At 65.9% G+C, this 209,425-nt stretch carries 193 protein-coding genes and 9 tRNA genes; 82 read left to right on the top strand and 120 right to left on the bottom strand.

The window, feature by feature from the left end; genetic code table 11:
* The 13 genes from C935_RS0100005 to C935_RS0100065 all read left to right on the top strand — a co-directional run.
* A partial coding sequence (locus C935_RS0100005) for an NAD-dependent epimerase/dehydratase family protein (RefSeq protein WP_018860473.1) occupies window positions 1–577 on the top strand: 577 nt, incomplete at its 5' end.
* Window positions 577–2,412, top strand: coding sequence for an ABC transporter ATP-binding protein (locus C935_RS0100010; protein ID WP_018860474.1), 1,836 nt, complete (start codon window positions 577–579; stop codon window positions 2,410–2,412). The genes C935_RS0100005 and C935_RS0100010, both read left to right, overlap by 1 nt.
* A gap of 34 nt (window positions 2,413–2,446) precedes the next feature.
* Window positions 2,447–3,532 carry a sugar-transfer associated ATP-grasp domain-containing protein gene (locus C935_RS0100015; RefSeq protein ID WP_026278550.1) on the top strand — a complete coding sequence of 362 codons (1,086 nt, stop codon included), beginning with the start codon at window positions 2,447–2,449 and terminating at the stop codon, window positions 3,530–3,532.
* A 27-nt stretch (window positions 3,533–3,559) separates the two neighbouring features.
* Window positions 3,560–4,279, top strand: a complete 720-nt coding sequence (locus tag C935_RS0100020; RefSeq protein WP_018860476.1) for a hypothetical protein — start codon at window positions 3,560–3,562, stop codon at window positions 4,277–4,279.
* A gap of 11 nt (window positions 4,280–4,290) precedes the next feature.
* Window positions 4,291–5,628 carry a phenylacetate--CoA ligase family protein gene (locus tag C935_RS0100025; protein ID WP_018860477.1) on the top strand — a complete coding sequence of 446 codons (1,338 nt, stop codon included), beginning with the start codon at window positions 4,291–4,293 and terminating at the stop codon, window positions 5,626–5,628.
* Window positions 5,625–6,761 (top strand): glycosyltransferase, encoded by a 1,137-nt coding sequence (locus C935_RS0100030; protein WP_018860478.1) that lies wholly within the window; start codon window positions 5,625–5,627, stop codon window positions 6,759–6,761. The genes C935_RS0100025 and C935_RS0100030 overlap by 4 nt, the downstream gene beginning before the upstream one ends.
* Window positions 6,758–8,104 carry a glycosyltransferase family 39 protein gene (locus C935_RS0100035; RefSeq protein ID WP_018860479.1) on the top strand — a complete coding sequence of 449 codons (1,347 nt, stop codon included), beginning with the start codon at window positions 6,758–6,760 and terminating at the stop codon, window positions 8,102–8,104. The genes C935_RS0100030 and C935_RS0100035 overlap by 4 nt, the downstream gene beginning before the upstream one ends.
* 72 nt (window positions 8,105–8,176) lie before the next feature.
* A complete protein-coding gene (gene tviB, locus C935_RS0100040; RefSeq protein WP_018860480.1) occupies window positions 8,177–9,466 on the top strand; it encodes a Vi polysaccharide biosynthesis UDP-N-acetylglucosamine C-6 dehydrogenase TviB in 1,290 nt (429 codons plus the stop codon).
* A 184-nt stretch (window positions 9,467–9,650) separates the two neighbouring features.
* Window positions 9,651–10,865, top strand: coding sequence for a glycosyltransferase family 4 protein (locus tag C935_RS0100045; RefSeq protein ID WP_018860481.1), 1,215 nt, complete (start codon window positions 9,651–9,653; stop codon window positions 10,863–10,865).
* Window positions 10,862–11,512 carry a sugar transferase gene (locus C935_RS0100050; protein ID WP_018860482.1) on the top strand — a complete coding sequence of 217 codons (651 nt, stop codon included), beginning with the start codon at window positions 10,862–10,864 and terminating at the stop codon, window positions 11,510–11,512. The genes C935_RS0100045 and C935_RS0100050 overlap by 4 nt, the downstream gene beginning before the upstream one ends.
* Entirely contained in the window at window positions 11,509–12,360 is an 852-nt protein-coding gene (locus tag C935_RS0100055) for an aldolase/citrate lyase family protein (RefSeq protein WP_018860483.1), read from the top strand. Before C935_RS0100050 ends, C935_RS0100055 begins: the two co-directional genes overlap by 4 nt.
* Window positions 12,351–13,319, top strand: a complete 969-nt coding sequence (locus tag C935_RS0100060; protein WP_018860484.1) for a D-2-hydroxyacid dehydrogenase — start codon at window positions 12,351–12,353, stop codon at window positions 13,317–13,319. Before C935_RS0100055 ends, C935_RS0100060 begins: the two co-directional genes overlap by 10 nt.
* Window positions 13,320–13,425: 106 nt before the next feature.
* Window positions 13,426–14,442, top strand: coding sequence for a glycosyltransferase family 4 protein (locus tag C935_RS0100065; protein ID WP_026278551.1), 1,017 nt, complete (start codon window positions 13,426–13,428; stop codon window positions 14,440–14,442).
* A 36-nt stretch (window positions 14,443–14,478) separates the two neighbouring features.
* On the opposite strand, the gene C935_RS0100070 is transcribed toward C935_RS0100065, so the two are convergent.
* From C935_RS0100070 to C935_RS0100090, 5 genes are all read right to left on the bottom strand, one after another.
* Window positions 14,479–16,482 (bottom strand): nucleoside-diphosphate sugar epimerase/dehydratase, encoded by a 2,004-nt coding sequence (locus C935_RS0100070; protein WP_018860486.1) that lies wholly within the window; start codon window positions 16,480–16,482, stop codon window positions 14,479–14,481.
* Window positions 16,483–16,813: 331 nt separating this feature from the next.
* Window positions 16,814–16,889, bottom strand: a tRNA-Lys gene (locus C935_RS0100075).
* Between the two features lie 15 nt (window positions 16,890–16,904).
* A tRNA-His gene (locus tag C935_RS0100080) sits at window positions 16,905–16,980 on the bottom strand.
* Window positions 16,981–17,019: 39 nt separating this feature from the next.
* Window positions 17,020–17,096: transfer RNA gene (locus C935_RS0100085), tRNA-Arg, on the bottom strand.
* A 68-nt stretch (window positions 17,097–17,164) separates the two neighbouring features.
* A tRNA-Pro gene (locus tag C935_RS0100090) sits at window positions 17,165–17,241 on the bottom strand.
* A 158-nt stretch (window positions 17,242–17,399) separates the two neighbouring features.
* On the opposite strand from C935_RS0100090, the gene C935_RS0100095 reads away from it, so the two are divergent.
* A complete protein-coding gene (locus C935_RS0100095) occupies window positions 17,400–18,275 on the top strand; it encodes a GGDEF domain-containing protein (protein WP_018860487.1) in 876 nt (291 codons plus the stop codon).
* A gap of 79 nt (window positions 18,276–18,354) precedes the next feature.
* On the top strand, window positions 18,355–19,218 hold the full coding sequence (gene folD, locus C935_RS0100100; RefSeq protein ID WP_018860488.1) for a bifunctional methylenetetrahydrofolate dehydrogenase/methenyltetrahydrofolate cyclohydrolase FolD: 864 nt from the start codon (window positions 18,355–18,357) through the stop codon (window positions 19,216–19,218).
* A gap of 26 nt (window positions 19,219–19,244) precedes the next feature.
* Here folD and C935_RS0100105 read toward each other — a convergent pair whose 3' ends face one another.
* The 4 genes from C935_RS0100105 to C935_RS0100120 are packed head-to-tail and all read right to left on the bottom strand — an operon-like array spanning window position 19,245 to window position 25,383.
* Window positions 19,245–20,861 (bottom strand): ABC transporter ATP-binding protein, encoded by a 1,617-nt coding sequence (locus C935_RS0100105; RefSeq protein ID WP_018860489.1) that lies wholly within the window; start codon window positions 20,859–20,861, stop codon window positions 19,245–19,247.
* Window positions 20,862–20,864: 3 nt separating this feature from the next.
* Complete coding sequence (locus C935_RS0100110; RefSeq protein WP_018860490.1) at window positions 20,865–22,118, bottom strand: ABC transporter permease; 1,254 nt, start codon at window positions 22,116–22,118, stop codon at window positions 20,865–20,867.
* Window positions 22,111–23,490: an ABC transporter permease gene (locus C935_RS0100115; protein WP_018860491.1), complete on the bottom strand. Its 1,380-nt coding sequence runs from the start codon at window positions 23,488–23,490 to the stop codon at window positions 22,111–22,113. The genes C935_RS0100110 and C935_RS0100115 overlap by 8 nt, the downstream gene beginning before the upstream one ends.
* A gap of 33 nt (window positions 23,491–23,523) precedes the next feature.
* Window positions 23,524–25,383, bottom strand: coding sequence for a peptide-binding protein (locus tag C935_RS0100120; RefSeq protein WP_018860492.1), 1,860 nt, complete (start codon window positions 25,381–25,383; stop codon window positions 23,524–23,526).
* Window positions 25,384–25,860: 477 nt separating this feature from the next.
* Here C935_RS0100120 and C935_RS0100125 point away from each other — a divergent pair, with 477 nt between their 5' ends.
* Window positions 25,861–26,667 carry an enoyl-ACP reductase gene (locus C935_RS0100125; protein WP_018138759.1) on the top strand — a complete coding sequence of 269 codons (807 nt, stop codon included), beginning with the start codon at window positions 25,861–25,863 and terminating at the stop codon, window positions 26,665–26,667.
* Between the two features lie 133 nt (window positions 26,668–26,800).
* On the opposite strand, the gene C935_RS0100130 is transcribed toward C935_RS0100125, so the two are convergent.
* From C935_RS0100130 to cysM, 10 genes are all read right to left on the bottom strand, one after another.
* Window positions 26,801–28,702, bottom strand: coding sequence for a SurA N-terminal domain-containing protein (locus C935_RS0100130; protein ID WP_018860493.1), 1,902 nt, complete (start codon window positions 28,700–28,702; stop codon window positions 26,801–26,803).
* A 123-nt stretch (window positions 28,703–28,825) separates the two neighbouring features.
* On the bottom strand, window positions 28,826–29,593 hold the full coding sequence (gene kdsB / locus C935_RS0100135) for a 3-deoxy-manno-octulosonate cytidylyltransferase (RefSeq protein WP_018860494.1): 768 nt from the start codon (window positions 29,591–29,593) through the stop codon (window positions 28,826–28,828).
* Window positions 29,594–29,600: 7 nt separating this feature from the next.
* Window positions 29,601–29,795 carry a Trm112 family protein gene (locus C935_RS0100140; protein ID WP_018860495.1) on the bottom strand — a complete coding sequence of 65 codons (195 nt, stop codon included), beginning with the start codon at window positions 29,793–29,795 and terminating at the stop codon, window positions 29,601–29,603.
* A 30-nt stretch (window positions 29,796–29,825) separates the two neighbouring features.
* Window positions 29,826–30,851: a tetraacyldisaccharide 4'-kinase gene (gene lpxK / locus C935_RS0100145; RefSeq protein WP_018860496.1), complete on the bottom strand. Its 1,026-nt coding sequence runs from the start codon at window positions 30,849–30,851 to the stop codon at window positions 29,826–29,828.
* Between the two features lie 2 nt (window positions 30,852–30,853).
* Entirely contained in the window at window positions 30,854–31,990 is a 1,137-nt protein-coding gene (locus tag C935_RS0100150) for a glycosyltransferase N-terminal domain-containing protein (RefSeq protein WP_018860497.1), read from the bottom strand.
* A 35-nt stretch (window positions 31,991–32,025) separates the two neighbouring features.
* Window positions 32,026–32,451 carry a biopolymer transporter ExbD gene (locus C935_RS0100155; protein WP_018860498.1) on the bottom strand — a complete coding sequence of 142 codons (426 nt, stop codon included), beginning with the start codon at window positions 32,449–32,451 and terminating at the stop codon, window positions 32,026–32,028.
* Complete coding sequence (locus C935_RS0100160) at window positions 32,448–33,092, bottom strand: MotA/TolQ/ExbB proton channel family protein (RefSeq protein ID WP_018860499.1); 645 nt, start codon at window positions 33,090–33,092, stop codon at window positions 32,448–32,450. The genes C935_RS0100155 and C935_RS0100160 overlap by 4 nt, the downstream gene beginning before the upstream one ends.
* Before the next feature lie 35 nt (window positions 33,093–33,127).
* The gene (gene rlmD / locus C935_RS0100165; RefSeq protein WP_018860500.1) at window positions 33,128–34,468 is read right to left on the bottom strand and encodes a 23S rRNA (uracil(1939)-C(5))-methyltransferase RlmD; all 1,341 of its coding nucleotides are present in this window, start codon (window positions 34,466–34,468) and stop codon (window positions 33,128–33,130) included.
* Window positions 34,468–35,274, bottom strand: a complete 807-nt coding sequence (locus C935_RS0100170) for a 3'-5' exonuclease (protein WP_018860501.1) — start codon at window positions 35,272–35,274, stop codon at window positions 34,468–34,470. The genes rlmD and C935_RS0100170 overlap by 1 nt, the downstream gene beginning before the upstream one ends.
* On the bottom strand, window positions 35,271–36,182 hold the full coding sequence (gene cysM, locus C935_RS0100175; RefSeq protein ID WP_018860502.1) for a cysteine synthase CysM: 912 nt from the start codon (window positions 36,180–36,182) through the stop codon (window positions 35,271–35,273). Before cysM ends, C935_RS0100170 begins: the two co-directional genes overlap by 4 nt.
* A gap of 118 nt (window positions 36,183–36,300) precedes the next feature.
* Here cysM and C935_RS0100180 point away from each other — a divergent pair, with 118 nt between their 5' ends.
* Entirely contained in the window at window positions 36,301–37,008 is a 708-nt protein-coding gene (locus C935_RS0100180; protein ID WP_018860503.1) for a MarC family protein, read from the top strand.
* A 4-nt stretch (window positions 37,009–37,012) separates the two neighbouring features.
* Here C935_RS0100180 and C935_RS0100185 read toward each other — a convergent pair whose 3' ends face one another.
* The gene (locus tag C935_RS0100185) at window positions 37,013–38,341 is read right to left on the bottom strand and encodes an MFS transporter (protein ID WP_018860504.1); all 1,329 of its coding nucleotides are present in this window, start codon (window positions 38,339–38,341) and stop codon (window positions 37,013–37,015) included.
* Between the two features lie 57 nt (window positions 38,342–38,398).
* Window positions 38,399–39,037: a TIGR02281 family clan AA aspartic protease gene (locus C935_RS0100190; RefSeq protein WP_018860505.1), complete on the bottom strand. Its 639-nt coding sequence runs from the start codon at window positions 39,035–39,037 to the stop codon at window positions 38,399–38,401.
* A 107-nt stretch (window positions 39,038–39,144) separates the two neighbouring features.
* Here C935_RS0100190 and C935_RS0100195 point away from each other — a divergent pair, with 107 nt between their 5' ends.
* From C935_RS0100195 to ispG, 3 genes are all read left to right on the top strand, one after another.
* A complete protein-coding gene (locus C935_RS0100195; RefSeq protein ID WP_018860506.1) occupies window positions 39,145–39,975 on the top strand; it encodes a hypothetical protein in 831 nt (276 codons plus the stop codon).
* Window positions 39,956–41,050 (top strand): hypothetical protein, encoded by a 1,095-nt coding sequence (locus tag C935_RS0100200; protein ID WP_018860507.1) that lies wholly within the window; start codon window positions 39,956–39,958, stop codon window positions 41,048–41,050. Before C935_RS0100195 ends, C935_RS0100200 begins: the two co-directional genes overlap by 20 nt.
* Window positions 41,051–41,145: 95 nt before the next feature.
* Entirely contained in the window at window positions 41,146–42,372 is a 1,227-nt protein-coding gene (gene ispG / locus C935_RS0100205) for a flavodoxin-dependent (E)-4-hydroxy-3-methylbut-2-enyl-diphosphate synthase (RefSeq protein ID WP_018860508.1), read from the top strand.
* Window positions 42,373–42,392: 20 nt separating this feature from the next.
* On the opposite strand, the gene C935_RS0100210 is transcribed toward ispG, so the two are convergent.
* From C935_RS0100210 to C935_RS0100235, 6 genes are all read right to left on the bottom strand, one after another.
* Window positions 42,393–43,874: an AMP nucleosidase gene (locus C935_RS0100210; protein ID WP_018860509.1), complete on the bottom strand. Its 1,482-nt coding sequence runs from the start codon at window positions 43,872–43,874 to the stop codon at window positions 42,393–42,395.
* Between the two features lie 68 nt (window positions 43,875–43,942).
* On the bottom strand, window positions 43,943–45,535 hold the full coding sequence (locus C935_RS0100215; protein ID WP_018860510.1) for a Na/Pi cotransporter family protein: 1,593 nt from the start codon (window positions 45,533–45,535) through the stop codon (window positions 43,943–43,945).
* Between the two features lie 280 nt (window positions 45,536–45,815).
* A complete protein-coding gene (locus C935_RS0100220) occupies window positions 45,816–46,466 on the bottom strand; it encodes a TorF family putative porin (RefSeq protein ID WP_018860511.1) in 651 nt (216 codons plus the stop codon).
* Between the two features lie 78 nt (window positions 46,467–46,544).
* Window positions 46,545–47,930, bottom strand: a complete 1,386-nt coding sequence (gene mgtE, locus C935_RS0100225) for a magnesium transporter (RefSeq protein ID WP_018860512.1) — start codon at window positions 47,928–47,930, stop codon at window positions 46,545–46,547.
* A gap of 604 nt (window positions 47,931–48,534) precedes the next feature.
* Complete coding sequence (locus tag C935_RS0100230) at window positions 48,535–50,106, bottom strand: PAS domain-containing methyl-accepting chemotaxis protein (RefSeq protein ID WP_018860513.1); 1,572 nt, start codon at window positions 50,104–50,106, stop codon at window positions 48,535–48,537.
* A 155-nt stretch (window positions 50,107–50,261) separates the two neighbouring features.
* The gene (locus tag C935_RS0100235) at window positions 50,262–51,635 is read right to left on the bottom strand and encodes an HDOD domain-containing protein (RefSeq protein ID WP_018860514.1); all 1,374 of its coding nucleotides are present in this window, start codon (window positions 51,633–51,635) and stop codon (window positions 50,262–50,264) included.
* A 109-nt stretch (window positions 51,636–51,744) separates the two neighbouring features.
* On the opposite strand from C935_RS0100235, the gene motA reads away from it, so the two are divergent.
* Together motA and motB are read left to right on the top strand one after the other, a co-directional pair.
* Window positions 51,745–52,596, top strand: coding sequence for a flagellar motor stator protein MotA (motA, locus tag C935_RS0100240; RefSeq protein ID WP_026278552.1), 852 nt, complete (start codon window positions 51,745–51,747; stop codon window positions 52,594–52,596).
* Window positions 52,597–52,615: 19 nt separating this feature from the next.
* Complete coding sequence (gene motB, locus C935_RS0100245) at window positions 52,616–53,599, top strand: flagellar motor protein MotB (RefSeq protein ID WP_018860516.1); 984 nt, start codon at window positions 52,616–52,618, stop codon at window positions 53,597–53,599.
* Between the two features lie 164 nt (window positions 53,600–53,763).
* Here motB and C935_RS0100250 read toward each other — a convergent pair.
* The 21 genes from C935_RS0100250 to C935_RS0100350 form a co-directional block, all read right to left on the bottom strand.
* Window positions 53,764–53,840 (bottom strand) — tRNA-Asp (locus C935_RS0100250).
* A 30-nt stretch (window positions 53,841–53,870) separates the two neighbouring features.
* A tRNA-Val gene (locus C935_RS0100255) sits at window positions 53,871–53,946 on the bottom strand.
* An 11-nt stretch (window positions 53,947–53,957) separates the two neighbouring features.
* Window positions 53,958–54,230, bottom strand: coding sequence for an HU family DNA-binding protein (locus C935_RS0100260; protein ID WP_012981989.1), 273 nt, complete (start codon window positions 54,228–54,230; stop codon window positions 53,958–53,960).
* Window positions 54,231–54,481: 251 nt separating this feature from the next.
* On the bottom strand, window positions 54,482–56,947 hold the full coding sequence (gene lon / locus C935_RS0100265) for an endopeptidase La (RefSeq protein WP_018860517.1): 2,466 nt from the start codon (window positions 56,945–56,947) through the stop codon (window positions 54,482–54,484).
* 102 nt (window positions 56,948–57,049) lie between these two features.
* Window positions 57,050–58,327, bottom strand: a complete 1,278-nt coding sequence (clpX, locus tag C935_RS0100270; RefSeq protein WP_018860518.1) for an ATP-dependent Clp protease ATP-binding subunit ClpX — start codon at window positions 58,325–58,327, stop codon at window positions 57,050–57,052.
* Between the two features lie 117 nt (window positions 58,328–58,444).
* Window positions 58,445–59,122 carry an ATP-dependent Clp endopeptidase proteolytic subunit ClpP gene (gene clpP / locus C935_RS0100275; protein WP_018860519.1) on the bottom strand — a complete coding sequence of 226 codons (678 nt, stop codon included), beginning with the start codon at window positions 59,120–59,122 and terminating at the stop codon, window positions 58,445–58,447.
* Window positions 59,119–60,426, bottom strand: coding sequence for a trigger factor (tig, locus tag C935_RS0100280; protein ID WP_018860520.1), 1,308 nt, complete (start codon window positions 60,424–60,426; stop codon window positions 59,119–59,121). Before tig ends, clpP begins: the two co-directional genes overlap by 4 nt.
* Window positions 60,427–60,511: 85 nt before the next feature.
* Window positions 60,512–60,598 (bottom strand) — tRNA-Leu (locus C935_RS0100285).
* Between the two features lie 116 nt (window positions 60,599–60,714).
* Window positions 60,715–60,790: transfer RNA gene (locus tag C935_RS0100290), tRNA-Lys, on the bottom strand.
* 144 nt (window positions 60,791–60,934) lie between these two features.
* A complete protein-coding gene (locus C935_RS0100295) occupies window positions 60,935–62,206 on the bottom strand; it encodes a YeeE/YedE family protein (RefSeq protein ID WP_018860521.1) in 1,272 nt (423 codons plus the stop codon).
* A 138-nt stretch (window positions 62,207–62,344) separates the two neighbouring features.
* On the bottom strand, window positions 62,345–63,028 hold the full coding sequence (gene queC / locus C935_RS0100300) for a 7-cyano-7-deazaguanine synthase QueC (protein WP_018860522.1): 684 nt from the start codon (window positions 63,026–63,028) through the stop codon (window positions 62,345–62,347).
* A 3-nt stretch (window positions 63,029–63,031) separates the two neighbouring features.
* Window positions 63,032–63,730 carry a 7-carboxy-7-deazaguanine synthase QueE gene (gene queE, locus C935_RS0100305; protein ID WP_018860523.1) on the bottom strand — a complete coding sequence of 233 codons (699 nt, stop codon included), beginning with the start codon at window positions 63,728–63,730 and terminating at the stop codon, window positions 63,032–63,034.
* Window positions 63,727–64,494 carry a tol-pal system protein YbgF gene (ybgF, locus tag C935_RS0100310; protein ID WP_026278553.1) on the bottom strand — a complete coding sequence of 256 codons (768 nt, stop codon included), beginning with the start codon at window positions 64,492–64,494 and terminating at the stop codon, window positions 63,727–63,729. Before ybgF ends, queE begins: the two co-directional genes overlap by 4 nt.
* Window positions 64,495–64,638: 144 nt before the next feature.
* Window positions 64,639–65,205 (bottom strand): peptidoglycan-associated lipoprotein Pal, encoded by a 567-nt coding sequence (gene pal / locus C935_RS0100315; protein WP_018860525.1) that lies wholly within the window; start codon window positions 65,203–65,205, stop codon window positions 64,639–64,641.
* A 40-nt stretch (window positions 65,206–65,245) separates the two neighbouring features.
* Window positions 65,246–66,532, bottom strand: a complete 1,287-nt coding sequence (gene tolB / locus C935_RS0100320; RefSeq protein WP_018860526.1) for a Tol-Pal system beta propeller repeat protein TolB — start codon at window positions 66,530–66,532, stop codon at window positions 65,246–65,248.
* A gap of 32 nt (window positions 66,533–66,564) precedes the next feature.
* On the bottom strand, window positions 66,565–67,578 hold the full coding sequence (gene tolA / locus C935_RS0100325) for a cell envelope integrity protein TolA (RefSeq protein WP_018860527.1): 1,014 nt from the start codon (window positions 67,576–67,578) through the stop codon (window positions 66,565–66,567).
* A gap of 11 nt (window positions 67,579–67,589) precedes the next feature.
* Window positions 67,590–68,042 (bottom strand): protein TolR, encoded by a 453-nt coding sequence (gene tolR / locus C935_RS0100330; RefSeq protein ID WP_018860528.1) that lies wholly within the window; start codon window positions 68,040–68,042, stop codon window positions 67,590–67,592.
* Window positions 68,043–68,045: 3 nt separating this feature from the next.
* Window positions 68,046–68,720 (bottom strand): protein TolQ, encoded by a 675-nt coding sequence (gene tolQ / locus C935_RS0100335; RefSeq protein ID WP_026278554.1) that lies wholly within the window; start codon window positions 68,718–68,720, stop codon window positions 68,046–68,048.
* A 40-nt stretch (window positions 68,721–68,760) separates the two neighbouring features.
* Window positions 68,761–69,213: a tol-pal system-associated acyl-CoA thioesterase gene (ybgC, locus tag C935_RS0100340; protein WP_018860530.1), complete on the bottom strand. Its 453-nt coding sequence runs from the start codon at window positions 69,211–69,213 to the stop codon at window positions 68,761–68,763.
* Window positions 69,210–70,259 (bottom strand): Holliday junction branch migration DNA helicase RuvB, encoded by a 1,050-nt coding sequence (gene ruvB / locus C935_RS0100345; RefSeq protein ID WP_018860531.1) that lies wholly within the window; start codon window positions 70,257–70,259, stop codon window positions 69,210–69,212. Before ruvB ends, ybgC begins: the two co-directional genes overlap by 4 nt.
* An 81-nt stretch (window positions 70,260–70,340) precedes the next feature.
* Window positions 70,341–70,631: an acylphosphatase gene (locus tag C935_RS0100350; RefSeq protein WP_018860532.1), complete on the bottom strand. Its 291-nt coding sequence runs from the start codon at window positions 70,629–70,631 to the stop codon at window positions 70,341–70,343.
* Between the two features lie 22 nt (window positions 70,632–70,653).
* On the opposite strand from C935_RS0100350, the gene arsC reads away from it, so the two are divergent.
* Genes arsC through C935_RS0100365 form a run of 3 tightly spaced genes read left to right on the top strand, consistent with a single transcriptional unit; the run spans window position 70,654 to window position 71,974 of the window.
* On the top strand, window positions 70,654–71,010 hold the full coding sequence (gene arsC / locus C935_RS0100355; protein ID WP_018860533.1) for an arsenate reductase (glutaredoxin): 357 nt from the start codon (window positions 70,654–70,656) through the stop codon (window positions 71,008–71,010).
* Window positions 71,007–71,621: an NAD(P)H:quinone oxidoreductase gene (gene wrbA, locus C935_RS0100360; RefSeq protein WP_018860534.1), complete on the top strand. Its 615-nt coding sequence runs from the start codon at window positions 71,007–71,009 to the stop codon at window positions 71,619–71,621. The genes arsC and wrbA overlap by 4 nt, the downstream gene beginning before the upstream one ends.
* Complete coding sequence (locus C935_RS0100365) at window positions 71,618–71,974, top strand: DUF2069 domain-containing protein (RefSeq protein WP_018860535.1); 357 nt, start codon at window positions 71,618–71,620, stop codon at window positions 71,972–71,974. Before wrbA ends, C935_RS0100365 begins: the two co-directional genes overlap by 4 nt.
* 18 nt (window positions 71,975–71,992) lie before the next feature.
* Here the strand turns inward: C935_RS0100365 and hda are convergent, their stop codons facing one another.
* Genes hda through C935_RS0100380 form a run of 3 tightly spaced genes read right to left on the bottom strand, consistent with a single transcriptional unit; the run spans window position 71,993 to window position 74,828 of the window.
* The gene (gene hda, locus C935_RS0100370) at window positions 71,993–72,688 is read right to left on the bottom strand and encodes a DnaA regulatory inactivator Hda (RefSeq protein ID WP_018860536.1); all 696 of its coding nucleotides are present in this window, start codon (window positions 72,686–72,688) and stop codon (window positions 71,993–71,995) included.
* A gap of 32 nt (window positions 72,689–72,720) precedes the next feature.
* Window positions 72,721–73,800: an AI-2E family transporter gene (locus C935_RS0100375; protein WP_018860537.1), complete on the bottom strand. Its 1,080-nt coding sequence runs from the start codon at window positions 73,798–73,800 to the stop codon at window positions 72,721–72,723.
* Window positions 73,797–74,828, bottom strand: a complete 1,032-nt coding sequence (locus C935_RS0100380; RefSeq protein WP_018860538.1) for a DUF2066 domain-containing protein — start codon at window positions 74,826–74,828, stop codon at window positions 73,797–73,799. The genes C935_RS0100375 and C935_RS0100380 overlap by 4 nt, the downstream gene beginning before the upstream one ends.
* Before the next feature lie 425 nt (window positions 74,829–75,253).
* Between C935_RS0100380 and purM the strand changes: the two genes are divergently transcribed.
* From purM to C935_RS0100400, 4 genes are all read left to right on the top strand, one after another.
* Window positions 75,254–76,312 carry a phosphoribosylformylglycinamidine cyclo-ligase gene (gene purM, locus C935_RS0100385; RefSeq protein WP_018860539.1) on the top strand — a complete coding sequence of 353 codons (1,059 nt, stop codon included), beginning with the start codon at window positions 75,254–75,256 and terminating at the stop codon, window positions 76,310–76,312.
* Window positions 76,309–77,046 carry a phosphoribosylglycinamide formyltransferase gene (purN, locus tag C935_RS0100390; protein WP_018860540.1) on the top strand — a complete coding sequence of 246 codons (738 nt, stop codon included), beginning with the start codon at window positions 76,309–76,311 and terminating at the stop codon, window positions 77,044–77,046. Before purM ends, purN begins: the two co-directional genes overlap by 4 nt.
* On the top strand, window positions 76,997–77,797 hold the full coding sequence (locus C935_RS0100395; RefSeq protein ID WP_026278555.1) for a DUF3108 domain-containing protein: 801 nt from the start codon (window positions 76,997–76,999) through the stop codon (window positions 77,795–77,797). Before purN ends, C935_RS0100395 begins: the two co-directional genes overlap by 50 nt.
* A gap of 171 nt (window positions 77,798–77,968) precedes the next feature.
* Window positions 77,969–79,375: an NAD(P)/FAD-dependent oxidoreductase gene (locus C935_RS0100400; protein WP_018860542.1), complete on the top strand. Its 1,407-nt coding sequence runs from the start codon at window positions 77,969–77,971 to the stop codon at window positions 79,373–79,375.
* Between the two features lie 20 nt (window positions 79,376–79,395).
* On the opposite strand, the gene C935_RS0100405 is transcribed toward C935_RS0100400, so the two are convergent.
* The 3 genes from C935_RS0100405 to ilvA all read right to left on the bottom strand — a co-directional run bounded on the left by C935_RS0100405 (window position 79,396) and on the right by ilvA (window position 83,848).
* On the bottom strand, window positions 79,396–81,729 hold the full coding sequence (locus C935_RS0100405; protein WP_038044411.1) for an EAL domain-containing protein: 2,334 nt from the start codon (window positions 81,727–81,729) through the stop codon (window positions 79,396–79,398).
* 61 nt (window positions 81,730–81,790) lie between these two features.
* A complete protein-coding gene (locus C935_RS0100410; protein WP_018860544.1) occupies window positions 81,791–82,213 on the bottom strand; it encodes a rhodanese-like domain-containing protein in 423 nt (140 codons plus the stop codon).
* A gap of 120 nt (window positions 82,214–82,333) precedes the next feature.
* A complete protein-coding gene (gene ilvA, locus C935_RS0100415; protein ID WP_018860545.1) occupies window positions 82,334–83,848 on the bottom strand; it encodes a threonine ammonia-lyase, biosynthetic in 1,515 nt (504 codons plus the stop codon).
* 96 nt (window positions 83,849–83,944) lie between these two features.
* On the opposite strand from ilvA, the gene rpiA reads away from it, so the two are divergent.
* Together rpiA and C935_RS0100425 are read left to right on the top strand one after the other, a co-directional pair.
* Window positions 83,945–84,604: a ribose-5-phosphate isomerase RpiA gene (gene rpiA, locus C935_RS0100420; RefSeq protein WP_018860546.1), complete on the top strand. Its 660-nt coding sequence runs from the start codon at window positions 83,945–83,947 to the stop codon at window positions 84,602–84,604.
* On the top strand, window positions 84,604–84,813 hold the full coding sequence (locus C935_RS0100425; RefSeq protein WP_018860547.1) for a DUF2905 domain-containing protein: 210 nt from the start codon (window positions 84,604–84,606) through the stop codon (window positions 84,811–84,813). Before rpiA ends, C935_RS0100425 begins: the two co-directional genes overlap by 1 nt.
* 66 nt (window positions 84,814–84,879) lie before the next feature.
* Here C935_RS0100425 and C935_RS0100430 read toward each other — a convergent pair whose 3' ends face one another.
* The 11 genes from C935_RS0100430 to C935_RS0100480 form a co-directional block, all read right to left on the bottom strand.
* Window positions 84,880–85,719, bottom strand: a complete 840-nt coding sequence (locus C935_RS0100430; protein ID WP_018860548.1) for a rhodanese-like domain-containing protein — start codon at window positions 85,717–85,719, stop codon at window positions 84,880–84,882.
* Window positions 85,720–85,909: 190 nt separating this feature from the next.
* The gene (locus tag C935_RS0100435; protein WP_018860549.1) at window positions 85,910–89,752 is read right to left on the bottom strand and encodes a DUF3683 domain-containing protein; all 3,843 of its coding nucleotides are present in this window, start codon (window positions 89,750–89,752) and stop codon (window positions 85,910–85,912) included.
* Between the two features lie 148 nt (window positions 89,753–89,900).
* Entirely contained in the window at window positions 89,901–90,050 is a 150-nt protein-coding gene (locus tag C935_RS12865) for a DUF3096 domain-containing protein (protein WP_018860550.1), read from the bottom strand.
* Between the two features lie 327 nt (window positions 90,051–90,377).
* Complete coding sequence (locus tag C935_RS0100445; protein WP_026278558.1) at window positions 90,378–91,295, bottom strand: MBL fold metallo-hydrolase; 918 nt, start codon at window positions 91,293–91,295, stop codon at window positions 90,378–90,380.
* Between the two features lie 592 nt (window positions 91,296–91,887).
* Window positions 91,888–91,961, bottom strand: a tRNA-Gln gene (locus C935_RS0100450).
* Between the two features lie 39 nt (window positions 91,962–92,000).
* Window positions 92,001–92,393, bottom strand: coding sequence for a 30S ribosomal protein S9 (gene rpsI, locus C935_RS0100455; protein ID WP_018860552.1), 393 nt, complete (start codon window positions 92,391–92,393; stop codon window positions 92,001–92,003).
* 29 nt (window positions 92,394–92,422) lie between these two features.
* Window positions 92,423–92,851, bottom strand: a complete 429-nt coding sequence (gene rplM / locus C935_RS0100460) for a 50S ribosomal protein L13 (protein WP_012981954.1) — start codon at window positions 92,849–92,851, stop codon at window positions 92,423–92,425.
* A gap of 250 nt (window positions 92,852–93,101) precedes the next feature.
* Entirely contained in the window at window positions 93,102–93,629 is a 528-nt protein-coding gene (locus C935_RS0100465) for a DUF4168 domain-containing protein (protein ID WP_017925837.1), read from the bottom strand.
* A 99-nt stretch (window positions 93,630–93,728) separates the two neighbouring features.
* A complete protein-coding gene (locus C935_RS0100470) occupies window positions 93,729–94,262 on the bottom strand; it encodes a hypothetical protein (protein WP_026278559.1) in 534 nt (177 codons plus the stop codon).
* Window positions 94,263–94,609: 347 nt separating this feature from the next.
* Window positions 94,610–96,037 (bottom strand): sigma-54 dependent transcriptional regulator, encoded by a 1,428-nt coding sequence (locus C935_RS0100475; protein WP_018860554.1) that lies wholly within the window; start codon window positions 96,035–96,037, stop codon window positions 94,610–94,612.
* Entirely contained in the window at window positions 96,034–97,569 is a 1,536-nt protein-coding gene (locus tag C935_RS0100480; protein ID WP_018860555.1) for an ATP-binding protein, read from the bottom strand. The genes C935_RS0100475 and C935_RS0100480 overlap by 4 nt, the downstream gene beginning before the upstream one ends.
* A gap of 361 nt (window positions 97,570–97,930) precedes the next feature.
* Between C935_RS0100480 and C935_RS0100485 the strand changes: the two genes are divergently transcribed.
* The gene (locus tag C935_RS0100485) at window positions 97,931–98,611 is read left to right on the top strand and encodes an MBL fold metallo-hydrolase (protein ID WP_018860556.1); all 681 of its coding nucleotides are present in this window, start codon (window positions 97,931–97,933) and stop codon (window positions 98,609–98,611) included.
* Between the two features lie 106 nt (window positions 98,612–98,717).
* On the opposite strand, the gene htpX is transcribed toward C935_RS0100485, so the two are convergent.
* Both htpX and parC read right to left on the bottom strand, forming a co-directional pair.
* Complete coding sequence (gene htpX / locus C935_RS0100490) at window positions 98,718–99,605, bottom strand: protease HtpX (protein ID WP_018860557.1); 888 nt, start codon at window positions 99,603–99,605, stop codon at window positions 98,718–98,720.
* 111 nt (window positions 99,606–99,716) lie between these two features.
* Window positions 99,717–101,978, bottom strand: a complete 2,262-nt coding sequence (gene parC / locus C935_RS0100495; RefSeq protein ID WP_018860558.1) for a DNA topoisomerase IV subunit A — start codon at window positions 101,976–101,978, stop codon at window positions 99,717–99,719.
* Window positions 101,979–102,266: 288 nt separating this feature from the next.
* Here parC and C935_RS0100500 point away from each other — a divergent pair, with 288 nt between their 5' ends.
* Together C935_RS0100500 and C935_RS0100505 are read left to right on the top strand one after the other, a co-directional pair.
* Window positions 102,267–103,691 carry a phospholipase D-like domain-containing protein gene (locus C935_RS0100500; RefSeq protein WP_018860559.1) on the top strand — a complete coding sequence of 475 codons (1,425 nt, stop codon included), beginning with the start codon at window positions 102,267–102,269 and terminating at the stop codon, window positions 103,689–103,691.
* An 85-nt stretch (window positions 103,692–103,776) separates the two neighbouring features.
* Window positions 103,777–106,668: an EAL domain-containing protein gene (locus C935_RS0100505; protein ID WP_018868018.1), complete on the top strand. Its 2,892-nt coding sequence runs from the start codon at window positions 103,777–103,779 to the stop codon at window positions 106,666–106,668.
* On the opposite strand, the gene C935_RS0100510 is transcribed toward C935_RS0100505, so the two are convergent.
* Entirely contained in the window at window positions 106,669–108,396 is a 1,728-nt protein-coding gene (locus C935_RS0100510) for a diguanylate cyclase domain-containing protein (protein ID WP_018860561.1), read from the bottom strand.
* 156 nt (window positions 108,397–108,552) lie between these two features.
* On the opposite strand from C935_RS0100510, the gene C935_RS0100515 reads away from it, so the two are divergent.
* Window positions 108,553–109,032: a DUF3293 domain-containing protein gene (locus C935_RS0100515; RefSeq protein WP_018860562.1), complete on the top strand. Its 480-nt coding sequence runs from the start codon at window positions 108,553–108,555 to the stop codon at window positions 109,030–109,032.
* Window positions 109,033–109,077: 45 nt separating this feature from the next.
* Here C935_RS0100515 and C935_RS0100520 read toward each other — a convergent pair whose 3' ends face one another.
* Window positions 109,078–109,548, bottom strand: coding sequence for a CopD family protein (locus tag C935_RS0100520; RefSeq protein WP_018860563.1), 471 nt, complete (start codon window positions 109,546–109,548; stop codon window positions 109,078–109,080).
* A 147-nt stretch (window positions 109,549–109,695) separates the two neighbouring features.
* On the opposite strand from C935_RS0100520, the gene C935_RS0100525 reads away from it, so the two are divergent.
* The gene (locus tag C935_RS0100525; RefSeq protein ID WP_018860564.1) at window positions 109,696–110,772 is read left to right on the top strand and encodes an SO_0444 family Cu/Zn efflux transporter; all 1,077 of its coding nucleotides are present in this window, start codon (window positions 109,696–109,698) and stop codon (window positions 110,770–110,772) included.
* Complete coding sequence (locus tag C935_RS0100530) at window positions 110,744–111,406, top strand: O-methyltransferase (RefSeq protein ID WP_018860565.1); 663 nt, start codon at window positions 110,744–110,746, stop codon at window positions 111,404–111,406. The genes C935_RS0100525 and C935_RS0100530 overlap by 29 nt, the downstream gene beginning before the upstream one ends.
* Window positions 111,407–111,431: 25 nt before the next feature.
* Here the strand turns inward: C935_RS0100530 and C935_RS12650 are convergent, their stop codons facing one another.
* Window positions 111,432–111,848 (bottom strand): hypothetical protein, encoded by a 417-nt coding sequence (locus C935_RS12650; RefSeq protein ID WP_038040164.1) that lies wholly within the window; start codon window positions 111,846–111,848, stop codon window positions 111,432–111,434.
* 115 nt (window positions 111,849–111,963) lie between these two features.
* Here C935_RS12650 and C935_RS0100540 point away from each other — a divergent pair, with 115 nt between their 5' ends.
* The 3 genes from C935_RS0100540 (at window position 111,964) to C935_RS0100550 (ending at window position 115,414) form a co-directional block, all read left to right on the top strand.
* A complete protein-coding gene (locus tag C935_RS0100540; protein ID WP_018860567.1) occupies window positions 111,964–112,533 on the top strand; it encodes a hypothetical protein in 570 nt (189 codons plus the stop codon).
* A 77-nt stretch (window positions 112,534–112,610) separates the two neighbouring features.
* A complete protein-coding gene (locus C935_RS0100545; RefSeq protein WP_018860568.1) occupies window positions 112,611–113,144 on the top strand; it encodes a cytochrome c in 534 nt (177 codons plus the stop codon).
* A gap of 212 nt (window positions 113,145–113,356) precedes the next feature.
* Window positions 113,357–115,414 (top strand): bifunctional diguanylate cyclase/phosphodiesterase, encoded by a 2,058-nt coding sequence (locus C935_RS0100550; RefSeq protein WP_018860569.1) that lies wholly within the window; start codon window positions 113,357–113,359, stop codon window positions 115,412–115,414.
* A 22-nt stretch (window positions 115,415–115,436) separates the two neighbouring features.
* Here C935_RS0100550 and C935_RS0100555 read toward each other — a convergent pair whose 3' ends face one another.
* Both C935_RS0100555 and C935_RS0100560 read right to left on the bottom strand, forming a co-directional pair.
* Complete coding sequence (locus C935_RS0100555; protein WP_018860570.1) at window positions 115,437–118,187, bottom strand: cation-transporting P-type ATPase; 2,751 nt, start codon at window positions 118,185–118,187, stop codon at window positions 115,437–115,439.
* Between the two features lie 96 nt (window positions 118,188–118,283).
* Window positions 118,284–118,829 carry an outer membrane beta-barrel protein gene (locus C935_RS0100560; protein ID WP_018860571.1) on the bottom strand — a complete coding sequence of 182 codons (546 nt, stop codon included), beginning with the start codon at window positions 118,827–118,829 and terminating at the stop codon, window positions 118,284–118,286.
* A gap of 313 nt (window positions 118,830–119,142) precedes the next feature.
* Between C935_RS0100560 and C935_RS0100565 the strand changes: the two genes are divergently transcribed.
* The 3 genes from C935_RS0100565 (at window position 119,143) to C935_RS0100575 (ending at window position 124,024) form a co-directional block, all read left to right on the top strand.
* The gene (locus C935_RS0100565; protein ID WP_018860572.1) at window positions 119,143–119,466 is read left to right on the top strand and encodes a high-potential iron-sulfur protein; all 324 of its coding nucleotides are present in this window, start codon (window positions 119,143–119,145) and stop codon (window positions 119,464–119,466) included.
* A gap of 265 nt (window positions 119,467–119,731) precedes the next feature.
* Window positions 119,732–122,950 carry an EAL domain-containing protein gene (locus C935_RS0100570; protein WP_018860573.1) on the top strand — a complete coding sequence of 1,073 codons (3,219 nt, stop codon included), beginning with the start codon at window positions 119,732–119,734 and terminating at the stop codon, window positions 122,948–122,950.
* Window positions 122,951–122,953: 3 nt separating this feature from the next.
* On the top strand, window positions 122,954–124,024 hold the full coding sequence (locus C935_RS0100575; protein ID WP_018860574.1) for a DUF3524 domain-containing protein: 1,071 nt from the start codon (window positions 122,954–122,956) through the stop codon (window positions 124,022–124,024).
* An 18-nt stretch (window positions 124,025–124,042) separates the two neighbouring features.
* Here the strand turns inward: C935_RS0100575 and C935_RS0100580 are convergent, their stop codons facing one another.
* The 4 genes from C935_RS0100580 to C935_RS0100595 form a co-directional block, all read right to left on the bottom strand.
* Window positions 124,043–124,672: a triacylglycerol lipase gene (locus C935_RS0100580; RefSeq protein WP_026278561.1), complete on the bottom strand. Its 630-nt coding sequence runs from the start codon at window positions 124,670–124,672 to the stop codon at window positions 124,043–124,045.
* Between the two features lie 13 nt (window positions 124,673–124,685).
* Window positions 124,686–126,470, bottom strand: coding sequence for an aspartate--tRNA ligase (gene aspS, locus C935_RS0100585; protein ID WP_018860576.1), 1,785 nt, complete (start codon window positions 126,468–126,470; stop codon window positions 124,686–124,688).
* A gap of 101 nt (window positions 126,471–126,571) precedes the next feature.
* Window positions 126,572–127,222, bottom strand: coding sequence for a DUF502 domain-containing protein (locus C935_RS0100590; RefSeq protein ID WP_018860577.1), 651 nt, complete (start codon window positions 127,220–127,222; stop codon window positions 126,572–126,574).
* A 3-nt stretch (window positions 127,223–127,225) separates the two neighbouring features.
* Window positions 127,226–127,522: an FmdB family zinc ribbon protein gene (locus C935_RS0100595; protein WP_018860578.1), complete on the bottom strand. Its 297-nt coding sequence runs from the start codon at window positions 127,520–127,522 to the stop codon at window positions 127,226–127,228.
* 175 nt (window positions 127,523–127,697) lie between these two features.
* On the opposite strand from C935_RS0100595, the gene C935_RS0100600 reads away from it, so the two are divergent.
* The 3 genes from C935_RS0100600 to C935_RS0100610 are packed head-to-tail and all read left to right on the top strand — an operon-like array spanning window position 127,698 to window position 130,342.
* Complete coding sequence (locus C935_RS0100600; RefSeq protein ID WP_018860579.1) at window positions 127,698–128,075, top strand: DsrE family protein; 378 nt, start codon at window positions 127,698–127,700, stop codon at window positions 128,073–128,075.
* A 10-nt stretch (window positions 128,076–128,085) separates the two neighbouring features.
* Window positions 128,086–128,940 (top strand): SDR family NAD(P)-dependent oxidoreductase, encoded by an 855-nt coding sequence (locus C935_RS0100605; RefSeq protein WP_018860580.1) that lies wholly within the window; start codon window positions 128,086–128,088, stop codon window positions 128,938–128,940.
* A gap of 28 nt (window positions 128,941–128,968) precedes the next feature.
* The gene (locus C935_RS0100610; RefSeq protein ID WP_018860581.1) at window positions 128,969–130,342 is read left to right on the top strand and encodes a nucleoside recognition domain-containing protein; all 1,374 of its coding nucleotides are present in this window, start codon (window positions 128,969–128,971) and stop codon (window positions 130,340–130,342) included.
* A 21-nt stretch (window positions 130,343–130,363) separates the two neighbouring features.
* Here the strand turns inward: C935_RS0100610 and C935_RS0100615 are convergent, their stop codons facing one another.
* The 4 genes from C935_RS0100615 to C935_RS0100630 form a co-directional block, all read right to left on the bottom strand.
* Window positions 130,364–130,570, bottom strand: coding sequence for a hypothetical protein (locus C935_RS0100615; RefSeq protein WP_018860582.1), 207 nt, complete (start codon window positions 130,568–130,570; stop codon window positions 130,364–130,366).
* Window positions 130,571–130,602: 32 nt separating this feature from the next.
* The gene (locus C935_RS0100620; protein ID WP_018860583.1) at window positions 130,603–130,821 is read right to left on the bottom strand and encodes a hypothetical protein; all 219 of its coding nucleotides are present in this window, start codon (window positions 130,819–130,821) and stop codon (window positions 130,603–130,605) included.
* 111 nt (window positions 130,822–130,932) lie between these two features.
* On the bottom strand, window positions 130,933–134,238 hold the full coding sequence (locus tag C935_RS0100625; RefSeq protein ID WP_018860584.1) for an efflux RND transporter permease subunit: 3,306 nt from the start codon (window positions 134,236–134,238) through the stop codon (window positions 130,933–130,935).
* Window positions 134,231–135,280, bottom strand: a complete 1,050-nt coding sequence (locus C935_RS0100630) for an efflux RND transporter periplasmic adaptor subunit (RefSeq protein WP_018860585.1) — start codon at window positions 135,278–135,280, stop codon at window positions 134,231–134,233. The genes C935_RS0100625 and C935_RS0100630 overlap by 8 nt, the downstream gene beginning before the upstream one ends.
* A 213-nt stretch (window positions 135,281–135,493) precedes the next feature.
* Here C935_RS0100630 and C935_RS0100635 point away from each other — a divergent pair, with 213 nt between their 5' ends.
* From C935_RS0100635 to C935_RS0100655, 5 genes are all read left to right on the top strand, one after another.
* Window positions 135,494–135,835, top strand: coding sequence for a phenylpyruvate tautomerase MIF-related protein (locus C935_RS0100635; protein ID WP_018860586.1), 342 nt, complete (start codon window positions 135,494–135,496; stop codon window positions 135,833–135,835).
* A gap of 58 nt (window positions 135,836–135,893) precedes the next feature.
* Entirely contained in the window at window positions 135,894–137,603 is a 1,710-nt protein-coding gene (locus tag C935_RS0100640) for a proline--tRNA ligase (RefSeq protein ID WP_018860587.1), read from the top strand.
* 137 nt (window positions 137,604–137,740) lie between these two features.
* Window positions 137,741–138,022, top strand: a complete 282-nt coding sequence (locus tag C935_RS0100645) for a type II toxin-antitoxin system RelE/ParE family toxin (RefSeq protein WP_026278562.1) — start codon at window positions 137,741–137,743, stop codon at window positions 138,020–138,022.
* A gap of 28 nt (window positions 138,023–138,050) precedes the next feature.
* Entirely contained in the window at window positions 138,051–138,350 is a 300-nt protein-coding gene (locus C935_RS0100650; protein ID WP_018860589.1) for a HigA family addiction module antitoxin, read from the top strand.
* A 66-nt stretch (window positions 138,351–138,416) separates the two neighbouring features.
* A complete protein-coding gene (locus C935_RS0100655; RefSeq protein WP_018860590.1) occupies window positions 138,417–140,279 on the top strand; it encodes an SLC13 family permease in 1,863 nt (620 codons plus the stop codon).
* 315 nt (window positions 140,280–140,594) lie between these two features.
* On the opposite strand, the gene dnaQ is transcribed toward C935_RS0100655, so the two are convergent.
* Genes dnaQ through C935_RS0100670 form a run of 3 tightly spaced genes read right to left on the bottom strand, consistent with a single transcriptional unit; the run spans window position 140,595 to window position 142,540 of the window.
* Complete coding sequence (gene dnaQ, locus C935_RS0100660) at window positions 140,595–141,311, bottom strand: DNA polymerase III subunit epsilon (protein WP_018860591.1); 717 nt, start codon at window positions 141,309–141,311, stop codon at window positions 140,595–140,597.
* Window positions 141,312–141,321: 10 nt separating this feature from the next.
* Window positions 141,322–141,783 carry a ribonuclease HI gene (gene rnhA, locus C935_RS0100665; RefSeq protein ID WP_018860592.1) on the bottom strand — a complete coding sequence of 154 codons (462 nt, stop codon included), beginning with the start codon at window positions 141,781–141,783 and terminating at the stop codon, window positions 141,322–141,324.
* Complete coding sequence (locus C935_RS0100670) at window positions 141,776–142,540, bottom strand: hypothetical protein (protein WP_026278563.1); 765 nt, start codon at window positions 142,538–142,540, stop codon at window positions 141,776–141,778. Before C935_RS0100670 ends, rnhA begins: the two co-directional genes overlap by 8 nt.
* On the opposite strand from C935_RS0100670, the gene C935_RS0100675 reads away from it, so the two are divergent.
* Entirely contained in the window at window positions 142,539–144,125 is a 1,587-nt protein-coding gene (locus C935_RS0100675; protein WP_026278564.1) for a LysM peptidoglycan-binding domain-containing protein, read from the top strand. The genes C935_RS0100670 and C935_RS0100675 overlap by 2 nt on opposite strands.
* Window positions 144,126–144,226: 101 nt before the next feature.
* On the opposite strand, the gene C935_RS0100680 is transcribed toward C935_RS0100675, so the two are convergent.
* The 8 genes from C935_RS0100680 to C935_RS0100715 form a co-directional block, all read right to left on the bottom strand.
* Complete coding sequence (locus C935_RS0100680; protein ID WP_018860595.1) at window positions 144,227–145,654, bottom strand: rhodanese-like domain-containing protein; 1,428 nt, start codon at window positions 145,652–145,654, stop codon at window positions 144,227–144,229.
* A gap of 97 nt (window positions 145,655–145,751) precedes the next feature.
* Window positions 145,752–147,089: a ribosome rescue GTPase HflX gene (gene hflX / locus C935_RS0100685; protein WP_018860596.1), complete on the bottom strand. Its 1,338-nt coding sequence runs from the start codon at window positions 147,087–147,089 to the stop codon at window positions 145,752–145,754.
* Window positions 147,090–147,123: 34 nt separating this feature from the next.
* Complete coding sequence (gene hfq, locus C935_RS0100690) at window positions 147,124–147,378, bottom strand: RNA chaperone Hfq (RefSeq protein WP_012981909.1); 255 nt, start codon at window positions 147,376–147,378, stop codon at window positions 147,124–147,126.
* A gap of 91 nt (window positions 147,379–147,469) precedes the next feature.
* A complete protein-coding gene (gene miaA / locus C935_RS0100695; RefSeq protein ID WP_018860597.1) occupies window positions 147,470–148,417 on the bottom strand; it encodes a tRNA (adenosine(37)-N6)-dimethylallyltransferase MiaA in 948 nt (315 codons plus the stop codon).
* Window positions 148,417–150,297, bottom strand: a complete 1,881-nt coding sequence (mutL, locus tag C935_RS0100700) for a DNA mismatch repair endonuclease MutL (protein WP_018860598.1) — start codon at window positions 150,295–150,297, stop codon at window positions 148,417–148,419. The genes miaA and mutL overlap by 1 nt, the downstream gene beginning before the upstream one ends.
* A 136-nt stretch (window positions 150,298–150,433) precedes the next feature.
* Window positions 150,434–151,777, bottom strand: a complete 1,344-nt coding sequence (locus tag C935_RS0100705) for an N-acetylmuramoyl-L-alanine amidase (protein ID WP_018860599.1) — start codon at window positions 151,775–151,777, stop codon at window positions 150,434–150,436.
* 214 nt (window positions 151,778–151,991) lie between these two features.
* Entirely contained in the window at window positions 151,992–152,456 is a 465-nt protein-coding gene (tsaE, locus tag C935_RS0100710) for a tRNA (adenosine(37)-N6)-threonylcarbamoyltransferase complex ATPase subunit type 1 TsaE (RefSeq protein WP_018860600.1), read from the bottom strand.
* Window positions 152,453–153,967 carry a bifunctional ADP-dependent NAD(P)H-hydrate dehydratase/NAD(P)H-hydrate epimerase gene (locus C935_RS0100715; protein ID WP_026278565.1) on the bottom strand — a complete coding sequence of 505 codons (1,515 nt, stop codon included), beginning with the start codon at window positions 153,965–153,967 and terminating at the stop codon, window positions 152,453–152,455. The genes tsaE and C935_RS0100715 overlap by 4 nt, the downstream gene beginning before the upstream one ends.
* Before the next feature lie 18 nt (window positions 153,968–153,985).
* Between C935_RS0100715 and queG the strand changes: the two genes are divergently transcribed.
* The 3 genes from queG (at window position 153,986) to C935_RS0100730 (ending at window position 158,590) form a co-directional block, all read left to right on the top strand.
* On the top strand, window positions 153,986–155,137 hold the full coding sequence (gene queG / locus C935_RS0100720) for a tRNA epoxyqueuosine(34) reductase QueG (protein ID WP_018860602.1): 1,152 nt from the start codon (window positions 153,986–153,988) through the stop codon (window positions 155,135–155,137).
* A 114-nt stretch (window positions 155,138–155,251) separates the two neighbouring features.
* Entirely contained in the window at window positions 155,252–157,684 is a 2,433-nt protein-coding gene (locus C935_RS0100725) for an EAL domain-containing protein (protein ID WP_018860603.1), read from the top strand.
* 114 nt (window positions 157,685–157,798) lie between these two features.
* On the top strand, window positions 157,799–158,590 hold the full coding sequence (locus C935_RS0100730; RefSeq protein WP_018860604.1) for a ferredoxin--NADP reductase: 792 nt from the start codon (window positions 157,799–157,801) through the stop codon (window positions 158,588–158,590).
* Here C935_RS0100730 and C935_RS0100735 read toward each other — a convergent pair whose 3' ends face one another.
* Window positions 158,591–159,196 (bottom strand): DNA-J related domain-containing protein, encoded by a 606-nt coding sequence (locus tag C935_RS0100735; protein ID WP_018860605.1) that lies wholly within the window; start codon window positions 159,194–159,196, stop codon window positions 158,591–158,593.
* Window positions 159,193–159,600, bottom strand: a complete 408-nt coding sequence (locus tag C935_RS0100740; protein ID WP_081616557.1) for a YchJ family protein — start codon at window positions 159,598–159,600, stop codon at window positions 159,193–159,195. The genes C935_RS0100735 and C935_RS0100740 overlap by 4 nt, the downstream gene beginning before the upstream one ends.
* A gap of 141 nt (window positions 159,601–159,741) precedes the next feature.
* Between C935_RS0100740 and C935_RS0100745 the strand changes: the two genes are divergently transcribed.
* Window positions 159,742–160,587 carry an SDR family oxidoreductase gene (locus C935_RS0100745; RefSeq protein WP_018860607.1) on the top strand — a complete coding sequence of 282 codons (846 nt, stop codon included), beginning with the start codon at window positions 159,742–159,744 and terminating at the stop codon, window positions 160,585–160,587.
* Window positions 160,588–160,984: 397 nt separating this feature from the next.
* Here C935_RS0100745 and fur read toward each other — a convergent pair whose 3' ends face one another.
* Entirely contained in the window at window positions 160,985–161,410 is a 426-nt protein-coding gene (gene fur / locus C935_RS0100750; RefSeq protein ID WP_018860608.1) for a ferric iron uptake transcriptional regulator, read from the bottom strand.
* Between the two features lie 100 nt (window positions 161,411–161,510).
* Here fur and C935_RS0100755 point away from each other — a divergent pair, with 100 nt between their 5' ends.
* On the top strand, window positions 161,511–161,873 hold the full coding sequence (locus tag C935_RS0100755; protein WP_018860609.1) for an outer membrane protein assembly factor BamE: 363 nt from the start codon (window positions 161,511–161,513) through the stop codon (window positions 161,871–161,873).
* Window positions 161,874–161,888: 15 nt separating this feature from the next.
* On the opposite strand, the gene C935_RS0100760 is transcribed toward C935_RS0100755, so the two are convergent.
* The 3 genes from C935_RS0100760 to C935_RS0100770 are packed head-to-tail and all read right to left on the bottom strand — an operon-like array spanning window position 161,889 to window position 164,108.
* Window positions 161,889–162,320 (bottom strand): RnfH family protein, encoded by a 432-nt coding sequence (locus C935_RS0100760; RefSeq protein ID WP_018860610.1) that lies wholly within the window; start codon window positions 162,318–162,320, stop codon window positions 161,889–161,891.
* A complete protein-coding gene (locus C935_RS0100765) occupies window positions 162,310–162,750 on the bottom strand; it encodes a type II toxin-antitoxin system RatA family toxin (protein ID WP_018860611.1) in 441 nt (146 codons plus the stop codon). Before C935_RS0100765 ends, C935_RS0100760 begins: the two co-directional genes overlap by 11 nt.
* Window positions 162,750–164,108 carry a sodium-dependent transporter gene (locus C935_RS0100770; protein WP_018860612.1) on the bottom strand — a complete coding sequence of 453 codons (1,359 nt, stop codon included), beginning with the start codon at window positions 164,106–164,108 and terminating at the stop codon, window positions 162,750–162,752. The genes C935_RS0100765 and C935_RS0100770 overlap by 1 nt, the downstream gene beginning before the upstream one ends.
* Before the next feature lie 234 nt (window positions 164,109–164,342).
* Here C935_RS0100770 and smpB point away from each other — a divergent pair, with 234 nt between their 5' ends.
* On the top strand, window positions 164,343–164,822 hold the full coding sequence (gene smpB / locus C935_RS0100775) for an SsrA-binding protein SmpB (protein ID WP_018138063.1): 480 nt from the start codon (window positions 164,343–164,345) through the stop codon (window positions 164,820–164,822).
* A 21-nt stretch (window positions 164,823–164,843) separates the two neighbouring features.
* Here smpB and C935_RS0100780 read toward each other — a convergent pair whose 3' ends face one another.
* Genes C935_RS0100780 through C935_RS0100795 form a run of 4 tightly spaced genes read right to left on the bottom strand, consistent with a single transcriptional unit; the run spans window position 164,844 to window position 167,116 of the window.
* Complete coding sequence (locus C935_RS0100780) at window positions 164,844–165,146, bottom strand: hypothetical protein (protein WP_018860613.1); 303 nt, start codon at window positions 165,144–165,146, stop codon at window positions 164,844–164,846.
* Window positions 165,147–165,148: 2 nt separating this feature from the next.
* On the bottom strand, window positions 165,149–165,562 hold the full coding sequence (locus C935_RS0100785; RefSeq protein WP_018860614.1) for a phage holin family protein: 414 nt from the start codon (window positions 165,560–165,562) through the stop codon (window positions 165,149–165,151).
* Between the two features lie 3 nt (window positions 165,563–165,565).
* The gene (locus C935_RS0100790) at window positions 165,566–165,883 is read right to left on the bottom strand and encodes a YqjD family protein (RefSeq protein WP_018860615.1); all 318 of its coding nucleotides are present in this window, start codon (window positions 165,881–165,883) and stop codon (window positions 165,566–165,568) included.
* 12 nt (window positions 165,884–165,895) lie between these two features.
* Window positions 165,896–167,116, bottom strand: a complete 1,221-nt coding sequence (locus tag C935_RS0100795) for an AI-2E family transporter (protein ID WP_018860616.1) — start codon at window positions 167,114–167,116, stop codon at window positions 165,896–165,898.
* Between the two features lie 289 nt (window positions 167,117–167,405).
* On the opposite strand from C935_RS0100795, the gene C935_RS0100800 reads away from it, so the two are divergent.
* Window positions 167,406–170,183, top strand: coding sequence for a valine--tRNA ligase (locus tag C935_RS0100800; protein WP_018860617.1), 2,778 nt, complete (start codon window positions 167,406–167,408; stop codon window positions 170,181–170,183).
* 25 nt (window positions 170,184–170,208) lie between these two features.
* On the opposite strand, the gene C935_RS0100805 is transcribed toward C935_RS0100800, so the two are convergent.
* Window positions 170,209–170,883, bottom strand: coding sequence for a YdcF family protein (locus C935_RS0100805; protein WP_026278566.1), 675 nt, complete (start codon window positions 170,881–170,883; stop codon window positions 170,209–170,211).
* Between the two features lie 257 nt (window positions 170,884–171,140).
* On the opposite strand from C935_RS0100805, the gene C935_RS0100810 reads away from it, so the two are divergent.
* The 13 genes from C935_RS0100810 (at window position 171,141) to C935_RS0100870 (ending at window position 182,030) form a co-directional block, all read left to right on the top strand.
* Window positions 171,141–171,413, top strand: coding sequence for a phosphopantetheine-binding protein (locus C935_RS0100810; RefSeq protein WP_231367679.1), 273 nt, complete (start codon window positions 171,141–171,143; stop codon window positions 171,411–171,413).
* Entirely contained in the window at window positions 171,410–172,021 is a 612-nt protein-coding gene (locus tag C935_RS0100815) for a hypothetical protein (RefSeq protein ID WP_018860620.1), read from the top strand. Before C935_RS0100810 ends, C935_RS0100815 begins: the two co-directional genes overlap by 4 nt.
* Window positions 172,021–173,358 (top strand): AMP-binding protein, encoded by a 1,338-nt coding sequence (locus tag C935_RS0100820; protein ID WP_018860621.1) that lies wholly within the window; start codon window positions 172,021–172,023, stop codon window positions 173,356–173,358. Before C935_RS0100815 ends, C935_RS0100820 begins: the two co-directional genes overlap by 1 nt.
* A 3-nt stretch (window positions 173,359–173,361) precedes the next feature.
* Entirely contained in the window at window positions 173,362–173,688 is a 327-nt protein-coding gene (locus tag C935_RS0100825; protein ID WP_018860622.1) for a hypothetical protein, read from the top strand.
* On the top strand, window positions 173,685–174,584 hold the full coding sequence (locus C935_RS0100830) for a lipid A biosynthesis acyltransferase (RefSeq protein WP_018860623.1): 900 nt from the start codon (window positions 173,685–173,687) through the stop codon (window positions 174,582–174,584). Before C935_RS0100825 ends, C935_RS0100830 begins: the two co-directional genes overlap by 4 nt.
* 46 nt (window positions 174,585–174,630) lie before the next feature.
* Complete coding sequence (locus tag C935_RS0100835; RefSeq protein WP_018860624.1) at window positions 174,631–175,185, top strand: LolA-related protein; 555 nt, start codon at window positions 174,631–174,633, stop codon at window positions 175,183–175,185.
* A 3-nt stretch (window positions 175,186–175,188) separates the two neighbouring features.
* Complete coding sequence (locus C935_RS0100840; protein ID WP_018860625.1) at window positions 175,189–177,573, top strand: MMPL family transporter; 2,385 nt, start codon at window positions 175,189–175,191, stop codon at window positions 177,571–177,573.
* A 38-nt stretch (window positions 177,574–177,611) separates the two neighbouring features.
* Window positions 177,612–178,796, top strand: coding sequence for a beta-ketoacyl-[acyl-carrier-protein] synthase family protein (locus tag C935_RS0100845; RefSeq protein WP_018860626.1), 1,185 nt, complete (start codon window positions 177,612–177,614; stop codon window positions 178,794–178,796).
* Window positions 178,793–179,569, top strand: a complete 777-nt coding sequence (locus C935_RS0100850; protein ID WP_018860627.1) for a beta-ketoacyl synthase chain length factor — start codon at window positions 178,793–178,795, stop codon at window positions 179,567–179,569. Before C935_RS0100845 ends, C935_RS0100850 begins: the two co-directional genes overlap by 4 nt.
* Window positions 179,570–179,666: 97 nt before the next feature.
* Window positions 179,667–180,056 (top strand): hypothetical protein, encoded by a 390-nt coding sequence (locus C935_RS0100855; RefSeq protein ID WP_018860628.1) that lies wholly within the window; start codon window positions 179,667–179,669, stop codon window positions 180,054–180,056.
* Window positions 180,053–180,775, top strand: a complete 723-nt coding sequence (gene fabG / locus C935_RS0100860) for a 3-oxoacyl-ACP reductase FabG (RefSeq protein ID WP_018860629.1) — start codon at window positions 180,053–180,055, stop codon at window positions 180,773–180,775. The genes C935_RS0100855 and fabG overlap by 4 nt, the downstream gene beginning before the upstream one ends.
* Window positions 180,776–180,784: 9 nt before the next feature.
* Complete coding sequence (locus C935_RS0100865; RefSeq protein WP_018860630.1) at window positions 180,785–181,525, top strand: glycosyltransferase family 2 protein; 741 nt, start codon at window positions 180,785–180,787, stop codon at window positions 181,523–181,525.
* Window positions 181,526–181,634: 109 nt separating this feature from the next.
* Window positions 181,635–182,030 carry a hypothetical protein gene (locus C935_RS0100870; RefSeq protein WP_018860631.1) on the top strand — a complete coding sequence of 132 codons (396 nt, stop codon included), beginning with the start codon at window positions 181,635–181,637 and terminating at the stop codon, window positions 182,028–182,030.
* 113 nt (window positions 182,031–182,143) lie between these two features.
* Here the strand turns inward: C935_RS0100870 and C935_RS0100875 are convergent, their stop codons facing one another.
* Window positions 182,144–182,629 (bottom strand): YhcB family protein, encoded by a 486-nt coding sequence (locus tag C935_RS0100875; protein WP_018860632.1) that lies wholly within the window; start codon window positions 182,627–182,629, stop codon window positions 182,144–182,146.
* A gap of 204 nt (window positions 182,630–182,833) precedes the next feature.
* Between C935_RS0100875 and C935_RS0100880 the strand changes: the two genes are divergently transcribed.
* A complete protein-coding gene (locus C935_RS0100880) occupies window positions 182,834–183,430 on the top strand; it encodes a hypothetical protein (protein ID WP_018860633.1) in 597 nt (198 codons plus the stop codon).
* Between the two features lie 291 nt (window positions 183,431–183,721).
* Here C935_RS0100880 and dacB read toward each other — a convergent pair whose 3' ends face one another.
* The 3 genes from dacB to efp form a co-directional block, all read right to left on the bottom strand.
* The gene (dacB, locus tag C935_RS0100885) at window positions 183,722–185,188 is read right to left on the bottom strand and encodes a D-alanyl-D-alanine carboxypeptidase/D-alanyl-D-alanine-endopeptidase (protein WP_026278568.1); all 1,467 of its coding nucleotides are present in this window, start codon (window positions 185,186–185,188) and stop codon (window positions 183,722–183,724) included.
* 119 nt (window positions 185,189–185,307) lie between these two features.
* Window positions 185,308–186,273 carry an EF-P lysine aminoacylase EpmA gene (epmA, locus tag C935_RS0100890; protein WP_018860635.1) on the bottom strand — a complete coding sequence of 322 codons (966 nt, stop codon included), beginning with the start codon at window positions 186,271–186,273 and terminating at the stop codon, window positions 185,308–185,310.
* Between the two features lie 19 nt (window positions 186,274–186,292).
* A complete protein-coding gene (gene efp, locus C935_RS0100895; RefSeq protein WP_012981878.1) occupies window positions 186,293–186,856 on the bottom strand; it encodes an elongation factor P in 564 nt (187 codons plus the stop codon).
* 61 nt (window positions 186,857–186,917) lie between these two features.
* Here efp and epmB point away from each other — a divergent pair, with 61 nt between their 5' ends.
* From epmB to C935_RS0100910, 3 genes are all read left to right on the top strand, one after another.
* Window positions 186,918–187,982, top strand: a complete 1,065-nt coding sequence (epmB, locus tag C935_RS0100900; RefSeq protein WP_018860636.1) for an EF-P beta-lysylation protein EpmB — start codon at window positions 186,918–186,920, stop codon at window positions 187,980–187,982.
* A 95-nt stretch (window positions 187,983–188,077) separates the two neighbouring features.
* Window positions 188,078–189,934 (top strand): PilZ domain-containing protein, encoded by a 1,857-nt coding sequence (locus C935_RS0100905; protein WP_018860637.1) that lies wholly within the window; start codon window positions 188,078–188,080, stop codon window positions 189,932–189,934.
* On the top strand, window positions 189,931–192,003 hold the full coding sequence (locus tag C935_RS0100910; protein ID WP_018860638.1) for an EAL domain-containing protein: 2,073 nt from the start codon (window positions 189,931–189,933) through the stop codon (window positions 192,001–192,003). Before C935_RS0100905 ends, C935_RS0100910 begins: the two co-directional genes overlap by 4 nt.
* Before the next feature lie 6 nt (window positions 192,004–192,009).
* Here the strand turns inward: C935_RS0100910 and dnaJ are convergent, their stop codons facing one another.
* The 4 genes from dnaJ to hrcA all read right to left on the bottom strand — a co-directional run bounded on the left by dnaJ (window position 192,010) and on the right by hrcA (window position 197,117).
* Complete coding sequence (gene dnaJ / locus C935_RS0100915; protein ID WP_018860639.1) at window positions 192,010–193,158, bottom strand: molecular chaperone DnaJ; 1,149 nt, start codon at window positions 193,156–193,158, stop codon at window positions 192,010–192,012.
* 142 nt (window positions 193,159–193,300) lie between these two features.
* Complete coding sequence (gene dnaK, locus C935_RS0100920; RefSeq protein WP_018860640.1) at window positions 193,301–195,232, bottom strand: molecular chaperone DnaK; 1,932 nt, start codon at window positions 195,230–195,232, stop codon at window positions 193,301–193,303.
* A gap of 121 nt (window positions 195,233–195,353) precedes the next feature.
* Window positions 195,354–195,935: a nucleotide exchange factor GrpE gene (grpE, locus tag C935_RS0100925; RefSeq protein ID WP_018860641.1), complete on the bottom strand. Its 582-nt coding sequence runs from the start codon at window positions 195,933–195,935 to the stop codon at window positions 195,354–195,356.
* Window positions 195,936–196,061: 126 nt separating this feature from the next.
* Window positions 196,062–197,117, bottom strand: coding sequence for a heat-inducible transcriptional repressor HrcA (gene hrcA, locus C935_RS0100930; protein ID WP_018860642.1), 1,056 nt, complete (start codon window positions 197,115–197,117; stop codon window positions 196,062–196,064).
* A gap of 112 nt (window positions 197,118–197,229) precedes the next feature.
* On the opposite strand from hrcA, the gene C935_RS0100935 reads away from it, so the two are divergent.
* Together C935_RS0100935 and recN are read left to right on the top strand one after the other, a co-directional pair.
* On the top strand, window positions 197,230–198,108 hold the full coding sequence (locus C935_RS0100935; RefSeq protein WP_018860643.1) for an NAD(+) kinase: 879 nt from the start codon (window positions 197,230–197,232) through the stop codon (window positions 198,106–198,108).
* A gap of 7 nt (window positions 198,109–198,115) precedes the next feature.
* Window positions 198,116–199,777: a DNA repair protein RecN gene (gene recN / locus C935_RS0100940; protein ID WP_018860644.1), complete on the top strand. Its 1,662-nt coding sequence runs from the start codon at window positions 198,116–198,118 to the stop codon at window positions 199,775–199,777.
* Between the two features lie 177 nt (window positions 199,778–199,954).
* Here the strand turns inward: recN and C935_RS0100945 are convergent, their stop codons facing one another.
* Genes C935_RS0100945 through C935_RS0100955 form a run of 3 tightly spaced genes read right to left on the bottom strand, consistent with a single transcriptional unit; the run spans window position 199,955 to window position 201,631 of the window.
* Window positions 199,955–200,437 carry a gamma-glutamylcyclotransferase gene (locus C935_RS0100945; RefSeq protein ID WP_018860645.1) on the bottom strand — a complete coding sequence of 161 codons (483 nt, stop codon included), beginning with the start codon at window positions 200,435–200,437 and terminating at the stop codon, window positions 199,955–199,957.
* Window positions 200,438–200,439: 2 nt separating this feature from the next.
* Window positions 200,440–200,946, bottom strand: a complete 507-nt coding sequence (locus C935_RS0100950) for a YcgN family cysteine cluster protein (protein ID WP_018860646.1) — start codon at window positions 200,944–200,946, stop codon at window positions 200,440–200,442.
* Window positions 200,939–201,631, bottom strand: coding sequence for a hypothetical protein (locus C935_RS0100955; RefSeq protein ID WP_018860647.1), 693 nt, complete (start codon window positions 201,629–201,631; stop codon window positions 200,939–200,941). The genes C935_RS0100950 and C935_RS0100955 overlap by 8 nt, the downstream gene beginning before the upstream one ends.
* 89 nt (window positions 201,632–201,720) lie before the next feature.
* Here C935_RS0100955 and C935_RS0100960 point away from each other — a divergent pair, with 89 nt between their 5' ends.
* From C935_RS0100960 to C935_RS0100970, 3 genes are read left to right on the top strand one after another with little or no spacing between them, the layout of a single operon-like run.
* Window positions 201,721–202,845: a hypothetical protein gene (locus tag C935_RS0100960; protein ID WP_018860648.1), complete on the top strand. Its 1,125-nt coding sequence runs from the start codon at window positions 201,721–201,723 to the stop codon at window positions 202,843–202,845.
* Between the two features lie 59 nt (window positions 202,846–202,904).
* Window positions 202,905–203,120 (top strand): hypothetical protein, encoded by a 216-nt coding sequence (locus C935_RS0100965; protein WP_018860649.1) that lies wholly within the window; start codon window positions 202,905–202,907, stop codon window positions 203,118–203,120.
* A 25-nt stretch (window positions 203,121–203,145) separates the two neighbouring features.
* Window positions 203,146–203,589 carry a hypothetical protein gene (locus tag C935_RS0100970; RefSeq protein WP_018860650.1) on the top strand — a complete coding sequence of 148 codons (444 nt, stop codon included), beginning with the start codon at window positions 203,146–203,148 and terminating at the stop codon, window positions 203,587–203,589.
* 30 nt (window positions 203,590–203,619) lie between these two features.
* On the opposite strand, the gene C935_RS0100975 is transcribed toward C935_RS0100970, so the two are convergent.
* The gene (locus C935_RS0100975) at window positions 203,620–204,291 is read right to left on the bottom strand and encodes a tetratricopeptide repeat protein (protein WP_018860651.1); all 672 of its coding nucleotides are present in this window, start codon (window positions 204,289–204,291) and stop codon (window positions 203,620–203,622) included.
* A 241-nt stretch (window positions 204,292–204,532) separates the two neighbouring features.
* Here C935_RS0100975 and C935_RS0100980 point away from each other — a divergent pair, with 241 nt between their 5' ends.
* Window positions 204,533–204,796: a hypothetical protein gene (locus C935_RS0100980; protein ID WP_018860652.1), complete on the top strand. Its 264-nt coding sequence runs from the start codon at window positions 204,533–204,535 to the stop codon at window positions 204,794–204,796.
* A gap of 140 nt (window positions 204,797–204,936) precedes the next feature.
* Here C935_RS0100980 and C935_RS0100985 read toward each other — a convergent pair whose 3' ends face one another.
* From C935_RS0100985 to C935_RS0101010, 6 genes are all read right to left on the bottom strand, one after another.
* Window positions 204,937–205,128, bottom strand: a complete 192-nt coding sequence (locus C935_RS0100985) for a hypothetical protein (RefSeq protein WP_018860653.1) — start codon at window positions 205,126–205,128, stop codon at window positions 204,937–204,939.
* Between the two features lie 189 nt (window positions 205,129–205,317).
* Window positions 205,318–207,489 carry a TonB-dependent receptor domain-containing protein gene (locus C935_RS0100990; protein WP_018860654.1) on the bottom strand — a complete coding sequence of 724 codons (2,172 nt, stop codon included), beginning with the start codon at window positions 207,487–207,489 and terminating at the stop codon, window positions 205,318–205,320.
* A gap of 102 nt (window positions 207,490–207,591) precedes the next feature.
* Window positions 207,592–207,765 (bottom strand): hemin uptake protein HemP, encoded by a 174-nt coding sequence (gene hemP, locus C935_RS12880; protein ID WP_018860655.1) that lies wholly within the window; start codon window positions 207,763–207,765, stop codon window positions 207,592–207,594.
* The gene (locus C935_RS0101000; protein WP_026278569.1) at window positions 207,762–208,178 is read right to left on the bottom strand and encodes a biopolymer transporter ExbD; all 417 of its coding nucleotides are present in this window, start codon (window positions 208,176–208,178) and stop codon (window positions 207,762–207,764) included. Before C935_RS0101000 ends, hemP begins: the two co-directional genes overlap by 4 nt.
* A 2-nt stretch (window positions 208,179–208,180) precedes the next feature.
* Window positions 208,181–208,936: a MotA/TolQ/ExbB proton channel family protein gene (locus C935_RS0101005; protein WP_018860657.1), complete on the bottom strand. Its 756-nt coding sequence runs from the start codon at window positions 208,934–208,936 to the stop codon at window positions 208,181–208,183.
* A 57-nt stretch (window positions 208,937–208,993) separates the two neighbouring features.
* Window positions 208,994–209,305, bottom strand: coding sequence for an energy transducer TonB (locus C935_RS0101010; RefSeq protein WP_018868059.1), 312 nt, complete (start codon window positions 209,303–209,305; stop codon window positions 208,994–208,996).
* Window positions 209,306–209,425: the final 120 nt, after the last annotated feature.

The raw sequence follows: 209,425 nt of genomic DNA on the forward strand, positions 1-209,425 counted from the left end.
CCACCCGCTGAGCCTCTACGCCGCGAGCAAGAAGGCCAACGAATTGATGGCGCACACCTACAGCCATCTCTACAACCTGCCGGTCACGGGCCTGCGCTTCTTTACCGTCTATGGCCCCTGGGGTCGCCCGGACATGGCGCTGTTCCTGTTCACCCGGAAGATCCTGGCGGGCGAGCCGATCGACGTCTTCAACTACGGCCACCACCGGCGCGACTTCACCTACATCGACGACATCGTCGAGGGCGTGATCCGCACGCTGGACCGCCCGGCACAGCCCAATCCGGACTGGAGTGGCGAGGTGCCGGACTCGGCCAGCAGCGCAGCCCCCTACCGCCTGTACAACATCGGCGCGCACCGCCCGGTGGAGTTGATGCACTACATCGAGGTGCTGGAAGACTGCCTGGGCTGCAAGGCGGAGAAGAACCTTCTGCCGCTGCAGCCGGGGGATGTGCCGGACACCTATGCGGATGTCGAAGCCCTGCGCACCGATACCGGCTACGAGCCGACCACCTCGGTCGAGGAGGGCATCGCACGCTTCGTCGAGTGGTACCTGGGGTATTACCGGGCGGCCGCCTGATGGGTGTCTACCGCAAGACGCTGCAACTGCTCACTCCGGCGGAAAAACGCCGGGGTGCGCTGGTGTTGGGAATGGTGATGGTCATGGCGGTGCTGGAAACCGCCGGGGTCGCCTCGATCATGCCGTTCTTGTCGGTCCTCGGAAACCCGGATCTGGTCAACACCAACCCCGTCCTGAACTATCTCTACACGGGACTGGGCTTCACCTCGGTGGACCAGTTCATCTTTGCCCTGGGTGCGGCGGCCTTTGCGCTGATTCTGTTCTCGGCGGTGTTTCGCACACTCACGCACTATGCGATGAACCGCTTCATCGAGATGCGCCGGCACAGCCTCGGCAAGCGGCTGCTGGAGACCTACCTGCGCCAGCCGTATGCGTTCTTCCTGAATCGCCATAGCGGCGACATGGCGAAGAGCATCCTGTCGGAGGTCGACCAGCTGGTGCTGAACGTCTTCCGCCCCGGGATCACGATGATCGCCTACCTGGTAGTGACCATCGCCATCGTGGCCCTGCTGATCTTCGTCGATCCATGGCTGGCGCTGGGGGTCGCGGTCGTCATTGGTGGCGTGTACGGCACGATCTTCGTGTTTGTGCGCGGCCTGCTCGGGCGCATCGGCCGCGATCGCTCGCGCGCCAACCAGGAACGCTTCACCGCTGCCGGCGAGGCCCTCGGCGGCATCAAGGACATCAAGCTGCTGGGTCGCGAACACGCGTACCTGTCGCGTTTCGATATGCCCTCCAAGCGCCAGGCCCGGCACCAGGCGACCAACCAGACCATCTCCCAGGTCCCCAAATTCCTGATCGAGGCGATCGGCTTCGGCGGGATCATCGGGCTCACCCTGATCCTGCTGCATACCCAGGGGGGCACCGGCACAGACGCGCTGGGCGAGATTCTGCCGATCCTCGGGCTGTACGCCTTTGCCGGCTACCGCCTGCTTCCGGCCGCGCAACACATCTACGCGGGCCTGGCGAAGCTTCGCTTCGGCGCCGCCGCCGTGGAGAGCGTGACCGAAGACCTGCGCGAACGCGAGGCCCTGGCGGAGCTGCATCGACAAGCCCCCCAGCCGCTGGTGCCGCAGCAAACCATCGAACTCAAGGGCATCGACTACACCTACCCGGGCGGCCACCGTCCCGCGCTGCAGTCCATCAACCTGGAGATCCCGGTCGGCAGTTCCGTCGGAATCATCGGTACCACCGGCTCCGGCAAGACCACGCTGGTCGATGTCCTGCTGGGCCTGCTGCGGCCAACCCAGGGCGCCATTCTGGTGGATGGCCAGGCGGTAACGGAAGCCAATCTGCGCGCCTGGCAACAGTCCCTGGGCTACGTCCCCCAGGACATCTTCCTGACCGACTCCACCGTGGCCGAAAACATCGCGCTGGGTATCCCCGCCGGGCAGATCGACCACGAGCGTGTCGAACGCTGCGCGCGCATGGCACAGGTGCACGACTTCATCGTGCAGGACATGCCGGAACAGTACGCCACGATGGTGGGCGAACGCGGCGTGCGTCTGTCCGGAGGCCAGCGCCAGCGCATCGGGATCGCCCGCGCCCTCTACCACGACCCCGACGTCCTGGTGTTCGACGAGGCCACCAGCGCCCTGGACAACGCAACCGAGCGCGCCGTGATGGAGGCGATCGAGTCCCTGTCGCGCAGCAAGACCATCATTCTGATCGCACACCGCCTGAGCACCGTGCGCGCCTGCGATCAGGTCGCCCATCTGGAGCGCGGCTCGTTCGCGTCGGTGGGCCACTTCGATGAACTGGTCGCCCAGCCCGAAGCGGATACGCCCCAGGTCCAGCCTGTTACCGAACCCCCAGCCTCCGGGACCCATGGGTGAACCCGCCGTGTCGACCCAACGCGAGGAAACTGCCGTGACGCACGTCCAATCCCAGCCGCTGCAGATCAAGAACAGCGGGCGCATCGCCCGCACCATCGCGCGCGCAGTCCACCTGCGCCATCTGCAGAAGTCGCGCAAGATTGCCATCCAGTGGCGCGAGAAACTCATCCGCGCGCATGGCGAGTCCGCCGTCACGCGCCCGGTTCTACAGCGGATCAAGCGTTACGCGGCCGACACCTACGGCAGCGACTCCTGGTGGCCATGGCTGGCCGCCTACACCGAGGTGCGTCGCGAGTTCGTCGAGGGCTGGATCGGCGACGACTACTACACCGAACACCTCAACCCGCTCTGGAACCGGCAGGACATCCGCCGCCTGAGCGGCCTCAAGACCATGGATTCGCGCCTGTTCCCGGAGAGTGTGGTGCCACCGGTCTTCGTGCGCGTGGGTGGCCAGTACCTGGATGCCCAGGGGACACCGGAACCACTGGAAACCGCCCTCTCACGACTCAAGACGGGCCAGACCTACGTAATCAAGCCCGACGAGGGGCGCCAGGGCCTCGGCGTGACCTTTACCACCGCCGAACAGGTGTCCGAGGAACTCGGCAGGATCCCGGGAAACTGCATCGTGCAACCCCTGATCGAGCAACACCCGGACATCGCGCGGATCAATGCCAGTTCGGTCAACACCCTGAGGGTACTGACCTTCCTGGATGCGGAGTCCGGGGAATTGCGCATCCTGAACCATTTCCTCCGTCTGGGACGTGAAGGCCAGCGCACCGACAACGTCTCCACCGGGGGATATTTTGTCGGCGTCAATGGCGACGGCTGGCTGGACGGGCACCTGCGCGACCCGGTGTGCGTGAGCATCGGATCGATCCACCCCGATAGCGGGGTGGACGTCAAGGATTGCCGGATCCCCAACTTCGGCGCGGTACGCGAGCTGTGCCTGAACGCCCACCGACGCATCCCCTATCTGCGCTTCATTGGCTGGGACGTCTGCATTCAGGCCAGCGGCGATCCCGTGATCCTCGAATGGAACGCCGAGCAAGTGGCCTGGTCGCGCAACGAGTCCTGCTTTGGCCCGTTGCTGCCCTCGGTCCCGCGCGGCTACCCGCGCTGATCCCGCCACTGCCATCAGGAGAACGACATGCATCCGATCAAACTGCTGTGGACGGGTGGCTGGGATTCCAGCTACCGGCTGCTGGACCTGGCACTGTATCGCTGCCGCCGGGTACAGCCGATCTACGTGCTGGACCCGCGACGGAAATCCTATGTGTACGAGTTGCGGGCCATGGCCGACATTCGCGCGGGCATCGAGGCGCGCGAAGAGGCCCGTGGGCGTGTGGCACCGGTACGGGTCTATCTGCGCAGCGACATCCTCGAAGATCCGGATATCACCGAGCGCTACCACCGCCTGGCGAACGAGGTGCACGTGGGTACCCAGTACGACTGGCTCGCCCGGCTGTGCGAACAGGAAGGCCTGAGGGACCTGGAGCTGTCGCTCACCGGGCACGAGGCCGGCACCGAGTTGCAGGAACGTCTGTTCCGCAATCCGCAGTACGGGGACTTCCGTTTCCGCGAGGACGACTTTGCCTGGGAGCTGTTCCAATACTACCGCTTCCCGTTGCTGTCGGTGACCAAGGAGGCGATGAAGTTCGACGCCGAGGCCAAGGGATTCCTGCCGCTGCTCGAGCAATCCTGGTTCTGTCACTCGCCAATCCTGGGTCGGCCCTGTGGCCACTGCCAGCCCTGCCGTTTCTCGCGCGAATCGCGGCGCACCATCCAGTATTCGCGCCTGGGACTGCTGCTGGAGCTCGCGCGCCGGGCACGTTCCAGCCTGCGCTCGATGCGCACCGCCGACGCCTGAGGCGCGCCGCCATGTCCCTGGCCTTTGGTGCCCTCCTTCCCTGGCTCTCCGGACCACGCGAATATGCCGCGTTGCGCCGTGCCGAATGGCTACCGCTCCCTGCCCTGCAACGCCTGCAGATGGAGCGCCTGGCACACCTGCTGGTACAGGCGCGCACCGATGTGCCGTACTACCGAGAGTTGCTGCCAGAGGCCGACACCATCCACGCCGATCCGGTAGCGACGCTGCTGTCACTCCCCATCCTCGACAAGGGAGCCATCCGCCGCGAGGGCGAACGCCTGTGCTCGCAGCGGCCCCGTCCCGGGCTGCGGCGTAACACTTCGGGGGGATCGACCGGCGAACCCGCCACGTTCTATCAGGACACGCACTACCGGCGCTGGGGCCGGGCCACCAAGGCCCTGTTCGACGGCTGGACCGGCTACCGTCCTGGGCAACCCAAGGCCGTGTTGTGGGCGGCCTCGCGCGATCTGTCCGCACCCCGGGGCACCCGCCGCCTCGCCGAACGCCTGAAGAATCGCACCCTGCTGAACGCCTACCGCATGGACCCGGAGACGATGGATGCGCACCTCGAGCAGCTGCGCGCCGCGCCGCCCAGCCAGTTGCAGATCTACGCGGAGAGTGGCCACGAACTCGCCCGGCATGCCCTGCGCCGAGGGGTCCGAGTGCCGGGTATCGGCAGTGTGCTGAGCTCGGCCGGCACCCTCTTTCCCGACATGCGCGAGACCATCGAGAAGGCCTTCGATGCCCCCGTGTTCAACCGCTACGGCTCGCGCGAGGTGGGTGACATCGCCTGCGAATGCGAGCGCCACCGCGGGCTGCACGTCAACCCGCTGACCCAGTACCTGGAGATCCTCGACGACGACGGCCGTCCGACGCCACCCGGCATCCCCGGACGGGTCGTGGTCACCTCGCTGACGAACTACAGCATGCCCCTGCTGCGCTATGCGATCGGCGACCTGGCCAGTTGGTCCGGCGAGGCCTGCGACTGCGGGCGGGAATGGCCGCTGCTGGAGGGGGTATGGGGACGCGTGACCGACCATATCCGCGGCACCAGCGGTGCCGTGGTATTCGGCGGGTGGCTGCGCCAGTTGCTGTACCCGGAAGACTGGATCGGACAGTACCAGTGGGTCCAGCACGCGGAAGATCATATCCGCCTGCGCCTGATCCCCGTCGATCGTGCCCCCCAGGGCGAGCGAGAACAGCGTCTGCAGGCGCGCCTGGAGCCCGAGATCCGCGAACAACTCGGCGCGGGCACACGCCTGGATATCGATCGCGTGGACGCGATCCCGCCGTCGCCCAGCGGCAAGCACCTGCATGTGATCAGCGAGTTGCAGGAGAACCGACGGTGAAGATCCTGCACGTGATCAACGGGCTCGGCCAGGGCGGCGCAGAACGCCAGCTGGGCAACCTGCTGCGCGCGGCACCGGACGCCGGCGCCGTGTTCGCGCTCAAGGAACCCGGGGTGATGGCCGGCGACATCCGGGCGCAGGGTATCCCGGTCTATACCGGGCGACTGCGCAACCCGCTCTCCACGGGATGGATCGCCGCCCTGCGCCGCGCGCTGGCCGCCTATCAACCCGATGGCGTGATGGGCTGGATGTACCACGGCAACCTGGCGGCCTCGCTGACCCGGCGCCTTGGGTATCAGGGCCCGGTATTCTGGAACGTGCGCCACTCGGTGCATGACCTGGCGCACGAGAAACGCGGGACCCGCTGGGTGATCCGTTCCGGGGCCTGGCTGTCGCGGCATCCGGCCCGGATCGTCTACAACAGCGCCACCGCGGCCGCGCAGCACGAGGCGCTGGGATTCTCCGCGGATCGCCGCGTGGTCCTGCCCAACGGCTTTGATCTCGAGCGCTTCCATCCCGCCCCGGAAGCCGCCCCTGAACTGCGCGCGCAGCTGGGCATCGGTCCGGACACCTGGCTGCTGGGCATGGTGGGGCGTGCCCATCCGATGAAGAACCATGCAGCTCTGGTGGCCGCGATGGCGCGGTTGGTCCAGGCGGGGGCAGACATGCACTGCGTCATGGTGGGTACCGGGGTGTCCGCGGAGGACAATCCGCTGGCCCGAGCCATTCGCGAACACGGGATGGACCGGTATGTGACACTGCTGCCGCCCACCCCCGAACCCGAAGCCCTCTACCCGAGCCTGGATCTACTGGTACTGCCCTCGCGCTGGGGCGAGGGGTTCCCCAATGTAGTCGGCGAGGCCATGGCCTGCGGCATCCCGGCCGTGGTCACGGATATCGGCGATGCCGCCAGCGTGGTGGGGTCGACCGGTTTCGTCGCCGCAAGTCCCGAGCCTCTGGACCTGGCCGACGCCATTACTCGGGCCATCGGCCATGGCCGTGCGAACCTGCGCGGGCTGGGGGGCGAAGCACGCGCGCGCATGGAATCGCATTACGCCCTCGAGGCCGTGTCCGGGCGCTACCAGGCCCTGTTCCAGGATGCCGTGGCGGATGCCGCGCCCGTCTCGCCATGAGCTATACGTTGATCCCGTTCACCCTGATGGAGCTGCTGCTGACGGCCAGCTTCCTGATGGTAGTTCTGGTGGCGGTGCTGTGGACGGGAGTCATGCGCGAAGGCTACCTGTGGCCACTGCTGGCAGCTCTGGTGGCCCGTATCGTGGCGGCGCTGGTACAGCGTTTTCACTTTCCATTGCCCCAGGGTGGTGCGGATGCCATCAGCTTCGAGAACCGGGCCTGGTTCTGGGCCCAGAGCGGCTGCGGCAATCTCGGCGATTACTTCAGCATGGGCAGTTCGTACCTGCACAGCTGGCTGATCGCGAACCTCTACGCCTGTTCCGACCGCGCGCCCCTGGCCTTCCAAGCGGTGAACATCGCCCTGGGAATGCTGACGGTCTATCTGATTGCACGCATCGCCGAGCAGCTCTGGGACCGCCAGGCCGCCGTACGCGCGGCCTGGATCGGCGCCTTGTTCCCGATCCTTATCGTGAACGCGGCCGTGCCACTGCGCGAGGTCTGGTTCACCGCCTTCTTCCTGCTGGGCGTGCTATGGCTGGTGCGCTGGGTTCAGAGTCAACGCACGGGATTCCTGGTGGCTGCCGTCGGGGTGCTGCTGGGTGCGGCGGTCGTGCATGGCGCGGCGGTGTTTGCGATCGCGGGCATCGCGATTGTGCTGGTCAGCTGGTCGATCAAGGAGTTCCTGCGCGCCTCGGATCTGGGCCACATGCGCCCCGGTCTTCTGTTCGGGGGCATCCTGCTCGGCACGGCCGGGGTTCTGGGATTCCTGGTGATGGACGAAATGCGGTTTTCGTCCATCGGGCAGCTGGGCGAGGTCATGGAGCAAACGGAAACGCTCGACCAGCGAGCCGAGCGCAGTGCCCGCGGCGGTGCGGCCTATCCGTCTTTCCTGATCCCGTCCAACGATCTCGAGGCACTGATCCTGACACCGATCCGTACGGGCTACCTGCTGTTCGGCCCCCCGTTGTGGGAGGTACGTTCCCCCGTCCATCTGATCGGCATGCTGGAGGGCCTGTTCTATCTGGCGCTGGTCCTGCTACTGGCGGTGTATCGCCGCCACTGGTGGAAGCGCCAGGACTTCCGCCTGCTGGTGGTTGTGTTCATCGTTCTGGCCATCATCTTCGCCTGGGGTACCAGCAACTTCGGGACCGCCGCACGCCACCGCGCCAAGTTCCTCGGGATTCTGATCGCCCTGGCGGCGGGCCTGGCCGGGCGCCGCCTGTGGCGTTGGGAACGGCTGCGACACCTCGCCAATGGTCGCTCCTCGCCCACAGCCAGCACTACAGACCCACCGGAAACCTCCGGCGCCGGCCTGCCGCAAACGCGGCGCGCCTCGCCCTGACTGGCCGCGCGCAACTCGCGCGCACCCGCCCCTTCGGGGGCTCTCACCCACAAGTACACAGGAGATTTCAAGATGGCGGAATTTGCGGCACCGGACGCCCCGCGTCTGGCCATTATTGGTCTGGGTTATGTCGGCCTGCCCCTGGCAGCCGAGTTCGGTCGTGTCCTGCCCACGCTGGGCTTCGATATCGATACGGGCCGGGTCGAGGAGCTGCGCGGGGGGCATGACCGTACACGCGAGGTCTCGCGCGATGAACTCGCCGCCGCCGAACATCTGGAACTGACCGCGGACCTTGAAAAACTGAGGGACTGCAATGTATTCATCGTGACGGTTCCGACGCCGATCGATGCCCACCGGCGCCCGGACCTGGGCCCGCTGCTGGCCGCTAGCCAAACGGTGGGACGCGTCCTGAAGCCAGGAGACGTGGTGATCTACGAGTCCACCGTCTACCCCGGTGCGACGGAGGAAGACTGCGCCCCGGTGCTGGCTCGCGAATCCGGCCTGGAGCTGAACCGTGATTTCTTCCTCGGCTACAGCCCGGAGCGGGTCAACCCCGGCGACAAGGAGCATCGCATCCCCGATATCGTCAAGGTCACCTCGGGCTCCACCCCCGAGGTCGCAGCATTCGTCAACGCGCTGTACGCCCGCATCATCCGCGCCGGAACCCATCCCGCGCCCAGCATCCGCGTGGCCGAGGCCGCCAAGGTCATCGAGAACACCCAGCGCGACGTGAACATCGCGCTGATCAACGAACTCGCCATGCTGTTCGAACGTCTCGACCTGGATACCGAGGCCGTACTGGCCGCGGCCGGGACCAAGTGGAACTTCCTGCCGTTTCGACCCGGTCTGGTGGGCGGGCACTGTATTGGCGTCGACCCCTACTACCTGACCCACAAGGCGCAGGCCGCCGACTACCACCCGGAGATGATCCTAGCCGGGCGGCGCACCAACGACGGCATGGGCGGGTATATCGCGGATCGCACGATCAAGGCCATGATTCGCAAGGGGTTCCCGGTCGTGGGTTCGCGCATCCTGGTGATGGGACTCACGTTCAAGGAAAACTGCCCGGACCTGCGCAACACGCGCGTGGTGGACATCATTCATGACCTGCACGGCTACAACGCCGAGGTCGACATCTGGGACCCCTGGGTGGATGCCACCGAGGCCCGTCACGAATACGGGCTGGACCTGCTGGCCGAAGCGCCGGAATCGGCGCGCTACGACGCGATCATCCTCGCCGTCCCGCACCGCGAGTTTGTGGAGCTCGGCGCCCAGGGCCTGCAAAAGTTCGGACGCGAGCGCGCAGTGATCTTCGACGTGAAATCCGTGCTCCCGCCAGAGGCGAGTGACTTGCGTCTATAAACGGGCTATCCCTCCTCGACCGACCCGCCTTTTCGGGGTGTCTCGCACACTTTGAGCACCCCGAAACATAGCGATAAATCATTGTCCTGTTTACCTTTTGTACTCATGCACAAGGACTTCCAGGAGGCCCCTCCATCACGCGAATGGAGACAACCCGGGCCTCCCGGGAACAGGAGTAACCGACATGCAGAACACCGGGCATCGCAGGGTCACGACAACCCTGCCAGGGGCTGTCCCCAGCGCGGCACGATCCACCACTGAGAGCAAAGCTCACAGCCGGGGCGGCATCGATCTTCTGATCGTTGCGGCCAACGCCCGCTCCCTGATCGCCAACCGTGGGGACCTGATCCGCGAGATCCGCCGCCACGGTCAATCGGTGGCCGCCGCCGTCCCGCGCAAGGACTACCTGCCCGAGGTCGAGGAACTGGGGATTCCGATCTACCCCTTCGACCTGGGCCGCACCGGCGTCAACCCGATCGAAGATCTGCGGACCACCGTTGCGCTGAAGCAGTTGATGCGCCGCCTGCGGCCGGAGGCCGTGTTCAGCTATACCGTCAAGCCCGTGGTGTACGGTTCCCTGGCCGCACGCTGGGCCGGGGTCCCGCGGGTCTACGCCATGATCACGGGGCTCGGGCATGCCTTTACCACCGAGTCCTGGCGTACCCGCATCCTGCGCACCATCAGTTCGACCCTGTATCGCACAGCCCTGACCCGCTGTGATCGCGTGTTCTTCCAGAACCCCGATGACCTCCAGGATTTCCTTGATCGTGGCGTGCTGCCCAACACCGATCGGGTCGTTCGCATCAACGGGTCCGGGGTCGACGTGGATCGGTTCGCGGAACATCCACTGCCCGATGGCGACCCGCTGTTCCTGTTTGTCGGGCGCCTGCTCACCGAGAAAGGCATCCTCGAGTTCGTGGAGGCCGCGCGCCAGGTCCACGCTCAATATCCCCGCGCCCGCTTCGTAGTGGTCGGCCCCCACAATCCGGACCTGCCCCATACCATTTCGGCCGAACAGGTCGAGGCATGGAAACGCGAAGGCATCGTCGAGTTCGTCGGTGGCGTGGCCGATGTTCGGCCCTGGCTCCAGCAGGCCTCTGCATTCGTCCTGCCCTCCTACCGTGAAGGCACGCCGCGCTCGGTGCTGGAGGCAATGAGCGTGGGCCGCCCGATCATCACCACCGATGCCCCGGGTTGTCGCGAAACCGTCGTCGACGGCGAGAACGGCTTCCTCGTTCCACCCCGGACCTCCGCGCCCCTGGCGGACGCCATGCAGCGGCTCCTCGACCATCCGGAACTGCTGCCCCGCATGGCCCGAGCCTCGCGCGAGCGGGTCGAGGCGAAGTACGAGGTGGGCCAGGTGAACCGCGTGATCCTGCGATCAATGGAGCTTGCATGAACGCCACCCTCAAACGCCTGTTCGACATCCTGTCCAGCATGGCGGCGCTGCTTCTGCTGGCCCCGTTACTATTGCTGATCGCCATTGCGATCCGCCTCGACAGTCCAGGGCCAGTCCTCTTCCGCCAGCAACGCATTGGCCTGGACGGACAGCCGTTCCGGGTCCTCAAGTTCCGCACCATGGTGGACCGCGACCCGGACTCGATCGACCAGCACCAGGAACAGGTGGTCAGCACCGGCGTCGACCCGCGCATTACCCGGGTGGGCCGCTGGCTGCGGAGCACCAGCCTCGACGAACTGCCACAGCTGTGGAACATCCTGCGGGGCGACATGAGCGTGGTGGGCCCCCGACCGATCCTGCCGGAACAGGTGGAGGTTGTCCCTCCCTCCTTCGCCTCCCGGTTTTCCGTGCGTCCCGGCCTGACGGGTTTGGCCCAGGTCCGCGGTCGCCGCACCCTGGGCTGGGTTCAGCAACTCGAAGCCGACACCGAATATGCCGCGCAGCACAACCTGCTATATGACCTGGGGCTGATCCTGCGGACGGTGTACGTCGTACTGACCGGCCAGGGGATCTACGGGGAAGCCGGCATCAACTGGCGCACCTACCGCGATTCGTTGCGGAACCGACAGCAAGGGGATGCGGAATGACTTCGACCCTGAAACACATGTTCATCACGGCCTCCGCCGACGTCGCTCGGCAGGCCGAGGCAGCGGGAATCGCGCGTATCTTCGTCGACATGGAGACCCGGGGAAAGGCCGAACGCCAGGGGCATCTGGATACCCACAAGGCGCGGCACACGCTTGATGATGTCCAACGCATCGCCAGTGCGCTCACGAACACGGAGCTGATGGTGCGCATCAATCCCCCGGCACCACAAACGCCCTCGGAGGTACGACAGGCGATCGAGGCCGGTGCCAACCGATTGATGCTGCCGATGTTCACCCACATCGAGGAGGTGCAGCACTTTCTCGACGCCGTGGGCAGACAGGTGCCGGTCACCCTGCTGGTCGAAACACCACAGGCCCTGATCCGGCTGCCGTCCTACCTGCCCCTGCTCGGACCGCAGGACCAGATTCATATCGGCTTGAATGATCTGAGCCTGGCATCTGGGCTCGATTTCCTGTTCGAACCGCTGGCCGGCGGCCTGCTGGAAGCGCCGGCTGACCTGTGCCGCGAGGCGGGCGTCGCTTTCGGGTTTGGGGGCGTCGGCGCGGTGGGCAAGGGCGAGGTTCCCGCAGAGTCCATCCTGGGCGAGCATGTCCGCCTTGGGTCCGAATGGGTGATCCTTTCGCGCGCCTTCCGCGAGGTCGTCAGTCAGGAAGACCCGGCGACCGGGACAGCACGCCTGCGCCGCGAGCTGGAGCGACTGCAGGCCGCGGAACAGCAGTTTCGCACAGCTCCCCCGGAAGCCCTGCTGGAGAACCGCGACCAGGTCCGCAGCCGCATCTTCCGGCTGGCGGCCCGCATGCACAACCGGAGCCGTGCATGCGCCTGAACCATACCCTGTTCCTGCAGAAACCGGAGGTTCTGGAGAAGCAGCAGGATACGATCGAAGCCCGCCTGCAGCAGGCGTTGCCCAACACCAAACTGACCTTCGCCGGTCAGCCCGAGGCGATCCCCGAAGGGCTCGCGGTCGACGCGGTGATTGCCCCCACCCTGCCCTGGCTTCCCGATGCCCTCCGTCGCCTGTCGCACTATGACTGGGTGCACTTCTTGTCCGCCGGGGTAGAAAAAATCTGGGACATGCCATTCCCCAAGGATGGCGTATTGATGACCAAGAGCAGTGGCGTCCACGGCGCCCCGATGAGCGAGTATGCGATCGGCGCCATGCTCTATTTCGCCAAGCACTTCGACCGCTTCAACGCGCAAAGCCGCGACAAGCGCTGGGAGCGCTGCTGGCTCGGGGAGCTGACCGGGCGCACCGCCATGGTGCTCGGCATGGGGCATATCGGCACCGAGGTGGCGCGCCGGGCCCGGGCGTTCGACATGCGCGTGATCGGGGTCCAGCGCAACCCGCGGCCGCATGACTGTGCCGACGAGGTCATCGCCCTCGATGCCGTAGAGGACCGCCTGCCGGAGGTGGACGACCTGATCGTATGCCTGCCGCTCACGCCGGACACACGACACCGGGTCGGCGAAGCCCAGTTCCAGCTCCTTGAACCGGGTGCCGTGCTGGTGGACATCTCGCGCGGCGGGGTCGTGGATCAGCAGGCGCTGACTCGCGCACTGGATACCGGCCGGCTACGCGGCGCGGCGGTGGACGTCTTCGAAGAGCAACCCCTGCCCGTGGAATCGCCCCTGTGGAACCGGGAGAACGTACTCGTCACACCCCATGTCTCGGGCACCTCGCCGCACTACATGGAGCGGGCACTGGAGATCTTCATCCACAACGCCCGTGCGATGGAGCGGGGCCAGTCACCGATCACACCGGTCGATCCGGTCGCCGGCTACTAGGGAGACGCTGGAGTCTTACCCCCCCTTCCCCCACAATGCGCGGCATCAAGGGGACCTTCCTTGATCCGCGTCACTGTGACGGGCCACCAAACGGGTGTGATGGGGAGTGCTTTACGTGATCGAGACCATCGGATTGCTGGCCGCCTTCTCGCTGGTGGTGATGATCACGGGCTGGATTCGCGGCTACGCCGTTGGTCGGCAGTTGGTCGACATCCCGGGCGCGCGCAGTTCGCACCACACACCCACGCCACGCGGCGCCGGCCTGGCGCTGGTGCTGGTATTCCTCGTCGGCACCCTGCTCTCCACCTGGCTCGAATGGGTCGACCCGTACACCGCTGTCGCACTCATTGGCGCGGCGGGTGCCGTGGCCCTGGTAGGCTGGCTGGATGATCACGGTCACCTGGCCGCCCGCTGGCGATTGCTGGTTCACTTTCTGGCGGCCGCCTGGGGCCTCGCCTGGATGGGTGGCCTGCCCCCGGTGGCCATCATGGGTTTCCAGATCGACGCCGGGTGGGTCGGCCATCTCCTCGCGCTGTTCTACGTGGTCTGGCTGCTGAACCTCTACAACTTCATGGACGGGATCGACGGTCTGGCCGGCATTCAGGCGGTTACGACCTGCCTGGCCATGGCCGGTCTGCTCTTCTGGTGGGGTGATGCCCATGCGTGGTGGCTACCGGCCCTGCTCTCTGCGGCGAGCGCGGGATTCCTCGTCTGGAATTTTCCACGGGCGCGGATCTTCATGGGCGATGTCGGGAGCGGCACGCTCGGGCTTCTGCTGGGGTTGCTGTCTCTGCACGCGGCCGGACTGGACACCAATTTCCTGGCCGCCTGGCTGATCCTGCTGGGCGTCTTCATCATCGACGCCACCACAACACTGGCAGTGCGGCTGTTTCGGGGGATGCGGGTCTACGAGGCGCACCGCAGCCATGCCTACCAGCACGCCGCCCAACGGTTCGGGTCACACATCCCGGTGGCGGTGGGTGTCGCCGTGATCAACCTTCTGTGGTTACTCCCTATCGCAATTTTGGTCGTCGCTAACCAGTTGCCAGGTGCGGCCGGTATCCTGATCGGCTACCTGCCGCTACTTCTGCTGGCGATCACCCTCCGCGCAGGACGCGACTGATCCGGGTCTCGCCAGGACCCGGATCACCAAGCACCCCTAGCGTGGTGAAACAGGATCGGCCACCCGGGCATAGGCCACTGCTGCGGGGCGTACCCTCGGGGCAGGCACCGGACGGGGAGAAGCAGTCGTCACCGGCCCGCTGTGCTCGGTCCCTTCCTTCCGGCCCGGTTCGTAGCCATCGACGAGCTTGCGCAACACCTCGAACGCTATCTGGGCATTGCGTTCCCGGTCGGCCTTTTCCAGCGTAAGCAGGGCCTGCGCGAGAAGCTCGGATGCAACACAGGACTCGCGGGCTCGCATGATCTTGGTATGGGGGGTTGCCTCCACGTTGTCCCCGATCAACAGCTCTTCGTAGAGCTTCTCGCCCGGGCGCAGTCCGGTACATGTAATGGCGATTCCTTCTCCGTCTGGGGAATCGTCCTCGCGGACCTGGTATCCGTGCAGGCGGATCATGCGTCGGGCCAGGTCGATGATGCGCACGGGCTCGCCCATGTCGAGCACGTAAACCTCGCCACCCTGCGCCATCGCCCCGGCCTGAATGACCAGCTCCGCGGCCTCCGGAATCGACATGAAGTAGCGAGTAATCTCGGGATGAGTCACCGTGACCGGCCCGCCTTCACGAATCTGGCGGTGGAACAGCGGCACGACGGACCCGGACGACCCCAGGACATTGCCGAAACGCACCATGCTGAATACGGTTGCGTCCTGGCGGCGCGCCCGATCCTGCAGGACCATCTCGGCCAGACGCTTGCTCGCGCCCATCACATTGGTGGGCCGTACGGCCTTGTCCGTACTCACCAGGATAAAGCGCTCCACACCGGCTGCGATCGCCGCATCGGCGACCACGGCGGTACCCAGGGTATTGTTGCGCAGGCCTTCCAGCAGATTGCCTTCAACCAGCGGCACGTGCTTGTAGGCCGCCGCGTGATAAAGCGTCTGCACGCCATACTGGTGCAACACCTCTTCCACACGCGCCTGATTGGCGACCGAACCCAGTACGGCGTGTACCTCCACCCCTGCCTGCATGGACGACCGACGCTGTGTGATCTCCTGTTCGATCCGGTAGAGCGCAAACTCGTTACGCTCGAACAGCACCAGGGCGGCTGGTTCGAGACTGAGGATGCGGCGGCACAGCTCCGAACCGATGGAGCCCCCGGCCCCTGTCACCATGACCACCCGCCCGCGAATGCTCCGCGCCAGCAGGGCCTCGTTGGGCGGCACGGGATCACGACCGAGCAGGTCGGCGACATCCAGATCCTCCAGCTGATCCAGTGGCGCCTGGCCCGAAACAACCGCTTCCAGTGAGGGCACCGACTGCACATGCAGCGGATACGGCTCCAGCCATTCGAGGATCCGCCGCCGGTCGGTCCGGCTCGCGGACGGAACCGCCAGCAGCACTCGGCGTACCCCACACTGTTCCACCAGGATGCCCAGGGCCTCGGTGCCGCAAACCGGGATGTCGTCAATCGAGCGGCCCTGCACCGCCGGGTCTTCGTCGATGAACGCCATCACACGGAACCGGCCACTGGACTGCAGGCCGGAGGCCAGTTGAACCCCTGCCTCACCGGCGCCGAAGATGACCACGCGCTCGCTACCGGTACGTGCGTCGGACACGGCCTGGTACCAACTCCGCACCAGGAAGCGACCCGCCGCGACCAGGGCAAAGGCCAGCAGCGCAAAATTCACCGCGACCGCCCCGAAGAATCCAGGCGTCTGCGTCAGTTCGGCCGACGCCCAGATCATCAGCGCCAGAGCGGAGACACCGATGATCACCGCGCGAACGGCCCGGGCCCCCATGAAGCGCACAACCGTTCGGTAAAGACCGAGCCGCGCAAACACCAGAACGCCGACCGCCGGAACCAGCGCAAACAGCCACCAGGCTTCGACCATCATGGGCGGCATCGGCTGCCCCGTACGAATCACGAAGGCGAGCCACAGTGCCAGCGGCAGCATTGCGAGATCCGCCAGCACCATCAATCCCTGCTTTTTGCCGCGCGGCAATCGCAGCAAGTTCTCCAGACTACGATCCAGTACCGCCATCGTTCATGCCTCCCACAGTGTCAGCAACCGGTCGCGGGGACACTCGCCGAGCCTGTCGGCTCCTCGTACGCCGCGAACGAGTGGGGAGGCTAGCACCTCAATGGCAGGCTAATTGGGGGGGAAATCACGCTGTCAGACGAACGACTGAGGGCACCATCACGCTGTCGCTGAATCACTGCGAAATCAACGAAAAAGGTTGACCGAATACCGCCCGAGACACCCGGCATTCGCGCGCAGGGCAGCCCCGCCAGAGGACGGCTGGGCCAAGCAGGCGAGGCCGCCACAGGCAAGCCCGGAATCCGGAGCAGATGCAGAAGATCAGATCAGGAGATGGTGGGCCGTGTAGGAATCGAACCTACAACCAATGGATTAAGAGTCCACTGCTCTACCAATTGAGCTAACGGCCCCCGGGAAATAGGGGATGGGGTGACCGATGGGACTCGAACCCACGACAACCGGAGTCACAATCCGGGACTCTACCAACTGAGCTACGGTCACCACCGTGTCACTGTCCAGACAACTGCCACAGGGCGGCTCTGGCGCGCCCGGCAGGACTCGAACCTGCAACCGTCGGCTTAGAAGGCCGATGCTCTATCCGGTTGAGCTACGAGCGCGTTACCGCCGAACGTCGAGGCTCCACGCCTGATCTCGAGCCTGCCTGCTGGCCATTGACCGGGATAGGTGGTCGGGGTAGAGGGATTCGAACCCCCGACATCCTGCTCCCAAAGCAGGCGCGCTACCAGACTGCGCTATACCCCGTCGAGCCGTCCCCGCAAAAGGGCCTACACAGCGAGCGCAGGATGGTAGCGCTGCCACCGCCGGCGGTCAAGGCAGGAAACACTATTAACATTGTTCTTTCATGCACGTTTCCGTGCTACCGTGGCTTTGAGCGGGGATGCGCGCGGGGGGACAGGGACATGCTCAACTGGATCGCCAACGGGGCTATCGTGCTGGGCGCAGCGGGCCTGATCTATGCCCAGTGGAACCTCGCTCGACTGTTGCGCGAGCTGCCGGAAAGCCGCGTGCGCACCGGCTGGCTGCTGATGTCTCTGCTGATCCCGGTATTCACCCTCGGTTATTTCGGCTTCATCCCGCTGAACTGGGGCATGTACCAGACCATCCCCGATCTGCTGGTGCCGATCATCTTCCTGCTGGGTGGCTGTTTCGTCTGCACTGTCGTGCGCCTTACCTATCACTCGGTGGAGAGCATTCGTCGGATCACCCGACTGGAACACGAGTCGATCACCGATCCCCTGACCGGGCTATTCAACCGTCGCCACATGAACCGCCGCCTGGATGAAGAGACCGCCCGCGCGCGCCGCTATGGGCAGTCGCTGTCGGTCGTCATGCTGGACATCGACCAGTTCAAGGGGATCAACGATCGCCTGGGACACCTGGCGGGTGATTACATCCTTCAGTCGATCGCCCTGCGCCTGCGACAGAATCTGCGCCGAGTGGACCTGGCGGCACGCTTTGGCGGCGAGGAGTTCGTGATCATCACGCCGCATACCGACCTGGACTCCGCGCTGCAACTGGCCGAAAAACTGCGCACCGAGATCGCCCAGACGCCCATCATACTCAAGGGTCACGAACATGTACCGCCCTGCGCACCCGACGAACTGTACATTACCGTCTCAGTCGGAGTCGCCAGCCTCGATATCGAGCCCGACTCCCGCGACAACGCGGATTTCCTGATCCAGCGGGCGGACGATGCCCTCTATCGTGCCAAGGCCGGCGGCCGCAATCGCTGCGAAGGCGGACCCAGTCGCGCCAGCCTGGCCGCGGCGATCTGACACTCCCACCAACGGACTGGCTTGAGGCGCTCCCGCGCGCGTGGGATGATCGCGGCCAGTTTCCGAGACAGAGCCTCCCATGACCGCCCAGCTCATCGACGGCCGCGCGATTGCCCAGACACATCGCGCCCGCATCGCCACCGAGATCGAATCCATGACCGCCCGCGACCTGCGTCCGCCGGGTCTGGCCGTGGTGCTGGTCGGGTCCGATCCGGCCTCCCAGGTCTATGTGCGCAACAAGCGCAAGGCCTGCGAGCAGGTGGGCGTGGTCTCGCACTCCTATGATCTGCCCTCGGGCACCCCGCAGACCGATCTGCTGGCCCTGATCGACCAGCTCAATGCCGACCGCACCATCGACGGCATCCTGGTGCAGCTCCCCCTGCCCAGCCATATCGATCCGGAGACGGTGATCGAGCGCATCTCGCCCGCCAAGGACGTCGACGGGTTCCACCCCTACAACGTCGGCCGGCTCGTCGCCCGGATCCCGCGCCTGCGCCCCTGTACCCCCTGGGGCGTGATCCAGCTGCTGCGCCACCTGGACGAACCGTTCAAGGGCCGCACCGCCTGCGTGATCGGCGCCTCCAATATCGTGGGCCGCCCGATGGCGCTGGAACTCCTGCTGGCCGGCGCGACCCCGACCATCTGCCACCGCTTCACGCCGGATACCGCGGGTATCGCGCGCCAGTCCGACATCCTGATCGCGGCGGCCGGCAAGCCGGGCCTGGTCAAGGGCGACTGGGTCAAGCCCGGGGCCACGGTAATCGACATCGGCATCAACCGCCGCGAAGACGGCACCCTGTGCGGTGATGTGGAGTTCGATGCGGCTGCGGAGAAGGCCGACTGGATTACACCGGTCCCCGGCGGGGTCGGTCCGATGACCGTGGCGATGCTGCTGGACAACACCCTGCGCGCCCGCGCCTTCGGCACCCACGAGGCGAGTTAAGGCACCCTCCGACTCGGCGCAGATTACTACACGTAGCGCGAGACTCGGGGCACCGCCTCCAGCAGGTGCCGGGTGTAGTCGGCGCGCGGATTGGCCAGCACCTCGGCGGTGGTGCCGATCTCCTCCATGCGGCCGTCGTGCATCACCAGCATGCGGTCGGAGAAATACTCGACCACGCCCATGTCGTGGGTGATGAAGATCAGCGCCAGACGGCGGTCGACCCGTAGCCGTCCGAGGATCTGCAGGACCTCCGCCTGCACCGAGACATCCAGCGCACTGGTCACCTCGTCGCAGATGATCACGTCCGGATCCAGCACCAGGGCCCGGGCGATGCCGATGCGCTGACGCTGGCCGCCCGAGAACTCGTGCGGATAGCGCCACAGCGTATCCGGCGGCAGAGCGACTTGGTCCAGGGTCGCCCGGGCACGTTCGATGCGATCTTCCTGGTCCTCCCCGATCCCGTGGACGGCCATCGGTTCGGTCAGCAGGGTCATCACGTTCAGGCGCGGGTTCAGTGATGAGGCCGGATCCTGGAATACCACCTGCAGGTGACGGCGCAGGCGCCGCAAAGGCTTGCGCGGCATCCCGGTCAGCGGCTGGTCACGATAGCGGATCTCGCCGCCGGTGGGCTCGATCAGACGCAGGATCGCGCGGCCGAGCGTGGTCTTGCCGCAGCCGGACTCCCCCACAACCGCCAGCACCTCGCCGTTTTCGAGCTGAAACGACACGCCGTCCACTGCACGCACGACATCCACCTGACGGCGCATCAGGCCCTTCAGCACCGGGAAGTGCACCTGCAGATCGCGCACGTCCAACAATGTCTCGCGCCCGGCCCCGGGCACTGAGGGCAATGCGGGCAGATTCTCCGGCAACGCCCCAATCAGCTTGCGCGTGTAGGCATCCTGTGGATCGCGTAACAAGGGATGACACTCGCCCTGCTCCACCAGCCGACCCTTGTGCATCACCGCCACGCGATCCGCCACCGAGGCGACCACGCCGAAGTCATGAGTGATCAGCAGCACGGCCATCCCGTTCTTCTCGCGCAGCTGATCGATCAGCTTCAGGATCTCGGCCTGGATGGTCACGTCCAGCGCGGTGGTCGGCTCGTCGGCAATCAGCAGATCCGGCTCCGCCACCAGCGCCATCGCGATCATCACGCGCTGGCGCTGGCCTCCCGAGAGTTTGTGCGGGTACTCATCGCGGCGCTGTTCCGGATTCGGGAGCTGGACCTCTCGCAGCACTTCAAGTACCCGGGCCTCGCGTTCGGCCGGGGTCATCTGCGGGCGGTGCAGGCGCAGCACCTCGTCGATCTGGTCACCGACAGTCAGCACAGGATTCAGCGAGGTCATCGGCTCCTGGAAAATCATGCCCACCCGGTCCCCGCGGACTTGCTGCATCACGCGGTCCGGCAGCCCCAGCAGTTCCTGCCGCGTGCCACGTCCGGCCAGCCAGACCTCGCCCGTGGAGGGCTCGAAGCCCCCATCCAGCAGCCGCATGATCGCCAGTGCGGTGATCGACTTGCCGGAGCCCGACTCGCCCACCAGCGCGAACAGCTCGCCTGCGCGGATTGAGAAGCTGATCTCCTCGACCAGTGGCGCCTCGCTGTCGCGATGTCGAATGCGGAGGTTGCGTACCTCGAGCATGGCCTAGCGCACCCCCCCGCTGGTGGCACCCGAGGCGGCCGGCCGGGCCGGCGCGGCATGGCTGGCCGCCTTCGCGGCCGAGCGCGAGTGCGGGTCAACCGCATCGCGCAGGGCCTCGCCAATCAGGTTGTAGGCGAACACGGTCAGGAAGATCGCGCCCCCCGGGAAGGCCGCCATCCACCAATTGAAGGTCGAACTCTGCACCGCCTGGTTCAGCATCTGCCCCCAGGAGGGCTCGTCCACCAGCCCCAGGCCCAGGAACGACAGCGTGGCCTCGGCGAGGATCGCGGAGGCCACGCCAAAGCTGGCCGCCACCAGGATCGGCGCGATCCCGTTGGGCAGCATATGGCGGAACAGGATCGAGGGCAGCGACAGCCCGGAGGCGATCGCCCCCTGCACGAAGTCCTGCTGGCGCAGGCGCAGGAACTCGGCGCGCACATAACGCGCATAGCCGGACCACGACGTCAGGCCGATGATCAGCATCATCAGGTACAGCGAGCGCCCGAAGAAGGCGACGAAGGTCAGTAGCAGGAACAGCGTCGGGATGGCCTCGAAGATCTCCACCAGGCGCATGCCGATGATGTCGATGATCCCCGAGAAATAGCCCATCAGCCCACCCAGGATCACGCCAATCCCGAGCGCGATCCCGGTGGCAATGAAACCGATGGACAGGGCGATGCGCGAGGCATGGATCATGCGCGAGAGCGCATCCGCGCCGTTGTCGTCGGTACCGAACCAGTGCACGCGGTCTGGGGCCTCGCGCGGGGCCTCGAGCCCGGTATCCGCATAGTCGCGCAGGTAGTCGCGCGGCGAATACGGGATCGGCGCGCGGATCACGGTCTGGTACTCGCCCTGCACCTCGGCCTCGCGGTACTGCTCGTAGATCACCAGCGAGGGGGGCGAGACCGTCTGCCAGGCCACCGCGCCCAGGATCGCACTCAACACCCCCCAGAGTACAAAGCGCCGCCAGGGCCGGCCGGGCAGCAGCCAGAACACGCCGGCCAGCACCAGCATCCCGAACAGCGTGACATCCGCCGCGGTCAGGTAGCGCAGAAACGGCATGGACCAGCCGTCCGCCGTCTGCACCAGCAGCGGATGCGAGCTGGCCAGCACGGGCGCCAGGATCGCCACCAGCGTCAGCAGCGCGATCCACCCAATCCCCAGCCGCGCCCCCCAGCGCAGCAGCACCTCGCCGACCACGCGGCGCGCCCAGGAGCGGCTGCGACGACCCTCGCCCTGCTGCGCCGACTCAGTCATAACTCACCCGCGGGTCGACAATGGCATAGGCCAGATCCGCCAGCAGATAGCCGATCAGGGTCAGCACGCCGGAGATCAGGGTGATCGACAGTACCAGCTCGCGGTCGCGGGTCTGCACCGCCTCCACCGCGAGCTTGCCCATCCCATCGATCGAGAAGATCGCCTCCACGATCACGGACCCGGCCAGCAGGGATGGCAACAAGGTCGCCGAGACGGTAATCAGCGGCAGCAGGCTGTTGCGGAACACATGCCGCCACAACACCTCGTGCTCGGGCACGCCCTTGGCACGCGCGGTGCGGGCATAGTCCGAGTTCAGGTTCTCCAGCACGGACGAACGCGAGAGTTTCGCCAGAAAGGCGAGCCCACCGTAAGACAGGCACAGAACCGGCAGCACCAGGTGCCAGGCGCGGTCGAGCAGAAAACCCGGGACCATGCTGCCAGGCGCCAGGCCCAGCGCCAGTGCGAGCCCCGCCCCCAGCCCCACCGTGCCAAGGTAGAAACCGCGCAGCACGCCCCAGTCGCTGTGCGCCATCAGCCAGCCCAGCACCAGGCCGATCCCCATGGCGACCGTCGTGCTGATCCAGCCAGCCGGGGCCAGGTCAGAGAACATCAGCCAGCCGCAGAAGGCCCCGATCGCCGCACCCAGTCCACCCCGGATCAGCGCGGGCAGATAGCGCGCCAGGTAAAGGCCCAGCGCCGCCCCCAGAAACGGCAGCACCAGCAGCAGCGGTATGGCCCAGGCCACCTCCACCGTAGGCAGGAAGGTCATATCCAGCGCCGCGCGCTGGCTCAGTCCTCCAGTCGGGAACCATTGCCAGAACTGGTCGGAGGCAAAAAAGCCAATCAGCAGGACCCCGGCCAGCATCGTCGGGACCGACCACAGGGCCAGCAATACGACGCCAGACTGGGAATCGAAGGCCTGTCCCTGCTGGGTGGCCGCCCGCACCCCGACGGCGACCGCAACGATGTAGATCAGCGGTATCGACAGCACATTCAACAGCAGGGTGATCGGCAGGCGTTCGGCAATCAGATCCGCCACCGGCCGACCAAAACGAAAACTGGTCCCGAGATTGGGGGCCTTCAGCTTTGGCCAGCCGGTGAGCGAGCCGTCTTCGTCCTGGGCAAAGCCCACTGGCGAGATATTGTTCAGCCAGCGCCCGTACTGCACCGGCGGCGGCTGGTCCAGACCATAGAGGCGGTTGTAGTACTCCTCCATCGCCTTTTGTGCCTGCGGCTCCAGCCCCTGCCCCTCGATCAGGGTCAGCGCACTGATGCCCCCGGGCGCCGCCGCCATCACGGCAAAGACCACGATCGTGATGCCGAACAGTGTCGGCACCATCAGCATCAGGCGGCGCAGGATGTAGGTCAGCATGGCGTGCGCGGGTTCTCTACGTTGGCCTCCCGGCTACTGCCCGTACCGCTGCTGGTCGAACGGGACGTAGATCTCCACCGGCACAAACCCGAGGTTCAGGCCAAGCGCCGTCTGCTCCAGGTTCTGGATGCGTCGGTCGATGAAGGCGAGGGTCTGGCGCCGCATCAGGAAGGTATACGGCTGATCCTCGACCAGGATCCGCTCGGCCTCGCGCCAGTGTTCCATGCGCTTGTCCTCGTCCACCTCGCCGCGCGCCGCCTCGATCACGGCATCCAGCTCGGGGTTTTCGTAGTTGATGAAGTTGTCACCGCCGGAAACCGTCTGGCTGGAGTGGAACATCTGGTAGATGTCCACCTCCACACCGCTGGTCCAACCCAGGGTAATGGCATCGAAGTCCTGGCGGCTGAGCTTCTCCAGCATCACGGACCACTCGGTCGGCTGAGGCCGCATATGAACCCCGGCGCGCGCGTACAGATCACGCAGGAACAGGGCGATGCGGCGGGTGTCCTCGTTGTCCTGGAAGTACACCAGGTCGAAGGAGAACGGCTCGCCGTCCTCGTTGATCAGCACTCCGTCGCGGTTCTTCTCGGAGTAGCCGGCCTCGGCCAGCAGCTCCAGCGCGCGTTCGACATCAAAGGGGATGTGCTCGAGCTCGGCATTGTGCTGGTCGCTGCGCGGGCTGAACGGGCTGATCGCGCGCTCGGCATAGCCCAGCATCACCTGTTCGATCAGGCGATCGACATCCGTCAGATAGCTCATCGCCCGGCGCACGCGCGGATCGGCAAAGCGCGTCGGCTCGCCATTGCGCTTCTGGTTCCAGCCGATGTACGAATAGCCCGCGGTCGGGCTCATGTATTCGTGGGTATCCGCGCGCTCGCGCAACGCCTCGTCATCGCGCAGCCGGGCATATTCGCGCGGCCGGGCCCCGTAGACGTCGATGTCGCGGTTGCGGAAGGTCGTCAGGCGCGCGCTGTCATTCTGGATCACACGCCAGACGAGCCGGTCGAACGAGGGTTCCACCGGCCCCCAGTAGCGCGGATTGCGCTCCAGTTCGATCCGCCCGGCATCCGGCGTCCAGCCGGTCGGGTCCTCGAGCCGGTAGGGGCCGGATCCCAGCAAGATCCCGCGCGACTCGTTGAAGGTCTCGGGTTCGTCGAGGTAGCGCTCGTAGAAATGCTTCGGCAGCACGTTCAGGCCACCGGCGACCCGCAGGGCGTCGAAGTACGGCTCCTCGAAGGTGAACACGACGGTGCGCTCGTCCACCGCCTCCACCTTCTCGACCTTCTCCAAGAACGCCCGCGCGCGCGGCACCGCGATTTCGTCGGTCATCAGGAAATTGAAGGTGAACTCGACGTCCTCCGCGGTGAGCGGCTCGCCGTCGGAGAACTGCAGTCCCGTGCGCAACTGGAAGGTCAACTCCTGGCCGGAGTCGTCGAAGTCCCAGGACGCGGCCAGCAGACCCTGCCACTCCAGTGTCTCCGGATGGCGCTGCACCAGCGACTCCAGCACGTAGTTCTGGACCTCGGAGGCATAGGCGTCGCTGGAGACGTAGGGCGTGATCGTCGCCAGCCCCGTACCGAAGGCCTGCACCAGCCAGTCGCCCTCCGCGTAGTCCTCGCGCGCCGCCGCGTCCGCCGCCCGTTCGAACGCCGAGGGCACCTCCGCGACCCGAGGCGCGCGTTCGCCGTCCCCAGTGGTAAAACGCCCCGAGGCCAGGTCGGACTCGAGACTCTGCAGGCTGCGGCGCAGTGCACGCAGGTCGCGTGCCTGCTCGGTCATCATGTTCTGCATGGACGCCATGCGCTGCCATTGACGATCCACCTGCACCATCACCAGCAACAGTAGAATGCCCAGCACGATCAGGGTGACGATCCAACCAAAATGACGACTCACAAGGCCTCCGCTCTCGAGTGGCACTGGCATCCGCGCTTCGACGGCTGGCCGACGCAGACCGCACTCTGCGCACTATAGCAATCCCTCCGGCCGCTCTCACCGGGTCGTTTCATTCCAGGGAAACACTGACCAGTGTAGGCACTCGCGTTGGTCCCCCAGGTTTGCCGAGACCAGGCGCGCCGTGTAGCCGGTAGTGTTCTCTACTCTACCCGCCCATTGTTATCAAAAACGGGCGCGCAGCGTTGCAGGTCCCTTGTACAAAATGACTGTACGGCAGTCACCGCGCCTTGTTCGCACGCAAAAGCGACGAAGCGGCGAGCGTGTACATTGGTCAGTGTTCCCCTAGCTGGCCCGACCCGCGGCACATCGGTATGATCCCGAGACAGTCGCGTCGGCACTGGGTTCCCGCCTGGTCCGGCCGCCACGGGGCGGTCCTTTTCGAGGGCGCCGACACGAACCAGATTCAAGGAGATTCACATGGGTTTTCTGAAGGGCAAGCGCGCGCTGATTGTCGGCGTGGCCAGTAACCGCTCCATCGCCTACGGCATTGCCTCGGCCATGCATCGCGAAGGCGCCGAGCTCGCGTTCACCTATCAGAACGAACGGTTGCGCGACCGCGTGGAAAAGCTGGTCGCCGATTTCGACTCCGACATCCTCGTGCCCTGCAACGTCGAGGACGACCGCGAAATCGAACAGGTCTTCGAACGTCTGGACGACTACTGGGATGGCGTCGACATCCTGGTGCACTCGGTCGCCTTCGCCCCGAAGGAGCAACTGGACGGCGACTTCCTCGACAACATGACCCGCGACGGCTTCCGCATCGCCCACGATGTCAGCTCCTACAGCCTGGCGGCCCTGGCCAAGGCCGGGCGCGGCATGATGAAGGACCGCGACGCCTCCATCCTGACCCTGAGCTACCTCGGCGCCGAACGCTCCATGCCGAACTACAACGTGATGGGTCTGGCCAAGGCCAGCCTCGAGGCCAATGTCCGCTATCTCGCCTACACCCTGGGCCCGGAGACCACTCGCGTGAATGCGATCTCCGCCGGTCCGATCCGCACGCTGGCCGCCTCGGGCATCGGCGAGTTCAAGCGCATCCTCGACCACGTCGAGGCCAACGCGCCGCTGCGCCGCAACGTGACGACCGAACAAGTCGGCAATGCCGGGGCCTTTCTCTGCTCCGACCTGGCCTCCGGCATCACCGGCGAGGTGATGTACGTCGACTCGGGCTACAACACCGTCGGCCTGGGCGCCGCCGAAATCGGGCTCGACAAGGACAGTTAAGGATACGCTGACTTAACTTCCCGCCCCCGCCGACTGGCAGGGCGCGAGCCCCACGAAAAAGGCCCGGCCCGCATTGGCGGTCCGGGCCTTTTTTGCGCTCGGCGGTGCAAACGGAGCCGCCCGGTGCGTACGACTAGTCCAGGTTCTCGGGATAACGCTTGATATCCGCCTCGGACTCCAGCCAGGCCAGATAGGCGCGGAACTCGGCAGATCCGTAGGCGTTACGCATCAGTTCGCGCGCCTGCTGACGCATGGCCGCATCCGCTTCCTGCTCGTCGAGTCGGACCTCGTGCAGGATCGCAACGGCAAAATCGCCATTACCCAGACGCGTACCGCTGATTTCGAACGCGTCCTCGCCCGGTACCGGCAGGCGGAACAGGTGCTGCTGGAGCCCGCCCGGCACGCCGTTATCGCCATCCACCGGCGAATCCCGGCGCACCTCGCGTTCCATCTGCCAGGCATCGTCGTCCTCGATGGCGTCCGCCCAGTCGTCGGTATCGCGCAGACGGGCCATCAATTCCTCGCCCGCTTCGCGGGCGGCATCGGCGGCCGCCTCGCGCCGCAGACGGTCACGGATCTCGTCCTCGACCTCGGCCAGCGGGCGCACCTCCGAGGGCTCGTGCTCGTCGATCCGCAGGATCACGGTCGAACCGTCATCCAGGTCGATGGCCTCGCTGTTGTGGCCATCTTCCAGCACGCGGGGATCGAAGGCTGCGTTACGGATCGAGCGATGCTGGGCGATATCGTCGCCACTGCCACGGGTGAACCAGTCGCTGGTCTGGATTTCCAGTCGGGTCGCCTCGGCCGCCGGCTCCAGACTGTCCGGGTATTCGGCGGCCTGGCCCATCAGATCATCCAGTGCATCGATCTGCATCTGTTCGGCGCTGCGGTCGCGCAGATCGCGTTCGACGTCGTCCCGTACATCCTCGAACGGCTGCGGCCGGGCCTCCTGGATGGAGGTCACCTCGAGGATGAACCAGCCACGGTCGGTACGCACGGGGCGACTGATCAGGCCCTCCGGCAGCGTGAAGATGATGGTTTCGAGCGTGCGATCCAGATCGCCCCGGGCAATCTCGCCCAGGCTGCCGCCCCGATCCGCACTGAGGCTGTCCTCGGAGTACTCTTCGGCCAGGTCGGCAAAGTCCTCGCCGTCTTCCAGACGATCGCGCAGTTCGTTGATCTTCGCCTCGCCTTCCTCACCGGTGTCCTGAATCCGGATCTGGCGCACCTCGCGCAGCTCCGGCTCTTCGTAGCGGCTGCGGTTGACCTCGTAGTGCTGGCGAATATCGTCCTCGGACACATCCACCGCGCCTTCCAGTGCCTCGGGGTCGAGTTGCAGATAGGCGATCCGCACCCGCTCCTCGGTGGTGAACTCGTCCTGATTGGCCTCGTAATAGGCCTCGATGGCCTCGTCGTCGACCACGTCCGGCTGGTCGAAATCATCGACCGGGAAAATGCGCCAGCTGGCCACGCGCGTCTGATTACGCAGCCGGCTGTAGTCATCCACCATCGCGTCCGACGGGAAACCGGTCGCCTGGATGCCACCCTGCAGTTGCGACAAAACGATTGATCGCCCGATGTCCCGTTCGAAGTCCGACGGACTCAGGCGCTGGGCGTTGAGCAGTTGAGCATAGCGTTCGCGGCTGAATTGGCCATCTTCGTGGAATACCTGCATCCCGCGAATCTCCCGCAGGATGCTGTCCCCACTGGCCTTGAAACCCGCCGAGTCGGCCGCCTGGCGGAGCAGTTCCTGACGGATCAGGGTCTCCAGCGCCTGCATGCGAATCCCTTCCTCGTCGAGCAGGTCATCCGGGATTTGCCCCCCGAACATGCGCGCCATCTGAGTACGCTGGGCGCGGGCCTCGTTGTGCACGTCGCGAACCTGGATCTCGGTTCCGTTGACCTCGGCCGCCACCCGCGGCGCGGCTCCGCCAAAATATTCCCCGAGACCCCAGACGGCGAAGGGGATGGTAATCAGGCCGATGATCACATAGGCGAGCCAGCCGCTCGCCCGGTCGCGAATTGCTTGCAGCATGGTGGTCTCTGCGTGCTCCGGGGTCGCCCCCGGCACCGGGTGCCGGAGATTTCAGAATCAACATCCGATGTTAGCAGGAGCGGCGGCCCAAGTCTGCGCCAGCCCTCGGGAAAAACCGGGAAATCAGGCGCGGCTCCGCCCGGCCAGCAACGCGTCCAGCCGGTCGAGATCCTCCGGGGTATCCACGCCCGGCGGGTGTGCCTCGCGACGGCGACCGACCTGGATCCAGGCGCCCATGGCCAGGGCCCGCAGCTGTTCCAGCTGTTCGAGCTGTTCCAGGGCGACGGGTGGTTCGGCACTCATGCGGCGCAGGAAACCAGCGCGATAAGCATAAACGCCCAGATGACGGGTCGCCTGATCCAGCGCCGGGGCGCGGCCTGCCCGATGGGCCTCGCGATCCCAGGGAATCGGGGCGCGCGAGAAATACAGGGCGCGCCCCGACGCATCGGTGACCAGTTTGACCTGGTTCGGGTCCGCCAGGTCCTCGGGGCGGCGGATGGGGACGCCGAAGGTCGCCATGTCCGCCCCCCGGGTATCGGCGAGCAGCCTGGCCAGATCATCCAGAAGCACCCCCGGGGTCAGCGGTTCGTCGCCCTGCAGATTGACCACGATGGATTCGTCGCCCCAGCCCTCGGCGGCGGCCACCGCCGCGATGCGATCGGTACCGGAGGGCAGATCGGCATCGGTGGCGAATGCCTCGACCCCGCACTGGCGCGCGACATCGAGGATGCGCTCGTCGTCGGCGGCAACAATCACCCGCGAGGCACGGCTCTCCTTTGCCCGGGCGATCACATGTGCGATCAGGGGTCGACCGGCGACGGCCGCCAGGGGTTTGCCCGGCAGGCGACTGGAGGCCATCCGGGCCGGGATCACGACATGGAAGGCGACCATGAAACGCTCAGGCGTCGCGCCAGCGTTCCTTTTCCTCATCCGACAGCACGCGGGCCTCGTCCTCCAGCATCACCGGGATTTCGTCGCGAATCGGATAGGCAAGACCAGCGGAAACCGAGATCAGTTCCTGGTTCTCGCGGTCGTATTTGAGCGGGCCCTTGGTCACCGGGCAGACGAGAATATCGAGCAGACGCTTGTCCATGTAATTCCCCAATAAGTGGTTGCGACGCGGTCAGATCAGCGCCTTCTTGATTCGGGCGACCGTTTCCAGACGGGCCAGCAAAGCCGACTCGAAGGCAGACGGCACGCGGGCCGCAATCGGCCAGTACCAGTGATTCTCCTGCGCGAACGTCCGGCATTTTACGGCATCCTTCTCGGTCATCAGAACCGGCAGACCGTCATCGAAGCGAATCTGGTGCGGACGAAAGCGGTGATGATCCGGAAACGGGTGCCGGATGATGTCGATGTCCGCCGCCTCGAGCATGCGGAAGAAACGCTCCGGGTCGGCAATGCCGGCCACCGCATGGGCATCGCGGCGAGCAAAGCGGTGCGGCTTGTAGCTCTCGCCCTGGCCGTCCACGCGCTGCAGGCGACTGGCTGGTACCAGATCCATCGCGAACTCGCCAGTGCCAGGCTCGCCACCGGTCACCAGCACGAAGTCTGCCCGCTCGCGCGCTGACTTTGGCTCGCGCAACGGCCCGGACGGCAGACACAGGCCATTCCCCAGCCGGCGCTTGCCGTCGATCATCAGGATGGTGATGTCACGCGGCAGCCGGTGATGCTGCATCCCGTCGTCGGCGATCACCACATCCACGCCCTGGTCCGTCAGCGCCCGAGCCCCGCGCACGCGATCGCGATCGACCTGTACCGGCACCCCGGTGCGCTGTGCGATCAGCAGGGGTTCGTCCCCGACCACCACCGGGTCGGACAGCGGTGTCACGCGAATCCCCGCGACGTCCCCGCGCCCGCCATAGCCCCGGCTGACGATCCCCGGCCGATACCCGGCATCCGCCAGCCGTTTTGCCAGCCAGATCGTCATCGGGGTCTTGCCGCTGCCACCCACCGTCAGATTGCCGACCACGATCACTGCCTTGGCCGGGATCGTAATGCCCCGCCGGGCCTGCTCCAGCCGATGGCGATTCCACTCCACCGCCCCGGCATAGGCCAGCGACAGCGGGTACATCGCCGCCGCGAACGGCCCGCGCTGACACCACTGATCCCAGATTCGGGCGCCCAGCCACGCCTTGAACCGGCCCATGACTACCAGTCCCAGACCTGCCGCAGCACGGCATCAAAGTTGGCATCCACCTGCCGACGTTCCTCCCAGAAACGCCGACGCGCCGCGTCACCCTGCTGGCGTCGGGAGGCGGGGTCGTCACGCAGGCGCTCCCAGGCCGCCAACACGGCGGAGGCCTCCCCCAGCACCGGGCATGGCACCTCGGCGGCCGGGATCTCTCCCAGACTTACGGCCGCGCCCCCGGCCAGTCCCTGCCAGAGGGCCTGACGGTCGGGCGCGGCCAGATGTACCGCATGCGCGGCGCTGGCCGCGGCCGCAAACCAGCGCCGGTCATCCAGATGGAGGATGGTCCCGGGCGCCAGCGCCGAGCGATCCCAGTCCGAGACCTGCAGCCCGGCCCCCGGGAGATCGCGCGCGGCCGCCGCCCCATCCCGACGGCTGGCCAGCAGAATATCGGTCGCCCCCATACCGGATGCTTCCCAGGCCCCACGCCATGCCGGCCACTGGTCGTCACGTCCATGCCACCACCACAGCCGCTGCACCTCCCCGCCCACCAGGGCGCGCAGGACCACATCCGCCTGAGCCTCGACAAAACGCGCCTGGGGATCGGCGACCGGCAGGACGTCGGCCACCGCACCCTCGGCCCAGCTCGTGGATGTGTTCAGCGGCCAGCACTGGTCCGCTGGCCGCGCGGGTTCCCACGTGGGGGCACGGGTATTGACCGCAACCATCGGGCACTGGGCCTGTGCCAGCAGGCTGCGCGGGGCATCGCCCCCGGCCAGTAGGATGCCATGAGGCTGGAAGCGTTCCAGGACACGGCGCACCACGCGCGGGCGATCACAGGGGCCATAGCCCACTCCGACCTTCCTGAACGGCTGCATATGGCGCTCGAACAGTTCGGGGTAGTCCTGCTCGAAGGTCAGCACGATGCGCACGTCCTGACGCTTGTCGCGCACGGCGCCCAGCAGCTCAATGCCCAGGCGTACATCCTCGGGGGTGCCGCCAGCCTTAATCCAGACCAGACGCCCGCGCTCGGCGGGCGGGCTCAAAAAGCCGCGGCGCGCCCGCGCCCGTACCCCGTTGCCCTGGCGATAGTCGCGCCAGACGGCACGCCAGACCGGCAGCGGGCGATCACCGTAGCCCGCTGCCTCATCCCCCATGCGCAGCCCCGGAGGCGGCATGTTCGCGCGGGCCCTCAGTCATCGTCGCCGCGCTCGCCCAGGGTCGCGATCGAGACCGAGGTAATGCCCAGGCGGCCGACCACGTCCAGCGCGCGCACCACCGACTGATGCGACGCATTGGCGTCGGCGCGGATCAGCACGGGGTCATCCTCGCGGCCCTCACGCGCCTCGGACAACACGCGCTCCAGGGTCTCGGCGCGACGGTTGACCAACTCCTGGCCGTTGACGAAGTAGTTGCCGTCGGCATCCACCACGATATCCAGCCAGGCCCGCTCGACCGCTTCGGCCTCGCGGTCGGCCGAGGGCAGGGTCAGTTCGATGTCCGCATGCTGATCGAAGGTGGTCGAGACCATGAAGAAGATCAGCAGCAGAAACACCACATCAATCAGCGGCGTCAGGTTGACGCCCGGCTCGTCATGGTGCGGCCTGCGAAAGTTCACGCGGTGACTCCGCCTTCCGGCGTGGCAGCGGTTGCGTCCCGCTCCCCGTGGATCACCTCGACCAGCTTGGTCGCCTCCTGCTCCATCTCCAGCACCAGTTCATCGATGCGGCCCCGGAAGTAGCGGTGGAAGGCCAGCGCCGGGATCGCCACACCGATGCCGGCGGCGGTGGTGATCAGGGCCTGGGAGATACCCCCGGCCAGATCGCGCGGACTGCCCACGCCGATCTCGGTGATCACGGTAAAAACCTCGATCATCCCGACCACGGTGCCGAGCAAACCCAGTAACGGGGTGATCATCGCGATGGTACCCAGCGTGTTCATGTAGCGCTCGAGTTCGTGAGCCACCCGACGGCCGGCCTCCTCGATGCTCTCCTGGGTAATCTGGCGCGCGCGGTCATGGGTGGCCAGGCCGGCGGCCAGCACAGCACCCAGCGGCGAACCGGCACGGATGCGCTGGATATCCTCCAGGGTCAGCCCCTGCATGCGCATCTGTTCCCAGATCGTGCCGAGCAGGCGTGGCGGGACCACGCGCGAACGCCGCAGCGTCCACAGGCGTTCCAGCACAATCGCCACCGCGAGTACGGAACACAGCAGGATCGGCAGCATCAGCCAGCCGCCTGCCTGTACGATCTCCAGCATTCGGTCTCTCCCTCTTGGCTCGTCGGGCCGGCGCGTCAGTCGCGCCGGAACACGGCCATGGATTCCACATGGGCGGTATGCGGGAACATGTCCATGATCCCGGCCCGCTCCAAGCGATAGCCATGATGATGCACCAGGCGCTCGGCGTCACGGGCGAGCGTGGCCGGGTTGCAGGAAACATAGACCATGCGCTCGATGCGCTGCGGCGCCAGGGCCTCGATCACCGCGGCCGCGCCGGTGCGCGGCGGGTCGAGCAGCACGCGGTCGTAGCGTTCGGCCAGCCAACTGGCGTTCTTCAAGGCTTCCACGTCATCCAGGTCGGCGCGTTCGTAGCGGGTATTGGCAATGCCCTGGTCGCGGGCATTGGCGCGCGCCCGTGCCAGCATCACGTCGTCCACCTCAACGCCCACCACTTCGCCGGCCTCCTCGTCGTCCGTTACGCTGCGCGCCAGCGGCAGGGTGAAATTGCCCAGCCCGCAGAACAGATCCAGCACCCGCTGGCCCGACTGCAGGTCCAGCGCGGCCAGCGCCTGCGGGACCATCTTGCGGTTGATGCCGGCATGCACCTGGATGAAGTCCGTCGGCATGAACGGGACCGACACGCCGTAATCCGGGTGGCGATAGACCAATGGCTCGATCGGCCCGGCCAGCGGTTCCACCGTCTCCGGGCCGCCAGGCTGCAGGTACACCTGAATGCCCTCGGCCTGCGCCCAGGCGGACAGGCGCGCGCTGTCCGCCTCCGACAACGGATCGAGGTTGCGGAAGATCAGTGCCACACGCTCGTCATCATCCACCGCCACCTCGATCTGCGGCAGACGGTCGCGCGCCTCAAGGCCGCCGATCAGCTCGCGCAGGGTCCGGATGCGCTGCCCCACCGCCGGGTGCAGCACCTCGCAATGGGTCATCTCGGCCAGATACGGGCTGCCGCGCTCGCGAAAGCCGACCAGCACCCCGCCCTTCTTCGGCACGTACTTCGCCCCCAGCCGCGCGGTGCGTCGGTAGCCGAGGGTCGTGTCGGTCAGCGGCTCGAAACGGGCCTCGGCAGTCACGTGGCCAATGCGCTCCAGGGCATCAAACAGGGCCTGCTCCTTGATCGCACGCTGGGTCTCGATCGACGCATGCTGCAGCTTGCAGCCGCCGCACAGGCCGAAGAACTCGCAGGGCGGTTCGACCCGGCCTGCGGCCGGCTCCAGCACCTCGACCACCTCGGCGCTATCGAAGCGGCGCTTGCGCCCGGTCTGCACGGCCACCACCCGCTCGCCCTTCAGCGCCCCGTGGATGAAGCAGGCCTTGCCATCGCGCCGGATCACGCCCTGGCCGTCCAGCGTGACCTCCTCGATCACAGCCTCGAATGGGGTCTTGTCGATGCGTGCCATCAGTCCGTGCGTCCGGCCGGCTGCCAGGCGCCGAGGAATTCCCGGTGGTGGGCCGCGCCGCTTACCTCCAGGTACTCGGCCAGCTGCTGCTGGCGGCTGGCCAGCGCGGCGTCGGTCAGGTTGCCGCGCATGAACTCGAAGCGCAGCCAGACCAGATAGGTGTTCAGCACGTCGTGCTCCACGTAGTCGTGGATCTCGCGGGCGCGGCCGTCGCGCCAGGCCGGCCAGACCTTGGAGCCATCCATGCCCAGCTTGCCGGGAAAGCCGAGCAGGCTCGCCATCATGTCGAGGCTGGTGACCGCACGGCCCTGGAACCCGGCCAGCACGTCCATCAGGTCCACATGGCGCCAGTGGAAGCGCGACAGGTAGTTGTTGTAGCGAAACTCGCGGTCGTCATCGCCCTGCTCCCAGTAGCGCGGCGCCTGCACGCCATTGACCAGCGCGCGGTAGTGCAGCACCGGCAGGTCGAAGCCGCCGCCGTTCCAGCTGACCAGCTGCGGCGTGCGCTTGTCGATCACGTCGAAGAACTGGCGCAGCAGCTCGGCCTCGGTCGGCGCCTGGCCGTCCTCGCCCTCACGCCCGAACGCGGAGAGCTTCAGCGCGTCGCCCCCCTGGTAGAGCACGCCGATGGAGACGATGCGGTGCAGCGGGTGTTTCAGGAACTCCGTGCCGGCCTGCGCGCGGCGCAGGGCGAACAGCGCCTCCGCCACCTCGTGATCGCTCAGGCCCTCGAAGTCGTGCAGGCGCCGGGCACCGTCGATGTCGGGGACGGTCTCGAGATCGAAGATCAGGATCGGGGCACTCATGCGGGAAACACGCCGGTGGAGATGTAGCGGTCGCCGCGGTCACAGATGATCGCGACGAAGGTGCCGCCCTCGGTCGCGGCCGCAAGCTTCAGGGCTGCGGCCACGGAACCACCGGACGAGACACCCGCGAAGATGCCCTCCTCGGCGGCCAGTCGGCGCATGGTGTCCTCGGCCTCCTCCTGCGTCACGTCCACGGTCTGGTCCACCCGCGAGGCCTCGAAGATGGTCGGCAGGTACGCCTCCGGCCAGCGCCGGATGCCGGGGATGGACGATCCTTCGGTGGGCTGCACGCCGACGATCTGCACGCTGGGGTCGCGCTCCTTCAGATAGCGCGACACGCCCATGATGGTGCCGGTGGTCCCCATAGCGGAAACAAAATGGGTCACCGTGCCCTCGGTGTCGCGCCAGATCTCCGGGCCGGTGCCGATGTAGTGGGCCTCGGGGTTGTCCGGATTGCCAAACTGGTTCAGCACCCGGCCCTTGCCCTCGGCCTCCATCCGGTCGGCCAGATCACGCGCGCCCTCCATGCTCTCCTCGCGCGAGACCAGCACCAGCTCGGCGCCAAAGGCCTTCATCGAGGCGCGGCGCTCGGCGGACATGTTGTCCGGCATCACCAGGATCATGCGATAGCCCTTCATCGCCGCGACCATCGCCAGCGCGATACCGGTATTGCCGCTGGTTGCCTCGATCAGCGTATCGCCGGGCTGGATGTCGCCGCGGCGCTCGGCCGCCTGGATCATGTTCAGCGCGGGCCGGTCCTTGACCGAACCGGCGGGATTGTTGCCCTCGAGCTTCACCAGCACGGTGGACGGCAGATCCGCCGCCATGCGCTGCAGGCGCACCAGCGGCGTGTTGCCGACAAAGTGCTCGAGGGTCGGGAAGGATTCGGGATGCAGGCGTTTCTTCATGCGCGCAGAGTATAACGACCGGGCCCCGTCCCTGCCCACGCATGCCGCTGCAGGCTCCGGAGCCGCCGCCACGCCTTTCCGTCTCGAAAGCTCCGCGATTCCGGCCTAAGCTCCAGTCATGCTCGTACTGCTGGAATACCTGGTCGTTACCTTCCTGGCGGTGTTCGTGATTGTGAACCCGCTGACCACGGCGTTCATCTTCACGGCGATGCTGCCGCGCGCCTCGGAGGAGAAGCGCCGGGCGATCGCGCTGCGCTCGGTGAAGGTGGCCACTTCCCTGCTATTCGCCTTTGCCCTGCTGGGCGGGGTGATCTTCCAGCTGTTCGGGATCACCCTGGCGGCGTTTCGCATTGCCGGCGGCATCATCCTGTTCGGTATCGCGATCGGCATGATCCGGCAAAAGGGGGCAACCGAAAAGGAGACCGCCGAAGAGGTGAAGGCCGACAAGGGGCACGTGACCGAGGATATCTCGGTAATCCCGCTGGCGATCCCGTTCATGAGCGGCCCGGGTGCGATCGCCACGGTGATGATCCTGACCAGCGAGGCCCCGACCGTCTACCACACCGGGCTCGTGTTCCTCGGTGTACTGGCCTGCATGGTGGCCTGCTACTACGCGATGATCTATTCGCGCTACATCGTCCAGTACCTGGGCGACACCGGGAAGGACATCCTCACCAAGGTCTTCGGCCTGATCCTGGCGGTGCTGGCCGTGCAGTTCGTAATTAACGGCATCAGCGACGCCGCGATCGGCTTCATGCTGGACACCGAGATGCTGGACGAAAACGAGGTGGACGACCCGCGCATACCGGCGCGTGACCACGACTAGCAGGTTATTCGTACCGCCGGGCCCGCTGCGGGAGGCGCACCGGAGTCGAGGCCAGCAGCGCGGCCACGAACAGGAACAGACAGAACAGGATCGCATTGGCCAGACCCAGCCAGGCCTGCAGCAGGCCGATCCCGGCCAGCCCGAAAATCGCGGCTGCGCGTGCCGACAGCGCCCAGAACCCGAACCAGCGCCCGGCCTCGCGTACCGGCACCATCATCCCGACCAGTGCACGCCCGGCCGACTGGGCGGATCCCAGACAAAGCCCGGCCAGGATCCCGACCCCGAGAAACACCATCTGAGCCTCCACCGGCTGGCCGAGCAGTGCGCTCAGCCACTGCGCGATGGTCGTGGTGCCGAAGATGGCAAGCACCGCCAGCGCCCACAGCGCCAGGGTGATGCGGTAGATGCGCACCGGACCCACGCGGTCCATCAGGAAGCCAAAACCGATCGCTCCGATGATCGCCGTGATCTGGGTGATCACGAACATCGCGATGCGCACCGGCTCGTCCCATTCGATTACCTGCGCGCCATAGATGAACGTGAAGGAGATGATGATAAAAATTCCGGCCATCATGAAGAAGATCGACACATACAGCGCCCGCAGCTCGCGGCGCTGACCCAGGGTGACCAGCGCCTCGCGCACACGGCGCCAGCCCAGCCCCAGTTGCAGTCGCCGACGCATCCGCCGACGCGTGCCCCGTTCCTTCAGGAACAGGAAGGTCGGGATCGCCGAGATCAGGAAAAACGCCGCGGCGAAAGGCCCCACCCAGCGGATGCGCTCGAAATTCTCCTCGCTGACCTCGCCCAGAAGCCCCAGGGCGAAAGCGGTGGCGATCAGCCCACCTACATAGCCCATGCCCCAGCCAAGCCCCGAGATCCAGCCCAGCTTCTCCGGCGGCCCGAGACTGGGCAGGAAGCTGGCAATGAACGACTCGCCAATCGCGTAGCCGAAGTTGGAGGCAATGATCAGCGCCATGCCGAAGATCACCAGCCCCGGCTCGACGAAGTAGAGCATCGCCGTGGTCACCACAGTCAGCATCCAGGAGGCCATCAGGAAGCGCTTGCGCGAGGCCGTGGCATCCATGACCGCCCCGGCAAACGGTGCGGCGATGACCACCATCGCGTAGCTGGTCGCCAGTGCAAAACTCCACAGGAAATTGCCCAGGCGGTAGTCGGGCCCGTCACCGACGATGATGCGGGTAAACAGGTCGCCAAAGATCACCGTGATGATCAGCAGCGTGTAGGCCTGGTTGGCGAAATCGAACATCGCCCAGCCGAAGATCTCGCGGCGCGGGGCGGGGGCATCGACGGGGTGACGCCGGATCAGCGGCATAGGGGATCAGGGGTGGTGGTTTGCCGCATCCTAACGCGAATCCACCCGGCAGTGAGCTTACGGCCGGATGGTGTAGGCCCCGCCTTCGAGCTCGACTTCGAAGGCGTCCAGAAACGCCTGGCCCAACCGCGAGCGCGGCAAATCCCCGTCGGCCAGGACGATCACCGGGACGTCATCGCGGGCCAGATGCCCCAGTTGCAGGCGGTCAACGCGTAAGGAACGCCCCTCCACCGTGCCGCGTGCACGCTCAACCCGGATTGATTCCCCACGATCCGGATCGAGCCCCGCGCGCCGGGCATCGCGTTCGCGCAGCAGCACCAGCTCAGCCTCGGGATCGATCACGAAGGTCACCGCGTGGCCGTTGACCCCTCCGGTAACCGCGTGCTCGCCCGCCGAATCCCGATTTACGGTAACGCCGGCGCCACGCCGGTCGGATCGAGGAGCGCCAGCGCCGCGAGGGCGTCGCTCCACCTGCAATTCGCGGCGCTCGCCGTCGCGCTCGACCACCGCGCCACTGCCGGAGATGCGCAGCACCCGCACCCCGCCCGGCCCCGTCTCGCCCTCGCCGACCAGGGCGCGCTCCCCGTCGACCGACAACACAATCTGGTTGCCGAACACGGCATGTAGCTGCCATTCCTCCGCCGCGACTGGCGCAGTGAGCAGACAAAGCAGGATGATGACGACGATGCGTGGCATGCCCCGGTTATACCCTGACCACCTGAACCGAACCAGAACGGCTTCTCCCTGCATCGCGCGACGCCGGCGCTTGCTACCATCGGGAGACACCCCTTGCGGAGCCACACATGTCTGCCAACGCCCCGTCCGCCGCGGCGCCCGCCCGGGCACCAGCCACCGCCGCCCGCCAGCTGTTCACGCTGGTGCTCCTGCTGATGGGGCTGTGGCTGCTCCACCTGAACCTGCGCGTGGCACCCGAAGCGGTGATCCTGGCCCTGTGGATCGGGGCGACCCTGCTGATCGGCTACGGCGGGTTTCGCCGCCACCGTCTGCGCCGGGCGGCATTCCTGCGCGGCTATCTGGATGCGGGAAGCCCATGGAGCGAGCGCCTGCGCGGCGGCCCGTTGATGGCGCTGCGCCATCTGCTTGCTGGCGCCCTGCTGGGCGGGCTTCTGGTGCTGGCACTGGCCCGCATCCAGACCCCAGCGGTTTGGGCGGTCCTGGTCGCGGGCGGGCTGACACTCGTCGTGCTGGAGGCCGTCTTTGCCCGGCTGATCGCCGGTCACGCACACCCGCGTCTGGCCCCGGAGCTGGCCCGGCGCGGCGCCTTGTGGATTACCGGCGGAGGGCTGACGCTGGCTTTGCTGGTGCTTGCTCTGCGCGGCTGGTATCCGGATCTGTCCGGCACCTCGCTGGAACAGGTGATCTGGTTCATGGTGGAGCACGAGGGGGCCCGCAGCGCCGTGCTGGAGATCGGGCTGCAACTGGCCGCGGCCCAGGACGGGCTGCGCCTGTGGCTCGGCCAGCAGTGGCTGCCGCCTGGCGCCCAGCCGCTGCCGGTGCTGGTGGCCTGGTCGCTGCTGCTGATCGAACAGGCATTCCTGGCCGCCGGCTTCCTGCTGCTGGCCAACGGGCTGTTCCCGCCCCGTGATCCCGGCGATGACCCCGCGCAACCGTAGACTCCTGCGGACCCTGGTCTGGTTCGCGCTGACCGCCCTCGCGGCGGCCGCGTTCCTGGCCCAGGTCGACCGCCACGAGCCACGCCAGTGGGATGATCAGGCACATGTCGAGCTGGAGTTCGAGGGCGAGCGCTATCGGCTCGACCGCGACCGGCTGAGCCGCCTGGAGCGCTTCTCGCTGGAGTGGCTGGAGGCCGGTGACGAGCAGGTCCGAGCCCAGTGGCAAACCCGGATTGATCAGGAGCTGGACCAGCATTTCCAGACCCTGCACGACCGCGTGCCCGAGGTCGCGGACTGGTACTTCTCGCTGGGTGCGGAGTATCAGCGCCTGTTGCTCCGTGGCGCCCAGTGGCTGGGTACGGCAGAAGACGACGCGGCCACACGGGCCCTGCGCGACAAACTGCTGCCGGAAGACCTCTGGGATGGCCCCCTTCAGGCACTGGCCGAACGGGCGCAATGGGGTCTGGACGAGGATCAGCGCAAGGTCCGGGATGCCTGGCGCATCGCCCTGACACGCGAGATGGCCGACGCACGCGTACCCGCCACGCCAGCGGCCCTGCAATCCCCGATCGAACAGCACGCGCGCATCGAGCGGGCCCAACAACTGGCCAGTGCGATGGATGCGGATCTCGCCCGGCTGGAACAGCGCGCGGGCCTGGCAGCCACGGCCGCTGCCGGGACGGGGCTGGCCACCCCGCTGATCGCCCGTGCGGTGCAGGCCCGGCTGGCCGCCCAGGCAGCGCGCAGTGGCGGTGCGGCACTGACCCGGGCCGGGCGCGCTGGGGCCCTGGGCGCGGGCATCTGCGCCTGGAGCGGCCCGGTCTCGCTGGGCTGCGGGATCGCGGCCGCCGGCGCGGCCTGGGTCGGGACCGACTGGGTGCTGCTGCGGATCGACGAGGCGCGCCACCGCGAGGACCTCGAAGCCGCCCTGCACGAGGCCCTGGACGCCCTGCACACCGAGACCCGCCTGACCTGGCAGCAGGCCATTGCCGAGCATGTCAAGACACGCCACACCGCCAGCCGCGAGGCCATCGACAAGACTTTCCAGCCGTGGAAGGCGGCCATGAATCCGTGAACCGGGGCAACCCCGTCGCGCCTGCGGCGTCTCGGCAGCGGGCGGGGCCTGCGTTACACTCCGCGCACCGTTTTCCCGCCCCTGCGTAGCTCAACATGAACACGACCCCCGCCCGCCGCAAGACCGTCCCCGTTCGCATCGGCCCTGTCACCGTCGGTGGTGATTCCCCGGTGATGGTGCAGTCGATGACCAACACCGACACCGCCGACGCCCTGCGCACCGCCGTGCAGGTGGCGGAGCTGGCGCGCGCCGGCTCCGAGGTCGTGCGCATCACGGTCAACTCCGAGGATGCGGCAAAGGCCGTGCCGGAGATCCGCGAGCGGCTGGAGGCGATGGGGCTGGAGGTGCCGCTGGTCGGGGACTTCCACTTCAACGGCCACAAGCTGCTGACCAAGTACCCGGAGTGCGCCGAGGCGCTGGCCAAGCTGCGCATCAATCCCGGGAATGTCGGCCGCGGCTCGAAGCGCGACGCCCAGTACGCCGCGATGATCGAGACCGCGATCCGCTATGACAAGCCGGTGCGGATCGGCGTGAACTGGGGCAGTCTGGACCAGGCCCTGCTCGCACGCATGATGGACGAGAACAGCCAGCGTACCGAGCCGGCCGTGCCCGAGGCGGTGATGCAGGAGGCGCTGATCGCCTCGGCACTGGAGAGTGCGGCCGAAGCCGAACGCATCGGCCTGGCCCACGACCGCATCATCCTGTCGGCCAAGGTCAGCGGCGTGCAGCCGCTGATCAGCGTCTACCAGGACCTGGCCGCGCGCTGCGACTACCCGCTGCACCTCGGGCTGACCGAGGCCGGCATGGGTGCGAAGGGCATCGTCGCCTCCACCGCCGCGCTGGCCGTGCTGCTGCAGCAGGGCATCGGCGACACCATCCGCATCTCGCTGACCCCGGAACCCGGCGGCGACCGTACCAAGGAGGTCCTGGTCGCCCAGGAGATCCTGCAGAGTATGGGGCTGCGCAGCTTCCTGCCGTCGGTGGTTGCCTGCCCCGGCTGCGGCCGCACCTCCAGCGAGTACTTCCAGCACCTGGCACAGGACATCCAGTCCTACATCCGCCAGCAGATGCCGAACTGGAAGCAGCAGTACCCCGGCGTGGAGGAGATGACCGTTGCGGTAATGGGCTGCGTGGTCAACGGCCCCGGCGAGAGCAAGCACGCCAACATCGGCATCTCCCTGCCCGGCACCGGCGAGCAACCGGTGGCCCCGGTCTACGAGGACGGCGAGAAGACCGTGACGCTCAAGGGCGAACGTATCGCCGAGGAATTCCAGGCCCGCGTCGAGGCCTACATCGAACGCCGCTACGGCCAGACCGCCTGACGCACCACTATCTCGAGGCGCTACAGGAACGCCGTTTCGTTGAAGGAACGCAGCTTGCGGCTGTGGATCTCCTCGATGGGCATGTCGCGCAGCAACTCCATTGCGCGAATCCCGATCTGCAGGTGGCGGGACACCTGTGTTCGGTAGAAGCTCGACGCCATGCCTGGCAGTTTCAGTTCACCGTGAAGCGGCTTGTCGGATACGCACAGCAGCGTCCCGTAGGGGACGCGAAAACGAAATCCATTGGCCGCGATGGTTGCGCTTTCCATATCCAGGGCGATCGCCCGTGACTGGCTGAGGCGCTGCACCGGCCCGGACTGCTCCCGCAACTCCCAGTTCCGATTGTCGATGGTGGCGACCGTTCCGGTGCGCATGATCTGCTTCAGGTCGTAGCCTTCGAGCTGCGTGATCTCCGCCACGGCATCCTGAAGCGCGATCTGAATCTCGGCCAAAGCCGGAATCGGCACCCATACGGGCAGATCGGCATCGAGCACGTGGTCTTCGCGCAGGTAGGCATGGGCGAGCACGAAATCGCCCAGCGCCTGAGAGCTTCGCAGCCCGGCGCAATGACCCACCATCAGCCAGGCACGCGGACGCAGGACGGCGATATGGTCGGTCGCGGTTTTCGCATTCGATGGCCCGACACCAATATTGACCAGCGTCACCCCTGCGTAGCCCGGTCGCTGCAGATGGTAGGCCGGCATCTGCGGCAGGCGGGCCTGTGCGGGGACCGGTGCGTCGGGATCGGTGATTACGATATCTCCCGGCGCCACCAGCGCGGTGTAGCCGCTGTCGGGATCGCTCAGCTGTGCGCGGGCGAAGGCCTCGAATTCGTCCATGTAGAACTGGTAATTGGTGAACAGGACGTGGTTCTGGAAATGCTCGGGCGCAGTGCCCGTGTAATGCGCAATCCGCGCCAGCGAATAATCCACCCGTTGCGCACTGAACAGGGCCAGCGGCAGTGAGCCATCCTCGCGTGCCACGGCGTCACCATTGGCGGCCTCGTCATTCATGGTGGCCAGATCCGGCACATCGAAATAATCGCGCAGCGAGCGTTCCTGCCCGTCATGCTCCAGCGGCTTCACCTCACCCCTGCCGGCCATGGCAAATTGCAGGGGTATCGGCGTGGTGGATGGGCCGATACTGACCGGGACACCATGGTTCTGCATCAGCAACGTGATCTGCTGATGCAGGTAATCCCGGAACAGGTCCGGGCGGGTCACCGTGGTTGTATAGGTACCCGGTTCCGTCACGTGACCGAAGCTCAGGCGCGAATCGATCGGATCGAAGCGCGAGGTGGCAAAACGGATTTCCGGATAGCAAGCCCTGAAACGGGCAGCCGGCGGCTCACCGCTGGAAAGACCCTCAAATGCCTCGACAAGAAATTGTGTTGCGTTCGCGTAGAGCTCTTCCAGGCAGGCGACCGCCTGGTCGGCATCCGTAAAAGAACGAAACTCGGACGCCGCAGGTGTCAGGATGGCAGGCGGGCTGTTCGGCGTCATCCGGATTCTCCTTTCTGTTTGGCCAGTGCCTCGGTACCTGAATCGCATCAGCTCGGTAACAAGCATGCTTACGTATCCAGCGCCTCGACCTCCGGTTCGTTGCGGCAGTAGATGTACGCGACGCCGCTCAGACGGCGATTGAGTTGCTGGAAGTCATCGAGGATCTCCCAGACCGGGTACGGCAGGCCGATCTGCGTGCGCTTTGCCTGGATCAGCCAGCGGCTGTTCTCCTGTTTGCGTTCCAGGATCTTGCGCCCAAACTCGGGGCGCTCGCGCATCAGCATCCGCGCCACGGTGTTCATCTGCTGCGAGAGCCGCGTCGCGGCCTCGGCCAACACCGGGCGCGCGGCGTCCAGCGCGTTGGGATGTGTCCGCACGAGGCGCTCGACATCCTCGTAGAGGTTCGGACCCAGCGTGCGCACGATGACCGGCAGTTCGCGCATGAAGTCATCCAGGGTCTCCTTCAGGACCTGGTCTTCTTCATCCAGTGCGTCGTCGGGGATTCCGTCCAGGAACTCCACCAGCTCGTCGCGAACCTCCAGGATCTGCCACCGCCGATGATCCATCTCCGTCTTGAGCCCGGGCGGAAGCGCACCCTCGGACAGCGCGAGCATCGCCCGTTCGCGGATCAGGTGCAGCTGGTCGAATACCTTCAGCGTTTCACGCAGCACGGCGTTGAGGGCCAGGGCCGGATTCTGCAAGAGCAACGGATCGAGACTCGTGGCGCCGGAGGGTTCGGCGGCCGGCTCGGGAACCAGGACACGGACCCAGCGGCCCAGCACGGTGGCGAACAGAATCGCCGCACAGGCGGCCAGGTTAAACAGCGTATGCCCCCAGGCCGCCTGCTGCGGGAGTGCACCGGGCAGCGTCTCCAGCGATGCCAGGGGAACGTTGAGCAGTGCGGCGGTGAGCGCGACGACCAGCGGCCCCTTGACCAGTAAACTGGCCAGGCCGAGTCTGCGCCCCTGGAGATCGCCCCAGCCAGCGACCAGTACCGTCAGCACCAGACCGATGTTCGCACCCAGCACCCACAGCAGCAGCATCGTCAGGTCCACCTGGCCGCTGGCGACCAGCGCGAGCGCGAGCGCAATCGACGCCGTAGCGCTCTGCATCAGCAGCGTCAGCAGCGCGGCGCCGATCAGGAACAGCAGGGGGAGCTGTCCCAGGGCAGCGAAGAGATTGACCACGGCGGGATCGCTTCCGAGGGAGCGCGCAGCCTCGCTTAACAGTCCCATCCCCAGCAGCATGAAACCGAACGCCAGCAGTGCCTGCCCAAGTCCACGCGGTCGGGGAGCCTCGACGTACAGGAACAGTATCGCACCCACAGCGACGAACAGGCCGGCGAACGCCTGCAGGTCGAAGGACAGCACCTGGATCAGCGCCGTCGTGCCCAGTTGCGCCCCCAGCAGAACCGCGAGCACATTTTCCCAGGCGACATTCCCGCGGCGGGTCATCTGCACCGAAAGCATGGCCGCAGCCGTCGACGAGGGCATCACGACGCCGCCGGTGACGCCGCCGACCCATGCGCGGGGGCGGGTGCGGGTAAAACCCTGCAACCAATCGATCAGGTCCCCACCCATCGCCCGTGCGAAGCCCTTGCGCAGGAAGCGCAGGCCGAACAGGATCAGCAGGACACCTGCTACGAGATTGATCGTTTCCATCACCGTACCTGTGCTGCAGTTCGCACTCGGATCACGACCTGCCAGAGACCGGGGACAACGGCGTTGAGGCCCCCTGCGAAGGTATTCCCGCCGCCGGCCCGGGACCCATCGGTCATTGAGCGACGCGGGAAAGGCGGCCCGCCCCGAAGGACCGGATCGGCGCTCCCTTGGTCGTCACCAAAGCCTTCTTCTTCTGCCACGGGGAGAAAAAGAAAACGGGCCGCTTCCCGGCTCTTAGGCTCGGAAGACGGCCCGCTGGTCAATGCCCTGCTCGGACGCGTCAGAAACTCAGAGTGTACCCGGCCACGAAGAGGTCCTGGGCACCGCTCTCGTCGCGCGAGGCGTAGGTCAGCGAGAAGGTGCCGAAGTCGGTCACGTGCGCCGCACCCAGTTCCCAGAACTTCGCGCCGTTGTCGTCGGCCGGATCGTCGTAGCCAAGCCCGCCGAAGAGTTCGGTGCGCGGGGCCACTTCGTGTCCGGCCCCGACGAACCAGACGCGGCTTCCCTCGGCATCGCGATCGTCGGCGTGCGCGACATACGCCACCTCGGCGAACAGTGGCCCCCAGTCCGCGCCCAGGAACAGCTCGCCCTCGTCTTCGTCGTCCAGGCTGGAGTAGTGGAAGTACTCGTAGCCGAACTCGATGCCGATCGGGCCAGCATCGAAGCCATAGCCGACGAACGGCACAACCTCGGTGCCTCGCCCACTACCGAGGGTGGATGCCTGTACACCGGTGAACACGCCGGTAGGGAAGCCCAGCTCGAAGCCGCCCTGCACCACCGGGTCGTTATCGGACTTGGAAGCGCCATCGTCGATGTAGTCGGTGAACACGCCGATGTTGAATTCGGTCTCGGTGGCCTGGGCCGCCGGGATGCCGAGGGCCAACACCCCGGCCACGGCCAGTGCGCCGCAATGGAAGTTACGATGGTTCATGTCGATTCCCCTTTCAAGAATGTTATCAGGCACGCTGCCGGAATCGGTCCCCGGCAGTACGGTTCGTACTTTCCGGGATTACACCGGCATGTGTGCGCTCAGCAGCCAGGCGGCCATGCCAAAATACACGGCCAAGCCGGTGAAATCCTTGATGGTGGTGATGAACGGATCCGCGCCAGGTGCATGATCCACGCCGACCTTCAGCAGCACCCAGGGCAGCAGGAAGCCCAGGATCGACGCGGTGAACACCGAGACGAACAGCGCCACGCCAACCACGATGCCCAGCTCCGGGATGCCGTTCGGCGCACCTTGCCAGAAGTGGGCGATGGTACCGGCGATGACGGCCATCACAACCCCCATGGCCAGGCCGACGCCCCCCTCGCGGACCAGATGCGCGCGGAAGAAGCGTCCGAGGTTGATATGCCCCAGGGCGAGCCCGCGGGCGAAGATCGTGGTCGACTGCGTGCCCACGTTGCCGCCCATGTCCATCACCAGCGGGATGAAGATGGCCAGCGCGACCACCGCCGCCAGGGTGTCCTCGAAGAAGTCGATCACCCCGCCCACGGCCAGACCGCCAGCCAGCGTCACCATCAGGAAGGCCATGCGCACCTTGACCGCATAGCCGATCCCGCCGGAGGTCAGCTTCTCCGAGCGCACCACATCCTTGTGGTGCAGCAGGTCTCCAATCCCCGCCTTCTTGTAGAAGTCCTCCGAGGTGTCTTCTTCAAGTACGTCCATCGCGTCATCGATGCGCAGCACACCCACCAGCACGCCATCGGCATCCACCACCGGCAGGTACGGCAGATCCGTGCGCTGCAGCAGGCGGGCGGCCTCGACCTTGTCACCATCGGGCGTGGTGCAGAAGTCCTCCAGCTCGATCAGCTCACCAACCGCCTGGCCGGGCTCCGCGCGGAACATGCGGCCCAGGCGCACCAGCCCCTGGTAGTGATGGTCGCGATCGGTGATCAGCAGCGCCGCCCCGACATCGTCCGGCATGTTGCGATCCCCACGCAGGCGGGTGGTGACCTCACCAACGGTTTCTTCCGGGGTCACCCAGAACACCGGGCGGCGCATCACACGGGCCACGGTGTCCTCATCCTGCCGCCACAGGGCGCGCACCTTGTCGCGCTTGGCCCCCGGCAGGGCATTCAGCAGGTCGTCCGCCAGGGACTTGCCCACCAGGGTCAGGGACCGTGCCAGGGTGTAGGCCGGCAGGCTCTGGACCAGCTCGCGGGCCTCCGGCTCGGGCATGTGCTCGAACAGGATCGCCTGCTCTTCGTCATCCATCGCCAGGAAGATGGCGCGGCGCTCATTGGTGTCCACACCCTCCAGGATCACCCAGCGCGAACGCGGGTCCAGTTCCGACAGGCGGTTGGCGGTGATGGCCGGGACTGGATGGATCATCTCGTCGCGGGCAGCCCCCACGTCGCCGGCATGAATCATTTCCAGGATCTTGTCGTTCATTGCAATGCTCCTTGTGCTTAGAAAATCAAAAACGCACGCGGGGCATTACAAAAGACAAAAGAATCCCGTGACCGCTGGTGGCGGTCTTTTACAAAACCCCCATCAGCGAGACAAACAATCTTTTACTTTTCTCACTGCCCCGCAGTGATACGCCAGGTCTAGACCCGGGGTCGTCGTCATCAGGCGCTGGCATGGTGGCCTCCTGCTGGGTGTTTATGGGTGTAATCCACTCCGCTGCGCGCACAGCAACGCACGCACCGGCCCGAAATCCGGGCAGAGGCGGAACATCATCGAATGGCATGGGACCGCGCGCCACGCACACGGGCGGGCGCAGGACGGGCAGGGCTAGGGAGTCGCCCGCAAGGGGCGCAAGGGGGAAGCGATCTGTCACCCCCCGGAGTCACACATATCGCTGACACCGGGGGACACCACCGAACTACCGGGTGGCGGGACCCCGCTGGCAACGATATGCACGCTCGTACCGGCCACCGGCCCGACGATCATGCATCCATCGACAACAGTCCATTGACAGACCTCTGCTACTCAAGATGGGCGCGATTGTAGTGACGCACGTTCACTTTCGCAACCCCACACATAAACATTTTTACCCGGCCTTTTGTTCAAAACGCTGGATCAGCGCTTTTAGTTCGGCGGCCTCGGCCTGCATCCGCGCACTGGCGTCGCGCGCGTGCACCGAGACCGATCCGGTTTCACTGGCCACATCGCGTATGGAGGTCACGTTGCGGTTGATCTCCTCGGAGACCGCGCTTTGTTCCTCCACCGCCGTGGCGATCTGAGTGTTCATCTCGGTGATCTGGGCAACGGCCTGGCGGATGGTGGTCAGCGAATCACCGGCCGCCCGGGCCTTTTCCACCCCGTCGGCTGCCTGTTCCTGACTGGCGCGCATGGCAGACATCGCCCCGCGCGCGCCATCCTGCAGGCTCTCGATCATATTGCGGATGGTTACCGTGGACTCGTCGGTGCGCTGCGACAGGGAGCGCACCTCGTCGGCCACCACCGCGAAGCCACGCCCGTGCTCGCCCGCACGGGCGGCCTCGATCGCGGCATTCAGCGCCAACAGGTTGGTCTGTTCAGCAATCTCGCGGATCACGCTCAGGATCTTGTCGATCTCCTCGGTACTCGCCTCCAGCTTGCCCAACTTTTCCGCGGTGGATTCGACCTCGGCCGCCATGCGGTTGATCACGGCGACTGTGTCGTTCACGACCTCCTGACCGGCTCCGGTTTCTCTCTCGGCGTGGTTGGCCGCCTCGGCTGCACGGGCGGAGTTGCCCGCCATCTCCTGGATGGTCGAGCTCATCTCGTTCATCGCGGTGGCGACCTGGTCGATCTCGTTCTGCTGGCGCTCCACGCCCGAGGCTGTCTGCTCGACGCTGCTGGCCATCGCCTGCGCGTCACCGGCCACGGCATCGGCCTTGTCCTCGATGCGGCCCAGGACCGTGCGCAGCTTCGCCTCGTTGAAGTACTGGATCAGCTCCAGCGACGCACTGTCGTCACGACGTCCGGTGTAGATCGCCTCCATCACGGGATTGTCGAACTGCTCGCGCGCACGGCGCACAGCCTGACGCACGCCCGCGGTCAGCGCCCAGGTCACGCCCCCACCGGCGACGAAAACCAGGGCCACAATGGCAATCTGAGAAGTCACATCCGGCACCAGAAGCAGTGTGGCCAACACCAGGGCAAGCCCCGCGAGCCATGTGCCGGCAAGGCGACAGGTGAGCCCGTGGTACCAGCGCCGCGTATAGCTCCGTCCACGGTTGAGCCCCGCGTATACCGCCTCCGCGCGCCCTACATGCTCGCGATCCGGGATCGCCCGCACGGATTCGTATCCAGTCTTGCGCCCGCCCTCGTAGGACGGCGTCACAAAGGCATCGACCCAGTAGTGATCGCCGTTCTTGCGCCGATTCTTGACGATCCCCATCCAGGGGCGATCGGCCTTCAGGGTCTCCCACAGATTGGCATAGGCCGCCTCCGGCATGTCCGGATGGCGCACGATGTTGTGCGCAGCATGCTCCAGCTCCTCGCAATCGAAGCCGCTGACCGTCACGAAGTCATCGTTGGCGTAACGGATGCGGCCCTTCTCGTCGGTGGCCGAGATCAGGTCGCCATGGGAGTCCAGGGGATACTCGGTCTGGGTGACAGGAAGGTTCTGACGCATAACGGACGATGTCCTTTTGTTCCGGTTCCGGGATGATTCTGGCGCAATAGGCCACCACGCCACGCTGCGCACGGTACATATGCGCCAACCGATATAACGGCCGCGACCAACGAGTCTTGAGGCGGCTCGGGGCGCCGCCATATGCGGGACAATGGCTACTCAACGCTCGACGCAACCCGTACCACCCGAGAGAAGCCGCTGAATGCGCGGTCGTCGAGCGCATGCTGACGACTGCGACGGTCGGCGTACACGATACCGATCACCTGCCCCCGGTAACGCACCGGCGCAAAAAAGGCATCGACTCCACCGGTAAGCGCCTGGATGGCCTCCGGAAGCTCCACGCCCGGGTAATGGCGCCCCCACCATGTCGGCGCATCATCCTCCAGCACCGCTTCCAGCGGGCCCAGGGCGGAGCGCTGGATCACGAAGTGGCTGAACTCTGGCTCATGCAAAGTGCCCACCAGGTGCTCGGCCCGCAACGATTCACCATCACGTGAGAGGCCCGCGAACACAACGCGATTCAAGCCGAGACCAAACTGCATCACGCGCAGCATACGCCGCAGCCTCGACACGCGGTTCGCTTCGTGCTGCAGTCGGTTCAGGCCCCCCTCCAGCACGTCGGCACGCGGACAAAGTGCCAGGGGTGTACGGTGGCGTGGTTTCAGCCAGACCGATCCAGGTGTTTCGGGATCCAGAGGTTCGAGGCGGTACACGGCGATCTCTTCATTGAACCGCTCGATGATCTCGGACAGCCGGTCCGCGGCCACCTTTTCGTTGACCCCGGTCAAGCCGGCCAGCAGGCGCAGGTCACGATCACCACGCACCGTGTCCATGCCGCGCATGATCTGCCAGGCCAGGGCACTGGCCACCATGACCTCGAAGGCGCGTGGATGGACGGCATTGACCGCGCGCTGCGTGCCCACCACCAACTCGGGCAGCGCCATCGCCTCGGTCATCGCGCGCGACAAGTCGTCGGTCGCATAGCCCAGCGCGGCATAGCTGGCTTCGTCCGGGAGGGCATTGAGTTCGAGCATGGCCAGCAACCGTCCCATGCGCGGCTCTCCCTCGATCAGCAATCCCAACAGGCCCAGCTGGTTCATCAAGGCGGCCAGTCCCACTTCCGCGGGCTCGGCATCGCGGCGGCGGTACGCCACATCGGCCGCGATCATCGCAGCCAGCCGCGACTGGCCCGCCACCTGCCGATACCGTTGTGGTTCGCGCACGGCCTCGACCACCCGGGGGGCTATGCGGATCTCGTCACAGACGTTCTGCAGGCCCAGCATCGCGATGGCATCCGGAACCGAATGAACCTCCTGGCGCAGCCCGCGACGCGACCGATTGGCGCGCAGGACCAGGCGCAGGGCCAGCCCGGGGTCCCGCTCGGCCCACTGGCCGAGTTCCCGCAACGAACGCTGCACCAGGTCGTCGGGGTTGGAGAACGCAGCGTCACTGGCTTCCAGGATCGGCCAGTCGAGTGCGGCCAGCCGGCGTGCCTGACCGCTGTAGGGCGTGCCCTCATCCTGGGACATGCTGTACCTCGCGCAGGGGAGTCGTTATCGTTATGGGCGTCACTATATCAATTGCGAAAGCGTGGCCGACGTCACTTTCGCCCTATCGACAAAATCGGGGTTCCCGTACGTGAAGTATTTTCTTGGCATCGTCGTCGTATTCTCGTCGGTCTTCGGTGGATACTATTTTCATGGCGGCGACCTTTGGGTCATGTGGCAGCCATACGAATACTGGATCATCGGGGGTGCGGCGCTGGGTGCATTCCTGATTGCCAACCCGCCCCGCGTCGTCATCACCGTCTTCAAGTCCATCCCCAGCCTGCTCAAGGGGAGCAAGTACAAGGCGGACGACTACCTCGACCTGCTCGCACTGATGTACAAGCTGTTCACCAAGGCCCGCAAGGAAGGGCTGATGGGGGTGGAGAACGACATTGAGGAGCCGGAAAACAGCGAGCTCTTCCAGGCCCATCCGCGGGTGATGGCCGACCACCACGCCATGGAGTTCATCACGGACTACATGCGCCTGATCATCTCCGGCAGCATGAACCCGCATGAGCTCGATGCCCTGATGGACCTGGATCTGGAAACCCACCACGAGGAATCCCACAAGCCAGCCCACGCCGTGCACCGCGTCGCGGATGCCCTGCCCGGCTTCGGGATCGTTGCCGCGGTGCTGGGGATCGTGATGACCATGGGCAAGCTCGACGGCTCCATCGAGGAGATCGGCTCGAGCGTGGCGGCCGCCCTGGTCGGCTCATTCCTCGGAATCCTGCTGGCCTACGGCTTTGCCGGCCCGACTTCGACGGCCCTCGAAGCCCGCGCACAGGAAGAAGCCAAGTTCCTGCAGTGCATCAAGGCCTGCATCCTGGCCAACGTCCAGGGCTACAGCCCGCAGGTTGCGGTCGAGTTCGGTCGCAAGACCATGGAAGGCGCCATGCGTCCGAGCTTTACCGAGCTCGAGGAGCACGTGAAGGGGGCCTGACCGCCTCCGGATCACCCCAATGGGCGTCGAGGACAAGACCCAGCCGATCATCGTCAAGAAGAAGGTGGTTCAGGCCGGCCACCATGGTGGCGCGTGGAAGATCGCGTTCGCCGACTTCACGCTCGCAATGATGGGCTTTTTCCTGGTGTTGTGGCTGCTCGTGGCCCTGGACGCCGAACAGCGCGCCGGCATCTCGGAATACTTCCAGAATCCTTCCGCGTTCAGGGGCGAGGCGCACTCGCCCGGTCAGGCCCCCGGAGACGGGACGGGCGTGGATCCGTCGCTGATCGACTTCGAGGGCATGCCCGAACTAATCCAGGACCCCGAGGCCATGGATGCACCGGCCGGGCTGGATGGAGAAACCCTGGACGAGCTGGCCGAGGCACGCGACCGGGAGGCCCTGGAAGCCCTGCAGGAGGCGCTGGAGGAGGCGCTGGAGCAGAGCCAGGCCCTGGAGCCCTACAAGGATCAACTGCTGCTCGATATCACCCCGGAGGGGCTGCGCATCCAGATCATCGATCGCGAAAATCGACCGATGTTCGACACGGCCAGCTCCACCCCCTTGGAGCACGCCGACGCGATCCTGCGCGAGCTGGCCAGCCTGATCAACAAGGTTCCCAACCGCATCTCGATCACCGGTCATACCGATGCCCGTCCGTTGCTCAGGGCAGACTATTCCAACTGGGAACTCTCGGCCGATCGCGCGAACGCGGCTCGACGCGCGCTGATCGCGGGCGGCGCAGAGCCTGATCAGGTGGCACGGGTCGTGGGCCTGGCCGACAGCGTCCCGTTCAACCGCGACGATCCGGAGGCGGCCATCAACCGGCGCATCTCGATCATCGTGCTCAACCAGGAGGCCGAGGAAGCCATGCGCCAGAGCCTCGAGAGTGAGGCCTATGCGCCTGAGGCCGATGCCTTCCCGAACGGCGAGAGCGACGACGAGCCCGACACAACGATCGACCCCCTGCCCCTGCCGCTGGATACCGATTCGGACGCTAGCTAAACACCCGAGGATCTGCCGCAGATGGCACGATGCCTCCGTCCGATCCCTCAGTCTGGACGCCAATCCCACCGCTTCTTACATGCGCCGGGGAGCCTCCGCGCTCGGATGGATTTCGACAACATACAGGCAAAGAAAAAGGCGCCCGAAGGCGCCTTTTTCAAGTATGGCGGAGCGGACGGGACTCGAACCCGCGACCCCCGGCGTGACAGGCCGGTATTCTAACCAACTGAACTACCGCTCCAGATTTCGGCATGCCGCCAGATCAGCTGCATGGTGGGTGCTGACGGGTTCGAACCGCCGACATTCGCCTTGTAAGGGCGACGCTCTACCAACTGAGCTAAGCACCCGATAAAGCGCGCTAGTTTACGCGATCCTTGAGCGCTTTACCAGCCTTGAACGAAGGCGTTTTGGAGGCGGCAATCTGGATGGACTGGCCGGTACGCGGGTTGCGACCGGTGCGGGCTTCGCGTTCGCGGACGAGGAAGGTGCCAAAGCCAACCAGGGAGACCTGGTCGCCCTTGGCCAGTGTATCGCCCACCACGGTCACCATGGCGTCCAGCATGCGGCCGGCCTGGGCCTTCGGGACATCGGCTTCTGCGGCGATCGCGTCGATCAGTTCGGATTTATTCATGAAGCGCTTCCTTATCTCAGTGGTGACTCAGGCTTGCGGCCCGATGAAGGCCAAGCTTACACCAGCGCGGGGAGGGTTCTCCATCCTGTCGCGGGCTTGCCCAGCCGGGAATCAAATAATGCGATTGGGGTTATAGCAAGGGCCTCGAAAAAGTGTCAAACGAGCGTTACACAGCCGTTAGCGGAACACCGTGCGCCAGGACGCAAAAAACCGCGACCCTCGGGCCGCGGTTATGATTGCAAATCCGCTACTTAGTGATGTCGAACACGGCGCCGACCTGATTCCTTGGACGGCTTCACGGCTTCCTCGACCTTGGTCGGCGCATCGCCACTTTTGCCCTCGGGCAAGTGGGTGAGAGCAACCTCGAGCACTTCGTCGATCCACCGCACCGGACGGATATCGAGCTTGTTCTTGATGTTCTTCGGAATGTCCACCAGGTCCTTTTCGTTCTCCTCGGGGATCAGAACCGTGCGGATGCCTCCACGATGGGCCGCCAGCAGCTTCTCTTTGAGGCCCCCAATCGGCAACACCTGGCCGCGCAGGGTAATCTCGCCGGTCATCGCCACATCTGCTCGTACCGGGATACCGGTCAGCGCCGAGACAATGGCCGTGCACATCGCGATACCGGCCGATGGGCCGTCCTTGGGAGTGGCACCCTCGGGCACATGGATATGCAGATCCTTGTTCTCGTGGAAATTCTCCTCGAGCCCCAGGGATTCGGCACGCGAGCGGACGACGGTCAGCGCGGCATGGATCGACTCCTGCATCACATCGCCGAGCTTGCCGGTCTGCTGCGTCTTGCCCTTGCCGGGCACCACCGTTGATTCGATCGTCAGCAGTTCGCCGCCGACCTCGGTCCACGCCAGGCCGGTCACCTGGCCGATCTGGTCGTTTTCCTCGGCCAGACCAAAGCGGAATCGCCGCACACCCAGGTATTTTTCCAGCGTCTTGGGCGTGACGGCCGTGGTGCGGGATGCGTCCTTGCCCTTCGCCAGCAGGCGCTGCTTGACCACCTTGCGGCAGATCTTGGCGATCTCGCGCTCCAGGGCGCGCACGCCCGCCTCGCGAGTGTAGTAGCGAACGATGTCGCGCACCGCGGCGTCGGAGATATTGATCTCGTCGGCCTTCAGGCCGTTGGTCTTGATCTGCTTCGGCACCAGATAGGTGTGCGCGATGTTCACCTTCTCGTCCTCGGTGTAGCCGGACAGGCGGATGACCTCCATGCGGTCCAGCAGCGGCCCCGGGATATTCATGGAATTGGCCGTGGCCACGAACATCACGTCAGACAGGTCGTAGTCGACTTCCAGATAGTGGTCGCTGAAGGTGTGGTTCTGCTCCGGGTCCAGGACCTCGAGCATCGCCGAGGCCGGATCGCCGCGGAAATCCATCGCCATCTTGTCGATTTCGTCGAGCAGGAACAGCGGGTTGCGCACCCCGACCTTGGACAGGTTCTGGACAATTTTGCCCGGGAGCGAGCCGATGTAGGTCCGTCGGTGGCCGCGGATCTCCGCCTCGTCACGCACGCCGCCCAGCGCCATGCGCGAGAACTTGCGGTTGGTCGCCCGCGCGATGGACTCTCCCAGTGAGGTCTTCCCAACCCCCGGAGGACCGACCAGGCACAGGATCGGGCCCTTGAGCTTGCGTACACGGGTCTGCACGGCGAGATACTCAAGGATGCGTTCCTTGACCTCTTCCAGGCCGTAGTGGTCCTCGTTGAGGATCTTCTCGGCACGCGAAAGGTCCTTACTGACCCGGGTCTTCTTCTTCCACGGGACATTGACCAGCCAGTCGATGTAGCTACGCACGACGGTGGCCTCGGCCGACATCGGCGACATCATCTTCAGCTTGTTCAGCTCGGCGGTGGCCTTCTTCTTGGCCTCCGCCGGCATGCCGGCCTGCTCGATCTTTTCGGCCAGGTCTTCCTGCTCGTTCGGGGCATCCTCGAGATCACCCAGCTCCTTCTGAATGGCCTTCATCTGCTCATTCAGGTAGTACTCGCGCTGGGACTTCTCCATCTGCTGCTTCACGCGGCCGCGGATCTTCTTCTCGATCTGCAGCACGTCCATCTCGCCCTCGATCTTGGCGACCAAGTGCTCCAGGCGCGCGCGCACATTGGCGATCTCGAGGACCTGCTGCTTCTCCTCGAGCTTCAGCGACATGTGCGCGGCAATCGTGTCGGCCAGACGCGAGGTATCGTCGATCCCGGCCAGCGAGGTCAGGATCTCCGGCGGGACCTTCTTGTTCAGCTTGATGTATTGCTCGAACTGATTGAGTGCGGAGCGACCGAGGACTTCCAGTTCCTTCTCCTCGGTGTCGTATTCCTCCTCGATCATGCGGATATCGGCGGTGAAGTAGTCTTCTTCCTTCTCGGAATCACCGGTGGTGGAGACGTCCATCACGCGCGCACGCTGGGCGCCCTCGACCAGCACCTTGATGGTACCGTCGGGCAGGCGCAGCAGCTGCAGGATATTGCCGAGAGTGCCGATCTCGTGCAGGTCATCAGCCTCCGGCTCGTCCACCTCCGCGCTCTTCTGCGCGACCAGGAGGACCTGTTTGTTCTGCGCCATCGCGGAATCCAGCGCGCGGATCGACTTCTCGCGACCCACGAACAGCGGGATGACCATGTGCGGGTATACCACGACATCGCGCAGCGGCAGCACCGCGACACGCTTGACGGGGGAGTCCACCTCGTTCTGGGAGGAGTGTTGGTCGGTCATGTGGCCCCCTCAGGGCTAAGCGAATGTACGGGATAAATGGGGTCGCCCTGACCGTTTTTCAAGCCGGGGCCATGCCAGCCCCCAGGACCCGACCGCGGAACCTCAGGAGTCCGCGGCGGCCTGCTTGGAGAACGAGGCGTTCTCGTAGATCAGGTAGGGCTCGGCGTCACCCCGGATTACGGCCTCGTCGATCACCACCTTGCTGACCCCCTCCATCGAGGGCAGCTCGTACATGGTGTCGAGGAGGATGTTCTCCATGATGGTACGCAGGCCACGCGCCCCGGTCTTGCGCTCCATCGCCTTGTGGGCGATCGCGGAGAGGGCGTCATCTCGGAACTCCAGTTCCACGCCTTCCATGTCGAACAGGCGGGCGTACTGCTTGACCAGGGCGTTCTTCGGCTGGGTCAGGATGGTGATCAGCGCGTCCTCGTCCAGCTCGTCCAGCGTCGCCTGCACGGGCAGGCGACCAACGAACTCGGGAATCAGGCCGTAGCGCACCAGGTCGTCGGCCTCCAGCTGTTTCAGCCACTGGCCACCGCTCTTGGTCTCGTCCTTGGAGCTGACCTCAGCGGAAAATCCGATACCACCCTTCTCCGCACGCTGCTGGATGATCTTCTCCAGACCGGAGAAGGCACCGCCGCAGATGAACAGGATATTGCGGGTGTCGACCTGTAGAAACTCCTGCTGCGGGTGCTTGCGACCGCCCTGCGGCGGCACGGAGGCCGTGGTGCCTTCGATCAGCTTCAGCAGGGCCTGCTGCACGCCCTCGCCCGAGACATCGCGGGTGATCGAGGGGTTGTCCGACTTGCGCGAGACCTTGTCGATTTCGTCGATGTAGACGATGCCGTTTTCGGCCTTCTCGACATCGTAGTCGCACTTTTGCAACAGCTTCTGGATGATGTTCTCGACGTCCTCCCCCACGTAACCGGCCTCGGTCAGCGTGGTGGCATCGGCGATGGTGAACGGGACGTTGAGCACCCGGGCCAGCGTCTCGGCCAGCAGCGTCTTGCCGGAGCCGGTCGGGCCGATCAGCATGATGTTGGACTTGGACAACTCGACGTCGTCCTTGCCGGCCCGGGCCTCAAGACGCTTGTAGTGGTTGTACACCGCCACCGAGAGGATCTTCTTCGCGGAGTTCTGTCCGATTACGTAGTCGTCCAGGATCTCGCGGATCTCGCGCGGCTTCGGTAACGAATCGCGCTCGGTATGCCCCGCCTCCTGCATCTCCTCGCGAATGATGTCGTTGCAAAGCTCGACACACTCGTCGCAGATGAAGACGGAGGGCCCCGCAATCAGCTTGCGCACCTCGTGCTGACTCTTTCCGCAGAAAGAGCAGTACAGAAGCTTGCCGTCGGCGGAGGGGGTCTTGTCGTCGCTCATCCGTATGCCTCGGTTGCGCTGTCAGGGTTTCTCAAAACATGCCCCGTTTGCAGGCGCGTTGCAAACGGACCGGGCGCGAGTCCGGTATATCCGGCTCGCGATCCGGACATGGCGCGATCAGGCCTTTTCCTTCTTGCTGGCGTCCTTGTCGCCTCCGGATGCTGGCGCACCGCGGCTGGAGAGGACGTTATCGACCAGACCGTAATCCTTCGCCTCAGCCGCGGTCATGAAGCGGTCACGATCGGTATCCTGCTCCACCTGCTCCACGGTCTGGCCGGTGTGATGGGCCAGCACGCGGTTGAGCTCCTCGCGGATCTTCAGGATCTCGCGGGCGTGGATGTCGATATCCGACGCCTGCCCCTGGAAGCCCCCCAGCGGCTGGTGGATCATGACGCGCGAGTGCGGCAGGCAGTAGCGCTTGCCCTGCGCGCCACCGGCCAGCAGGACCGCGCCCATGCTCGCGGCCTGCCCGACACACAGCGTACTCACCTCGGGCTTGATGAACTGCATGGTGTCGTAGATCGCCATGCCCGCCGTCACCGCCCCACCCGGGGAGTTGATGTACAGGCTGATCTCCTTGTCCGGGTTTTCCGACTCGAGGAACAGCAGCTGGGCCACGATTACGTTGGCCATGTAGTCCTCAACCGGACCCACACAGAAGATGACCCGGTCCTTCAACAACCGGGAGTAGATGTCATAGGCACGCTCGCCGCGGGCGGTCTGTTCGACCACCATCGGGACCAGATTCAGCCCCTGGGCATGCTGCGCCCCCTGACCGGCCATGTCGTGGCTCATTCGGTCGACTCCTTGTTCGGATTCATTACGTCCTGGAAGCTGGTCTTCTTCTCGGTGACCTTGGCCTGATCAACGATCCAGTCGACCACCTGGTCCTCGAGCACCAGTGATTCCAGGTTGCTCTTCGCCTGCGGGTTGGAGCGGTAGTACTGCTTGACCTCTTCCGGGTCCTCGTACGTGGCCGCCATGTCTTCCAGGTCGCGCTCGACCCGCTCCGCGTCCACCTCGAAGCCCTTCTGGTCGATGATGGCCCGCAGGGCCAGACCCAAGCGCACGCGGCGCTTGGCCTCTTCCTCGAACAGGCTGTCGGGGAGCGGCTGGGTCTGCTGGGCACCACCGAAGCGCTTCTCCGCCTCCTCGCGCAGGCGATTGACCTCGGACTTCACCAGGGCGTCCGGCAGGTCGAAGCCGTGGCGCTCGATAATCAGCTCCATGACCTGATTCTTGACCTTGCCCTTCAGCGCCTGGTTCAGCTCGCGCTCCATATTGGACCGCACGTCGGCACGAAGTTTCTCGACCGAACCGTCCTCGATGCCGAATTTCTTCGCGAACTCCTCGTCCACCTCGGGCAACTTGGGCCCCTCGACCTTCTTGATGGTCAGGGCGAACTGCGCGGTCTTGCCTTTCAGGTTCTCGGCCGGGTAGTCGTCCGGGAAGGTGACATCGATGGTCGGCTCCTCTCCGGTCTTCACGCCCTTGAGCTGCTTCTCGAAATCCTCGATCAGGCGGCCGGCACCCACTTCCACCTGGAAGTCTTCGGCCCTGCCACCCTCGAACTCTTCGCCATCAAGGCTGCCGACGAAGTCCAGCGTGATGCGATCACCCTTCTTCGCCTTGCGCTTGACCTCGGCCCATTCCTTGTTCTGCTCGCGCAGGGAATCGATCACACGATCGACGTCCTCCTCGCCAATTTCGGCCACCGGACGCTCGATCTCGGCATCGGAGAAGTCGGCCACCTCGACCTCGGGGAAGACCTGAAAGCTCGCGGTGAACTCGATCGGCTGGCCGTTCTCCACACTCTGCGGCTCAATACTCGGGTTCCCGGCCGGCTCCAGGCCCTCCTGCTGCACGGCCTCGCGGTAACTCTCCTGCAGGACTTCGCTCAGCACCTCCTGATAGACCCCGGCGCCATAACGCTGGCGCACAACCTTCAACGGGACCTTGCCCGGGCGAAAGCCATCAAGCCGAACGCGCTTGGCCAGCGATTTCAGGCGGTTGTCTACTTCGGTCTCGACACGTTCGGGGGGGACCTGGATGGTCATCTTGCGCTCCAGGTTGCCGGTGGCTTCAACGGAAACTTGCATGAAGGGCCTCGCAATGGTTCAAAAATCGGTCATCCCTGCCGACCGCAGCACTCGCCGGCTGCCTGCCTGGGCATACACGGGACATTGGTGCGAAAGGAGAGACTCGAACTCTCACGGGTTTCACCCCACTGGGACCTAAACCCAGCGCGTCTACCAGTTCCGCCACTTTCGCGTGCATGTTCAATGGTTCAATAAAGGCGCGCATTCTAGCCTGTTCGCGCCCCATAAACACAAAAAGCCCGCGAAGGCGGGCCCTTGTGCCGGCCGCGCTGCCGCGGCCGGGAATAATGGTGGGTCGTGTAGGATTCGAACCTACGACCAATTGGTTAAAAGCCAACTGCTCTACCAACTGAGCTAACGACCCATGTCTACGGCCCGCCTGGGAACCTTCACCGAAGGCGCCCGCCGGCCTGCTTGTCGCGCGGCGTACCCGGGACTGCCCGGGCCGCCGCGCCGCGTAGTTTACGGCCCACCGGGGAAAACGCAAGGCTCCCGCGGTGGTCGACAATCAGATCGCCTCGAGCTTGCGCATGCCACCCGGCAGCAGCTTCATGTCCACCAGGGCGGTGACCAGGGACTTGCCAAAGGTGGCCTCCTCTTCATAGACCATCTTGTAGTACTGGATCTTCATGGTCAGGGCAGAGCCAAACACGATGAAGGCGAAGGTGAAGAAGCCACCCAGGGCCAGCGTGGATACCCCCGTCACCGCCTGACCGATGGTGCAGCCCAGGGCCAGAATGCCACCGACACCCATCAAGATGCCGCCAATAAAGTGGTTGACGAAGTCGCGGAAGGACGAGAACCACTCGATGCGGAAGCTGCGCGAGACCAGGGCCCAGAAGAACGACCCGAGGACCACGCCGGCCAGCGCCATCACACCGAAGAACAGCAGGGTGCGATCAAAACCACCGAGGGTATACCCAAGGCTCTGGCCCATCGGATTCACGAACGTGAACGACTGGTTGGCCCACGGACCGGCCAGTGCCGGGCGCTCGCCATCATCGGCATCAGCGACGAAATCCCATTCCTGGATGTATTCCTGGGCGGTGTACATGCCGCCCATGCCATCGTCGATCTGGATGTTGCTGGTCAGCCACCAGGCACCGATCACCATCAGGCCCACCACGAGGCCGCCCAGGATGTTGTCGAAGCTCTTGCGGAAATCAGCGGCCTTGAAGATCAGGGCCAGCAGCAGCACACCGATCACCAGGCCCAACACCAGGCGAGCGCCCAGGGCGTTCTCGCCAGCGATGATGGAGCCGAGATCCTGGCCACCTTCCAGCTGGAAGGACACGACGTCCATCCAGCCGAACAGCAGCTGGAACAGGGTCTGGCCAGTACCAAAAACGGTCTCTCGACTGGTCAGCAGGTAGGCCATGATTCCGATCATGATCATGACCAGCACGGACTTGATGTTGCCGCCACCGACCCGGACCAGAGTCTTGTTACCACAACCAGACGCATAGGTCATGCCGATACCGAAGAGGAAACCGCCCAGCACGTGCCCGAGCCAGTTGAAGTTTTCACCGCGATACGGAGGGAAGGAGCCCTCGGCGCTCAGCACCCCGAAGAACTCGAGCAGCGCCACACCCAGCATGGCCGTAGCGATTGCCAGCAGCCAGGAGCGCATGCGCCCGGTGTCACCCATGTTTACCCAGTCGGAGACCGCGCCCATGGTGCAGAAGTTGGTCTTGTTCGCGACCGCACCCAAGATGAAAGCGAGGACGAACGCCCCGCCCAGGTACATCATGGCCGCGGTTGAAAAGCTGGAGAATTCCATCAACGTATCCTCTCACTGATCGGTTTTCGGGCACGCCTGCACCCATGGGGTGCGCAGCATACATCGGACGCAAGACGAGATCGACCCCCTTTTCATTCCCGGCGCGGAGCCGTCTCCCGGGATCAGAGCCTCTCGCCGTCAGCGGCTCTGGTAGGGGGTGGGGTCGGGGACACCAGCCGCTGAGAAACCCTCCCGCCGGATACGGCAGCTGTCGCAACACCCGCAGGCGCGGCCCTCGGTGTCCGCCTGGTAGCAACTCACGGTCTGGGCATAATCCACACCCAGCCCCGCACCGGCACGGATGATCTCGGCCTTGCTCATGTGCATCAACGGTGCACGTACCTCCCAGCGTACGCCTTCGACTCCGGCTCGGGTAGCGACCTGAGCGAGATTCCGGAAAGCATCGATGAAGGCTGGACGACAATCCGGGTAGCCGGAATAATCCACCGCATTGGCACCCACATAGAGCAAGCGCCCATCCAGGGTCTCGGCAAGCCCCAGCGCCAATGACAGGAATACCGTATTGCGAGCAGGCACATAGGTCACGGGGATGCCCTCGCTCGCCTCGGTAGGTACGGCAATCCCGTCATCCGTGAGCGCCGAGCCGCCGATCGCGGTCAGATCGACGCGGACCACGCGGTGGTCATGCACGCCCTGGGAGGCGGCCACTCGGCGGGCCGCGTCCAGCTCGGTGCGATGCCGCTGTCCATAGTCGATGGACAGGGCATGGCAGTCGAGCCCGTCGGCCCGCGCCATTGCCAGGCAGGTCGCCGAATCCAACCCGCCCGAGAGCAGCACCACCGCCTTTTCCGGTTGCGACATCGACTAGCGCCCCGGCTGATCGCCCCACAGGAGCTTGTGGAGCTGAAGCTGAAACCGTACCGGCAGTCGTTCGGCCACGATCCAGTCGGCGAGCTCGCGCGGCGCAAGCTCGCCGTATACCGGCGAGAACAGGACCTCGACCCCGGGCGCGAGGTCCAGGCGCCCGAGTTCGGCGCGCGCCCAGTCGAAATCAGCCCGGTTGGCGAGCACGAACTTCAATTGATCGCCAGCCGCCAGGTGGGGAATATTGGCCTCCAAATTGCGTCCCTGCTCGCCTGAATCCGGCGCCTTCCAGTCCATGACGACCGAGACGCGCGCATCGAGCCCGCCGATGTCGAGTGCACCACTGGTCTCGAGGGACACCCGATAGCCCGCGGCGCACAGCTGCGCCAGGAGTATCCGGCAACCCGGCTGAGCCAGCGGCTCCCCGCCCGTGACACAGACATGCCGCACACCCGCCCGGGCGACCCACGCCAGAATCGAGTCCAGCGTATGCACCTCGCCCCCCTCGAAGGCGTAGCCGCTGTCGCACCAGCGGCAACGCAGCGGGCACCCGGTCAGCCTCACAAATGCGGTTGGCCAGCCCGCATCCGCCGCCTCGCCCTGAAGCGAGACAAACATCTCGGTGATACGGACCCGGGGCGGGCTGCCCGACGTCTCCGCGGTTGGTGCGCGCACAGCGCGCACAGGGATCTCGGTCATTGCCCGTCGAGCCGACGCAAACGCTCGCGCGCCAGACGGTCGAGTGTCGTGCCGCCGAAATCGGCACGCACCGCCTCGAGCGCCTCGCGGGCCTCATCTTCGTTGCCCAGCTCGTAATGCGAATAGCCGATCTTGAGCAGGGCATCCCCGGACTTGTCGCTCTCGGGATACTGTTCCCGAAGGCGCTCGAAGTCCTCCAGGGCGGCCTCGAAGTCGCCACTGGCGTATCTGGCCTCGGCCAGCCAGTACCAGGCATTGGCCGAATAGTCACTGTCGGGGTAATCCTCGATGAATCGCTCGAGGCTGCTCATCGCGGCGCTGTAGTCACCCGCCATCAACTGGTCAAAGGCCTCCTGATAGGCCGCCTGTTCGTCTGCTTCAGGCAGGTCGAATTCCATGACCTCTTCCGCCGGCGCAGCCGCATCCGCCGGGGCAGCCTCGCCGGTCTCGAATGTAGCCACGCGCTCGTCCAGGTTGCGGAACTGGTCGCGCTGACGGGCATTCAGGCGGTCCAGCTCGTGACGCAGGGTTTCCACCTCGCCTCGCAACTCGCGCATTTCCCGGTTCATGGTCTCCGCGCCGCGCAGCAGTTCCTGCATCGCGCTGGAATCAAGCGTCCGTTCGATCCGCTCCAGGCGCCGGGAAAGATCGCGGATCTGCGACTGTGTCGCGAAGACGTCGTCCTGGGCCACTGCCTCGCTGACCAGCGGGCTCCACGAGCCCATCGCCAGGACGAGCAAACCCGCACCGACAGCCACACCCACTCGCGGAAACAGAAATGCCCCCGAAGGGGCACGCGGCACGCCCGAGGCCGACCCTGCCACGGTTCGCGATTGAAAACGAAATGCCCCCGGAGGGGCATTTCGGTTACTCCTACCTGCCAAACGCCGCATGGCGCCTCCCGTCATCTAGCGCCGGGATTCGTAGACCAGTTCGACCCGGCGATTCTTGGCCCAGGCCTCCTCGTTCTGTTCGAAGGCGACCGGCATCTCTTCACCATAACTGATGACCTCGATCTGGTCATCCGAGGCACCATTAAGAGTCAGGATGCGGCGCACCGACTGCGAGCGGCGCTCGCCCAGCCCCAGGTTGTACTCGCGGGTACCACGCTCGTCGGTATGGCCCTCCAGGCGGAGGCGGGCACCGGAGTTCTGCGCCAGATAGGCCGCATGCGCCTCCAGCATGTCCATGTACTGCGACTGCACCTCGTCGCGGTCAAACTCGAAATAGACCAGGCGCTCGGCCAGCGGGCTGTCCGGATCGTCCAGTGCGTCGGCATCGAACTGCCGATCGCGACCCAGCGCACGGGCCTCGGCCTCACGAGCCTCGCGTTCGGCGCGCTCACGCTCGGCCTCCTCGGCCGCGGCCCGCTCGGCCTCGCGTTCTGCATCTTCGGCATCACGGGTCGGTGTCGCACATGCCGACAACGCCCCAATGACCATGGCCACAAAAACCCAGCGAAAGATCGTGCTCATCACGTCGTTATCCTCAAAATGCTGCAGTTGTCGATAAAGATCAGTTCAAGGGTGACCAGGCCGGTTCACGCACCTCGCCCTCCCTGGCGGCGAGGCGCTGATGTACCTGTCCATCCTGGCTCACCGAGCCGAGAACGCCACGCCCACCGTCCGTCATGGCATAGATGATCATGCTGCCATTCGGGGCAAAGCTTGGCGATTCCGCGTCCCGTCCTTCCGTGAGGCGGGTCACACGACGGTCGTTCAAATCGAGACGGGCCAGTTGAAATCCGCCATCACCACCGTGCACGTAGACCAGATAACGCCCATCCGGAGACACCGTCGCTGCGGCCGCATAGCCGCTCTCGAAAGTCAGACGCCGCGGGCTGCCCCCCTCTCGTGGCAGCGCATAGATCTGCGGTGCGCCCGCACGGTCGGAGGTGAAATAGAGGGTTTCGCCATCCGGCGACCAGACCGGTTCGGTCTCGATCGAGCTGGTCTGGGTCATCTGGCGCATCTCGCCCGTCTCGAGCTCCATCAGGTAGATATTCGGCGCCCCGTCGCGTGACAGGCTCAGTGCGAGATAGCGACCATCGGGGGACCAGGCGGGCGCACTGTTGATGCCGGTAAAGCTGGCCACCCGCTCACGGTTGCCCGTCTCCACATTCTGGCGATAGACCTCGGAGCGGCGGTTCTCGAACGAGACGTACACGAGTTCGCGCCCGTCCGGCGACCAGTCCGGCGACATGATCGGCTTGGATGAACGAAACAGGGTGCGCGGGTTGGCGCCATCGGAATCGGCTACCTCGAGTGCAAAGCGACGATCATCGCCGTTCCGCTCCACGCTGACGAACGCGATGCGCGCACTGAATGCCCCCGGGTCACCCGTGATCTGTTCGTAGATGATGTCCGAGATGCGATGCGCTCCGCGCCGGAGCATGTCGCCGGGCACCGGAATGCGCCAGCCGCCCAGACGTTCCTCGGACAGCACATCAAATACGTGAAATTCCACCAGCACGTCATCGCCATCGCGACGCTGATTGCCGACCACCAGATACTCCACCCCGACGTCGGCCCAGGGCTCGGCGAGAAAGTCCGCCGGCCCGGACGGGGCCGAAGGCAGATCATCCCGTTCGACGTTGAACAGTCCGCTGCGGGCAAGGTTGGCCGCGACGATCTGGGAGATGTCCTCGTCGAGCTCGCCCTCCCCCTCGTAGGTAAACGGCGCGACGGCCACCGGTATCGCCCCGGTGACGCCCTCGGTGACCGTGACTTCCAGTACGGCCTGTGCCTGCGCTGCCCACAGCAGCAGCATGGCCGGCAGCATCCAGTGAATCAGTCGTCGCATGAGCTCCTCGTCAGGCGGGCGTGACCCGCGAATCAGTCCGGTTCAAATCGGATCCGCACCCCGCCACGCACCGCGCTCGCATCCGGCGGGCGTGGCAACGAGCTCAGACGGTCCATGGTCTGTCGCACGGAGTCGCAGAACCGGCTGTCGCCGGAACAGCTTTCAATATCGAAGTCGATGATACGCCCGGTCTCGTTCACACGCACGAGAACAATGGCACGGTCCGAGGAGTCGATATCCGACGGCTGACGCCAGCGCCGCTGGACTACCGACTGCACCTGGGAACGCCACTCATCCACCTCGCGATCCATCTGCGCCTGACGCTCGGCGGCCTCGCGCCGTTCGCGCGCCTCCGCCAGGCGCTCCTGTTCGCGCTCCATCGCTTCGCGCCGGCGCTGCTCTTCCAGCTCACGCTCCTGCTCGGCCCGACGCTCGGCCTCTTCCTGGGCTCGCCGTTCGGCTTCTTCCCGTTCGCGGCGCTCCTGCTCCTCCTGGGCCTGGCGTTCGGCCTCCTCACGCTCGCGCCGTTCCGCTTCCTCGCGTTCGCGGCGTTCTTCCGCCTCGCGCCGGGCCTCTTCCGCCGCTTCGCGCTCGGCACGGATGCGCTCACGTTCGGCCTCGGCCTCTTCCTGCGCTCGACGGCGCTCTTCCTCGGCCTCGCGCCGTGCCTGTTCGGCTTCTTCGATCGCCTGCTGCCGCGCCCGTTCTTCCTCTTCGCGACGGCGCTGCTCCTCGGCCTGGCGACGTTCCTCCTCGCGCTGGGCCTCCTCCTCGGCCCGGCGCTGCTCTTCCTCTTCACGCAGCTGCTCGGCAACCTCTTCCTGGCGCGCGACCTCGCGCTGGTGCTCGACCTGGTCGAACGACTCGGCATCCACCGCCACAGCGTCAATGACCTCGATGTCCTCCTGTACCGAGATCTCGACCGCCGCGCGCGAGGAGGTGGGAGAGATCAGACTGATATTGAACATCAACGCCGCAAACAGCGCCCCGTGTAACAGGAGCACGAGGAGGAAGCTGACAGGATGACGGCGGACAAGCTCGAACACGGCGGCAGGGATCAGTCGCTGTTTTCGCGCGGCGGCTCGGTGATCAGGCCGACACGCCCACCGCCCGCTCGTTGCAGGGCGATCATGGCGTCGATTACACGCCCGTAGTCCACATTACGGTCGCCGCGCACAAAAGTCTGCGTCCCCGGATGTTCCGCCAGGAACTCGCGCACGATTTCGGTCATCTCCTGCGGGGCCAGCGGCTCGTTGACGATCGGCCCCTGGTTCAGACTCATCGCTCCACTGGAGTCCACGGTCACCACTAATGGCTCGGCCGCCTGTTCGTCCTGGTCGAGGGCCTCGGCATCCGCCTCCGGCAGGTCAACCTCCACGCCCTGCTGCAGCATCGGCGCGGTGATCATGAAGATAATCAGGAGCACCAACATCACGTCGATAAACGGCACGACGTTGATCTGGGACATGGGCCGCCGCAGGCGGCTGCTGTTACGGCGCGACTCGGACATGGATCAGGCCGTGGCCTCGGAGGCCGTCTCCGCGGTCTTGGCATGCACCTGCCGGTTCAGCAAGGCCACAAACTCGTCATTGAAGTTTTCCAGGCGCACAGCCACGCGATCGACATCACCCGCGAAGCGGTTGTAGGCAATCACGGCCGGGATCGCGGCGAACAGACCCAACGCGGTCGCGATCAGCGCCTCGGCAATACCGGGCGCGACCATCGCGAGGGTCGCCTGCTGCACCCCGGAAAGCCCCAGAAACGCATGCATGATGCCCCAGACCGTGCCGAACAGGCCGATGTACGGGCTGGTCGACCCCACAGTGGCAAGAAACTGCAGGTAGCGCTCCATGTCATCAATTTCGCGGGCGATCGCTACCCGCATCGCACGGTGCGCGGGCTCGCCGGCCGGGATCCCGTGCTGTCGGGCACGCAGGAATTCCTTGAAGCCGGAGGAGAATACATGCTCCATCCCGGACATCTCTGGCTTGCGACGCACCCCTTCGTACAGATGCGACAGATCGGCACCCGACCAGAAACGCTCCTCGAAGTCGTCACAGGCGCGGTGCGCCGCATTCAGGGATCTGGCCTTGACGATAATCGCCAGCCAGGAGAGCACGGAGGCGAGCACCAGAATCACCATCACCAGCTGGACCACCAGGGTCGCCTCCATCACCAGCTGGTACATCGAAAAGTCGACTGCCACTTGTCCGTCTCCCGTTACAGCGTTATTTGGCTCCGGCCGCGTGGGCGGCCGGCCCATGATCATGATGTCGGCGCAGGGCCTCCAGCACCGGAGCGGGGATTGCGGCGGGTGCCTGACGGGCTACCTCGACACAGGCAATGCCCACTTCGCCACTCGCCAGCGCCTCGCCATCACGCTCTACGGTCTGATGGAACTCCAGGCTGGCCCGGCGCAGCGAATGCAGCCGGCAGGTGACCGTCAGGGCGTCATTGAAGCGCGCCGGCCGCCGCATATCCACACAGCAGCGGCGCACCGCAAACACAATCCCGCATTCCTCGCGCAATGCATCCTGCTCAAACCCCAGCGCACGCAACCATTCAGTGCGCGCGCGTTCCATGAATTTCAGGTAGTTCGCGTGGTAGACCACACCACCAGCGTCAGTGTCCTCGTAATACACCCGCACCGGCCACGCGAACGGGGCAGCAGAATCCGTCATCGACGATCTCCGCCCTGGCTGTCGACCGGCGTGAGAAGATCGGGTTCCGCCGCAGCTGTCGTCGGACCGAACATCGCCAGCGTCCGCCGCGTAGCCTGACGCCCGCGAGGCGTACGCTGCAGATATCCCTGCTGAATCAGAAATGGCTCGACGACGTCCTCCAGTGTGCCGCGATCCTCGTTCAGCGCAGTAGCCAGGCTCTCCACCCCGACCGGCCCGCCGTCGAATTTCTCGACCAGTACCTCCAGCAGGCGGCGGTCCTGGGCATCCAGGCCCGAGGCATCGATCGCCAGCAGATCCAGGGCCTGGCCCGCGACCTCGGCGGTAATCACGCCGGAGGCACGGACCTCGGCATAATCGCGCACGCGCCGCAGCAGACGATTCGCCAGACGCGGCGTACCCCGCCCGCGGCGCGCGATCTCCGCCGCCCCGTCGGGTTCGATCCCGACACCCAGCAATCCGGCGGCACGGGACACAATATGGGCGAGGTCGGTGACAGTGTAATGATCGAGTCGTTGCACGATGCCAAACCGGTCACGCAACGGGGCCGAAAGCAGGCCGGCACGCGTGGTCGCTCCCACGAGTGTGAACGGGGGCAAGTCCACCTTGATCGAGCGCGCGGCCGGCCCCTCGCCAATGACGATATCGAGCTGGCCGTCCTCCAGCGCCGGGTAGAGGATCTCCTCGACCACGGTCGGCAGGCGATGAATCTCGTCGACAAACAGGACATCCTGGGGCTCCAGCGCCGTCAGGATCGCGGCCAGGTCACCGGCACGCTCCAGCACCGGGCCGGAAGTCTGGCGCAGCCCCACCCCCAGCTCGTTCGCCACGATATGGGCCAGGGTCGTCTTGCCAAGCCCCGGAGGGCCGGCCACCAGCGTATGGTCCAGGGCCTCGCCACGCCCGCGCGCCGCTTCGATAAACAACCCCAACTGTTCGACCACTCGGGGCTGTCCGGTGTAGTCGTCCAGCCGCTTGGGACGCAGGCTGACCTCCACCCGCGTGTCCTCCGACTGACTCTGCATATCGACCAGGCGCGATTCCATGACCCCGCAGTATGCATCCGTCGCGATGGCGTTTATAGACCCCCGTACAACTTTAGAGGAAGCGTCCCGAAAGCTCCCGATTCAACCGGTATCGAAGCCTGCGGGCAACGGCTCGGGCGGGCTCACAACCTGCGCATCCAGTTCCTCCACATGCGCCATGCGCGGTCCCTCCCAAAGCCATGCCTCCAACCGGTCCAGGGCATCCGGGGAACCGACCGCCAGCACCTCCACACGTCCGTCCGGCAGGTTGCGCGCATACCCCGCCAGCCCGAGCGCCTGTGCCTGCTCGCGGGTCGAGGCGCGGAAGAACACGCCCTGCACGCGCCCCCTGACATGCCAGCGGCGGGCATGGGTATCATGGGCATTTGCCATCGATGACCTCCGGAGTCGATTCATGTCCGATGCCCCTACGCTGTATCACAACCCGCGCTGCAGCAAGTCGCGCGCGACCCTCGCCCTGCTGAGGGAGCAGGGCGTGGAGCCCGAGATCGTGGAGTACCTGAAGACGCCGCCGGACGCCGCCACCCTGAAGGGCGTGATCGAGAAGCTGGGTCGCCGCCCCCGCGACCTGCTGCGCACGGGCGAAGCGGAGTACCGCGAACTGGGCCTGAAGGACGCCGAGATGGATGACGAGGCGCTGATCCAGACCATGGTCCAGCACCCGAAGCTGATCGAGCGCCCGATTCTGGTCGTCGGGGGGCAGGCCCGCATCGGACGCCCGCCGGAACAGGTGCTGGAGATCCTGTCGTGAGCACGACGGCGGAGATCCTGGTCCTGTACTACAGCCGCTACGGGGCGACCGCCGAGCTGGCCCGCCAGGTCGCGACCGGCGTCGAGAAGGCCGGCGCCACCGCGCGGGTGCGCACCGTAGCCCCGGTTGCCACGAACATCGGCGAGGACCGCCCTGCAGTACCCGAGGACGGGCCGCCCTACGCCGAGCTGCATGATCTCGAGGAATGCGCGGGGCTGGTCATGGGCTCGCCGACCCGCTTCGGCAACATGGCCGCGCCGCTGAAGTATTTCCTCGACGGCACCAGCGGGCTGTGGGCCAGCGGCGGGCTGGTGGACCGGCCCTTCGGCGTCTTCACCAGCACCGCCACCCAGCATGGCGGCCAGGAGACCACCCTGCTGAGCATGGCCCTGCCGCTGATCCATCAGGGCATGCTGTGGGTCGGCGTGCCCTACACCGTGCCAGAACTGAACAGCACCACCAGCGGCGGTACTCCCTATGGTGCCAGCCATGTGGCCGGCACTCAGGGCGAGCAGGCGGTTACGCGCGACGAACAGCGCATCGCTGCATCCCTTGGAGAACGCGTCGCCCGAATTGCCCTGCGCCTCAAGGCTTCGGGCGCCCCGGCATGATCGCGTTGTCCCGCGCCCTGGCCCTCGTCGGCTTTCTGGGATTGCTGCTGCTGATCCTGATCTGGACCACCTGGATCGCCCCGCCGGAAATCGTCCCGGTATGGCTGGCGCTGATCGTGCTCGTCATGCCGCTGCTGTTCCCGCTGCGCGGCATGCTGCACGGAAGGCGCTACACCCACGCCTGGTCCAGCCTGCTGGCACTCGCCTACATCACGCTCGGCATCACCATCGGGGCAGCCGCCGAAGACCGGCTCTACGGCCTCCTGATGACCGGTGCCAGTCTGGCCTGGTTCGCGGGCAGCCTGCTGTTCGTGAAACTGGACGCCCGGCGGGCCCGCGCGGCAGCCGAGTAAGCTCAAGCAACCCCGGGTTCAGCCCATGCGGGCCAGCTGTTCGCGCACGAACGGGATGGTCAGTCGCCGCTGCTGGGCCAGCGCGGCCAAATCCAGACGGTCCAGCAACTCCAGCAGCGTCGAAAGGTCGCGCGAGCAACGGCGCAGTAGGTAATCCGCCACCGGCTCCGGCAACTCCAACCCACGCAGGGCTGCACGCTGCGCCAGGATCTCCTTGCAGGCCGCATCATCCGGCCGCTGCATGCGGAACACCGGGCCCCAGGCCAGGCGCGAAGCCAGATCCGGTAACCGCACTCGGAGGCCCTCGGGGGCCGCTGCAGCCGCCAGCAGCACACGGCAGTCGGCATCGCGCAGCCGGTTGATCAGCCCGAACAGGGCCTCGTCCCAGTCCCCGCGTCCCACCACGGCCTCGAGATCGTCCAGCGCCACCAGACGCGAGCGCTCCAGGCCATCAAGCACGGCCATCGGCGGCGCATCACACACCTCGCCAAGCGGCAGGTAGCTGACCGGCTCCCCGCGCTCGTGGCCTTGGTGACAGGCGGCCTGCAACAGGTGCGTCTTGCCGGAACCGGACGGCCCATGCAGCAGGATCTGCGGCTCCTGGATCCCGGTCCCGGCGCTCAGGGCCTGCACGGCATCCCGCGCCAGGGCATTGCCCGCGGCGCAAAAACCGGTAAAACGCGAGGCGTCTCGCAGGCGCAGGTCCAGCGGCATCTGACGCTCGAGCGGGCTGTTGCCTTCGGGCCTCACGGGGTATCGGCCTCGGCTGCGTTCATGGCCCGATAGCGCGCCATAGCCTGACGCACCGCCACTGCGAGCACCGCCGCCACCGGCAACGCCAGCAGGACCCCGAAGAACCCGAACAGCTGACCGCCGGCGAGCACGGCAAAGATCACCGCCACCGGATGCAACCCGGTCCGGTCCCCCACGAGCCACGGGGTCAGCACCACCGACTCCAGGATCTGCGCCACCGCGAAGATCACCAGCACCACCAGCAACAGCGTCCAGCCATCGCCCTGGAACAGCACCGCCGCCGTGGCCAGCACGATACCCACGATCACGCCCACATAGGGGATGAAGCTGACCAGCCCGGCAATCAAGCCAATGGCCAGCCCCATCTGCACGCCCGCCACGCTCAGGGTGATCGCATAGAACAGCCCCAGCGCCAGCATCACCAGCAACTGCCCGCGCAGGAATGCCCCCAGGGTATTGTCCGATTCCACCGCAAAACGCGTGACCGGGTCACGCCAAGTGCGCGGCAGCAGGTCATGCAGCCCCGCGACCAGCCGTGGCCAGTCCCGCAGCAGATAGAAGCTCACCACCGGGATGAGCACCAGGTTGAGCACGCCGAGGACCAGGGCACCGGTCGAGCTGCCCAGCCAATGCAGCAACCCACCAGCCAGCCCGCCGGCCTCGCGCCAGTGCTCGGCCAGCAGTTCCTGCAGTGCCGCCGGCTCCAGGGCCGGCAGGCGATCGCCCGCGTGTTGCTCAATCCAGGGACGGACCTGCTCGTCGAACCACGCAATCACCTCGGGCAGCAGCAGCATCAACCGTTCGAACTGGGCCATGGCCAGCGGGATCAGGACCAGCACCAGCCCCGCCAGCCCGAGCATGACAAGCACGAAGATCACCAGCGTGGCCAGGGTGCGCGAACCGCCCGTGCGCACCGCCAGGCGCGTGACCAGCGGGTTGAACAGGTAGCCGATCAGAAGCGCGATCAGAAACGGTGTGAGAATCGGCGCCAGTAGATAGAGTGCAACCCCCAGGATCACCAGCCCGACCAGGGCCGCCAGCGTGGCGGTGGAGAACGGTGCCGGAGAGTTCACTCGCGGCGCAGCCAAGCCTTCGCCTCGGAATCGCCGTGCGGGTCTTCCGCCACGCCGTAGCCGCTGGCGTGCAAGAGGTCTACCAGGTCATCCGGAGCCAGTCCCGTGCGCACCTCGAGCGTCACCGCGTTACCACCCAGTGAATCCAGCCTTGCACTCTCGATGGCCTCGATCTGCGCCAGCTCCCGCCGCAACGCCTCGAACGCGGGAAAGCCCTCGACCCCGACAAAGCCCAGTTTCACCCAGTCGGGCTCGGCGGCGACGCGCGCCAGCGGTGCCACGACCTGGTCAAGACCATCCTCAACCGCCGCGCGGGCCGCGGCGGCCGGGGATTCGCCACGGCCCTCACTGCGGTACTCGCGCCCACCATGCACGGTAATAGCACGCGCCTCGGCAGCACCCCCGACCGAGCGTACATGCAGCGCCACGATACCCGTCGGCCCGTAGCGCCTGGCCGCTTCCTGCAGCGGCTCGGTCACGCCACCAATCACATCCCCCGCCTGCGCGGCCCGGCGATCCTCCAGATCCCCCAACGGGAGCACAAAGGGCATCCCGCGGTCACGTCCCAGCACGTCGACCGCGGCCAGCACGTCGGCCGAGTCCTGGGTGGAGCCCAGCAGGTGGCGGCGCCCGCCCTCCTCGTACACCGCCCAGACGAGCAGCTGCGGGCGCGCGCCCAGCACCACGGGGACGTCGGCGGCATTCAGCGCGCTGCGCAGGCGGCCCCGATCAAACTCCAGGCGATATTCGCCGTTGTCCACTTCCTGGCGTCGACGCAGGGCCTCAATGCGCCCATCCTCATCGAGTTCCAGCAACAGGACCTGTGCCAGTTCGCGCAACTCAGTCGAGCGCTGCCCGGCCACGCGCACCAGCGCCCGTTCCAGACCCTGCGCCAGCGCGGTCGTCTCGTCCTCTGCGTGGACGTTCACCACGACGGCATCATCCGCCAGCAACGGGGAGGCCCCCAACAGCAGACACAGGAGAAGGCACGCAGCCAGGGCGCGGGACGGGCGAAAGAGGCGCAGCATAGGGTTGAATGGTGTTTTCGACAGGCGCCCAAAATACCACAGCGCCCCAGGGAAACACTGATGAATGTACACGCTCGCGTTGGTACCCCAGGTTTTCCGAGACAAGGCGCGTCGTGCAGCGGGTAGTGGTTCTACCCGCAAGCGGCGCAACGCAGGACCGGGGAACCTGGGGTGCCAACCCCGAAGGGGCTCGGCCGCTTTTGCGCGCGCACGGCGTTGCGGCTCCCTTGTGCAGAATGACTGCACGGCGGTCACCGCGCCTTGTTCGCACGCAATAGCGACTCGAGCGCGAGCGTGCACATTCATCAGTGTTTCCCTAACCTCCACCGCCCGATTTTTTGCACGCCCCCCGGCGCCTCGCTACCATGCCGGATTCCGCGAGCGCCGCCGGATACCGGATGCGGCCATCAACACCCAGGGTACCCATGTCCGAAACCCGTTCAGGCCTGACCTACCGCGAGGCCGGTGTCGACATCGAGGCCGGCGCCGAGCTGGTCGAACGCATCAAACCCCACGCCGCACGCACGCAGCGCCCCGGCGTCATGGCCGGACTGGGCGGCTTCGGCGCCCTGTTCGAGCTGCCAATGGACCGCTACAGGCAGCCCGTGCTGGTGTCCGGTACCGACGGCGTTGGCACCAAGCTGCGTCTGGCCCAGGAGACGGGGCGCCATGACAGCATCGGCGTCGATCTGGTCGCGATGTGCGTGAACGACATCGTGGTGCAGGGGGCCGAGCCGCTGTTCTTCCTCGACTACTACGCCACCGGGCACCTGGACGTCGACATCGCCGCGGATGTCGTCACCGGTATCGCCACCGGCTGCGAACAGGCCGGCTGCGCCCTGATCGGGGGCGAAACGGCCGAGATGCCGGGCATGTACCAGGGCGAGGACTACGACGTTGCGGGCTTCGCGGTCGGCATCGCCGAAAAGGAGGCCCTGATCGACGGCACCCGGGTCAGCGCGGGCGACGTCGTGCTCGGGCTGGCCTCCAGCGGCCCGCACTCCAATGGCTACTCCCTGATCCGGCGCGTGCTGGAACACTCCGGCGCGGCCCTGGATGCCTCGCTGCCGGGGGCCGACGGCACCACGCTGGGCGATGCCCTGATGGCCCCGACCACGATCTACGTGCGCCCGCTGCTGGATCTGATGCAACAGTTGCCGGTACACGCGGCCGCCCACATCACCGGCGGCGGCCTGACCGAGAACCTCCCGCGGGTGTTGCCGGACCCGCTGTGCGCGCGTATCGACGCCCATGCCTGGCCGTGGCCGCCGGTATTCAAATGGCTGCAGCAGGCCGGCGACATCGCGCCTGAAGAAATGCTGCGCACATTCAACTGCGGGATCGGCATGACCGTGATCATCCCCGAAGACCGTGTCGAAGCCGCCAGCTCGACACTGGCGCGGGCAGGGATCCCGAGCTGGCCGATCGGCGTGATCGAGGACTGCGACGCCACGGCTCCCGGGGTGGTCTACGCCGCGCGATGAGCAGCACCGCCGGACCCGCAAACCCGGATTCCCTGCCGCGCCTGGTCGTGCTGATCTCCGGACGCGGCAGCAATCTGGGCGCCCTGATCGAGGCCTGCAACAATGGCCGCGTCCCGGCCCGGATCGTGGGCATCGTCAGCAACCGCCCCAACGCAGGGGGACTGGCCTATGCCGAACAGCACGCGATCCCGGCACGCGTCCTGAACCACCGCGACTACCCGTCGCGTGAGGCCTTTGACGAAGACCTGGCCGAGGTGATCGAGTCCTTTCACCCCGATCTCGTGATCCTGGCCGGCTTCATGCGCATCCTCACACCCGGATTCGTCGATCGCTTCACGGGACGGCTGTTGAACATTCACCCCTCCCTGTTGCCGAAGTACCGTGGGCTGGACACACATGTCCGCGCGCTGGCCGACGGGGAGCACGAACACGGCGCCAGCGTGCATTTTGTCACCCGCGAACTGGACGGCGGCCCGGTGATCATGCAGGCCCGCGTGCCGGTCCTGCCCGAGGACACGCCCGAGAGTCTCGCCACCCGTGTCCAGCGTGCCGAACACCGGCTGTATCCCGAGGTCGTGCGGCGCCTGTGTTCAGGGGAAATTCAGTGGCGCGACCGCATCGTGACCGGGGACAACACCCCGCTGACGGTCCCGCTGCAGCTCGCAACCAATGAGGTCGTACCCGATGTTGAAGCTCCCGATGAACGGAGCCCTGCGCCGCGCGACGCGGACTAGCCTGCTGGCGGCCCTGCTCCTGCTGGGACAGATCCTGCTGTTGCCCGCGACAGCGGACGAACCCCGGGAGGGCCCCCGCCTGCCGCCGTTCACGGCCAGCTACGAGGCCCAGGCCATGGGCAACACCCTGAACGCCCGGATCACGCTGAATCACGAAGATGTGCAGACCCGCATGGCCATGGATGCCCATGTATCCGGCTTCCTGCGGATTCTCGGGCGCTTCGAGTTGAGCCGCGAGGCCTTGATGAACGCCAACGATGTCGGACTGCAGCTGGTGACGTCGCGCAGTCGCGAGATCACACCCCGGCGCGAGCGCAAGGTCGAAACACGCTTCGACTGGGAAGAAGACCGCGCGATCGGGCACGTGGACAACGAGCGTTTCGAACTCGAAGTCCCACCTCACACCCTGGATTTTCTCGGCTCGCTCTACTTTATGATGCAGCGCCTGGAAGCGGGCGACCTGGCTGGCGAGGGCGATGGCGAAACGGTGCAGACCCTGGAACGTGATCGCCTGCGCCAGTACCGCTTCGAGTACGCCGACACCGAGACCATCGAGTCCCCGATGGGGCGCATCGAAACGGTGCGCATCGTACGCAAAAGCGAGGATAGCGACATCGAACTCTCCGCCTGGTTTGCCCCCGACCTCAGCCACATCCCGGTGCGTTTTGACTACGAAGCCGACGGCCGCGTGTTCGAGTTGAAGCTCACCCGACTGGAATGGCACGACCCGATCATTGACCTGAACGACTAGCCGGAATGTTTCGCCAATTGGGTCCGCCCTCGCTTGCCGCTTGAACGTACAAGGAAATTTCCTCGACAGTCCGTATAATCGCGATCCGGCGCCGCCGCGGAAAGCCCCTTTGCATGCCCAGTCGCCGGCGCGATCATCGAACGAATTCACGAAACATTCGGGCTAGACATCATGAGCGAAACCTTTGACCTGGCCATCATCGGAAGTGGCCCAGGGGGCTATCGTGCCGCCGTTCTGGGCGCCCTGCGCGGGCTCAGCGTCGTCATTATCGAAAAAGGCGACTGGGGCGGCTGCTGCCTCAACCGTGGCTGCGTACCGAAAAAGGACTGGTATCACACCGCGCGCCTGGTCAGCGCCCAGCGTCATTTCGAGGGCCGCGGCATCAGCGGCAGCCTCAAGGCCGACATGGGCCGTGCCTGGGACCACCAGAAGGATGTCGTCACCACGGTGCGTGATTCCTACCTCGGCTACATGAAGCACCTGAAGATCCGCTACCTGCACGGTGCCGCCCGCTTCCGCGACGCCGAGACCCTGGAGGTAACCACGGAGGAAGACACCGAAACCGTCCAGGCTCGGCACACCATCATCGCCACGGGCGCCACCGCGACCGTGCCGGCACCGTTCGAGGCCGAACCCGGTCGCGTGCTGACCACCGACATGCTGTTCGATGACAAGCCGCCCGCAGGCGAACGCGTCGCGATCATCGGCTCCGGCGTGGTGGCCACCGAGTTCGCCTGGATCTTCCATCACCTCGGCAAGAAGGTGACCTGGCTGTCGCGTTCGAAGCCACTGTCCGCCCAGAAATTCAGCCCACAGGCACTGGGTACGCTGAAGGAACGACTGGCGGCGGACGGCATCGAACCGATCCGGGTCAAGGGCTACGAAAGCGTCGAGACCTCCGAGCAAGGCGTCGTCATCACGGATACCGACGGCAACGCCCATGAGGTCGACTGGGTCCTGCTCGGCACCGGGCGCACCCCGCATACCGAGGACCTGAACCTCGATGAGGCCGGGATCAAGACCGACAGCCACGGGTTCGTGAAGCGCCGCCCCACCCTGCAGACCGACGTCGACCACATCTATGCGATCGGCGATGTCGCAAGCGAATGGCAAACGGCCAACCACGCCCTCGCGGACGCCACCATCGCAGTGGAGAACATCCAGAACGGCAACACCCGCGAGCAGGACGAGCGCTTCGTGCCGATCGCGATCTACTCCGCAGTAGAGATGGCGCGCCTGGGGATGGACGAGGATGATGCCGAGGACGAGGAACTGGAACCGGCGGTTGGCTTCGCCGCCTTCGAGACTTCCCCTCGCGCACTGGGCCAGGATGAGCCGGAGGGTTTCGTACGCCTGATCGGCGACATGGACACCGGCGCCCTGCTGGGCGGCGAGGTCATCGGAAGCGACGCCGGCGAACTGATCCATATCCTGTCGCTGGCCCCCGACCGCGATACCGCGCTGGCCTGGCTCGCCCGCGGCCAGTGGAACCACCCGGCCCGCGCCGAGGAATTCCTCAACGCTACGGAAACGCTTGCGTCGAAGTGGAACCTGAAGTCCGAGATCTTCGGACTTTAGCCGGGGGGTTGCCCGGCGGGTCATGACGAGCCGGCATGCTCCCCCTGGCGCGCGACCTCGTCTTCGAATGCGGCGACGGGCATCGGGCGATGAAACAGGAAGCCCTGGAAACCGTGGCAGCCATGGCGCAGCAAGAACGCGCGCTGCCCTTCGGTCTCAACACCCTCGGCGACCAGCGCCAGGCCCATATGGTGAGCAATGGCCGTGACCGTGGCGACGATATTGGCATCGTCGATATTCGTCTCCAGATCCCGCACGAACGAGCGGTCGATCTTCAGTATGTCCAGCGGCAGGCGCTTTAGATACCCGAGTGACGAATACCCGGTGCCAAAATCGTCCAGCGCCAGGCGTATACCCAGCGCGCGCAGGGCCTCCAAGTTGGACATGAGCGTCTCGGTCGCATCGACCATCACGCTTTCGGTCACCTCGATCTGCAGCACCGAGGGATCCACCCCATACTCGCTCAACAGCCCGCGCACCTCGTCCAGCAAGCGCCCCTGACGCAGATGGTGAGGCGACAGATTCACCGATATGGGAAGCCCCGCCAACCGCGGATTCGCCTGCCAGCGGCTCAGGGTCGCGCAGGCCTGATGCAAGGCGAGGCGGCCGATCTCCACGATCTGGCCGCTATGTTCGGCAACGGGAATGAACTCGGCCGGTGACACCCAGCTGCCATCGGCGCAAGGCCAGCGCATCAGCGCCTCCGCCCCGGTGATTTGTCCCTGGTCGTCCACCTGCGGCTGCAAGTGAATCAGCAGTTGCCCCTCGTCGAGTGCCTGGCGCAGACCGCGCTCCAGTTCCGCCTCCCGCTGCAGCAGCCGCTGCATCTCGGGGTCGTAGAAACGCACCCCATTCCGGACCTGGCGCTTGGCCTGGTACATCGCAAAGTCGGCCTGCTTGAGCAGTTCCTCGGGCGTATCGTGGACTTGGGGAAACACCGTGATCCCGAAGCTGCCGGACATCGCGTGTTCGATGCCGTCGATGGTGACCGGCTGGCTCAGTGCCTCCAGCAACTCGCCCGCCAGCGCACGCGCATCCACGGCGGCCTGATCCCGGTCGGCGGACAACGCCTCGAGCAGTATCACGAATTCGTCACCTCCCAGGCGCGCCACGATGTCCTGCGCGCGGAGGCGCCCCGTCAGACGCTGCGCCATGACCTGCAGCAATTGATCCCCCGCCGAATGTCCACAGGTATCGTTCAGGGTCTTGAAGTTGTCGAGATCCAGTAGCAGCAAGGCTGCGTGCTCGCGGGTGCGGCGCGCCGCGTGGATCGCATGGTCAAGATGTTCCAGAAGCAGACGGCGGTTGGGCAGGTCCGTCAGCGCATCACGAAAGGCGAGACGTGCGTTCTCCTCTTCCATCTCCAGCATGCGCTCCAGACGCTTGGCCATGGTGCCCGTGGCCTCCTGCAGGCTGGCGATCTCGAAAACCCGACAGTCGGCCAGTCGTTCTTGCGGAAAGCGGCCGTGGCCAATCTCTTCCAGCGTATCCACCGCCTGCCGAAGGGGCCGCAAGGTACGCCCCAACCAGGCGTACAACCCAACGGCGATCAGCACAAAAACCGACAGCGCAAAGGCATAGGTCACCGTGTTGATCAACTCCTGGGTCCTGACGGACTCGGTAATATCCCGAACCAGCACGACATTGGCCTGCGGGTAATCCTCGTTGTAGGGGGTCAGCGGCAGGTGGACCACCTGATAGGCATGGTCGTCACCCCGTACGCGACTCGCCATGGGTTCGGAATGCCAGATCCTGCCCAGGGGCAATGCCACGCTCGTTGGGGCAGTGCGTCCCAGGGCACCTTCCCGGTCCAGCAGGGCTGCCTGTCCCTGGCTTGCCTGCGCCAACGAACGCAATGCGCCACCGGCCAGGTCGCGCATCAACAGCACCACCCCCAGCGGCTGGCCCGCTCGGTAGACCGGCACCGCGAGCCCGGCATAGAGGGCCTCACCCGGCACGTGGTGCAAACCCTGGTGAAATCGGCCGTCGTCCAGGGCCGAATCCGCCAGCGGGAAGACCGGCTCTTTGCGCGGATCGGAGTCAAAGCGCACCTGACCGCCGCGATCCAGCACGACAACCCGGTCGGCAACGCCTCCCGCCCGCAGGCGGTTATCCAGTGGAGCGGCATACGGACCGACGGGCTCGTCGCCCGCCAGGGCATCGAGCAGGTCCTGGTTGCGCGTCACCGAGGTGGTTTCGGAGCGCAGGCGCTGGTGCTCGTTCTCGAGTGTCTGATTCCAGACAGCCCTTTGCCCTTCGATCCCAAGGCGATCGAAGCGCTGCTCGGCCTGCCCCATGGCGAGTTGCGTTCCTACCGCAATGGCCACGGCCAGTACCAGCAGGCTCCCGAACATCACCAGCGTCAAGATCGTGCGCAACGACAGGCGACGGACCGTCCCCAACCGGGGCGTCTCGCTACTCGAACGGATAGCCATAACGGGTCCATTCGGGGTAGCCACCCGGGAAGTAGTGAACGCGGGTAAAGCCCCACTCCTGGGCCCGCCGGACGGCCGCCTCGGTGCGCCAGCAATCACGCTCGTTGCAGTAGACCACCACCGGCCGATCGGTGCCCCCCACTACTTCGAGCAGGCGCTCACGCGTGAAACGATCCCGATGATCGTCGGGATCGCGCATGATGGTGAGGTTGATTGCGCCCGGGATGCGTCCGGCCTCGTAGTCGGCAGGCAGGCGCGTATCAATAAAGGGCACGCCCTCGCGAAAGCGGAGCCAGGCCCCGTCCGCACCGATCATTTCGGTACCCGGGATGGAGTCCGGTGCACGATAGGGCGCGTCTGCCGCCGAGGCACCCATCAGGGTCGCCCAGAGCAACGCGATCATACCGACTCTGCACACACCAATCCCTGCCATCACACTCCCTGGCTACCGTGCCTTTTCGATATTCCGCTGTAGATGGAAGATATCAGTCCGCCACAGGTTATGTCGCGGAAGCGAGCATGCTCAGCGCAGGAACAGCGAGTAGGCCGGGTTGGCCGTCTCCTCGTGCCAGGGGTAGCCGACTTCCTTGAGGAATTCGCGAAAGCGCGCGCGATCCTCGGCCGGGATCTGCATCCCCACCAGTACGCGCCCATAGGCGGCCCCGTGGTTGCGGTAGTGGAACAGGCTGATGTTCCAGGTCTGGCCCATGTGGGTCAGGAAGTTCAGCAGCGCCCCGGGGCGCTCGGGAAACTCGAAGCGGTACAGGCGTTCGTTGCGGACCTCGCCGCCATGACCACCGACCATGTGCCGCAGGTGCAGCTTGGCCACCTCGTTCTCGGTCATGTCCATGACCTCGTAGCCCTGCGCCTCCAGCGTCTCGCGGATCGCCTGGCGTTCGCTGTCGCCACCTTCCAGCTTGATCCCGGCAAACACATGGGCACGCTCGTCGTCCGCGTAGCGATAGTTGAACTCCGTAATGCCCCGCTTGCCGATGGCCTGGCAGAATTGGCGGAAGCTCCCCGGACGCTCGGGGATGGTCACCGCGAACAGGGCCTCGCGGTGCTCGCCGATCTCCGCACGCTCGGCGACGTGGCGCAGGCGGTCGAAATTGATGTTGGCGCCGCTCAGCACGGCGGCGAAGTCGCCCCCGGTGATTCCCTCGCGCGCGATGTACTGCTTCATCCCGGCCACGGCCAGAGCGCCTGCCGGTTCCGCCAGCACACGGGTGTCGTCGAACACGTCCTTGATCGCGGCGCAGATCGAGTCGGTATCCACCAGCAGGACCTCGTCGACCAGCTCGCGCACCAGGCGAAAGGTCTCCTTGCCCACCTGACGCACGGCGGCGCCGTCGGCAAAGATCCCGACCTGCTTCAGCGTGACGCGACGATTCTGCTGCAGCGCCTTGTACATGGACGGGGCGTCGTCCGGCTCGACCCCGATCACCTTGATCTCCGGACGCAGGCGCTTGATGTAGGCGGCCATACCCGCCGCCAGGCCGCCGCCGCCGATGCAGACGAACACCGCATCCAGCGGTGCGGAATGCTGGCGCAGCAGCTCCATCGCCACGGTGCCCTGCCCGGCGATCACGTCCGGATCGTCGAACGGGTGGATAAAGGTATAGCCGTGCTTCTCCTGCAGGGCCCGCGCATGCGCGGCCGCCTCGTCAAAGGAGTCGCCGTGCAGCACCGCCTTGCCACCATAGCGGCGCACGGCCGCGATCTTGATCGACGGCGTGGTCACCGGCATCACGATCACCGCCTTGATCCCCAGGTGGCTTGCCCCCAGCGCCACCCCCTGGGCATGGTTCCCCGCGGAGGCGGCGATCACGCCTTTCTTGCGCTGCTCGGGCGTGAGCTGCGCGATCTTGTTATAGGCTCCGCGCAGCTTGAACGAGAACACCGGCTGCAGGTCCTCGCGCTTGAGCCAGATACTGGACCCCAGACGCTGCGAAAGCGTCGGCATCGGCTCCAGCGGCGTCTCGCGCGCGACATCGTAGACGCGCGCCGTGAGGATCTTCTCAAGGTAGGGGACTGTCATGGCCGGAACGATAGCACGGCGCGAATCATGCTTGTCTCGATTACGCGCCAGTCGGTATCCTCGGTGGGTTATGGACATCACAGACGAGACAGCGTAATGACTCAGGACGAAATGAAGAAAGCGGTCGCCGAGGCCGCGCTCGCGCGCATCGAAAGTGGCTGGATCGTGGGGGTCGGCACCGGCTCCACCGCGAACTACTTTATTGATGCCCTGGCCGGGATCAAGAGCAAGATCGACGGCGCGGTGGCCTCCAGCGAGGCCAGTGCGGAGCGCCTGCGCGGCCACGGGATCGAGGTCCTGGATCTGAACTCGGCCGGCCCGCTGCCCATCTACGTCGATGGCGCCGACGAGGCGACGCGCCACCTGCACCTGACCAAGGGTGGAGGCGGCGCGCTGACCCGCGAAAAGATCGTCGCCGCGGCCTCGAAGACCTTCATCTGTGTGGTCGACGAGACCAAGATCGTGGACTACCTGGGGGCCTTCCCGTTGCCGGTCGAGGTGATTCCGATGGCCCGCAGCCACGTGGCCCGTGCGCTTTCGAAGCTGGGCGGCAATCCGGAGTTGCGCGAGGGCTTCAAGACCGACAACGGCAACGTCATTCTGGACGTACACAACCTGCGCATCATGAATCCGGTGGAGCTGGAGTCCGAACTGGACCACATCGCCGGCGTGGTCACCAACGGTCTGTTCGCCCGCCGCCCGGCGGACGTGATGCTGGTCGGCTCTCCCTCTGGCGTCGAGGAAATGACCGCCTAGTGAGCGAGACCGGCAAGTGGCTGATCGTCATCGGCGGGCTGATCGTGCTGATCGGCCTGCTGTGGCCCTGGCTGGGAAAGATTCCCTGGGGCCGGCTGCCGGGCGATATCGTGATCGAACGCGAGAACGCCCGGTTCTATTTCCCGATCACCACAATGATTATCGTGAGTGTGGTGATCTCGATCGTTCTCGCGATCTTTCGCCGCTGACTAAACGAGAAAGGCCGGGGAATACCCCGGCCTTTCTCTTGACGGTGGCCCCGCACAGGACCTGCGCTAGCGCGCCATGACCTCATCGTAAAAGCGCTGCAGGCCGCCTTCGAGGAAGTAGTAGTCATCCACTCCGAGTTCTTCCAGGTGATACTGCAACCAGCGGACCTGCTGGCCATACTGATCGAAGATCAACAGGGTTTGATCGTTGCGGCGGGCCTCATTCACGATGCGATCCAGGGCACTGATATCCGACAGCGGCGCGCCGACCTCGCGGCCACCGAACAGCGAGATCTCGTCCCGTTCGCCGCGACTGCGGATGTCCACCACGACGGCTTCGCCATCGCCCTGGCGGGCCCGCCGGGAGAATGCATCGGCCTCCAGCAGGCGCGCCTCGAATGCCTCCTCGCTGATCAATTCGCCCTCGACCTCGTTGGCCGGTTCTCCGCGGAAACGGGCCAGTCCCGGGTAGCGCTCGACCCAGTCCTGCATCCCGGCGTCATAGGCCTGAGCCGCGGCCACACCGAGTTCGTTGGCGCGCGCGGCGGCGCGATAACCGGCGTAGCTCTGACGCCCATTACAGTAGAACACCAGCGGGCTGCCGTGTTCCTCTTCTAGCGCCCGGATCTGCCGATCGAAATCTTCGCTGTCGAGGTCGACATGATGGGCGCCTTCGATATGCAGGATGTCGTACTCCAGCCTCGGTCGCACATCGATAACCGTGGAGCCTGACAACTGGCCACGCAGGTCAAACAGATCCACCGCCTCGACACCAAAGCGCTCGTAGAGCGGACGACCGGGGAATTCCACAAAAGGTTGCTGGGCCGAGGCCACGATGGGCGCACCGGCCAGACTCAGGCACAGGGCCACCAGGGCCACCCGGGGGCGAGCGAATCGAATGGTCATGCGAACTCCCTTGGTTGACGATGGGCGTCCGCGAACTACGACCCACGAATCGCCCCATTAGCCCTCCGGGTCCCGGCCCGGAACGCACATCCCGCGATGCACGTCCTGGCAGGGTACCCGGTTGCCCGATTGTAGCCAACCGGGGACGTCTTTCCAGGCAATGGGCCAGAGAGGTCCGAGCCGTCCCGCGTTACAGAAGGACCTTCTCGATGCCGCCCTCGCGTGCGCGGTCGATGAAGTTCTTCTGCCAGCCCTCGCCCATCAGGCGATTGGCCATCTCGACCACGATGTAGTCGGTATCCAGGCCGGTGTCCTCGCGGTAGCGGGACAGGCCCTGCTGGCAGGCCGGGCAGGAGGTCAGCAGCTTCACGTTGCCGTTTTCGGCCTTCTCCTCGCCGGTGAGCTGGCGGATACCCTTGTGCAGCTCCTCCTGCTTGCGGAAGCGGACCTGGGTGGCGATATCCGGGCGGCTGACCGCGAACGTGCCGGCCTCGCCGCAGCAGCGATTGGACTGCAGCACTTCCTGTCCCAGCAGCTTGCCGGCCACGTCGGTCGGCTTGTGCGACTTCATCGGCGAGTGGCAGGGGTCGTGGTACATGTACTGCACCCCCTTGAGCCCTTCCAGCTTCACGCCCTTCTCCATCAGGTACTCGTGGATATCGAGCAGGCGGCAGCCCGGGAAGATGCGCTCGAACTCGTATTTGAGCAGCTGATCCATGCAGGTCCCGCAGGAGACCACTACGGTCTTGATGTCCAGGTAGTTCAGCGTGGTAGCCACGCGGTGGAACAGCACCCGGTTCTCGGTGGTGATCTGCGAGCCCTTTTCGAAGTCGCCGTTGGAGTTCTGCGGATAGCCACAGCACAGGTAGCCCGGCGGCAGCACCGTCTGCGCGCCGACGTCGTAGAGCATGGCCAGCGTCGCCAGACCGACCTGACTGAACAGGCGCTCGGAACCACAGCCGGGGAAATAGAACACCGCGTCCGAGTCGAGATCCGTCTTCACCGGGTCGCGCAGGATCGGCACATAACGCGAATCCTCCAGCCCCAGCATCTGGCGCGTGGTCTGGCTCGGCAGACCGGCCGGCATCGGCTTTTTCACGAAGTGCACGACCTGTTCGTGCATCGGGGCCTTGCCGGTCGTGGAACGCGGGCGCTTGCCCTCTCCGGTCAGGTTGAGCTTCTTGAACGCGTAGTGGCCGAGGCGCTGGGCGGCATAGCCCATCTGGATCGCCCCCTTGCGGATGCCCTTGATCTTGGACGGGTCCTTGGTGTTCAAGAAGGCCATGGACATCATCGTCGCCGGCGTGGCCTTGCGCTTGCCCTTCTTCTTCAGGATCGAGCGCATGTGCATGGTCACGTCGCCGAAGTCGATGTCGACCGGGCATGGATTCAGGCACTTGTGGCAGATCGTGCAGTGGTCGGCCACATCGTTCATCTCGTCGAAGTGGTGCAGCGACAGCCCGCGCCGGGTCTGCTCCTCGTAGAGGAAGGCCTCGACGATCAGCCCGGTGGCCAGGATCTTGTTGCGCGGCGAATAGAGCAGATTGGCGCGCGGGACATGCGTGTTGCACTCCGGCTTGCACTTGCCGCAGCGCAGGCAGTCCTTGATCTCGTCGTTGAGATCGCCCAGCTCGCTCTGCTCCAGGATCAGCGCCTCCTGCTTCACCAGACGCAGAGAGGGTGTGTAGGCGTTGGACAGCCCGGAGCCCTCGAGCAGCTTCCCGGCGTTGAACACACCATTGGGGTCGACCTCCTGTTTGTACTTCGCGAACGATTCGATGCGCTCGGGCTCGAGGTACTGCATCTTGGTCAGTCCGATCCCGTGCTCGCCGGAGATGACACCGTTCAGCTCGCGCGCCAGGCGCATCACGTCATCCACCAGACGCTCGGCCTGGTGCATCATCTGGTAGTCGTTGGAGTTGACCGGGATGTTGGTGTGCACGTTGCCATCCCCGGCATGCATGTGCAGGGCGATGAACAGCCGGCTGGTCAGCACGCGGTCGTGGATCGCGGCCAGGCGCTTGCGCACCGACTCCATCTGGTGACCGTCGAAGATCTCGAACAGCGGACGCTCCACCTCCGCGCGATAGGAAATGCGCAGGCTTCGCCGCAGCAACAGGTTGATCAGCTTGTCGTGGTCCCGGCGATCGGCACGGGCGGTCTCGTCCAGCAGCTCGTCGCACTCGGAAGCCAGTGTGAAGAAGTTGTCCGCGATCGCCTTCCAGCGCTTCTGCACCGCCGCAAGTTTTTCCACGGCACGTTCACGCTTGGCCTCGAACCACTGCTGGCCTTCGCCACCCGTATCCTCCAGCAACTCGCGCAGCTCGGGGTGATCGCCCCGCATGCACTCCAGCACCTCGTCCACCATCGCCAGCTTGTTCTTCAACGACTCGCGCACGTTCAGGGTTTCGACCCCCTCGGTGTACTCGGCGAGCCGCTCCAGCGGGATCACCACGTCCTCGTTGATCTTGAACGCGTTGGTGTGATGCGCGATCGCAGCGGTGCGTGCGCGATCCGCCCAGAAGCGCTTGCGCGCCTCCGGGCTCACGGCGACAAAGCCCTCGCCATTGCGGGCGTTGGCCGCACGCACCATCTTGGCGGCAAGCTGGCCGAGGGCGTCCTCGTTGTCGGATACGATATCGGCAATCAGCACCATCTTGGGCTGCTCGCCGCGCGCGCCCTTCGGGGTGTACTTGACCGCGCGCACGTAGCGCTCGTCCAGGTGCTCGAGACCGGCCAGCAGGACCTCGCCCTCGGCGTCCACCGCATCCTTGATCTCGACGATCGCCGGCACCGCCTGGTGCAGGTCGGTTCCGTAGAACTCCAGACAAACGGTACGAATATTGTCCGGCATCCGGTGCAGGATGAACTCGGCCGACGTGATCAGACCGTCGCAGCCCTCTTTCTGGATGCCGGGCACGCCCATCAGGGCCTTGTCGGTCACATCCTTGCCCAGGCCGACCTTGCGGAAACGGGCACCGGGCATTTCAAGCACCTCCGGCTCGCCGGCCGGCGTACGGCCATCGGGCCCGTAGCGGGTGATGCGGAAGCGGACAATCTCGGCATCGTGAATCTTGCCCAGGTTGTGATCCAGGCGCTCGACGTACATCCAGTTCGCCTCGGGCGTGACCATGGTCCAGGCCGCGAGGTTGTCCAGCGCGGTCCCCCAGAGCACGGCCTTCTTGCCACCGGCGTTCATCGCGACGTTACCACCGATGGTCGAGGCGTCCTGCGAGGTCGGATCCACCGCGAACACTAGGCCGTTCTCGGCCGCCAGCTCGGAGACACGCTTGGTGACCACACCGGCCTCTACCCGCACGACCGGGACGTCCTTGTCTACCCCGGGCAGCGGGCGGCGTTCGACCGCGCCGATGCCTTCGAGCTTTTCGGTATTGATCACGGCGGAACGCTTGGACAACGGCACGGCACTGCCGGTATAGCCAGTACCACCGCCGCGCGGGATGACGGTCAGGCCGAGTTCGATACAGGCCGCGACCAGCGGCCCCATCTCTTCTTCGGAGTCCGGAGTCAGCACCACGAACGGCAGTTCCACGCGCCAGTCGGTGGCGTCGGTGACATGCGAGACGCGCGCCAGGCCGCCAAACTGGATGTTGTCCTTGTGGGTCAGGCCTTTCATGCGCTTGCGCACGCGCTCGCGCAGCTCCAGCGTCTGCTGGAACTCGTCGGAAAACGCGGTCACCGCCGCCTGGGCCCGGCGGGCGAGCGTCAGCGCCTTCTCGTTACCATCGGCGCGCTTGCGGATCTGGTCCAGGCGGTGCTGCATCGCATCGATCAGCGACTTGCGGCGTTTCTTGTCGTCCAGCAGGTCGTCCTGGATGTACGGGTTGCGGGCCACGACCCACATGTCGCCGAGCACCTCGAACAGCATACGCGCGGACACTCCGGTCTGACGTTCGCCGCGCAGTTCGTTAAGGAGATCCCAGGTGTCGGAGCCCAGAAAGCGGATGACAATTTCGCGGTCGGAGAATGAGGTGTAGTTATAGGGTATTTCTCGAACGCGTTCGGCGGTCATTGAGGCTTGGCCCCCCGATCAGAATGAGCGCAAAGAGTAACGGCTCCGTGCGGGGCGCGCACGAAGTCGCACTCTTCGTCCATGCTTTTTGGCACCAAAGTATCTACCGATGCACCCGCAGTTCGGTGCCAGCGCTCTAGATCCCGCTTTACAGGTAGGCCAGCAGCCCCACCGCACCGATCACGATCAGGTAGATCGCCACGATGTAGTTCAACAGCCGGGGCCAGATCAGAATCAGGATACCGGCCGCAAGCGACAGAATGGCCGTCAACAGGCCGGGATCGATATGCAAGGTCATGCGGATGCTCCTTTGCCGGGCTGGACGGCCCGGCATCGACCGATAGGGAAACACTGATCAATGTACACGCTCGCGCTCGAGTCGCTTTTGCGTGGGAACAAGGCGCGGCGACTGCCGTGCAGTCATTCTGCACAAGGGAGCCGCAACGCCGTGCGCGCGCAAAAGCGGCCGAGCCCCTTCGGGGTTGGCACCCCAGGTTCCCCGATGCTGCGTTGCGCCGCTTGACCGTAGAATGACTACGGCGCTGCGCGACGCGCCTTGTTTCGGAAAACCTGGGGTGCCAACGCGAGCGTGTACATTGATCAGTGTTTCCCTAGGTGAGCGAGATCAGAAGAGCTTTTCTTCCATCTCCAGGTAGACGGCGTTGGCGTTGCTGCGATTGGTCTCCTCGAACGCCGGAAGATCTTCGTAGTCGGACCAGTCCATCGCTCCATAGGCCTCGTCGAAGGAATCCATGTTTTCGACTGCCTCGGCCATATGCTCACGCAGATACGCAATATAGTCACGGGTGAACTTCACCGCGCGTGCTGCCTCGTCGGTGGCGTCGCCATGCCCCGGGACCAGGAACTTCAAGTCCATCTCCATCAGTTCTTCCAGACGATTGACCCAGTTTTCCGAGTCCAGCGCGTCGTCACCCATGAACGGGATGCGGCCGTCGAACACGATATCGCCAGCAAAGACCACGCCGGTCTCCTCGACCACCATGATGATGTCGTCCGGTGAATGCGCCGGCCCCGCATGCACGCAGCGAAACGTCTTGCCCCCGAGCTCGATCACGTACTCGTCATCGAAGAACTCGTCCGGCGGGATGATCTGGGTGTCCTCGTCGACCCAGGGGGTCAGCACGCCTCGGCGCTGCTCGAGCCGGGCGGCGGCCCCGGGGCTGTCGAGATAGTCCTTCGCGCGCGACTGCCCGATGATTTTTGCGTCCGTGTGATCGGCGAAGGCCTGCAGGCCATAGATATGGTCTGCATGATAATGGCCGGCGATCACGTACTTGATCGGCTGCTCCGTGACCTCCTTGATCCGCCGGATCATCTCGAACCCGAGCGGCGGCGTCCCCAAGGCGTCGTAAACCACCACACCCTCGTCCGTCACCACAAAACCTGCGTTCGAGGTATGCCCCTCGTTGTCCGGGTCCGGGATTCCGGATATCCCGATCATATACCAGGTATCCGCGCCCTCGACCTCGTGGGCAGTGGTATCGACGCTGACCGGCTCGTAGGGGTTGTCAGGTACCGACATGGATTTCTCCTCTCCTGTTTTCTTGACCTTGTTGGCGAACATCGACTCGAAGTTCGCACGATTCCTGAAGGATTCGACGCAGAGGGCCCGGAAGAATTCCCGTACGTTGCGGGTGGGGCCTCGATCAAGGGAGTGTAGCGAGTTTGGGACGCGGGCAGGGAAAGCAACGGCATTGATGGCCGCACCGCCTTGCGGGGGACAGCTGGGGACCCGGATGATTCGGCGGCTGCGCCGCCTCACCCCTTCGGGGCTGCACGCGCAGCGCGTGCAGTGCTCCGCTGCGCTCCGCCGAACCTTCCGGGTTCAAACCCTGGGCTCACTCAAATATCCATAGAAAAGGGCCCCGCGAGGGGGCCCTCCCTGACGTAACGACCAGTCCAAAGCAAATGGCGGTGAGCCCCTTCGAGGGGCACACCGCCATGGCTGGGGGACCAGGATGATTCGGCGGCTGCGCCGCCTCACCCCTTCGGGGCTGCACGCGCAGCGCGCGTGCAGTGCTCCGCTGCGCTCCGCCGAACCTTCCAGGTTCGAACCCTGGGCTCGCTCAAATATCCATAGAGAAGGGCCCCGCGAGGGGGCCCTTCTCTATGGATGGCTGGGGGACCAGGATTCGAACCTGGGTTGACGGAGTCAGAGTCCGTAGTCCTACCGCTAGACGATCCCCCAGTAAACCGGGTGCCGTACGCGCCGGCACTCGAGCGCGGTTTAGCGCTTCGAGTACTGGGTCGCGCGGCGGGCCTTGCGCAGACCGACCTTCTTGCGCTCGACCTCACGGGCATCACGGGTCAGGTGACCACCGCGACGCAGCGGCGAACGCATCTCTTCGTTGTACTGCACCAACGCGCGGGCAATGCCCAGACGAATGGCGCCGGCCTGGCCGTTGCCGCCCCCGCCTTCCACGGTCGCGATCACGTCGAAGTTCTCGGTGGACTCGGTGGCCTCCAGCGGCTGACGCACGACCATGCGCGAGGTCTGGCGGCCGAAGAACTCGTCCAGCGGCTTGTCGTTGACCGTGATGTTGCCCGTACCCGGGCGCAGGAACACGCGGGCCGAGGAGGTCTTGCGACGGCCGGTGCCGTAGTATTGATTGGTAGCCATACGGATCGATTTCCCTTGCTGTTGAGCCGTCAGATGTCGAGCGGCTGCGGCTGCTGCGCGGTGTGGCGATGCTCGGTACCGGAGTACACCTTGAGCTTCTTGAACATGGCGCGGCCCAGCGGGTTGCGCGGCAGCATGCCCTTCACGGCGAGCTCGAGCACCTTCTCCGGATGACGGTCAATCATCTGGTTGAAATTGGCTTCCTTGATACCACCCGGATAGCCGGTATGGCGGAAGTACTTTTTGTCGCTGGCCTTGTTGCCGGACACACGAATCTTTTCCGCGTTGATCACGACGATGTAATCGCCAGTGTCCACGTGCGGCGTGTAGACGGGCTTGTGCTTCCCGCGCAGGCGACGCGCGATTTCCGTGGCGAGGCGGCCGAGGGTCTTGTCCGCGGCGTCGACCAGGAACCAGTCGCGTTCGACTTCGGCCGGCTTGGCGCTGATGGTGCTCATGTCTTGATGCTCCGATGTCGGGGCGATTCAGAAAGCGCGCAAGAATAGCGCTTCCAGGCGCCCGGTTCAAGAGACACGGGGGGATTATTAGCCTCGTCCATCGATACTCCGCCAGTAGAGTGCCCCTTCGGGATGTTTCGCGTTTCCCGGCCGGGAGACATCCGCCGGGAGAAACCAATAAAAAGGCCGGCACGAAGGCCGGCCCTTTCGGGACCCGGGCGCGAGGCCCGGGGTCCGGAACGGGGATGGATTACATCTCCGCTTCGGCGCGCTCCTGGACTTCCTGCATCAGTTCAGGATCATTCTGCAGGGCCATGGCCACTTCGTTGTATTCCTCGACGGTCATACCGGCGTCTTCAACAGCGCTGACCATTTCGTCCTGGGCTTCCTGCTGCATGGACTGGGCCTCGGTTTCATCCTCGGCTTCCTGCAGGCGGTTGGCGAAGTCTTCACGCACTTCCTGGACCGCCACAAAGGCGCCCACGAAGGTGTCGATGTCTTCTTCGCTCAGATCCACTTCGGGGGCCTGCTGAGCGGGCGGGGCACCAGCAGCGCCACCTTCCGGCGGAGCACCACCTTCAGGCGGCTGGCCACCCTGGGCACCACCCTGCGGCGGCTGACCGCCCTGCGGAGGCGCACCTTCGGCACCACCCTGCGGCGGAGCCCCTTCGGCACCACCCTGGGCACCACCCATGTCACCGGTCTGCGCGGTTGCTACGCCACCGATCGCGAACATGGAAGTCAACGCGAATGCGAGTGCGGTCTTGCGAAAGCTCATCGTGTCTACCTCTTCCTCTGGGTTAAAAAAATCCTGAGGCTCCTGCCTCAGGAATAGGTGCCGGGCAGACGAACACTGCCCGGCTTGCCCGTTAGCCCCTTACCAGTCGGGGCTGTCGTCATCGTCGTCTTCATCGTCGCCAGCCGGGGCTTCAGCGCCACCAGCCTGGGCCATTTGCGGAGGCATGCCGCCATCGCGGTCTTCGTCCTCATCGTCATCCGCGGGGCCCGCAGCATCACCGGCCTGGACCATCTGCGGAGGCATACCGCCGTTGCCCTCGTCGTCATCTTCTTCGGCCGGGGGCGCACCAGCATCACCCGCCTGGACCATCTGCGGCATGCCGCCGTCACGATCGTCATCATCTTCTTCGGCCGGAGGCGCACCAGCATCACCAGCCTGGGCCATCTGCGGAGGCATGCCACCGTTATCCTCGTCGTCATCATCGTCGGCCGGCGGCGTGGCAGGTTCACCCGCCTGGACCATCATCTGGGGCGGCATACCACCCTGTTCTTCCTGCTCGTCCTCATCCGGTGTCTCGGCACCTTCGCCCATGGCTTGCGCGGCGCTCAGACCACCGAGGGCGAACAGGGAACTCATGGCGATTGCTAGAGCAGATTTGCGGAAAGTCGACATCGTGCTTCTCTCCTTCATTTGAAGTTTCAGCACAGTCAACGGAATGGGCTCGATTGGCTTTCGGTTGACTGCAACGGAGAAGTAGCAGGTGCCGTGCCAAAAACAGAATAAAACCGATAAAAAACTGTTTTTCAGATAGTTAAGCAATACGGTCCGGCTAACGGGCGGACCTGGATCACGGGGATATGAGGGTCAAAATGACACATGGGTCGGGGAGACCCGGGTCAGTACGGCCCATCAGGGGCCGGGAGGGGGACAGGGTCACGAAAAAACCGGCAGGAACGGGGAAGCACCGAGAAAAGACTCCCGGGCTTTCCCAGCCCAGGCTGCACTGCAGGCCATGTCACTCAGGAATCCGTCTCGCTCTCGCCGAGCTTGCGATAGAGCGTCTTGCGCCCGATCCCCAGGATGCGCGCGGCGCGCTGCTTATTGCCCTCGACGTGTTCCAGAACCCGGTGCAGGTAGGCCTGCTCCACCTCCGCCAGGCTGGGCCAGTGGCTGTCATCGTCGGTACCAGGAGCCGGCAGATCGGCACCGGAAACCGCCCCGGACGGTTCGCCCGAGCCGCTCGCGGGCTCTGACTGGCGCACCCGCTCGGGCAGATCCCGAAACTCGATCACCTCGCCAGACGCAAGGGTGGCCGCGCGCTCCATCAAGCTGGCCAGCTCCCGCACGTTCCCGGGAAAGCCGTAGCGCAGCAGGGCACGCATTGCCTCCGGGCTGAGTTCTCGAACGGGGAGCCCTCGCGCCAGCGCCTGCTCGCGCAGGAACTGCTGCGCCAGGCGCTCAATGTCGGCACCGCGGTCGCGCAGGGGCGGAATCTCGATTCGGAACGTCTCGAGGCGGTAATAGAGATCCTCGCGGAATTGCTCCTGACGGATCCGCTCCTGCAAGTCCTGATGCGTGGCGGCCACAATACGTACGTCCGTTTCGATCTCCTCGTTGGAGCCAACCGGTCGCACGCGCCCGTCCTGTAACAGCCGCAACAGCTTGCTCTGCATGGCCACTGGCATCTCGGCGATTTCGTCGAGGAACAGCGTGCCACCGTCAGCCTCGGTAAAAAGGCCGCGGCGCGCGCCCTTGGCGCCACTGAAGGCCCCGGCGACATGGCCCAGGAGTTCCGACTCCAGCAGGGTCTCCGGGATCCCCGCACAGTTCAACGCAATGAAGGGGCCGTTGGCGCGGTCGCTTTCCGCATGCAGGGCACGGGCAACCAGTTCCTTCCCGGTCCCCGACTCGCCAGTGATGAGCACACTGCCGTCAGCAGCGGCAATGCGCCGGATCAGATCGTGCAGCTTGAGCATTGCCGGGCTCTTGCCCTGCATGCCATGAAAGCTCTCGTCACCAGCAAGGACTTCGCGATACTGACGGACCTCTGCCCGCAGGCGGCGGGCCTCGGCGACACGCTCGGCCGCCAGGCGCAGGTGTTCCAGATCAACCGGCTTGGTCAGGAAATCGTCCGCACCCGCCTTGAGCGCCGTCACGGCCTGATCGATGGTGCCGAAACCGGTGAGCATGATGAAGCCGGGCACCGGCACTGTGTCACGCGCTACCTCCAGCACATGGAAACCGTCGGCGCCGGGCAGACGCAGATCGCTGACCACCAGCGAAACCGTTTGCTGACGCAGGACCTGTTCGGCCTCCTCGGCCGACTCCACTGCGGTGACCGCATAGCCGACTTCCGCCAGTTCCTCGACCAGTAGCTCGCGATGCCCGCGATCGTCTTCGACAACCAGAACGCGGTCGCTGAACCCACCTTCCCGGGACGTGCTCATGCCGTTCCTCCATGCGATACCCGAGCGCTGGGAGTCACCTCCGGCCCTGCCGGTTCCGGCTTGCCGTCACGACAGGCGCCGGAGCCGAGCGGCAGCGTCACCACGAAGCGCGTGAGATCCGGATCATGGCGATCCAGCGTCACCTGCCCGCCATGATCCTCCAGCGCCACCTGCGCAACCGCCAGGCCCAGGCCGGTTCCCTCGCCTGTCGGCTTGGTCGTAAAGAAGGGCTCGAACAGGCGCTCGGCCCGCTCGTCGGAGATCCCGCGCCCCGCACGCGGTCCGTCGTCGGCGATTACGCATTCGAGGGTGTCGCCCCGACAACGCCAACTCACCTGCACGCAACCATCGGCCGCCTGAGCCGCGTTGTCGATCAAGTTCTCCAGGGCCTGACCCAGACGCAGACGGTCAGCCGCCACGGTCAGCGGCTCGCCCGCGAGATCGAAACGAACCCGTTCGCACCCCTTGCCGCGCTGCTGCACGCGCGCCACGATCTCGCGCACCAGCCCCTGCAACTCCAGCGGACGCTGTTGCAGCGGGTTGCGGCGAGCGAAGTCTAGAAGCTGGCGCACGATGGTTTCCACGCGCTCCAGTTCCACCTGCAATTCCTGCATCTCCTTGCGCGCAGGGTCGCCGTCGGGCAGCCGTCTTGCGGCACGCTGGGCGCGACCGGCGATGATGCCCAGGGGCGTACCCAGCTCGTGCGCGACCCCGGCCGCCAACTGACCAATGGCCGCCAGCTTTTCCGAATGTCGCAGCTTTTCCTCGAGCCGCGCCTGTTCCTCGCGCTGGGCCTGGAGCGCCGCCTCGGAAGCCTCGCGACGCTCCAGCATGCCGTTCATCGTGATCGCCAGACGGCGCAGTTCCCAGGGGCCCTTTTCCGGGACCCGCAGCCCGCGTTGTCCTTCGCCAATATCACGCATGGCACCAATCAGGCGTCCCACATGGCGTCCGATCGCACGGTGATGGCCAATCAGCACCACCAGCAGAAACAGGACGCTCACCGCGAGCATCACCATGACCCCCTGCCAGCGCAGCTGCGACACATACGCCCGGAAGGGCGACACGTCGCGCGTTACCTGTAGCAGACCGACTATCCGTCCCGCGGAATCCGACAACGGCAGGAAAAACGAAAAGACTTCGCGCCCCTGGTGCTCGTCGAACGCGCCGAGGCTGCCGGTTTCGCTGATTGCCTGAGCCTCGCCCGGGTGACGGATCGTGGGGCTGGGCGGGCCACTGGTGGCCACCATATCGCCCTGGGCATCGTAGACATACACACCAAACACCTGGTCAATCTGGAACAGCGAATCCAGCGACTGCTGCACCGTGGTCACGTCCTGGTCGATCATCGCCGTTGCCACGGGCAGGCGAATGGAGCGCGCCACCAGCTCGATATCGGCCTGCATGCGGTTTTCCATCTGTGTCTGGAATTCCTGCAGCCCGAGCGTCACCGTGCCCCCAACCACCAGCAGCAGGGGCAGCAGGACAAACAGCAACACCGCATTGCGCAGACTGTTCAGACGTGTAGGCATCGAGCGTTCGGGGGCCAGGGCATCGCTGCCATGTTAGGGAAACACTGACGGAATGCGAATTCCGGACAAAAAAAAGCGCGGGTTGAGCCCGCGCCAAGAAAACCACCAAAGGAGGATGGAGGAGTCCGCTGATGCTGACAGGGGGTGCAGCAATCAGCGTATGCAAATCTTCTAATATAACGATCTTCTTGTCAAGCAGCCTCGTACGCAGGGGGTCGTACTCTTGGGCTACTCCGCTCGATCGCTTTTTCTAAAGACTTGCACACCCTTAAAGACGCAGGCGCGCGCGTTCTATTCCCGGATTCTCGTCACGATTTAAAAAAGGCACAATCCGCGTTCTCGTCACGGATCGTTACGCCCTATGCTCCAGCACTTGAGTCACCCGGTAACCGCACTGGCGCAGAACGCGACCTTGATCTGGTGCGACCGGACGCGAACCGGCGCCTGGGTGGACCCCGGAGCCGAAGCCGGCACGCTGATCGAGATTGCGAGCCAACAGGAGGTTCAGCTGGATTGCATCCTGCTGACCCATGGGCACCTCGACCATGTCGGGGCCGCCTCCGAATTGGCGGACCGCTGCCAGATCCCGATCCTGGGGCCGCAGGCCGAGGACGCCTTCTGGCTGGATCAGTTGCCGATGCAATGCCAGATGTTCGGGTTTCCCGAAATGCCCCCACTGGCTCCGGATCGCTGGTTGCACGATGGCGAGGAACTGTCTCTGGGCGAGGTCACGCTGGAGGTACTGCACTGTCCTGGACACACACCGGGGCACATCGTGTTCTTTGACCGCGAAAGCCGCCTCGCGCTGGTGGGTGACGTGCTGTTCCACGGCGCTATCGGCCGCAGCGACTTCCCGCGCGGCAACGGGCCGCAACTGATCGAGTCCATCACCCGTCGCCTCTGGCCGCTGGGCGACGATGTGCGCTTTGTGCCCGGACACGGCCCGGGGTCGACCTTCGGGGAAGAGCGCCGCAGCAACCCCATCGTCGGAGATGCGGCACTCGCCGCTGGCGGTCAGCCCGGGCGCGGACGCTATTATTGATGCGTTTCGCTTCGCTCAACGCATCCTACGAGCGGACCCGCCCCCAAACGAAGAAGGCCGCCCTGTGGGCGGCCTTCCCGATTCCTGCCTGACGACCCGATACGGATCAGCTGTTTGCCCGCAGTGCCGCGATGCGCTGCTCGATCGGTGGGTGACTCATGAACAGCTTCTTCAGCCCCTGAGCCATACCCCCGCGGATGCCGAAGGCCGCCATCTGGTCGGGCATGTCCACCGGGCGTCCCGATGCGCGCGCCAGCGACTCCAGCGCACCGATCATCTTTTCGCGGCCGGCCAGCTTCGCACCCGCCTCGTCGGCGCGGAACTCGCGCTGGCGCGAGAACCACATGACGATGATCGAGGCCAGAATCGCCAGGATGATCTCGGCGACGATGGTGGTGATCCAGAACGCCGGGCCATGACCTGCCTCGTTCTTGAACACCACGCGGTCGACAAAATGACCGGCCACACGGGCCAGGAAGATCACGAAGGTGTTCACGACCCCCTGGATCAGCGCCAGCGTGACCATATCGCCATTGGCGACGTGCCCGACCTCGTGGCCCAGGACCGCCTCGACCTCGCCCTGGCTCATGTTCTGCATCAGCCCGGTGCTCACCGCGACCAGTGCATTGTTCTTGCTCATGCCGGTGGCAAAGGCATTCGGGTCCGGCGAGTCATAGATGCCCACCTCCGGCATGCCGATCCCGGACTCGCGGGCCTGACGCTGCACGGTCTCCACCAGCCACTGTTCGGTGGCGTTGCGCGGCTTGTCGATCACGTGGACCTTCATCGTCTTCTTGGCCATCCACTTGGAGATGGCCAGCGAGATGAAGGAGCCGCCAAAACCGAATACCGCGGCAAAGATCAGCAGCGCATTGAGGTCGAGGTGGACTCCCTCTTCGTCGAGAATGCGCTCCACGCCCAGCAGGCGCAGGGTAATGCTGAGCACGATGATGATGGCGAAGTTCGTCGCCAGAAACAGCGCAATACGTTTCATGAAGCCTTCCTGTACTCCATCAATAAACTCTTCGGGATGTGCTTATAGTCGGGGCACGGCCGCAAAATTCAAGCCCGACCCCCTCCACAGACCACCGTTGGCGCTCGCGGTTCAGGCCGGCCGCACCTCGATCCAGTCGGCGTTCTGGTAGCCGCGCGGCAGCTGGCGACCGCGCCGCGCGCGCTCGCCAACATACTCCGCCCACTCCGCCGGGGCCAGCGCCTTGAAGCGCTTGCCGGCATGCACGACCAGGGTGTCCTGCGGAGAAAGTACGGCCACGCCAAGCACCCGCTCGGAACCGTCCTTGAGTGCCGCGGAAGGGATGCCAATCAGCTTGTTGCCCTTGCCGCGCGCCAGTTCCGGCAGATCGGTGGCCGGGAACAGCAGCAGATAACCGCGCGAAGTGACGACGGCGATGTGATCCTCGTGCGGGTTGCGCACCGGCGCCGGCTGCAGCACGGCGGCCCCGTCGGGCACGGTCAGCACGTTCTTGCCGGCCTTCTGCCGCCCCAGCAGATCACCCAGCTTCGCGACGAAACCGTAGCCGTAATCCGAGCCCAGCAGCCAGCGATCTTCCTCCGCCCCCGTGGCCATACCGACGAAACGCGCGCCCTCCGGCGGGTTCACGCGGCCGGAAAGCGGCTCGCCCTGCCCGCGCGCGGACGGCAAGGTATGGGCGGGGATGGTGTAGGTGCGGCCGGTGGAGTCGATGAACGCGACCGGCTGGTTGCTGCGCCCGGTGACCGCGGCCTGGAAGGCATCCCCGGCCTTGTAGTTCAGACCGCGGGCATCCACATCGTGGCCCTTGGCCGCGCGCGCCCAGCCCTTTTCCGACAGCACGATGGTCAGCGGCTCGGTGGGCACCAGGGCGGATTCGTCCAGTGCCTGCGCGGCGGCGCGCTGGACCAGCGGCGAGCGGCGTTCGTCACCATAGTCCGCGGCGTCCTTCTCGATCTCGCGGCGGACCTGGGTGCGCAGGCGGCGTTCGGAACCCAGGGTCTTCTCCAGCTGGTCACGTTCTTCGCTGAGTTCGTCCTGCTCGCCGCGGATCTTCATCTCCTCGAGCTTGGCCAGATGACGCAGCTTCAGCTCCAGGATCGCCTCGGCCTGGATGTCGGACAGGCCAAAACGGCTCATCAGTTCGGGCTTGGGCTGGTCGTACTCGCGGATGATCGCGATCACCTCGTCGATATTGAGATAGGCGATCAGCAGGCCTTCCAGCACGTGCAGCCGCGCCTGCACCTTCTCCAGACGCCACTGCAGGCGCCGGCGCACAGTCTCGATGCGGAAGGTCAGCCATTCACTCAATAACCCGGCCAGGTCGCGCACCTGCGGGCGCCCGTCAAGGCCAATCACGTTCATGTTCACGCGGTAGGTTTTTTCCAGATCCGTGGTCGCGAACAGGTGCGCCATCAGCGCATCGACATCCACGCGGTTCGAGCGCGGGGTAATCACCAGGCGGGTCGGGTGCTCGTGGTCGGACTCGTCGCGCAGGTCCTCGACCATCGGCAGCTTCTTCGCGCGGATCTGGCTGGCGATCTGCTCCAGCAGCTTGGCCCCGGAGACCTGATGCGGCAGCGCGGTGACCACGATATCGTCGCCTTCGCGTTCATAGCGCGCCCGCGCGCGGATCGAGCCCTGTCCGGTCTCGTAGACCTTTCGCAGCTCGGGGGGCGAAGTGATGATCTCGGCCTCGGTGGGAAAGTCCGGCGCCGGCAGGTGCTCGCACAGCTCCGCGACGGTCGCCTTCGGATGCTCCAGCAGGTGCACGCAGGCCGCGGCCACCTCGCGCAGGTTGTGCGGCGGGATGTCGGTGGCCATGCCCACGGCGATCCCGGAGCCACCGTTCAGCAGCACGTTCGGCAGCCGGGCCGGCAGCACCTTCGGCTCGTCCAGCGCGCCGTCGAAATTGGGCACCCAGTCCACCGTGCCCTGCCCCAGCTCCGAGAGCAGCAGCTGCGCGTAGCGCGACAGACGCGACTCGGTATAGCGCATCGCGGCGAAGGACTTGGGATCGTCCGGGGATCCCCAGTTGCCTTGCCCGTCGACGAACGGGTAGCGATAGGAGAAGGGCTGCGCCATCAGCACCATCGCCTCGTAGCACGCCGAGTCGCCATGCGGATGGAACTTGCCGAGGACGTCACCGACGGTGCGCGCGGACTTCTTGTACTTGGCCGTGGCCGAGAGCCCCAGCTCGCTCATCGCGTAGATGATGCGGCGCTGCACAGGCTTGAGCCCGTCGCCGATGTGCGGCAGCGCACGGTCCAGGATCACGTACATGGAGTAGTCCAGGTACGCCTTCTCGGTGAAGTCCTTCAGCGGCAGCTGCTCGCCACTGTTGGCGAACAGGCTGGGGGTCTCGATATCGGTCATCGGCTTCCTCTAAAGAAGCACTGAATAAAGCCATCCTGGCTTTCTCAGCGCGCACGGCACTGCATCGTCTTGCATACCTTTGCGCTGGCAAAGGGGGTTGCAGCTTGCTTCGGGATCAACCATCTACGGTGGTCGATTCCGGCGGCACGTCCCTGTGCCGCAGGGAAACGCCGATCAATCAGCGTTTCCCTAAGGGCGAATGGATCACCATGGCGGCCTTTTACCGCTCGCCCGGCCCGCGTACTGTAGCGATCACATCGCCACCATTCCATTCCCGGGGAGAATGCCGTGCTGGGTACCGGCTGGACTGCCAGTATCACTGCCATCGCTGTTTTCGCACTGGCCGTTGTCAGTGTCATGCACGCGCTGCTCCAGCGCCGCGAGACCGGCACCGTCATCGCGTGGGTGGGCCTGATCGTTCTGCTGCCGCTTGGCGGCTCGATCCTGTACTGGATGTTCGGGGTAAACCGTATCCGCCGCCGGGCCCACGCCCTGCGCGAGGGACACCTGCTGGTCGATCCCGCCGCCCGCGAGGCCAACGGCCCGGGCATCCCATCGCGCTGGGCGCGGCTGCTGAGCTCTGGCGACCGTCTTGCACCCTTTCGTACCAGCGCGGACAACTCGGTGCGACCATTAACCGATGGCGATCAGGCATACGCGGCCATGCTCGGGGCGATCGACCGCGCATCCCGGAGCATTACCCTGGCGACCTACATCTTTGATTACGACGTAATCGGACAGCGCTTTGTGCGCCACCTGAAGGCCGCCCGCGACCGTGGTGTCGAGGTGCGTGTCCTGATCGATGGCATCGGTGCACGCTACAGCCGCCGCAACACCCTGCGGTTCCTCAAGCGGGCCGGCATCCCGGCCGCCGCCTTCATGCCCGTCCACCATCTGCCGCGCACGCTCGCCGCGTTCAATCTGCGCAATCACCGCAAAATGCTGCTGGTAGATGGCGAGCACGGCTTCACCGGGGGAATGAATATCCGTCGCGGGCACAGTGCAAGCGATCCGGGCCCCCACCCGATACAGGATCTGCACTTCGAGGTCCGCGGCCCCATCTGCCTGCAGCTCCAGCGGGTGTTCGCAGAAGACTGGCAATTCAGTACCCAGGAGGCGCTCGAAGGTACTCCCTGGTTCCCGGAGGAGACCCGCCCGGCCGGTGCGCTCCTGTGCCGCGCACTGCCGGACGGCCCCGATGAGGACTTCGAGGTGATCAAGTTTACCCTGCTGGCTGCGATCGCCGAGGCACGCGAGCGCATCACCGTGGTGACGCCCTACTTCCTGCCTGACCTGGAACTGCTGGGCGCCCTCAAGGCTGCGGCTTTGCGCGGCATCGAGGTCGATCTGCTGCTGCCGGAACGCAACAACCTGCGCCTGGTCGAGTGGGCGACCCGCCCCTTGCACGGCGAGTTGCTGGCGCGTGGCTGCCGCATCTGGCTGACACCCCCTCCGTTCAACCACTCCAAGATGATGCTGGTGGATGGTGAATGGCTCCTTGTGGGGTCGGCCAACTGGGACCCCCGCAGCCTGCGGCTCAACTTCGAGTGCAATCTCGAATGTCTGGACCGTGATCTGGGCCAGCAACTCGGCGCATGGGCAGAAGACCTGCGTACGCGCTCCCACCCGCTCACCCTTGAAGATGTCCACGCCCGGCCCCTCCCTGCCCGTCTGCGCGACGGCGCGGCCCGTCTGCTGACCCCGTACCTGTAAATCGCCCACCGCGCGCAAGCCGTGCGCGGTTGTGCTTAACTCAGCAGTACGGAAAGGGATTTCCGCCGCTCCAGGGGGGTTGGTCATGGGTGGTCCAATGATCGCAGCGTTGTATCTGCTCGCCGGGCTGTGCCTGTACGCCACGGCCAGCCACCTGTTGTATGCCGCCCATAGCCTGCGCCGTACGGAGCATCTGCTGTTCGCCGCCATGTGCCTGCTGATGACGGGTGCCGCGATCAGCATTGCACTGTCCTACCAGGCGCCGTCCCTCGAGGCCTATACCGGCCCCATCAAGACCTACTACGCCCTGGTCGCACCCCTGTATGTGCTGTTCGCGGCATTCATCGCACGCTATACCCAAACCCCCGCGCGGGGCCTGCTCGCGATACTGGCACTACTGATGGTCGCCATGTGGATTGCCAATGCGCGGCAACCGCACGGGCTGCAGTTGGGCCAAGTCGCCGAACTGCACATGGTGACCCTCCCCTGGGGCGAGACGCTATCGCTCGCGGTGGGGCCCTCGAGCCCGTGGTACCTGCTGGGCCTGGCCGGCTTGATCCTCGTGTTTGGCTTCGCCCTGTGGGCGCTGATCCGCCTTTGGTACCGCGACAGGGGTCCCGCCCCCCTGATTCTGCTGGCCGCTATCGTCCCGTTCCTGCTGGCCACGCTTCAGGGCACCCTGGTGCGCCTCGGCGTGATCGATTCCATCCCCCTGACGACGTTCGGCTTTCTGGGCATGATCCTGGTGATGAGCCTGGCGCTGCACCGGGAAACCCAGGAACGCATCCGTGAATCCGAACACCGTTTTCGTGACCTGGTGCAACAGGCGCCGATGGCGGTTGAGGTGCTGACACCCGAGGGCCGCGTGCGCCAGGTGAACGCCGCCTGGGAAGCGATGCACGGCCGTTCGAGCGAAGAAATCAGGGGTTCGAATGTCCTGCACCACCCTGACCCCATCGACGGCCAGGTGACCGAAGCGATCCGCGCGGCGGCCCACGGCGACCGGCGGTCCATTGGGCCCTTCGCTTGCCGCATGGGCACCGGTCACGTTGCCGCACCAACCGGGATCCGCTGGCTGAAGGGTCGCGTTTACCCGCTGAAGAATCACCGCGACGAAGTCCAGGACATCATCGTGATGCAGGAGGACATCACACTCGCGCGGCGCGGCGAGGATGCTTTGCGCGTCATCGCCCAGGGTTTCCGCACTGGCGACCGGGAGAGCTTCTTCCAGACCCTCGTACTCCGACTGCGCGAGGTGTTTCGCGCGGACTATGCACTGGCCGGCGTCAACGTCCCGGGTCTGCCCGGCCACGTCGAGACAGCCGCGCTTTGCCGGGATGGCGAGTTAGTGGACAACATCCACTATGCGCTGGCCGACACGCCCTGTGACGAAGTGCTCTCGAAGGGCGTGTGCGTCTATGCGGACCGCGTTCAGGAACTGTTCCCGCACGACGATCTTCTTGTCGAGATGGAAGCACGCAGCTATCTCGGCGCCCCGATGCTCGACAGCCAAGGGCGCGAACTCGGACATATCGCGATCCTGAATCGCTACCCCCTGGACGAGACCGAACAGGCCGCAGGCATTCTCGAAATCTTTGCCGACCGGGCTGCGGCCGAACTCGAACGACTTGAGGGCGAGGAACATATTCGCCGACTCGCCTACCACGATCCGCTGACTGGGCTGGCCAACCGCACCCAACTACACGACACCCTGACCCGGGACATCGAGCGGGCCCAGCACGGAAACCAGCAGGGAGGTCTGATCCTGATCGACCTGGACCACTTCAAGACCATCAACGATGCGCTGGGGCACGCAGTCGGCGACACCGTACTGGCCGCGGTGGCTGACCGCCTGCGACAGCACACGCCCGAACACGCATTGGTGGTACGCCTGGGCGGAGACGAATTCGCCACCTTGATCCACCCCCGGCGCGCGTCACGCCAGGCGATCGAGGCGACGGTAAACGACACCGCTCACCGATTGCTGGACGCCTTGCAGCGGCCCATTGTGGTGGGGGAACGCACCTTCAGCGTTGGCGCCAGCCTGGGATGCGTACTGTTCCCGGATGCAGGCCAGACCTCCTCGGATGCGCTGCGCCACGCCGATATTGCGCTGTACCAGGCGAAACGGGCTGGTCGCGGCGGGGTACAGTTCTACCGTCATGTGCTGCAGGACGAGGCGCGTGCCCGCCTGCACATTGAGGAAGGGCTGCGCCAGGCGCTGGTGAACCACGAGATGCACCTGCACTACCAGCCCCAGTTCGATGCCCAGGACAATCTGGTCGGGGCCGAGGCGCTGCTACGCTGGACACACACAGAGCTGGGCCCGGTCGGCCCGGTGCTGTTCATCCCCATCGCCGAGGAAACCGGACTGATCCATTCCATCGGCACCTGGGTGATTGAGCGTGTACTCGAGAACCTGCAGAACTGGCGCGAACGCGGCCTGCCGCTCCCCCCACGCGTGGCGATCAATATCTCGCCATGGCAACTCGCCCGTCCCGACTTCGTCAACCAGCTCACTCAGCGTGTGCAGGCATCCGGAATCAAACCCGGCCAGATCACGCTGGAGGTCACCGAATCGGGCCTGCTACGCGATCTGTCCGATGCGGTCGGCAAGTTGCGAGCCCTACGCGAATTCGGTGTCCAGATCGCACTGGACGACTTTGGCACGGGGTACTCCTCGCTGGCCTACTTGCGAGATCTGCCGCTGGACGAGATCAAGATCGACAAGTCGTTCGTGGACGAACTCGTGGACAAAGGTGATCAAATGCTGATCGAGAACATCCTCGACATCGGCCACAACATGGGCCTGCGCGTGATTGCCGAAGGCGTGGCACAGCAGGCCCAGCGCCAGCGCCTGCTGGCACTGGGCTGCGCCCGCTTCCAGGGATTTCTCTACGGCCAGCCCATCGCGGAAGACGATTTCCCCGGGTGGCTGGAGCAGCGTGCTACACAGGTAACGCAACAGCAGAATTGATCACGGCGTCTCCAGACCAAGGCCGCAACCCAGCGGCCCGCGCCGCCGATGCCGCGCATTCGGGCGACTGGCGCGGCTGGCATCGACCTGCTCGTACAGCACGATCCCCCCGCCCCCGGCCTCCTTGGCCGCATACATCGCGCGATCCGCCTGCAGCAGCAGGCCCTCCGGATCCGCGCTGTCATGGGGAAAAAGGGCCGCCCCCATGCTCAGCCCAACCTGCACAGCCTCGCGATTGACCTCGATGGGCTCGGCGAAGCGTTCGATCAACTTCAGGCCGACCCCGAGCAGGGCGTCCGGATCGTCCATGTTCTCCAGCAACAGGACAAACTCGTCCCCCCCCATTCGGGCCACCACATCGCTTTCGCGCACCCCCTCGCGCAGACGCCCGGCCACAGTCACCAGCACGACATCACCCGCGTCGTGGCCCAGGCGGTCATTGATTGGCTTGAACCCGTCCAGGTCGCAGACCACCAGAGCCAGCCCCGTCCCGTTGCGCTGGGCGCGGAGCAGGGCCTGGCGCAGGTGCTCCTGGAACAGGCTGCGGTTGGCGAGGCCCGTCAGGGAATCGTGATGGGCCTGATGCCACAAACGCTCCTCCGAGGCCTTCTCGCGTGTCACATCGCGCACCATGCCCAGGACCTGCAGGGGCCGGCCGGTGTCGTCTCGGGCGATCTCGCCTTCCACACGGACATGACACACCCCGCCATCCGGCCGCACGACCCGGTGATCGACGCGATAAACCGCTTCGCGGGCAAGGGCCTGGTTGATGGTTCGCCGCACACGCGTCCGGTCATCCGGGTGCACTGCATGGATATAGGACTCGAAGCCCGCCTCGTCCGACCCGGGGTCCAGCCCGAATAGCTCGAACACATGAGCGGACCAGTTCAGTTGGCCATTGCGTATGTCCCAGTCCCAGAACCCCGCACCCGCACTGCGCTGTGCCTCCTCCAGGCGCGCCGTGGTCTCCTCCAGCTCCGCCGTTCGGCGCGCCACCGCGGCCTCCAGCCCCCCCTGGGTCTCGCGCAGGCGCGCCTCCACCCGCATGCGCTCGTGCAATTCGTCCTGCAGGGCCTGGTGGTTGCGCCGCAGGCGGTAGCGTACGCGCGCCCCAAGAAGGATGATCAGCACCACCGCCAGCGCGGTCGCCCATAGCATCCATTCCTGGCTTCGCTCATGACGCTGCGCCATGGCTTCTATGGCATCCGCATTGTCGCGGTGGAAGGCCTCCAGTATGCGCTCCATCTGACCCAGGACTTCTTCCTGCACCGGCATCAAGTCGGCATACAGCATGCCCAGGGCCTCGTTACGGTCCCCGACCAGGGCGAGATCGACAATATCTTCCAGAAGCGGAGCGCCGATGGAAGTCAGCTCGCGCAACTCCTGCATGCGCTGGCGCTCTGCGGTCCCGGTGGCCTGGGCCTCCGCCGCGGCCAGCGTCTCCACGAACTCGGGTGCGAGATCGCGAAACTCCCGGTAATAGCGCTCCTGCAGCGCGGTGTCCTCCGCGCTCACCACCAGCGATGCACGCAACACGCGCTCGCGCACCAGGCTGCGCATGCGGTGGACATGATCAACCCTCTGGATATGTTCTTCGGTGAGGGTCTGGATATCCTGCTGCAGGTGTTGCACGCGCAGCCAGCTGAACACGGCGATCGCCGCGACCAGCAGCAGCACCAGCGCAAAAACACTGGTGATTCCCGGGGCACGCAACCGCTCGGCGGACATGGTCAGCCCGCCGAGCTTCTGGCCATTACGTCAAACGCCAACGCCCCTGCCGGGTTATCACCGGCCGCAAGGCGGGGCTGAGTCAAGTCCTTGACGCGCATATTGTCTCCCTGTGTGATCGTGGGTAAACACGACCACACGCGAGAGTGCCCCGGGATGGCGCCAAACTCAAGAGGTAGCCTAGTACCGCCCAACCCGCCCGGGTCCCGCGCGGCACTGGCCCGGGCCTACGCCTCCACGCATTATCAGATCACCCTACCCGGACAGACGCTCGTCCTGCACATCGGCCAGCGCGACCCCCACCTTGAGGCCTTCCTGCAAACACAGGGGGGCGACCGGGCCATTCTGCTGACCGCATGGAATCCGCGCAGCCACCCCCTGCCGGAGCGGGAGAACCGCAAACTCCACGCCCGGCTCGCACGCGAGCTGCAGCATGGCGGCTGGTCCTGCTGGCCCACTGTCCACCAGGACCCGGCCGGTCACTGGCCCGACGAGCCCGGCTACTGCGTACTGGGCATGGACACCTCCGAGCTGGACGCCTGGCTGGTCGGCTTCGACCAGAACGCGGCTGTGGTAATCGAACCGCCCAGCGTGCCACATCTGGTCTGGCATCCGGCCCTGCGGACAACGGATTAAGAGGGCGCAACGCTGCGCCTCCGCACCGGCTGCCCGGCGCAGCCCCTATTGCGGCATCAGCGGACCACCGGAGGCCACGATGATGGTGACCAGCCCGATCAGGGTGTTGATACCCACCAGCCGGCGGATCTGTCCCAGACGGCGCAGGCCCTCCGCGGTGTCATTCGCCGCGATTGCCTGGCGCATACGGCGGTACGGGGCAAATACCACATGGGCGAAGATCGCCATCATGATGAGACCCAGCGCAAGCATTGTGTGCACGCTGGGATGCACGCTGTCCATACCGCCAAACACCAGGAAGATCATGTGGAAGCCGGTGATCAGCAGCGCCACGACCGCCGCCCACACCCAGGGGAAGAAGCGCTGGAACACCTCTTCCCACAGGCGCAGCCGCGCCATGTCGTCGAGCTGCCGTGCCGCCGTCGGCCGCAGGAACATCCAGGCGAAGAACATCCCGCCAACCCAGATCACGACCGCCAGCACGTGCACCACGGTGGCCAGTGCATACCCTTCCATATTCCGCTCCTTGTCCGTTTCGGATGATTCCGTGGCGCAGTGTAGCCGGGCACAGCGGACTCTGCCGACCCCTGTCTCGCCAGCCACCATCCGCCGCTGCCTTCGCGGGTTCTTGCAGCGGCGACGTCCCGAGACGACGATCGACCAATGATCGCCGAGATCCTGAGCGCTACGCTGGAGCTTGCCCTGACGGCCGCGCCGTGGCTGCTGCTGGGCCTGGCCGCGGCCGGCCTGGTCAAGGCCTTCCTGCCAGAGGCGGCGCTGCAGCGCTGGCTGGGCGGCACCGGTCTGGCACCAACCGCCCGCGCCGCCATTGCCGGGGCACCCCTGCCGCTTTGCTCCTGCGGGGCGATCCCGACCGCCCTGGCACTACACCGGGGCGGCGCGGGACGGGGCCCGACCACGGCGTTCCTGATCGGCACCCCGGGCGTAGGCGTGGACTCGGTCGCGATCAGCTATGCCCTTCTCGGCCCCCTGATGACCGTGGCCCGCGTCGCCGGCGCCCTGGTGACGGCCATTACCACGGGCCTGCTGGTCGGCCGCACGCGCGCTCCCGAGGCGCATGCGGACGATACGCGGACGCCACAAGACTGCTGCACCGCTTCTTCCTGCGACGAAGTGAGCGCACCAGCAACCGCGGCCCCGGGCCCATGGACCCGCCTGCTGAAAGGCCAGCGCTACGCGTTCGGCGACGTTCTGGACGATATCCGTCTCTGGCTGGTGATCGGACTGTTCGTTGCCGGGGCCCTGCTGGCCTTGGTTCCACCGGCCGCACTGGCGGAATACGGCAGCGGGCTACCGGTGATGCTGCTGCTCGCCGTGATCGGCATCCCGATGTACCTGTGTGCGACCGCGGCCACCCCCATCGCGGTCGCCCTGCTGGCAGCCGGGGTTTCTCCTGGCGCCGTGCTGGTATTCCTGCTGGCCGCCCCGATCACCAGCCTCGCCACGCTGGGGGTGTTCCGGCGGGAACTGGGCAACGCGGCACTGAGTCTTTACTTACTGGGCATTGGCGCCAGCACTATCGCGCTGGGTCTGATACTGGATGCCGGGCTGGGCATAACCGGGTTGAGCCCCGGGATCACCCCGGGACAGGCCACCGAATGGATCCCGCCGGCTGTCGAGTGGGCCGCACTGGTCGTGCTGGTGGGGCTCGCCCTGCATCCACTTCGCTGGCCGTTGACAAGGAGCCGTGATGTCCAACCGTTCGATCGGACTCGATGACCGCCTTCAGGCCTATGTGCTGGACCGCTCGCTGCGCGAGTCCAGCCTGCTCGCGGAGTTGCGCGCGGAAACCGCGGGGATGCCTGAGCACAACATGCAGATCGCCCCCGAACAGGGGCAGTTCATGGCCCTGCTGGCGCGGCTGGTCGGGGCCCGGCGCTATCTGGAAGTCGGCACTTTTACCGGCTACAGCGCATTGGCCGTAGGGCAGGTCCTTCCCGAAGGCGGCGAGGTCGTCTGCCTGGATCACAGCGAGGCCTGGACCGCGATCGCCAGACGCTACTGGGACCGGGCCGACTTGGACGCGCGCATGGACCTGCGCCTGGGCGATGCGCGCGCAAGCCTGCAGCAACTGGAGGCCGAAGGGCAGAGCGGCCGCTTCGATCTTGCATTCATCGACGCGGACAAGACCGGTTATCCGGAGTACTTCGAGGCCTGCCTGCGACTGGTCCGCCCGGACGGACTGATCATGGTGGACAATACGCTCTGGCATGGCCAGGTGGCCGACCGTGACTGCGATGACGAAGACACCCGGGCCATCCGCGACTTCAACCAGGCGCTGCATCGGGACGAGCGCATCGACCTCTCGCTGATACCGATTGGCGACGGCCTGACCCTGGCCCGTCGCCGCTGACACTCGGCTACACCGGGGCCAGGAGTCAGCGGCAAAGTCCGTCGCCGGACAACCCCCTGCGGCAGATCACGCGGCGTTCCACCCCCGTCACCGCCCAGCCGTCCTCGCGTTCACGGAGTGTCAGCCGGTATTCATGGTCACGTACGGCATCGTCCCGCAAGTTCTTGACGAAGACCTCGGCCCGCTCCCGCCGCTGGTGGTGAATCTCCAGGCTGGAGTAGTCCGTACCCAGACCCTCGCGCCAGCCGCTGGCACCCACCCAGTCCATCACCGCCGCTCCCGGCGTCGCCGCCGGCTCGAGCTCCGGGATCTCGAGCGTCTTGCGCTCGGTCGGCTGCGGCTGGAACACGTCCGTTGCGCGCTTTTGCTCCGACGGGAACGGCGCACAGCCCACCATTAGCCCGCCCAGCAAAAGCACCCCGATCAGTCGTCTATCTCTCATGGCTGGTCACCCATCGCGTGTCGTGCGTCGCAAATCCATCATCCACTGCAACAAATTCCACTGCACAAACGTCTTATCATCACAGAATCACAAGCCCAATCCCACGGGAGATACGATGATGGACCATATCCGCACGACAGGAATCGCCCTGGTGGCCGCGGCCGCGCTGGCACTCAGTGCCCCGCTCGTGCTGGCCGAGGAGCAGGCCGCCGAGGACGAAACCGCAACCGAAATGGAAGAACTGCGCGAAGAATGGGCGCAGACCCGCGAAGAACTCCAGGCCGATGCCGAACGCGACGACGAAGCGACCCGCTCGCGCACCCGCGAAACCCTGGACGCGATGGACCAGCAGCTCACCACCCTGCGCGAGCGCACACGCGAGGGCTGGGATGACCTGAGCGATGCCACCCGCGAGCGCCGCGAACAGGCCTACGACGGTCTGGTACGCGAACGTGACAATCTGGCGGAATGGTCCGCCGAGACCCGCGAACGTTCCTCCGGCGCCTGGCAGGGTGTGCGCGAAGGGGCCCGCGATGCCTGGGGCGGCGTGCGCGACGGTTCACGCAAGGCTTGGGGATCGGTTCGCGATGCCTTCCGCGGCGATCAGCCGCCAGCCGAACGGGATGATCCGGATGCACAGGAAAATCCGGCCGATCCCGACGACCCGGCCATGGCCAACGATTAAGCACGGAAACGGACCCGAACGATGTTCATTGAGATGGGGGCTGAATGAGCCAAAACCGACACGGACGCCGGCCCGTCATGCTGATTCCGACCCTGGCCACCCTGCTCGCCAGCACGGCTCTGGTCGGTTGCGACGGCCTGCCCGGCCTGGACTCCACCCCGGAACACCACCAGCGGGACTGGGACGACGAAACGCTGCAATATGGCGAGCGGCTGTACATGCAGCATTGCGCGGTATGCCACGGCGAGAATCGCGAGGGTGCGGAGAACTGGCGCCAGCGCGACGAGGACGGCTACATGCCACCCCCGCCTCTGGATGGCAGCGCCCACACCTGGCACCACCCCTACTGGCAGCTGAGGGACATGATTCGTTACGGCGCCGAAGCGCGCGGCGGCGCCATGCCCAGTTTCGAGGACACGCTGTCCTACGACGACGTGGAGGCAATCATCGCGTACCTGCAGGCACAGTGGCCCGACGAAATTTTCGATGCATGGATCCGCTACGATCAGAATCACCCGACCCAGGAAGCCTGGGAAGAAGAGATGGGTGAACCCTGGGTCACACACACATCAGATCCGCGTCAGCCTTCTTCCGGACACGATCATCACTGACTAGGGAGACGCTCCAGGCGGTACTCGCGTCACTGCAGCTGCCGGCCGCGCACCTCCCCGGCGCGGGAATAGCGGCCCGGTCCACGACGTCTGCCGAGAAGCAAAGGGCGAAAAGGGGTTATGATCCGCCGCGTTCACGCCCAGGGAATGGAGACGCCGGGGAAGCCCATGCATGAAGCAGCCAGTGGCCGCCGCGAACACGGAAGCCGCCCATGAACCGCCGCCGTAGCGACGTCCTTCCGGACGAAGAGCGCACACGCCTCGAGGGCCTGGTCCAAGAGGAACGCGAAGCACGGCGCCGCGCGGAATCGCTGGCGGAGACCCGCCTGCAGGACCTCTATGCCAAGCAGCAGCAAATCGAGCTGCTCAATACCATCGCGTCCGCGGCCAACCAGTCCGACTCCATTGCCGAAGTCCTGCGCACGGCGCTGTCCGCCATCGGGCAATTCCTCGACTGGCCCGTGGGCCATGCCTACCTCGCGCGCAAGACCGCGAATGGCGAGATGGAACTGACGCCCACCGGCATCTGGCACCTGCACATGCCCGACCCGGTCGAGGCCTTCCGCGAATGTACGGAGGACACGATCTTTCGGCCCGGAGAGGGCCTGCCCGGCCGGGTGCTTGAACAGCGTGTCCCGGTCTGGGTCGAACACCTCGAGCACGACCCGAACTTCCCCCGGCGCGTGGCGGCGGCCCTGAGCGGTCTGCGCTCGGGCTTCGCCTTCCCGGTCATGGTCGGACACGAAATCGCCTGTGTGCTGGAGTTCTTCACCACCGAAACCGCGTCCAGGCAGCCAGACGTGCTGGCCCTACTGGCTCAGGCCGGTATTCAACTGGGCCGAGTGGTCGAACGCAACCGCCACGCCGAACGGCTGATCCATCATGCCTCCCATGACCCGCTGACAGGCCTGCCCAACCGCCGGTTGTTTCACGACCGCCTGGAACACGCGATCGCCCGTTACACACGCGAACCGGAGTCGCTGTTCGCGGTGCTTTTTGTCGATCTCGACCGTTTCAAGCTCGTCAACGACAGTCTCGGTCATACGGCTGGCGACGAGTTGCTGACTCAAGTTGGCCAACGCCTCCTGACGGCCCTCCGGCAGAACGATACGGTATCGCGTCCCGGCAGTAACAGCAGCACGCGACCGGATGACACCCTCGCCCGGCTTGGCGGCGACGAGTTCACGATTCTGCTGGAAGGGCTGCACGAACCCGTGGACGCGCTACGCGTCGCCGAGCGTCTGCAGGCGGTGCTGCACAAACCCTTCTCGATCGCCGGCCAGACGGTTTATGTGACCGTCAGCATCGGCATCGCCACACGCCCCTATGGCCAGGTCTGCCCCATAGCCGGAACGGACGGCGACGGCCCGACCCGCGCGGAGGATCTGATGCGCGAGGCGGATATGGCGATGTACCGTGCCAAATCGCTCGGCAAGGCCCGCTGCGAGTTCTGCGACCCCGGCATGCAATCCCAGGCGCTGGAGAGCCTGCACCTGGAGACCGACCTGCGCGAGTCGGTGGAGCGCAACGCCTTTGTCGTGCACTACCAGCCGATCATGTCGCTGGCGGACAATCGCATTACCGGATTCGAGGCCCTGGTGCGCTGGGAGCGAGACGGTGAACTCCTGTCCCCGGACCGGTTTATCTCGATCGCGGAGGATGCCGGACTGATCCACCTGATCGACATGCAGGTGTTGTACGCGGCCTGCCACCAGCTGCAGCTCTGGAATGCACAACGCAGCGGCCCGCCGCTGACGATCAGCACCAACCTCTCCGCGCGGCAACTCACCCGCCCGGAACTGGTGGACGAGGTCGCGATGATCCTGCAGGGCACGGATACGCCACCGGAGCAACTGCGCCTGGAAATCACCGAAACCGCGACACTGGGCAATCTGGACGAACTCATCGCGACCCTCAAGGGCCTCAAAGCCCTTGGAGTCAGCCTCGCCATGGACGATTTCGGCACCGGGTATTCGTCGCTCAGCTATCTCCACCGTCTGCCGCTCGACATCCTCAAGATCGATCGTGCCTTCGTGGCCGGACTGGATCGCGACGAATACAGCCAGCGCCTGGTGCAGACCGTGATCAATATGGCGCGCAATCTTGGCCTGGAAGCGGTGGCGGAGGGCGTCGAAAGCAATACGCACGCCGCCACGCTGCGGGCCCTTGGGTGCGCCCGCGCCCAGGGGTACTACTACTCCCGCCCTGTACCGGCCGAACAGGCCAGCGAACTACTGGTCGTCGACCGCCTTCCGCCGAGCAATCCCTGACAGCAGTACCCGGGGGAAGCAACTAAACCGCGGCCGGGGCAATGCCTCGGCGGCGGGCCAGCACCTGGCGCACGACCAGCTTCTCCAGTTCCACGACCACGAAGACCGCCAGACCAAACGCCAGAATACGCAGCCAGTCACCAGGACCAATCGCGGTCGTGCCGAACAGGGTGTGCATCACCGGGGCGTAGGTAAACGACACCTGAAGCAGGACGAGAATGCCGATCGCAATCCACATGGTGTGCGAGCGGAACAGCTCCAGGCGCGGCAGTACCGGCTGGTGGATCAGGCGCAGGTTCAACAGGTAAAAGGCCTGGCCGGCGACCAGCGTGTTGATCGCGATGGTACGCGCCAGTTCCTCGCTCACTCCGGCCACCGTCTCCATGTAAACGAAATGCCCGAAGGTCCCGAGCCAAAGAAGGACCGCAACGAACGGGATGCGCCACAACAGGAACCCGGACAACAGCGGCTGATCCGGGTCACGCGGCGGACGCTGCATGACCCCGGGCTCGGCGCGCTCGAAGGCCAGGGCCATGGCCAGGGTCACCGAGGTCACCATGTTCACCCACAGCACCTGCACCGGTGTCAGCGGCAGGGCCAGCCCCATCAGGATCGCCATCATGATGGTCAGTGACTGCCCCGCATTGGTCGGCAGCATGTGCAGGATGGCCTTGCGGATGTTGTCGTAGACGGTGCGTCCCTCCTCGACCGCATGGGCAATCGAGGCGAAGTTGTCGTCCGCCAGCACCATCTCCGAGGCTTCCTTGGCCGCTTCGGTCCCCTTGCCGCCCATCGCGACGCCGACATCCGCGCGCTTCAGCGCCGGGGCATCATTCACCCCGTCCCCGGTCATGGCGACAATCCGGCCGCTGCTCTGCAGGGCCTGGACCAGGCGCAGCTTGTGCTCGGGCGAGGTGCGTGCGAACACGTCGGTGGACTCCGCCATCTGCGCCAGGCGGTCGGCGTCCACGTCATCCAGCTCGTGCCCGGCGTGCGCCTCGGCATCGCGCCCAAGCCCCAGCTGCTCACCGATAGCCCGCGCAGTCGCCAGATGATCGCCGGTGATCATCTTCACGCGGATGCCCGCCTCCCGGCACTCGGCCACGGCCTGGATCGCCTCGTCCCGTGGCGGATCGATGATCCCCACCAGGGCCAGCAGGACAAACCCGCCCTCGTCTATATGTTCGTAATCCAACTCGCGCTGATCGCGCGCCACTTCACGGGTTGCGATGGCCAGCAGCCGCTGCCCCCGTGCGGCGATGGTCTCCATCGCCTGATGCCAGTCATCGCGAGCGAGGCTGTCCACGCCCTCGGCCGTCCGTACCTGGTCGCACAACTCCAGCAGCCGCTCGGGGGCACCCTTCAGATAGATGTACGCATGCCCCTCGTGGTCGTGATGGAGGGTGGCCATGTAGCGGTGGTCGGACTCGAACGGGATCACATCGGTACGCGGCAACCGCTCCGACTCCAGATGCGGGTCGAGCCCCGCCTTGCGCGCGGCCACCACCAGCGCCCCCTCGGTCGGGTCACCCTCCATCACCCAGTCGCCGTCGCGCTCGAACACCTGGGCGTCGTTGCACAAAAGGCCCGCGCGCAGCACCTCCAGCAGGGTCGGCTGCTCGTCGGCCTCCACCGCCTGATCGTCTATCGAAAAATGGCCCTGCGGGGCGTACCCGACCCCGGAGATCCCGTACTCTTCAATCCCCGTGCGCACCGTCTGCACGGTCATCTCGTTGCGCGTCAGCGTGCCGGTCTTGTCGGAGCAGATGGTCGAGACCGAACCCAGCGTCTCCACCGCCGGCAGGCGGCGGATGATGGCATTGCGCCGCGCCATCTTCTGCACGCCGATCGCCAGCGCAATGGTCATGATCGCCGGCAAACCCTCGGGAATGGAGGAGACCGCCAGACTGGCCGCCGCCAGGAACATCTCGTCCAGCGGATAACTGCGCACCCAGTAACCGAAAGCAAACGTCACAGCGGAGATAACCACCACAACGCCCGCCAGCCAGCGGCCGAACTGCTCCATCTGGCGGACCAGTGGTGTCTGCAGGCTTTCGACCTCGCCCAGCATCGACGAGATGCGACCGATCTCGGTGTGCTCGCCGGTGGCCACGACCACCCCGTGCCCGCGCCCGAAGGCAACCAGCGTGCCGGAAAAGGCCATGCTGGTGCGGTCGCCCAGATCCGCCTCGCGGTCCACGGCCTCGGGGGATTTCTCCACCGCCACCGACTCCCCGGTCAGCACCGCCTCCTCGACCCGCAGATTCTTGACCTCGATCAGGCGCAGGTCCGCCGGAACACGGTCACCCGCCTGCAGATACACGATATCGCCCGGGACCAGCTCCTCGGCCGGAATCTCGCGCCGGTGCCCATCGCGCAGGGCCAGCGCGTGCGGCGAGAGCATCTTGCGGATGGCATCCAGCGCCTTCTCCGCCTTGCCCTCCTGGACAAAGCCGATCAGCGTGTTGATCAGCACCACGGCCAGGATCACGCCGGTGTCGACCCAGTGGCCCAGCACGGCCGTACCGGCCGCCGCGGCGAGCAGGATGTAGATCAGGATGTTGTGGAAGTGGCGAAAGAAGCGCCGGATCAGGCCCGCCTGCTCCGGCGGACGGAGCTGGTTCCTGCCGTACTCGTCCAGACGCTCCCGCGCCGCGTCCGCAGACAGACCCTCGCGGCGACTGTCACGCTCGTGCAGAGCGGCATCGGGATCCAGGGCGTGCCAGGGGGTCGGCTCGGCCTTTGAAGCCTGCGCGTTTTGTGATTCGTCCATGCCGTATCGGTGACGAGATATGATCCCCCATCCTCGGCGAAGACCCCGCGACCGGCAAGCCTGGCCGCGGGGTTTGTCCCAAGCCTGCCAAGTGGCCTAGAAATTCATGCCCACCTTGGCCATCACGCGAAAGTTGTCCACGTCTTCGCGGCCATTGCGAAAGCGATCACTTTCGGTGAACTGGTGGCGTGCCTCCAGCCCGAGAAACATGCGGTTATCCATGTTGTACTTCAGGCTGCCCCCCAGCTGTGCCGCCCAGACGCCGTTGGTTTCGTCACCCAGCTTGGCGCGCACATAACCCAGCCCGGGGCCAAAACCGATCTGCAGGTTCGGCGTCGCATCGAACATCCAGTGGCTGTTGAGTTCGGCGCTGGTCATGCGTAGCGGATCCTCGCTGTAGCGACTGACGCTGAGATTATGCCGAAGCACCCCGACCGGCGGCTGCAACAACCGGCAGTTGTGACCGAACTCGATGCCATAGCCCCAGTCCGAGCTGGTGCCCGACGGGTCGGGCGAAACCGAACCGGCCATCACGGCCAGGCTTGGCTGGGCACCCCGCTCCTGCGCTTGCGCGATGCCGGTAGTCGCCAGCGCAACGGCACCCGCCGCCAGCACCACCCAGAACGAACGACTCTTCAACATAGCCCACCTCCGCGTCTTTCCATCCAGGACTTGCCACCGGGCCGATTCCCGAACCGCCACCGGCCGACGGCATGACTCGAATCCTAGATCATCGATCGGCACCCGGGAACCTGAACGGAACGCTCAGCGACGGAATACGAGCGCAATGGAATTTTCCGTGACGCAGATGCATCTTCCGGGGCGGGGCCGACCCACGGCGAAAGTTTCCGGGAACACCCGCCCAGTCCCGTACTCAAATGGACTGATTCGCCGGTACCCCGCGTACCCCGGATCGGCTTCAGAATAAATTCAAATGCTTTACGGAGGTCACTCCATGTCCGATCAACCGAACGCGAACCGTCGAGCCTTTCTCCGCCGCGCTTCCGTGGCCGTGGCGGCCATCCCGCTCGCGAGTCTGACAACCTTCGGCGTCGCCTATGCCAAGCCGAAGGCCGAGGACGGTCACGCCCATGATTACGTGAACGACGCAGCCGACGCGGCCGACCACGACGCCTATGAAGACGGTGCGACCTGTGAAAACTGCGCCTTCTGGGCGGGCGAAGAGGAAAACGGCTGGGGTGGCTGCCACCATCAGGCGTTCCAGGAAGTGCTGGTCAACGCCGAGGGCTGGTGCGATGCCCATGTCCGTGGCGGCTGATCACCACACCGCCTGACGGCACTAGTGAACACCGCCTCCGGGCGGTGTTCACGTTTGGGGACCACTCGATCGACGGCCGCGACTTGCGGACTGGGTCACAAACAGGTCAGGCTTGGACCTGAATCGCTCAACTTTCCTTGCCAACTGGACGTTATCGGACGACGACCCGCCCGTGAAAGGACTACCACGTGCTCCACTCCAGTCGCATACCAGCTTGTCCTGCACGCAAGGCCCCACCCCCCCAATCCGAGTTTCCATCTAGCTAGTGGGCCTGGATACCGCCCCACTGACACTGCTGTACGCGCTCAACGGGCTCGCGTTCTTCATTCTTGGCATCGTGGCGCTGATGCTGCCGCGCCGCGAGCGCTTCGTACCCTTCGCCACCCATGTGGGTTGGCTGGTTCCGTTTGGGCTGTTACACGGGACCTACGGCTTTCTCAACGCCATCGGGCTGCACCATGACCTGGGAGCGTTCGGCGACCGCGGGTTCCTGGCGGCCTGGCTGGCGGCCTCCTATCTGCCTCTGCTGGAGTTCGGCCGCCGGGTGCTGCTCGATATTCGTCCCCCCCTGGGCCTGCCAGCCTGGTTGGTGTATGGCGCCCTCGGAGCCGGCCTGGGCGCGATGCTGGTGGCCGCCACTGAACCGGCATTGGCACTCGCCAACGGGGCGCGCTATCTGATCGGCTTTCCGGGCGCCTTGCTTACGGGGATCGCATTCTGGCTGCACATGCGGCATCCCGGTTCCGGCGCGGAGGCGAGCCGACTGGTTCCGGCACTGGGAATCGCGTCGGTCGCGTTTCTGGCCTATGCCGCGTTCCTGCCCTTCCCGGCGCAGGTCGATGTCGCCCTTCCCCAGTGGCTGCCGTCCCAGGGGGACTTTCTGGCCGCGACCGGGGTGCCTGTCCAGGCGCTTCGCACGTTAGTCGCGGTGCTCTTTACGCTGGCATTAATCAGCCTCGCCCGCAGTATCGGGGCGCAGCATAACGATGACCTGCTCAGAGTGCTGGAAACACTCAATGGCTTTGTCTATCGCTGCCGTAACAACCCGCAGTGGGACGTGCTTTTCATCGACGGCGAGGTACGCGAGCTGACCGGCCATGATGCCCAAGACTTCTACCGCGGCGACGCCACCTTAGCCGCATGGATCCATCCGGATGACTCCGAGCTCGTATGGAATTGCGTCCAAACAGGACTCAAGCGAGACGGCACGTATCAGGCCCAGTACCGCGCCGTCAGCCGAGACGGTCACGTGCGCTGGGTTTTTGAGCGGGGCGCTGGCATCTACGACGCACAAGGGCGCCTGGCCTATCTGCAGGGCCATGTGTTCGATGCCCATGAACTGGTCACCACGTCCCGCGAACTCGAACGACGCAGTGAGGAACTGGAGGCCTTTCGCAGCACGCTGGACCTGACGCTGGACGGCGTCTTCCTGTTCGATGTGGACAGCCTGCAGTTCATCTATGTCAACCAGGGGGCGATGGACCAGACAGGCCGCACCCGCGAGGAACTGCTGCAGCTGCATCCCTACGACATCAAACCCGAGTATCCGGAGACCCGCTTTCGCAGCCTGCTGGAACCCCTGCGCCGAGGCGAACGTGACCAGTTGCTGTTCGAGACCACTCACCAGCACGCCGCCGGCCATCAGGTACCCGTGCATATCTCCCTGCAGCTGGTCGCCCCCCGTGGTGAACGCCCGCGTTATGTCGCCATCGTGCACGACATCAGTCAGCGCAAGCGCAACGAAGCCGCGCTGCTGGAGGCACTGGAGGACCTCGAGGCCTCGCGCGACGAACAGGCGCGCCTTCTGGACCTCACGCGCCGCGAACAGGGGCGCATGGCCTCGCTGCTCTCGGCCATGAGCATTGGCATCCTGTTCGAGGACCGCCAGGGGCAGATCGAGTACGTGAACCCCGCGTTTCGCCGGATGTGGGCGATCTCCGACGAGATCGAATTGATCGGGCAGCCCTCACGCGCGGTGCTCGAACATTCCACCCACCGCTTTGCCCGACCCGATCACGCCTCGCGCCACGTGCTGCACGTACTCGACACCCACGAGATCAGCGAACGCTTCGAAGTGGATCTCTACGATGGCCGCATTCTGACCCAGTTGTCCTACCCGGTACACGACACCGACGAGCGCTCCATCGGGCGGCTCTGGCTGTACGAGGATGTCACGCACGAACGCCAGACGGCCCAACAGCTGGTCTATCTGGCCGAACACGACCCGCTGACCGGCCTGTACAACCGGCACCGCTTCCAGCGCCGGCTGGACCAGGCGATCCAGACCGCGCGCCGCCGTGATACCCATTTCGCACTGATCTATTTCGATCTGGACGAGTTCAAGACCATCAACGACACCTTCGGCCACCGCGCCGGCGACACGGTCCTGGTGCGTGCGGCCGGCGAGATTGCGAGCCTGGTACGTGGCGAGGAGATCTTTGCCCGTCTCGGTGGCGACGAATTTGCCATCCTGATCGACCACGCATCGGAACAGGAGCCCGAAGGCCTGGCCGAGCGGGTAGCGCGCGCGATTTCCGCGATCCCGTTTCGTTTCCGCGGCCAGAACTATCGCCTGACCGCGAGTATCGGGATCGCGCGCTATCCTGAACACGGCGACAATGTCGAGGACCTGGTGGCACACGCCGATGCCGCGATGTACCAGGCGAAGGACGCCGGCAAGAACACCTGGGCGGTCTTCGATCCCAGCCGCAACACCGCCGAACGCATGCTCGAGCGCATGAGCTGGAGTCAACGCATTGGCAAGGCGCTGGAGAATGGACAGTTCGAGTTGCATTTCCAGGGGATCTACCACGTGGAAAACGGGGCGCTGAACCACATGGAGGCCCTGGTTCGCATGCGCGACCCGCTGGCCCCCGACGAAGTGGTGATGCCGGGGCAATTTATCCCGGTAGCCGAAAAAACGGGGCAAATCCTCGATATCGACCGCTGGGTCATCGTCGAGGCCATCGCGCGCCTGGCCAGGCACTCCGAGCTACCGGGGATCGCGATCAACATCTCCGGTCGCAGCTTCGACGAGCCCGGGCTGCCACAGTACATCGAGAGCGAACTGGGCAAGCAGCAGGTCGACCCCAAGCGGCTGATCATCGAACTCACCGAAACGGCGGCCGTCTCCGAGATGCAGGACGCCCAGCGCTTCATTGAGGCGCTGCAGCAAACCGGTTGCCTCGTCTGCCTGGATGACTTTGGCTCCGGCTTCTCCACCTTTGCCTACCTCAAGTACCTGGGTGTCCAGGTGCTCAAGATCGATGGCATGTTCGTGCGCGACTTGGCCAACAACCGCGACAATCAGGCGTTCATCCGTGCGATGGTCGATGTCGCCCGCGGCCTGGAGAAATGGACTGTGGCCGAGTGTGTGGAAGACGCCGCCACCCTTGCGATGCTGGCCGACCTGGGGGTCGATATGGTCCAGGGCTACTACCTGCACCGCCCCTCACAGGACTTTGCACCGGACCACGCCCCTTAAGGTGTGAGGTCCACCCCCCGCATCCTGCTGCTTTCGGCCTACCGCGCGGACAGCCATGCCGCCTGGGCCGACTGGCTGACCCACCAGTTCCCCGCGTTCGACTGGGACCGCAGAGAGTTGCCCGGACGCCATTTTCGGTGGCGCATTCGGGGCAGCCCGCTCTCCTGGCTCGAGGGCCTGGGGGACGTCCGCCCGGACGCCATCATTGCGACTTCAATGGTCGACCTTGCAACGCTGCGCGGGCTGCACCCGGCGCTCGCACACACCCCTGCGCTGTACTACTTCCACGAGAACCAGTTCGCCTACCCCGCCAGCCCCCGCCAGAACCGCTCGGTGGATCCGCAGATGGTGCAGCTCTACGGTGCGCTGGCCGCCGATCAGGTCGCGTTCAACTCGCGCTACAACCGCGACTCCTTCCTGGCGGGTGTCGATGCCCTGCTCGCACGCATGCCGGACCAAGTACCAACGGGTCTGAGCGCGACGCTCGCCGCCCGCAGCGAGATCCTCCCTGTCCCTGTCAGCGCCATCCCGCGCCGCAAGGACGCCCAACGCGATGCCAACCTGATCCTGTGGAATCACCGCTGGGAATACGACAAGGCCCCGGGAGACTTCGCCGAGGCCCTGCGACAACTGGCCGACCAGGGGTTCGACTTCCGGCTCGCCCTGCTCGGTCCCCGGCCTTCCAGGACCCCGGACGCCCTCGCGCGGCTGCGCCAGGATCTGGCGGGACACATCGAAGTGGATCGACGTTGCACACGCGCGGAGTACGAACACTGGCTGTGCAGGGCGGGGATCGTGGTCAGTACCGCGCGCCACGAGTTTCAGGGGCTTTCGCTGCTGGAGGCCACGAGTGCGGGGGCGTTGCCACTAGTACCCGATGCCCTGGTCTACCCCGAGCAATACCCCGCAGCCTGTCGTTATCCCGCCGGCGACCCCGGGGCCCTGGCCGCGCGCCTGGGCGAGTGGCTGAACGGCCCGCGCCCGCGCGTCCCCGCTGTCGACCCGTGGTACACACAGCACGTGGGTCCGCAGTGGCAGGAACAGGTGGAAAGGCTCGTGAAGATCCGGCGTTAGGCGGGTCAAGCGGTGCACTCAGGGCAGGAAGTCGCCACGGTCGAGAAAATGCAGGGTCTCACGGGCAACGGTCGCATCGAACAGCATCCCCGTATGCGAAACCGGCAGCGTCAGGTGCCGCGAGACATCCGGGCCGCGCGTCTCGTCCACCGCAACGAAGCCGTCATGCGGGGGCGGCATATGCGCGAACAGCGGCGCCGGCCCGATCGCGCGGCTACCGGCGATCATCCCGATCTCGCGCCCGCGCAGGATCGGGCTGCCGCCCAGCAGACCGCGATCCAGTGCCGCTCCCAGCCACCAGCGGCCGAGCCGGTTACGCGCCAGGCGCGCGGCGACGCGGCTGCCCGCCAGCGGCGAGCCCAGCATCACGATGCGGCCAGGCCGCTGGACCGGGGCCACGGTAAACAGATGGCGCACGATGATGCCGCCAAGGCTGTGGGCCACCAGGTGCACCAGGTCTCCAGGGACTTCCTCGACGAAGGCGGCGAGAGAACGGGCCGCCTGTTCCGGGGTCTGTCGGCGCGAGGCGTAATGAAAACGGTGAACCTCCAGCCCGCCCGCACGCAGCCGGCGTTCGAGCAACGCCAGTTCCAGACCCGGCATATGCCAGCCATGGACGGTGACAACGCTGGCGCGCATGCCGGCCACGGCGGAGAGACGCCTACCCAGCCTGTTGCGTGGCGCTGGCGCGCAGGCGGATGCCCAGCTCGCGCAGCTGCTTCTCGCCGACCGGCGCCGGGGCGTCGGTCAGCAGGCAGGCGGCCGTCTGGGTCTTGGGGAAGGCCATCACGTCGCGGATGGAATGGGCGCCGCTCATCAGCATCACCAGACGGTCCAGGCCGAAGGCCAGGCCGCCATGCGGCGGGGCGCCGAATTCCAGCGCATCCAGCAGGAAGCCGAACTTCTCTCGCGCCTCGTCCTCGCCGATGCCCAGGGCCTCGAATGCGGCCCACTGCATCTCGGGGTTGTGGATACGGATGGAGCCGCCGCCGACCTCGGTGCCGTTGAGGACCATGTCGTAGGCGCGGGACAGGGCCTCGCGCGGGTTGTTGCGCAGATCGTCCGGGCTGTCCACCGCCGGGGCGGTGAACGGGTGATGCAGGGCATACAGACGCTTGTCCCCGTCGTCATACTCGAACATCGGGAAGTCGACGATCCACAGCGGCTGCCAGCCCGCCTCGACCATCTCCAGGTCGTGGCCGAGCTTCACGCGCAGCGCACCGATCGCCTCGTTGACCACCGAGGCCTTGTCGGCGCCGAAGAAAATCAGGTCGCCGGCGGCGGCCGCGGTCTTGTCCAGGATCTGCCGGGTCACGTCCTCCGGCAGGAACTTCAGGATCGGCGACTGGAGCCCGCCCTCGAGATCCGCCGGGTCATTGACCTTGATATAGGCCAGGCCCTTCGCGCCGTAGCGGCCGACGTACTCGGTATAGACGTCGATCTCCTTGCGCGTCAGTTTCGCCCCGCCCGGCACACGCAGCGCGGCCACACGGCCCTCGGGGTCGTTCGCCGGGCCGTTGAACACCTTGAACTCCACCGCCTGCATCACCTCGGTCAGCTCGGTGAACTCCAGCGGGATACGCAGATCCGGCTTGTCGGAGCCGAAACGGGCCATCGCCTCGGCGTAGGCCATGCGCGGGAACGGATCGGGCAACTCGACGCCCTGCACCTCGCGGAACAGGTGCCGAATCAGGCCCTCGGTCACGTCCATCACGTCGGCCTCGTCGACGAACGCCATCTCCATGTCCAGCTGGGTGAACTCCGGCTGGCGGTCGGCACGTAGGTCCTCGTCGCGGAAGCAGCGGGTGATCTGGTAATAGCGGTCCATGCCGGACATCATCAGCAGCTGCTTGAACAGCTGCGGCGACTGCGGCAGGGCAAAGAAGCTGCCCGGATGCGTGCGGCTGGGCACCAGGTAGTCGCGCGCGCCCTCCGGCGTGGCCTTGGTCAGCATCGGGGTCTCGAGGTCGAGGAAATCGCGTTCCTCAAGGAAGCGGCGCATGGCCGCGGAGACCTTCGCCCGCAGGCGCAGGCGCTCCTGCATCACCGGGCGGCGCAGGTCCACGTAGCGATAGCGCAGGCGGGTATCCTCGCCGACGTCCTCGTCATCCAGCGGGAATGGCGGGGTCTTCGCGGCGTTCAGGACCTCCAGCTGCAGACCCAGGATCTCCACCGCGCCGGTGGACAGGTCGGGGTTCTCGGTGCCCTCGGGGCGGCGGCGCACGCGGCCGGTCATGCGGATTACGAATTCGCTGCGCAGCTGCTCGGCGCGGCCGAATACGTCCTCGCGGTCGGGATCGAACACGACCTGCACCCGGCCCGTATGGTCGCGCAGGTCAACGAAGATCACGCCCCCGTGGTCACGCCGGCGGTTCACCCAGCCGCAAAGGGTCACCTCCGAGTCGAGTTCGTTCTCGGTGACACGTCCACACAGATGAGTTCGCATTGCGCTGTTCCAGCCGAAGGGCACGCCCGCGGAGGGCCTGCACGGTTAGTCGGGAAAGCGGGGCAAACTCCGCGCCTGCGCCCGCGAAAAGGCCGGAAATCTTACGATTTGCCCTGCTCTCGCGCAACCGGAGCCGGGGCCTCGGCGGGGCTCGACATCGGCGTAACCACGCCCATGGACATCACGAACTTGAGCCCGTCCTCGACCGTCATGTCGAGTTCGACTGCCTCCTCGCGCGGGACCAGCAGCACGAAGCCGGAGGTGGGGTTGGGCGTGGTCGGGACGAACACCGTGATCACGTCGCGCTCGGTGCGCTCCTGCACCTCACCGGCACCCGTGCCGGTCATAAAGCCCACGGACCACAGCCCCCGACGCGGGTACTCGATCATCACCACCTTGCGAAAGGCCTGGCCACCATCGGCCAGCACCGTCTCGGTGAGCTTCTTGACCGCCCCGTAGATCGAGCTGACCAGCGGGATGCGGTGCACAATGGACTCGCCCAGCGAGACCAGCTTGCGGCCGACGATATTGGCCACGATCACGCCGGTGACGAACACGACCACGATGGCGATCACGATCCCGGCACCGGGGATCGAAAATCCGAGCAAGGCCTCCGGCCGCCAGGCCGGCGGCAGGAGGAGGATGGTGAAGTCCAGCAGGTCGACCAGCAGCTTGATGATGAAGCCGGTGACGATCAGCGGCAGCCAGACCAGCAGCCCTGCAATCAGGTAGCGGCGCAGGGAGACCAGCATCGATCAGGTGCCGGCCGCCGCCGCTTTGGGGGTCGCCTCGGGCTTGCCCGGTGCTGCGGACGCCGTCTTGCCGGAGTCATTGCTGGCGCCACCGCTATCTTTCAGATTGCGCTTGCCATCCTTCTTGAAGTCGGTTTCGTACCAGCCGCCGCCCGCCAAGCGAAAGCCGGCGGCGGAGACCTGCTTGGTCAGGGCCTCGGCGCCACACTCGGGACAGGTGGTGGCCGGCGGATCGGAGATCTTCTGCAGGAGCTCGGAGATCTCGCCACAGTCCTTGCACTGATATTCGTATATGGGCATGCGTGTATTCCTCGGCTACGCGTCCGCGACAACGTCCGCAACAAAACGGTTCGAGGCGTATTATGCGGGCGTTTCCCGGGAATAAAAGGCCTTTCCCGGTCCCAGTATTGCGCCCGTGGCGTACAGCGTCGATCATTCGCCCCATACACGCACGCACTGCCCGCAAGGACCTGTCATGGCCGAAAAGATCGTGATCATGCTGCTGAACCTGGATCTGGACCGCCCCGGCACGCTGGGCGCCCCGTTCTTCCAGGCGACCGTCGCGGCCGCGATGGATCTGGAAGTCGAGATGTACTTTGCCGCCGGTACCACGCGCCTGCTGCGTCAGGGCGTGGCAGACAAGATCTATCCCGGCGAGGCTCGAGAGAAGTCGGTCTACAGCTTCATGCAGGATGCCCACGAGGCCGGCTGCCGCTTCTACGCCTGTGCCGGCGCAATGGACGAGAACGGTCTGACCCTGGACAACGCGATCCCCGAGCTGGACGGCATGCGCGGCGGTGGCGCCTTTATCGGCGAGGTCGTCGAGGACGGCGTGGCCACCCTGACCTACTGAGTCGGGTCCGGTGAGCGAGCCCCAAACCCGTGCTGTCCTGATTACCGGCTGCTCCAGCGGGATCGGGCTGCACACTGCCCGTGCTCTGCGCGAGCGCGGCTATCGTGTGTTTCCTACCGCCCGGCGCGGCGAGGATGTGGCGCGCCTGAAGAAGGAGGGCTTCGAGGCCCTGCAGCTGGACCTGGACGACTCCGCCAGCATTCGCAGCGCGGTCACCGAGACCCTGCACCGGACCGACGGCCACCTCTACGGACTCTTCAACAACGGCGCATACGGCCAGCCCGGCGCAGTGGAGGATCTGAACCGGGCCACCCTGCGCGCCCAGCTCGAGACCAACGTACTCGGCTGGCTGGAGTTGACCAATGCGGTGCTGCCAGCGATGCGCCGCGCTGGCGAGGGACGGATCATCCAGAACTCCTCGGTACTCGGCTTTGCCGCTCTGCGCCTGCGTGGGGCCTATGTGACCTCCAAGTTCGCGATCGAGGGCATGAGCGACACCCTGCGCCAGGAGCTGCACGGCACGGGTATCCACGTGAGCCTGGTCGAGCCCGGCCCGATTCGCAGCGCCTTCCGCGCCAACGCCCTGAAGGCCTTCCGCCGCCACATCCACCGCGAGCACAGCCCCTGGGCCGAGACCTACCGCGCCGCCGAGGCGCGCATGGCCAACGCCGAGTCGGACGCCCCGTTTACCCTCGGCCCGGAGGCCGTCACCCGCTGCGTGGTGCACGCGCTTGAGGCCCGCCGTCCGCGGGTGCGCTACCGCATCACCTTCCCGACCAAGCTGTTCGCCTTCCTCAAGTGGCTGCTACCGGCGCGCGCAATGGATGCCGTTCTGCGCGGGGTATCGCGCGGGGAGAACCGCTGATGCCCGCGCGGCCAGGGGCGGGCGCCGCATGAATCTGATCTTTCTCGCGCTGATTGTGATCGCCGTGGCCACGGCCGCGATCCGCGAGTTCCAGTCCACGGACCCCGACGAACAACCGATGCAGGCCCTGTCCGAAGGCGCGATCGACGCCGCCAGCTCGGCGGTCGAGCTCGCACTCGGGCTGGTCGGGGTCATGGCGCTGTTCCTCGGGCTGATGAAGATCGCCGAGGCCGGCGGCCTGCTCACCGTGCTGGCGCGCCTGCTGCGCCCGCTGATGGTGCGCCTGTTCCCGTCGGTCCCGCCGGAGCACCCGGCGATGGGCGCGATGATCCTGAACTTCTCCGCCAACATCCTCGGGCTGGGTAACGCCGCGACACCGTTCGGCATCCGCGCGATGCAGGAGCTGGAGAAGCTGAATCCGCACCCGGGTACCGCGACCAATGCGATGGCGCTGTTCCTGGCGATCAACACCTCCAGCATCACGCTGCTGCCTACCGGGGTAATCGCGCTACGCGCCTCGCTGGGTTCCGAGGCCCCGGCCGCAATCCTGCCGACCACCTTGTTCGCCACGCTGTTCGCGACCATCGCCGGCATCACCAGCGCCCTGATCCTGCAGCGCTACTTCCGCAGCCCGCCCCCCACCCGCTCGATCGATGCCGATGCCTCTTCCAGCTCCGACGGGCTGGAAGAAACGATCCGGGAAGCCAGCCAGGACAGCACCGAACCAGCGACGGCCGAAAACCGCGAACAGGACAGCGGCCAGCCCGATCAACAGCCGATGAACATCGAGGTCCCCACCGAGGGCTATCCGGCCTGGGTCTCGATCCTGGTCCTGCTGGGGGTGCTGGCGATCATCCCGCTGACGATCGTGTATGGCCAGGCAATCGCCCCCTGGATCATCCCGGGGCTGGTCGTCGGCTTCCTGTCCTACGGGGTGATCCGCGGCGTGCCGGTCTACGAGGTCTTCGTCGAGGGGGCCAAGGAGGGCTTCAACGTGGCCCTGCGCATCATTCCCTATCTGGTGGCGATCCTGGTCGCGGTGGGGATGCTGCGCGAGAGCGGTGCGCTGGGGATGTTCGTCGGGCTGGTCGGTCCGCTGACGACCCCGTTCGGCCTGCCGGCCGAGGCCCTGCCGATGGCCCTGCTGCGCCCGCTGTCCGGCTCCGGCGCCTACGGGATCATGGCCGGCATCATGCAAGACCCGGCCACCGGCCCGGACACCCACGTCGGCATCCTCGTCTCCACCCTGCAGGGCTCGACCGAGACCACGTTCTACGTGCTCGCCGTGTACTTCGGCGCGATCGGCGTCAAGCGCGTACGCCACACCCTGGCCGCTGCACTGACGGCCGATGCCGTCGCGGTAATCGCGGCCGTGACCATCGTGGCCATCCTGTTCCTGTAACGAGTCTCCCGCGCAGCGCGGTCAGTTCGGCGGACCGCCGGGATTGATGTCCTTGTCCTTGACGATGAAGTAGACACCGATCGCGGCCAGCGCCATCCACAGCACCAGCGCGATCACCCCGAGGTATTCCCACAGGGTGACGAAGAAGAACAGCATCAGCGCAGCCGCAGCGAGGAAGATGTTGCCGATTACGAAGTTCGAGGGACGGCGGGATCCGTTGTCGGACATTCCAGACTCCTGAGGGAACAGCGCGCGAGTCGCTACTGTTTCTTGTAGGGGGCGAAGTCGAACTGTCCGGCGGTCATGTCGTCCCACAGGTCGCTCTGCAGCACGGCCAGCAGCTTGAACAGCCTGCGCAGGTCCGGGTCATCCATAAAACGCTGGTCCTCGCTGGCCTTCAGGGCCTCGACCAGTGTTGCACACTGCTCGCGGCTGATCCCGAGGACATTCAGGCCCTCTTCTCCCATCTCGACATCCATCGGGTAACTCCCGTTCGGTCAAAGCGGAGATTGTAGCGGCTCGCGCGTCGGCAGCGAAAACGCCGGATCCGGACTCCGGCATTGCGCCCGCAGGCGCAATGCCGGTGACGCCTACGCGCTCTGGGCGCGGATCGCCTCGGTGCGGTTGCGCACGTACAGGTAATACAGCACCGGGATGATCACCAGCGTCAGCAGCGTGGAGACGAACACGCCGAAGATGAGCGAGATCGCCAGGCCGGAGAAGATCGGATCGTCGAGGATGAACCCGGCGCCGACCATCGCCGCCAGGCCGGTCAGGATGATGGGCTTGGCGCGCACCGCGCCGGCATGCACCACCGCGTCGATCACGTCCACGCCGCGGCGGATCTCGTCGTTGATGAAGTCCACCAGCAGGATCGAGTTGCGCACGATGATCCCGGCCAGCGCGATCATCCCGATCATCGAGGTCGCGGTGAACTTGGCGTCCATGAAGAACGCATCCATGAACGCATGCCCCGGCATCACCCCGATCACCGTCAGCGGGATCGGCGCCATAATGATCAGCGGCACCATGTACGAGCGGAACTGAGCGACCACCAGCAGGTAGATCAGGATCAGCCCCACCGAGTAGGCGATGCCCATGTCGCGGAAGGTCTCGTAGGTCACCTGCCACTCGCCGTCCCATTTCAGCGAGAAGTTGTACGGGTTGTCCGGCTGGTTGATGAAGAGCTGCTCGAGCGGCTCGTCATAGGCCATTGGCTTGTCGCGCAGCCCGAAGAACATCTCGAACATGCCGTACAGCGGGCTGTCCAGCCCGCCGGCCAGATCACCCACCACATAGACCACCGGCAGCAGATTCTTGTGGTGGATCGAGTGCTCGAGGCTGGAATCCACTACGTTGACGACCTCGGACAACGGCACCAGGGCACCGTTTCGCGCGCGCACCTTGAGCCCCAGCACGGGGTCCAGGCTGCCCTTTTCGGCCTGGTCGAATTCGAGCCGAACGGGGACCGCGTACTTCACGTTGGAGCCGTAGAGGTAGGTCACGTCCTCGCCGGACAGCGCGGTCTCGATCGCCTGCACCACCGCCTGCTGCGAAACACCCAGGCGCGCGGCCCGCTCGCGGTCCACCTGCAGGATCTTCTTCGGCCCCGGGTATTCCACCGAGTCGTCGATGTCGGTGATGCCCTCGGTGTTCTCGAACACCTCGCGCACCTTCTTCGCGACCTCGATCTGGCCGCTGTAGTCCGGGCCGTAGATCTCGGCCACGATCGGCGACATCACTGGCGGCCCCGGCGGCACCTCGACCACCTTCACCGCCCCGCCGTGGTGGTCGGCGATCATGTTGATCGCCTCGCGGACGCCGAGCGCGATGTCGTGGCTCTTGCGCGAGCGGTCATTGGCGTGGGTCAGGTTCACCTGGATGTCCCCGACATGACTGCCCTCGCGCAAGTAGTACTGCCGCACCAGGCCATTGAAGTTGATCGGCGCGGCGGTACCCGCGTAGGTCTGCACGTTGTCGACCTCGGGCACGGTCTTCAGGTAATCGGCCATCTCGGACAGCACCATGGAGGTGCGCTCCAGGCTGGTCCCCTCCGGCATGTCCAGCACCACCTGGAACTCCGACTTGTCGTCGAACGGCAGCATCTTCATGACCACCAACTGGAAGTACGCCAGCGAGACGGAACCCAGGATCAGCACCAGCGTACCCACCCACAGCGCCAGACGATTGGCCTTCTTGCGCCCGCCAGTCCCCAGGAACGGCATCAGCAGGGTGTTGAAGATCTTCATCAGGCCGGCAGAGGCACTCTCGCCCTCCGGGGCGTGGCCACCCGCGGCCGGGGCGGCGTGCTCGTGCTGCTCGGCCTGACGCCGCAGGACCTTGTACGTCAGCCAGGGCGTGACCACATAGGCCACCGCCAGGGAGATGATCATCCCCATCGAGGCGTTGATCGGGATCGGACTCATGTACGGCCCCATCAGGCCGGTGACGAACGCCATCGGCAGCAGCGCCGCGATCACGGTAAAAGTTGCGAGGATCGTCGGCCCGCCCACCTCGTCCACCGCGACCGGGATCGCTTCGAGGAACTTCTTGCCACCCTGGACCATGTGCCGGTGGATGTTCTCCACCACCACGATGGCGTCGTCCACGAGAATCCCGATGGAGAAGATCAGCGCGAACAGCGACACGCGATTGAGCGTGAAGCCGTAGGCCCAGGAGGCGAACAGCGTGATCGCCAGCGTAATCACCACCGCCACGCCGACGATGAAGGCCTCGCGCCAGCCCAACGCGATCCAGACCAGGATCACCACCGAGGCCGTCGCCAGCACGAGCTTCTGGATCAGGGTGTTCGCCTTGTCGTCGGCGGTCGCGCCATAGTTGCGGGTAATCGTGGTCTCGATACCGTCGGGTATGTACGTCCCGCGCAGCTGCTCGAGCCGCTCGATCAGGGCGTCGGCGATATCCGGAGCATTGGTGCCCGGCTGCTTGGCAATCGCCACGGTGACCGCCGGGTGGCTCTCGCCAATACGCGCACGATCCCCGGCGGCCGCACCATGGGCAAAGCGCACATGTTCGGTCGCATACGCCGGGCCCTGGATCACCTCGGCGACGTCGGACAGGTAGATCGGGCGGTCGTCGTGCATCCCGACCACCAGCCCGGCGAAGGCCTCGGGCTCGGTGATGAAGTCGCCGGCCTGGATCAGGATCTCCTGGTCGTCCTGGTACAGGCGGCCGGCATCGCGGGAGAAATTCGAGGCCTGCAGGCTGTCGCGCAGGTCGTCCACCGACAGGTTATAGGCGGCCAGCGTCTCCGGCTTGAAGCGCACATGCACCACATGATCCGGGCCCCCGACGGTATAGATGTCACGGGTGCCGGGGACGCGCTTGAGTTCGGATTCCAGGGCATGCGCCACGCGCAACAGATCATGGCCGCCGCGCTCCTCGTCCTCGGTCCATAGCGTTACGTTGACGATCGGGACGTCGTCGATGCCCATCGGCTTGATGATCGGCTCGCCGACCCCCAGCCCCTGGGGCAGCCAGTCCTGGTTGGAGAACACCTGGTTGTACAGGCGCACGAGCGCTGCCGTGCGGTCCTCGCCGACCTCGAACTGAATGGTGATCTGCGCCATGTTGGGGCGCGAGGTGGAATAGATGTCGTCGATGCCCTCGATCTCCGAGAGCACCTGCTCGGCGGGCGTTGCCACCAGCTGCGCGACCTCCTCGGCGCTCGCCCCGGGGAACGGGATGAACACGTCGGCCATGGTCACATTGATCTGCGGCTCCTCCTCGCGCGGGGTGACGAGAATCGCGAACAGCCCCAGCAACAGGCCCAGCAGGGCCAGAAGCGGCGTGATCTGGGTTGTCAGGAAGGCCTGGGCGATGCGCCCGGAAATCCCCATGCGGCCGGATGCCGCGTCCGTGCTGACATCACTCATCGGCACCCACCGGCTGGTGTTCCTTCAGGTAGATCGCCGCGTGCACCGGATCCAGCGCCACGCGCTCGCCCTCGCTCAGGCCACCCAGGATCTCGATATCGCCATCATATGTGCGGCCCACACGCACTTGACGAAAGCGCACCCGGTCCTCGTCGTCGATCACGTACACGGCGGTAACCTCGCTGCGATAGACGACGGCCTCGCGCGGGACGGTCAGGCGCTCGACGTCGTCCAGGAAGAACGCCGTCTTCACGAACATGCCGGGGAACAGACCCAGGTCCTCCTGCTCCGGCAGATTCACGCGGATACGGAAGGTGGAGCTCGCCGGGTCGGCATAGGGGAAGATGGTCAGGCTCTCGGCCACGAGCCGCTGGTCGTCATTCAGCAGAACCTCGGCCTCGCGGCGCTCGCGTACCGCGTGGATCAGCCGTTGCGGGATATCCACCTCCACGCGCAGACGGTCCAGGCTAATCCCCGAGAGCAGCGGCGAGCCGGGGCTGACCGACTCCCCGAACTCCACGTGGCGCTCAGTAACGATTCCGGAAAACGGTGCGAACACTTCGGTGTAACCCAGCTGCTCACGGGCCTCCTCGACGCGGGCCTCGGCCGAGCGCAAACGCGCCCGGGCCGATTCCAGCTCGGCCTCCGCGCGCTCGAATTCCGAACGCGATACCACGCCCCGCTCGAATACGTCCTGGATGCGGTTGAACTCGGAGCGTGCCTCGCCAAAGCGGGCACGGGCCTCGGCCAGATCGCCCTCGGCCTGGCTCACACGCGCCTGCTGCTCGGAATCGCTAATGCGCAACAGCAGCTCGTCCGCCTCGACGAAGTCGTCTACGTCGACGTAGATCTCGCGCACCCGGCCGGAGGTCTGCGCCGAGATCGTGGAACGCTGCACGGCCTCGACGCGACCATCCAGGATGCGCTCCTGCGCAAGGGCCTGGCGTTCGGCGGTCGCAGTCTCGAACGGAAAGTCCGCCTGGGCGGCGAACGGCAGTAGCAATAGGGCCCAGAGGGCCGGGCGCATCCACTTGGGTGTCATCGGCTTAAGTTCCTTCCCTGCTATCGATTCCGGCGGGGCATCTTATATTAGAGTTTTCTAATTTATACGCCGATTGCGCGCCAAGGGCAACGCCGACGCCAGAAAATACCCTACGGTGAGTATAGCTATATCTTCAGGCGGCACACCGTGGCCTGCACGGCCCGTCCACTGGCCGTATCATGTGGCGCCTTAGCCAATCGAAGGGGAGCCGAGATGCCGCTTCTGCGAGTCGAGACCAACGCCACCCTGCCCGACGATGCTGCGGGACTGTGCCAGCGCCTGTCCTCGCAGGTCGCCGAATGGCTGGGCAAACCGGAGGGCTACGTGATGGTCGCCTGCACGCACAACCCGGCGATGTGCTTCGCCGGCAGCACCGACCCGCTCGCCTACTGCGAGCTGAAGAGCATTGGCCTGCCCGAGGGCCTGACGCGCGAACTCTCGCGCAAGCTGTGCGATGCGCTGCAGGCCGAACTGGCTCTGGACCCGGCCCGGGTCTACATCGAGTTCGCCGACGCTCCGCGCCATTTTTGGGGTACCAACGGCACAACGTTCTGAATCGTCGCGGCCCGGTGGGCCGTCATTTCTCTCACGCACTTGATAACGGACTGCCCCGATGCGCGTCTCGCAATTCCCGCTGAACACCCTGAAGGAAACCCCGGCCGACGCCGAAATCGTCTCCCACCAGCTGATGCTGCGTGCCGGCTATGTCCGGCGCCTGGCCGCCGGGCTGTACACCTGGTTGCCACTGGGGCTGCGCGTGCTGCGCCGGGTGGAGAACATCGTGCGCGAGGAGATGGACCGCGCGGGCGCGCTGGAGGTGCTGATGCCGGCCGTGCAGCCAGCCGAACTGTGGCAGGAGTCCGGTCGCTGGGACTTCTACGGCGCCGAGCTGCTGCGCCTGAAGGATCGCCACGAGCGCGACTTCTGCTTCGGGCCGACCCACGAGGAAGTCATCACCGATCTCGTGCGCCGCGAGATCCGCAGCTACCGCCAGCTGCCGGTCAACTACTACCAGATCCAGACCAAGTTCCGTGACGAGCGCCGCCCGCGCTTCGGCGTAATGCGCGCCCGCGAGTTCCTGATGAAGGACGCCTACTCCTTCCACCTGGATGCCGCCTCGCTGGGGCAGACCTACCAGCAGATGCACGATGCCTACTGCCGCATCTTCGGACGCTGCGGACTGGACTTCCGCGCGGTAGAGGCCGACACCGGCGCGATCGGCGGCAACGCCTCGCACGAATTTCACGTGCTCGCCAGTTCGGGCGAAGACGCGATCGCCTTCTCCCCGGGCGGCTATGCCGCCAACGTCGAGCTCGCCACGTGCCCGAAGCCGGCCCAGGCCCCGCCCCCCAGCGGTGAAATGGAAAAGATCGCGACCCCCGGGGTCCATACCATCGAGGACCTGGCGAACTTTCTCGACATCCCGACCGCACAGACCGTCAAGACCCTGGTCGTCGCCGCCTCCGACGAGGTCGATGCCGATCTGGTCGCGCTGGTCCTGCGCGGCGACCACGAGCTCAATGCCGTGAAGGCCGAGAAACACCCGTGGGTTGCCGAACCCCTGCGCATGGCCGAGGCGGCCGAGATCCGTGCCGCCTTCGGCGCCGACCCGGGTTCGCTGGGGCCCGTGGGCAGTCCGATCCCGGTGCTGGCCGATCGGACCGCACTCGGCATGGCCGACATGGTGGTTGGGGCCAACGAGGACGGCCACCACCTCAAGCACGTGAACTGGGAGCGCGACCTGCCCAGTCCGGAGAGCGCCGATCTGCGCAACATCACCGAGGGCGAGCCAGCCCCGGACGGCTCCGGCCCGATCGAGATCCGCCGTGGTATCGAGGTCGGCCACATCTTCCAGCTCGGGGACAAATATTCGCAGGCCCTGGGTGCGCGTGTGCTCGACGAGGACGGCCGCGAACAGGTGGTGACCATGGGCTGTTATGGCATCGGCGTCTCGCGCGTGGTCGCCGCCGCGATCGAGCAGAACTCGGACGAGCGCGGCATCTGCTGGCCGACAGCGATCGCCCCCTTCGACATCGCCCTGTGCCCGATAGGCGCCAAGAAGTCCCAGCGCGTGCGCGAGGCCGCAGAGCAGCTGCACGACGAACTGGAGGCCGCCGGCTTCCAGGTCCTGCTGGACGACCGCGAACAGCGTCCCGGCGTAATGTTCGCCGACATGGAGCTGATCGGCATCCCGCACCGCCTGGTCATCGGCGAACGCGGCCTAGACGCCGGCGAACTCGAATACCAGGTGCGCACCGCCAGCGAGGCCGAACACCTCCCGATGGACGGCCTGCTCGACGCCCTGCGCGAACGCCTGCAATGACCGCTCGGCGGTCACCGCACCTCGTTCGCAGCCAAGGGCGAGGAAGCAGCGGACGCATATCTGGATCGGCGTTCCATTAGATGTCCCGATACGGCAACCGTTTGCGCACTAATAACGTAGCGCGTTAATATTGATCCATGATCCAGAGCTACCGCGGCAAGGAAGCCGCGCGGCTGGCCCGGGGCGAGAGGGCGCGCCGGCTTCCCAACGAGGTAACGCACCGGGCACGAATGCGTCTGGCGCGCATCCACGCTGCCACACGCCTCGAGGATCTGCGCCAGCCTCCCTCGCATCGACTAGAGGCCCTGAAAGGCGGCCGCGCAGGCCAGCACAGCATCAGGATCAACGACCAGTGGCGCATCTGCTTTGAATGGCGAGACGGTCACGCCTACAACGTCGAGATCGTTGACTACCACTGACTCGACGACCACCACCACGGAGGCGACGATGACAACTCAGCATATCGAGGCCCCGATCCACCCAGGCCAGCACTTGGCCGAATTCATCGAGGAGGCAGGCATCAGCCAGTACCGCCTAGCGCACGACATCAGCGTGCCCCCCCGTCGAATCAACGAGATCGTGCAGGGCAAGCGCGCGATCACGGCGGATACGGCGCTTCGCCTGGGCCGTTATTTCCGCACCTCGCCCGAGTTCTGGATGAACCTCCAGGATCACTTCGAGCTCGATCAGGCCCGCCAGTCCCTGGGGCCTCGGCTCGAGCAAGAAGTACGTCCACGCGTTGCCTGATTTAGGCGGCTCCCGCATCGACGACCGTCCCGCCCCAACCGATCCCGACAAACAGGGCCTCCTCTGATGGAATCGGTCGCCTTCACCCTGGAAATGGGGATCGTGTTCGGGCTGCTGGTCCTGACGATCCTGCTGTTCGTCACCGAGATTATCCGGATCGACCTGGCGGCGCTGAGCGTACTGTTCCTGCTCGGCATGGTCGCGCTGGTACCGGGCGTGGCGCCAATCGTCGAGGGGGAGGAACTGTTCTCGGGCTTCGCCTCGAACGCGGTGATCGCGATCATCGCGGTGATGATTATCGGCACGGGCCTGGACCGCTCCGGGGTGATGAACCGCCTGGCCGACCTGATCCTGCGCTTTGGCGGGCACACCGAACGTCGGGTCATGGCCACGACCTCGGGTGCCGTGGGCATCGTCACCTCCTTCATGCAGAACATCGGGGCCGCCGCCCTGTTCATGCCGGTGATCAACCGCATCGGCGCGGCCGCGCGCATCCCGCGCTCGCGCCTGCTGATGCCGATGGGCTTTGCCGCCATCGTAGGCGGCACGCTGACGCTGGTCGCCTCCAGCCCGCTGATCCTGCTCAACGACCTGATGCCCGGGCACCTGGACGACTTCGGGCTGTTCGACGTGACCCCGATCGGGCTGGCGCTGCTGGCCACCCTGATCCTGTACTTCGCAATCCTCGGGCACTGGGTCCTGCCAGCCCGCGAGCCCTGGAGCGAGGACCCGGACGAGAGCCGGGTACAGACCACCTCGGCCTGGTTCCGGGACGTATATGGCATGGACTTCGGTGTGCGCGAGGCCCGCCTGGGCGAGGACAGCTCGCTGGCCGGGATGCGCGTGGGCGACTTCGAGGCCGCCTTTGACGTGCATGTGGTGGGCGTCACCACCGGCGACGAGACCCGCATCGAGCCCAACCGCGAAATCGAACTGGAACGCGGTGCTCACCTGGCCATCCTGGGCCCGGTCACCACGATCGAGAAGACCTGCGGCAACACCGGGACAATCCTCAAGGACAAACTGGACGTATTCGCGCGTGCAATGTCGGCCCGTTATGGCGGGATTGCCGAGGTGATCGTACCCCCCGGCTCCGACCTGATCGGCCAGACCGTGCGTGACAAGGGTATGCGCCGGACCTACGGCATCTCCGTACTCCGTATCCAGCGCGGGGACGACCTGATCATCGACGAGGTCCCCGATACCCCGCTCAAGGCCGGCGACACCCTCGTGGTGCATACCCCCTGGGAACACCTGCAGGCACTGGAGGATGACCGCGACTTCGTCGTGGTCACCAGCCGCTACCCGCGTCGTCGGCGCGAAGCGCCCGCCAGCCATCGGCCGCTGGCCGCCCTCGGCTCGCTGGCGCTGGGACTGGGACTGGTGCTGTTCACCGATCTGCCTTTGGCACTGGCCCTGCTGGGGGGTGCGCTGGGGATGATCTTGACCGGCGTGATCGCGATGGACGAGGCCTACCGCGGTATCAGCTGGAAGACAGTGTTTCTGCTGGCCTCGCTGATCCCGCTGGGGCTCGCGGTGGAGAACTCCGGCGCCGGCGAATGGATCGCGACCAACGGCATGGCACAACTGGAGGGGATGCCGGTCTGGGTGCTACAGGTCGCAGTGTTCCTGCTGACCACCTTCTTCACGCTGGTGATGTCGAATGTGGGAGCCACCGTCCTGCTGGTCCCGCTGGCCGTCAGCTTCGCCACCGTCGCCCAGGGTGTGGGCATCGACGCCGATCCGCGGGTGTTCGCGCTGATCGTGGCGATCGCCGCGTCCAACTCCTTCCTGCTACCCACCCACCAGGTGAATGCCCTGATCATGGACCCGGGCGGCTACCGCGTGGCCGACTACCTGCGCGCCGGCTCGCTGATGACCCTGCTGTTCATGGTCGTCTCGCTGATGGTGATCAACCTGATCTTCTGACCATGACCGGCCGCGCCGGGAGGCCAAAGGGAAACACTGATCAATGTACACGCTCGCGCTCGAGTCGCTTTTGCGTACGAACAAGGCGCGGTGACTGCCGTGCAGTCATTCTGCACAAGGGAACCGCAACGCCGTGCGCGCGCAAAAGCGGCCGAGCCCCGTCTCTCAGTAGCTTGTAGGGGTTGGCACCCCAGGTTCCCCGATTCTGCGTTGCGCCGCTTGCGGGTAGAACCACTACCCGCTGCCCGACGCGCCTTGTCTCGGAAAACCTGGGGTGCCAACGCGAGTGTGTACATTGATCAGTGTTTCCCTACGTCAGGACGAGGTCGCGCGCCAGCGACAGGCCCCACCAGCGGACTCGTCCAGCGTGCGCAGCAGGGCCTCGTGCGCGGCCTGTTCGTCGGCGTCCGGTTCGATCACCGGTAGGGGCTTGCCGGAGCGCTGCGCGCGCACCGGCGCACCAGCCTCGGCACCACCCTCGCCCCCGGCGTCCAGCCCGAGCGCCACCTGCCCCCCGGTCATCGCCAGATAAACGTCCGCCAGCAGCTCGGCATCGAGCAGCGCGCCGTGCAGCGTGCGCCCGGAGGCATCGATCTCGTAGCGCTTGCACAGCGCGTCCAGCGAGTTGCGCGTGCCCGGGTGCATACGCCGTGCCATGACCAGCGAATCCAGCACGGTGCAGGCCTCCGCCAGCTCCGTCACGGGCGCGGCGTCGCCCAGCAGGCGCAACTCGTGATTGAGGAAGCCGACATCGAACGGCGCATTGTGGATGATCAGCTCGGCCCCGCGCACGAACTCGATGAACTCGCCGACCACATCGGCGAAACGCGGCTTGTCGGCGAGGAACTCGTTAGTGATCCCGTGGATCTCGATCGCCCCGGCATCGATCTCGCGATCCGGCTGCAGGTACTCGTGCAGTTTGCGCCCGGTCGGGCGACGGTTGTCCAATTCCAGGCAACCGATCTCGATGATGCGGTGCCCTTCGCCCGGCTCCAGGCCGGTGGTCTCGGTATCCAGCACGATCTGTCGCATGGTGACGGTCTCAATTCTCGATGGGTTGGCCGGCCAGCAGCGCGTCGATCCCCGCATTGGCCAGCTGGTCCGCGCGCTCGTTCTCCGGGTGGCCACTGTGACCGCGCACCCAGTACCACTCGATGTCGTGGCGCGCGGCCTGGGCGTCGAGCGCCTCCCACAGGTCACGATTCTTCACCGGGGAGCCACTGGCGGACTTCCAGTTACGGCGTTTCCAGCCGGGCAGCCATTCGGTCACGCCCTGCTTGACGTATTTCGAATCCGTGACCAGTTCCACCCTGCAGGGGCGCTTGAGCGTCCCCAGGGCACGGATGGCGGCCGTCAATTCCATGCGGTTGTTGGTCGTCTCGGGCTCCGCCCCGTGCAGCTCGCGCTCGGTGCCGCGATAGCGCAGGATCGCGCCCCAGCCACCGGGGCCGGGGTTACCGCGACAGGCGCCATCGGTATAGATGTACACACGCTCTTCATCCATGGACTGACTTCGATTCGCTGCGGCTCGAAGTGCGCGAGGATACCAGCCCCGGCCGCAGGCGGGGGCCCGGGCTGGCGAAGCGATACTGCGTAGCCGGACGCAACGGCAGGTCCACCCGCTTGTGGGCAACCGTCAGGATCACGCTGGCCAGAGGCGGCAACCCCCGACGGGTCCAGGCATCCACCGGGGCCAGCCGCTGCTGCCAGGTTTCGGACAGACCGGGAGGCAGCAGACTGAGGCTCCACTGCTCCAGCACCTCCAGATCGGCGGACTCCATGAACTCGCGGTACTGGCGACGCCGGAGCCCCTCGGGCAGCGGCGAAACCCGAACCCCGCCCTGATCACCCAGCTGCAGGCGGTTGCCCTCCAGCATGAAGATCATGCCCTCCGGCTCCAGTACCCGCGCGGCCTCGGCCACCACGGCGGCCGGCAGATCACTGTAGGCACAGGGATGAGCCAGCACGATGCGGCGCGCGCAGTCCGATTCCAGCGGCCAGAACTCCGGCTCCATCAATAGCCCGGGACGCGAGGAGTCCATGCGCACGATCGGACCACCCAGGGTGTCGGATTCCTCCAGCATCGGGACCGGCGAGAGCTCGATCGCCACCTCTCCGGGGCCGGGTGCGGCATGTTGCCGAATGCGTTGCAAAAGCCGCTCGCGAACCCGCCGACCCTGCGGCTTCTCGTACCAGTGAGAAAGCCAGCGCAAAAAAGGGTCTTGGTGATACTCCGAGTGTGGTTTATCCTTCAGCGCCATGATGATCCGACCCCGCTCCCGACTACCACTTGGCTTAACCCTGGGCCTGACGACCCTGCTGGTCTCTGCCTGTAGCCTACACGACTCCGAACGCGCACTGGATACCTCTCAGGTCGACAAGCCTGTGGTGGAGGGTCCAACTCAGGCAGACGTTCAGGCAGCCATGGAGCGGCAGGCCCGCGAGGCCGCCGACCAGGCCGCGGAAACCGACGACCTCTGGGAGCGTACCCGCCTGGGCTTCGGCTTTACCGATGATCTGCACCACGAACGGGTGGAGCAGTACATCGAGCATTACAGCAACAACCCGCGCATCATCCAGCTCTCGACCGAGCGGGCGGAGCCGTTCGCCTACTTCATCCTCTCCGAGATCGAGAAGCGCGACATGCCGGCCGAACTGCTGCTGCTGCCGATCGTGGAAAGCGGTTTTGCCGCTGAGGCCACATCGAGCGGCCGTGCGGCTGGCATCTGGCAGTTCATCCCCGCCACCGGTGACCACTTCGACCTGGCACGCGACGAGTGGTACGACGGACGCCGTGACGTCTACCAGTCCACCCTCGCGGCACTGGACTATCTGGAGGCGCTTCATCAGCGCTTCGATGACTGGTACCTGGCCCTGGCGGCCTACAACTTCGGTCAGGGCAACGTGACGCGGGCGATCGAACGCAACGCCGCGCGCGGGGAACCCACCGACTACTGGAACCTGGAGTTGTCCGCCGAGGCAACCGCCTACGTACCGCGCCTGCTGGCCCTGCGCGAGCTGTTCCTGAACCCCGACGAGCACGGAACACAACTCACCCCGATCGCCAACGAGCCGGCCCTGGAACGGATCGAGCCCGGTCGCCAGGCCGATCTCGCCCTGATCGCCGAGATGATCGGGCTTGAGGCGGATGATCTGAAGCGCCTGAACCCTGGCTATCAACGCCACGCGACCCACCCCTCCAACGCCCAGCACCTGTTCGTTCCGCATGATGCGGCCGAAGCTCTGGAAGTGGCGCTGACCGAACACGGAGAAAACCCGCTGATCCGCTTCCGCGAGTACACGGTGGCCAGTGGCGACAACCTCGGTTCCATCGCCCAGCGGGCCGGCACCCGGGTGGCCGTGCTGCGCGAGATGAACGGACTCAACGGCGACAATATCCGTGCGGGGCAGACCCTGAAGCTGCCGGTCACCGGACAGGAAGACGCCGAGATCCAGGTCGCGGCCGCGGCCGAAGCAGGCGAGCTCGACACCTATGAAATCCAGGAAGGCGACAGCCTGTGGACGATCAGCGAGCGCACGGGCATGACCATCAGCGAGCTGCGCGCGGCGAACGAGCTTGAGCGCGACGCCATCCTGCGCCCGGGCGATACGTTGCAGGTCGCCCAGGCCAATGGGGGAAGCTCGTCGGATAACGGCCGCAGCGTGGCCTACGAAGTCCAGCCCGGGGACTCCCTGTCCAGCATCGCCCGTCAGTTCCAGGTCTCGGTCAGTGACCTGCGTCGCTGGAACTCACTCAACGGCGACGGCATCCGTGCAGGCGAAACCCTGACGCTGTACGTCGCCGAGGCCGACGAAGAGGCCATTGCACGAGCCCGCGACGTGTAGCCACAACCCGCCACGGGCACTCGGGCAAGAGCCCGGCCGATCCGGGACGTCCGCCGATACCCGGGCGAACGCCCCAATAGGTGCCAGACGAAGCCGCGGGCTCAGGCCGCCTCGCGGCCTCCAGCAGTGTCCGACAGCGCGCGGTTCCACGCGGTCATTCCGCCCACCACGTTGTACACCTCGCGATACCCCAGCCGTTGCAGGATGGAACCGGCCACGGTCGAGCGGTAACCACTGCCGCACACCACCGTAACGGCCTCGCTACGGTCGATCGCGGGAACACCGTCACGCGTATCGGCCACCGGCTGATTGACGGCCCCTTCGGCATGGCCAGCGGTGTACTCGGAGACCGCCCGGACGTCGAGCAGACGGACATCACCACGACTCAACGCCTCACGGGCACGGCCCGCGTCCAGCTGAGCCAGGGTCGCCAGGGGCAGGCCAGCCATGCTGTAGGCCCCCATGCCGCCGCGCACATAGCCTTCGATGTAGTCGCGCCCGGTGCGCACCAGGTACCGCACGGCCCGTTCGATCATCGCCGGGTCACCATCCTGGTCGACCAGCACGATCGGGGTGTCATCCGGCGTGACCCAGCCGGCCCAGTTGGCGAACGGACCATCGATGCCGATGCCCAGGGCATTCGGGATGTGGCCGCCACCAAATGCCAGCGGATCGCGCAGGTCGATCACGGTAATCTCGCCGGACTCGGCACGGCGCGCGACCTCGGAGGGCTCCAACGGCCGGTCCAGACCCGGGAGCGGGATGACCGAACGCGGGCCCTCGGAGTTGATGCGCTTGTTGCGCGGGTAGAAATCCGGGATGGGCGGCAGGCCGTCCAGCAGCTTAGCCACGAAGGCATCTTCGTCCAGCGCCGGATCCAGATACGGATTCGTACGCCGTTCGTAGCCCAGCGTGGACACCGGCCGTCCGGCCATACCGGCCCCGCAGGCGGAACCGGCCCCGTGGCCCGGATGCACTTCAACGCCATCGGGCAGATCGCCCAGTTGGTCACGCACACTGGCAAACATCTGGCGCCCCAGCGCCTGCTTGGCCTCGTCGCCGAGCAGGTCCGGGCGCCCCAATGCGCCGACAAACAGGAAGTCGCCGGTCAGGATCGCGATCGGGTCCTGCTCGGCACGGGCGCCGTCGTACACCATGAACATCAGGTGTTCGGGGGTGTGCCCCGGCACGTGGCGGGTCTCCAGGCGTACGTTACCCAAACGGATGACGTCGCCGTGGTGCAGGTCCTCGTGCGGGAACTGCACGTGAAAGTGTTCACCTTCGTCATGTCCGGACAGCAGCAGATGCGCGCCGGTCTTGTCCGCCAGCTCGCGGGCACCGGAGGCGAAATCGGCGTGAATATGGGTATCCATCACGTACGCGATGCGGTAGCCATGGCGTTCCGCGTAGTCCAGGTACACATCCACGTCGCGCCGGGGATCCACGACGGCGATTTCGCCGCTGCCCTGGCAACCGACGACGAAAGAAAACTGGGACAGACCGGTGTCCTCGAAGCGTTCCAGAATCATGCCCCCTCCTTCAGGTTCGGGTTCGTGCTAATTTCTGACTAATTTGGTCAGTTATTAGCACGAAAGTTCCCGAAGGGCCAGATTGAATGGGACTGGATCAGTGATCGCCGGCGGCGCGCGGGATGGTCTCGACGTCGACCTCGGCCTCCAGCCGCACCGCATCCGGGTCCAGCCCCGCCTCGTCAAACAACTGGCGATAGCGACGCTCGGGCAGACTCAGACGCAGCTGAATACCACCGTCCGGGGCGGTCTGTTCGGACTCGACTGCCTTTTCCTCGTACAGCCGCGCGCGAAGGCGCCCGGCACTGGCCGGCAATTCGACCCAGCCGCGGAGCATGGACTCGGTAAAGGTCTCGGCCAGGCGCCGCTCGAGCCGGGCCACGCCCTCGCCGGTGTGGGCCGACAGCCAGAAGGCGTCGTCCGCCATGCCGAACCGGTCCTCCGGCGCGGCAGCCGGATTCTCGAGGCGGTCGATCTTGTTGTAGATGCGCCAGCACGGCACGTCCTCGGCACCGATTTCCTTGAGTACCTCTTCCACCTGGCGGATGCGTGCCTCGCGCTCGGGATCGGCCGCGTCGATCACGTGCAGCAGCAGCGCGGCCTCGCGGGTCTCGGTCAGGGTTGCCTTGAAGGCCGCGACCAGCTCATGCGGCAGGTCGCGCACGAACCCGACCGTGTCCGCCAGGATCAGCGACTGGTGCGGAGCCAGGTCCAGCCGCCGCAGGGTCGGGTCCAGGGTCGCGAACAGCTGATCCGCCTCGTACACATCGGAGTGCGTCAGGCGGTTGAACAGCGTGGACTTGCCGGCGTTGGTATAGCCCACCAGGGACACGGTGGGGATCTCGTTGCGCAGACGCGCCTGACGCCCCTGCTCGCGGGTGCGCTCGACTTTCTCCAGGCGTCGTTCGATATGCTTGATGCGCGCGGCCAGCAGGCGGCGGTCGGTTTCGAGCTGGGTTTCCCCCGGCCCGCGCAGGCCAATGCCGCCCTTCTGGCGCTCCAGGTGAGTCCACCCGCGCACCAGCCGCGTGGCCATGTGCCGCAACTGGGCCAACTCGACCTGCAGCTTGCCTTCGTGCGACCGCGCGCGCTGGGCGAAGATGTCGAGGATCAGCCCCGCGCGGTCCAGCACACGGCATTGCAAGTGACGTTCGAGGTTGCGTTCCTGGCTGGGCGAGAGCGCGTGGTTGAAGATCACCACATCGGCGCCCTGGGCCTCGACCGCGGCGCGAATCTCGTCGGCCTTGCCGGCGCCCACGAACAGACGGGGGTGCGGGCGGTCGCGTGAACCCCGTACGAGTTCCAGCACATCCGCACCAGCGGAGCGGACCAACTCGTCGAATTCCTGGACCTGGGCCTCGATATCGGGGTTTTCGCCGATGGCCAGTGCCACCAGCACGGCGCGATCGCCGGCGCTGTCGGGGCGCTCAAACAAAAAAGACGAACCTCCCGCTCATGCTCAAGACACCCTATGCCTCCGCTTCAGCGGTAGCGGCCTCTTCGCCCTCGGTATTCATGCGCACCTGGCGGGACGGAACGATGGTCGAGATCGCGTGCTTGTACACCATCTGCGAGACGGTGCTGCGCAGCAGCACCACGAACTGATCGAAGGACTCGATCTGCCCCTGCAGCTTGATGCCGTTGACCAGATAGATCGAGACCGGCACACGGTCCCGACGCAGCGCGTTCAGGAAGGGTTCCTGCAGCATTTGCCCTTTGGCCATCAGTGCGTTCCTTGGTTGTTATTCTTCATCTCGCCACACGCCGGATGCTCCTCCAGCAAGCCCTGGCGGGGCCTTTCCAGAGAGTAGCACATCAACGATCGAAGTCCGCGTGGCGAACCACGTTCAACACTTCCGACCGATCGACGGTGGACGCGTTCAATCGCGCATGCAGGGGAAACCGCCGCAGCCCCGTCAGCTGGCGTTTGGCCAGTTGCCGTGTCGCGGCGATCGCCCGCTCGCGGAACTGCGCAAAGCCGAGCTCCCCCGCCAACCACTGCCAGCCCTGGCGATAGCCCACCGCGCGCTGGGAGGGGTGCTCCGCCGTCAGCCCCGGTCGCTGCTGCAGGGCCATCAGTTCGTCGACAAACCCGGCCTCCAGCATCGCATCAAAGCGCTGGGCGATCCGTTCGCGCAGGACGTCACGATCCTCCGGCCACAGGGCCATCGATACCCAGCCCTTCGGTACGCGGGCCGCCGCACCCTTCTGGAAGCTGGACAACGGCCGTCCGGTCGCCTCGAAGACCTCCAGCGCCCGCAGGATACGTTGCGGGTCGTTCGGGTGGATACGCGCCGCCGCCTCCGGATCCACGTTGGCGAGTTCGCGATGCAGAACCAGCCCGCCCTCCACGTCCAGGCGCGCCCGCACCCGTTCGCGCACCGGAGCCGGCACCTCGGGAATTTCGTCAAAGCCATCCAGCAGGGCACGCAGGTACAGCAGGGTTCCGCCCACCAGCAGGGCCACCCGACCGCGCGCATGGATCCCGGCGATTACCTCCTCGGCGTCGTGCGCAAAGTCGGCGGCACTGTAGGTGTCCTCCGGATCGCGAATATCCAGAAGATGGTGCGGCACGCGGGCGCGTTCCTCCGCAATCGGCTTCGCGGTGCCGATATCCATGCCCCGATACACCAACGCGGAATCGACGCTGATAATCTCGCCTTCCAGCGCCTCGGCGAGCGTCAGCGACAGCGCGGTCTTGCCCGAGGCCGTCGGTCCGGCCAGGATCACGACCGGCGGGCGGCCGGGTCCGAATGTGTCCACTATCGCCCCCGCAGGAACAAACGATCCAGCGCCTGGTGGTCGAGCTCCACCCAGGTCGGGCGGCCATGGTTGCACTGGCCGGAACGCTCGGTCGCCTCCATGTCGCGCAGCAGTTGGTTCATCTCCGGGAGCGTCAGGCGGCGCCCGGAACGCACCGAACCGTGGCAGGCCATGGTGCCGAGCACGGCATTCATCTCGCCCTCGGCACGGTGGCTGTAGCCCACGGCCGCGAGATCCGCGAGCACATCGCGCACCAACTGGACGGTGTCACGCCCGCGTAGCAGCGCCGGGGCCGCGCGCAGGGTCAGCGTCTCCGGCCCCGAACGATCCAGCTCGAAACCCAGGGCACCCAGTACACCGGCATGTTCCTCGGCCAGCGCGGCTTCGGTGGGTGTCACGTCCAGCGACTCCGGCACCAGCAGGGGTTGCGAGGTGATGCCCTGCGCACCCCACTCGCGCTTGAGCCGCTCATAAGTAATACGCTCGTGCGCCGCATGCATGTCGACCACGATCAGGCCGTGCGCATTCTCGGCGAGGATAAAGGTCTCCGCGACCTGTCCCAGGGCGAAACCCAGCGGTGGCATGCCTGCCGCTCCAGCGTCCTCATCCGCGCTGTCTGCCGCCTCGAATGCCCGGGTCTCGGGCTCGGCCACCGCAGCAGGCCCGCGGAACTCGGCCCAGGCCGCTCCATAATCCGGTGATCCGCCAGCCGCATAACCAGGGCGCTCGCCCAACCCGGCCGCAGTGGGCCGGTCCTGGGTCCGGTACTCGGGCACGCCCAGCCCGCTCAGGGCTCGCTCGCGCGGGAAGGCTGCGGTGGCCCGCTCCTGCACCGCCTGAGCGGCCCCGGTGTCAGGCGGCAGATACCCCGGCATCCCGCCATCCCCGGGACGGACATCTGCGAGTGCCTTGTGCAGGGCGTGAAAGATGAAGTCGTGCACCATCCGCGACTCGCGGAAACGCACCTCCTGCTTGGTGGGGTGGGCATTCACGTCCACCTGCACCGGGTCCAGTTCGAGTTCCAGCACGAACATTGGATGGCGCCCGTGGTACAGCACATCCTGATAGGCCTTGCGCACGGCTGCCGCCAGCACGCGGTCGCGAATCGCGCGACCGTTGACGAAGAAATACTGCTGGTCGGGCTGGGCCCGGGACTGGGTCGGGGCGCCCAGCCAGCCCGAGAGCTTGAGGCCGGCGCGCTGCTCGTCCACCGGCGTCGCCGCGTCCATGAAGGCCTCGCCCAGCAGGGCGCGCACGCGCTCGGCGGGATCCCCCGCGGCGGGCAGATCCAGCACTACGCGGTCGTTGTGGCGCAGGGTGAAGGCGACTTCCGGGCAGGCCGCGGCCTGGGTACGGATGACCGTCTCGCAGTGGTTGAATTCGGTACGCTCGGTACGCACGAACTTGCGCCTCGCGGGGACGTTGAAGAACAGATCCCGAACCTCGACCGTCGTGCCCACCGGGTGCGCAGCCGGCGCCGCCTCGCGAACGACATCCGATCCGTCGCCGGTGAGGCGCCAGCCGTTGCGCTCGCCCTCCACGGCCGAAGTCATGGACAGACGCGAAACGGACGCGATCGAGGGGAGCGCCTCGCCGCGAAAGCCGAGGGTGTGCAGGGCCTCCAGGTCCTCCATCGAACGGATCTTGCTGGTCGCGTGGCGGGACAGTGCCAGCGGGAGCTCGTCGCGATGAATGCCGCAACCATTGTCGCTGATCTGGATCAGGCGGATGCCGCCCTGCTCGAGACGGATCTCGAGGCGGGTCGAGCCCGCGTCCAGGGCATTCTCCACAAGCTCCTTGACCACCGAGGCCGGGCGCTCGACCACCTCGCCCGCCGCGATCTGGTTGATCAGTTGCTCGGAGAGTTTCTCGATGGACACGCGCACAACCGTGGACCGCAGAATGGGCCCACAAGCCTAGGGAAATGCGACTCGATTTGCACGTACCGCGCGGGCGTCACTGCACGGACCACGGCGGGACAAACCGGAATCCGTGACGGACATCCGCCTGCGGACGTCAGGAATCGCGCGGTATTCGCAGGACCTGACCGGCGTAGATACGATCGTCGCGGACATTATTCGCCGAACGCAGATCGGCCAGCGACAGGCTGTAGCGGTCGGCGATCCCCGAGAGCGTCTCACCGGGGCGAATGATGTGCTGGTCCGGCTGGCCATCGGCGATCAGCGTGCCCGGACGGGCATGCGTCGAGAAATAGGACCGCAGACCGGTCAGCAGTGCATCCGCCAGCGAGTTCTGGAAGTCCGTGCTGCGCAGCTTGCGCTCCTCGGACGGGTTGGAGATGAACGCGGCCTCGACCAGGATGGACGGGACATCGGGTGATCGCAGCACCGCGAAGTTGGCCCGCTCGACCTCCGGCTTGCGCACCTTGCCCACCCGGTGTAGCTCGGAGATCACGCGCTCGGCCAGCGTGTTGCTTGCCTCGAGGCTGCCGCTCTGAGCGAGATCCAGCAGCACGTTGGTCAGCGAGTCATCCTTGCCGTTGATCGGCACGCCACCCAAGCGCAAGTCGGCCTGGTTCTCGCGCTGGGCGAGGAAACGGGCGGCCTCGCTGGAGGCCCCGCGCTCGGAAAGCATGTACACCGAAGAGCCCTGCACGTTCCGATTGGCGATGGCATCAGCATGAATCGACATGAAGACGTCGGCGTCCGCCGCACGGGCGCGCTCGATGCGCTCGCGTAGCGGCAGGAAATAGTCGCCGGTGCGGATCATCACCGCCTTCATGCCGCGCTCGTCCTTAATGCGCTCGGCCAGGCGCTTGGATATCTGCAGGACCACATCCTTCTCGCGAGTCCCGCCGGGACCAATCGCCCCCGGGTCATGTCCACCGTGCCCGGCATCGATGGCGACCACGACATCACGCAGGTTCTCCTGCGAACGCCCGCGGCGCGGCTCGCCGTTGTCGCGGGATTCCTCGCGGGCCGATTGCGTCGGCGCACCCTCGCGACTGGTCAGGTCCAGCACCAGTCGATGGGGAGAGTCCTGGGCGGGCATCAACTTGAAGCTGCGCGGTTCGATCGGCTTGCGCAGGTCGAACACCACGCGCAGATCACCGCCATCCCGTGGTGCGTGGCGAATGGACTCCACAACCGAACGCGGATTGGAACTGACCTTCAGCTCGTCCAGCGCGCGGGCGTTCTTGATATCCACCACCAGGCGATCGGGCGACTCGAGCTTGAACATCGAGTACTCGGCATCACCATCCATGTCGAAGACCAGGCGCGTCGTGTCGCCATCCACGGACATGCGCACCCGCTCGACGCCCGTGCGCGCAAGCGCGGGCAGCGGCAGCCCGACCAGCCCCAGGGCGGTCAGGGCGCGCAGCACCTGGCGGCGGCGCATATCCGGAATCGAGCTTTGGCCCACGGCGAATCCCTTTTAATTCAGGGGGTCTGCCTACATTGTGGACGCTTTTTCTGGAAAAGCAATAGCAAAATTCGTTCTTTATGAGCGAGATATCGCGGTTTTTGCGTGTGTCATTGCAACTGATGCCTTGCCCAACAAGAACCGCAGCCCCTCTCAGGGGCTGGATTTGTTCCATTTTTTCATTGGGTTATCAGGATGAAGGGGCTTGCGCGGCGCGCGCCCGGTAGTTGGAGGCTGCCGCTCCGGAGACATGGAGCATGCGGCCACTCGGCTCGCACGACTCCAGCCGCACCCTCAGGTCCGGCTCTGGTAGCCAGCCCGCGCCGCGCTCGGGCCACTCGACCAGCCAGAGCGCCTGCTCGCCAAAGGCCTCGCGCACCCCCAGATACTCCAGCTCCTCCGGGTCCGCCAGGCGATACAGGTCGAAATGCAGCACGCTGCGCCCGTGGAGTTCGTAGGGCTCCACCAGCGTGTAGGTGGGGCTGCGCACGTTGCCCGCATGCCCCAGCGCCTGCAGGAAGCCACGCGTCCAGGTGGTCTTGCCCGCCCCAAGATCCCCCTCCAGGTAGACGATCCGCAGGCCTTCCATCCCCGCAAGGGCCGCACCGGCCCGCTCCGTGGCCGCGGCGTCCGGCAGCCGGATCCCTGCGTTCACGCCCCCTCCTCCCCGGCTGCGGCCGGAAGCGCATCCGCCAGCTCGCCCGCCAGCAGCCCGCGCCAGCTGCCCAGCCGCGCGCGCAGGGCCTGGCCCGCCGCACAATGCCACGCTGCCCCGATCTCGGCCGCGGCACGCGCCTCGAGCCCCTGCGCACGCAGTGCGACGATCACCCCCGTGAGTACGTCCCCGCTACCGGGGACCGCCATGCCAGCATGGCCTCCGGTCACGCAGGTCAGCGGCGCACCGCCAGCGTCGGCGACCAGCGTCCCGGCCCCCTTGAGCAAACACACGCCGCCGAAGCGCTGCGCCAGCTCGAGCACGGCCCCCGGTCGATTTGCCTCCACCTCCGCCGCCGGACGATTCAGCAGGCGACCGGCCTCACCCGGATGCGGCGTCAGGACCCAGGAATCCGTCTGACGGGGCGTCGCAGCCAGCAGGTTCAGGGCATCGGCATCCACCACCAGGGGCACCCCCGCATCCGCGACCGCGTGCCACAGGCGGCGCCCCCACTCCTCTGTGCCCAGCCCCGGCCCCGCCGCGATCACATCCACCTGACGGGCCAGGTGCAACAGATCGGCCGGCTCGCGCACCGCCCGCACCATGATTTCGGGCCGGTCGGCATTGGCCCAGGCCGCATGGTCCTCGTGGGTGGCCAGTGTGACCCGCCCGGCCCCGGCGCGCAGGGCCGCCAGCGCCGTCAGACGGGCCGCCCCGGAGAATCCCGGCGCGCCCCCGACCACCAGCACATGCCCGGCGTCGCCCTTGTGCGCCCCCGGCCGGCGGGCCGGCAGGCGATCCCGCCAGTCCTCCGGGCCCAGGTGCCGGGCCCGCGGCATCACCTCCCGGGCTATCTGCTCGGGCAGATCCAGCCGCGCCACCTCCACGGTACCCGCGCAGTCCACGCCCGCGCCCGTGTGCAGGCCCAGCTTGTCGGCAATCATGGTCACGGTATGCCGGGCGCGCACCGCGGGTCCCGGCACCGCACCGGTGTCGGCATTGACGCCCGAGGGGATGTCCGCGGCCAGCACGGGCCGCCCGGAGGCATTCAGGCGCTCGACCACCTCGCCGTAGGCGTCGTGGAGCGGCCGCTCCAGCCCGATACCAAACAGACAGTCGACCCACAGGTCGGCGTCCGCCGGGTCGAAGCCCTCGAGCGGCGCCACCGCGCCCCCGTGCTCGATCCAGCGCCGATGTGCCTGACGACCATCCGACTCCGGGCGCGCACGCGAAGGACCGCCGTGGAGCCGTACATCCAGGCCGGTCTGCGCGGCCAGTCGCGCCAGCACGTAGCCGTCGCCCCCGTTGTTGCCGGGGCCACAGAGGATGCCGAGTCGGCGCACATCGGGCCAGTGAGCCCTGACGGCCGCCAGAAGGGCCGCCCCGGCGCGCTCCATCAACTCCCCGGGCGCGATCTCCGGCAGGGCCATTCCGGCCGCATCCAGCGCCCGCATGCCCTCGCTGTCATAGAGCGCGCTGGTCAGGGGGATCACCCCGGGTCCATCATTCACGTTTCTTGCCCCGATCGTATGATTGCCGAAATCGTGCCTGAGCCTCTCGATCCACGCCAATGTCACGCGCTGGCCGAACAGATTCGGGCCTGGGGCCGCGAACTGGGCTTCCAGGCGCTGCGCATCGCGCCCGCCACGGTCCCGGAGGCGGATCGCCAGCACCTGGACCGCTGGCTGCAGCAGGGCTCGCACGGCGAGATGGGCTGGATGGCCGAACGCGCCGCACTGCGCCACGACCCCGCACAACTGATGCCCGGCGTACAGCGCGTGATCAGCGTGCGCATGGACTACTTTCCTCCGCGCACCCGGCGCCCGGCCATCCAGTTGGCCGAACGGCACCGCGCCTATGTCTCCCGCTACGCCCTCGGCCGCGACTACCACAAGCTGATCCGCAAGCGCCTGACCGAACTGGGCCGACGCATCGAGGCCGCGGCAGGGCCGCACGGCTATCGCGCCTTCACCGACAGCGCGCCCATCCTGGAAAAGGCCCTGGCCGCCCGCGCCGGGCTCGGCTGGATCGGCAAGAACACCAACCTGCTCGCCCGCGAGAGCGGCTCCTGGTTCTTTCTGGGCGAGCTGTTTACGGACCTGCCGCTACCGGTGGACGATCCGGTTGGCGAACACTGCGGGGCGTGTACCGCCTGTCTCGACATCTGCCCGACGCAGGCCTTCCGCGGGCCCTACGACCTGGATGCCCGACGCTGCATCTCGTACCTGACCATCGAGCTGAAGGGCTCGATCCCCGAAGAGCTGCGCCCGCTGATCGGCAACCGCATCTATGGCTGCGACGACTGCCAGCTGGTCTGCCCGTGGAACCGCTTTGCCGAGGTCTCCGCCGAGCCCGACTTCGTCGCCCGCCACGGACTGGATGCCGCCAGCCTGGTGGAGCTGTTCGGCTGGGACGAGACCACCTTTCTGCAGCGCACCGAGGGCATGGCCATCCGCCGCATCGGCCACGAGCAGTGGCTGCGCAATCTGGCGGTCGCCCTGGGCAATGGCCCGGCTTCGATTGACGCCGAGACGGCCCTTCGCGCTCGCGCCGACCACCCCTCCGCGCTGGTACGTGAACATGTGGACTGGGCGCTCGGGCAACTGCGCAACCGTCGTGAGCACCCATCCCCGCCGCCCTCGGCGGACCACCTTTCCCGTCTCACAAAGGCTCCCCAATAGACCGGCACGCAGGCAACGGCAACCGTGGCTTGCCAGCACAACCGCGACAGGTGACACTCGGGAGCCGACTCCTTTTTCTGCCCGACATCTCACGAAAGGACGCACCCTGTCGCCATGCCCGATCACCCGGACAGCACCCGCTTTCAGCGCCTGTTTGAACAGGCCCCGGAGGCACAACTGGTGCTCAACTGCACAGGCAGCGTCGTCGCGGCGAACCAGGCCGCGGTACACCTGCTGGGTTACTCACAGGACGAGCTGACCACCGGCATCCACATCACCGAACTGGATCTCGAAGCCACACAGGCCGACGTCGACCGCTCGCACGGCCGACCGGACGAGCGCCTGCCGGCCCGCTTCGAGAGCCGTTTTCGCCGTCGGGACGGAGACGAGTTTCCGGCCGAAATTCATATCAACGCGATACACACCGGCGACGACATCGAGGTTCTGACCACGGTCCGCGACATCACTCGACAACAACAGGCAGAACAGGCCCTGCGCGAGGTGGAGACGCAACTGTCGGCCACTATTCGCCACGCCCCCCTGATCTTGTTCGGACTGGACCCCAATGGAGTTTTCACACTGTCCGAGGGGGCCGCCCTGAACAGTCTGGGCCTGACCCCCGGCGAGGTCGTCGGACAGGACGCTCGCATCCTGTACGCCGACTATCCGGCCATCCTGACCGCGATCGATCGCGCCCTTGCCGGAGAGCGCTTCCAGAGCGAGGTCCGCGTCGGCGAGAGCCACTTCGCCATCGCCTGGATGCCGATGGAGGTTACCCAGTCATCACAACAGGGTGTCCTCGGCGTCGCCTGGGACATCACCTCGCTGCGTGCAGCCGAGGCGAGTACCGCCTCGGAGCGGGATCGGCTCCTGACCACACTGCACTCGATCCGCGACGGCGTACTCACCGCGGACACCACCGGACGCCTGACCTATCTCAACCCCTCGGCCCGCGACCTTCTGGGCGTGGATGCCACGGCGGTGCAGGGCCAGCGCCTCGACGAGGTACTGGAGCTCGAGGACACGCATACCGGCCACCGGGTCATGAACCCGGTTACGCAGTGCCTGGAAACAGGCATGACCCTCGAATCGCCGGAGCGGGTGCTGCGGCGTCGAGATGGGGCCGCCCGCGTGGTACGCCTGCTGGTCTCGCCCCTGCGCCGCCCGGACCACCACAGTGAAGGCGTGGTGGTCGTGCTGCACGATCACACCGAGCTGTGGCGGATGACCCAGCAACTGAATCACCAGGCGACCCACGACGAACTCACCGGCCTGTGTAACCGGCGCGAATTCGAACGCCGACTGGACGAGGCCCTGCGTACCCTGGAAGAGGGCGATACGCCCCACGCGCTGTTCTACATGGATCTGGACCAGTTCAAGATCATCAACGACACCTGCGGCCACCAGGCCGGGGATGCACTGCTGCGCGAGTTGGCCGACCTGCTGCCGACGCATATCCGCGACAGCGACACCCTGGCGCGGCTTGGGGGCGACGAGTTTGGCCTGCTACTGACGCACTGCCCGGTGGGGCGTGCGGAGGCCATCGGCAAGAAGCTCCTGACGACTGCCCAGGGCCTGCGTTTCTCCTGGCAGGACCGCCGCTTCGATGTGGGCATGAGCATCGGCCTGGTCCCGATCGAGGGCGCCGGCCAGAACCTCCCCGAGGTGCTCAGCCAAGCCGATTCCGCCTGCTACGTGGCCAAGGATCTCGGGCGCAACCGGCTCTACACCTGGAAACCCTCCGACCAGATCCTGCGTCGGCGTCATGGCGAGATGGAGTGGGTCGGGCGCTTGCGCACCGCGCTGGAGGAGGCCCGGTTCGTCGCCTACGCGCAGCCGGTCAAGCCCCTTGGCGGCACCGACCTGCCGCTGGACCATGCCGAGATCCTGCTGCGTCTGCACGGCGAGGACGGCACCCTGATCGCCCCGGGTGCCTTTATACCGGCCGCCGAGCGGTACCACCTGATGCCCGAGATCGATCGCCACGTGGTCGAGCTCGTGTTCAGCCAACTGGCCGATCACCGGGACCAGAACCCGGATCATGCCCCAGTCGTGGTGTCGATCAACCTGTCAGGGCAGTCACTGGCGCAGGACGGGATGCTCGAGTTCATTACCAGCCGCATGAGCCAGTTCCGCATTCAGGCACAGCAGGTCATCTTCGAGGTCACCGAAACCGCTGCGATCAGCCATCACGACCGCGCGCAGGGGCTGATTCGCGCATTGCGCTACATGGGCTGCCGCTTCTCCCTGGACGACTTCGGCAGCGGGCTGTCCTCGTTCGGCTATCTGAAGAACCTGCCGGTCGACTTCCTCAAGGTGGATGGCAGCTTCGTCCGCGATATCGCGACCAACGCCGTCGATGCGGCGATGGTCACCGCGATCCACCGCGTCGGCCATGTACTCGGGCTGCGCACCATCGCCGAGTGCGTGGAATCCGAGGAGACCATGGATCACCTGCGCGAGATCGGGCTCGACTTCGTACAGGGCTATTACCTGGCCAGGCCGATTCCGCTGACCGATTACCTCAGCGATCTTTGCAGTTCCTGACCGGGCTTGAACCCTGGCCTGACGCCTCAACCCTTCAGATAGCCAACGCTTTCGCCTTGCCGCGGGCAAGCTGTTAGCGTGCGCCCATTCTCAACTGATCAACCGTGGGACCCCATGCCGTATTCGGAAGAACAGATCACCTCGACCCATCGCTGGTCGGACAAAACCTTTAGCTTCAAGACCACGCGCCCGGAAGGCCTGAAGTTCAAGAACGGGCAGTTCGTGACGCTGGGGCTGCGCCCCGAGGGCAAGCTGATCCCGCGCGCCTACTCGATCGTCTCCGAACCGGAGGCCGAGGAATTGGAGTTCCTGAGCATCCACGTGCCCGATGGCGCACTGACCAGCCGCCTGGCCCAGGCTGGACCGGGCGATTCGGTCTGGATCAACACCAAGGTCACCGGTTCGCTAACCTTCGACTACGTGCAGCCCGGACGCACCCTGTACATGCTGGCCACGGGGACGGGGCTGGCCCCGTTCATCTCGCTCATCCGCAGCCCGGAGCTGTTCGAGCACTTCGAAAACGCAGTGCTGGTACACAGCGTGCGTACCGTCGAGGAGCTGGCCTACCGCCAGGAGATCGAGTCGCGCATCAGCGACCGCCTGCGCTACGTGCCGACGGTGACGCGCGAGAACCACGACTTCGCCTGCCCGATCGCACAGCAGCCGTATGACAACAACCAGCGCGGGGCCGACATGTTCCGCTCCGGCGAGCTGTTCCAGATCCTCAGCCTGCCCCCGGCGGATCCGGAGCACGACCGCGTGATGCTCTGCGGCAATCCGGCGATGAACCGCGAAATGAGCGAGTGGCTGGTTGAACACGGCTGGACCCAGACCAACTACAAGGGGGTCGGCAACTTCACCGTGGAACAGGCCTTCGTGACCACGATGTCCGACTCGGACGACTGACTATTTCTGAGCCAGTAGCACCCAGCGCGCCGCATTGATCCGCTGCAGGGCGGCCGTATCACCACCCCGGTCGGGGTGGTGGCGCTGCGCCAGGCGACGGTACTGCTGCCGGATCGCATCCGCATCGACCGGATCCTCCAGCCCCAGCACCTCGAGCGCCTGTTCACGCCGCTCGTCGCATGCCAATTGCGACCAGAACTCGCCCAGCAGTGCCTCCACCGCGGCCGCGTCCATCCCCTCCAGCCGCGTCAGATCCAGGTAGTAGCTCCGCAGGGGGTCAGCCCGAGCGGGCACCCCGGATGCCGTGTCCACCGCCCGTAGCGGCTCGATCCCGATATCCAGACAGTGGATACGCAGCCATTCGCCCCCCTGCGCCAGCACATCGCGCAGCCGGTACAGGCAATGGAACAGCAGGAAATGGGTCTGGAACAGGCTCAGCGGCTCCTGCAGGCGCGCCACGGCGAACGGCTCCACCCCCTGATCGTGCAGTTGCGCAATCAGGGCATGCTCGGTGCATCCCCGAGGGTTCGCACGCAGGGACTCCAGCACCCGTTCCAGCAGCGCCGCGTCCACCGGCGAACCGGCCGGGCGATCCCCATTGCTCATGCGCCTGGAAACTCCCCGTCGACATAGACCCAGTGCCCGTCCTCGCGGCAAAAGTGGCTGCGCTCGTGCAGGCGCACCCCCTGGCCGCGCACCCGCGAACGGGCGACGAACTCGACCCAGCCCTCCCGATCCTCCGGCCCACCTGCTTCGGTCGCGCGGATCGTCAGACCGAGCCAGCGCTGATCGGGCTCCAGCGACAGGGATTCGGGGCGTGTCGCGGTAGCCCACGTAACCAGCAGGTAGTCCTCGCGACCCTCCACGAAGGCAGCGTAGCGCGAGCGCATCAGCGCCTCCGCCGTCGGGGCCACGGCCGTGCCGTCCAGATACCGCCCGCAGCAAGCCGTACGGTCCAGCCCGGATCCACAGGCGCATGCGTCCCCCTTCCTGCGGCTGGCCTTGCCCAAGCGATATCCCCCCTACGTCTGCGCCCCCAGCATGCCCGAGCCATTGCCCCGGGTCGAACCCGCACTTGTTGGGAAAAAATTCCCAAAGCTGGCCTTCCGCGCATGGAAACGTTAGGTTGCGAAGGCCTCCTGGAGAAACCAATGGCCAACATCCTGATCATGGGCTGCGGCGATCTCGGCTGCGGGGTCGGAGAACGACTCGCTGCTGCCGGGCATTCGGTCTGGGGCCTGCGACGCCAGCCTGAGCGCATCCCGGAACCGATCCGGCCGCTGGCCGGCGACTTCGCCTGCGCGGACGCGCTGCCACCACTCCCCCCGGCGCTGGATACCGTCTATTTCATCGCTACCCCGGGCGAGTTCACCGAGGAGGCCTACCGCCGCGCCTATGTCGACGGTCTGCGCAACACCCTCGCCGCGCTGGAGCAGGGACATCAGCGGCCGCGCCGCATCGTGTTTGTCTCCAGTACCTCGGTGTTTGGCGCCGACGACGGCCGCTGGGTGGACGAGACCAGCCCCGCCGAGCCCACCCGCTTCTCCGGACGCTGCCTGCTGGAAGCCGAGCAGTTGCTGGCCGACAGCGCGTTTGCCGGCGTGGTCGTACGCTTTGGCGGCATCTATGGGCCGGGGCGCGAGTACCACCTGCGCAAGGTCCGCGAGGGCGTGCGCGGCCAGCACGAAGCACCGGTCTGGACCAACCGCATCCACCGCGAGGATTGCGTGGGTCTGCTGACCCATCTGTTTCATCTGGACACCCCCGAACCGCTTTACCTGGGCGTCGATGACGCCCCGGCGTTGCGGCATGAACTGCTCGGCTGGCTGGCGCAGAAGTTGGCGATCGATCCGCCGGGGACGCCGCCGATGCCGGCCGGTGATGTTCGCGGAAAACGCTGCCGCAACGACCGGCTGCATGCCAGTGGTTATCGACTGCGCTACCCCGACTACCGCACCGGCTATCGTGCGCTGCTCGACCGGCTCGCCACCACCTGAGCCACACCCTCACGCCTTTCAGACTAGGCATGGTTCGTCGGCTGGTGTTTACGGTGGCTTCGTCCAGCCGCCTGCCTTGTTGTGGCAGGCCTTGGTTCGGCATCCGGTGTTTATGTGCCTTCGGTCCGCACTCTGCCATGCGCTCACTCGCGAGCGCGCGCCGGGGGGCAGGTAGGATGCGGATGAGCGCAGCGAATCGCATCAGGGGGTTGCCCCAGCATCGGCATGGTGCGTTTCGCTACGCTCAACGGACCCTACAGCTAGGGGCTTATGGCAGGCGCTGGAACACCTTCTGTTTGGCACTTCCCTCCCCGATATTAGCCCTTGTGGAGGGCGTGACAGGCCGGAGCGGGACCAGCCACGAGACGGCCGGACCGGGAAACAGCGTGAGGGCGGGTCAGACCGGGCGGTGGGGGCAGGCGCTGTCGCTGCAGTCGCCGTACAAAACCAGGGCGTGGTCCTTGATGGAGAAGCCGTGCTGGCGTGCGATCTCGCGCTGGCGAGTCTCGATGGTTTCGTCGAAGAATTCTTCCACGCGGCCGCACTGATTGCAGACGATGTGATCGTGGTGCCCGCCACGCTCCAGCTCGAACACGGCCTGGCTACCTTCCAGATGCAGCCGGCACACCAACCCCGCCGCCTCGAACTGGGTCAGTACGCGGTAGACCGTGGCCAACCCGATCTCCTCGCCGGAGTCGAGCAGCTCGCGGTAGATGGCCTCGGCCGTCAGGTGACGCGTCTCGGAGTTCTCGAGGATCTCCAGAATCTTCATCCGCGGCAGCGTGACCTTGAGCCCCGCTTTCTTGAGATCGCTTGTTTCCATCCTTCGATTCCCGTCACCGGATTGCTTGAGAGCATCCGGACGCTTTGGTGTACCATGCGCGTTCAACGGCCCATCCGACTTCTGGGGACCCGCCGGCTCGATGATCAAGATTCTCATTTCTATTGCCGTGGCTGCAAGCTTGCTCAGTGCCTGCAGTGGCTTCAACCAGTTCCGCCTCGACGTACAGCAGGGCAACGTCATCGACGCGACACAGGTGGCCCAGATCCAGCCGGGCATGACCCGGCAGCAGGTCCGCTTTCTGATGGGGTCGCCACAGATCGACGGCGCGTTCAAGCGCGAAGACCGCTGGGACTACGTCTACTATCGCCGACCCGGCATCGGTCCCACGGAGCAGCGCCGCGTAACGGTGTTCTTCGAGAATGGCGTGGTCAGCTATGTCGATTCCGACGTGCCGCAACCGGTCGCGCTGGACGAATACCCGGTCGACATCGACGACAACTGATCGCAGCCGGCCGGATCAATCGCTGGCCGAATCGTTTCCACCCTCGGTTTCGCCCTCCTGCTTCTGGCCTGCAGGTTTTGCGGAAGCCTGATCGTCCCCCTTCTGCGCGCCCCCCTTGCCGGGCTTTTTCCGATTCTTGCCGGCCCGCTGACGACGGACCTCTTTCGGGTCGGCAATCAACGGGCGGTAGATTTCGATGCGGTCCCTGGGGCGCAGCACCGTGTCGCGACGGGTGAGCTTGCCAAATATCCCGACCTTGGCATTGTCCAGATCGATCTCGGGAAACTGCGCGTCGATCTCCGATTGCCGCAGGGCGGCGTCTACGGTCGTCCCCTCGGGCACGACCAGTGGCAGGATCACCTGGCGGTCGGGGCGCGCATAGGCCACCTCGATGCGGATCGTGCCCTCCCCCGACTCGGGGCTGACCGCCTCCGTATCATCGGCCACCGTGGACCTCGCGCGCACGCCGTACGAAGGCGTCGACGAAAGAGTTGGCCAGCTGATGGAAGATCGGCCCGATCGCGAATGACATCAGGCGGCTGGCGAATTCGAACTCCAGCTCCAGCGAGATTCGCGTCTGGCCGTTTTCCAGGTCGGTAAAGCGCCAGGTGCCGTGCAGGCGGCGAAACGGCCCGTCGACCAGATGGATATCGATGCGCTCGGGGCGTTGCACACGATTGCGGGTGGTAAACGACTTGTGCAGGGCGCCCTTGGCCATCTCGATGGTGCCTTCCACCTCCTCGTCGTTGCGCATGCGCGCACGCGAACTCCGACAACCCGGCAGAAACTGGGAGTAGGAATCCACGTCATTGACGAGGTCGAACATCTGCTCGCGGGTGTACGGGACCTCCGCCGAGCGCCGAACTGTCGAGGACATCAAATAAGCTCCACCGCGCGCAGGAACACAAACAGGATGGCGATCGGGGCTACGAAGCGCACCAGGAAATACCAGATCTGGTACAGCCCCCCGAGTTTCATGCGCAGCTCGGACTGGACCGAGCGCTCGGTCATGCGCCAGCCCACGAATACCGCGATCAGAAACCCGCCCAGCGGGAGCAGGATGTTAGCAGTCACATAGTCCAGCAGGTCCAGGATCCCCATGTTGAACAGGGTGTAATCGGACCAGACGTTCAGCGACAGCAGTGCGCCGATCCCCAACAGCCAGGCGGCGATGCCGATGCTGGCGCTCGCGGCCACGCGCGTCATGCCGATGTTCTCCACCAGGTAGGCGACCGCCGGCTCGATAATGGAGATCGACGAGGTCCAGGCCGCGAAGACCAGCAACACAAAGAACATGGTCCCGAAATAGAGCCCACCCGGCATCTCCGCGAACGACAGCGGCAGCGTGACGAAGATCAGGCCCGGGCCCTGCTCGGGCGAAAGGCCCGCGCCCAGCACGATCGGAAAGATCGCCAGCCCAGCCATGATCGCCACTAGGGTATCGGCCCCCACCACGGTTGCCGACGTCCGCGCGATCGAGGCCTCGCTCTGCAGGTAGCTGCCATAGATCATGATCGCGCCCATGCCGAGGCTCAGCGTAAAGAACGCCTGCCCCATCGCCAGCAGCACCGCGTTGGCCGTCAGCGCCGAGAAGTCCGGGTACAGCAGGAACTCCAGCCCCGCGATAAAGTGCCCTTCCACCATCGCGTAGCCGACCATCACCACCAGCATCACGAACAGCAGCGGCATCAGGATGGTCACGGCCTTCTCCAGACCGGACTGCACGCCGCGCGCGACCACCATCGCGGTCATCACCATGAAGATCGTATGCCAGGCCAGCAGGGCCTCGGGATTAGAGAGCAGGCCATCGAACATGGCCTCCGAGCCATCCGCATCCAGCCCCATGAAACCGCCCGTGCCGGACTTGAACACATAGGACAGCGACCAGCCGGCCACCACGCTGTAGAACGACAGGATCAGGAACCCGGCGAGCACACCGATCCAGCCGATCATGCCCCAGCCTCGGCTCAGCCCCTCCTCGCGCGCCAGCGTCACCATCGTGTTGATCGGGCTCTGGCGGCCGCGCCGGCCCAGCAGGATCTCGGCCATCATCACCGGCAGCCCGATCAGCAGGATGCAGCCGAGGTAGACCAGCACGAAGGCCCCGCCCCCGTTGTCGCCCGCGATATAGGGAAAACGCCAGATATTGCCGAGTCCGACAGCCGACCCGGTGGCCGCGAGGATAAAGGCCAGGCGGGTCGTCCACTGACCGTGGATGGAAGTCGTGGCAGGCATCAGCGGCTCCTTGTTGGTTGTACCCGTTCCTGCATACGGCGCAGCCATATCGATTCGCGAACAACGGCGCGTGGCGGCACAAGCGGGGCTTCGAGTCGCCCGGAATTGTGGGGCACGCTTACCGTGGGCTCAACTGTGCGCGGCAAACGCTGACCCGTGACGCGAACGCGAACCTGTACGTTATGCGTGTTCCCCTCGGCTTTCGTCCCGCGCGTGCAGTACACTGCGCGGGCCATGGGAAAGCCAAAAAAGAAAAAGGATGCCGGTTCCAACACCATCGCGCTGAACCGCAAGGCGCGCCACGATTTCTTTATCGAGGACCGTCTGGAAGCGGGGCTGGAACTGCAGGGCTGGGAGGTCAAGTCCATGCGGGCCGGGCGCGCCCAGCTCAGCGAGGCGTACGTGCTGCTGCGCAAGGGCGAGGCGTTCCTGTTCGGGGCTCACATCACCCCGCTACCCACCGCCTCCACCCATATCAACCCGGACCCGAGTCGCACGCGCAAGCTGCTGCTGCACCGCTCGGAGATCAACCGCCTGATCGGCGCGGTGGAACGCAAGGGCTATACCCTGGTCCCCATGGCCCTGTACTGGAAGCATGGCCGCGCCAAGCTGGAGATCGGCCTGGCCAAGGGCAAGAAGGATTTCGACAAGCGCGCCGCCAAGAAGGACAAGGACTGGCAGCGCGAGCGTGCGCGCATCCTCAAGAGCGGCTGAGGGAGAAACCGAGGCGCGGCATCACTCGGTCGGATGGGGCCGGCCCTTCCTCCACCAGTGGCGAGTCAGCCAGCCCAGTTTCGTCACCGCCAGCACCCCCGCTGTCAGCGCCTTGACGGGCCGCAGCAAGCGCAGCCCGCGCAGCTGGTCCACCGCGAACCCCAGCAGAAACGCCCTGGGAATCATCTCCGGTGACCCCAGACGCTGCAGCGCGTGCCACCAACCGGTGGCACGCACATCGTCGCGCAGTTCGTCGACCTCGCCATGCAGCCGCAGGCGCAGTTCGCGAGCACGGCCCCGCAGGCCCAGCCAAGTGCCAGCCATGGCTACTCGGTATCCCGGCTCTCGGGCCGTGCAACCAGATTCCGCACCAGGGCACGCGTCTCCGGGTAGGTCATGCCGTGCAGCAGCCGGCCAATGCCACGCGCAACCAGCCACGCCAGCACACCGGTCAGCGCCGCCACGATCACCAGCGACAATGCCGGCGACACCCCCGCATAGGCCTGCAGCAGCATCACCACGGCCGCGACCAGCGCCAGCCACACCGTGACCACCAGTAGCCCCAGCACCACCGCAAACACGATGACCCCCACCGCATTGCGCACCAGTTGCCGGGTCTCGGTCCCCAGCAACTCGCGCGAATCCCCCAGGATACGGCCGAGGTCCTGCATTACGTCCCCGGGGTCGGCGGTATCGGAATCCGGTCGCTCGCGCGCCGGCCCGTCGTCCTGCGCCGCCATGGCCTACTTGCGGCGGGTCAATGCCGAGAACAGGGTCCCGGCCACAAAGGCCAAGCCGATCGCGGTCAGCGGGTTGTCGCGTACGTAGTTGCCGACCACGCGCAAGACGTCCTCGGAACTCTGACGCGCCTTCTCCGCCCGTTCGCGAACCTCTTCATCCGCGTGCGAAAGGCCCTCGCGGATGCGTTCCTCGGCCGTACCGGCATGTTCCGCCACGCGGTCCACGGCCTCATGGGCCTGGGCCGCCACGCGTTCAGTGGTGGAGGCGTCAAGCTCCGCTTCATCCTGCTTCTTCGCACTGCTGCTTTTCGTCGTTGCCATTACACGTACTCCCTATCGCGGGTCTGGTTCATCTTCCGACCCCTCCCCCGCGGAATTGGTTGCAGGGTCGTCGAAACCACTCAACCCCGTCAGAATTTCCGGGTCTTCCTCAATCACCTCCGAGGTATCCACCAGGGCCGTACTCCACTTGACCCTGAAGTGCTTCCAGAGGCTGGCCACAAACGCCGACAACGGCACAGCCAGGATCATGCCGATAATGCCGCCCAGCGCCGTCCCCCAGAAGAAGATCGAGATCACGACAATCGCCGGATGCAGCCCGGAGCGATCCGCCATGATCTTCGGCGTCAGCAGCCAGCTCTCGATCAGTTGCACCACGGCAAACACCACGAGCACCAGCGCAACCAGGGTCAATCCACCGCCCTCAGGCTGGAGATAGGCCACCGGAAGAGCCAGCGTCAAGCCGACGATCGTCCCCAGATAGGGCACGATATTGAGAAACCCCAGCATCAACCCGAACAGGATCGCCGCCTGCAGGCCGATCAGCGAGAACCCGGCGGCCAGCAGAACCCCCATGATCAGGGCAATCACCACCTGCCCCTGGAAGAACGCCGTCACGTAACCGACAAACAGGCGGCCCAGGAACATCAGCTCACGCTGGGTCTGGGGCCGAAAGACCGACAGGACCTCGCGCCCGCCCTCCTTCAGGCGTTCCCCCGACAGCAGCGCAAAGAACAGATACAAGGGCACAAAGGCCAGCCCGACAACCACCGTCACGTAGTGCATCAACTGCGAGCCCACACCTTCCAGGTTCGGCATGATGCTCTGGAGATCCAGGTCCTCCAGCATCGAGGCCACGCGCTCGGTCGCGTTAGGGAAATTGCGCGAGAATGACTCGTAGGCATTCTCCGCCAGTTCCGGGGCACCCTTGATGAACTCCTGAACCTGATGGCTCGCTGTGGGCACCACCAGTACCGCGACGACCACCAGCGCAATCAACACCACACCGAACAGCGAACTCACCGCCCCCATCCGCGAGAATCCCGCAATCCGCTGCAGCCAGCGCACCACCGGGTAGAGGATCAGGCTCAGCACCCCGGCCACCGACAGCGGCAGCAACAAGGCGTAGAAAAACGACACCACCTGCGCCAGCAACCAGACCAGCAGAGCCACCAGTCCGGTCAACGCCATAAACGCAGCCAACACGGCGACATAGCGAAACAGGGTCCGCTCGAAGGCGCTGAACTCGATGCTCGACTTGGGCTGGTCTTCCACGAGGAACTCGCCTTAGGGAAACACTGAGGGGTTAGATTGACCCTAACGACCCGGGCATCGTCTGCCACGGCGCACACCGCTATTTCAGGCACTGGATCACAAAAACTTCCCGCATCGCCGTACCTGCCCTTCGCAGCCGGCGAACCAACGCCATCGCAAACCACGGAAGCCGAATTCCCACCGCCGCATTGAAGCGCCATGCCGAACGGGGTCCGCACCGGGCGATCCGCGCGCGGCGTCGTTATAATGCGCGGCTTTCGCCCATTCCGACCCGAGCGCGCCCGCGATCATGGACAAGAGCTTCGACCCGAAAAGCATCGAGCAGACCCAGTACGAACGCTGGGAGGCCGCGAACATCTTCGCGCCGCCGGAATCGGGCGAGGCCAGCTACTGCATCCTGCTGCCGCCGCCGAACGTGACTGGCACCCTGCACATGGGGCATGCGTTCCAACACACCCTGATGGACACCCTGATCCGCTATCGGCGCATGCACGGCGAACGCACCCTGTGGCAGGGCGGCACCGACCACGCCGGGATCGCCACCCAGATGGTGGTCGAGCGCCAGCTCGCCGCCGACGGCAAGGGCCGCCACGACCTTGGGCGTGAGAAGTTCCTCGACGCCGTCTGGGACTGGAAAGCCGAGTCCGGAGGCACCATCACCCGCCAGATGCGCCGACTGGGCGATTCCATGGACTGGTCGCGCGAGCGCTTCACCATGGACGAGAACCTGTCCGCGGCGGTGCGCGAGGTCTTTGTGCGCCTGCATGAGGAGGGCCTGATCTACCGCGGCAAGCGCCTGGTCAACTGGGACCCGGTGCTGCACACCGCGCTGTCCGACCTTGAGGTGCTGTCGGAGGAGGAAAGCGGCCACCTGTGGCACTTCCGCTACCCGCTGGCCGACGGCTCCGGGCACCTGACCGTTGCGACCACCCGCCCGGAAACCATGCTGGGCGATACCGCCGTGGCGGTGCACCCGGAGGACGAGCGCTACCGGCACCTGATCGGCCAGACGATCAAGCTGCCACTGGTCGGGCGCGAGATCCCGATCATCGCCGATGACTACGTCGAGGCCGAGTTCGGCTCCGGCTGCGTGAAGATCACCCCGGCGCACGACTTCAACGACTACGCGATGGGCCAGCGTCACGACCTGCCGGTGATCAACATCCTGACCATCGACGCCTGCCTGAACGACAACGTACCCGAGGCCTATCGCGGCCTGGACCGCTACCAGGCGCGGCAGAAGGTCGTCGACGACCTGGACGCACTGGGGCTGCTGGAGAAGATCGACGATCACAAGCTGATGGTCCCGCGCGGCGACCGCTCCGGCACCGTGGTCGAGCCCTACCTGACCGACCAGTGGTACGTGAAGGCCGGCCCGCTGGCCGAGCCGGCGATCAAGGCGGTGGAGGACGGCCGCATCCGCTTCGTGCCGGAGAACTGGTCCAAGACCTACTTCGAGTGGATGCGCAACATCGAGGACTGGTGCATCTCGCGCCAGATCTGGTGGGGCCACCGCATCCCGGCCTGGTACGACAGCGATGGCCACGTCTTTGTGGGCCGTTCCGAGGACGAGGTGCGCGAGAAACACGGCCTGGGCACCGACGTGGCCCTGGAACAGGACGAGGATGTGCTGGACACCTGGTTCTCCTCCGCGCTGTGGCCGTTCTCCACCCTCGGCTGGCCGGAGCAGACGCCTGAGCTGCGCGACTTCTACCCGACCAGCGTGCTGGTCACCGGCTTCGACATCATCTTCTTCTGGGTCGCCCGCATGATCATGATGGGCGAGCACTTCATGGGCGACGTGCCCTTCCGCGAGGTCTACGTCACCGGCCTGATCCGCGACTCGGAAGGCCAGAAGATGTCCAAGTCCAAGGGCAACGTGATCGACCCGATTGACCTGATCGACGGCATCAGCGCCGACGACCTGGTGGCCAAACGCACCCAGGGCCTGATGCAGCCGCAGATGGCCGCGAAGATCGAGAAGACCACGCGCAAGGCCTTCCCCGACGGCTTTCCCGCGTTCGGCACCGATGCCCTGCGCTTTACCCTGGCGGCGCTGGCCACCACCGGGCGCGACATCAAGTTCGACCTCGGCCGTATCGAGGGCTACCGCAACTTCTGCAACAAGCTGTGGAACGCCTCGCGCTTCGTGCTGATGAACGTCGAGGGGCAGGACTGCTCGGCCGCCGCCGACACGGCGGAACACCGCACCCTGGCCGATCGCTGGATCCTCGACCGCCTGGCCGCCACCGCCGCGACCGCCACGCAGCAGCTTGATGCCTACCGCTTCGACCTCGCCGCGCAGACGCTGTACGAGTTCACCTGGCACGACTACTGCGACTGGTACCTGGAGCTGACCAAGCCGGTACTGAACGACGACGCCACACCGGATGCGGTCAAGCGCGCCACGCGAAATACGCTGGTCACCGTGCTCGAGGCCCTGCTGCGCCTGCTGCACCCGGTGATGCCGTTCATCACCGAGGCGATCTGGACCAGTGTGAAGCCGCACGCCGGGATCGGCGACGACGTCGAGTTCCTGGTGCAGTGCCGCTGGCCGGCGCAGGACGGCTTCCCGCGTGATGCCACCGCCACCGCCGAGCTCGACTGGGTCAAGGACTTCATCACCGGGCTGCGCCGCATCCGCGCGGAGATGGACATCGCCCCGGGCAAGCCGCTGCCGGTGCTGGTCAAGAACTGGAGCGAGGCCGACCAGGAGCGCTACACGCGCCACCGCGGCCTGCTGGAGTTTTTGGCGAAGCCCGAGAGCGTCACCTGGCTGGATGCGGCCGACGAGGCACCAGAGTCGGCGATGGCGCTGGTCGACGACATGCAGCTGCTGATCCCGCTGGCCGGGCTGATCGACAAGGATGCCGAGCTGGCACGCCTGGACAAGGAGATCGGCAAGCTCGACAAGAACCTCGAGCAAAGCGAGAAGCGCCTGTCCAACGAGAGCTTCGTCGACCGTGCCCCGGCCGAGGTGGTGCAGAAGGAACGCGACCGCGTCGCCGAGATGCAGGCCACCCGCGAACAGCTCGCCGACCAGCGCGAACGCATCCGCGCGATGTAGCGACGGCGACCGCTACTGCAGGGAATCAGCTGATCCGGTCGAGCATCCCCTGATGGCGGATCAGCCGGGCGAACAACCGCCCTGTGTGATACCAGTGCAGCATCCAGATTTCCCGCGCCAGCCGCAGTTGCGGTACCCGCGGCGAATGCTCGGCAGGGCAGGGACAGACCTCGAGCCCCACCCCGCGCGCAATGGCCACCGCCCGGGGCAGATGGAAGCGACTGGTCACGAGCACGCAGCTCGGCAGGCGGCCGCCAAGGCGCTGGGCCAGGAGATCGCGGGCGTTTTTCAGGTTCTCCAGGGTGTGGCGAGAGTCCTCTTCACAGAAGATACGAGAGGCCGGGATGCCGCGCCGGCGCAGAAAGGCGGCCCCCGCGGCCGACTCGCTGGGCCCTTCCGGTGAGGTATACCCGCCCAGCAGCAGAACGCGGGCCTCCGAGTCGCGGCGCAGCAGGCGCAGGGCCCGCAACAGGCGCAAGCGGTAACCCGGTCCAGGGCAACTCTCTTGTAACTGCTGCCCCAGGACGATGATCCAGGGCGCCCGCCCCGGACAATTCAGGCTCCGAACCCACAGATGCATGCGCGCCCACAGCGCGAGCCAGCTAAGCCCCGCCGTCAGCACAATGACCAGATTGGACAGCCCAAAGGTCAGCAGCCCGTCCGGCCCGACGCGCCGCAGCCCTACCCGACCGCCGATCACGACTTGCCCCCCATACTTGCCCCCTGGCGATTCGCTGGCGGTCGACTTGTCGCGTCCCATGAGAGCACCCACTCTGCCGGCCCGCCCTGCAAAACCGCTTATTCCCTGCATTTGGAGGGTACCACGCCCCTCTGGGGTTGCGTATCATCGGCCCCGGGCCGGGAGGTGCACGGCGCGCCCAGCACCTCCCAAAGGGAAACAATGAGAGTTTCCCCAGGGAAACACTTTCGGATTCCGCCGCTACTTAGGGGAGAGACGTGGCATCACAAACCGCAATGGAACAGGAAGTCGCCCGACTGATCGTCGACAGCCTGAATCTCGAAGAGGTCAGCCCCGAGGACATCGAGCCGGAGGCCCCCTTGTTCCGCGAGGGCCTTGGGCTGGACTCGATCGATGCCCTGGAACTGGCACTGGCCATCTCGCGTGCCTATGGCGTGCAGATCCGCTCCGATGACGAGAACAACCGCCAGATATTCGCATCCTTGCGGGCCCTGACCGCCCATATCGAGGCGCATCGATCCACGTCGTGAACGCTCGCCTCACCGCCGGGGTAGCACTGGGCTACCCGGTGGCCGTGATCGCAGGCAGCTTCCTGGACGTGCCGCAACTTCCACTGGCCTGGCTCGCGCTGATTGCCCTGGTCGTGGCGTGGCCAGCCCTGCCCATGATCGGGCGCGTGGCAATGGCACTGGCGCTGGGCGCCCTGGTGGTGCTCCTGGGCACCGAACCGGCCGGCAAAGGGCTGATCTACGCGATACCGGTACTGATTCAAGGGGCGCTGGCATGGCTGTTCGCCCGCTCGCTGCGTCCGGGCAAGACACCCCTGATTACGCAGTACGCCCTGGCGTTGGGGGCCACGGACAGCCAGGAAGTGCGGCGTTATACACAGCGGCTGACCGTCGCCTGGGCCCTGTTGTGCGGTGGGCTCGCCCTGCTGTCGGCGGTCCTCGCGATAGCGGTGTCCACCACCACCTGGGCCCTGTTCGCAAACGGGATCAATTATCTGTTCCTTGCGGCCCTGTTCGTGCTGGAATATCCGTTACGGCGCTGGTTTCTGCGCGATGAGCCCCGGGCGGGTTTGCTGCCCTATCTCACCGCATTGGCGCGCGCCGACCATCGTCGCATCCTGAGGCAATAATGAGGGACTCGAACACGCCAGCGCTGCTCGCCGATCATTCCACGCCACTCGCCTGGGTGGCAGGGCGCGGCGTATCGCGTGCCGCATTTCTGGCAGACGTTCGAGCCCTTGGCCAGCGCATCCCGGCCGGCGGGGCTCACTTCAACCTGTGCGAGAACCGCTATCGCTTCACGGTCGCGTTTGCCGCGATCCTGTTGCGCGGGGGCACCAACATCCTCCCGCCCAATCGAGCCCGCCAGACCCTGAGCGAAATTGCCGAGCGGCATCCCGGCGCCCATGCCCTGGTGGACGAGCCGGATCTTCCGATCCGCATGCCGGTCATCCCGGTGACCGAGGACGGGACACGGCCCGCCCGCGACTCGGCCATACCCGCGATCCCGGCGGACCAGCTGGCCATTCACGCCTACACCTCCGGCAGTACAGGTCACCCCACGGCCCACAGCCGCCGCTGGGACAGTCTCCACATCGTGACCCAACAGGCCCTGCAACGCTTTGGGCTGGACGCCGATGGCGGAACGCTGGTGGGTACCGTACCTGCGCAACACATGTACGGCCTGGAATCCACGGTGCTGTATGCCCTGCTCGGCCCCTGCACACTGCTGGCCGACCGTCCGTTCTTCCCGGACGACATCCGCCGGGCCCTTGTCGACCACGCGCCGGCGAATCTGGTCACCACCCCGTTCCATCTGGATGCCTGCCTGCGCGCGGGCCTGGCCTGGCCCAGGGCGGCGCGCGTACTCAGCGCCACCGCCCCGCTGGAGCGTGAACGGGCACAGTCCGCGGAAACGCTGTTCGGCACAACCGTCCGCGAGATCTACGGCTGCACCGAGGCCGGCGCGATCGCCAGCCGCGAGACTGCACGGGAATCCCTCTGGACAGTCTATGACGGCATCCGGCTAACCACGCTGGACAGCGATCAGGTCGCAGTACAGGGACCTCAGCACCCGATGCCGGTACCTTTGCCCGACCGCATCGAGCTGGAGGATGCCCAGCACTTTCGCATGTGCGGACGCCTGGCGGACCAGCTCAATATTGCCGGCAAACGCGCTTCCCTCACCGAACTCAACCGTCGCCTGAATGCCATCCCCGGCGTACGGGATGGCGTGTTCATTCCGCCCGATCCGGAGCGGACAGGCGGAACCGCACGCCTGGCTGCGATCGTCGTGGCGCCCGAACGCTCCGAGGCCGAGATCCTGACCGCACTCGCGGAAACCACGGACCCGTTGTTTCTCCCGCGTCCCCTGATCCGCGTGGACACCCTCCCTCGCAGCGCGACGGGCAAGGTGCCGCGCCAGGTCCTGCTGGATCTGCTGGACCAGCACAGCCAGTGCGCCTGAACCATGACATCGATCACCGCCACCCGCCGCATCCCGGATAGCCACCCGTCACTGCCCGGACACTTCCCGGATCAGCCCGTCGTGCCCGGGGTGGTCATCCTCGACACGGTGGATGCGGTCGCGCGCGAAAGCGGTCTGGGCTCGGTGGCCGCCCTGCCGCGAGTGAAGTTCCTGGCGCCGCTCCTGCCGGGCGTCGAGTTCCGTGTGGAGATCGACTCACCCGGGACCAGCGGCCTGTGTGCGTTCCGCGTCGTCCGCGACGGCCCGGAGACCCCCGAAGTCCTGTGTAGCGGACAGCTAAGGCTGCGCGACGGCGGTCAATCGGCATGAGCCGCGGGTGGTTCAGCCAGGGGGAGCGAGGATCCCCCCTGGCCCTGCGCATCATCCTGTGGGTCGCCTTGCATCTCGGCCGGCCGGCCGGACGTGTGCTGCTGTATCCGATTACCGCCTATTTCCTGCTGTTCGCTCCCAGGTCCCGGGGTTACAGCCGGGATTATCTGCGCCGGGTGCTCGGGCGCGAACCGCGCCTGCGCGAAATCGCCCGTCACTTCCACAGCTTCGCGTCGGTGATCCTGGACCGCGTCTTCCTGCTGGCCGGCAAGGATGACTGCCTGGACCTGCATGTCTACGACCGCGAGATCTTTCTGGAACATGTCGAAAGCGGCCGCGGTGCCCTGCTGCTGGGGGCCCACCTTGGCAGTTTCGAGGCCTTGCGGGTGCTGGCGGTCGGCAAACACGACTTTCCGGTTCGGGTCCTGATGTACCGCGACCACAACCAGCGCATCACCCAGCTGCTGGAGGCGCTCAACCCCCAGGTCGCCGCATCGGTCATTCCCCTGGGCGAGATGGAAACCCTGCTGCACGCGCGCGACTGCCTGGAGCAAGGAGGAATTGTGGCCACCCTGGCCGATCGCGTGGCCGAGAGCGACAAGATGATCGAGTGCCGGTTTCTCGGGGGCCGGGCCTGGTTTCCCCAGGGTCCCCTTCTTCTGGCAGCCGTGCTGAAAGTCCCGGTTATCCTGTGCTTTGGGCTCTATCGCGGCGGCAATCGCTACGATATCGTCTTCGAACGCTTCGCCGATTCCATCGAGGCGCCCCGCGGCCAACGCGAGGCCGCACTGGCCGAATGGGTCCAGCGCTACGCCGATCGCCTCGAGGCACGTGTGCGCGAAGCCCCGTACAACTGGTTCAACTTCTATGACTTCTGGAATGACTCGTCCCGCTAAGCCTTGCTTCCGGCACCTGCTCGGCGTCCGTGCACTGGTCCTGGCGGTGCTCCTCCTGGCCTGCCCGCTGTTCGCAAAGGCGGAGACCTCTGGCGACACGCTGGACCAGATCCTGAAGGCACTGGCCGACGATCCACCCTCGCACATCGACTTCCGCGAGACCCGCGAAGACCCCCTGCTCGAATTTCCCGAGACCCGTACCGGTACGCTCGTGTTCGAACCACCGGACACCCTGGAGCGCCGGATGGATGGCGACGGCGGCGAACGCGTGCGTATCGAAGGGCGCCAGGTGATCGTGGAACGTCGAGGTTCCAGCCGCGAGGTGGACCTGGACGAACAGCCAGGCCTGGCCGCCTTCGCCGCGCTGTTTCGCTCCCTGGCCAAGGGGGAGCGCGAGGGGCTGGAAGAACACTTCGAGGTCGCGACAGAGGGCACCCTGGCCGCCTGGACGCTGGAGCTTACCCCGCGTGACCGGGCCCTTCGTCGCATGATCCTGGGACTCGAGCTCCAGGGCGAGGACGGCGCACTCCTGCGCCTGGATACCGAAGAATCCGGAGGGCGCCGCAGCCGTATGCAACTCGATCCCCAGGGCGGCGACTGATCAGTGCCGCGCCGTTTCGCCCTCTCACCGGGACCGGCATTCTGGCTGATCGGACTGTTGATCGCGGCGGGGATCCTGCTGTGGCGCGGCGAACTGGTGACCGACCTGCAGGGTTTTACCCCGGAACCGGTCACCGAGAGCGGAGTCGCCCTGGATCCCGGGGGCGGTCCTGCCGGACGAATCCTGCTGATTGGCATCGAGGGCGGCGATAGTGACACACGCGCGGATGCCAGCGACCACCTGGTGCGAGTGCTGCGCGACGACCCCACAGTCGCAGAGATCCGCAACGGACGCCTCGACCCGGACGATCCCGCCCTGGATTTCCTGCTCGAGCACCGCTATCTCCTGAGCCCCGAGGTCACCCCGGAGCGCTTCTCCGTCGAGACCCTGCGCGCGCAACTGGAGGAACGCCGGGAGGACCTGGGAAGTGCCGCTCCGCTGATGCCCCGGGAGCTGATCGGCCGGGACCCCACGGGCGAATCGCTGGTGGTACTGGAGCAGCTCGGCCAGGCCGGAGGCGCGGGGCAGCGCGACCGCCACGGCGTCTGGGTTGACCCGGATCGTGACCGCGCCCTGCTGGTTCTGCACAGTGCGGCGGACGGCATGGACCTGGATGGTCAGGAATCGCTCCTGAAGGCGCTGGACAGGGCCTTCGCCGAGTACGCGGACGATCTGGACCTGCTCGTCGCGGGTCCTGCGGTGATCGCAGTCGAGTCGCGCGGGCGCATCCGGGGCGAGATCACGGTTTTCAGCCTGGCCGCGAGCCTGGCCCTGGCCACGCTCCTGCTGGTCGTGTTCCGCCACCCCCACCCGGTCTGGCTCGCGGCCGTTCCGCTGGCCACCGGTATCCTGGCCGGTGCGGCAGTGGTGACGCTGGTGTTCGGTCATCTGCACGGGATCGCGCTGGCATTCGGGATCACTGTGCTGGGCATCGCGCTCGACTACCCGTTGCACCTGTTCGCGCACGGCCGACAGCCGCCGAGTGACGGGATGCACGGAGTCGCGCGCGAGCTGTGGCCGGCCATTGGTCTGGGCGCCGGGAGCACCGTACTGGTCTACGCACTGATGGCAATCACGGGCTTTTCCGGCATGGCCCAGCTCGGGCTGTTCGTGCTGACCGGGGTCGGCGTGGCGGCCATCACCACGCGCTGGGTGCTGCCCCGCCTGATGCCTAAGACACTCCAGCGCGATGGTGTGCCCCCGGCCCGACTGCGGGTACCGACCGCCCTGACGCAGCCGCCCCTGACGGTACGCTGGGTCCTGGCAGCCGCTGTTCTGGGGGCCCTGGTGGTCATCGCCAGCACCGACCCGTTCCCCTGGGAGGACAACTTGGGCGCGCTGCACCCGGTGCCGCAGGAGCACATCGACCGCGACCGCGAACTGCGCCATGCCCTGGGCCTTCCGGATATCCGCCATGCCCTGCTGATCACCGCTCCGGACCCCGAGCGAGCGCTGCAGACCGCCGAGGCGCTGAACCCGGGCCTTGAAGATCTGCGCGACCAGGGGACGCTGACGGACTACGACCATGCGGCCCAGTCCCTGCCGAGCCAGACCCTGCAGCGCACCCGCCAGGATGCCCTGCCCGCCGCGGACACCCTGCGCGAACGACTGGACACCGCGCTAGACGGGCTGGGCTTTCGCGCGGACGCCTTCGACCCCTTTCTGGAGGACGTAGCACGCACGCGCGAGCTGGAACCGCTGACCCCGGAGACGCTGCCGGAAGGGCCGCTGCGCCAGACGACAGGCACCCTGCTGATGCCAGACGAGGAGCGCGGCGACTGGACGGCCTGGGTGCGCCTGAGCAGCGTGGAGGATGCGACGGAGGTGAGGCAGTGGCTGCAACGGGAACCGCTGGCGGACCTGCCCGACCTGACCGAGGTGAGCGTGCAGCATATCGATTTTCTGCGTGCCTCGGAGGATCTGGTCATCGGGTTCCGCGATCAGGCGCTGGAACGACTGGCGCTCGGCGTGGTGGCCGTGGCACTGCTGCTGCTACTGGTCACCCGTGCACCCGGGCGCAGCCTGCGCATCCTGACAGCAGTGGGCAGCGGGCTGATCCTGACCGTGGCCGCATTGATTCTGCTCGGGATCCCCTTGTCCCTTTTCCACCTGATTGCGCTGCTGCTGATTGTGGGGCTCTGCCTGGACTATGCGGTGTTCTTCAGTCGTCCCCTGAAAGACAAGCAGGCGAGGCAACTTACCGCTGCCTCGGTCAGCATTTGCGCGCTGTCCACTTTGGCCGTGTTTGGTCTGCTGGCCATGTCCAGCCTGCCGGTACTGCGCGCCATGGGCCTCACCGTAGTGCTGGGCGTGGTATTTTCCTTTCTCGCAGCCGCGCTTCTGGCGCAGCCCCCCCGGTCACGCCGTACAGTAGTCACCAACCCCTGACCCCACCGCCAGAAGTCCCGCCAATCGCAGCCCGCCGAATGAACCCACTGGTAATCTCCGCCCACACCCTGACCTCCGCCACCGGAACCGGCCGCCAGGCCAATGCCGATGCACTGCGCAAAGGGAACAGCGGGCTGCGCGCCTGCGACCTGGAATCCGTGCGTCTGGACACCCACATCGGGCGCGTGGCAGGCGTCGAAGGCATCGCGCTGAAGGATCGGCTCGCCCCGTTCCAGTGCCGCAACCACCAACTGGCCGAACTGGGGCTGCGTCAGGACGGCTTTATCCAGGCAGTCGAGGCCGCCCGGGCGCGCTACGGTGCCGGACGCATCGCAATCCTCATGGGCACCAGCACCTCGGGCATCGCGGCGACGGAGCAGGCCTACCACCGCCGCGACCCGGCTACCGGGGAGCTGCCGCCGGACTACGACTATCAGCACACGCAGAACATGTTCTCGCTGGCCGATTTCGTCGCCACTCGGCTCGAACTGCGGGGGCCGGCAATGGTGACCTCCACGGCCTGTTCGTCCAGCGCCAAGGTCTTCGCTGATGCGGAACGCTTTATTGCGGCGGGGCTTTGCGACGCCGCCGTGGTCGGCGGGGTCGACAGCCTCTGCGGGATGACCCTGCATGGATTCAATGCGCTGCAGCTCGTCGCACCGGGCCCCTGTCGGCCGCTACACGCCGAGCGCGCAGGGATTTCCATCGGCGAGGCCGCCGGTTTCTTCCTGCTGGAGAAGGCCGACAGCGGCGCGGCGGGCCCCAGACTGATCGGCTACGGCGAATCCAGCGATGCTCACCACATGTCCGCGCCGCATCCGGAAGGGCTCGGCGCGGCACGGGCCATGGAGCAGGCCCTCCAGCGTGCCCGACTGCCCGCGGAGGGGATCGACTACGTACTCATGCATGCCACCGCGACCCCGGCCAACGATCGCTCCGAGGCGCGCGCCCTGGTACACCTGTTCGGCGCGGACAGTCGCGCCACCGGCACCAAGGGCCTGACCGGCCACACCCTCGGCGCGGCCGGCGCGGTCGGGGTCGCTCAGGCGCTGGCAAGCCTGGAGCGGGGCTTCGTACCCGCCACGGCGGGACTGGACCAGCCAGACCCGGAACTGCAACTGGACGCCCGCATGACCGCCGAGGAGCGCGACATCCGCCATGTACTCGTAAACGCATTCGGCTTTGGTGGCAACAACTGCAGCCTGCTGCTGGAGGCCGCATGAAGGTCGACATTGCGGCCGTGGGCCTTCTGGGCCCCGGATTCGACGATTTCGCTTCGGCACGCCCCGTTCTCGCCGGGCACGAGGCCTATGTACGGGCACCCGCGAAGATCCCTCCGACCAGCCTGCTGCCGGCCAATGAACGCCGCCGCACCACGGACACGATTCGGCTGGCGCTGAAGGTCGCGGAGGAGGCTACGGCCGATTGCGATCGCAGCCAGTTGCGCTCGGTGTTCGCCTCGTCCTCCGGGGACATGGACATCATCGACCGCATCTGCGATGCCCTGACGCAGCCGGAACCCATGGTCTCGCCGATGCAGTTCCACAACTCGGTACATAACGCGCCGGCCGGCAACTGGTCGATCGCGACGGGGAATCCGGCTCCGGCAACGGCCCTCTCCGGCTTCGATGCGACGCTGGTGGCGGGGCTGCTGGAGGCCGCCACACTACTGCAGGCTGACGGTGGCAAAGTCCTGCTGGCCGCCTACGATGTCGCCTCCATGGCCACGTTCCGGCGTGTACGGCCCATCACCGAGCCCTTTGCCGTCGGCCTGCTACTGGCCCCCGCGGGTGACGGGCGCCCCACGCTCGAAATGGCCCTGGGAGAAAGTGGCGATCCCACCCCCTGCCGCCAGGACGCGCTGGAGGCCCTGCGCGGCACCAACCCAGCCGCCCGTGCCCTGCCCCTGCTGGAGGTGCTCGCGCGCGGCGAAGGTGGCCATGTTACGCTTGCCGCGCCGCTGGGACGATCGCTGGAGATTCGCGTCACGCCTTGATCTCCGCATTCTTCCTTAACAACGGATCAGGACGATCCCACATGAAGGCCGCCACTCCCCAACTGAACCACGAGGCGATCTGCCGCATGCAGGCGCGATGTGTCTGCTGGAGTCCGTGCTCGAATGGGACGAGCAGGCGATCCGTTGCCGCGCCACCGGCCACCGCGCCCCCGACAACCCCCTGCGTAACGCAACCGGGCTCCCGGCCCTGGCGGCGCTCGAGTACGGCGCCCAGGCGATGGCCGTGCATGGCGCCCTGCTGGCCGACACCGGGCCACCAAAGGCCGGCTTCCTGGCCGCGGTACGCAACCTGCGCGTACACCGCGCTCTGCTGGACGACCTGAGCGCGGATCTCGACATCACGGCCCGCAGCGTGATGTCGGATCGCAACAGCTCCATCTATGATCTCGAGGTGTCGGCCGACGGCGAGCCCGTCCTGTCCGCGCGGGCGACCGTGATCCTGCAACCGGAGGACAGCCCGGCATGAGCCATCGCGCACTGATCACCGGCGCCAGCGGCGCCATCGGACAGGCCATCGCGCGGGCGCTCGCCAGTACCGGCTGCGAGGTACTGCTGCACGCACACCGCAACCCCGAGCCCGCCCGGGAGCTGGCCGATCAGATCCGCTCCGACGGGGGGCAGGCCGATGTCCTGGTCTTCGATATTACCGATGCCGATGCCGCACGCGCGCAGCTGGAACCCGTCGCAGCCGCACAGCCCGTGCAGGTCCTGGTGCACAACGCGGGCGTGCACGACGATGCCCCCCTGGCCGGCATGAGCCCCGAGCAATGGGCCCGGCCGATCGATGTCGCGCTCAACGGGTTCTACAACGTGGTGCAGCCGCTACTGCTGCCCATGATCACCACCCGCTGGGGACGTGTGATTGCGATCTCCTCCGTGGCCGGCGTGGTCGGCAACCGTGGCCAGGCCAATTACGCCGCGGCCAAGTCGGGACTGCACGGTGCCATCCGCTCGCTGGCGCAGGAAGTCGGGTCACGCGGCATCACGGCCAATGCGGTGGCCCCGGGAATCATCGAAACTTCGATGAGCGAATCCAGCTTCGACGCCGAAACGATCAAGCGCATGGTGCCCGTGCAGCGCGCCGGACGTCCCGAAGAGGTCGCCGGACTGGTGGCCTATCTGGCCTCCGAACAGGCCGGCTATGTCTCCGGGCAGGTGATCGGTATCAATGGCGCACTGGCCTGAGTCGAGCCGATGGCGGTCGTCCACGCCCTGATACCGGCCCATAACGAGGCACCCACGATCGCCACCGTGGTCGCGGCTACTCGTCCCCACGTCGACCGGGTGATCGTGGTCGACGATGGCTCGCGGGATGACACCGCCGACCGGGTCCCATCCGAACCCGGGGTCGTGGAGGTCCTGCGTTTAGCGCGAAACCGCGGCAAGGCGAACGCGCTGTGGACTGGTATGCAGCACGCCCTGGAACAGGGGGCGGATGCCGTGGTCACGTTGGATGCGGATGGCCAGCACGATGCCTCGGAGATACCGAACCTGATCGCCGCCTGGCGCACCCACCCCGACCATCTGGTAATCGGGGCGCGGCTCAAGGGGCGGGAAGCCACGCCCCCTCTGCGTCTGTTCGGCAACCGGACCGCCGACTTCTGGATTGGCTGGGCCTCGGGACAACCTCTGCACGATTCGCAGTCCGGCTTTCGCCTGTATCCGGCATCGCTACTGCGACGGCTCACGTTGCCCCATGACGAGCGCCGCAGCTTTGTATTCGAGAGCGAGGCCCTGATCGAGGCCGAGCGCCTGGGGTTCCCGGTCACCCTGGTTCCCGTACGCTGCATCTATCCGGATCAGCACCGCGCAAGCCATTTCCGGGCCGCCACGGACACCCTGCGCATTATCCGGATGGTCGCCCTGCGCCTGCTTGCACGCGGTTTGCACCCACTCGGCCTGCTGCGGCATCTGGGGCTGCTTCGCCGGCCCTGAAAGTCACGGAACAGTCGGATTCTTAAATCTTTTTCTCGGGACAGGCGTGGCAATTCGCAGCCACGCTGCCTACACTGCGAAGTGATCATTCATCATCAAGGACGACACTATGTCGACAAGACTCCTGCTGGTCCTTTTCGTGGCTGGCGTGCTCCTGCTGGCAGGCTGCCGCGGCACCGCCCCGGTGCAAGACGTCAGCGACACCACGGTGACCGACGTGCACGGCGAGCGCCCGAGCGCGGAGCAGATGCAACAGGCCATCCGCAACGCCGGCGCGGCACTCGGATGGGAGATGAGCGAGGCCGACCCCGGTCTGCTGGAAGGCCGACTGGCGCTGCGCGACCACGTCGCGGTGGTCGAGATTCCCTACCGGGATGGGGAGTACAGCATCCGCTACAAGGATAGCTCGAACCTCAACTACGAGGATGGTCGCATTCACCCCAACTACAACAACTGGGTGCAGAACCTGGACAACCAGATCCGCGCGGAAGTCTCGGCCCTCTGACCCCCACCCTCCCCAGGGAAACCCAAAAGGCCGGGCTCATGCCCGGCCTTTGATCAATCCGCCCATCCGAAACACCCGGTAGCAGACGCAACGCCTCCCATCCCGTCCTCTGTCTAGTCGTCACGTGGGCGCGACGCCCGGCTGTCGGTGTCGGAGGATTCACGGTAGTCGCTCTCATAGCGCCGGTCGGGCCCCTCACCCTCCGGCTCCGAGTCACGTTCACGATGGTCGCGGCCTTCGCCATCGCCATAGTCGCGATTCGGCACGTTCGACAACAGGCGTCCCGCGCGATCCTCCAGGCGATCCCGCGTGGGCTTGTCCGCCAGCTCCCCCGCACTCTGCGCGAGGTGGTGATAGAGGTCGCGATACGAGCCCGCCATCGTCGCGAACAGGGTGGCCGTCCGATCGAAGTGGTCGTTGACCTGACCCCGATAGCGCGTCAGTTCCTGCATGCGCCGATCCAGTTCCTCCTCCAGCTCGCGTATGAGTTTGCGCTCATCGCTGGTCACACGGCCCACCCAGAAACCCACCAGGCCAGCCACCACGATCGCCAGAATCCCAAGGGCCGTCCACAGCCCGACTGCCGTCTGATCTTCCACTGTCACCTTCCACGAGGAAACACGAAGGCCATTGTGCCGCACGACTACGGTGAACGCACTCGCTGCCCCCCGCCGCTGCCGTGCTAATCTCCTTCGACGCGAACTACGTCAACGGAACCCACCCAACCTGGCGAGGGGTACATGTTCGATCAACTGCCGAAACCGTCGATCGACGCATCCGAAGGACGCTGAACGATGAGCCGGATGAAGACCGCGGGCTGGACACTCCCGATCCTCATTATCGGCCTGGCCGGGCTCCTGTCCGGCTGCGCCCCCACCACGCTCAAGGCCCCGGCCGCCCCCGAGGATCCGGTCATCGTGGCCGTGCTGGACCATGGCCGCCATTCGAGCCTGGTCATCCCCAGCGATCCACCCGGGCACTGGTTGCGCTATTCCTATGGCGACTGGTCGTTCTACGTGGAACGCGAGACGGGACCCGGTGCGATGCTCGCAGCCGTGTTTGCTTCGACCCCGGCTGCACTGGGCCGCCAGGAGCTCGAGGGTGTCAACCTGAACGCAGCCGTGCGGGGCGGACTGCGGGTTCCGCTGGAGGACATCCACCACATCGAGGTCCCGGCCACGCGAGCACGCGCTCTGGTCGAAAAACTGGAGGCGATATGGGAGGACGGTGCCGACGAGCGCGTCGACTCGGACACCTGGGGCATGAGTTTCGTTGGTCACCCGGATGCCTACACGCTGCGACACAACTCGAACCGCGTGGTCGCGCAGTGGCTGGAGAGCCTGGATGTCGAGGTTTCGAGGAAACCGATACTGTCGAACTGGCGGGTCGAGGTCCCTTGATCCAGATCCCCGGCCTGTGGCATGGCACGAAGCTGCCCTCAAACGGCCTGCGGGCAACCTTGTGCTAGGGAGACGCTGATTTAATCGCGCGTCCGCGCTCGAGTCGCTTTTGCGTGCGAACAAGGCGCGGTGACTGCCGTGCAGTCATTCTGCACAAAGGAGCCGCAACGCCGTTCCCGCGCCCGTTTTTGATCAACAACGGGCGGGTAGAACCACTACCCGCTACACGACGCGCCTTGTCTCGGAAAACAGGGGGCACCAACGCGGACGTGCAATTAAATCAGCGTCTCCCTAGAGGCCGTGCACCCATTCCAGGACGGCGTCCTGGAGGTTCCGCCCATGCCCAATGTGCGCCCGTGAGCCGTTCACCATCACCGCGACGATCACGTCGTCGCCGCTGGAGGTGCGGACATATCCCGCCACCGCCGAGACCTCGTTGATGTGGCCGGTTTTCAGGTGCATCTGTCCGCGCAAATCACCATTTCGGAAGCGGTTACGCAGGGTTCCATCCAGTCCTGACAGCGCCAGGGAGGATTGGAACTCGGGACGGTGTGGGTGCTTCCAGCCCGCCTCAAGGATCTCGCCGAGTTGGCGCGCGGTCATGCGGGCATCGCGACTGAGACCCGAGCCGTTGTCGACCACCATGCCGCCGACATCCACGCCCATGTCGCGCAGCGAATTGACCAGGGCCTCGCGCCCCTTCTCCATCGTTGCGGGCGGGCCCTTCTTGCGCGCCCCCAGGGTGAGCAGCAGGTGATCGCTCATCACGTTCGAGCTCCACTTGTTGGAGACCCGGATCAGATCCGACAGGGGCCGCGAACGGTGGCGCACAATCGGCTCATCGTGCAGCACGGGCAGCACACCCGTACGCACCGTACCCGCCAATTCACCCCCCCACTGATCCCAAGCCATGCGGAACATCTCGGCATGATTGGCCTCCGGAGTGAGCACCGAACGCAGCATCTCGTAGTTGCCGCAATTCACTGGATACTGTCCGGAGAAGGTCACCCGCTGGGCGTCCTGATCGACATTGAACCGGATCCCCCTTTGCCACTCGCCGCAACCACCGCGCGTCGGTTGCAGGCGGTTGACGACCTCGAGCCCGGGCAGGGGTGGATCGACCACCACATCGATGCCGTTGCCGCGGCGTTCGGGACGCACATGGAAGCGCTGGGCATTGGAATTCACATGCAGGGCATACGGCAGCTGGTTGTACGCCCGCAGTGGCTGGCGGTTGAAGTCTCCAGGGTCCCCATTCGGGAGCTGGAAGTGGCTGGCATCCAGGATCACATCGCCCTCGATGCGCTTGAGCCCGGTACGGCGCAACTCGCCGATCATGCTCCAGTATTCCTCGCTCACCATGCCCGGGTCGCCCGTCCCGCGGATCACCAGGTCGCCGCGCAGCACACCGTCCTGAACAGGGCGGGTGGCCCAGATCTCGGTTGTCCATGTGTAGTTCGGCCCCAACTCGTGCAGGGCCGCCAGCGAAGTGGCCAGCTTGACCGTCGAGGCCGGGTTAAAGGGGGTGTCTGCGTTGAGCCGGGCGAGAACGGCGCCGTCCGGGACACGCTGCACCCAGAGGCCCACCGAGGCGGGAGACAGACCTTGAGCCTGAATGGCCCGCTGCAGGGGCGATGGCAGGTGTTCGAACTGCGCCTGGGCCGGCGAGCCGACCAGCAACAGAGTCAAACACAGGATCCAGAAAAACGAAGTCCGGCGGAGCCACCGTCGGGAACCCCAGAAAAGACTCATGCGCATCGAAGCCACCACCCCGCAGCGGACACCGTATCGACACGACAATAGTCACCCGCCATGGGAAGACTGGCAAGCCCCAAACGAACACAAACCCGGGCAGGCCAGGCAACCTCGAGATCGTCTCAGGCGCGTTCGAACGGAAAGTCGATGACCTGCTCGATACGCTCCGCGCCCAATAGCTGCATCAGCAGGCGATCCACCCCCAGCGCGACACCGGCACATTCCGGTAGACCCGACTCCAGCGCGGCCTCCAGATGGGCATCCGGCTGGGGCAGCGTCTGGCCTCGCTGGCGACGCAGGGCCTGGTCACGCTCGCGCCGCTCGTGAAACTGGCCGGGGTCGCTCAATTCGTGGTAACCATTGGCCAGCTCCAGCGCACCCCAGTACACCTCGAAGCGCGCCGCGAGCCGGACGTCATGCTGACAAGGGCGCGCCAGCACCGCCTGGCTCTCGGGATAGTCAAACACCACCGTGAGCCGGGCGCCGGGAAACCCCGGCGCAATCACCAGGCTGATCAGGAGATCCAGCCAGGCGTCCCGATCCAGCACCCCCTGAATCTCCATCCCATGCTGCACCGCGACAGCCTGCAGCTCGTCGGCATCGGCCACCAGAGGATCCACTCCCAGATACTGCTGGAACAACGCCTGGTAAGAGATCTCGCGCAAGCGGGTCGGGCGTCTCCAGCTCGCGTCCAGGGCCGCCTGGCTCATGATCAGCGCCACCACCTCGCGCGCCAGGCGGCGGTGGTCCATCCCGTGGCGATACCACTCCAGCAGCGTAAACTCCGGATTGTGACGGGGCCCGGATTCGCCGCCCCGAAAGACGCGGGCAATCTGGTAGATGTCAGGCGCGCCATCGGCAAGCAGACGCTTCATCGGGTATTCCGGCGAGGTCTGCAGGTAGCCGCTGGCACCGTCCGGGCTGGTCGCGGTCCAGCTCTCGACCATCGGGTCCAGCGGCGCCCCGTGGCTCAGGATCGGGGTTTCCACCTCGAGCACATTGCGTGCAGCAAAAAACCCGCGCAGGCCCGCCAGCAACCGCGCGCGCGCCTCCCGGGCCGCCGCGGCGCCCGGTCGCCAGTCGGTCATGCCCGGCCTCCCGCGACGATCAGACGCGCGAGACGTACTCGCCGGAGCGGGTATCGACCTTGACCGTCTCCCCTTCCTCGACGAACAGCGGGACCTTGACCACAGCACCGCTCTCCAGCGTTGCGGGCTTGGTACCGCCCTGGGCGGTATCACCGCGTACGCCCGGGTCGCACTGGGTAATCTTCATCTCGACGAAGGCCGGGGGCACCACCGACAGCGGCTCGCCGTTCCACAGGGTTACGGTGCAGACATCCTGTTCCTTCAGCCACTGACCGCAGCCACCCAGCGCCGCCTCGCCGACCGCGTACTGTTCAAAGGTATCCGGCACCATGAAATGCCAGAACTCGCCATCGTTGTAGAGATACTGCATCTCGGTATCCATGACATCGGCCGCCTCGACCGACTCCCCGGACTTGAAGGTCTTTTCCAGCACCCGCCCCGTGCGCAGGTTGCGCAGCTTGACGCGGTTGAAGGCCTGGCCCTTGCCCGGCTTGACGAATTCGTTCTCGACGATGGCCTGCGGGTCGCCATCCAGCAGGAGTTTGAGACCGGCCTTGAATTCGTTGGTACTGTAGGTTGCCATTGCGCGTCAGTCCTCAAGCGATTGCGTGGCGCGGACACGACCGCCCACAAACGAGCCCGCCATGTCCACAAAGCCCGTCATGATAACGCGCACGCCGCGGGGAACCCAGCCGATCCAGCGGAACCCGGCGGAGCGCCTCACCCCCGCCTGGCAGCAAGCCCTCGCCAGCGCGATCCGTGACCCGGAAACCCTGGCCCGCGAACTGGAGCTGGAGCCGGACCGCCTGCCCGGTCTGCACGCCGGCCATGCCCTGTTTCGCGTGCGTGTCCCGAGAAGCTACCTCGCGCGCATGCGCAAGCGGGATCCACACGACCCCCTTTTACTCCAGGTCCTGCCGCAGAATCGGGAAACCGAGGAGCATCCGGGATTCGTGGCGGATCCGGTGGGCGACCACGACGCCCTGGCCGCACCTGGCCTCGTGCACAAATACCACGGTCGTGTTCTGCTGCTGACGACCGGGGCCTGCGCAGTGCACTGTCGCTACTGTTTCCGCCGCGAGTTTCCGTATAGCGAACACAACGCATCGCAACAGGACTGGTCGCCGGCTCTCGCCTACATCAAGGCCGATGCATCGATCCGCGAGGTTATCCTGAGCGGTGGCGACCCGCTGTCGCTGTCGGATCGCCGCCTCGCCGACCTGGCTCAACGCCTGGAGGCCATTCCCCACCTCGAGCGCCTGCGCATCCACACGCGGCTGCCGGTCGTCCTGCCGGAGCGGGTGGATGACCAGCTGCTGGACTGGCTGGGCAACGGACGCCTGCATCATGTGCTGGTCCTGCATGCCAACCACCCACGAGAATTTGCCGAGCCGGCCGCCCCGGCCCTCGCGCGTCTGCGCGAGTGCGGCATTGCACTGCTGAACCAGGCGGTTCTGCTGGCCGGGATCAACGATGATCCCGACACCCTCTGCGAACTCCAGGAGGCCGGCTTTCGCCACGGGATCCTGCCCTATTATCTCCACCTGCTCGATCGTACGCGGGGGACCGCTCATTTCGAGGTCCCGGAACGGCGTGCGCTGGAGTTGCACCAGGCCATGCATGCCCGGTTGCCCGGCTATTTGGTACCGCGTCTGGTCCGCGAGATCCCGGGGGAACCCGGCAAAACGCCATGGTGGACCAAGATGTGAAACCGAAAGCACTCCAGTTGATCAGCGCCCCCCCTGGAAGGTGCTACAGTGAGCGAATGCCCGGCCACCGACGGTGCGATCCCCAGACCCCAGCCATGAACGACGTCCTGCCCAAACTGCCAACCCGCACCGCCGGACCCGAGAGCTTTCCGCACCGCCAGCCACGCAGCCTGCGCCAGTGGTGCCGGGCGCTCCCGTCGGCAGACCCGGAGTCGGCCTTTTCCCACTTGCGCCAGGCGCTAAGGGAGCTGAACGGCCTTGCGCTGGAACCCGGCGTCCGCTTCTCGCTGATCACCCTGCTGGAGGAACCCCTCCTGCCATTGCTGCAGCGTACCGGGAGATCCCTCTCTCAGCGCACACTCCCGCTTGGGCCACGCAGCCTGAAACGCGCACGCGAACAGACCGAGGCGCTGGACAGCCTGCTCACCGCCTGGCTGCTGATCGCGCGCGAACACGAAGGGCAGAAGGAACGCAGTGCACAGGCGTTGCAAGCCGCCATGGCCTTGAACGCCTCCCTCGCCGTGCACCACTGGCGCCTGTATCAACCACTCCCGGACGACTTCTGGCGGCGCACTTACGCGATCCTGTCATGGGCACGCGAGCGGGGACTCACCCAAAGCCCCCCTCAAAGCGATTCCCGCTACGGCCCCCTGTCCATGGCCCCAGTCGAGACACTCGCGGCACGATTGATGATGCTGGGCGGGAGCGCCCCCAACGCGCTGGAAGTAGGCGAGGTAGACCTGCTGGCGCGCTGGCTGGACCGCATATCCCTCTCCTGTGCCGATGGGCTGTCCGCGACCCGGAGGCCCGACCTCCCGGTTCTGTGCGCCGCGCTCGACAGCAACCATCCGCCTGGCCTGACACTGCGCGAACATGCCCGCCTGCATGCCGACTGCTGTGTTGGGGTCGGTCCAGCACTGGATCAGTTGCGCGAGACCCCCGGCCTGCTGGAACCACATCGGCACACTGACGAACGCAGCCTGACCGAACGCCTGCTGCGACTGTGGTCGCAACTACCCACCCGCCAGCATTCGCGCGAAACGACCGAGGGGCAGCACCGGTTGTGTCTGCTGGGGCTGGACCGTATTCACCATTGTCTGTTCGAGGAACTGGAGCAGCGCAGGCGCGGCACACCCGGCACCGCAGCGCCTCCACCCTCCAACCAAGTCCCTCGCGATACCGATCGCGTGGGGGTCTACCACCTGTCGACCGCGGCGGAACAAGGATCCGACTTCGCCCTGGTGGATGGCTCCGGACCGGAACGGCCACAGCCCGAACTGAAGCCGCTGACGACCGAACCGCCCGATCCGGCCGCCGCGGCCTGGGAGAATGTCAGCCGCGGACTCGAAAGCGCACGCCAGAACGAGCGCCGTGCACCGATCGTCAAACGGCATCCACCAGAGCACTGGACAGTGGACGACATCGGGGCGGGCGGAGTGCGTCTGCGGCTGGCTCAACCACGCCAGCCGCTGCTGATTGGCGACCTGGTTGCCCTGCGCCACCTCGACGGTCACGACTGGACCATCGGGGTCCTGCGCTGGATCCGTTACGACAGCGAGATCGAGATCAGCATCGGGGTGGAGTTTCTGGCCGAACGCGGCCTTCCCGTGCAATTGCAGGACTACCGTAACCGCCGCGCAGCCGGCCGGGTACACCCGGGCCTGTTCGCATCGACCCGCAGCGATCGCCGTGGGGCAGCGCTGTTCATGCCCGCCCAGGTGTTCGATCACGAAAACCGTATCGTATGCTGGCTGGCCGGGCGCCCGCGCGTGCTGGAACTGGACAACGAACGCACGGGTACGACACTGTTTACCGAGGCTGGCTGCCGGATGACCGATCTGACGCTGGGGAGACGGCCGCCCAATGACATGGAAGCCAACGAAGCGGTGACTGATCCGGCCCAAGGCGGGCTGTCGCTCACACCGCGTGAACGCAATAATGGACCCGCATGAGCGAAACCATCCGCATCCTCTTCGTCACGGCGAACCCGAACCTCGCCGAGCAAGTCATCAGCAGCATTCGTACGCGCGGCAGCGCGGTACGCCCCGAGCAGGTTGAAACCCAGGACGCCCTGATCACCGCGCTGGAGAACACCCGACACGACGTGCTGGTCCTGATCGAGCGATCGCTGGAACTCTCGCGTGAGGACGTCGAGAACGCCCTGCGTGACAGCGGCCGCCGCATCCCGCTGGTTCTGCTGACCGAGCGCCCGGAGGCCGAGCGTCTCCTGGACTACGAGGGCGGGTGTTTCGCGGTCGTGGACCACGAACAGGTGGATCTGGCGAGCCTGATGGCCATCCGCGCGGCCGAGCAGCGGCGCCTGCGCCAGCGTGTTCAGCGCCTGGAGGCCTCGCTGCATGAATCCGAACGCCGCTGCCAATTGCTGCTCGACAACTCGCGCGACGCAATCGCCTATGTCCATGAAGGCATGCACCTGTATGCCAACGCCTCTTGGCGCGAGCGCTTCGGCATCGACGACCCGGACGAAGTCGACGGGCTGCCGTTGATGGATCTTGTCACGACCGACGACCGGGGCGAAATGAAAGCGCTCCTGCGCCGCTTTCAGAATGGCGAGGAGGGGGATACCGCCCGTGCCCACTTTCGCTTGCAAAGCATCGAGGGGCTGCCGTTCGAAGCGGACCTGCGGCTGTCCGCGGCGACCGTGGAGGGCGAGGTCTGCACCCAGCTCCAACTGGAGGCCAGCCAGGACGACCCCGAACTGGCCGAGAAGATCGACTTTCTCTCGCAGCGAGACCTGGTCACCGGCCTGTACAACCGCCAGCATTTCCTGGCCATGATCGAGAACGCGCAGGCCCGAGCCGAGGAGACGGAGAAGCCCTTCGCCCTGCTGACCCTGGCGGTCGACCGGTTCGCGGATACCCGCGCCAAGGTCGGCATGTCGGCCGCCGATCTGCTGCTGGCGGATATGGGCAAGCTGATCGAGGATCACTTTCCCGAGCCCGCGATTGCCGCACGCCTGGAAGGAGAGCATTTCGCAGTACTGGCACCGGAAACCCGACGCCAGGAGATCGAGGAACGCACCCACGGCCTGATGCAGGCCGTTACCGGGCATGTGTTCGAACTCAACCAGTCCTCGACCAACTGCACCCTCTCGGCTGGCGTGGTGATCGCCGACGAAAGCGCACCCAGCACCGAGGATCTGCTCAGCCAGGCCCACCGGGCACTGGAAGAGGCAATCGAAGCGGGCGGCGGAGTTCATCGCTTCTACCACCCGGCCGAAGGCGAGATGACCCAGGGCCAGGCCGACCAGCAGTGGAAGCTGCGCATCCAGGATGCCCTGGACCACGATCGCCTGGAACTGCGCTTCCAGCCGATCGTACACCTGCACGGCAACGACCGGCCGCGATATTCGGTGTTCGTGCGCCTGCGCGATGCCGACGGCCACCTGCACGAGGCACCGGCGTTCCTGCCCGCGGCCGAACGGTCGGGGATGGCCCCTGCAGTGGACCGATGGATCGTCAAGACCGCACTGGCCGAACTCGCCGAATGCCTGAAGACCGAGTCCGACACTCAGTTCTTCCTCAAGCTGGGCACCGGCTCACTCGAAGACCCGACAGTGGTCAACTGGCTCAACGACGACCTCCGCGCCCTGCGCATCCCGGCCGACAATGTCGTGGTCGAGCTCAAGGAACCCACCGTGGTCACCAACCTGAAGCCGGCGATGAACGTATCGCGCGGTCTCGCCGAGATGCACAGCCACCTGTGCATCGACGACTTCGGCAACGGCCTGAACCCGTTCCAGTTGCTGCAGCACCTGGAGGCCGACCACATCAAGCTGGATCCCTCGTTCGTCGAGGGGCTGGCGGAGAACGAGGAAAACCAGGACGCAATCCGCGAGTACGTCGACGCAGCACACGCCAAGGGCAAACAGGTAATTGTGCCGCACGTCGAGGACGCCGGCGTGCTCGCCGTGCTCTACGGACTGAACGTGAATCTGGTGCAGGGGTACTTCATCCAGTCGCCCCTGGCCAAGCCAACGTTCGACTTTGAGGCGTCCTGACCCCGCCTACTTTGACCAGAAGTTCAGGTCCTCGAAAAAGCCCTTCACGCCATCCAGCCAGGAGTGCGCTTGCGGGCTGTGCTTGGTGCCGCCCGCCTGGGTCGATTCCTCGAACTGGCGCAGCAGCGCCTTTTGCTCCTTGGTCAGGTTGATCGGGGTCTCCACGGTCACCCGGCAGATCAGATCGCCGACACCACCCCCGTGCACCGACTGCACGCCCTTGCCGCCAACGCGGAATTGCTTGCCGGTCTGGGTCTCGGCCGGCACCTTCAACTTCACCCGGCCATCCAGGCACGGGACCTCCAGCTCGCCGCCGAGTGCCGCGATGGCAAACGAGATCGGCACGTCAATGTGCAGGTCCGATCCGTCGCGACGGAACAGCTTGTGCGGCTTGACCCGCACCTGCACGTAGAGATCACCCGGCGGGCCGCCGTTGATCCCGGCCTCGCCCTGGCCGGCCAGGCGGATGCGGTCGCCGCTATCGACCCCGGCGGGGATCTTCACGTCCAGCGTGTTCTGCTCCTGCACCCGGCCATTGCCGTTACAGGCCTTGCAGGGGTTGGCGACGATCTTGCCCGAGCCCTCGCAACGCGGGCAGGTCTGCTGCACCGAGAAAAAGCCCTGCTGGATACGCACCTGACCCACGCCGTTACAGGTGGGGCAGGTTTCCGGAGAGGTCCCCGGTTCGGCACCCGAGCCGTCACAAGCCTGGCAGGATACGGTGGTCGGAATGCGGATCTTGACCTCGGTGCCGAACACGGCCTCCTCGAGGGTGAGGTCCAGGTTGTACTGCAGGTCGGAGCCGCGGAATGCGCGCGAACCGCGTGCGCGGCCACCGCCTCCCCCGAAAATGTCGCCGAAGATGTCCTCGAAGATATCCGAGAAGTTGGAGGCCCCGGCACCACCAAAGCCCCCGGCCCCGCCATCGACGCCGGCATGGCCGTAGCGGTCGTAGGCGGCCCGCTTCTGGTCGTCGCTCAGGACGTCATAGGCGGCCCGCGCCTCCTTGAACTTGGCCTCGGCCTCCTCGTCCCCCGGATTGCGGTCGGGGTGGTACTTCATCGCCAGACGGCGAAAGGCCTTCTTGATGTCGGCGGCCGAGGCGTCCTTGGAGACGCCCAGCACCTCGTAGTAGTCGCGTTGTGACATGGTCATTCCCAGCTAGCCCGAATGTTCGCGTGAACGCGGAGTGCCTTCACGCAAACGCCCGGAGGGTACCCCGGGCGCGGCGTTAAAACGACAGGGAAACGCGCGGGCCTCCCTGGCGGTGGGACACAAGGCCCCACCGGGTGTGGCATCAGCCCTGCTTTTTCTGGTCGTCGTCGACTTCCTCGAACTCGGCATCCACGACATCGTCACCCTGCTGGCCGCTATCGGCCTGCTCGGCCCCGGCCTCGCCCGCGGCATCCGCGTTCTGGGAATAGGCCTTCTCGGCCAGCTTGCCGGAGGCCTCGGCCAGCTTCTGCGTCGCCTGCTCGATGGCCTCGGCGTCATCACCCTCCATGGCCTGCTTGACCTCGGCGACGGCCGATTCGATCGCGGAGCGCTCCTCGTCGGAGACCTGATCGCCCAGATCCTTCAGCGACTTCTCGGCCGAGTGCACCAGGGCGTCGGCCTGGTTGCGCGCACCGACCAGCTGCTGGAACTTCTTGTCTTCCTCGGCGTGGGCCTCGGCATCCTTGACCATCTGTTCGACTTCGTCATCGGACAGACCGGAGGAGGCCTTGATCACGATCTTGTTCTCCTTGCCGGTCGCCTTGTCCTTGGCCGAGACGTTCAGGATGCCGTTGGAGTCGATGTCGAAGGTGACCTCGATCTGCGGCACGCCGCGCGGCGCGGCCGGGATATCCTGCAGGTCGAAGCGGCCCAGCGACTTGTTGGCGCTGGCCATGTCGCGCTCGCCCTGCAGCACGTGCACGGTCACGGCCGTCTGGTTGTCCTCGGCCGTGGAGAACACCTGGTTGGCCCGGGTCGGGATGGTGGTGTTCTTCTCGATCAGCTTGGTCATCACGCCGCCCATCGTCTCGATGCCGAGCGACAGCGGGGTCACGTCCAGCAGCAGCACGTCCTTGACGTCGCCACCCAGCACACCGGCCTGTACCGCGGCACCGACCGCGACAGCCTCGTCCGGGTTCACGTCCTTGCGCGGCTCCTTGCCGAAGAACTCCTGCACCGCTTCCTGCACCTTGGGCATGCGCGTCTGGCCACCGACCAGGATCACGTCGTCCACCTCGGAGGCGGACAGGCCGGCATCCTTCAGCGCAACCTTGCACGGCTCGATGGAGCGCTTGACCAGGTCGTCGACCAGGCTCTCCAGCTTGGCGCGGGTAATCTTCAGCGCCAGGTGCTTCGGCCCGGTGTTGTCGGCCGTGATGTACGGCAGGTTGACCTCGGTCTGCTGGCTGGACGACAGCTCGATCTTGGCCTTCTCGGCGGCCTCCTTCACGCGCTGCATCGCCAGCGGGTCGCCCTTGATGTCGATGCCCTGGTCCTTCTTGAACTCCTCGACCAGATAGTCGATCAGGCGGTTGTCGAAATCCTCGCCACCCAGGAAGGTATCCCCGTTGGTCGCCAGCACCTCGAACTGGTGCTCGCCATCGACCTCGGCGATCTCGATGATGGAGATATCGAAGGTACCGCCACCCAGGTCGTACACGGCGATCTTGCGATCACCGCGCTTCTTGTCCATGCCATAGGCCAGCGCGGCCGCGGTCGGCTCGTTGATGATGCGCTTGACCTCAAGCCCCGCGATCTTGCCGGCGTCCTTGGTCGCCTGGCGCTGCGAGTCGTTGAAGTACGCCGGGACGGTAATCACGGCCTCGGTCACGGTCTCGCCCAGGTAGTCCTCGGCAGTCTTCTTCATCTTCTGCAGCACGCGCGCCGAGATCTCCGGCGGGGCCATCTTCTTGCCCTGCACCTCGATCCACGCATCGCCATTGTCGGCCTTCACGATATTGTAGGAGACGAGCTTGATGTCCTTCTGGACCTCGCCTTCGTCGAACTTGCGCCCGATCAGGCGCTTGGCCGCAAAGATGGTGTTCTGCGGGTTGGTGACCGCCTGACGCTTGGCTGACTGGCCAACCAGCACCTCGCCGTCCTCTGAAAAGGCGACGATGGACGGGGTGGTACGGGTACCTTCCGCGTTCTCGATGACCTTGGCCTGGTCGCCTTCCATGACGGCGACACAGGAGTTGGTGGTCCCGAGGTCGATACCGATGATCTTGCCCATGACTGAATTCTCCTGATGCGAAAAATGTTCGTTGCAGAGGCTGCTCTCTGCCTGGATGTACGGGAATCTGGGGCCCGGGCCGCCCTTTTCAAGCCCCCGGGCTGAACGGGCCGCGAGCCGGTCAGGCGCTCTCGTCGATGTTGGGCGACGTCGGCGCCTTGGAGACCACCACCATCGCCGGGCGCAGCACGCGGTCCTGCAGCAGGTAACCCTTCTGCATCGTCGCCACCACGGTATTGGGGGGACTCTCGGGATCCTCCTGCATGGACATGGCCTGGTGGCGTTCCGGATCGAAACGCTCGCCCGTCGGGTCCTCGGCCTTGATGCCGAATTTTTCGAAGACCTTGTTCAGGTTCTTCAGGGTCAGCTCGGCCCCCTCGATGATGCGTTCGACATCCTTGGACTCGCGGGCGGCCTGCAGGCCCATTTCCAGGGAATCGCTCACCTCCAGCATCTCGGAAGCGAACTTTTCCATCGCGTACTTGTGTGCATTCTCCAGTTCGCGCTCGAAACGCCGGCGCTGGTTTTCCAGTTCCGCCTGGGCGCGCAGGGCCTGGTCGCGACGCTCCTCGGCCAGGGCCTCAAGTTCCTGCAGGCGTGCCTCGGCACCGTCGACATCCTCGCCGGACGACTCCTGAATCTCCTCCGAATCTGCGGCCTCGAGTGCCTCTTCCTGTTCCTGGGGTTCGCGCTGGTCGGACATGTCTGCCTCACGAGAAATCGCTAAAAAGAAAACGCACACCGGACCTTGCGGGGCGGCATACGCGGTTCAATTCGTCTTGACTGTCAGAACTCTGGGGACATCCGGGCCGATTTCAAGGGCATCCGGCTATTTCGTGTCGTGGGCCGGATCACCCAGCGCCGAACCCAGCAGGCGCGCGGTCACATCGACAATCGGAATCACGCGATCGTAGGACATGCGAGTGGGTCCAATAACCCCGAGTACGCCGACCACTTCCCCGTCGACACTGTACGGGGCGGTCACCACCGAGCAGTTCTCGAACCAGTCGAGGCCGGACTCGCGACCGATGAAGATCTGCACCCGGTCGCTGCGGATGCACTGATCCAGAATGCCGAGGATCTCGCGCTTCTCGTTGAACGCCTCCAGCAGCTGGCGAAGACGGTCGATGTCGGCCAGTTCCTCGTAGCTGAGCAGGTGCGTCTGTCCCGCCACCACGACGTCGTCCGGATCCTCGCCGGCCACCGCCTTTTCGCCCAGATCAATGGCCGCCAGCATCATCGCATCGAGGTTCTCGCGCACGTCGCGCATCTCGCGCAGCAGGGCATCGCGCACCGCGTGCAGGCTCTTGCCGGCCAAGTGCGCGTTCAGATAGTTGGCCATGCGCTGGAGATCGTCCTGATCGAAATCGCGCTCCAGCTCCAGCACCCGGTTCTGCACCTCCTTGCCGTCGATCACCAGGATCGCCAGCACCCGACGTTCGCCCAGCCGGAGGAACTCGAGCTGGCTGAGTGCCACGTTGCGGTGGCGCGGCAGACGCACCATGCCCGCCATGCGCGTCACCTGCGACAGCAGGTTGGAGGTCGCCCCCATCAGGTCCTGAGTGGTCGCGTTCGGGTCGAAACCCGACTGGATCGCACGGATCTCGTCGGCCGTCGGCTCGCGCACCTCCAACAGGCTGTCGACGAACAGGCGGTAGCCGCTCGCGGTCGGGATCCGCCCAGCGGAGGTGTGCGGCGCCTGAATCAGACCCAGGTCCTCAAGATCGGCCATCACATTGCGCACCGTCGCCGCACTGACATTGAGCCCGGAGGTGCGCGCGAGGGTACGCGAGCCGACCGGCTGACCGTCGCGGATATAGCTCTCGATCAGGGTCCGCAGCAGGGTACGGGCCCTGGCATCCAGATTGATCGCAGCGTTTTCCATCGGTGATCAGCGCTCCATGTGGGCGAGTGACAATGCCCAGTGTTCGATCCGCACCGAGGGACGTCAAGAAACCGCGGATGCAGTCCCCCGCCCTTTTCCGGATAATGCCGCCATGATGCCGGAATTCAACACGATCGGGCTGGTGGGCAAGACCAGCGACTCGCGCACGGGCCCACTGGTGGCGCGGCTGGTGGAATTGCTGCGTACGCGCGGCCGCCAGGTCCACATGGAGCAGGACATCCCCGGCTTCGATCGCCCGGACGACATCACCCTGCTCCCCCTGACCGAACTGGCCGAGGCAGCGGACCTGCTGATCGTGATCGGGGGCGACGGCACCCTGCTGGCCACCGCCCGTCAGATCGCGGACAGCGAGACCCCGGTACTCGGCATCAACCTCGGGCGGCTGGGCTTCCTGGTGGACGTCTCGCCGGAGACGGCCTGCGAGGAACTGGGCGAGGTCCTCGACGGGGCCTATGAGCTGGAACCGCGCGCGATGCTCGAGGCCGAGCTGATCCGCGACGGCGTCACCATTCACGAGGGCATCGCGCTCAACGACGTGGTGCTGCACGTGCTGAGCGTGGTGCGCATCATCGAATTCGACACCGCGATCGACGGCATGGACATCGGCCGCCTGCGCGCCGACGGGCTGGTCGTGGCCACCCCCACCGGCTCCACTGCCTACGCCCTGTCCGCCGGTGGCCCGATCCTGACCCCGCAGCTGGATGCGATGGTCATGGTCCCGGTCTGCCCGCACAGCCTGAACCACCGCCCGCTGGTGGTCAGCGGACGTTCCACGGTGGAGATTCGCCTGTCCAGCGGGAGCCGGTCGCCGGCCCAGATCGCGCTGGATGGCCAGGAGAACATCGACTTTGCCCCAGGCGATCTGGTGCGCATCCGCCGCCGCGAGCGCAACCTGACCCTGATCCACCCGCGCGAGCACTACTTCCTGCGCGTGCTGCGCACCAAGCTGCGCTGGGGCGAGCAGCCCTGATCCCGCCATGCTGCGACTGATCAGCATCCGCGACTTTGCGATCATCGACCACCTCGAACTGGAGCTGGACACGGGCCTGAGCGCCCTGACCGGCGAGACCGGGGCCGGCAAATCCATCCTGATCGACGTGATCGGCCAGCTGCTGGGCGACCGCGCGGACGCCGGCATGGTGCGCGAGGGCGCCGAGCAGGCCGACCTGTCCGCGGAGTTCGCCCTGCCCAACACAGGCCCGGCCGGCACATGGCTGACCGAACAGGATCTGGCGGACCCCGATGACGACGCGGTGCTGCTGCGGCGGGTCCTGACCCGCCAGGGCAAGAGCCGCGCCTGGATCAACGGCCGCCCGGTTGCGGTCGGCCAGCTGCGCACCCTGGGCGAGTGGCTGGTGGACATCCACGGCCAGCACGCCCATCAGCAGCTGCTGCAGCGCGACACCCAGCGCCACTGGCTGGACGGCTTTCTCGAAGGCGACCGGGTATCCCGCGTACGCGAGGCCCATCAAGCCTGGCGCGAGGCCGCCCGGGCGCTGGAGCAGGCCCGCGAAAGCCAGGCGGACACCTCCGACCGTCTCGACCTGCTGCGTTTCCAGACCACCGAACTGGCCGAACTGGTCCCGGTGCAGGACGAATATCCGCAACTGCTGGTCGAGCAGAACCAGCTCGCCCACGGCACCGAGGTGCTGACCGCGCTGCAGACCGCCAGCCAGCAGATCGAGGACGACGCCGGACTCGATGCCCAGATCGGCCATGTCCTGCACGCACTGCAGGACGCCGCGCAGCACGACGAACGGGTCAACCCGGCTGTGGAGCTGCTGGAATCCGCGCGCATCCAGATCATTGAGTCCAACGACACCCTGCGCCGGCTGGCCGACGGCATCGAACTGGACCCGGCGCGCCTGGCCGAGCTGGACCAGCGCGTCGGCGAGTATCTGCGCCTGGCGCGCAAGCACCGCGTCGACCCCGAGGCCCTCCCGAGCCTGCACGACGAACTGCAAACGGAGCTGGACGCCCTGGAGAACGGCGACCAGACGCTCGAGGCCCTGGAAGCGCGCGAACAGGAGACCCGTACCGCCTTTGATGCGGCCGCCAAGGCGCTGAGCCAGGCCCGCCAGCAGACCGCCAGCCGCATCGGCCAGGCGGTCACCGACACCATGCAGGAGCTGGGCATGGCCGGCGGCCACTTCGAGATCGCGATCGAGGCCGCCGACAAGCCACAAGCGCACGGTGTGGATCACATCGAGTTCCGCGTCGCCGCGAACCCCGGCGCCGCCCCCCAGCCGATGGCAAAGGTCGCCTCCGGCGGCGAGCTCTCGCGTATCGGGCTCGCGCTACAGGTGCTGGCCAGCCAGCAGCAGACCGTGCCCACGCTGATCTTCGACGAGGTCGACAGCGGCATCAGCGGCGCGGTCGCCGAGGTCGTCGGGCGCAAGCTGCGCACCCTGGGTGAGCGCCATCAGGTCCTGTGCGTGACGCACCTGGCGCAGGTCGCCGCCCAGGCCCACCAGCAGCTGGAGGTGCAGAAGTCGCACGGCAAGGACGGCACCCGGACCGCCATCCAGCCGCTCGACGACGAGCGCCGCGTAGAGGCCCTGGCCCGCCTGATCGGCGGCACCCAGCTCACCGAGACCACCCGCACCCACGCCCGCGAACTCCTCGCCGCGGCTGGCTAGTCCGGCACGGAGACCACAAGGCAAAACGTAGAATGCAATGAGCGCAGCGAATCGCATCACTCCAGGCGTGAAGCCTGTTTCAGCCCCAACGATGCGATTCGCTCCGCTCATCAGCTTCCTACCCCTCGCGGGCCGTGGAGCGGATGCTACAGGATCACCACAAGTGGGCCATGCGGTTCAGGGCCGCGCTGGCCAGGTGCCGTCCACCAGATGGCGCGCGCCGGGCGGCAGACGCGGCATCCAGTAGACCCAAAGGGCCGCCGGGCCATCCTCGGTCCAGGCGGGCACGAGTGCACGGCGATACTCGCCGCGGCCGTCCGGGCGGACGCCCTCGAGGGCATCGACGCGTGGCAGGGTCCGCCGCGGGTCGGGCAGGCGGATCCACTCGCCATGCACGACCTCCTGTGTCGTCTCAGGAAAAGGCGACGCCAGCCCCCGAAAACGGCGCTGACGCCCCGCGTCTCGGACAGGGTCCTGCCCGGCCTTCAGCAGAATGCTGCTGTCGGGGATCTGTACGGCGGGGTAGCCCACGGGCAGATCATAGAGCGACCCCGCGATGGTGGCCGCACGAATCCAGAGGGCCCGCGCGCAGAATGTGCGGTGGTTGGCAAAGCCCTGCTTCAGCGTCCCGTACACGAACAGGTCGACGTAGCCCGACATCGCTACTCTCGCGGGAGCTTTACCACCGGGCGCCACAGACGCGCGGACTCCGGGACCTGACCGGGCCAGTCGACCACGTAGTCGATCAGAGGGAGATCAGGGGCATCGCACTCGCGGATGACCCGGCCGGCCACGGAGACGCGCGCGCGCTTGACCGTCTCCGGATCCCCCGTGAGCAGCGGGTGCCAGGTGGGCAGTGGCTGGCCCTCGAAGCGCAGCCGATAGGCGCAGGTAGGCGGCAGCCAGTGGTAGCTCGGGAGGTCCTGCAGGGTGAGCTGGATGCAATCGGGCACGAAGGAACGCCGGTTCGCGTAGTCCGAGCAGGCGCCCGTCTCGCAGTCGAGCAGATCACAGGCCAGCCAGGTAAAGGCAAGATCGCCCGAATCCTCGTCTTCCAGCTTGTGCAGGCAACAACGGCCGCAGCCGTCACAAAGGGCCTCCCACTCGGCGTGGTTCAGCGTCTCGAGCGGACGTTCCCAGAACGGGACCTCGTCTGCAGGATCACTCATGGTCCTCGCCGATCATGCGCCGCCCCTCGTCGCGCAGGCGATTCATGGTCTCGCCCCAGCGCTCCTGGGTCACATAGTGCATCAGCACGCGGCCCCGGCGCGGCACCATGATGGCCAGGCCGCGATCAGGATAAAGCCAGTAGCTGTGGTCGGAATCGACCTGCATCCGCTCGGCCGGTTCGCCAAAGCGCTCTTCCAGGACGTCGGGGGTCCAGCGCGCGCGGGGGATGTAGCTCATCTCCACGATCGGCACATTGCCCAGCGAACTGAGCGCCTCGTCGCTCAGCCCGTAGCGCCATGCCCCGCTGGGCATCGGCCGGTCGGAGGTCGTCTGGGACTCGATGCGATCAAGCTCGGCCTCGTCCAGATCCGGACGCAGCACCAGGTTCGTTTCGAACGGCGGGATGCGCGCATTCACGTAATAGGCCTCGACCGAACGGCTCCCGTCCGGGTCCACGAACAGGCGGATATCCGGTACCGGCAGGCGGCCCATCTGGTCGGCCATGGTCGATTCACCCAGCGTAAAGCCCAGCACGCGGGTGCGCTGCTCGTCGATCACCTGCACCTGCCAGGGCAGGTCGGTGAACTGCTGGGTACGCTGACCGCCCGGGTTGGAATAGACCCACATCGCCAGCGCCATGATCACGGCCATCGCGATCAGTCCCACGATCCAGCGTATCTGCATGCGTTGCACTCTCCGACGCGGGGCGGCCCCGGCGCGCCGGCTCTCGTATAATGCCGGCCCTCCCGCTGACCACCGGATGACAGCACGCCATGTTCTCACGTTTGTCCGCCTGGATCACCGCCCGCTCCGTGCCTGCCGGCAGTGCCGGTCGCATCGTCCTGCTGGCCCCGAAAAAGACCCTGCTGGCCGCCGGCGACTGGCTCGACGACCTGGCCGCCACCGTGGGCCCACTAACGCTCGGCGTAACCGATGCCGAACGTGATGGGGGCTTGCCCGACCCGGGTGGTGACCGGCCCGCAGTGGCACTGCCGCCGGAGCTGGCCCTGGAACGCCTGGCACGCCTGCAGCCACGAGCCGTGGTCGTCATCGGCCCGGTCGGCGAACTGGGCTCGTCACTCGCCACGATCAGCGCGCCCCGCCTCTGGGTAAACGCCGAGGGCGACGCCTCGACCGACATCGAGTGGGCCGAGGTCTTCGCCGCGCGCGATCAGGCCTGCAACGCGCCTGGGGCACGGGTAATCGGCGACCCAATCGCCGGTGCCGTCGATCTGCCCGCGGCCCCGGCTCCCGACACGGACTTCTGCGAACGCTTTCGCGAATACCACGAGAAGGGGCACCCCATCCTGCTCGCCCCCAACACGGGGCCTGGCGAGGAGGCCTTTGCGTTCGCGGTACTGTTCGCCGTGCTGCGCAAGACCGCGGCGATCCTGCTGCTGGCGCCCGCGGACCGCGAGCGCCACGAGCCGGTGTACCGCGACGCGATCAAGTATTCGCTCCCGATCATCCGCCACAACCGCTTCATGACGTCCTTTGTGCCCCGCAAGAATCGGGTCTATTACATTGAGGATCCCGACACCCTGCACTCGGCCTACGGTTGCGCGCACGTGACCCTCCCTGGCGGCACACTGGCCGCTAGCGAGACGCCACCGGACCTCGGGCTGCCCCTGGCTCACGGCAGTGCCGTTATTTGTGGACCGGCGGAGAACCCGACTCAGCCGGACGCCGCCACCCGTCTGCGCCTGGCCGCCGAGCACACCGGCCTGGTTTCGCGCTGCAGCACACCAGAAGAGGTGGCCGACGAGGTGCTCGCACGCCTGGCAGAGAGCCGGACCGCACAGGATCGACGCGACGACCTGGCGCAATGGCAGCAGCGCCAGGCCAATGCCCGCTCCAGCGTTCGCGATGCCCTGACCGACAGTCTCGCCAACACATGAAGCGTCTTCCAAGTAATTGATCTATAATTATCAAGACGTTCATTAAACGGATTCACTCGATGATCGATGGTAGCGCGTCCCTGACGGGCATCCAGAACGGTGTCACCAGCATGCGCGAGCAGGCGCATACGGTGGCCACCGAGCCGGCCGGCGGGCGCGAAAGCACGACCGCACAGGTCGGCATGATTGCGAGCCAGAACCAGGTCGAGGCCTCGGTGAAGACCCTGCAGGCCGAAGACCGGTTGATCGGGTCGCTGCTGGACGTGCGCGCCTGAGACAACGGGTTCCGGGAGGCGGACGATGGAAGTCCCAGTCAGTAATCCTTCAGCGGCGGTCCCGCTCGGCACCCGGCCGACGGGCTCTGATCGCCTGGGGCTCGGCCAGACTTCGGCACCCGCGGAGTTTGATCGCCCACTGAACGACCCCGAGGCCGGCGAGGCCCGCCGCCCGATCGAGGACGACGCGGAACAGGATAGCGATCGCCGCGGTGGCGACCAGAGTGACCGCACACTGGAGTTCGACGCGCGTTCCGAACAGGAACTGTCGAGCCGTGCGCGCATCAGCGCCGAGCAGGAGGCGGCCCGCATGCGCCGCGATGGCGACACGCTGGACGATGCAGCGATTCATGATGGCAGTTCGCTGGGGCAGGACGGCGTCGAGGCCTTGCGCCGCCGGGTGGAACTGGCCGTGCGCCTGGCAGGCCCCACCGAGGAGCCACGGCGCGAACTTAACGTGGTGGTCTAGTCACGCCACCTTAAGCACCAACCCCGCCGATTATTGCAGCCGCGTCACCGGCTGTCCCTGGCTTTGCAGCCACTCGCGGGCCTTCTCGCCCGCATGCAGGCGTTCGTCAGGGGTCAGTTCTCGGGCCACGCGCTCGCGATAACGGGCCGCGTTGGCCACACCCATCTCGGCGGCAATCGCATACCACTTGAACGCCGACACGTCCGAGCGCTCCACACCCTCGCCCATCGCGAACAAACGTCCCAGATTCGAGGCACCTCGTCCCTCGCCGCCCTCGGCTGCCAGCAGATACCACTGCGCGGCCTGTTCGGCGTCCTGCGGCAGCCCGCGCCCTTCATCGAACTTGAGTCCGAGATTGAACATCGCCTGAGCATTGCCGCGCTCGGCCGCTACGTGAAACCAGCGGGCGGCCTCGTTGGCATCGGGGGCAACGCCATCGCCCTGTTCGTAAAGGACGGCGAGATTGAAAGCGGCATCGGGAAAGCCTGCCTCCGCTGCACGGCGGTACCAGCGCGCGGCCGCCTCCGGATCGCGCGGCTGATATTGTCCCTCGTCGGCCAGCACCCCCAGGTTGTAGGCGCAGCGGGCATCGCCAGCAGCGGCACCGGCCCGCCAGCCATCGATCGCAGCTTCGATATCACCACGTCCCCAGGCCTTGCGGGCCTGCTCCACGAGATTTTCCAGTTCAGGGGTATCGGCCATGATCGGTTCTTTGTTACCCAGTCGCTTCCGGGACTCTCGGCATCGATATGAGTTCAACTTTACCGGGCGCCACGCCGGGGGTCGATTCGGCACACGGTCTTTCGTGATACCCGGCACAGGCGCAGTTGAAGCAGAAAATTCGGTCGAACTCGTGACGCCTGGGACTGTCCCCTGCTCCGAAAGCTCGGTGTTTTTTTCACACACCTCTCACACCAAGCCTTCGAGGAAGAGGAGAGTAACCATGAAACGATCCACTGGAATTCTGGCGACGCTTGCGATCGCCCCGTTCGCCCTGCTGGTCGGCTGTGGCGATGGCGAAATGGACATGGAAGAGTTCGAGCAGCAGCAGATGGAGCAGCAGGAACAAGGCGGGGGCGAACCGATGCAGCCACCGGCCGACGAGGGTATGCAACAGCAGCAGCCCCCGCAGGAAGGCGGCCAGATGCCGGACGAAGAGGGCAGCATGGAACCACCCGCGGACGGGGGTGGCGAACAGGACTTCTAGTCCTGCCGCCCGCCTGAAGCGCACAAAGGGAGGGGCCTGGCCCCTCCTTTTTTGTGTCTGGCCGACTGCCTCGAACCGCAAAAAAGAGGGCAGCGGCACAGGCCGCTGCCCTTTCACGCCAGCACCCTGACAACGAACAATCAGTTGTCGAAGGTGTCTTCCATCTCGTCACCAGCGTCGTCCATCGCATCGCCGGCATCGTCCATGGCGTCATCAATGTCTTCGCCCGCCTCTTCGGCCGGACCCTGGGTATCGCAGCCGGCGAGGCTGGCACCGCCCAGCGCCAGCATCAGCGCCAGGAAGAAAATCGTCAGTCGGGATTTGTCGAGCATCGGTTCACTCCTTTACCGGAAAATGGATCCTTCAAGTAGATAGTCCAATCGGCGACCTCTGTCGAGGACCGCCGCTTGCTGGACTCGGGCATTGGGACCATAAACCAGCCGGAATGATCGCCGCTCCGCCCACCGGCCCCGCCACACTGTGATCGCCGTCTGGTTTTCGGCGGGCTCGCTGGCAAACCATCAGAAACGGGCATTCAGCGAGACGAACAGGCGCCGGGGCTCGTAGAGGTTGTTGTAGACATTGCTGAAGGTGGTTTCTCCGGTGTCCTCCCGGGTATAGGGCCGGTAATCCTTGAAGTCCTTGTCGAAGAGGTTGTAGATCGTCGCGTTCAGGGTGACGTTCTCGGAAATGTGGTACGCGGCACCGACGTTCACCATCGTGAACCCGTGGAAATCCCCCAGGGCATCGTAGGCACCCTGCGCGCTGCCGCCGTCCTGCGGCTCGTGATAATTGCGCGGGCGGAAGGCGCTCGAACGGTACTCGGCCTCGGCGAAGGCCTCGACCCGCGGGGTCGCCTGCCAGTCCAGTCGGGCATTCAGCATGTGCTCGGGCACGCTGGCCAACGGGTCGCCGACGTTGCTGGCGGCGGTCCCGCCCCGTTTCACCTCGCTGTCCGTCCAGGTGTAGTTGGCCGAGAACGCCCAGTTGGGCGCAAAGCGGTAGCGCGTCGCAAGCTCGACCCCCCGCACCACGGACTCGCCAATATTCACGTCGATGCCTTCATTGGCCCCGGTGCCACGCTCGATCTTGTCCTTGAGCTCGTTGCGGAACACGGTCGCCTGAGCCGAAAAGTCCTGGCGGTTGTCATAGGCGACAGTGAACTCGACGTTGGTGCTGCGCTCGGGCTCCAGGTCCGGATTGCCGAACAGCGGCGTGGAGCCCCCGTCGCCATAGCCGATCACCCCGTCGCTGATCTGTTCGATGTACGGGGCGCGAAAGCCCTGGCCGATCCCGCCCTTGAGCGTGACGGTGTCCGTCGCACTGAACACCCCGTAAAGGCGCGGTGTAATCTGACTACTGAAGTTCTCGTTGTCGTCAAACCGCAGACCACCGGTCAGGGTGAAGCGGTCCGTCATGAACCACTCGTCTTCGACGAACAGGCTGTACTGCCAGAAGGACAGCGAATCCGGCAGGATGCCGTCTTCCAGCTTCGGACGCAGATACTGCCCCCCGACCGTCAGCACGTGGTCATCCAGATACGTGACCACCTGAGTATCCAGGATTGTGGTGTCCAGGCGGAGCGTTCGCGGTGCGCCTTCGCGCGAGGAATCCGGAACGGCCCCCTCGTTGATCGTACGCCCGAGCGTCTCCACCCGATCCTGGGTCAGAGTGGTCTCCCAGGTCCCGAAGTCGTAATCGCCCCGATGGCCGAGACGCACCTGATCGCGCTGGAACTCGAGTTCGCGCGAATATCCGCGCAGGAAGTCCTCGCGTGAATCGCCCGTGCCCGTCAGGCGCCCGAGCTGTCCGCGCGAGTTGTCGTAGCTTTGCCGCGTGGTATCCAGCCGCAGGGAGAATTCATCCTGCGCATTGGGTGTAAACAGCAGGCGGCCGCCAAAGGTCTCGACATTCGCGCTCGTCGGGTTCTGCCCCATAGTGCGGTTGTCCGTCAGGCTGGGCTCGGTGCCGGGGATGTCGATGCTGGAGGCCGAACGCTCGTACAGACGGGTATATAGCTGCATGGACAGGCGTTGGTCCACCAGCGGGCCGGCAAGATAGCCCTCCAGGGTGGAGTAGCCGCCAAAGTCGGAATCCGACTGGAACGTATGCCCCAGCGTCGCGGAGCCCTCCCACTCGTCGTCCGGCTTGCGGGTGATGATGTTGACCACGCCTCCGATCGCGTCGGAGCCATACAGGGTCGACATCGGCCCGCGAATCACCTCGATCCGTTCGATGGCCGCAACCGGAGGGATGAACACGCTGGAGGTATCAGTGAACGCATTCGGGGCCACGGTGCCGGAGACGTTCTGGCGTACGCCATCGATCAGCACCAGGGTGTACTCCTCGGGCAGCCCGCGCAGGCTGATCGTCTGATTGCCAGTCTTGCCGCTGCGGGCATCCAACGAGCGTACGTTCACCCCTTCGATCCCGCGCAGTGCGTCCGCGAGGCTGGTGACCTCGCGGCGCTCCAGCTCTTCGCGCGTCACCACGGAGATGCTGGCCGGCGCCTGTTCGAGATCCTGCTCGAAACCGCCCGCCGTGATGACGACCGGTGCCAGGCGTTGTTCTTCCTCTGGCGGGTTGGCCTGTACCGCCTCCTGGGCGTGGACGACCGAAACAGCGAACGGAAAGCCGAGAGCGGCGCTGGCGATACCAGCCAGCAGCGGAGTATTGCGGGTTGTTTCGAGCATGACGCAGTCTCCCTTTTGTAAAGGTCGCCCCCTTCACGGGGCCGGGAGGCTGGCTGGCTCGAACCGGGGTCTCGCTGGCTGGCATTCGGATTTTGGACAGGCTTACTTGGTCAGGATCAGTTTGTCGTTGGCAGTCTGGCGCAGGGTGTACCACTCGCCCCGGTGCCGGATACGGATCTGGCGCGCGGGACCGAGCAGGTCCTCGCTGGCCACCTCGCGCGGGCCGGCGGCCGGGCGCGAAGATGATGAACCGATGGTTCTGTCTCGCGCGTTCATCGCTCGGCCTCCGGTTCGGAGACAAAGGCCATGCGGCTCACGCCCGACTGGCGCACCTCGGCCATCACCCGGGCCAGCCGCTCGTAGCGCGTGTCCTGGTCCGCGCGCAGATAGATCGCGACGTCGGGCTGCTGCTCGACCGTCTCGCGCAGGCGCTCCGGCAGGCGGTTCAACGAGACCGGGTTGTTGTTCCAGTAGATCTCGCCGTCCCTGTCCAGCGAGAGCGTAACGCTGTCCGGCAGCTCGTCCGCGGGCTCGCTGGTCGCCTGGGGCAGTTCCAGCTCCACCGAGTGAGTGATCACCGGCGCGGTAATGATGAAAATCACCAGCAACACCAGCATCACATCCACCAGCGGGATCACGTTCATGTCCGACATCGGCTCATTGCTGTCGCCCAGGCGTCCAAAGGCCACGCTCACACCCCCTGGGGCAGGCCGGCCCCGGCGGAGGCACCCGCCTGGACATCGTCACGTGCTGTGTCGGCGCGGCGCGCCTGGCCCGGCTGCAGATCGGAATGCATCAGCAGCGCATGCAGATCATGGGCGAATGCCTCCAGCGTCTGGTGCTGCAGCCTCTGGGCGCGGTTGAATACATTGAAAAATGCCACGGCGGGGATCGCAGCCGCCAGGCCTGCCGCCGTCGCAATCAGCGCCTCGCCAAGCGGGCCGGCGACCAGGTCCATGGAGACACTGGCCTCCGTCGAGATATCGATCAGGGCCGCGTGGATACCCCAGACCGTACCCAGCAGCCCCACGAACGGTGCCAAACTGCCGACCGAGGCCAGAATCGTATTGCCCGCCTGCATGCGCAGGTTCTCGCGGTCCATCGACTGGCGGATCATGCGGACCACGTGATCGTCCAGCTGCTGCTCGGCCTTGTCGCTGCCGTCGCGCACGCCGCGATAATGGTCGAACGCGTGGTAACCATCCTGCGCAATCGATGCGAGCGGCCCCCGGCAATTGCCCGCGACGTTGCGAAAGCACCGAGCACTCTGGCTCTCCTCGAACGCGGCCAACGTCCGGCGGTTCTGCCGACGCACGCCCAACAGTGTGAAGAACTTTCCTGCCGCGATCGCCCAGGTGGCGATGGACATCACCAGCAGGGTCAGGAACACCCCGACCAGCAACGGGTCGCCGTGGCGGAATACATAAAAGACGTCGAAATCACTCATGGCTCTTGGCACTCGGCATTGCGTTTGAAGGGTTCGACTGAAAAGCACCGGGGCGCGTTAGCGCAGCTGGAATTCCATCGGCACGACAACCTCGGCCTCGACGGCACGACCACCCCGGCGCGCCGGCTCGAATCGCCAGCGCTCGACGGCCGACAGAGCGGCTTCATCCAGGCGGTCGTAACCACTGGATTCTTCGACCTCCCAGCGGACCGGTTCGCCTTCGGCCGACACTGTGACCCTCAACATCACGGTTCCTTCCTCGCGACGGCGCTGCGAGATACGCGGGTAGTCGGGCGGCGGGTTATCCAGATAATCCGCTCCGAATCCGGGCTCCTCGAACGGCTCATCCCCCTCGCCGGGCTCACCCACCGCGTCCTCTGAGGCGGTGTCCGCCGCATCTTCAGAGTCCGTGTCCTCGCGAGAGTCCGCTTCCGAATCCGTGGTCTGTTCTGGTTCTGGTTCTGGTTCTGGTTCTGGTTCTGGTTCTGG

Source organism: Thioalkalivibrio sp. ALJ3, from assembly GCF_000377205.1.
GTDB lineage: Bacteria > Pseudomonadota > Gammaproteobacteria > Ectothiorhodospirales > Ectothiorhodospiraceae > Thioalkalivibrio.

Excerpts from the sequence above, each read along its gene's own strand:
- C935_RS0100010 (WP_018860474.1), top strand. The coding sequence starts at position 577 with ATGGGTGTCTACCGCAAGACGCTGCAACTGCTCACTCCGGCGGAAAAA.
- C935_RS0100020 (WP_018860476.1), top strand. The coding sequence starts at position 3,560 with ATGCATCCGATCAAACTGCTGTGGACGGGTGGCTGGGATTCCAGCTAC.
- C935_RS0100025 (WP_018860477.1), top strand. The coding sequence starts at position 4,291 with ATGTCCCTGGCCTTTGGTGCCCTCCTTCCCTGGCTCTCCGGACCACGC.
- C935_RS0100035 (WP_018860479.1), top strand. The coding sequence starts at position 6,758 with ATGAGCTATACGTTGATCCCGTTCACCCTGATGGAGCTGCTGCTGACG.
- tviB (WP_018860480.1), top strand. The coding sequence starts at position 8,177 with ATGGCGGAATTTGCGGCACCGGACGCCCCGCGTCTGGCCATTATTGGT.
- C935_RS0100045 (WP_018860481.1), top strand. The coding sequence starts at position 9,651 with ATGCAGAACACCGGGCATCGCAGGGTCACGACAACCCTGCCAGGGGCT.
- C935_RS0100050 (WP_018860482.1), top strand. The coding sequence starts at position 10,862 with ATGAACGCCACCCTCAAACGCCTGTTCGACATCCTGTCCAGCATGGCG.
- C935_RS0100055 (WP_018860483.1), top strand. The coding sequence starts at position 11,509 with ATGACTTCGACCCTGAAACACATGTTCATCACGGCCTCCGCCGACGTC.
- C935_RS0100060 (WP_018860484.1), top strand. The coding sequence starts at position 12,351 with ATGCGCCTGAACCATACCCTGTTCCTGCAGAAACCGGAGGTTCTGGAG.
- C935_RS0100070 (WP_018860486.1), bottom strand. The coding sequence starts at position 16,482 with ATGGCGGTACTGGATCGTAGTCTGGAGAACTTGCTGCGATTGCCGCGC.
- C935_RS0100095 (WP_018860487.1), top strand. The coding sequence starts at position 17,400 with ATGCTCAACTGGATCGCCAACGGGGCTATCGTGCTGGGCGCAGCGGGC.
- folD (WP_018860488.1), top strand. The coding sequence starts at position 18,355 with ATGACCGCCCAGCTCATCGACGGCCGCGCGATTGCCCAGACACATCGC.
- C935_RS0100105 (WP_018860489.1), bottom strand. The coding sequence starts at position 20,861 with ATGCTCGAGGTACGCAACCTCCGCATTCGACATCGCGACAGCGAGGCG.
- C935_RS0100110 (WP_018860490.1), bottom strand. The coding sequence starts at position 22,118 with ATGACTGAGTCGGCGCAGCAGGGCGAGGGTCGTCGCAGCCGCTCCTGG.
- C935_RS0100115 (WP_018860491.1), bottom strand. The coding sequence starts at position 23,490 with ATGCTGACCTACATCCTGCGCCGCCTGATGCTGATGGTGCCGACACTG.
- C935_RS0100125 (WP_018138759.1), top strand. The coding sequence starts at position 25,861 with ATGGGTTTTCTGAAGGGCAAGCGCGCGCTGATTGTCGGCGTGGCCAGT.
- C935_RS0100130 (WP_018860493.1), bottom strand. The coding sequence starts at position 28,702 with ATGCTGCAAGCAATTCGCGACCGGGCGAGCGGCTGGCTCGCCTATGTG.
- kdsB (WP_018860494.1), bottom strand. The coding sequence starts at position 29,593 with ATGGTCGCCTTCCATGTCGTGATCCCGGCCCGGATGGCCTCCAGTCGC.
- C935_RS0100140 (WP_018860495.1), bottom strand. The coding sequence starts at position 29,795 with ATGGACAAGCGTCTGCTCGATATTCTCGTCTGCCCGGTGACCAAGGGC.
- lpxK (WP_018860496.1), bottom strand. The coding sequence starts at position 30,851 with ATGGGCCGGTTCAAGGCGTGGCTGGGCGCCCGAATCTGGGATCAGTGG.
- C935_RS0100150 (WP_018860497.1), bottom strand. The coding sequence starts at position 31,990 with ATGGGGGATGAGGCAGCGGGCTACGGTGATCGCCCGCTGCCGGTCTGG.
- C935_RS0100160 (WP_018860499.1), bottom strand. The coding sequence starts at position 33,092 with ATGCTGGAGATCGTACAGGCAGGCGGCTGGCTGATGCTGCCGATCCTG.
- rlmD (WP_018860500.1), bottom strand. The coding sequence starts at position 34,468 with ATGGCACGCATCGACAAGACCCCATTCGAGGCTGTGATCGAGGAGGTC.
- C935_RS0100170 (WP_018860501.1), bottom strand. The coding sequence starts at position 35,274 with ATGAGTGCCCCGATCCTGATCTTCGATCTCGAGACCGTCCCCGACATC.
- cysM (WP_018860502.1), bottom strand. The coding sequence starts at position 36,182 with ATGAAGAAACGCCTGCATCCCGAATCCTTCCCGACCCTCGAGCACTTT.
- C935_RS0100180 (WP_018860503.1), top strand. The coding sequence starts at position 36,301 with ATGCTCGTACTGCTGGAATACCTGGTCGTTACCTTCCTGGCGGTGTTC.
- C935_RS0100185 (WP_018860504.1), bottom strand. The coding sequence starts at position 38,341 with ATGCCGCTGATCCGGCGTCACCCCGTCGATGCCCCCGCCCCGCGCCGC.
- C935_RS0100190 (WP_018860505.1), bottom strand. The coding sequence starts at position 39,037 with ATGCCACGCATCGTCGTCATCATCCTGCTTTGTCTGCTCACTGCGCCA.
- C935_RS0100195 (WP_018860506.1), top strand. The coding sequence starts at position 39,145 with ATGTCTGCCAACGCCCCGTCCGCCGCGGCGCCCGCCCGGGCACCAGCC.
- C935_RS0100200 (WP_018860507.1), top strand. The coding sequence starts at position 39,956 with ATGACCCCGCGCAACCGTAGACTCCTGCGGACCCTGGTCTGGTTCGCG.
- ispG (WP_018860508.1), top strand. The coding sequence starts at position 41,146 with ATGAACACGACCCCCGCCCGCCGCAAGACCGTCCCCGTTCGCATCGGC.
- C935_RS0100210 (WP_018860509.1), bottom strand. The coding sequence starts at position 43,874 with ATGACGCCGAACAGCCCGCCTGCCATCCTGACACCTGCGGCGTCCGAG.
- C935_RS0100215 (WP_018860510.1), bottom strand. The coding sequence starts at position 45,535 with ATGGAAACGATCAATCTCGTAGCAGGTGTCCTGCTGATCCTGTTCGGC.
- C935_RS0100220 (WP_018860511.1), bottom strand. The coding sequence starts at position 46,466 with ATGAACCATCGTAACTTCCATTGCGGCGCACTGGCCGTGGCCGGGGTG.
- mgtE (WP_018860512.1), bottom strand. The coding sequence starts at position 47,930 with ATGAACGACAAGATCCTGGAAATGATTCATGCCGGCGACGTGGGGGCT.
- C935_RS0100230 (WP_018860513.1), bottom strand. The coding sequence starts at position 50,106 with ATGCGTCAGAACCTTCCTGTCACCCAGACCGAGTATCCCCTGGACTCC.
- C935_RS0100235 (WP_018860514.1), bottom strand. The coding sequence starts at position 51,635 with ATGTCCCAGGATGAGGGCACGCCCTACAGCGGTCAGGCACGCCGGCTG.
- motB (WP_018860516.1), top strand. The coding sequence starts at position 52,616 with ATGGGCGTCGAGGACAAGACCCAGCCGATCATCGTCAAGAAGAAGGTG.
- C935_RS0100260 (WP_012981989.1), bottom strand. The coding sequence starts at position 54,230 with ATGAATAAATCCGAACTGATCGACGCGATCGCCGCAGAAGCCGATGTC.
- lon (WP_018860517.1), bottom strand. The coding sequence starts at position 56,947 with ATGACCGACCAACACTCCTCCCAGAACGAGGTGGACTCCCCCGTCAAG.
- clpX (WP_018860518.1), bottom strand. The coding sequence starts at position 58,327 with ATGAGCGACGACAAGACCCCCTCCGCCGACGGCAAGCTTCTGTACTGC.
- clpP (WP_018860519.1), bottom strand. The coding sequence starts at position 59,122 with ATGAGCCACGACATGGCCGGTCAGGGGGCGCAGCATGCCCAGGGGCTG.
- tig (WP_018860520.1), bottom strand. The coding sequence starts at position 60,426 with ATGCAAGTTTCCGTTGAAGCCACCGGCAACCTGGAGCGCAAGATGACC.
- C935_RS0100295 (WP_018860521.1), bottom strand. The coding sequence starts at position 62,206 with ATGGAATTCTCCAGCTTTTCAACCGCGGCCATGATGTACCTGGGCGGG.
- queC (WP_018860522.1), bottom strand. The coding sequence starts at position 63,028 with ATGTCGCAACCGGAAAAGGCGGTGGTGCTGCTCTCGGGCGGGTTGGAT.
- queE (WP_018860523.1), bottom strand. The coding sequence starts at position 63,730 with ATGACCGAGATCCCTGTGCGCGCTGTGCGCGCACCAACCGCGGAGACG.
- pal (WP_018860525.1), bottom strand. The coding sequence starts at position 65,205 with ATGAGCACGATCTTTCGCTGGGTTTTTGTGGCCATGGTCATTGGGGCG.
- tolB (WP_018860526.1), bottom strand. The coding sequence starts at position 66,532 with ATGCGACGACTGATTCACTGGATGCTGCCGGCCATGCTGCTGCTGTGG.
- tolR (WP_018860528.1), bottom strand. The coding sequence starts at position 68,042 with ATGTCCGAGTCGCGCCGTAACAGCAGCCGCCTGCGGCGGCCCATGTCC.
- tolQ (WP_026278554.1), bottom strand. The coding sequence starts at position 68,720 with ATGTACCAGCTGGTGATGGAGGCGACCCTGGTGGTCCAGCTGGTGATG.
- ybgC (WP_018860530.1), bottom strand. The coding sequence starts at position 69,213 with ATGACGGATTCTGCTGCCCCGTTCGCGTGGCCGGTGCGGGTGTATTAC.
- ruvB (WP_018860531.1), bottom strand. The coding sequence starts at position 70,259 with ATGGAATCGCGCCTGGTCGATATGCAGAGTCAGTCGGAGGACACGCGG.
- C935_RS0100350 (WP_018860532.1), bottom strand. The coding sequence starts at position 70,631 with ATGGCAAATGCCCATGATACCCATGCCCGCCGCTGGCATGTCAGGGGG.
- arsC (WP_018860533.1), top strand. The coding sequence starts at position 70,654 with ATGTCCGATGCCCCTACGCTGTATCACAACCCGCGCTGCAGCAAGTCG.
- C935_RS0100365 (WP_018860535.1), top strand. The coding sequence starts at position 71,618 with ATGATCGCGTTGTCCCGCGCCCTGGCCCTCGTCGGCTTTCTGGGATTG.
- hda (WP_018860536.1), bottom strand. The coding sequence starts at position 72,688 with ATGCCGCTGGACCTGCGCCTGCGAGACGCCTCGCGTTTTACCGGTTTT.
- C935_RS0100380 (WP_018860538.1), bottom strand. The coding sequence starts at position 74,828 with ATGCTGCGCCTCTTTCGCCCGTCCCGCGCCCTGGCTGCGTGCCTTCTC.
- purM (WP_018860539.1), top strand. The coding sequence starts at position 75,254 with ATGTCCGAAACCCGTTCAGGCCTGACCTACCGCGAGGCCGGTGTCGAC.
- purN (WP_018860540.1), top strand. The coding sequence starts at position 76,309 with ATGAGCAGCACCGCCGGACCCGCAAACCCGGATTCCCTGCCGCGCCTG.
- C935_RS0100395 (WP_026278555.1), top strand. The coding sequence starts at position 76,997 with ATGTTGAAGCTCCCGATGAACGGAGCCCTGCGCCGCGCGACGCGGACT.
- C935_RS0100400 (WP_018860542.1), top strand. The coding sequence starts at position 77,969 with ATGAGCGAAACCTTTGACCTGGCCATCATCGGAAGTGGCCCAGGGGGC.
- C935_RS0100405 (WP_038044411.1), bottom strand. The coding sequence starts at position 81,729 with ATGTTCGGGAGCCTGCTGGTACTGGCCGTGGCCATTGCGGTAGGAACG.
- C935_RS0100410 (WP_018860544.1), bottom strand. The coding sequence starts at position 82,213 with ATGATCGCGTTGCTCTGGGCGACCCTGATGGGTGCCTCGGCGGCAGAC.
- ilvA (WP_018860545.1), bottom strand. The coding sequence starts at position 83,848 with ATGACAGTCCCCTACCTTGAGAAGATCCTCACGGCGCGCGTCTACGAT.
- rpiA (WP_018860546.1), top strand. The coding sequence starts at position 83,945 with ATGACTCAGGACGAAATGAAGAAAGCGGTCGCCGAGGCCGCGCTCGCG.
- C935_RS0100430 (WP_018860548.1), bottom strand. The coding sequence starts at position 85,719 with ATGACCATTCGATTCGCTCGCCCCCGGGTGGCCCTGGTGGCCCTGTGC.
- C935_RS0100435 (WP_018860549.1), bottom strand. The coding sequence starts at position 89,752 with ATGACCGCCGAACGCGTTCGAGAAATACCCTATAACTACACCTCATTC.
- C935_RS12865 (WP_018860550.1), bottom strand. The coding sequence starts at position 90,050 with ATGACCTTGCATATCGATCCCGGCCTGTTGACGGCCATTCTGTCGCTT.
- C935_RS0100445 (WP_026278558.1), bottom strand. The coding sequence starts at position 91,295 with ATGTCGGTACCTGACAACCCCTACGAGCCGGTCAGCGTCGATACCACT.
- rpsI (WP_018860552.1), bottom strand. The coding sequence starts at position 92,393 with ATGGCTACCAATCAATACTACGGCACCGGCCGTCGCAAGACCTCCTCG.
- rplM (WP_012981954.1), bottom strand. The coding sequence starts at position 92,851 with ATGAGCACCATCAGCGCCAAGCCGGCCGAAGTCGAACGCGACTGGTTC.
- C935_RS0100465 (WP_017925837.1), bottom strand. The coding sequence starts at position 93,629 with ATGAGCTTTCGCAAGACCGCACTCGCATTCGCGTTGACTTCCATGTTC.
- C935_RS0100470 (WP_026278559.1), bottom strand. The coding sequence starts at position 94,262 with ATGTCGACTTTCCGCAAATCTGCTCTAGCAATCGCCATGAGTTCCCTG.
- C935_RS0100475 (WP_018860554.1), bottom strand. The coding sequence starts at position 96,037 with ATGAGCACGTCCCGGGAAGGTGGGTTCAGCGACCGCGTTCTGGTTGTC.
- C935_RS0100480 (WP_018860555.1), bottom strand. The coding sequence starts at position 97,569 with ATGCCTACACGTCTGAACAGTCTGCGCAATGCGGTGTTGCTGTTTGTC.
- C935_RS0100485 (WP_018860556.1), top strand. The coding sequence starts at position 97,931 with ATGCTCCAGCACTTGAGTCACCCGGTAACCGCACTGGCGCAGAACGCG.
- htpX (WP_018860557.1), bottom strand. The coding sequence starts at position 99,605 with ATGAAACGTATTGCGCTGTTTCTGGCGACGAACTTCGCCATCATCATC.
- parC (WP_018860558.1), bottom strand. The coding sequence starts at position 101,978 with ATGACCGATATCGAGACCCCCAGCCTGTTCGCCAACAGTGGCGAGCAG.
- C935_RS0100505 (WP_018868018.1), top strand. The coding sequence starts at position 103,777 with ATGGGTGGTCCAATGATCGCAGCGTTGTATCTGCTCGCCGGGCTGTGC.
- C935_RS0100510 (WP_018860561.1), bottom strand. The coding sequence starts at position 108,396 with ATGTCCGCCGAGCGGTTGCGTGCCCCGGGAATCACCAGTGTTTTTGCG.
- C935_RS0100515 (WP_018860562.1), top strand. The coding sequence starts at position 108,553 with ATGGCGCCAAACTCAAGAGGTAGCCTAGTACCGCCCAACCCGCCCGGG.
- C935_RS0100520 (WP_018860563.1), bottom strand. The coding sequence starts at position 109,548 with ATGGAAGGGTATGCACTGGCCACCGTGGTGCACGTGCTGGCGGTCGTG.
- C935_RS0100525 (WP_018860564.1), top strand. The coding sequence starts at position 109,696 with ATGATCGCCGAGATCCTGAGCGCTACGCTGGAGCTTGCCCTGACGGCC.
- C935_RS0100530 (WP_018860565.1), top strand. The coding sequence starts at position 110,744 with ATGTCCAACCGTTCGATCGGACTCGATGACCGCCTTCAGGCCTATGTG.
- C935_RS12650 (WP_038040164.1), bottom strand. The coding sequence starts at position 111,848 with ATGAGAGATAGACGACTGATCGGGGTGCTTTTGCTGGGCGGGCTAATG.
- C935_RS0100540 (WP_018860567.1), top strand. The coding sequence starts at position 111,964 with ATGATGGACCATATCCGCACGACAGGAATCGCCCTGGTGGCCGCGGCC.
- C935_RS0100545 (WP_018860568.1), top strand. The coding sequence starts at position 112,611 with ATGCTGATTCCGACCCTGGCCACCCTGCTCGCCAGCACGGCTCTGGTC.
- C935_RS0100550 (WP_018860569.1), top strand. The coding sequence starts at position 113,357 with ATGAACCGCCGCCGTAGCGACGTCCTTCCGGACGAAGAGCGCACACGC.
- C935_RS0100555 (WP_018860570.1), bottom strand. The coding sequence starts at position 118,187 with ATGGACGAATCACAAAACGCGCAGGCTTCAAAGGCCGAGCCGACCCCC.
- C935_RS0100560 (WP_018860571.1), bottom strand. The coding sequence starts at position 118,829 with ATGTTGAAGAGTCGTTCGTTCTGGGTGGTGCTGGCGGCGGGTGCCGTT.
- C935_RS0100565 (WP_018860572.1), top strand. The coding sequence starts at position 119,143 with ATGTCCGATCAACCGAACGCGAACCGTCGAGCCTTTCTCCGCCGCGCT.
- aspS (WP_018860576.1), bottom strand. The coding sequence starts at position 126,470 with ATGCGAACTCATCTGTGTGGACGTGTCACCGAGAACGAACTCGACTCG.
- C935_RS0100590 (WP_018860577.1), bottom strand. The coding sequence starts at position 127,222 with ATGCTGGTCTCCCTGCGCCGCTACCTGATTGCAGGGCTGCTGGTCTGG.
- C935_RS0100595 (WP_018860578.1), bottom strand. The coding sequence starts at position 127,522 with ATGCCCATATACGAATATCAGTGCAAGGACTGTGGCGAGATCTCCGAG.
- C935_RS0100600 (WP_018860579.1), top strand. The coding sequence starts at position 127,698 with ATGGCCGAAAAGATCGTGATCATGCTGCTGAACCTGGATCTGGACCGC.
- C935_RS0100610 (WP_018860581.1), top strand. The coding sequence starts at position 128,969 with ATGAATCTGATCTTTCTCGCGCTGATTGTGATCGCCGTGGCCACGGCC.
- C935_RS0100615 (WP_018860582.1), bottom strand. The coding sequence starts at position 130,570 with ATGTCCGACAACGGATCCCGCCGTCCCTCGAACTTCGTAATCGGCAAC.
- C935_RS0100620 (WP_018860583.1), bottom strand. The coding sequence starts at position 130,821 with ATGGATGTCGAGATGGGAGAAGAGGGCCTGAATGTCCTCGGGATCAGC.
- C935_RS0100625 (WP_018860584.1), bottom strand. The coding sequence starts at position 134,238 with ATGAGTGATGTCAGCACGGACGCGGCATCCGGCCGCATGGGGATTTCC.
- C935_RS0100630 (WP_018860585.1), bottom strand. The coding sequence starts at position 135,280 with ATGACACCCAAGTGGATGCGCCCGGCCCTCTGGGCCCTATTGCTACTG.
- C935_RS0100635 (WP_018860586.1), top strand. The coding sequence starts at position 135,494 with ATGCCGCTTCTGCGAGTCGAGACCAACGCCACCCTGCCCGACGATGCT.
- C935_RS0100640 (WP_018860587.1), top strand. The coding sequence starts at position 135,894 with ATGCGCGTCTCGCAATTCCCGCTGAACACCCTGAAGGAAACCCCGGCC.
- C935_RS0100645 (WP_026278562.1), top strand. The coding sequence starts at position 137,741 with ATGATCCAGAGCTACCGCGGCAAGGAAGCCGCGCGGCTGGCCCGGGGC.
- C935_RS0100650 (WP_018860589.1), top strand. The coding sequence starts at position 138,051 with ATGACAACTCAGCATATCGAGGCCCCGATCCACCCAGGCCAGCACTTG.
- C935_RS0100655 (WP_018860590.1), top strand. The coding sequence starts at position 138,417 with ATGGAATCGGTCGCCTTCACCCTGGAAATGGGGATCGTGTTCGGGCTG.
- dnaQ (WP_018860591.1), bottom strand. The coding sequence starts at position 141,311 with ATGCGACAGATCGTGCTGGATACCGAGACCACCGGCCTGGAGCCGGGC.
- rnhA (WP_018860592.1), bottom strand. The coding sequence starts at position 141,783 with ATGGATGAAGAGCGTGTGTACATCTATACCGATGGCGCCTGTCGCGGT.
- C935_RS0100675 (WP_026278564.1), top strand. The coding sequence starts at position 142,539 with ATGATGATCCGACCCCGCTCCCGACTACCACTTGGCTTAACCCTGGGC.
- C935_RS0100670 (WP_026278563.1), bottom strand. The coding sequence starts at position 142,540 with ATGGCGCTGAAGGATAAACCACACTCGGAGTATCACCAAGACCCTTTT.
- C935_RS0100680 (WP_018860595.1), bottom strand. The coding sequence starts at position 145,654 with ATGATTCTGGAACGCTTCGAGGACACCGGTCTGTCCCAGTTTTCTTTC.
- hfq (WP_012981909.1), bottom strand. The coding sequence starts at position 147,378 with ATGGCCAAAGGGCAAATGCTGCAGGAACCCTTCCTGAACGCGCTGCGT.
- C935_RS0100705 (WP_018860599.1), bottom strand. The coding sequence starts at position 151,777 with ATGCGCCGCCGCCAGGTGCTGCGCGCCCTGACCGCCCTGGGGCTGGTC.
- queG (WP_018860602.1), top strand. The coding sequence starts at position 153,986 with ATGATTGCCGAAATCGTGCCTGAGCCTCTCGATCCACGCCAATGTCAC.
- C935_RS0100725 (WP_018860603.1), top strand. The coding sequence starts at position 155,252 with ATGCCCGATCACCCGGACAGCACCCGCTTTCAGCGCCTGTTTGAACAG.
- C935_RS0100730 (WP_018860604.1), top strand. The coding sequence starts at position 157,799 with ATGCCGTATTCGGAAGAACAGATCACCTCGACCCATCGCTGGTCGGAC.
- C935_RS0100735 (WP_018860605.1), bottom strand. The coding sequence starts at position 159,196 with ATGAGCAATGGGGATCGCCCGGCCGGTTCGCCGGTGGACGCGGCGCTG.
- C935_RS0100745 (WP_018860607.1), top strand. The coding sequence starts at position 159,742 with ATGGCCAACATCCTGATCATGGGCTGCGGCGATCTCGGCTGCGGGGTC.
- fur (WP_018860608.1), bottom strand. The coding sequence starts at position 161,410 with ATGGAAACAAGCGATCTCAAGAAAGCGGGGCTCAAGGTCACGCTGCCG.
- C935_RS0100755 (WP_018860609.1), top strand. The coding sequence starts at position 161,511 with ATGATCAAGATTCTCATTTCTATTGCCGTGGCTGCAAGCTTGCTCAGT.
- C935_RS0100765 (WP_018860611.1), bottom strand. The coding sequence starts at position 162,750 with ATGTCCTCGACAGTTCGGCGCTCGGCGGAGGTCCCGTACACCCGCGAG.
- C935_RS0100770 (WP_018860612.1), bottom strand. The coding sequence starts at position 164,108 with ATGCCTGCCACGACTTCCATCCACGGTCAGTGGACGACCCGCCTGGCC.
- smpB (WP_018138063.1), top strand. The coding sequence starts at position 164,343 with ATGGGAAAGCCAAAAAAGAAAAAGGATGCCGGTTCCAACACCATCGCG.
- C935_RS0100780 (WP_018860613.1), bottom strand. The coding sequence starts at position 165,146 with ATGGCTGGCACTTGGCTGGGCCTGCGGGGCCGTGCTCGCGAACTGCGC.
- C935_RS0100785 (WP_018860614.1), bottom strand. The coding sequence starts at position 165,562 with ATGGCGGCGCAGGACGACGGGCCGGCGCGCGAGCGACCGGATTCCGAT.
- C935_RS0100790 (WP_018860615.1), bottom strand. The coding sequence starts at position 165,883 with ATGGCAACGACGAAAAGCAGCAGTGCGAAGAAGCAGGATGAAGCGGAG.
- C935_RS0100800 (WP_018860617.1), top strand. The coding sequence starts at position 167,406 with ATGGACAAGAGCTTCGACCCGAAAAGCATCGAGCAGACCCAGTACGAA.
- C935_RS0100820 (WP_018860621.1), top strand. The coding sequence starts at position 172,021 with ATGAGGGACTCGAACACGCCAGCGCTGCTCGCCGATCATTCCACGCCA.
- C935_RS0100825 (WP_018860622.1), top strand. The coding sequence starts at position 173,362 with ATGACATCGATCACCGCCACCCGCCGCATCCCGGATAGCCACCCGTCA.
- C935_RS0100830 (WP_018860623.1), top strand. The coding sequence starts at position 173,685 with ATGAGCCGCGGGTGGTTCAGCCAGGGGGAGCGAGGATCCCCCCTGGCC.
- C935_RS0100845 (WP_018860626.1), top strand. The coding sequence starts at position 177,612 with ATGAACCCACTGGTAATCTCCGCCCACACCCTGACCTCCGCCACCGGA.
- C935_RS0100850 (WP_018860627.1), top strand. The coding sequence starts at position 178,793 with ATGAAGGTCGACATTGCGGCCGTGGGCCTTCTGGGCCCCGGATTCGAC.
- C935_RS0100855 (WP_018860628.1), top strand. The coding sequence starts at position 179,667 with ATGTGTCTGCTGGAGTCCGTGCTCGAATGGGACGAGCAGGCGATCCGT.
- fabG (WP_018860629.1), top strand. The coding sequence starts at position 180,053 with ATGAGCCATCGCGCACTGATCACCGGCGCCAGCGGCGCCATCGGACAG.
- C935_RS0100865 (WP_018860630.1), top strand. The coding sequence starts at position 180,785 with ATGGCGGTCGTCCACGCCCTGATACCGGCCCATAACGAGGCACCCACG.
- C935_RS0100870 (WP_018860631.1), top strand. The coding sequence starts at position 181,635 with ATGTCGACAAGACTCCTGCTGGTCCTTTTCGTGGCTGGCGTGCTCCTG.
- C935_RS0100880 (WP_018860633.1), top strand. The coding sequence starts at position 182,834 with ATGAAGACCGCGGGCTGGACACTCCCGATCCTCATTATCGGCCTGGCC.
- dacB (WP_026278568.1), bottom strand. The coding sequence starts at position 185,188 with ATGCGCATGAGTCTTTTCTGGGGTTCCCGACGGTGGCTCCGCCGGACT.
- epmA (WP_018860635.1), bottom strand. The coding sequence starts at position 186,273 with ATGACCGACTGGCGACCGGGCGCCGCGGCGGCCCGGGAGGCGCGCGCG.
- efp (WP_012981878.1), bottom strand. The coding sequence starts at position 186,856 with ATGGCAACCTACAGTACCAACGAATTCAAGGCCGGTCTCAAACTCCTG.
- epmB (WP_018860636.1), top strand. The coding sequence starts at position 186,918 with ATGTCCACAAAGCCCGTCATGATAACGCGCACGCCGCGGGGAACCCAG.
- C935_RS0100905 (WP_018860637.1), top strand. The coding sequence starts at position 188,078 with ATGAACGACGTCCTGCCCAAACTGCCAACCCGCACCGCCGGACCCGAG.
- C935_RS0100910 (WP_018860638.1), top strand. The coding sequence starts at position 189,931 with ATGAGCGAAACCATCCGCATCCTCTTCGTCACGGCGAACCCGAACCTC.
- dnaJ (WP_018860639.1), bottom strand. The coding sequence starts at position 193,158 with ATGACCATGTCACAACGCGACTACTACGAGGTGCTGGGCGTCTCCAAG.
- dnaK (WP_018860640.1), bottom strand. The coding sequence starts at position 195,232 with ATGGGCAAGATCATCGGTATCGACCTCGGGACCACCAACTCCTGTGTC.
- grpE (WP_018860641.1), bottom strand. The coding sequence starts at position 195,935 with ATGTCCGACCAGCGCGAACCCCAGGAACAGGAAGAGGCACTCGAGGCC.
- hrcA (WP_018860642.1), bottom strand. The coding sequence starts at position 197,117 with ATGGAAAACGCTGCGATCAATCTGGATGCCAGGGCCCGTACCCTGCTG.
- C935_RS0100935 (WP_018860643.1), top strand. The coding sequence starts at position 197,230 with ATGATGCCGGAATTCAACACGATCGGGCTGGTGGGCAAGACCAGCGAC.
- recN (WP_018860644.1), top strand. The coding sequence starts at position 198,116 with ATGCTGCGACTGATCAGCATCCGCGACTTTGCGATCATCGACCACCTC.
- C935_RS0100945 (WP_018860645.1), bottom strand. The coding sequence starts at position 200,437 with ATGTCGGGCTACGTCGACCTGTTCGTGTACGGGACGCTGAAGCAGGGC.
- C935_RS0100950 (WP_018860646.1), bottom strand. The coding sequence starts at position 200,946 with ATGAGTGATCCTGCAGACGAGGTCCCGTTCTGGGAACGTCCGCTCGAG.
- C935_RS0100955 (WP_018860647.1), bottom strand. The coding sequence starts at position 201,631 with ATGCAGATACGCTGGATCGTGGGACTGATCGCGATGGCCGTGATCATG.
- C935_RS0100960 (WP_018860648.1), top strand. The coding sequence starts at position 201,721 with ATGTTCTCACGTTTGTCCGCCTGGATCACCGCCCGCTCCGTGCCTGCC.
- C935_RS0100965 (WP_018860649.1), top strand. The coding sequence starts at position 202,905 with ATGATCGATGGTAGCGCGTCCCTGACGGGCATCCAGAACGGTGTCACC.
- C935_RS0100970 (WP_018860650.1), top strand. The coding sequence starts at position 203,146 with ATGGAAGTCCCAGTCAGTAATCCTTCAGCGGCGGTCCCGCTCGGCACC.
- C935_RS0100975 (WP_018860651.1), bottom strand. The coding sequence starts at position 204,291 with ATGGCCGATACCCCTGAACTGGAAAATCTCGTGGAGCAGGCCCGCAAG.
- C935_RS0100980 (WP_018860652.1), top strand. The coding sequence starts at position 204,533 with ATGAAACGATCCACTGGAATTCTGGCGACGCTTGCGATCGCCCCGTTC.
- C935_RS0100985 (WP_018860653.1), bottom strand. The coding sequence starts at position 205,128 with ATGCTCGACAAATCCCGACTGACGATTTTCTTCCTGGCGCTGATGCTG.
- C935_RS0100990 (WP_018860654.1), bottom strand. The coding sequence starts at position 207,489 with ATGCTCGAAACAACCCGCAATACTCCGCTGCTGGCTGGTATCGCCAGC.
- hemP (WP_018860655.1), bottom strand. The coding sequence starts at position 207,765 with ATGAACGCGCGAGACAGAACCATCGGTTCATCATCTTCGCGCCCGGCC.
- C935_RS0101005 (WP_018860657.1), bottom strand. The coding sequence starts at position 208,936 with ATGAGTGATTTCGACGTCTTTTATGTATTCCGCCACGGCGACCCGTTG.